Annotated in this window: 212 protein-coding genes, 1 tRNA gene, 1 other RNA gene, 1 pseudogene and 1 riboswitch (1 of these 216 cut by a window edge); of the genes and pseudogenes, 51 read left to right on the top strand and 164 right to left on the bottom strand. The window is 38.6% G+C overall.

Features of this window, described 5'->3' with window-relative positions; genetic code table 11:
- Positions 1–287 carry the end of a phosphoenolpyruvate carboxykinase (ATP) gene (locus AC1Z3K_RS06290; protein ID WP_461732192.1) on the top strand. Its footprint begins 1378 nt before the window's first position, so only the last 287 of its 1665 coding nucleotides appear in the window; its start codon lies off the left edge, out of view; it ends in the stop codon at positions 285–287.
- A 60-nt stretch (positions 288–347) separates the two neighbouring features.
- Here AC1Z3K_RS06290 and AC1Z3K_RS06285 read toward each other — a convergent pair whose 3' ends face one another.
- The 3 genes from AC1Z3K_RS06285 to AC1Z3K_RS06275 all read right to left on the bottom strand — a co-directional run bounded on the left by AC1Z3K_RS06285 (position 348) and on the right by AC1Z3K_RS06275 (position 2382).
- Positions 348–614, bottom strand: coding sequence for a hypothetical protein (locus AC1Z3K_RS06285; protein WP_426081323.1), 267 nt, complete (start codon positions 612–614; stop codon positions 348–350).
- A 19-nt stretch (positions 615–633) separates the two neighbouring features.
- Complete coding sequence (locus AC1Z3K_RS06280; RefSeq protein ID WP_461732191.1) at positions 634–1221, bottom strand: TetR/AcrR family transcriptional regulator; 588 nt, start codon at positions 1219–1221, stop codon at positions 634–636.
- A gap of 216 nt (positions 1222–1437) precedes the next feature.
- A complete protein-coding gene (locus AC1Z3K_RS06275) occupies positions 1438–2382 on the bottom strand; it encodes a DUF7916 family protein (protein ID WP_461732190.1) in 945 nt (314 codons plus the stop codon).
- 210 nt (positions 2383–2592) lie between these two features.
- Between AC1Z3K_RS06275 and efbA the strand changes: the two genes are divergently transcribed.
- Positions 2593–4296, top strand: coding sequence for a fibronectin-binding protein EfbA (gene efbA, locus AC1Z3K_RS06270; protein ID WP_461732189.1), 1704 nt, complete (start codon positions 2593–2595; stop codon positions 4294–4296).
- A 98-nt stretch (positions 4297–4394) separates the two neighbouring features.
- Here the strand turns inward: efbA and AC1Z3K_RS06265 are convergent, their stop codons facing one another.
- Together AC1Z3K_RS06265 and AC1Z3K_RS06260 are read right to left on the bottom strand one after the other, a co-directional pair.
- Complete coding sequence (locus AC1Z3K_RS06265) at positions 4395–4925, bottom strand: ECF transporter S component (RefSeq protein WP_461732188.1); 531 nt, start codon at positions 4923–4925, stop codon at positions 4395–4397.
- Positions 4912–5283, bottom strand: coding sequence for a DUF4430 domain-containing protein (locus AC1Z3K_RS06260; RefSeq protein ID WP_461732187.1), 372 nt, complete (start codon positions 5281–5283; stop codon positions 4912–4914). The genes AC1Z3K_RS06265 and AC1Z3K_RS06260 overlap by 14 nt, the downstream gene beginning before the upstream one ends.
- A 414-nt stretch (positions 5284–5697) precedes the next feature.
- Between AC1Z3K_RS06260 and AC1Z3K_RS06255 the strand changes: the two genes are divergently transcribed.
- Positions 5698–5790, top strand: a tRNA-OTHER gene (locus tag AC1Z3K_RS06255).
- A 565-nt stretch (positions 5791–6355) separates the two neighbouring features.
- On the opposite strand, the gene AC1Z3K_RS06250 is transcribed toward AC1Z3K_RS06255, so the two are convergent.
- A complete protein-coding gene (locus AC1Z3K_RS06250) occupies positions 6356–7450 on the bottom strand; it encodes a ComEA family DNA-binding protein (RefSeq protein ID WP_461732186.1) in 1095 nt (364 codons plus the stop codon).
- Between the two features lie 315 nt (positions 7451–7765).
- Between AC1Z3K_RS06250 and AC1Z3K_RS06245 the strand changes: the two genes are divergently transcribed.
- Positions 7766–8083, top strand: coding sequence for a VOC family protein (locus tag AC1Z3K_RS06245; RefSeq protein ID WP_461732185.1), 318 nt, complete (start codon positions 7766–7768; stop codon positions 8081–8083).
- A gap of 329 nt (positions 8084–8412) precedes the next feature.
- Here the strand turns inward: AC1Z3K_RS06245 and AC1Z3K_RS06240 are convergent, their stop codons facing one another.
- The gene (locus tag AC1Z3K_RS06240; protein WP_461732184.1) at positions 8413–9288 is read right to left on the bottom strand and encodes a hypothetical protein; all 876 of its coding nucleotides are present in this window, start codon (positions 9286–9288) and stop codon (positions 8413–8415) included.
- A gap of 310 nt (positions 9289–9598) precedes the next feature.
- Between AC1Z3K_RS06240 and AC1Z3K_RS06235 the strand changes: the two genes are divergently transcribed.
- The 3 genes from AC1Z3K_RS06235 (at position 9599) to AC1Z3K_RS06225 (ending at position 12083) form a co-directional block, all read left to right on the top strand.
- Positions 9599–10180, top strand: coding sequence for a hypothetical protein (locus tag AC1Z3K_RS06235; RefSeq protein ID WP_461732183.1), 582 nt, complete (start codon positions 9599–9601; stop codon positions 10178–10180).
- Between the two features lie 328 nt (positions 10181–10508).
- Positions 10509–11381 carry a hypothetical protein gene (locus AC1Z3K_RS06230; RefSeq protein WP_461732182.1) on the top strand — a complete coding sequence of 291 codons (873 nt, stop codon included), beginning with the start codon at positions 10509–10511 and terminating at the stop codon, positions 11379–11381.
- Positions 11382–11750: 369 nt separating this feature from the next.
- Positions 11751–12083, top strand: coding sequence for a hypothetical protein (locus AC1Z3K_RS06225; protein ID WP_461732181.1), 333 nt, complete (start codon positions 11751–11753; stop codon positions 12081–12083).
- Positions 12084–12342: 259 nt separating this feature from the next.
- On the opposite strand, the gene ffs is transcribed toward AC1Z3K_RS06225, so the two are convergent.
- Positions 12343–12428: signal recognition particle sRNA small type (gene ffs / locus AC1Z3K_RS06220), an RNA gene on the bottom strand.
- A 31-nt stretch (positions 12429–12459) separates the two neighbouring features.
- Positions 12460–12978 carry a tRNA adenosine(34) deaminase TadA gene (gene tadA, locus AC1Z3K_RS06215; protein WP_426081303.1) on the bottom strand — a complete coding sequence of 173 codons (519 nt, stop codon included), beginning with the start codon at positions 12976–12978 and terminating at the stop codon, positions 12460–12462.
- A gap of 174 nt (positions 12979–13152) precedes the next feature.
- Here tadA and AC1Z3K_RS06210 point away from each other — a divergent pair, with 174 nt between their 5' ends.
- Positions 13153–13386, top strand: coding sequence for a hypothetical protein (locus AC1Z3K_RS06210; protein WP_461732180.1), 234 nt, complete (start codon positions 13153–13155; stop codon positions 13384–13386).
- A 39-nt stretch (positions 13387–13425) separates the two neighbouring features.
- Here the strand turns inward: AC1Z3K_RS06210 and AC1Z3K_RS06205 are convergent, their stop codons facing one another.
- From AC1Z3K_RS06205 to AC1Z3K_RS06195, 3 genes are all read right to left on the bottom strand, one after another.
- Complete coding sequence (locus tag AC1Z3K_RS06205; protein WP_461732179.1) at positions 13426–13761, bottom strand: hypothetical protein; 336 nt, start codon at positions 13759–13761, stop codon at positions 13426–13428.
- An 83-nt stretch (positions 13762–13844) separates the two neighbouring features.
- Positions 13845–14549: a zinc metallopeptidase gene (locus AC1Z3K_RS06200; RefSeq protein ID WP_461732178.1), complete on the bottom strand. Its 705-nt coding sequence runs from the start codon at positions 14547–14549 to the stop codon at positions 13845–13847.
- Between the two features lie 167 nt (positions 14550–14716).
- A complete protein-coding gene (locus AC1Z3K_RS06195; protein WP_461732177.1) occupies positions 14717–15034 on the bottom strand; it encodes an inorganic diphosphatase in 318 nt (105 codons plus the stop codon).
- Between the two features lie 112 nt (positions 15035–15146).
- Here AC1Z3K_RS06195 and AC1Z3K_RS06190 point away from each other — a divergent pair, with 112 nt between their 5' ends.
- Positions 15147–15512 (top strand): YxeA family protein, encoded by a 366-nt coding sequence (locus AC1Z3K_RS06190; RefSeq protein ID WP_426081298.1) that lies wholly within the window; start codon positions 15147–15149, stop codon positions 15510–15512.
- Positions 15513–15594: 82 nt separating this feature from the next.
- Here AC1Z3K_RS06190 and AC1Z3K_RS06185 read toward each other — a convergent pair whose 3' ends face one another.
- Positions 15595–16599, bottom strand: coding sequence for a nucleoid-associated protein (locus AC1Z3K_RS06185; protein WP_426081297.1), 1005 nt, complete (start codon positions 16597–16599; stop codon positions 15595–15597).
- Between the two features lie 389 nt (positions 16600–16988).
- Here AC1Z3K_RS06185 and AC1Z3K_RS06180 point away from each other — a divergent pair, with 389 nt between their 5' ends.
- Both AC1Z3K_RS06180 and AC1Z3K_RS06175 read left to right on the top strand, forming a co-directional pair.
- On the top strand, positions 16989–18332 hold the full coding sequence (locus tag AC1Z3K_RS06180; protein WP_461732176.1) for a TrkH family potassium uptake protein: 1344 nt from the start codon (positions 16989–16991) through the stop codon (positions 18330–18332).
- A 256-nt stretch (positions 18333–18588) separates the two neighbouring features.
- On the top strand, positions 18589–19320 hold the full coding sequence (locus tag AC1Z3K_RS06175; RefSeq protein WP_461732175.1) for a class I SAM-dependent methyltransferase: 732 nt from the start codon (positions 18589–18591) through the stop codon (positions 19318–19320).
- A 559-nt stretch (positions 19321–19879) separates the two neighbouring features.
- Here AC1Z3K_RS06175 and AC1Z3K_RS06170 read toward each other — a convergent pair.
- Both AC1Z3K_RS06170 and AC1Z3K_RS06165 read right to left on the bottom strand, forming a co-directional pair.
- Positions 19880–20125 (bottom strand): annotated as a pseudogene (locus AC1Z3K_RS06170) (transposase); the annotation flags it as partial.
- A 451-nt stretch (positions 20126–20576) separates the two neighbouring features.
- Entirely contained in the window at positions 20577–20933 is a 357-nt protein-coding gene (locus AC1Z3K_RS06165; RefSeq protein WP_426081294.1) for a winged helix-turn-helix transcriptional regulator, read from the bottom strand.
- A 97-nt stretch (positions 20934–21030) separates the two neighbouring features.
- Between AC1Z3K_RS06165 and AC1Z3K_RS06160 the strand changes: the two genes are divergently transcribed.
- The 3 genes from AC1Z3K_RS06160 to AC1Z3K_RS06150 all read left to right on the top strand — a co-directional run bounded on the left by AC1Z3K_RS06160 (position 21031) and on the right by AC1Z3K_RS06150 (position 22437).
- The gene (locus AC1Z3K_RS06160; protein WP_426081292.1) at positions 21031–21414 is read left to right on the top strand and encodes a hypothetical protein; all 384 of its coding nucleotides are present in this window, start codon (positions 21031–21033) and stop codon (positions 21412–21414) included.
- Between the two features lie 39 nt (positions 21415–21453).
- Positions 21454–21795, top strand: coding sequence for a YrdB family protein (locus AC1Z3K_RS06155; RefSeq protein WP_461732174.1), 342 nt, complete (start codon positions 21454–21456; stop codon positions 21793–21795).
- A gap of 513 nt (positions 21796–22308) precedes the next feature.
- Entirely contained in the window at positions 22309–22437 is a 129-nt protein-coding gene (locus AC1Z3K_RS06150) for a hypothetical protein (protein WP_461732173.1), read from the top strand.
- 290 nt (positions 22438–22727) lie between these two features.
- On the opposite strand, the gene AC1Z3K_RS06145 is transcribed toward AC1Z3K_RS06150, so the two are convergent.
- A complete protein-coding gene (locus tag AC1Z3K_RS06145; protein ID WP_461732172.1) occupies positions 22728–23870 on the bottom strand; it encodes a glycoside hydrolase family 88/105 protein in 1143 nt (380 codons plus the stop codon).
- A 313-nt stretch (positions 23871–24183) separates the two neighbouring features.
- Entirely contained in the window at positions 24184–25164 is a 981-nt protein-coding gene (locus tag AC1Z3K_RS06140) for an aldo/keto reductase (RefSeq protein ID WP_461732171.1), read from the bottom strand.
- A 219-nt stretch (positions 25165–25383) separates the two neighbouring features.
- Here AC1Z3K_RS06140 and AC1Z3K_RS06135 point away from each other — a divergent pair, with 219 nt between their 5' ends.
- Positions 25384–26751 (top strand): Nramp family divalent metal transporter, encoded by a 1368-nt coding sequence (locus AC1Z3K_RS06135; protein ID WP_461732170.1) that lies wholly within the window; start codon positions 25384–25386, stop codon positions 26749–26751.
- A 186-nt stretch (positions 26752–26937) separates the two neighbouring features.
- Here AC1Z3K_RS06135 and AC1Z3K_RS06130 read toward each other — a convergent pair whose 3' ends face one another.
- The 7 genes from AC1Z3K_RS06130 to AC1Z3K_RS06100 form a co-directional block, all read right to left on the bottom strand.
- Positions 26938–27600, bottom strand: coding sequence for a PepSY domain-containing protein (locus tag AC1Z3K_RS06130; RefSeq protein ID WP_461732169.1), 663 nt, complete (start codon positions 27598–27600; stop codon positions 26938–26940).
- A 153-nt stretch (positions 27601–27753) separates the two neighbouring features.
- Entirely contained in the window at positions 27754–29121 is a 1368-nt protein-coding gene (locus tag AC1Z3K_RS06125) for a sensor histidine kinase (protein ID WP_461732168.1), read from the bottom strand.
- Positions 29111–29818, bottom strand: a complete 708-nt coding sequence (locus tag AC1Z3K_RS06120; protein ID WP_461732167.1) for a response regulator transcription factor — start codon at positions 29816–29818, stop codon at positions 29111–29113. Before AC1Z3K_RS06120 ends, AC1Z3K_RS06125 begins: the two co-directional genes overlap by 11 nt.
- Positions 29819–30127: 309 nt before the next feature.
- A complete protein-coding gene (locus tag AC1Z3K_RS06115; RefSeq protein ID WP_426081282.1) occupies positions 30128–30316 on the bottom strand; it encodes a cysteine-rich KTR domain-containing protein in 189 nt (62 codons plus the stop codon).
- A 50-nt stretch (positions 30317–30366) separates the two neighbouring features.
- Positions 30367–31137 (bottom strand): ABC transporter permease, encoded by a 771-nt coding sequence (locus tag AC1Z3K_RS06110; RefSeq protein ID WP_426081281.1) that lies wholly within the window; start codon positions 31135–31137, stop codon positions 30367–30369.
- A complete protein-coding gene (locus AC1Z3K_RS06105) occupies positions 31127–31984 on the bottom strand; it encodes an ABC transporter ATP-binding protein (RefSeq protein WP_461732166.1) in 858 nt (285 codons plus the stop codon). The genes AC1Z3K_RS06110 and AC1Z3K_RS06105 overlap by 11 nt, the downstream gene beginning before the upstream one ends.
- A gap of 114 nt (positions 31985–32098) precedes the next feature.
- Positions 32099–32743, bottom strand: a complete 645-nt coding sequence (locus AC1Z3K_RS06100) for a TetR/AcrR family transcriptional regulator (RefSeq protein WP_461732165.1) — start codon at positions 32741–32743, stop codon at positions 32099–32101.
- 358 nt (positions 32744–33101) lie between these two features.
- Here AC1Z3K_RS06100 and AC1Z3K_RS06095 point away from each other — a divergent pair, with 358 nt between their 5' ends.
- The 3 genes from AC1Z3K_RS06095 to AC1Z3K_RS06085 all read left to right on the top strand — a co-directional run bounded on the left by AC1Z3K_RS06095 (position 33102) and on the right by AC1Z3K_RS06085 (position 36532).
- Positions 33102–34202: a helix-turn-helix transcriptional regulator gene (locus tag AC1Z3K_RS06095; protein WP_461732164.1), complete on the top strand. Its 1101-nt coding sequence runs from the start codon at positions 33102–33104 to the stop codon at positions 34200–34202.
- Positions 34203–34269: 67 nt separating this feature from the next.
- Positions 34270–34989, top strand: a complete 720-nt coding sequence (locus AC1Z3K_RS06090; protein WP_426081277.1) for an ABC transporter ATP-binding protein — start codon at positions 34270–34272, stop codon at positions 34987–34989.
- Positions 34982–36532 carry a hypothetical protein gene (locus tag AC1Z3K_RS06085; protein WP_461732163.1) on the top strand — a complete coding sequence of 517 codons (1551 nt, stop codon included), beginning with the start codon at positions 34982–34984 and terminating at the stop codon, positions 36530–36532. Before AC1Z3K_RS06090 ends, AC1Z3K_RS06085 begins: the two co-directional genes overlap by 8 nt.
- Positions 36533–36674: 142 nt before the next feature.
- Here AC1Z3K_RS06085 and AC1Z3K_RS06080 read toward each other — a convergent pair whose 3' ends face one another.
- Positions 36675–36830, bottom strand: a complete 156-nt coding sequence (locus AC1Z3K_RS06080) for a hypothetical protein (RefSeq protein ID WP_461732162.1) — start codon at positions 36828–36830, stop codon at positions 36675–36677.
- 290 nt (positions 36831–37120) lie between these two features.
- On the opposite strand from AC1Z3K_RS06080, the gene AC1Z3K_RS06075 reads away from it, so the two are divergent.
- Positions 37121–37507: a YxeA family protein gene (locus AC1Z3K_RS06075; RefSeq protein WP_461732161.1), complete on the top strand. Its 387-nt coding sequence runs from the start codon at positions 37121–37123 to the stop codon at positions 37505–37507.
- Between the two features lie 318 nt (positions 37508–37825).
- Here the strand turns inward: AC1Z3K_RS06075 and AC1Z3K_RS06070 are convergent, their stop codons facing one another.
- The 16 genes from AC1Z3K_RS06070 to AC1Z3K_RS05995 all read right to left on the bottom strand — a co-directional run bounded on the left by AC1Z3K_RS06070 (position 37826) and on the right by AC1Z3K_RS05995 (position 54930).
- Positions 37826–38119, bottom strand: a complete 294-nt coding sequence (locus tag AC1Z3K_RS06070; RefSeq protein WP_461732160.1) for a hypothetical protein — start codon at positions 38117–38119, stop codon at positions 37826–37828.
- A gap of 53 nt (positions 38120–38172) precedes the next feature.
- Positions 38173–39108, bottom strand: a complete 936-nt coding sequence (locus AC1Z3K_RS06065) for an MFS transporter (protein ID WP_461732159.1) — start codon at positions 39106–39108, stop codon at positions 38173–38175.
- A gap of 425 nt (positions 39109–39533) precedes the next feature.
- The gene (locus tag AC1Z3K_RS06060) at positions 39534–40001 is read right to left on the bottom strand and encodes a MarR family winged helix-turn-helix transcriptional regulator (RefSeq protein WP_426081273.1); all 468 of its coding nucleotides are present in this window, start codon (positions 39999–40001) and stop codon (positions 39534–39536) included.
- 392 nt (positions 40002–40393) lie between these two features.
- Positions 40394–42700 (bottom strand): immunoglobulin-like domain-containing protein, encoded by a 2307-nt coding sequence (locus AC1Z3K_RS06055; RefSeq protein ID WP_461732158.1) that lies wholly within the window; start codon positions 42698–42700, stop codon positions 40394–40396.
- A 262-nt stretch (positions 42701–42962) separates the two neighbouring features.
- The gene (locus tag AC1Z3K_RS06050) at positions 42963–43802 is read right to left on the bottom strand and encodes a hypothetical protein (RefSeq protein WP_461732157.1); all 840 of its coding nucleotides are present in this window, start codon (positions 43800–43802) and stop codon (positions 42963–42965) included.
- Entirely contained in the window at positions 43803–44876 is a 1074-nt protein-coding gene (locus tag AC1Z3K_RS06045; protein ID WP_461732156.1) for a DUF3696 domain-containing protein, read from the bottom strand. It abuts the gene before it with no gap.
- Positions 44861–46387, bottom strand: coding sequence for a GmrSD restriction endonuclease domain-containing protein (locus AC1Z3K_RS06040; protein WP_426081269.1), 1527 nt, complete (start codon positions 46385–46387; stop codon positions 44861–44863). Before AC1Z3K_RS06040 ends, AC1Z3K_RS06045 begins: the two co-directional genes overlap by 16 nt.
- A 290-nt stretch (positions 46388–46677) precedes the next feature.
- Positions 46678–46863, bottom strand: a complete 186-nt coding sequence (locus AC1Z3K_RS06035) for a type II toxin-antitoxin system antitoxin (RefSeq protein ID WP_426081268.1) — start codon at positions 46861–46863, stop codon at positions 46678–46680.
- Between the two features lie 35 nt (positions 46864–46898).
- Complete coding sequence (locus tag AC1Z3K_RS06030; RefSeq protein WP_426081267.1) at positions 46899–47918, bottom strand: SPFH domain-containing protein; 1020 nt, start codon at positions 47916–47918, stop codon at positions 46899–46901.
- A gap of 206 nt (positions 47919–48124) precedes the next feature.
- Entirely contained in the window at positions 48125–48730 is a 606-nt protein-coding gene (locus AC1Z3K_RS06025) for an AAA family ATPase (protein WP_426081266.1), read from the bottom strand.
- The gene (locus AC1Z3K_RS06020; protein WP_426081265.1) at positions 48727–49602 is read right to left on the bottom strand and encodes a class II fructose-bisphosphate aldolase; all 876 of its coding nucleotides are present in this window, start codon (positions 49600–49602) and stop codon (positions 48727–48729) included. Before AC1Z3K_RS06020 ends, AC1Z3K_RS06025 begins: the two co-directional genes overlap by 4 nt.
- A 26-nt stretch (positions 49603–49628) precedes the next feature.
- On the bottom strand, positions 49629–50039 hold the full coding sequence (locus AC1Z3K_RS06015; protein ID WP_461732155.1) for a tetratricopeptide repeat protein: 411 nt from the start codon (positions 50037–50039) through the stop codon (positions 49629–49631).
- A gap of 24 nt (positions 50040–50063) precedes the next feature.
- The gene (locus AC1Z3K_RS06010; protein WP_461732154.1) at positions 50064–51347 is read right to left on the bottom strand and encodes a PTS sugar transporter subunit IIC; all 1284 of its coding nucleotides are present in this window, start codon (positions 51345–51347) and stop codon (positions 50064–50066) included.
- Positions 51348–51372: 25 nt separating this feature from the next.
- On the bottom strand, positions 51373–51681 hold the full coding sequence (locus AC1Z3K_RS06005) for a PTS sugar transporter subunit IIB (RefSeq protein ID WP_426081262.1): 309 nt from the start codon (positions 51679–51681) through the stop codon (positions 51373–51375).
- A 37-nt stretch (positions 51682–51718) separates the two neighbouring features.
- Positions 51719–53800 carry a BglG family transcription antiterminator gene (locus tag AC1Z3K_RS06000; protein WP_461732153.1) on the bottom strand — a complete coding sequence of 694 codons (2082 nt, stop codon included), beginning with the start codon at positions 53798–53800 and terminating at the stop codon, positions 51719–51721.
- Between the two features lie 452 nt (positions 53801–54252).
- Positions 54253–54930 (bottom strand): PRD domain-containing protein, encoded by a 678-nt coding sequence (locus AC1Z3K_RS05995; protein ID WP_426081259.1) that lies wholly within the window; start codon positions 54928–54930, stop codon positions 54253–54255.
- A 381-nt stretch (positions 54931–55311) separates the two neighbouring features.
- On the opposite strand from AC1Z3K_RS05995, the gene AC1Z3K_RS05990 reads away from it, so the two are divergent.
- Complete coding sequence (locus AC1Z3K_RS05990) at positions 55312–56130, top strand: MerR family transcriptional regulator (protein ID WP_461732152.1); 819 nt, start codon at positions 55312–55314, stop codon at positions 56128–56130.
- Between the two features lie 52 nt (positions 56131–56182).
- On the opposite strand, the gene AC1Z3K_RS05985 is transcribed toward AC1Z3K_RS05990, so the two are convergent.
- From AC1Z3K_RS05985 to AC1Z3K_RS05940, 10 genes are all read right to left on the bottom strand, one after another.
- Entirely contained in the window at positions 56183–56713 is a 531-nt protein-coding gene (locus tag AC1Z3K_RS05985) for a dihydrofolate reductase family protein (RefSeq protein WP_426081256.1), read from the bottom strand.
- 253 nt (positions 56714–56966) lie between these two features.
- The gene (locus AC1Z3K_RS05980) at positions 56967–57713 is read right to left on the bottom strand and encodes an SDR family oxidoreductase (protein ID WP_461732151.1); all 747 of its coding nucleotides are present in this window, start codon (positions 57711–57713) and stop codon (positions 56967–56969) included.
- Between the two features lie 351 nt (positions 57714–58064).
- Positions 58065–59564, bottom strand: coding sequence for a DUF1846 domain-containing protein (locus tag AC1Z3K_RS05975; protein ID WP_461732150.1), 1500 nt, complete (start codon positions 59562–59564; stop codon positions 58065–58067).
- A 567-nt stretch (positions 59565–60131) separates the two neighbouring features.
- Positions 60132–60389: a hypothetical protein gene (locus AC1Z3K_RS05970; protein ID WP_426081253.1), complete on the bottom strand. Its 258-nt coding sequence runs from the start codon at positions 60387–60389 to the stop codon at positions 60132–60134.
- Positions 60383–60730: a hypothetical protein gene (locus AC1Z3K_RS05965; RefSeq protein ID WP_426081252.1), complete on the bottom strand. Its 348-nt coding sequence runs from the start codon at positions 60728–60730 to the stop codon at positions 60383–60385. Before AC1Z3K_RS05965 ends, AC1Z3K_RS05970 begins: the two co-directional genes overlap by 7 nt.
- 19 nt (positions 60731–60749) lie before the next feature.
- Positions 60750–61988 (bottom strand): hypothetical protein, encoded by a 1239-nt coding sequence (locus tag AC1Z3K_RS05960; protein ID WP_461732149.1) that lies wholly within the window; start codon positions 61986–61988, stop codon positions 60750–60752.
- Positions 61989–62297: a hypothetical protein gene (locus AC1Z3K_RS05955; protein WP_461732148.1), complete on the bottom strand. Its 309-nt coding sequence runs from the start codon at positions 62295–62297 to the stop codon at positions 61989–61991. It abuts the gene before it with no gap.
- Between the two features lie 280 nt (positions 62298–62577).
- Entirely contained in the window at positions 62578–62886 is a 309-nt protein-coding gene (locus AC1Z3K_RS05950; protein ID WP_461732147.1) for a hypothetical protein, read from the bottom strand.
- A gap of 595 nt (positions 62887–63481) precedes the next feature.
- Positions 63482–63799, bottom strand: a complete 318-nt coding sequence (locus tag AC1Z3K_RS05945; RefSeq protein WP_461732146.1) for a hypothetical protein — start codon at positions 63797–63799, stop codon at positions 63482–63484.
- 342 nt (positions 63800–64141) lie between these two features.
- Positions 64142–64540 (bottom strand): hypothetical protein, encoded by a 399-nt coding sequence (locus AC1Z3K_RS05940; protein WP_461732145.1) that lies wholly within the window; start codon positions 64538–64540, stop codon positions 64142–64144.
- 231 nt (positions 64541–64771) lie between these two features.
- On the opposite strand from AC1Z3K_RS05940, the gene AC1Z3K_RS05935 reads away from it, so the two are divergent.
- A complete protein-coding gene (locus tag AC1Z3K_RS05935) occupies positions 64772–65200 on the top strand; it encodes a hypothetical protein (RefSeq protein WP_461732144.1) in 429 nt (142 codons plus the stop codon).
- 275 nt (positions 65201–65475) lie between these two features.
- On the opposite strand, the gene hylB is transcribed toward AC1Z3K_RS05935, so the two are convergent.
- The 4 genes from hylB to AC1Z3K_RS05915 form a co-directional block, all read right to left on the bottom strand.
- Entirely contained in the window at positions 65476–67962 is a 2487-nt protein-coding gene (gene hylB, locus AC1Z3K_RS05930) for a hyaluronate lyase HylB (RefSeq protein ID WP_461732143.1), read from the bottom strand.
- A gap of 437 nt (positions 67963–68399) precedes the next feature.
- The gene (locus AC1Z3K_RS05925; protein WP_426081242.1) at positions 68400–69200 is read right to left on the bottom strand and encodes a PTS system mannose/fructose/sorbose family transporter subunit IID; all 801 of its coding nucleotides are present in this window, start codon (positions 69198–69200) and stop codon (positions 68400–68402) included.
- Positions 69193–69984, bottom strand: a complete 792-nt coding sequence (locus tag AC1Z3K_RS05920; RefSeq protein WP_426081241.1) for a PTS mannose/fructose/sorbose/N-acetylgalactosamine transporter subunit IIC — start codon at positions 69982–69984, stop codon at positions 69193–69195. The genes AC1Z3K_RS05925 and AC1Z3K_RS05920 overlap by 8 nt, the downstream gene beginning before the upstream one ends.
- An 18-nt stretch (positions 69985–70002) precedes the next feature.
- The gene (locus tag AC1Z3K_RS05915; protein WP_461732142.1) at positions 70003–70929 is read right to left on the bottom strand and encodes a PTS sugar transporter subunit IIAB; all 927 of its coding nucleotides are present in this window, start codon (positions 70927–70929) and stop codon (positions 70003–70005) included.
- 437 nt (positions 70930–71366) lie between these two features.
- Between AC1Z3K_RS05915 and AC1Z3K_RS05910 the strand changes: the two genes are divergently transcribed.
- The gene (locus tag AC1Z3K_RS05910) at positions 71367–72074 is read left to right on the top strand and encodes a GntR family transcriptional regulator (protein ID WP_426081239.1); all 708 of its coding nucleotides are present in this window, start codon (positions 71367–71369) and stop codon (positions 72072–72074) included.
- A gap of 26 nt (positions 72075–72100) precedes the next feature.
- Here the strand turns inward: AC1Z3K_RS05910 and AC1Z3K_RS05905 are convergent, their stop codons facing one another.
- From AC1Z3K_RS05905 to AC1Z3K_RS05850, 12 genes are all read right to left on the bottom strand, one after another.
- The gene (locus AC1Z3K_RS05905; RefSeq protein ID WP_461732141.1) at positions 72101–73882 is read right to left on the bottom strand and encodes a glycoside hydrolase family 35 protein; all 1782 of its coding nucleotides are present in this window, start codon (positions 73880–73882) and stop codon (positions 72101–72103) included.
- Between the two features lie 11 nt (positions 73883–73893).
- Positions 73894–75057 carry a glycoside hydrolase family 88 protein gene (locus AC1Z3K_RS05900; protein ID WP_426081237.1) on the bottom strand — a complete coding sequence of 388 codons (1164 nt, stop codon included), beginning with the start codon at positions 75055–75057 and terminating at the stop codon, positions 73894–73896.
- Between the two features lie 276 nt (positions 75058–75333).
- Positions 75334–76161 (bottom strand): hypothetical protein, encoded by an 828-nt coding sequence (locus tag AC1Z3K_RS05895; protein WP_426081236.1) that lies wholly within the window; start codon positions 76159–76161, stop codon positions 75334–75336.
- Positions 76162–76164: 3 nt separating this feature from the next.
- A complete protein-coding gene (locus AC1Z3K_RS05890; protein ID WP_461732140.1) occupies positions 76165–77898 on the bottom strand; it encodes a DUF2264 domain-containing protein in 1734 nt (577 codons plus the stop codon).
- A 280-nt stretch (positions 77899–78178) separates the two neighbouring features.
- Positions 78179–79072, bottom strand: coding sequence for a helix-turn-helix transcriptional regulator (locus AC1Z3K_RS05885; RefSeq protein WP_461732139.1), 894 nt, complete (start codon positions 79070–79072; stop codon positions 78179–78181).
- 236 nt (positions 79073–79308) lie between these two features.
- On the bottom strand, positions 79309–80130 hold the full coding sequence (locus AC1Z3K_RS05880) for a hypothetical protein (protein ID WP_461732138.1): 822 nt from the start codon (positions 80128–80130) through the stop codon (positions 79309–79311).
- Positions 80131–80870: 740 nt separating this feature from the next.
- A complete protein-coding gene (locus AC1Z3K_RS05875; protein ID WP_426081232.1) occupies positions 80871–82319 on the bottom strand; it encodes a glycoside hydrolase family 1 protein in 1449 nt (482 codons plus the stop codon).
- Between the two features lie 37 nt (positions 82320–82356).
- Entirely contained in the window at positions 82357–84237 is a 1881-nt protein-coding gene (locus AC1Z3K_RS05870; RefSeq protein WP_461732137.1) for a beta-glucoside-specific PTS transporter subunit IIABC, read from the bottom strand.
- Positions 84238–84371: 134 nt separating this feature from the next.
- Positions 84372–85220: a BglG family transcription antiterminator LicT gene (gene licT / locus AC1Z3K_RS05865; protein ID WP_426081230.1), complete on the bottom strand. Its 849-nt coding sequence runs from the start codon at positions 85218–85220 to the stop codon at positions 84372–84374.
- 456 nt (positions 85221–85676) lie between these two features.
- On the bottom strand, positions 85677–86582 hold the full coding sequence (locus AC1Z3K_RS05860) for a magnesium transporter CorA family protein (RefSeq protein WP_461732136.1): 906 nt from the start codon (positions 86580–86582) through the stop codon (positions 85677–85679).
- Positions 86583–86811: 229 nt separating this feature from the next.
- The gene (locus AC1Z3K_RS05855; protein WP_426081228.1) at positions 86812–88158 is read right to left on the bottom strand and encodes a PTS sugar transporter subunit IIC; all 1347 of its coding nucleotides are present in this window, start codon (positions 88156–88158) and stop codon (positions 86812–86814) included.
- Between the two features lie 144 nt (positions 88159–88302).
- Positions 88303–89016 carry a GntR family transcriptional regulator gene (locus AC1Z3K_RS05850; RefSeq protein ID WP_426081227.1) on the bottom strand — a complete coding sequence of 238 codons (714 nt, stop codon included), beginning with the start codon at positions 89014–89016 and terminating at the stop codon, positions 88303–88305.
- A 178-nt stretch (positions 89017–89194) separates the two neighbouring features.
- On the opposite strand from AC1Z3K_RS05850, the gene AC1Z3K_RS05845 reads away from it, so the two are divergent.
- The gene (locus AC1Z3K_RS05845) at positions 89195–90613 is read left to right on the top strand and encodes a glycoside hydrolase family 1 protein (protein ID WP_461732135.1); all 1419 of its coding nucleotides are present in this window, start codon (positions 89195–89197) and stop codon (positions 90611–90613) included.
- 212 nt (positions 90614–90825) lie between these two features.
- Here the strand turns inward: AC1Z3K_RS05845 and AC1Z3K_RS05840 are convergent, their stop codons facing one another.
- Both AC1Z3K_RS05840 and AC1Z3K_RS05835 read right to left on the bottom strand, forming a co-directional pair.
- The gene (locus AC1Z3K_RS05840) at positions 90826–92136 is read right to left on the bottom strand and encodes a sensor histidine kinase (protein ID WP_461732134.1); all 1311 of its coding nucleotides are present in this window, start codon (positions 92134–92136) and stop codon (positions 90826–90828) included.
- Positions 92133–92822, bottom strand: coding sequence for a response regulator transcription factor (locus AC1Z3K_RS05835; RefSeq protein ID WP_426081224.1), 690 nt, complete (start codon positions 92820–92822; stop codon positions 92133–92135). Before AC1Z3K_RS05835 ends, AC1Z3K_RS05840 begins: the two co-directional genes overlap by 4 nt.
- Before the next feature lie 212 nt (positions 92823–93034).
- On the opposite strand from AC1Z3K_RS05835, the gene AC1Z3K_RS05830 reads away from it, so the two are divergent.
- Together AC1Z3K_RS05830 and AC1Z3K_RS05825 are read left to right on the top strand one after the other, a co-directional pair.
- Positions 93035–93994, top strand: coding sequence for a WD40/YVTN/BNR-like repeat-containing protein (locus AC1Z3K_RS05830; protein ID WP_461732133.1), 960 nt, complete (start codon positions 93035–93037; stop codon positions 93992–93994).
- Between the two features lie 409 nt (positions 93995–94403).
- Positions 94404–95534, top strand: coding sequence for a glycerate kinase family protein (locus AC1Z3K_RS05825; RefSeq protein WP_461732132.1), 1131 nt, complete (start codon positions 94404–94406; stop codon positions 95532–95534).
- Positions 95535–95620: 86 nt separating this feature from the next.
- Here the strand turns inward: AC1Z3K_RS05825 and AC1Z3K_RS05820 are convergent, their stop codons facing one another.
- The 10 genes from AC1Z3K_RS05820 to AC1Z3K_RS05775 form a co-directional block, all read right to left on the bottom strand.
- The gene (locus AC1Z3K_RS05820; RefSeq protein ID WP_461732131.1) at positions 95621–97459 is read right to left on the bottom strand and encodes a glycoside hydrolase family 13 protein; all 1839 of its coding nucleotides are present in this window, start codon (positions 97457–97459) and stop codon (positions 95621–95623) included.
- 343 nt (positions 97460–97802) lie between these two features.
- Complete coding sequence (locus tag AC1Z3K_RS05815; protein WP_461732226.1) at positions 97803–100211, bottom strand: glycogen/starch/alpha-glucan phosphorylase; 2409 nt, start codon at positions 100209–100211, stop codon at positions 97803–97805.
- A gap of 262 nt (positions 100212–100473) precedes the next feature.
- Positions 100474–101907, bottom strand: coding sequence for a glycogen synthase GlgA (gene glgA, locus AC1Z3K_RS05810; protein WP_461732130.1), 1434 nt, complete (start codon positions 101905–101907; stop codon positions 100474–100476).
- Positions 101904–103058: a glucose-1-phosphate adenylyltransferase subunit GlgD gene (gene glgD / locus AC1Z3K_RS05805; protein ID WP_461732129.1), complete on the bottom strand. Its 1155-nt coding sequence runs from the start codon at positions 103056–103058 to the stop codon at positions 101904–101906. The genes glgA and glgD overlap by 4 nt, the downstream gene beginning before the upstream one ends.
- The gene (locus AC1Z3K_RS05800) at positions 103048–104190 is read right to left on the bottom strand and encodes a glucose-1-phosphate adenylyltransferase (RefSeq protein ID WP_426081217.1); all 1143 of its coding nucleotides are present in this window, start codon (positions 104188–104190) and stop codon (positions 103048–103050) included. The genes glgD and AC1Z3K_RS05800 overlap by 11 nt, the downstream gene beginning before the upstream one ends.
- 114 nt (positions 104191–104304) lie before the next feature.
- Complete coding sequence (gene glgB, locus AC1Z3K_RS05795) at positions 104305–106218, bottom strand: 1,4-alpha-glucan branching protein GlgB (protein ID WP_461732225.1); 1914 nt, start codon at positions 106216–106218, stop codon at positions 104305–104307.
- A 632-nt stretch (positions 106219–106850) separates the two neighbouring features.
- A complete protein-coding gene (locus AC1Z3K_RS05790; protein WP_426081216.1) occupies positions 106851–108857 on the bottom strand; it encodes an ABC transporter permease in 2007 nt (668 codons plus the stop codon).
- Entirely contained in the window at positions 108850–109608 is a 759-nt protein-coding gene (locus AC1Z3K_RS05785; protein WP_461732128.1) for an ABC transporter ATP-binding protein, read from the bottom strand. Before AC1Z3K_RS05785 ends, AC1Z3K_RS05790 begins: the two co-directional genes overlap by 8 nt.
- 145 nt (positions 109609–109753) lie before the next feature.
- Positions 109754–110764, bottom strand: a complete 1011-nt coding sequence (locus AC1Z3K_RS05780; protein WP_461732127.1) for a sensor histidine kinase — start codon at positions 110762–110764, stop codon at positions 109754–109756.
- A complete protein-coding gene (locus tag AC1Z3K_RS05775; protein WP_461732126.1) occupies positions 110761–111426 on the bottom strand; it encodes a response regulator transcription factor in 666 nt (221 codons plus the stop codon). The genes AC1Z3K_RS05780 and AC1Z3K_RS05775 overlap by 4 nt, the downstream gene beginning before the upstream one ends.
- Positions 111427–112522: 1096 nt before the next feature.
- On the opposite strand from AC1Z3K_RS05775, the gene fabF reads away from it, so the two are divergent.
- Positions 112523–113761: a beta-ketoacyl-ACP synthase II gene (gene fabF, locus AC1Z3K_RS05770; RefSeq protein WP_461732125.1), complete on the top strand. Its 1239-nt coding sequence runs from the start codon at positions 112523–112525 to the stop codon at positions 113759–113761.
- Between the two features lies 1 nt (position 113762).
- Complete coding sequence (fabZ, locus tag AC1Z3K_RS05765) at positions 113763–114197, top strand: 3-hydroxyacyl-ACP dehydratase FabZ (RefSeq protein ID WP_426081212.1); 435 nt, start codon at positions 113763–113765, stop codon at positions 114195–114197.
- 113 nt (positions 114198–114310) lie between these two features.
- On the opposite strand, the gene AC1Z3K_RS05760 is transcribed toward fabZ, so the two are convergent.
- The 8 genes from AC1Z3K_RS05760 to AC1Z3K_RS05725 form a co-directional block, all read right to left on the bottom strand.
- A complete protein-coding gene (locus AC1Z3K_RS05760) occupies positions 114311–114982 on the bottom strand; it encodes a methyltransferase family protein (RefSeq protein WP_426081211.1) in 672 nt (223 codons plus the stop codon).
- A gap of 296 nt (positions 114983–115278) precedes the next feature.
- Positions 115279–116601 (bottom strand): PTS sugar transporter subunit IIC, encoded by a 1323-nt coding sequence (locus tag AC1Z3K_RS05755; RefSeq protein ID WP_461732124.1) that lies wholly within the window; start codon positions 116599–116601, stop codon positions 115279–115281.
- Between the two features lie 12 nt (positions 116602–116613).
- Positions 116614–117888, bottom strand: coding sequence for a glycoside hydrolase family 140 protein (locus tag AC1Z3K_RS05750; RefSeq protein ID WP_461732123.1), 1275 nt, complete (start codon positions 117886–117888; stop codon positions 116614–116616).
- Positions 117889–117903: 15 nt separating this feature from the next.
- On the bottom strand, positions 117904–118773 hold the full coding sequence (locus AC1Z3K_RS05745) for an alpha/beta hydrolase (protein WP_426081208.1): 870 nt from the start codon (positions 118771–118773) through the stop codon (positions 117904–117906).
- A gap of 46 nt (positions 118774–118819) precedes the next feature.
- On the bottom strand, positions 118820–120244 hold the full coding sequence (locus tag AC1Z3K_RS05740) for an FGGY-family carbohydrate kinase (protein WP_426081207.1): 1425 nt from the start codon (positions 120242–120244) through the stop codon (positions 118820–118822).
- A 1-nt stretch (position 120245) separates the two neighbouring features.
- A complete protein-coding gene (locus tag AC1Z3K_RS05735) occupies positions 120246–121187 on the bottom strand; it encodes a transketolase family protein (protein ID WP_461732122.1) in 942 nt (313 codons plus the stop codon).
- On the bottom strand, positions 121174–122010 hold the full coding sequence (locus AC1Z3K_RS05730) for a transketolase (protein ID WP_461732121.1): 837 nt from the start codon (positions 122008–122010) through the stop codon (positions 121174–121176). Before AC1Z3K_RS05730 ends, AC1Z3K_RS05735 begins: the two co-directional genes overlap by 14 nt.
- A gap of 2 nt (positions 122011–122012) precedes the next feature.
- Positions 122013–123419 (bottom strand): L-fucose/L-arabinose isomerase family protein, encoded by a 1407-nt coding sequence (locus tag AC1Z3K_RS05725; RefSeq protein ID WP_461732120.1) that lies wholly within the window; start codon positions 123417–123419, stop codon positions 122013–122015.
- 278 nt (positions 123420–123697) lie between these two features.
- Between AC1Z3K_RS05725 and AC1Z3K_RS05720 the strand changes: the two genes are divergently transcribed.
- On the top strand, positions 123698–124717 hold the full coding sequence (locus AC1Z3K_RS05720) for a LacI family DNA-binding transcriptional regulator (protein ID WP_426081203.1): 1020 nt from the start codon (positions 123698–123700) through the stop codon (positions 124715–124717).
- A gap of 309 nt (positions 124718–125026) precedes the next feature.
- On the opposite strand, the gene AC1Z3K_RS05715 is transcribed toward AC1Z3K_RS05720, so the two are convergent.
- The 6 genes from AC1Z3K_RS05715 to AC1Z3K_RS05690 all read right to left on the bottom strand — a co-directional run bounded on the left by AC1Z3K_RS05715 (position 125027) and on the right by AC1Z3K_RS05690 (position 130219).
- Complete coding sequence (locus AC1Z3K_RS05715; protein WP_461732119.1) at positions 125027–125185, bottom strand: hypothetical protein; 159 nt, start codon at positions 125183–125185, stop codon at positions 125027–125029.
- A gap of 15 nt (positions 125186–125200) precedes the next feature.
- The gene (locus AC1Z3K_RS05710; protein WP_461732118.1) at positions 125201–125875 is read right to left on the bottom strand and encodes a hypothetical protein; all 675 of its coding nucleotides are present in this window, start codon (positions 125873–125875) and stop codon (positions 125201–125203) included.
- A 42-nt stretch (positions 125876–125917) separates the two neighbouring features.
- Positions 125918–126274, bottom strand: coding sequence for a hypothetical protein (locus tag AC1Z3K_RS05705; RefSeq protein WP_461732117.1), 357 nt, complete (start codon positions 126272–126274; stop codon positions 125918–125920).
- 136 nt (positions 126275–126410) lie between these two features.
- Positions 126411–126566 (bottom strand): hypothetical protein, encoded by a 156-nt coding sequence (locus AC1Z3K_RS05700; protein ID WP_461732116.1) that lies wholly within the window; start codon positions 126564–126566, stop codon positions 126411–126413.
- 29 nt (positions 126567–126595) lie between these two features.
- Positions 126596–128878, bottom strand: a complete 2283-nt coding sequence (locus AC1Z3K_RS05695) for a family 78 glycoside hydrolase catalytic domain (RefSeq protein WP_461732115.1) — start codon at positions 128876–128878, stop codon at positions 126596–126598.
- Positions 128879–128902: 24 nt separating this feature from the next.
- A complete protein-coding gene (locus tag AC1Z3K_RS05690) occupies positions 128903–130219 on the bottom strand; it encodes a PTS sugar transporter subunit IIC (protein ID WP_461732114.1) in 1317 nt (438 codons plus the stop codon).
- Positions 130220–130395: 176 nt separating this feature from the next.
- Between AC1Z3K_RS05690 and AC1Z3K_RS05685 the strand changes: the two genes are divergently transcribed.
- Complete coding sequence (locus AC1Z3K_RS05685; RefSeq protein ID WP_426081198.1) at positions 130396–131379, top strand: AraC family transcriptional regulator; 984 nt, start codon at positions 130396–130398, stop codon at positions 131377–131379.
- Between the two features lie 493 nt (positions 131380–131872).
- Here the strand turns inward: AC1Z3K_RS05685 and AC1Z3K_RS05680 are convergent, their stop codons facing one another.
- Positions 131873–132871 carry an aldo/keto reductase gene (locus AC1Z3K_RS05680; RefSeq protein ID WP_461732113.1) on the bottom strand — a complete coding sequence of 333 codons (999 nt, stop codon included), beginning with the start codon at positions 132869–132871 and terminating at the stop codon, positions 131873–131875.
- Between the two features lie 72 nt (positions 132872–132943).
- Between AC1Z3K_RS05680 and AC1Z3K_RS05675 the strand changes: the two genes are divergently transcribed.
- Entirely contained in the window at positions 132944–133357 is a 414-nt protein-coding gene (locus tag AC1Z3K_RS05675; protein ID WP_426081196.1) for a MerR family transcriptional regulator, read from the top strand.
- A 172-nt stretch (positions 133358–133529) separates the two neighbouring features.
- Here the strand turns inward: AC1Z3K_RS05675 and AC1Z3K_RS05670 are convergent, their stop codons facing one another.
- Positions 133530–133883: a hypothetical protein gene (locus tag AC1Z3K_RS05670; RefSeq protein ID WP_461732112.1), complete on the bottom strand. Its 354-nt coding sequence runs from the start codon at positions 133881–133883 to the stop codon at positions 133530–133532.
- 375 nt (positions 133884–134258) lie between these two features.
- Between AC1Z3K_RS05670 and AC1Z3K_RS05665 the strand changes: the two genes are divergently transcribed.
- Positions 134259–134951: a phosphoribosylaminoimidazolesuccinocarboxamide synthase gene (locus AC1Z3K_RS05665; protein ID WP_461732111.1), complete on the top strand. Its 693-nt coding sequence runs from the start codon at positions 134259–134261 to the stop codon at positions 134949–134951.
- Positions 134952–135256: 305 nt separating this feature from the next.
- On the opposite strand, the gene lepA is transcribed toward AC1Z3K_RS05665, so the two are convergent.
- Positions 135257–137092: a translation elongation factor 4 gene (gene lepA / locus AC1Z3K_RS05660; RefSeq protein WP_426081193.1), complete on the bottom strand. Its 1836-nt coding sequence runs from the start codon at positions 137090–137092 to the stop codon at positions 135257–135259.
- A 268-nt stretch (positions 137093–137360) separates the two neighbouring features.
- Here lepA and AC1Z3K_RS05655 point away from each other — a divergent pair, with 268 nt between their 5' ends.
- The 4 genes from AC1Z3K_RS05655 (at position 137361) to AC1Z3K_RS05640 (ending at position 140372) form a co-directional block, all read left to right on the top strand.
- Complete coding sequence (locus tag AC1Z3K_RS05655; RefSeq protein WP_426081192.1) at positions 137361–138581, top strand: GNAT family N-acetyltransferase; 1221 nt, start codon at positions 137361–137363, stop codon at positions 138579–138581.
- 201 nt (positions 138582–138782) lie between these two features.
- Positions 138783–139265, top strand: coding sequence for a nucleoside 2-deoxyribosyltransferase (locus AC1Z3K_RS05650; RefSeq protein WP_426081191.1), 483 nt, complete (start codon positions 138783–138785; stop codon positions 139263–139265).
- 35 nt (positions 139266–139300) lie between these two features.
- Entirely contained in the window at positions 139301–139987 is a 687-nt protein-coding gene (locus tag AC1Z3K_RS05645) for a DUF2238 domain-containing protein (protein WP_426081190.1), read from the top strand.
- A 31-nt stretch (positions 139988–140018) separates the two neighbouring features.
- Positions 140019–140372: a hypothetical protein gene (locus AC1Z3K_RS05640; protein WP_461732110.1), complete on the top strand. Its 354-nt coding sequence runs from the start codon at positions 140019–140021 to the stop codon at positions 140370–140372.
- A 57-nt stretch (positions 140373–140429) separates the two neighbouring features.
- Here AC1Z3K_RS05640 and AC1Z3K_RS05635 read toward each other — a convergent pair whose 3' ends face one another.
- Entirely contained in the window at positions 140430–141236 is an 807-nt protein-coding gene (locus AC1Z3K_RS05635; RefSeq protein WP_426081188.1) for a WxL domain-containing protein, read from the bottom strand.
- Between the two features lie 238 nt (positions 141237–141474).
- Between AC1Z3K_RS05635 and AC1Z3K_RS05630 the strand changes: the two genes are divergently transcribed.
- From AC1Z3K_RS05630 to AC1Z3K_RS05620, 3 genes are all read left to right on the top strand, one after another.
- Positions 141475–142413 carry an alpha/beta hydrolase gene (locus AC1Z3K_RS05630; protein WP_426081187.1) on the top strand — a complete coding sequence of 313 codons (939 nt, stop codon included), beginning with the start codon at positions 141475–141477 and terminating at the stop codon, positions 142411–142413.
- A gap of 361 nt (positions 142414–142774) precedes the next feature.
- Positions 142775–144148, top strand: coding sequence for an MATE family efflux transporter (locus AC1Z3K_RS05625; protein WP_461732109.1), 1374 nt, complete (start codon positions 142775–142777; stop codon positions 144146–144148).
- Positions 144149–144208: 60 nt separating this feature from the next.
- A complete protein-coding gene (locus AC1Z3K_RS05620; protein ID WP_426081185.1) occupies positions 144209–144655 on the top strand; it encodes a hypothetical protein in 447 nt (148 codons plus the stop codon).
- Positions 144656–144753: 98 nt separating this feature from the next.
- Here AC1Z3K_RS05620 and AC1Z3K_RS05615 read toward each other — a convergent pair whose 3' ends face one another.
- The 14 genes from AC1Z3K_RS05615 to AC1Z3K_RS05550 form a co-directional block, all read right to left on the bottom strand.
- Positions 144754–145674 carry a TMEM175 family protein gene (locus AC1Z3K_RS05615; protein WP_461732108.1) on the bottom strand — a complete coding sequence of 307 codons (921 nt, stop codon included), beginning with the start codon at positions 145672–145674 and terminating at the stop codon, positions 144754–144756.
- A gap of 159 nt (positions 145675–145833) precedes the next feature.
- Positions 145834–148446, bottom strand: a complete 2613-nt coding sequence (gene clpB / locus AC1Z3K_RS05610) for an ATP-dependent chaperone ClpB (protein ID WP_426081183.1) — start codon at positions 148444–148446, stop codon at positions 145834–145836.
- 519 nt (positions 148447–148965) lie between these two features.
- Positions 148966–149439 carry a hypothetical protein gene (locus AC1Z3K_RS05605; protein ID WP_461732107.1) on the bottom strand — a complete coding sequence of 158 codons (474 nt, stop codon included), beginning with the start codon at positions 149437–149439 and terminating at the stop codon, positions 148966–148968.
- Positions 149440–149568: 129 nt separating this feature from the next.
- Positions 149569–150498, bottom strand: coding sequence for a primosomal protein DnaI (gene dnaI, locus AC1Z3K_RS05600; protein ID WP_426081180.1), 930 nt, complete (start codon positions 150496–150498; stop codon positions 149569–149571).
- Positions 150498–151910 carry a replication initiation and membrane attachment family protein gene (locus AC1Z3K_RS05595; protein ID WP_461732106.1) on the bottom strand — a complete coding sequence of 471 codons (1413 nt, stop codon included), beginning with the start codon at positions 151908–151910 and terminating at the stop codon, positions 150498–150500. The genes dnaI and AC1Z3K_RS05595 overlap by 1 nt, the downstream gene beginning before the upstream one ends.
- Before the next feature lie 12 nt (positions 151911–151922).
- The gene (gene nrdR, locus AC1Z3K_RS05590; protein ID WP_426081177.1) at positions 151923–152408 is read right to left on the bottom strand and encodes a transcriptional regulator NrdR; all 486 of its coding nucleotides are present in this window, start codon (positions 152406–152408) and stop codon (positions 151923–151925) included.
- Between the two features lie 228 nt (positions 152409–152636).
- Complete coding sequence (gene coaE / locus AC1Z3K_RS05585) at positions 152637–153233, bottom strand: dephospho-CoA kinase (protein WP_426081176.1); 597 nt, start codon at positions 153231–153233, stop codon at positions 152637–152639.
- Between the two features lies 1 nt (position 153234).
- The gene (mutM, locus tag AC1Z3K_RS05580; RefSeq protein WP_426081175.1) at positions 153235–154074 is read right to left on the bottom strand and encodes a DNA-formamidopyrimidine glycosylase; all 840 of its coding nucleotides are present in this window, start codon (positions 154072–154074) and stop codon (positions 153235–153237) included.
- 102 nt (positions 154075–154176) lie between these two features.
- Entirely contained in the window at positions 154177–156822 is a 2646-nt protein-coding gene (polA, locus tag AC1Z3K_RS05575) for a DNA polymerase I (RefSeq protein WP_461732105.1), read from the bottom strand.
- Between the two features lie 593 nt (positions 156823–157415).
- A complete protein-coding gene (locus tag AC1Z3K_RS05570; protein WP_461732104.1) occupies positions 157416–158123 on the bottom strand; it encodes a hypothetical protein in 708 nt (235 codons plus the stop codon).
- Between the two features lie 20 nt (positions 158124–158143).
- Positions 158144–159055 carry an aldo/keto reductase gene (locus AC1Z3K_RS05565; RefSeq protein WP_426081172.1) on the bottom strand — a complete coding sequence of 304 codons (912 nt, stop codon included), beginning with the start codon at positions 159053–159055 and terminating at the stop codon, positions 158144–158146.
- A 59-nt stretch (positions 159056–159114) separates the two neighbouring features.
- Positions 159115–160590 carry a helix-turn-helix domain-containing protein gene (locus AC1Z3K_RS05560; RefSeq protein ID WP_426081171.1) on the bottom strand — a complete coding sequence of 492 codons (1476 nt, stop codon included), beginning with the start codon at positions 160588–160590 and terminating at the stop codon, positions 159115–159117.
- A gap of 165 nt (positions 160591–160755) precedes the next feature.
- The gene (locus AC1Z3K_RS05555; RefSeq protein ID WP_461732103.1) at positions 160756–162849 is read right to left on the bottom strand and encodes a heavy metal translocating P-type ATPase; all 2094 of its coding nucleotides are present in this window, start codon (positions 162847–162849) and stop codon (positions 160756–160758) included.
- Positions 162850–162945: 96 nt separating this feature from the next.
- Positions 162946–163506, bottom strand: coding sequence for a hypothetical protein (locus AC1Z3K_RS05550; RefSeq protein ID WP_461732102.1), 561 nt, complete (start codon positions 163504–163506; stop codon positions 162946–162948).
- A gap of 222 nt (positions 163507–163728) precedes the next feature.
- Here AC1Z3K_RS05550 and AC1Z3K_RS05545 point away from each other — a divergent pair, with 222 nt between their 5' ends.
- The 3 genes from AC1Z3K_RS05545 (at position 163729) to AC1Z3K_RS05535 (ending at position 167136) form a co-directional block, all read left to right on the top strand.
- Positions 163729–164349 carry a helix-turn-helix domain-containing protein gene (locus tag AC1Z3K_RS05545; RefSeq protein ID WP_461732101.1) on the top strand — a complete coding sequence of 207 codons (621 nt, stop codon included), beginning with the start codon at positions 163729–163731 and terminating at the stop codon, positions 164347–164349.
- A gap of 280 nt (positions 164350–164629) precedes the next feature.
- Positions 164630–165940 carry a murein hydrolase activator EnvC family protein gene (locus tag AC1Z3K_RS05540; RefSeq protein ID WP_461732100.1) on the top strand — a complete coding sequence of 437 codons (1311 nt, stop codon included), beginning with the start codon at positions 164630–164632 and terminating at the stop codon, positions 165938–165940.
- Positions 165941–166083: 143 nt separating this feature from the next.
- The gene (locus AC1Z3K_RS05535; protein WP_461732099.1) at positions 166084–167136 is read left to right on the top strand and encodes an acyltransferase family protein; all 1053 of its coding nucleotides are present in this window, start codon (positions 166084–166086) and stop codon (positions 167134–167136) included.
- Positions 167137–167243: 107 nt separating this feature from the next.
- On the opposite strand, the gene AC1Z3K_RS05530 is transcribed toward AC1Z3K_RS05535, so the two are convergent.
- Genes AC1Z3K_RS05530 through AC1Z3K_RS05520 form a run of 3 tightly spaced genes read right to left on the bottom strand, consistent with a single transcriptional unit; the run spans position 167244 to position 168646 of the window.
- Positions 167244–167333: a hypothetical protein gene (locus tag AC1Z3K_RS05530; protein ID WP_483541495.1), complete on the bottom strand. Its 90-nt coding sequence runs from the start codon at positions 167331–167333 to the stop codon at positions 167244–167246.
- 15 nt (positions 167334–167348) lie between these two features.
- Entirely contained in the window at positions 167349–168119 is a 771-nt protein-coding gene (locus tag AC1Z3K_RS05525; protein WP_461732223.1) for an IS3 family transposase, read from the bottom strand.
- On the bottom strand, positions 168089–168646 hold the full coding sequence (locus AC1Z3K_RS05520) for a transposase (RefSeq protein ID WP_461732098.1): 558 nt from the start codon (positions 168644–168646) through the stop codon (positions 168089–168091). The genes AC1Z3K_RS05525 and AC1Z3K_RS05520 overlap by 31 nt, the downstream gene beginning before the upstream one ends.
- Before the next feature lie 317 nt (positions 168647–168963).
- Here AC1Z3K_RS05520 and AC1Z3K_RS05515 point away from each other — a divergent pair, with 317 nt between their 5' ends.
- A complete protein-coding gene (locus AC1Z3K_RS05515) occupies positions 168964–170160 on the top strand; it encodes a glucosaminidase domain-containing protein (RefSeq protein ID WP_461732097.1) in 1197 nt (398 codons plus the stop codon).
- A gap of 243 nt (positions 170161–170403) precedes the next feature.
- Here the strand turns inward: AC1Z3K_RS05515 and AC1Z3K_RS05510 are convergent, their stop codons facing one another.
- From AC1Z3K_RS05510 to AC1Z3K_RS05405, 22 genes are all read right to left on the bottom strand, one after another.
- Positions 170404–170700, bottom strand: coding sequence for a DUF1292 domain-containing protein (locus AC1Z3K_RS05510; protein ID WP_461732096.1), 297 nt, complete (start codon positions 170698–170700; stop codon positions 170404–170406).
- A 141-nt stretch (positions 170701–170841) separates the two neighbouring features.
- Entirely contained in the window at positions 170842–171270 is a 429-nt protein-coding gene (gene ruvX, locus AC1Z3K_RS05505; protein ID WP_426084715.1) for a Holliday junction resolvase RuvX, read from the bottom strand.
- On the bottom strand, positions 171267–171536 hold the full coding sequence (locus tag AC1Z3K_RS05500; RefSeq protein WP_426084714.1) for an IreB family regulatory phosphoprotein: 270 nt from the start codon (positions 171534–171536) through the stop codon (positions 171267–171269). Before AC1Z3K_RS05500 ends, ruvX begins: the two co-directional genes overlap by 4 nt.
- Before the next feature lie 176 nt (positions 171537–171712).
- Positions 171713–172657 carry an ornithine carbamoyltransferase gene (gene argF / locus AC1Z3K_RS05495; RefSeq protein ID WP_426084713.1) on the bottom strand — a complete coding sequence of 315 codons (945 nt, stop codon included), beginning with the start codon at positions 172655–172657 and terminating at the stop codon, positions 171713–171715.
- Positions 172650–173804, bottom strand: coding sequence for an acetylornithine transaminase (locus AC1Z3K_RS05490; protein ID WP_461732095.1), 1155 nt, complete (start codon positions 173802–173804; stop codon positions 172650–172652). Before AC1Z3K_RS05490 ends, argF begins: the two co-directional genes overlap by 8 nt.
- A complete protein-coding gene (argB, locus tag AC1Z3K_RS05485) occupies positions 173801–174553 on the bottom strand; it encodes an acetylglutamate kinase (RefSeq protein ID WP_461732094.1) in 753 nt (250 codons plus the stop codon). Before argB ends, AC1Z3K_RS05490 begins: the two co-directional genes overlap by 4 nt.
- A gap of 15 nt (positions 174554–174568) precedes the next feature.
- A complete protein-coding gene (gene argJ / locus AC1Z3K_RS05480) occupies positions 174569–175762 on the bottom strand; it encodes a bifunctional glutamate N-acetyltransferase/amino-acid acetyltransferase ArgJ (protein WP_426084710.1) in 1194 nt (397 codons plus the stop codon).
- Between the two features lie 12 nt (positions 175763–175774).
- Complete coding sequence (gene argC, locus AC1Z3K_RS05475) at positions 175775–176803, bottom strand: N-acetyl-gamma-glutamyl-phosphate reductase (RefSeq protein ID WP_461732093.1); 1029 nt, start codon at positions 176801–176803, stop codon at positions 175775–175777.
- A gap of 546 nt (positions 176804–177349) precedes the next feature.
- Entirely contained in the window at positions 177350–178048 is a 699-nt protein-coding gene (locus tag AC1Z3K_RS05470) for a DUF554 domain-containing protein (protein ID WP_461732092.1), read from the bottom strand.
- 122 nt (positions 178049–178170) lie between these two features.
- Complete coding sequence (locus tag AC1Z3K_RS05465; protein ID WP_461732091.1) at positions 178171–179190, bottom strand: lipid II:glycine glycyltransferase FemX; 1020 nt, start codon at positions 179188–179190, stop codon at positions 178171–178173.
- A gap of 442 nt (positions 179191–179632) precedes the next feature.
- Entirely contained in the window at positions 179633–180439 is an 807-nt protein-coding gene (locus tag AC1Z3K_RS05460) for an MBL fold metallo-hydrolase (protein ID WP_461732090.1), read from the bottom strand.
- 50 nt (positions 180440–180489) lie between these two features.
- Positions 180490–181356, bottom strand: a complete 867-nt coding sequence (locus AC1Z3K_RS05455) for a two-component system regulatory protein YycI (RefSeq protein WP_461732089.1) — start codon at positions 181354–181356, stop codon at positions 180490–180492.
- Positions 181356–182663: a YycH family regulatory protein gene (locus AC1Z3K_RS05450; RefSeq protein WP_461732088.1), complete on the bottom strand. Its 1308-nt coding sequence runs from the start codon at positions 182661–182663 to the stop codon at positions 181356–181358. Before AC1Z3K_RS05450 ends, AC1Z3K_RS05455 begins: the two co-directional genes overlap by 1 nt.
- Complete coding sequence (gene walK, locus AC1Z3K_RS05445; RefSeq protein WP_426084703.1) at positions 182660–184489, bottom strand: cell wall metabolism sensor histidine kinase WalK; 1830 nt, start codon at positions 184487–184489, stop codon at positions 182660–182662. The genes AC1Z3K_RS05450 and walK overlap by 4 nt, the downstream gene beginning before the upstream one ends.
- 6 nt (positions 184490–184495) lie before the next feature.
- Entirely contained in the window at positions 184496–185200 is a 705-nt protein-coding gene (gene yycF / locus AC1Z3K_RS05440) for a response regulator YycF (protein ID WP_426084702.1), read from the bottom strand.
- Between the two features lie 634 nt (positions 185201–185834).
- The gene (locus tag AC1Z3K_RS05435; protein WP_426084701.1) at positions 185835–186503 is read right to left on the bottom strand and encodes an MIP family channel protein; all 669 of its coding nucleotides are present in this window, start codon (positions 186501–186503) and stop codon (positions 185835–185837) included.
- 156 nt (positions 186504–186659) lie between these two features.
- The gene (locus AC1Z3K_RS05430; RefSeq protein WP_461732087.1) at positions 186660–187520 is read right to left on the bottom strand and encodes a DegV family protein; all 861 of its coding nucleotides are present in this window, start codon (positions 187518–187520) and stop codon (positions 186660–186662) included.
- Positions 187517–188080 (bottom strand): DUF1836 domain-containing protein, encoded by a 564-nt coding sequence (locus AC1Z3K_RS05425; RefSeq protein ID WP_426084699.1) that lies wholly within the window; start codon positions 188078–188080, stop codon positions 187517–187519. The genes AC1Z3K_RS05430 and AC1Z3K_RS05425 overlap by 4 nt, the downstream gene beginning before the upstream one ends.
- Positions 188081–188355: 275 nt before the next feature.
- Complete coding sequence (locus tag AC1Z3K_RS05420; protein WP_426084698.1) at positions 188356–189123, bottom strand: carbonic anhydrase; 768 nt, start codon at positions 189121–189123, stop codon at positions 188356–188358.
- A 254-nt stretch (positions 189124–189377) separates the two neighbouring features.
- A complete protein-coding gene (locus AC1Z3K_RS05415) occupies positions 189378–190034 on the bottom strand; it encodes a TIGR01906 family membrane protein (RefSeq protein WP_461732086.1) in 657 nt (218 codons plus the stop codon).
- Between the two features lies 1 nt (position 190035).
- The gene (locus AC1Z3K_RS05410) at positions 190036–190803 is read right to left on the bottom strand and encodes a TIGR01457 family HAD-type hydrolase (RefSeq protein ID WP_461732085.1); all 768 of its coding nucleotides are present in this window, start codon (positions 190801–190803) and stop codon (positions 190036–190038) included.
- 2 nt (positions 190804–190805) lie between these two features.
- Positions 190806–191447 (bottom strand): YutD family protein, encoded by a 642-nt coding sequence (locus AC1Z3K_RS05405; protein WP_426084696.1) that lies wholly within the window; start codon positions 191445–191447, stop codon positions 190806–190808.
- Between the two features lie 450 nt (positions 191448–191897).
- Between AC1Z3K_RS05405 and AC1Z3K_RS05400 the strand changes: the two genes are divergently transcribed.
- Positions 191898–192536, top strand: coding sequence for a DJ-1/PfpI family protein (locus AC1Z3K_RS05400; RefSeq protein WP_461732084.1), 639 nt, complete (start codon positions 191898–191900; stop codon positions 192534–192536).
- 175 nt (positions 192537–192711) lie between these two features.
- On the opposite strand, the gene AC1Z3K_RS05395 is transcribed toward AC1Z3K_RS05400, so the two are convergent.
- Positions 192712–194112, bottom strand: coding sequence for a bifunctional metallophosphatase/5'-nucleotidase (locus AC1Z3K_RS05395; protein ID WP_461732083.1), 1401 nt, complete (start codon positions 194110–194112; stop codon positions 192712–192714).
- Positions 194113–194382: 270 nt separating this feature from the next.
- Here AC1Z3K_RS05395 and AC1Z3K_RS05390 point away from each other — a divergent pair, with 270 nt between their 5' ends.
- Complete coding sequence (locus tag AC1Z3K_RS05390) at positions 194383–195420, top strand: hypothetical protein (protein ID WP_461732082.1); 1038 nt, start codon at positions 194383–194385, stop codon at positions 195418–195420.
- A 188-nt stretch (positions 195421–195608) separates the two neighbouring features.
- The gene (locus AC1Z3K_RS05385) at positions 195609–196073 is read left to right on the top strand and encodes a methylated-DNA--[protein]-cysteine S-methyltransferase (RefSeq protein WP_426084692.1); all 465 of its coding nucleotides are present in this window, start codon (positions 195609–195611) and stop codon (positions 196071–196073) included.
- A gap of 182 nt (positions 196074–196255) precedes the next feature.
- Here AC1Z3K_RS05385 and AC1Z3K_RS05380 read toward each other — a convergent pair whose 3' ends face one another.
- The 4 genes from AC1Z3K_RS05380 to AC1Z3K_RS05365 all read right to left on the bottom strand — a co-directional run bounded on the left by AC1Z3K_RS05380 (position 196256) and on the right by AC1Z3K_RS05365 (position 201049).
- Positions 196256–197932, bottom strand: a complete 1677-nt coding sequence (locus tag AC1Z3K_RS05380) for a ribonuclease J (protein ID WP_461732081.1) — start codon at positions 197930–197932, stop codon at positions 196256–196258.
- 28 nt (positions 197933–197960) lie between these two features.
- A complete protein-coding gene (dapA, locus tag AC1Z3K_RS05375; RefSeq protein ID WP_426084690.1) occupies positions 197961–198833 on the bottom strand; it encodes a 4-hydroxy-tetrahydrodipicolinate synthase in 873 nt (290 codons plus the stop codon).
- 26 nt (positions 198834–198859) lie between these two features.
- Positions 198860–199912, bottom strand: coding sequence for an aspartate-semialdehyde dehydrogenase (locus tag AC1Z3K_RS05370; RefSeq protein WP_426084689.1), 1053 nt, complete (start codon positions 199910–199912; stop codon positions 198860–198862).
- Positions 199913–200230: 318 nt separating this feature from the next.
- Positions 200231–201049 (bottom strand): ZIP family metal transporter, encoded by an 819-nt coding sequence (locus AC1Z3K_RS05365; RefSeq protein WP_426084688.1) that lies wholly within the window; start codon positions 201047–201049, stop codon positions 200231–200233.
- Positions 201050–201230: 181 nt separating this feature from the next.
- Here AC1Z3K_RS05365 and spxB point away from each other — a divergent pair, with 181 nt between their 5' ends.
- Positions 201231–202955 carry a pyruvate oxidase gene (spxB, locus tag AC1Z3K_RS05360; RefSeq protein ID WP_461732080.1) on the top strand — a complete coding sequence of 575 codons (1725 nt, stop codon included), beginning with the start codon at positions 201231–201233 and terminating at the stop codon, positions 202953–202955.
- 509 nt (positions 202956–203464) lie between these two features.
- Here the strand turns inward: spxB and AC1Z3K_RS05355 are convergent.
- Together AC1Z3K_RS05355 and AC1Z3K_RS05350 are read right to left on the bottom strand one after the other, a co-directional pair.
- The gene (locus AC1Z3K_RS05355; RefSeq protein WP_426084686.1) at positions 203465–203719 is read right to left on the bottom strand and encodes a CsbD family protein; all 255 of its coding nucleotides are present in this window, start codon (positions 203717–203719) and stop codon (positions 203465–203467) included.
- A 79-nt stretch (positions 203720–203798) separates the two neighbouring features.
- Positions 203799–204395, bottom strand: a complete 597-nt coding sequence (locus tag AC1Z3K_RS05350; protein WP_426084685.1) for an alpha/beta hydrolase — start codon at positions 204393–204395, stop codon at positions 203799–203801.
- Between the two features lie 152 nt (positions 204396–204547).
- Between AC1Z3K_RS05350 and AC1Z3K_RS05345 the strand changes: the two genes are divergently transcribed.
- Both AC1Z3K_RS05345 and AC1Z3K_RS05340 read left to right on the top strand, forming a co-directional pair.
- A complete protein-coding gene (locus tag AC1Z3K_RS05345) occupies positions 204548–205861 on the top strand; it encodes a putative DNA modification/repair radical SAM protein (protein WP_426084684.1) in 1314 nt (437 codons plus the stop codon).
- Complete coding sequence (locus AC1Z3K_RS05340) at positions 205851–206720, top strand: TIGR03915 family putative DNA repair protein (RefSeq protein WP_461732079.1); 870 nt, start codon at positions 205851–205853, stop codon at positions 206718–206720. Before AC1Z3K_RS05345 ends, AC1Z3K_RS05340 begins: the two co-directional genes overlap by 11 nt.
- 354 nt (positions 206721–207074) lie before the next feature.
- On the opposite strand, the gene purD is transcribed toward AC1Z3K_RS05340, so the two are convergent.
- Genes purD through purC form a run of 9 tightly spaced genes read right to left on the bottom strand, consistent with a single transcriptional unit; the run spans position 207075 to position 216868 of the window.
- On the bottom strand, positions 207075–208352 hold the full coding sequence (purD, locus tag AC1Z3K_RS05335; protein WP_461732078.1) for a phosphoribosylamine--glycine ligase: 1278 nt from the start codon (positions 208350–208352) through the stop codon (positions 207075–207077).
- 15 nt (positions 208353–208367) lie between these two features.
- Complete coding sequence (gene purH, locus AC1Z3K_RS05330) at positions 208368–209909, bottom strand: bifunctional phosphoribosylaminoimidazolecarboxamide formyltransferase/IMP cyclohydrolase (protein WP_461732077.1); 1542 nt, start codon at positions 209907–209909, stop codon at positions 208368–208370.
- The gene (gene purN, locus AC1Z3K_RS05325; RefSeq protein ID WP_461732076.1) at positions 209909–210487 is read right to left on the bottom strand and encodes a phosphoribosylglycinamide formyltransferase; all 579 of its coding nucleotides are present in this window, start codon (positions 210485–210487) and stop codon (positions 209909–209911) included. The genes purH and purN overlap by 1 nt, the downstream gene beginning before the upstream one ends.
- A complete protein-coding gene (gene purM, locus AC1Z3K_RS05320) occupies positions 210484–211530 on the bottom strand; it encodes a phosphoribosylformylglycinamidine cyclo-ligase (RefSeq protein WP_461732075.1) in 1047 nt (348 codons plus the stop codon). The genes purN and purM overlap by 4 nt, the downstream gene beginning before the upstream one ends.
- Positions 211531–211549: 19 nt before the next feature.
- Positions 211550–212995 (bottom strand): amidophosphoribosyltransferase, encoded by a 1446-nt coding sequence (purF, locus tag AC1Z3K_RS05315; protein ID WP_461732074.1) that lies wholly within the window; start codon positions 212993–212995, stop codon positions 211550–211552.
- Positions 212980–215202 (bottom strand): phosphoribosylformylglycinamidine synthase subunit PurL, encoded by a 2223-nt coding sequence (gene purL, locus AC1Z3K_RS05310; RefSeq protein WP_461732073.1) that lies wholly within the window; start codon positions 215200–215202, stop codon positions 212980–212982. The genes purF and purL overlap by 16 nt, the downstream gene beginning before the upstream one ends.
- Positions 215199–215906: a phosphoribosylformylglycinamidine synthase subunit PurQ gene (gene purQ / locus AC1Z3K_RS05305; RefSeq protein ID WP_461732072.1), complete on the bottom strand. Its 708-nt coding sequence runs from the start codon at positions 215904–215906 to the stop codon at positions 215199–215201. The genes purL and purQ overlap by 4 nt, the downstream gene beginning before the upstream one ends.
- Positions 215884–216132, bottom strand: a complete 249-nt coding sequence (gene purS / locus AC1Z3K_RS05300) for a phosphoribosylformylglycinamidine synthase subunit PurS (RefSeq protein WP_426084675.1) — start codon at positions 216130–216132, stop codon at positions 215884–215886. The genes purQ and purS overlap by 23 nt, the downstream gene beginning before the upstream one ends.
- A gap of 22 nt (positions 216133–216154) precedes the next feature.
- On the bottom strand, positions 216155–216868 hold the full coding sequence (purC, locus tag AC1Z3K_RS05295) for a phosphoribosylaminoimidazolesuccinocarboxamide synthase (protein ID WP_426084674.1): 714 nt from the start codon (positions 216866–216868) through the stop codon (positions 216155–216157).
- Positions 216869–217159: 291 nt separating this feature from the next.
- Here purC and AC1Z3K_RS05290 point away from each other — a divergent pair, with 291 nt between their 5' ends.
- Positions 217160–217543 carry a hypothetical protein gene (locus AC1Z3K_RS05290; RefSeq protein ID WP_461732071.1) on the top strand — a complete coding sequence of 128 codons (384 nt, stop codon included), beginning with the start codon at positions 217160–217162 and terminating at the stop codon, positions 217541–217543.
- 49 nt (positions 217544–217592) lie between these two features.
- On the opposite strand, the gene purB is transcribed toward AC1Z3K_RS05290, so the two are convergent.
- The 8 genes from purB to AC1Z3K_RS05250 all read right to left on the bottom strand — a co-directional run bounded on the left by purB (position 217593) and on the right by AC1Z3K_RS05250 (position 225028).
- Positions 217593–218885, bottom strand: coding sequence for an adenylosuccinate lyase (gene purB, locus AC1Z3K_RS05285; RefSeq protein WP_426084924.1), 1293 nt, complete (start codon positions 218883–218885; stop codon positions 217593–217595).
- Between the two features lie 14 nt (positions 218886–218899).
- The gene (purK, locus tag AC1Z3K_RS05280; protein WP_426084923.1) at positions 218900–220027 is read right to left on the bottom strand and encodes a 5-(carboxyamino)imidazole ribonucleotide synthase; all 1128 of its coding nucleotides are present in this window, start codon (positions 220025–220027) and stop codon (positions 218900–218902) included.
- Positions 220014–220502: a 5-(carboxyamino)imidazole ribonucleotide mutase gene (gene purE, locus AC1Z3K_RS05275; protein WP_426084922.1), complete on the bottom strand. Its 489-nt coding sequence runs from the start codon at positions 220500–220502 to the stop codon at positions 220014–220016. Before purE ends, purK begins: the two co-directional genes overlap by 14 nt.
- A 256-nt stretch (positions 220503–220758) precedes the next feature.
- Positions 220759–222078: a nucleobase:cation symporter-2 family protein gene (locus AC1Z3K_RS05270; protein WP_426084921.1), complete on the bottom strand. Its 1320-nt coding sequence runs from the start codon at positions 222076–222078 to the stop codon at positions 220759–220761.
- Between the two features lie 2 nt (positions 222079–222080).
- Complete coding sequence (locus tag AC1Z3K_RS05265; RefSeq protein ID WP_426084920.1) at positions 222081–222662, bottom strand: xanthine phosphoribosyltransferase; 582 nt, start codon at positions 222660–222662, stop codon at positions 222081–222083.
- 64 nt (positions 222663–222726) lie between these two features.
- Positions 222727–222824: riboswitch (purine riboswitch) on the bottom strand.
- A gap of 258 nt (positions 222825–223082) precedes the next feature.
- Positions 223083–223769 carry a beta/alpha barrel domain-containing protein gene (locus AC1Z3K_RS05260; protein WP_426084919.1) on the bottom strand — a complete coding sequence of 229 codons (687 nt, stop codon included), beginning with the start codon at positions 223767–223769 and terminating at the stop codon, positions 223083–223085.
- A gap of 19 nt (positions 223770–223788) precedes the next feature.
- Positions 223789–224391, bottom strand: coding sequence for a glycoside hydrolase family 73 protein (locus AC1Z3K_RS05255; RefSeq protein WP_426084918.1), 603 nt, complete (start codon positions 224389–224391; stop codon positions 223789–223791).
- 118 nt (positions 224392–224509) lie between these two features.
- Positions 224510–225028 carry a hypothetical protein gene (locus AC1Z3K_RS05250; RefSeq protein WP_426084917.1) on the bottom strand — a complete coding sequence of 173 codons (519 nt, stop codon included), beginning with the start codon at positions 225026–225028 and terminating at the stop codon, positions 224510–224512.
- A gap of 159 nt (positions 225029–225187) precedes the next feature.
- On the opposite strand from AC1Z3K_RS05250, the gene AC1Z3K_RS05245 reads away from it, so the two are divergent.
- Complete coding sequence (locus AC1Z3K_RS05245) at positions 225188–226144, top strand: Gfo/Idh/MocA family protein (RefSeq protein ID WP_426084916.1); 957 nt, start codon at positions 225188–225190, stop codon at positions 226142–226144.
- A gap of 332 nt (positions 226145–226476) precedes the next feature.
- On the opposite strand, the gene AC1Z3K_RS05240 is transcribed toward AC1Z3K_RS05245, so the two are convergent.
- The 3 genes from AC1Z3K_RS05240 to AC1Z3K_RS05230 form a co-directional block, all read right to left on the bottom strand.
- Entirely contained in the window at positions 226477–226656 is a 180-nt protein-coding gene (locus AC1Z3K_RS05240) for a hypothetical protein (RefSeq protein ID WP_426084915.1), read from the bottom strand.
- A gap of 61 nt (positions 226657–226717) precedes the next feature.
- Entirely contained in the window at positions 226718–227308 is a 591-nt protein-coding gene (yqeK, locus tag AC1Z3K_RS05235; protein ID WP_461732070.1) for a bis(5'-nucleosyl)-tetraphosphatase (symmetrical) YqeK, read from the bottom strand.
- 1 nt (position 227309) lies between these two features.
- On the bottom strand, positions 227310–228284 hold the full coding sequence (locus tag AC1Z3K_RS05230) for an aromatic acid exporter family protein (protein WP_461732069.1): 975 nt from the start codon (positions 228282–228284) through the stop codon (positions 227310–227312).
- Positions 228285–228389: 105 nt separating this feature from the next.
- Between AC1Z3K_RS05230 and AC1Z3K_RS05225 the strand changes: the two genes are divergently transcribed.
- Positions 228390–228986 (top strand): FUSC family protein, encoded by a 597-nt coding sequence (locus AC1Z3K_RS05225; protein WP_426084912.1) that lies wholly within the window; start codon positions 228390–228392, stop codon positions 228984–228986.
- A 71-nt stretch (positions 228987–229057) separates the two neighbouring features.
- On the opposite strand, the gene AC1Z3K_RS05220 is transcribed toward AC1Z3K_RS05225, so the two are convergent.
- A partial coding sequence (locus AC1Z3K_RS05220) for a hypothetical protein (RefSeq protein ID WP_461732068.1) occupies positions 229058–230686 on the bottom strand: 1629 nt, incomplete at its 5' end.

The following is a 230686-nucleotide window of genomic DNA, read 5'->3' as shown; positions in this document are numbered from 1 at the left end:
CGCCTCAGCAAACTTTGCATTGTATCAATCAAATTGTGGAAAAGAATGCTGTATTCAAACCGTTTCTGCCGCTTTCAGATATATCTTATCTTCCATCGGAAGAACATCTCCCGGATTTTGGCAGCTCAGACTATCTTAAGAAACTCAAAACTCGTCTATGTGACCGCTTATCTTTTATTCAATCAAAAGAACTGCAGTCTGAAGGCTACGATGCATTGCCAAAAGAAGCAGCACAACGTCTGGAAAAGCTGATTATCAGTTTGTCTGATTTTCAAGCTGCTCTATAAAAAACTAAAAATGTCTGGTGTTTGAAAACCTGCACCAGACATTTTTTATTTACTTGTTATTCAAGTTTCTTGTATCCGTTTCGCCTCCTGATAGGTGATAATCCCGCCAGCTATACTGGCAGCACCTAAAAGAATCGCCCATTTATGCGGTGTACACAAGCCGAATACCGTTAAGCCTACACCAAGTGCACTGTTCGTTACTGTACTAATCTCTAGCGAACGTTTGCCGGGCTTCGGCAGCCTGATTTTCATGCCAGTCGAAGCATTGACTATTTTTTCCGTATCTTCCAGTACACGAAACATTGATTTTGTTTTTTTCTTCTCCATTTCTTATCCCCGCCTTCTATTATTTAAATAGGTGGTCTATCACACTGTTCAATAAGAGCTCAAATATTTCTTCTGACGCAAAATCTGTTTGTTTTTTCAATTCCACGGTGTAAAGAAGAGTGCTGACAGCAGCATATACCTTCTCTTCATCTATTTTCATATCCAACCCGCACTGCTCAACGATTTCAAAAAAGAACGCTTTTCCATCTACCTGCATTTCTGCAATTTTATCTTTTGACAATTTATTTAAAAATGCCAAATAATCGGGTGAACCAAAATCATAAAGAAATGGTGCACGTTCATATTCTTTAAAATGCCAGATAAGCGCCTTTAAAAAACCAGACTTTCTTTGTTCTTCCTTAATAATTGATAGAATTTTCTGCTTGAGTCTATTCTGAACGGTTAAAAGTGTTTCAAAGAAAAACTCTTCCTTTGAAGAAAAAAGTAGATAGAATGCTCCTGCAGAAATTCCCACAGCTGCAGTCAGTTCACCAATGCTGGTTTTTTTATAGCCAAACCTAGCCCAACGTTGCTCGCATTCCTGACACAATTTTTCTTTCAGCACCTGCTTCTCTTCATCAGAAAATCCTTTAGGCCCTCTACTCAAAATTTCCCTCCTATAATTAATGAACCAAATTATTTTTTTATTCACAATTAATGATATTACAATTTCATCGATCTGTCAAACACGATTTGAAGAATAGGAACAGATTCTAATCAGCTAAAAGAGCTAAAAATTCTAACTAAAAAAAACTTATCCAGAACACTTTAATAATCAAGTGTTCTGGATAAGGGACATATGTCGTATCTGCTTCAATCCGCTTTAACGGTTAATTGAACGGGCAATCCGATTAAGGGTATGCCGCATTCCGCGAATTGTCACAGACATTTCATAAATATTTTCAGCTGGTGCTAATCCGCCATAGCCGGCATCGCCAATATGTTGAATATCCACTCCGCATATTTTATTCGTCAATGCAATTTGACGAATCGTTTCTTTACTGGCACTTTCCTGACTCGTACCAATAGCAGACATGGTCAATAAGTCATATTTTTTAGCAATAGCTACCGCTTCCTTCAGGTTTTCTTCAGTAAAGCCTTGAACGGTCCCAACCGCTGGTAATAATAAAATATCGGCTCCAGCTTTTGCATAGTCCTCCACAGCTTCAAGAGAAACAACCGGCTCATCTGAACCTGCACTGTGCATTTTTCCGGCAATAATTAAGCCTGAAAAATTCTCTTTTGCCACAGCTACAGCCTTGGCAATTTCTTTATTTGTTACACCAGTACCTGGATTACCAGTCAGACAGATAAAGTCCATTCCCAGCTCTTCTGCACGCTGAATCGCCTCTTTAGAGCTAATTCTACCTTTGGAAATATCCAGCTTCTCACTGAACATCGGAGAGTTTTCATCCACAGGCTCCAAGTTGACTCCTACTGGACGTCCTACCAGTTTTTTCAACTCAGCTACTGGATTTTCATTATTATGCTCCGGATGTTGTAAATAATCCATTAGCTTTTCCTGTGTCATTCCAGGCAAGCCTTGAATAATTGGATTAAAACAGTCAAAAACATTTAATAAAATTAGATCAGCACCAAACGAAGCAGCTACCTCAGCATTTGTAATATCTCCCGCCTGAGGAGAAGCCATTACCACGTTCTCAGATAAGATCGTCCTTCCCTCGCTGGCTTTAATTGATTGTTTCAGCTCTTTTGCTGACATTTTTACAACCTCACTGTAGCTTGCACTAATTAATCGTTTTACCATTAGTCATCCTCCTAAAATCAGTCTATACCTATTATAACTGATTTTTTTTAAAAAAGAAAACGCACACAATCAGTTCAAATTTTTTTATAATACTATTTGCTGCTTCTTTCTATTCTCTTTCAACTGAAGCTTGTTTAGGCAACTTCTTTATTAATCAGGAAGTATTCGTTATAATAGGAGTATTACGGACTATAGAAAAGAGGAAATAACATGTCCTTCGATGGCGTTTTTACACATACAATTGTTCAAGAACTATCAGAAACACTTCTATCTGGAAGAATTTCTAAGATTCACCAGCCTTATGAAAATGAGGTTGTTCTGGTTATTCGTTCACATGGAAAAAATCATAAGCTTTTGCTTTCTGCCCATCCCAGCTATGCACGTATACAGCTGACAGAGATGGTCTATAACAATCCGGATTCACCACCAAATTTTGTTATGATGCTCCGCAAGTTTTTAGATGGCGCTATTCTTGACGGGATTCGTCAAATTGAAAATGACCGTGTCATTCATTTTTCCTTTTCAAAAAGAGATGAACTGGGCGATTTGCAAAATATTTTATTAATCGTTGAGCTGATGGGACGTCACAGCACCATTGTCTTAATGAATCAGGACAGCGGCAAAATATTGGATGTTATTAAGCATATCGGCAGCTCTCAAAACAGCTATCGTTCCCTTCTTCCCGGAGCAGACTATCTTACGCCACCTGCAAAAAATCAACTAAATCCATTTACCGCTTCTAAAGAAAAGGTGTTCGAACTACTGTCTATTGCTGAAGAACTGAACAGCACGTATCTACAGCAGCATTTTCAAGGTCTTGGCCGAGACACTGCCGAAGAGCTTGTCTTTCAAATGAAACAGCAGCCAAATAATAAAATGGTAATTTGGGAAAACTTTTGGAAAAAACTAGAGCAACCTACTCCCACACTAACAAAAACAGAGAAAAAAGAATTTTTTACTCCACTTGCCTATGACAGCTTACTTGGTGAAAAAGAACAGTTCGACTCACTTAGCTCACTGCTGGATGCTTTTTACAGCGGCAAAGCAGAAAAGGACCGTGTCAAACAGCAGGGCGGCGAGCTCATCCGAAAAATAGAAAACGAACGGAAGAAAAATCAAAGCAAGCTGATCAAGCTGGAAAAAACCTTAGCCGATACAGAAAATGCCGAGACTTTTCGGCGAGACGGCGAGCTTTTGACAACCTTTATGAGTCAGGTGCCCAAAGGCGGCGAATCAGTAGTTTTAGAAAATTATTATGAAGAAAATCAGCCTATCACTATTAAATTAAACCCGGCATTGTCGCCCAATCAAAATGCACAAAAATATTTCCAAAAATATCAAAAACTAAAAAATGGTGTACGTATTATTCAAGATCAGATAAAACAAACTAAACAGGAAATTCTTTATCTCGAATCTGTCCTTTCCCAGTTAGAACTAGCTACCCCTATCGATTTGGGTATGATTCGAGAAGAGCTGATTAGTCAGGGTTACGTAAAAAAACAACGACAAAAGAAGCAGAAAAAAGAGCAGCCAAGTAAACCGGAAATCTTCATTTCATCAGCTGGGGATACAATTTTAGTCGGAAGAAATAATCTACAAAACGATCAGTTGACGTTAAAAACGGCTAAAAAGTCCGACTATTGGCTTCATGCGAAGGATATTCCAGGCTCCCATGTCATTATTCGAAATGCTGAACCAAGTGAAGAAACACTCTATGAAGCAGCCTTATTAGCAGCCTACTATTCAAAATTCCGGCTTTCTGCTCAGGTTCCAGTTGATTATGTTCAAGTGAAGCATGTTCACAAGCCTAATGGAGCAAAACCCGGCTATGTGATTTACGAAAATCAGCGGACACTTTATGTTACACCTGCTGATGAAGCCGTTCATAAGCTAAAAAATAATGAGCTGAACTAGCTGTGCCAGTCCAGTTGAGAGCATCGTTAACACTATTCAGCCAACAAAAAATAAGCAGTTTACCTGAATTTAGGTAGGCTGCTTATCTTCTAATCTATTCAACTGTTCATTCTATTTTGCAGCAGTCGAATAAATACTGGTGCTAAGATTAAGTAAAAAATCAGGTTCCCAATCCCATGCATGAAGTCAAAGGGGATACCTTGTAAATAATACGGCAGGAAAGCCGGCATGCCGTAAACCTGAACATCAATGAACGAGATAATCAACCCATAAAGAAAACCCGCTAAAAAACTAAATAAGCTTTGGAGGAAATAGCTGTTTCTGAATTCTTTAAATCGACTTAGTACCATAACGATCAAGAGAATAAAGAAATAACTCAACAGCTGCGAAAATGTCCATATACCCATGCCTAAATAGAAATTAGTAATCAAAACGGACAGAAGTGCAACAATCATTCCTCTTGATAAACCCAGTTGAATCGTAATAATCAGAAATATTGCTGTCATCGGCTGTACATTCGGCAGCGGCTGAAAGACAAGCCTGCCGACTACACAGGCAGCAATAACTAAGGACAAATAAGCAATCTCTCTGATGGAAAACGGGCTGCCACTCAATTTAAATTTTTTCATAAAAGAATTCGATATCATCTCCGGCCTTCAGTTTTGTTTCTTTAGCTCCGGTATTAATCGTTTCACTGTTAATTGTATACACCCAATAGTAGCCTGCAGCTTCATCCTGCTTTACGCCTTCAATAGAAGTAATCATCCCTTGCTTTTCCTCTACCTCAAATTCCTGTTTCATTACCTCCATGAGCGTACTTCCCTCAGCAACTTCAAGAACTTCATGAGCAAAATCCTCTTGATCCTTTAAGAGCGTAACTGTCACTTCTATCATTTTATCCGATTTCTTATCGTTCTCGTTCGAGCAGCCGCTAATCACTGATACACCGAAAATCAACGTTATCGCTAAAAATAATTTCTTTTTCATCTTCTTCCTCCTGATAAACACGTATAAATAAAAACACTTCTCCTATTTTAGCACAGAACTGTCCCCTTCGTGTATGCCAAAGAGCTGTTTTTCTACTTCCCTTTTTTCTCACAGCAGCTATTGTCGTTTCTTTTCGGATTTCTTTAGTGTTTTTTCAACTGTTTAACGCTTTCTTTAAACAGTTCACAATTCCTTCATGAAAAGTATTTTTTTCTTCTAAGTTTTTTATGTTCCATTTAATCTTGTTTGGTTATGATTAACTCAGCAAATACGAAAGGGGCTGTTTCAAGGATTTGAATTTTCTTTTTTGGGTTTTGTCTTCAAGATTTATAAAGAAAGCCGGAAACAAAACCCCGACTATTAAAATTGTATAGAGAGCTTATTTGCTCTCTATACCTTACAGCTTACTATTAAGTGGATGAACGTGGTGTTTTAACTCTCATGAGGCATTAAACAGGATGTTTGTTCTCAACCCTAGAGGTGTAGGTTCGAATCCTACCGTCCACGTAGAAAACTCCCTTTCCATAAGGGTTTAATATATATTTACCCCAAATTTGCCCATAGAGGCAAAACTGAGGTGTACTCTAAACATGAAAGGATTGCTGCCCATGAAATTACTAATTACTGTCGGTTCGTTACTTTCAATCACTGCAATTACTGCGGTTACACTTAACAGAAAACACAAGTACGTGTACGCAAGAACGACCACTCGATAATCGTTTGAAATAAAGACGTTTGGCTCTAAAAGATAGGATGGACTATTCGGATTCAGTATAAAGAAAGGGTTTAGGCATGAGTAAACGCCTAAACCCTTTCTTTTCGCTACTCTCCAAACAAACATCGAACAGCAAGAATTTTTAGCAAAAAAGGCTAGTTACTTTTTAAAATTTGCAAGCTTAGAATTGGAGCCAGTCAGTATCATCAAAAAAATAATTGACTGATAATCCTGTTCAATAACGATTTTATACTAGCTGCTTAACTAATAAGTCTCCGTATAGTTTTTGAGTGCACCTTGTGCTCTGTTATATGTGGGATTTGCCTAATCAAGAAGATAAACTATTATTTACCAATACTATCTAATTGATAAATAAGCATCTGGATTTCCTTTAATGTATTCTTCGAACCAATTATACCCCAAATAAATATTAGGTATATTTAAATCATCAATAATTCCCAACATATCTCGAATATCAATGCCATGGTACATAAGGTACATATAACGAACTGCTTCTAGTGTCGGAATTTTATTTAAATAATCAAAAATATCTATCTCATCCTCTAACGGTAGACCAAAAGATAAATTGGTAACATCTAATACTTTTAAGCTCTTCAATTTTAAGAAAATATCAGGATTTGGAAAATCAGAATAGAATAGTTCAAGATGCTCAAGCTTAGTTAAGGTAGACATATTTTCCGTAAATTCTTTACTCATATTAGTTATAGGTTTAGCCAAACTCGTCACCCAAAAATCGATTCTGTTAAGATTCGGAGTATATTTAAAGAGATTTTTACCATTTTCACCCACACCAGCAAATTGAGACAAGGTCAGGTGATTTAACTTTCGTAAGTTCTTAAAGTAACTAAAATCACCTTCTATTAACTTATCATTAGACTGTAAAAGGATACTTGAAACATTACCCAATAAATAAAGTTTGTCAAACAATTCCTGTCCTAGAAAATCGCTAGATAACGAATAAAAGTCAAGGCTATGAGTTTCTCTTAACTCTTTATAAGTAATCTCCCAATCTAATTCTTTTCTTCTCTCCTCTAGATTGTAATCAGCTATACGCAAGACAGCTTTTGCCAGCTCATCATTTCCCAGCCATTCTCTGTATGTTTTTGTTTCTGAATCTTTGATTGCAAATGCTACATCCTGAGCTTTGATTTTTTCTAAAGTCTTGGCACCAATTCCCTTCACCTTCATCAACTCATCCAAGGATTCATAAGGTCTTCCCTGCACAATTCTTTCTGAGATAACCGATCCTACACCAGTTATCAGTTCTAATTCTTCCCGTGCTGCATAATTAATATCCACTTTGTCCAAAGCTTCTGCGTTTCCCCGTACTGGCAGTATAAGAAAACCGCCAAGAATCACAATCAACACTTGCCATCGCGAAAGCTTCCTCAAAATATTTGCCCAACTATTTATTTTTTCTGCTCTTAACATTCTATCTCCCCTTCCTTATGAGAATATTATAAATTCCTTAAAGAAATAAATAAAACGCTTTTTAACATAAAAAAATAAAAAATGATAATTTAATTCTATTTTAAGAATTCTACCTTATTTTTCGAGTAAGATACTTCTGCCATGTTCTTCAGACTATATACAAAACCAATTATATTATGAACTAGTATAGTTTAATAGAATAAACATACAGTCATTTATTTTCATTTTTTACTCTGATATAATTGAACTAACACGGATTTTAAAGAAGGCAGAGTTTGGACACTTCATTCTGTCTTAAACTCGAAGGAGGACAATATGGTAAACAGTTTCTATTGTACTAATATTTTCACCAGAAATGCAAAAGAACTAATAAAATTTTATTGTGAAACACTGGAAATACCTATGTTGAGAACAGACTGTGATGATTACAATGGTGTTTATCTTGGTTTTATTGAGGATGCACCCTCCATTTGTATTTGGGATGCAGCACAGTGGGATGCGCCTGTTACCGGAGCTATGTCCTTTGTCTTTGTATGTGACAACCTTGACAACACTTGTTTGGAATTAGAACGAAAAGGGCTTGTCTTCGATCCCCGGAAAAATTTGATTGGGGTACCTACGAACTTCGTCTAAAAGATCCGGATAATAACGAAGTTGTGATTGCTGAATATCTAAACCAGTAGAACGAATAATAAAAGTCTTTTCTAAATTTATTGATGAAAACCAAGGAATGTAATGATTATCAATTCAACGATTGAATAATAAGCCGCCAGATATCAAAAATATCTGACGGCTTATATTTTTTGTTTATTCCTTGAACTATAGAAATAAAAAGTATAGTTTCCATGCTGGTTATCACTACTCCTCCAGCAGAAACAGTATCCTTTGTTCCTTATTTTGCTGAGTTATTTGGATAATTTAAAATCTATTTCGTCAGTCATTAACATTTATCTTTTCAATGATTAATCCTGCCAAACAATTGGAATTTTCATTTGTCCCCAGAATTTAACAAAGAAATGGTCTCTCATATCATCTGGTGTTTCTATCCAAACCGAAATGTGTAAATACTCAGTTTCTTCCGGAATATTTTCCCAAATCAACTTCCCTGTCGGCTCCCCTTCAGCATCCATTTCCTCATAACCAAACTCCTGATCATGAACCACAATACTTTGCTCACCAGTCTCCATTTGTCGAGGTAATTTTACTGGTAAATACATCGCATGATTGGGATTATTTCGGCTAAGCCTTACTTGCGAAGCTAGGGTACCATCAACACTGACTAATGCTTCAAACTTCTTATCAGGATTTTCAAACGTTTCCAAAGCAGAGAGATCAGAAGGAACAATACCACCAATTCCTTGATATTGATGGAGTTCAAAGCTTTGTAGACTTTCCAATTCCTCTAGAAAATCAAGCGAAGGAACAACACTTTTATCTGTTAGGTTCAGTTTCAATGTTTTTAAATTGGATAGCTTGCTAATTGGTGTTGCATCAAGTAAACTTCCTTCATAATCTAAATAGTCTAAATTGGATGCATGCTGTAATCCTTCTAAGCTAGAAGAATCTCCATTGACGACCTGCATCTCATTTTGCTCGTTCTGTTGCTCTCTTGAGAATACATCTTTTGGCAAAGAATTAAACTCTTCAAAATTGGCAATTTCTTCACTTGTCATTACTGACCTATAACCAGAATACTCATCTCCCAACAGCGCTTCTCTAACTCCTTGGCTTGGTACTGCCACATATTCCTCACTAGCCTTAACTACCGAAAATCCAATGACCGCACTTAACATCAACGCAGTGCCGCCCAACCCCGCTACTAATTTTTTCTTTTTCATCTAAATAACTCCTTTCTAAATTTTAACTATAGTATAACATAATTGAATAGTATAAAATAATGCATTATGCATAATTTACAATTATTTTTGAACGGTTTTATTTAATTATTTAATAAATAAATTATTATATTGTTTCTTTTAAACAAAACATTTAAAAAATCACTTACAATAAGACAAAAAAATTATTTTTCATTTACTTTTTTCTGTTATAATGGAAAAGGTCTGATTTTTTTTTTATAGGATTACAATTTATGATAGATAATCTCCTATTTTAGGATGCAGACAAATCATTTATTTTAAGGAGCTTATAATGGATTTAAAAAAAGGAACAGATGTTTTTATATGGTTAGGCGTCACTGGTGTTGGTGCTGTTTTGCTGATTATTGGATTGATTATGCTAATTGTTCTTGCTGTTCGACGAAAAAAGATTTTATCAGGCTTGATTGTACTGCTCATCGGGCTAGTCTCAGCTTCTGCTGGCGGTTACCAGCTGTTTACAGTTGCAAAAACTCTTGATGTAGAAGGCTATATGGACTTAATTGATTACAAAAATGTAGGCAAAGATATTGATGAATTAGATGCAAAACAAATGAATAATGAAGACATCTACAACTTAGTTGACGATGCTACAGCAGAATTCGACAAGATCGAAGCAGAGCTGCAAGGCTTCATTGATAAGCCAGAGACTTATAATATTCTTGCTATGGGAAAAACAATGACTTCTGCTGAAAGGCTAAGAAAACAAGGTTTGAAACTAGAAGAAGCTCTTGAAAATGATACACATACACTTTCTAAAGAAGAAATCGATGTATTGAAAAAGAAATTAGAAGAAAAAATTTTAGTGCTTTCTGAGCTTGTCTCTCAGCTGCCTGATGAGGAATTGAATCAATAGCTATTTTTCAAATCCTATTACTCAAAAATGTCATTCTGAATAATCATATTTCAACACCTTAAACAAACTGCTTTTTATCAAAATCTATTTGAGAAACAGTTTGTTTTTTTATGTACTTTCGTAACCCTATTCTGTAAAATAAATACATTTTTCTTTCAAAATTAAGGGACAATCCACGCTTTACCATTTCAAAAACAATTAGAAATTAAAATAAATCTGAAAGCGATTCATAAAATAACTAAAGTTATCCTTATATATCTTTGAGTGCATTGCTATTAATTGAATAATAGTATAAAATAACAATATATTAATGAAAAGGAGAGATTTTATGAACTTGAAAAAATGGGGAACGTTTGGTTTGGCAACAACAGTAATTTTAGGCAGCTTACTTATTGGAGGACATCTTTCTGGCGCCAGCGAGAAGAAAATCTATATCCATGATGATCAGCTAAGACAGGAACTAGTCCGAGCAGCTTCTTATGATCCGGAAACTGGCGAGGAAATTGTCATAGAGGACGAGCTGCCAACAGCAAAACAACTTGAAACAGTTGAAAGCTTTTCTTTTTGGGGAGCGAGCTCGATTGATGGGATTCAATATGCGAAGAATATGAAATCCCTAGTATTTGGCGCCAGTACTTCTGAGGAAGGGAAACAAATTGCAATTGATTTTAGACCGCTTGGAAAATTAACGAACTTAGAAATGCTTCAATGCTACAGCTATTGGAGTGAGGATGAAACAACCTATGCGGTTCAAGATATTTCTTATGTAAAAAATCTAACAAATTTAACGAGCTTAGATTTTTATCATTTTCCAGTTTTAGATTTAACACCTGTTTCTAATTTGGATAATTTGATTCATTTTGATACAAACACAGGCGTACCAGTCGAAATTGATTCTGTTGCTGTTAGTGGAACAGAGAAAAAAGTAGTTATGGAACACCCTGTAAAATACTCAGTTCAGTTTAACGATGGAGATAAATCTGCTACAGGAACTGCAAGAAATGAAAATGAAGAGTATAGTGCCGATATCAGTGTTCAAATGGACGGCAATAAATTAACGATTGAGAATATTCCTGCAGAAGCTACCTACATTGAATTAGAGCTGCATGCAACATCAAAAGATTACTACAACCGACCACAAAACCAAGAAAAATATTTTAGTGCAGACACTACTGTGAAAGTACCACTTTTCTGGTACTAATATACACTTAAGGGCAGCAAAGTCATTTTTGACTTTGCTGTTCTTCTTCGAATTAGTGATTGTCTCAAGAATCTCATAAATTAGCATCTTGCTCCTTCTTTTGGCAATCATGGTTGAAGTAGTTTAATAACTTTTCTCAATATTACTTTCTTGTTTTTTTGGTATACTATTCCTATCAACAAATCGCCTGCTGAAATAATTAAAAAGTTGAAAACTGACCTAATAACTTCTCTTAGAATTAAAAAATTATTTTAATATTAATCGCTCAATGGAAAAGATAGTAAAAAAACTAACCAGCTCCGCAAAAGCTGATTAGTCTCATATTATAGTATGTTGCAAAAATATTATAACACGGAATGGAGAGTTTAAATGAAAAAGTTTTGGACTGTTTTAGTAACGGGGTTTCTACTTATTTTATTGGTAGGCTGTGGATCCAAAGAGGTAAAACCTGATTATAGTGAAGCAGATGCAGAAACAGCTTTGAATGAGGGAAAAGATTTAGAGGGTAAAACGGTTGAGGTTAATGTTGCTGAATTAGTTCCAGATAGCGCGTTTGGCTACAACATCCAAGCTGGTGAACATTTGAATTTTGTTTCTACTGATAATCCTAAAGTAGAAAAAGGAGATACATTAGTTCTTAAAATCATAAACGTAAAGAGTGTTATGGGGTCATTTATAATCTCATACGAAAAAGTTAAATAAAAAAACACATCCCCTGCCCGACTAAGAACGAAGATGTGCTAAACAAAAACTTAAACCTAAAAAGGCTTATTTGATTATACCTATTTTAACAGAAACAGAAACGGTTAACAATGTAGATTGAAAACAAAAAGAACGAAAATATCAAGTTCTTCAACTTTTAGGAAAGTTCACGAAGCTGAACTATAATTTTTTGCCCCTCATTTACCCCTTTTGTACTTTTTAGCAAAATAAAAAGGGCTCTAAGCCCTGACCAATCAATATTTATACAGACACATGGTGGCACCTGCTTAGTGCTGCTTCCTTCCAGATCTGACACGCTTCACTGGCCCACCATTGTCCTGCCTTACGGCATTTAATAGTATACCGCACTTTTTCATTATTGGCTAGTCTTTCTTTTATTTTTTTCAGCTTTCTTTTTTGCTCGTAGTTCTCTAAAGAAACTTGAAAGGAGTTGACCACAGGTTTCTTCTAAAATGCCGCCTTCCACATAGGCAGTATGATTAAATCGGTCGTCATCCAGCAAGTTCATGAATGTTCCTGCGGTTCCCCCTTTAGGGTCAGCTGCACCAAAATATACTTCATCCACACGAGACAGCAGCATTGCACCGCTGCACATGGGACATGGCTCCAGCGTTACAAAAAGCTGTGCCCCTTCCAGCCGCCAGCTGTCCAGTTTTTTACAGGCGGCTTCAATTGCAAACATCTCTGCATGGGAAGCAGCCTGTCGGGTATGTTCCCTGAGATTATAGCCTTCCCCAATCACTTCTCCATCCTTGACAATGACAGCTCCTATAGGAACTTCATCAAGGGCTCCAGCCTGCTCAGCTAAGCGAATCGCTTTGCTCATATAGTATTCTTTTTCTTCATTCGTCAGGTTAGATACCTGTTCCTTCATTCATTGTTCCCCCACTTAATTATCAACGTTCTTTTTATTATACTGACAGATCTTTCCTCTGTCCATGCTCGTTAAACTAAACAAGAAAAACATTTCTTTATTTTACAAAAAAAGAAAGTGAGCAGGACATAACTCATTGAGTTATATCCTGCTCACTTGGAATCCGGATAAACGATGGGAGCAGTAGCATATACCAGTATTGAACTGCGACGAGTAACCGCAGGAGCAAGACCTTCGAAAATAAGCCGAAACTCACAAAAACTTGAAGAACACCAAGTAGGAATTAGTCAACATCGACTGACTCACATTCGTGTTTCCTGTCATTTCCGTGAATTTCTTCTTATTGCTGAGAAACACAGTGAGGAACGAGCTAATGTTAAACAGTACTTATTTGGTTCTCGGGACTAAACACTTCTGTCCCATCCGCCTTCTTTTCTGCTCTTATTTTTACAGAAGCTCTTCGATAAAAGATAAAACCTTATCCTTCATGCCTTCTGCATTTTCTTTCACTTTGTCACCATAATCGGATGCCTTTTCACGGCCTTCTTTGACCTTGTCTAAAACACCTAATACTGCATCTAAATCTTCATCTGATAAATGGTCAACCATTGACATGATTTTATCATTTCCGCCCAGCTTTTCCTGAACAATTTTTTTAGCCTTACAGCGGTTCGATACATGTCCAATTTTTTTGATAATTTTTTCTGAAGCTGTTACAGCAACTACAACACCGGCTACTGCAGCAATACTTAAACCGACTGTGATTTTTGTTGATGCTTTCATTTCTACTCAACTCCTTAATTATTTTGTTATATTTATCATAGCACAAACCTGAAAGTCCGCCCAATAATTCAACTGATTTCCTATTAATTCCTTCGGTTATTTCCGCCAAAGAGAATGATTAGACGCAGTAGTTGCAAAAATGTTGATAGAGCTGCAGCCACATAGGTTAATGCTGCTGCAAACAACACTTTTCGTGCCATAGGTACTTCTTCAGCCGTCAACAGGTTACCGTCAGATAAAATCTTCAAGGCTCTTCTAGATGCATTAAACTCTACCGGCAGCGTCACCAGCTGAAATAACAGTGCCAGCGAAAACGCAAAAATACCAATGTTAATCAGCGTTTGATTCCAGCTAAAAAGTACACCAATCATAATCATTGGAAAAGAAAGCATTGATCCAAAGTTTGCAACGGGAACAATTGCTGCCCGAATACGCAGCGGACTATAGCCTGTATGGTCCTGCACAGCATGTCCACATTCATGAGCAGCCACGCCTATTGCAGCTACAGATGTTGATTGAGCAGTTGCTTCCGACAGACTGAGTGTTTTATTACCTGAATTGTAGTTATCTGTCAAGTGACCGGAAATCTGTTGAACCCCTACATCAGCAATATGTTCTTCCTGTAAAATGTATTGTGCTGCCCGTGTTCCAGTAACACTGTTTCGGCTCTTTACCTCATCGTATTTTCTAAATGTGCTGTTCACATAAGCGGATGCTGCCATAGAAATGACCAGCCCGATGATTACTAATAAATAAGTTGGATCTAAAACTCCATAAAGCGGCAACATAATTTATTCCTCCTATCCTTGTATGTAGCTCCTGATAAACGTATGAAAACACGCCTCATAATTTTTTTATCGCATAAAGAAAGGCAAATGTGACTCATCACGTTTTTATAGGATTTATTATATAGTACCATGAGCTATCGAAAAAAGTGTGTATGAACTTCTAATTTTTAGTTAAGCACTTCAATACTTGAATCAAAGTATTGTTCAATAAAGTGAACCGCATCCTCAATCTGTTTTTTAGAAAATGAACATCCCACTGGTGCGGCTACCCATTTGTCCTCCACATCGTCTTTACGATGAATCACCGCAATTAGCCTGCCTTCAAAAGATGCGATTGGTTCTGCCACGCCCAAAATATAAACATCCTGCTCTTCTCCATCGCCAGCTATCAGTCCTTCCACATAACCGTAATTGATAGGGTATACCGTACCAAATTCATTTTGATATCCAATTGGACGATCAACAACTACACTTATTTTGCTCATGTTCTCTCCTCCTATCCCTCACATACAGACTAACAAAACTGTCACCTGAAAGAAAGACTTATCGATGGCAAAAATAACGAAAACGAGGATAATAAGAGATGAGGTGAGGACATTGAAAAAAATAATCGCAGCACTTATTGTATTCCTTTTAATTGGAGGAGGTTCCTGGTATGCCTATAATTACTACTTTGGCGGCACATCCTACTATACAGAAATTCAAGAAACCGGAAAAGCCACTGAAGATATAGATACCCGAGGACAAAAATACACCACTTATCATTATGAGCAAAAAGCTTATGATGAGGACGGAAATCAAACTCTGCAAAAAATGAACGAAGTGCGAGAAGATCCTTTGCGCATAGGTGCTTATTTGAAGCTAACCGTTAATGAACGTAAAGGTGTACTTAGCTGGGAGGAAGTTTCTGAAAAAGAAGTACCGGAAAAAGCCTTGGATAAAATCAAGAATGATTCTAATTAAATAAAATAAACCAGAGACTGCCGCATAGTCGAAATAACTATGTAGCAGTCTCTGATTTTTTTCTAAAAGCATTATCGATTCTTTATAATTGATTACTGATTTTTTCAATATTTTTCAAGGTAATTGAAACAGTCCCGTCAGGATTGTTTACAAATTCAATTAAATCACTATTGCGGTAAACTTCAATAGGAACGATTAATTCAATTCCATTATCCATTTTCAACTTCTGTTTGCCGAATTTTTTCTCTGATATTTCCCTTGCTTCACGTACCGGTGGTGTTTTATCAACAAACTTTGATTCATTGACTTCTTCCTGATAAGCCATTCGTGCCGAGATATTCTCTTTAAAAACCTGCTCGGCAATTTGCTGATTATCGATGGTGCCAGTCTCTTCGATACTTTCATAAACAGCTTCCTTCACCGAAGCAATTAGTTCGAACTCATCTTCATCATATTTCTTACCGATACGTTTCACAGCTTTCTTTATCTCTTTGATATTTTCCTCCAAAGAAGGAGCCGGTTGAGATTCAATCACTTTTTCAGAAAAATACCAAAGCTTCTCACCTGAGAATTCATACCTTTTTTCCAACAGCTCATAGCTCAACGTATCTAAATTGATAATGATGCCTTCGTCTGGCTTCTGCGTTTTTGACGGCAGAATTGCCCGGTTGATAATCAGCTTGTTGTAAACTGACTCATTTTCATAATCTACGAAATGCGTATAGTTTTCTTTGTAGTTCAGCTTCAGCATAGCTAAATGCAGGATGGTATCTTCTTCATAGAGAATAACCAGAATATCAGCACTCGGTCCGTCTTCACTACTGGAATAAATGTCATACCAATGCTGAACAAGCTGCTGGCTTTTTGAAATAAAATCAGTGGGAATACCGTTCATCTTATCAACAAAGCTGCTTTCCTGAATCAAGATACCAGTTTTTGTCTGAGCGGTCGACAGCTTATTCACTTTATTTGTCAAATAAATCCGAATATATTCAGTTGTTAAATCCAGTTCGTTTTCTGAGAAAACTGGTGTCCCCGTCTCTCTGTCGATAATATGTAATACTGCTTTTTTCAAATAAATATCCATTTTGTCTTTCTCCTTCTATTGGTCAGATACGGATATATTACTGCCTAGATACAGCTGTAATCAGGTACCCTATTCACTATTTCTCTGACCACTGCAAATCAAACCTTATTTAGTCTACAGGAAATCAGAAAAAAAATCAAAGCTCTATAAATTGCTGACTGTTTGTATGTACATATAATTCTAGTATAGGCTTGATACTATTCCCCTACTTCCTTTTGTCTAATCGGTTGCCACCTCTCTTTGTTCTCCCCTGTCTAACCGATAACTTTTTCTTTGGAAAAAAACAGTAATTTCCTTTTATTCTATTTTGAGTTAAAGGCTGAAATATTTGAAGGAAAGTGATACACTAGAAAAATCAAAAACTATTGTAAAGGACACATACACCTACTATGAAATCTAAAAAACATTTTTCAGTCGTTCAAGTACTGGCTTTAGGTTTTTTTCTGATTATTTTTACTGGCGGAATTCTGCTTTCTCTACCAATTTTTTCCCGCAGTGGAGAAGCAACACCTTTTATTGATGCATTATTTACTGCTACTTCTGCGGTCTGCGTAACCGGATTAACAACAGTAAATACTGCTCTCCATTGGAATCCAGCTGGACATCTGCTGATTATGCTTTTAATTGAGCTTGGCGGCTTAGGATTTATGACGCTTCCAGTAATTTTCTATTTTGTTTTAAGAAAAAAAGTATCTCTTAGTACCAGAATGCTGCTGAGGGAAGCATTGAATTTAGATGATATGTCCGGAGCTTTTCGCCTAATGATTTATATTTTAAAGCTGGCTCTGTTTATCCAATTGTTAGGAGCAATCTTACTTTCTTTCCAGTTCATTCCTGAATTTGGCTGGGGAAAAGGAACATTCTATAGTATCTTCCATTCAATATCCAGCTTTTGTAACGCTGGTTTTGACCTGCTTGGGGACAGTCTGGTTCCTTACCAATCAAATTCGTATTTATTATTGGTTATTGGCTTGCTGATTATTTCGGGCGGACTTGGTTTTATTGTCTGGCAGGATATCTTACTTTACCGTGAGCGCAAGCGGCTTTCTCTTCACACCAGAATTGCCCTAATTACTACTTTCTGGCTATTGGTTGGCGGGTTTATTATCTTTTTCTTTACTGAGCAAAATGCTGGAAATCTAACCGAGGGAACAAATTTCATTGATCGCCTTGCGAACACATTCTTTATGTCTGTAACTCCGCGAACTGCAGGCTATTATTCGATTAATTATCTAAATATGACAAATGCCGGCTTAATAGCCACTATGTTTTTGATGTACATTGGTGGAACTTCGGGCTCTACAGCCGGCGGTTTAAAAACCACGACCTTTGCAATCCTTGTAATACAGATAAAATCTTTATTTCAAGGTCGTGAACGAGCTGAATATCATGAGCGCACGATTCGCAGTACGGCTGTTTTCAGAGCACTTACATTGTTCTTTCTCACTCTATCATTATGTGTTGTTTCAATTATGATTCTTTCAATCACCGAAAAAATACCTGATTATTACGGGATTGAGTATATCGCTTTTGAAGTCTTTTCTGCTTTTGGCACAGTAGGTTTAACTATGGGACTAACACCAGAACTATCTTCAGCAGGAAAAATTATTATTATGCTTTTGATGTACATTGGCCGGGTCGGTATTTTTACTGTTGGTTTTTCATTGCTGGCAAGAGGCAACAAACAGACTGGCAAATTCAAATATCCCGATGAGAGTGTAATGATTGGTTAGGAATTTAGAAAAATTTCTGCTTTATTTTGTATAATTGGTTTAGCAATCCTCAAGTCATGTCTCTTTCACTAAAATCATTTCCGTTGTTCATTTAACTTTTTTGTACAAATGCTTTCTCATCATAGCGGTCTTTACTTCTTTATGCTAGAATACAGGTATCAAAATAGAAATAGGTGATGATATGATTGCCCATAAAAGAGAATTCGCTCCATGTAGATAAAGGACTAGCTAAGTAATTTACATGGAGGGAAATCAAATGAAAGAAAACCATTATGACAAACAAACATTTTTTGAGAAGTACAGCCAAATGGAGCGTTCAAAAAAAGGGCTTGACGGAGCTGGCGAGTGGCAGACACTTCAAACGTTACTCCCCGCCTTTTCGGGAAAACGGGTGTTGGATTTAGGCTGCGGTTATGGCTGGCATTGTATTTATGCCGCGGAACAAGGAGCTGCTTCCGTGATTGGTGTTGATTTATCTGAAAAGATGTTGGCTATTGCAAAAGAAAAAACACACTATCCTCAGGTAAAATATCTTCATGCAGGGATTGAAGATGTTGATTTTCCGGAAGATAGCTTTGATATTGTGCTAAGCTCTCTAGCGCTGCACTATATTCCGTCATTCGAGCTTGTTGCTCAGCACGTCGCAAAATTTTTAGTATCCGGTGGAACCTTTGTTTTTTCTGTAGAGCATCCGATATTTACAGCTGAAGGAAAACAAGATTGGCTGTATGATGATCAAGGAGAAATTAGCTCGTTTCCAGTAGATAACTATTTTTACGAGGGCAAAAGAACTGCTGAATTTCTAGGTGAACAGGTTACTAAATATCACAAGACTCTAACAACTTATATTGATGGACTCCTGCAAAATGGATTCCAACTGGAACGAGTTGTCGAGCCTATGCCCCCTGAAAATATGCTGAATATCCCTGGAATGAAGGATGAGCTACGCAGACCCATGATGCTGATTATCAAAGCTGTTAAGGCTTAATCAAAAACAGCTGATTGTAGGACTGCAACAATTGATAATTTCTCTAGCTGTCCGTTGTTTGATTTAGACAGGATTAAGCTTAAGACAGACACCCATGGCGGGTTCCCGGCACCAAGCAGAATGAAAATAATCGACCTGCAAACTATCTCCTATCATATTAAAAAGGGCAGAAGTGGCTTGTGGGTCGATTATTTAGGTTCTACGTCAAAATGTGTTGGTAGGACAAAAAACTGAATAGAACGATAGAGCTTGGAACAAAAGAACAGAGAAACCTCTGATTTTGTTTCAAGTTCTTTTTTAGAGAAAAGGAAAACAGCGCGAATGATTTGGGCAGCTAAGCCTATAAGTTCATTATGCTTTGCCTCGAGTAATCGCAGAGGCAGGCTTCGTAAGGTATATTCGTAGTTGGACAGCTAGCTCCAATATAAGGTATGAATGCTGCACATTCATCTATCATCGTACGCATACCATCCCACTAAATGTTTCTACACAAGTAGAACTGCTCATTCCCGATTTGCCTATAGAGCTGCGGAACTATTCGCTTGTTTTTCTTTTTCATGTTGTGAAAAATAAGACCTTGAATACTATAAATACGCGAACAAAAATGATAGAAATTGCGATAACCATAGGCAACACGCTTGATTACTTTCATCTTGTTGTTTAGTCCTTCTGTCACCCCATTGGAGAAAGAATAAAGAAAAGCATTAGTGATAATTTGACCTTGATTTTTTAGGTCACATCTTTCGCAATGTGTGGGTCTATATGTAAGTGTGGCTTTGATGACTTGAGCCTGAACTCCTTTCATCTGTCTGTATTCAAGCCACTCCTCTCCAAAGGAGAGGTGTTTATCTGTTAGTCCAAGTAATTTTCTGGTTTTCTTATCCATAGGGAACAATATTTCTGATGATTTGGGTTTTAGTCGATTTCATTTTATCAGTTAGTTGTTCCTTTTTTGTGTTTGAACACTCAAAAAACTGTTAGTGCGTTTTCCTTTAGGAATTTCCACCAACGCAAAATATTATAGAGCCATTATTTATTGAGGCACCTTGAGGGACAAACTAGATCACTCTACTTAGTTCACCAATCATTTAGTCATAGAACCTGCGTATAAGAAATGGTCAGCTTCAAGCAATACGGCTAAAATTTTTCCACAGATTTTTACGAGTTTTACCGTATTGTCGAAGAAATTAATTTTGAAACACCATTTATCCGAGTTTAAATGGACTGAGGTATAATATCACAGCTCCCTTTTATTTTTATCTCATTTCTAAAACATCTCTGTTTTCCTCATACCATTTTCCAAATACTTCATAAACTGGCAAAAGACTTCTTCCAAGCTCTGTAAGCAAATATTCTACTCTAGGCACAATTTCATTGTATTCTATTCTTGAAATTAGTTTGTCTTTCTCTAAGTCTTTAAGCTGAGCCGACAATATCTTATGACTGACCTCAGGAATTTTTCTTTTTAGTTGTCCATATCTAATATTAGCGTTCCCACTCAAGTGATAAATAATTTGTATTTTCCACTTGCCACCTATCATAGTTAATAATTTTTCTATATTTTCAAAACCATAATCTGCAACAATGCATTTATTTTCTTTTTCTGATTTCAAATCTCAACCTCCACTAGCTACTTACTTTTTTGTGCGTAATTGTACCATCCAATTTATTATTATATACTCAAACCAGTTAATACTAAAGGAGAATACGATGACAGAAATACTTAACATAATAATTGCAATCAGTTTTTTTCTCAATGCCTTACTTCATCTACTATTAATATTTGGTTTTCCCTTTGGCGAATATGTACTAGGTGGAAAAAATATCGTGCTGCCATTCAAAGTAAGAATTGTCAGCTTCTTTCTCTTGCTCATTTGGACGATTGTTGGCATTAGTTATCTTAACCATGGTCAATTGATTCATATTTCAGCATTTAATCAGTTTGACAGAAGTTTAATAAACTTAACACCTATATTCCTTTTCTTCGCTGTTTTATTTAACGGACTATTAACGAAAAGTAAGAAAGAACACAAAATTATGACACCATTTAGCCTAGTAACTTTTGTGCTTAGTTGTATGATATTGTTCTTATAGTTGCTAGTGATAAAATATATAATAAAAAAGGAGAACGTAATGAACTTAATTAAAAATAGTAATATAGCAATTGCTTTTCTGATAGAAATATTTGCTATATTTATTTTGGGATATTGGGGATTCACTCTTCACTCCAGTAAAATTATTCGTGTTACAGCTGGTTTGTTAGCACCAATACTAACAATTGTCATTTGGAGTATTTGGTGTGCGCCATCTTCAAGCTATCGTCTTGAAGGGCTGTGGCTTGTGGCGTTAAAATGCTTGCTTTTTGGAATTGTAGTGTGCTGTTTACTTAGTACGAAGCAGTCTTCTGCAGCAGTCATTTTTGGTGCTATTATTGTCATTAACCTTGGACTTAGTGCCTACTTTGGAACACTTTAATCTTATCATGTATGATTTATGCTCAATCAGACATTTTATTTTTACTAAATATTATTAGTGTTGCAGAAATATAGTCAGAATAATCTGGAAATATCAATCTGTTAAAAAAGGAAAAAAATCGAATGCTTAAGCAATCGATGACTTTTTTTCTAGAAATTATGCGAATTATTTAACGAGTTTGGGACATAAGTAAATTCCCGAACTCTTCTTTCTCTAAAATCCGAATAAACGGCGTTCCAAAAGTAGCTCTCTCGGAAATAAGCCGAACTATCTCAAAAATATGAAAAGCTCCAGGTAGGTATCAATCAACATCTACTCGGTTCCCTTGTAGTGTTTCTTGACAATTTTCGGATAATTCGTCTTATTGCTGTGAAACACAGCGAGGGATGAGCTGATGTTGAACAGTACCTACTTGGTTCTCGGAGCTAAACACTTTTGTCTCGACCTCAATTATAAATGTAGAATATTTACGTTGTTGCTAGTTTTATCAGTTTTTTTGGAGCAATATTACTTTTGATTGGTTTTGCAAAACAATTTAAGGAATTGACACTTTTACAAAAAACAGCACTCATTCTCGGTTTTATCGACAGCTTTATTCCAATAATTGTCGGAACGATTCAAGGCTTTTTAACAAATGCTTAAATTTTTCAGGTTCTACTAAAAGAATGTAAATAAATATACCAAGTTTGCTATTTTTATCAAAAAAAATTAATTTTTTTAAACATAATAATTTTATCTGAAGAAGAATTATGCTATTATTATTTATATAGTTTTCTCTATTATCAGACCTTTTGCATAAAAAAAGCTGAGCAGCTTGTAATCCCTCCAGGAATTACTTAACTGCTCGGCTTTTCTGTTTTATTTTTTATTAGAATTGTTATTTATTACCATTCAAAACAATTTTTCGGTGTTATATAAACGATTAAATTACTTCAATGTTTTTTTTGAATATATTCCGCATAGGCAAAAACCAGCGGAGCAATTCCTTTAGCATCATTTTCCACAATGGGCTCGGAAATATAGTAGGCATAGCTGCCGTCCCGTACTTTATAACTGCCATGCCCCGGCATTCCTCCCAAGCCAGCAACCAAACAGATATCCTGCAATACGTATCCTGCTTCTGTTTTTATCAGCTTGTGATGAACGATTGACTCCAAAAGCTCTGCTCCCCGTTCAAAATAATTAAGAGGAAGATAGCCTTTTCGTGCTCCTTTCATCAGAGAATAAGCAATAGCACAGCTGCCGCTTGTTTCAAGATAGTTCCCTGCCCTTGCTCCCTGATCCGTTACTTGATAGAACATGCCGGTCTTTTCATCCGCATATTTAAGAAGAGTAGATAAGAGCTCTTGGAACTGACGAATGAGCTCGTTGTATTCCTCTTGGTTCTCAGGATCAAAGTAATCAAGGGTATCAACCAGTGCCATCGCGTACCAGCCATGTGACCTCGTCCAGAAGTTTTGACTGCAGCCGGTTTTTGCGTCTGCCCAAAAAGCTTCTCGGCTTTCATCCACTCCGTGATAGAATAATCCTGTTTGAGGATCACGCATCAGCTGATAAACCTGCTGAAACTGTTGAAAGATATCAGCGTGATTAACGCCACTATTAAAGATTTGATCATATTGACTGTAAAAAGGCTGAACCATATACAATCCATCCAGCCAAATCTGATTTGGATAAATTTCTTTATGCCAGAAGTTGCCTCCCGGGGTTCTTGGCTGCTCCAGCAGCTGCTCATATAGCTTTTTTAGTGCATAGTCGTATTTCGCTTTCTTTGTCTGCTCCAATAAAGGATACAGCACTTTTCCTTCATTGATATTGTCACAGTTATGCTCTTCTTTATCATAACCAAGGATTTCACCGTTCTCTTCAACATAAAAGTCAATGAATTCATCAAGAAAGCGTAAGTAATCGTCTGTTTGCTCCGCTTCATACATTTTCCACACAGCCAAGGCCATACATCCGTCAATATAGCTCCACTTAGGCGAACTGGTCACCGCTGCTTCCTTGTTCCATAACGGCCGCTCAGGGGTTGTGTTAGCCAATATTTCATCAAAAAACTGCTTCACTTGTTCCATAATTATCTTCTCCTTGCTCATTCTTTTTACTGCATTTCGACAAGAACAGCTGCGTGTTGCCAATCTTATCCTATTTCTGATTTTAGTAAAAACCTAAGCAGTCAGCCAAAGTTTGCGCTTTCATAAAAAGTATAGCAAGGAACATCCGGCCCAACAAGCCATCTACAAAGGAATTGTCACTACTGACGAATAATCAAGTGAAACTGCCCAAAATGAATCAGACAGCACGTTAAACAGTAAACCACCGAGACTATTAGTGTCGGCTACCGGCAGTTTCAGCAGGCAACTATTCATCGAACTGTTTTCATGCTTTCTAAGAAAAACCGACAATAGCATGTGGAATATAGGGTTCTTCCAAATAAAGGACATCTTCTGCTGAAAGCCGGAAGTTTACGGCGTCCGCTGCTGTTTCTACATGGCTCAGCTTCGTTGCACCAATAATTGGCGCAGCAACCGATTCTTTTTGAAGCAGCCATGCTAACGAAATATGAACTCTACTTACCTGATATTTCTCAGCCAGCTCTGCTACCCGTTCAATAACCAGCTGGTCTTTTTCTGCTGTCTGATCATATTTTGAGCGGGCAATCGCATCGGATTCCCCTCTTTTTGTTTGAGTTGATAAATCCCTTGTTAGTCTGCCAGAGGCCAACGGACTATAAGGCGTCAAAGATATCCCTTCTGATTGGCAATAGGGAATCATCTCTCTTTCCTCTTCACGGTAAATAAGATTTAAATGATTCTGCATAGAGACAAATTTCGTCCAGCCGTTTTTCTCTGCGATATTCTGCGCCTTTTGAAACTGCCAGGCATACATCGCAGAAGCGCCAATATAACGGGCCTTTCCAGATTTTACTACATCGTGCAGCGCCTCCATCGTTTCTTCGATAGGCGTATCGTAGTCCCAGCGATGAATAATATAGACATCAACATATTCTGTTTGAAGTCTTTTAAGACTGTGTTCAATTTCAGAAAGAATTGCCTTTCTTGATAAACCTGAGCCGTTCGGTCCTTCATGCATTTTACCGTGTACCTTGGTTGCAAGTACAATTTCATCTCGATTTGCGTAATCCTTTAACGCTTTTCCCAGAATTTCTTCGCTGCGTCCAAGAGAATAAACATTAGCTGTATCAAAAAAATTAATCCCCAGATCCAGCGCTTTTTTAATAATTATTCGGCTGTCTTCTTCTTCTAAAACCCACTTGTGTAGCCAGCGTTCCGGATCCCCAAAGCTCATTGCTCCTAAACAAATCCTAGAAATATCCATACCAGTTGTTCCTAATTTTATATATTCCATCAATGAAACCCCTTTCGAAATAAGTTACTTTTACTATACCACTTAAAGTCGACTTTAGGTCAAGAACAATCACACTATTTTTTACTCATATTTTTTTGATTCTGAATCAGCTATTTTATTTTTTTCTTTCCTTTAACTAAGTGTTTTTGCTTGAAATCTATGATTTTTAGGACTATTATTTAATCAGTTTTAGGTACACCTAAAAAGGAGATGAGCTACATGGATGAACAATCACAACATAACTACCATAAATTTCTAAAAGATGCGAACGGACCTAGTCTGTCTGAAATAAATAATTCAGTAGCCGTACCAAACTCAGGAAGCTTTTGGAAAAATCTGCTGGCCTTTTCTGGTCCTGGCGCTCTTGTTGCGGTAGGCTACATGGATCCCGGAAATTGGATTACTTCTATTAGCGGTGGTGCCAAGTATGGCTATCTGCTAATGTCCGTCATTCTTCTTTCAAGCTTAATTGCAATGCTGCTTCAATATATGGCGGCTAAGCTGGGGATCGTCACTCACCTTGATTTGGCACAAGCTACTCGAGTATATACTGGTAAAAAGTTGGGCTTTGTTTTATGGATTGTTGCCGAACTGGCAATTATGGCCACAGATATTGCTGAAGTTATCGGAGGAGCAATTGCCTTGAATTTGCTGTTTGGTATCCCTTTGATAGTCGGTGTAGTTTTAACAATTTTCGATGTTTTGCTGCTGTTGTTTTTGATGAAGCTGGGCTTTCGAAAAATCGAGGCCATTGTTATCACCTTAATTACAGTCATTATGGCGGTTTTTCTTTATGAAGTAATTATTTCTCAGCCAAATATTCCTGACGTTTTAAAAGGTTTCATTCCTCAAAGGCAGATTTTGAATCACGGACAACTCACCATGGCTTTGGGGATTGTAGGGGCAACCGTCATGCCTCATAACCTTTATCTTCATTCTTCTCTCTCTCAAACAAGAAAATATGACCGGGAGGATGAAGAACATACAGCTAAAGCGGTTAGATTTGCCACTTGGGATTCAAATATCCAGCTTTCCGCTGCTTTTATTATTAACTGTCTCTTATTAATTCTTGGAAGTGCTCTTTTCTTTGGCCATGGAGAAGAACTAGGAACATTCTCCTCTCTATACAATGCTCTGCAGGATTCTTCGATTGCTGGAGCCGTTGCCAGCCCTGTGTTGAGTACGCTTTTTGCGGTTGCCTTGCTGGCTTCTGGTCAAAATTCTACTATTACAGGAACACTAACTGGTCAAGTTGTTATGGAAGGCTTTATTCATATGAAAATACCTACCTGGGCACGCAGAGTCATCACTCGTCTGCTTTCTGTTGTTCCTGTTTTACTTTGCACGATATACTTTGGCGGCAATGAAGCAGCTTTAGACAGCTTGCTTATATACTCTCAAGTATTTTTAAGTATTGCCTTACCAATTTCCATGATTCCTTTGGTTTACTTTACCGGCTCGAAAAAAATTATGGGTGAACGTTTCAAAAATCCTTTGTGGGTCAGCATTTTAGGCTGGGGCTGTACCATCTGTCTAACAGTTCTAAATTTTCAGCTAATTATTGAAACCTTATCCAATATTTTCTAAAAATGAGACTGGAACATTGGTTAAGCTGAATAAAAGAAGCTTTAATCCTTATCTTTCAAAAGTATCCTATTAAAAATAAGCCGGAATATCCGAAAATGATTGCTTGAGGTACGCTCATTTTCAATATATTCCGACTTATTTTCTTGAGCTGGACCAATCCTCCACGCTCTTTAAGATAAACTTTTTTTAGTCATCCATTTCTGTTTCCAAAATTGCTCCGGTTTTTGCATCTAGCTTGACAGATGCTTCAGAACGTCCATTCACAATTTTTACTTCCCAATAGGTAGTAGACATTTCTCTCTCCAATGACCATTCAATTGCCTCGCCTTGTCCAACTGCTTTCAGTGCCGCAGCGGCAGCCTCATCAATTGACAAAATCCCCTCGAGAGAGAGCTCTTCACTTTTCAGTTCAACCCCATTTTGTTCATCGGCGTCAAGCCGTTCCTCTTTTTCTTTGGCCAGCTCGCCGGTTTTGGCATTTATCTTCACTTCATACTCCGCGTTGTCATCCATTCCTTTGACTTCATAATAATAACTGCCAAATGAAGTATCTAACTCCAGCGATGTCACAGATGTATCGGGGTATGCCTCTTGATAGGCTTTAATGGCCTCTTCTGCTGAGCGTTCAATCCCTTCTAAGGCAGAGCCTGTTTGAACAGATGCCCCACTCGTTGCCTCCGTTGTGTTTTCAGGCGCTTCACTGGTTTGAGATGACTCTGCTGCTTCTGAAGATTTACTCGTAGTTGAATTGCTGTTCCGATTCTCTGGCGGCAGCTCATTTCGATTAGCAGTACACCCTGTCAAAAGCACACCTAAGGTAACTAGTCCTATTATTCCTATTTTTTTCATTTTAATCGTTCCCTTCTTTTTTGAAATTAAAGCAGCTGTTAGTAAATATTTTCTAAAATCAGCTAATTATATTGCTTTGATAACTCTATAGTATCAGAAGCTGAACGTATAAAATCCAAACAAAAATAAAACTTTTATGAAGAAATCTTCATTTTATTTTTTTATTGGAAAGCGGACAATAAAACGGCTTCCCTGAGGTGCATTATCCAATACCTCTATTGATCCATGATACTGCTTAACAAGCTCTTGGACGATGGCTAATCCAACGCCTGAACCGGAAATTCGACTAGATCTGGAACGATCCGCCCGATAAAAGCGGTTAAATATAAGTTCTTTATCCTCTTCAGTAATGCCAAGTCCTGTATCTGCCACTTCAAAGTCGACTGATTCTTTTTTTTGCAAGAGACGAATAAAGATTTTTCCATCTATTGTTGTGTATTTAGCTGCGTTTTCAATCAAATTACGAATAATCTGTCGTAAATTATCTTCATTTATTTCAAGGTAAACCTGCTCATCAATTTCTGTCACTATCTCTTGCTGGATCATCACCTGCAGCTCATCAAGCATTAGCTGTAAAACAGCTGAAAAATGAAGCATGGAAGAAGCTTTTTGTTCGCCTCGACCTAATACCAGCAGTTGTTCAACCATTACTGTCATACGTCTCGATTCAGAATCAATATAATGAATTGATTTAGGAATGACCTCAGGATGCTTAGTTCCTCTTCGATTAATTAAGTCTACATGACCGCGAATAGCAGCTAGCGGCGTCCGCAGTTCATGGGAAACATCGGTTACAAATTGCTTTTCTCTTTCCATGGAATTTCGCTGCTTCATCAGCAAATCATTAAAGGATTCAGAAACATACTTGACCTCTTGCGGGCTGTTCGGAACAGTCAATACTCCCTCTTGCTCTTCCGTTCTGCTCAACTCTCCGATTTCTTCATTCATTAAGCGCAACGGACGGCTAAATACATTGGCAAACCGATAAATAAGAATAGAGCCAATTAGTAAAATTACAATCGTTAGAATACTAGTGAGGATAAGTACGCTTTGAATCAATTCAAACTGATCTTCGATATCCACCAGAATGGCAGCCGTTGCCCCATCCTTAGCCATGGTGGTGTAAAAATAGGGATCCCCATCACTGTCCCATAATATATTATCTAAAAAGAACAGCTGCTTCATACTGGAAAAGTGATTGAACACAGTCTTAGCTTCATGTGAAAATATAACTTCCCCAGAACTCAAAGTCACCCGCACCAAATAAGGGGAGCTATCTCCAGAAGTGTAAGTCTCTAGAAAATCCAGCCATTTCGCTTGATTCTCAGTATCAGCATTCTCCATCGTTTCAGTCAGCATCTCTGCCTGATTTTTGGTAGAATCATACAATTCTCTAGTCAAAACAGCTACAATTGAAAAACTTAACAGTAAAATTGCTGCTGAAAGCAACAAAGTAAAACGAACCGATAATTGATGGCGGCTACTATTACGCCAGCTGTTCTGTCTTTTTTTATTTTTCATCTGCTGCCCTCAAAATATACCCCACACCTCGAATAGTTTGAATTAGCCGTGTCTCCTTTTGATAATCCATTTTATTTCTCAAAGAACGAATATACACATCTACAGTATTGGTTTGTCCAAAATAATCGTAGCCCCAAACTTCATTGAGCAGCTCACCTCTACTTAAGACTTCCTCCGGTCGTTTCATCAGAGCAGTCAGCAGTGCAAATTCCTTTTGCGTAAGCTGAATAGACTCACCATAACGTTGTGCAATATGCTTTGAAGGCTCAATAATTAAATCCTGATACTGATAAATAGAAGGTGTTTTCTTCAACTGTTCCAGCTGTTGATTTCTACGTAGAATGACTCTTATTCTTGCTAAAAGCTCTTCGATATCAAAAGGCTTTGTAATATAGTCATCTGCCCCAACATCCAGCCCGGTTACTTTATCGCTGAGCTGATCTCGAGCGGTCATCATAATAATCGGGATATTGCTTTTCTTTCGAATTCTCCTGGCAACTGTGATGCCATCATATTTGGGCAGCATCCAATCTAATAAAATCAACGTCAGTTCATTTTGATGCGCCTCAAAAAGTTCTAAGGCTTCACCACCGTCTTTGGCATGAAGCACTGCGTATTCCTCAAATCTCAACTCTTCTGATATAAAGCTCGCCAAGCTTTCTTCATCTTCTACCAATAGAATCTGAACATCTGACATACAAACCGCCTCCTTAGTAACAGACTACTTAGTTAAGGAATGAAGGTCAACCATTTTATGATGAAAATATCTTCATAAAGAATATATAATGGCAGACTAGTAGCTAGTAAGTCAGCTGTTCTTGATCATCTACTAAAAAGAACCAATCCAAAGAAGTTTTGCTTCTTGTCCAAAACGCTAAAAGCTTAAACTGAGGGGTTAGTTTATATAATATTCTTTTTTTAAATTTACTGCTATTAAGGCTTCATTAAATAATTCATGCTTTTCACAATTAAAAATGCCGATAACTTGAAGTACTTACTCCAACAGTTATCGGCTCTGCGTCTTTGCGTCTGGCTCTTTTATGATTGTTACATTAAATTCCTTTATATTAACTAAATTTTCTTGTTTGCATTTTGGACAATATAAGGGTAGTTTGTTAATAATTGTATCTGCATAAATTTTTATTCGTGTTTTAGCATGACATACAGGGCAGATAATCCATGACGATTCTCTCATAATATCACCAGCTTTTTTTAATTTATTCGTCTTGTTCTTGTTGCAGTCTCCTATGATACTTTTCTTTTGTATACTTGCAGCGAGACAAAATATGCCACAATGATTGTACCCACGCACCAAACCAAAGCTATCACTAGACTATTATCTAAAGGTAAATCCAATGTTAGTGACCGAATGCTATCAATAATCGGTGTCATCGGTTGATTTTCAGCAAACCAGCGAATACCGCTGCCCATAGTTGCGACAGGAGCAAAGCCAGAACTAATAAAGGGTAGGATAAAAAACGGAAGCATCAAACTAATTGAACCCTCTGCTGACTTTGCGATTAGTCCACATAATACGCTGAGCAGAGAAATTGCAATGTTAACAAGAATAAGAAGTCCAACTACAGTACACCAGCCCCAAAAGTCAGCTTGCGGTCTAAAGCCTAGAATAAAGGCGGTACCAATGATTATGATAGTTGAAATTGTATTTCTTATAATTCCAGCGCCAGTATGACCTATAATTACGGCAGATTTTGAGATGGACATCGTACGAAAGCGGTCAATGATACCTTTGGTCATATCATTTGCGACATTCATTGCTGAATATTGAGAAGCCTGGCCAATGCTTTGCAAAATGATACCCGGCACGATGAAATCAACGTAATTAAAGCCTTTTATATCCGCCGTAGTTCCCAATATAGCAGTAAACAACAGCATAATTATAAATGGTAGTATGATTGACGACAAAAGTGCTTCTGGATTTCTAAAGGTGATTAATAAACACCGTTTAAATACAATCCATGAATCGATAATTACACTTCTCTTTTTATGATGCATGACTGGTATCCTCCTTTTTTTCATCAATTAATGTTAAAAAGACATCTTCCAATGAAGGTAGATTTTGTTCAACAGTATCAGCTGAAATATCATTCTCCCTTAAAAGTTCAATTGCTTTAATCGCACTTTCTTCACTATTAAAATTAAGCGATACTCCTCTCTTAGGCAGTATCTCTTTTAGATATTGCGGTGTCCCCTCCACGAGAATCTTTCCTTTATGAAGAATAGCAACATGATCAGCAAGGTATTCTGCTTCTTCTAAATATTGTGTTGTTAGAAATACGGTTGTTCCTTTCTTTGCTAAGCTTTTTACCAATTCCCACATTGCAATCCGATTTTGAGGGTCAAGCCCAGTAGTAGGCTCATCGAGGAAAAGTACCTGAGGGTTATCCATAAGGCTCATGGCTATATCCAATCTGCGGCGCATCCCGCCTGAATACGTTGATACCTTACGATTAGCTGCATCCTCTAAATAAAAAAAAGACAGCCACTCATTCGTTTTGCTTTTGACATCTGGCAGACGCCGCAGCTGTCCGATAAGTTTCAAGTTTTCCCTGCCTGTTAAGACTTCATCGACTGCAACAAACTGACCAGTCAAGCTGATGCACTCTCGGACCTCATCGCTTTGACTCTCTATGTCAAAATCATTGATGGTAGCATTCCCACCATCTGGTTTCAATAAGGTAGATAGAATTTTAACAATAGTTGTTTTCCCTGCACCATTAGAACCTAATAAAGCATAGATTGTTCCACTGGGAACAGAAAAGTTGACATCCTTTAACACCTCCTTGCCTTGATAGCTTTTCTTCAATGATGATACTGCAATAGAAATAGTTGATTTTGACACGGCATTTCCTCCTTTGATTAGTTCTTGGTAAACCTTTAACTACATTAATAAAAACGAACATACCTACCGAACGAATGTATAAGATGAATAAAAAATTGTCTTGCTAAAGACAATTTACTTACTTTCTTCAGAGAAATAGGGTAATGATTTTATCATTTCCTCCATTTCACTATCATGGATAGGTACCCCCATTTTATCCAGTATTTCGGCTACAAAAAGATATCTCCTTTGACTTTCCTCAGCACTACCTTCGGACATGGAAATCATGAACCAAGTATCTATAAACGATAAAAATTCCGACAATTCCTTAGCATATTCTGTACGAATAGACCCATCTTTTTGCCCTTCTTCAATTAGTTCCAGCCAATACGGATATAGGATACGGCGATTTGATTCTATCATTTTTGCTAAAATATGAGGGTTTTTTAAGAGCGGAATCGCTTGTCTTGATAATTCTACCTGATCTTCATTTGACTGATTTAATTTAACAGCCATTCTCATTTTTTGAAGAGCATTTAAGTCAGTCCGCTTTTTTACAGCTTCAAAAGGATTGTTGTCGAAAAACATTTTATCTCCCAAAGCATCCATAATATCTTCTTTCGACTTGAAATGATGGTAAACAGCTCCCTTGGTTAAGCCATCCAATTCATTAACAATATCAACAATTGTAGTATTGTCATACCCTTTCTCTAAAAAAAGTCGTCCAGCTGCTTCTAATATTTTGTCAACCGTTATTTCCGGATATTTGTTTCGAGCCATAATATCCCTCCTTTAACATTCGTGCGGTATGAATGTATTGTAAAACACCAATCATAACTTGTCAAACGTTTTCATGAAAGCTATTTGAATCAGCAATAACTCTTTTAGTCACATCATTAGTAATTGACATCTACCAAAAAAACAAATGCAAGATAGCTGAAGAAAAGCAAATCCTGATAAAATCCGATGATTTTTAGCAAATATACAGTAATATCAATTACGCAAAAAATCATATGCTCCCTTATTCTGTATCAACCTAAAATCTACCATTAGTTGATTTTCACCTTGTTTAGTTGATTATAAATCGATTGCCCATTTATAAATAGCGACGTATACTTAAATCAAAGAGGTGTTATCTATGGAAATGAAGATTGGTGAATTGATTCATATCAAGCGTAAAGAAAAAAACATCACGCAAAAGCAGCTGGCAGATTTTGTAGGAGTTTCCAAAGCTTCCGTCTCAAAATGGGAGACAGGACAATCATACCCTGATATCAGCCTGTTACCTTTACTCGCTGCTTATTTTAACATTACAATCGATGAGCTATTGAGCTTTCGAACACAACTAACGTCTACAGAAATCAATACAATTTATGCTGCTCTTCAAAAAGAATTGATTGAATTAAAACCGGAAATTGATCAGAAAATCAGACGGCTTATTCGCACCTACTGGACATGCGGACCCTTTGTTTTTCAAATGGCTGTACTGCTTTTAAATCATTTGGACAGCTTGACTGTTTTTGATAAAATGGAAAGCTGGCTTGCCGAAATCCGTGGACTCTTTCTTCATGTACAGGAGTTATCAGATAACCCTCAATTGATTCATCACGCTAAAGTTATGGAAGCTTCTGTCGTGCTCATTCAGGAAAAACCCGAAGAAGTAATAGATATTTTGGGTACAGCAACACCTATTTTTTTGCCGCCGGAACTGATTATTACTAGCGCATTGCAAATGATGGAAAAAATAGAGGAAGCTGAAACAGTTATGCAGACCTCTCTTTTCCAATATACAATCATCATGATGAACGTTTTTATCCAATATTTGCCGCTGACTTATCAAAATGAAGTTCAGTTCGTCGAAACAGCTCATCGTGCTCAGCAGTTTGTTACTGTTTTTTCAATTGATCAATACCATCCTTTAACTGTTCTGCCCCTCTATCTACAAATCGCTGCAGGGTATCTGTCTCTAAACAGAGAAGCTGACAGTTTGTGTTTACTTGAAAAGTTTACCTCCTTAATGGAGCAGACAGCCTTTCCGATTGAGCTTCACGGCGACAGTTATTTTACTAAAGTGGCAGAATGGCTTTCAGAATATTCAAATGGCGGACAGCCTCCTAAAGAGACGCAGCTTATTAAGCTGCAGTTAATCCAAGCAGTATCCGGTCCTCCTTTTGATCAATTATCAAAAGACAAGCAATACCAAAGGCTTTTAACACGGTTAAACACCTTAGTTGATTAAGGGCTCTCCGAGAAGGTCTGATGATTAAGCCCTTGTATAAAACTCCTTAAAGAAAGTTGGAAAAATAATGTCAGTTTTGACGATTGAACACTTAACGAAAACATACCCAGGAGGAAAAGTTGCCGTTTCGAATCTCAGTCTTAAAGCAGAGCCTGGTGATATTTTTGGCTTTATCGGACATAATGGCGCCGGTAAAACAACGACTTTAAAGTCAATCGCTGGAACACTACATTTTGACCAGGGAAAAATTATGATTAATGGACATGATATTGAAAAAGAGCCGCTTTTGTGCAAAAAGGACATTGCTTATCTCCCCGATAATCCAGACCTTTATGATTATCTGACCGGCGTTCAGTATCTTGATTTCATTGCAGATATTTTTGAAATTTCTAGTGAACAGCGTCAGAAAAGAGTGGTCAAATTCAGCGAGAAGCTGTCATTAGCAGACCAGTTAAACAACTTAATCGGCACTTACTCTCATGGCATGAAACAAAAACTAGCTATTATCTCCGCCTTTCTTCATCAACCAAAGCTTTTGATTATGGATGAGCCCTTTGTTGGTCTGGATCCGGAAGCAGTCTTCCACGTTAAACAAATGCTGCAGGAGCTTTGCCGTCAAGGCAGTGCTGTTTTTTTCTCTACTCATGTTTTAGAAGTAGCTGAAACCCTTTGCACCAAAATTGCGATGATTGACCAGGGGCAATTGAAAAAATATGGACCGATTGAAGAAGTGCGCAACGGGCATACTCTTGAAGAAATATTTATGGAGGTAATCGGGGATGAATAAAATTCCTATATTACTTCGGCTGGAATTGCGTGGTCTTAGTCTTAATAAACTTCGTTATCGTTCCAAGAGTTATAAGATTGGTGCAGGAGTAGGATTTATTTTACTACTGCTTTTAGCCATTAGCTATATTTCCGGTGCTAGTTATACCTTAATCTATTTAAAGCTTGACCAATATGTACCTACGCTAATGGTTTTTCTAACGTCCGCGGTTTGTCTCATTCTGACTTTTATGAAAGGACATCAGCTACTATTCAAATTTCGAGACTTTGACACGCTCTTTTCCTTACCTATACAGCCGCGAATGATAATTATTAGTCGTATGCTGACATTGTATCTGTTGAATTTTGGTTTTGCTCTGCTAGTTCTTTTACCCAGTATGAGTATTTACAGCTTTCACCTAAAGACTCTTCAGCCGTTGCTGTCCTCTTTACTGATTGCGCCATTTATTCCATTAATACCAATCACTGTAGGGGCCGTATTGACCTTAGTTATTTCCGTAATTGCGGCTGGCTTTCGTCATCAGCAGCCAATTATTATCCTGCTAACATTGGGCGGACTATCAGCTTTTATGTTGGGATCGCTTAATCTAACTCAGTATGATGATGATGCAGTTACTCAATTATTGGAGCAAGGGCTGAAACAGCTGGAAGGAATCTATCCACTATTGTCGCTGCTAAAAAATGGCTTAACCCAACAACCTTGGCTGCTGTTGCTTTTCGGTTTGATTTCTCTTCTTGTTTTTGGTTCTTTTTCTCTGCTTCTAGATCGTTTCTATTTACAGATAAACTCTTGGTTAGGGGTCCGGTCAAATCATAAAAAACTAATAGTTAACAAGCTGACTCGTCGCAGTATTTTTAGCAGACTCATTCGACGAGAGGCCCGGCTTTATTTTTCAAGTTCGCTTTATGTTATCAATACGGTGATTGGTCCATTTCTATTCCTTTTGGCTGCTTTTAGTGTGCCGGTTCTTATGAAACAGCTGTTGGTTGTATTACCGACTACCCTATCTTTATCTCAGTTAACTGAGTGGCTGCCTTTTGTCCCTTGTCTTTTTTTAGGAATGAGCACACCAACAAGCTCTGCCATTAGTATGGAAGGACGTAATAGCTGGCTATTGGCCGCTTTGCCAATTCCTGTGCAACAAATTTACGCAGTGAAAATACTCTGGAATCTTATTGTATTTCTTCCCCTGATTTGGAGCGGCTGTCTTATTTTGGCGATTAGCTTTCCTATTACTGCTGCCGGCGGAATTTTACTCTTTTTACTTCCTAGCAGCTACTGCTTGTTCATCGTCACACTCAGCTTATGGCTTAATCAGAAGTACCATCGGTTTGACTGGACAAATGAACAGCAAATAATTAAGCAATCTTTACCAGTATTATTGACAATGCTTGTAGGTTTTTTATTGATTTTGCTGCTTGTCGGAATTGCTTTTGTGTCTCAAAACGTTACTTTAATAGGCTATATAGCCGCTTTCTGCCTGGTAGCCGGCAGTTTAGCCATCTGGTCACGTATGAAAAAGGTCAATGTATTTATTGTTTAAACCAAATAATTATTTAATTCCTACTCTTGAAAGAGGATGGAACAGAAGTGTTTAGTCCCGAAAAATAAGCCGAAATTCACGGAAATGACAGAAAACACGAATATGAGCCAGTCGCTGTTGACTGATTCCTACCAGGTGTTCTTCAAATTTTTGTGAATTTCGGCTTATTTCCGTAGGTTTTGCTCCTGCGGTTACTCGTCGCAGTTGGTAATAAAGCATGTGCTCCTGCGGTTGCTCGTCGCAGTTGGTAATAAGGCATGTGCTCCTGTTCAATGCTGGTATGTGCTACTGCTTCCACCGTTTATCCGAATTCCAAATGAGTTATGTCCCACTCACATTCAAGTTTTTCATTTTTCTTCAAAAAAAGCTTATTATTGCTTTTTAGATATTTTCTAACCCTTTACTTTTTCAACTGCATGTTTAACTTTTCTTAATATTTTTTTTAATCTCCAATACAATAACTGCGTTAAACAAGCGATGGCAATCCTCTCCAAATGACCTTACAATTTTGTTATTTATTAATCAGTCTAAAGTTTGATTTCTTCCAGCTGTTTTGAGAGTATTATCATTACAGAAAGGGTGATTCACATGAAAAAAGCGATAACAGGTAGTCTTATTTTTATTAGTATTTTAGCCGCACTGGGATTTGGAGCAAAATATGCAATGGACAAATATTGGGCAGATAATTATGGTGGTCCCTCCTACTACACAAAAATAACCAGCATCCCTGAGGATACTGGTACTCCTGAGGATGAGAGCCCCGTTTGGCAGTATGATCAGATTTCTTATAATGCAGATGGTCAGGAAAAAATAGTTCATCTCAAAGAAGCCCGCCCTCAGCCGTTAAAAGAAGGTGCATACTTAAAGATGGTAGTTAATGAGAATAAAGGCGTTACCTCTTGGGAGGAAGTAAAAGCTGCTGAGCTGCCAAAAAAAGTAGCTGAAAAATTAGAAAGCGAGGGCGACAATGATTGATGCTCTGTTATCCATTATCAGTGAGTTTGGAACTGCTTTATTTGAAGTTCTTCTACAATTTTTAATTATTCCATTCGAGGTATTAGCAGATATTGTCCAGACTTTTTTTAGTTAAATAGATAAAATAAAAACTTTAACGCAAAGCTTCGTCAGTTGCTAAATTGCTGTGAATATCAAAAGTGGTAATCTCCAGAATCTAAGAGAGACAGCCCTAAAGATAGTACCTTTCAGTTTTTTAGCTACTTGGGAAGCTTTGCTTTTTTCTTTATTCGAATAAATACTACGAACCTGACTATCACATAAACTCTCTCGTTATTCTCAATTACTTCTTAGATATTTTTTCTCTTCACGATCATTTCTCTTTAGTTCTCTCGGCTGAGCTATTTCATAAAAAACTTTACGGGTAAAGAAGCTGATACAAAACATAATGAGTGCTGCTCCATAAAACGGCAGATAGATGCTGCTGCCGATATGTTCGAAAATAATTCCATAGATGAACTGACCAACTGGACTGGAGCACATACACAAACATAAAACACAGGAAATCACTTTCCCAGTTAGTGCTTTTGGCGTCAGCATTTGTAAATATGTCATCATTTGAATCGTGAACAACGTGGACAACACCAATAGTAACCCACAGCTAATCGCTAGAATGAAAAAGATTTTTATTGAGCTCCGCTAACCAGTATTGTTAAGGCACAGCCGCTAAGAATCAGCGGACTAACCTTTAAAGTCAGCTTTTTAGAAAACACACCAGCTAGTAAACCACCGATAATACTACCAGATGCCATAATTCCCTGTGCATAGCCATAGAGACGATTCCCTGCACTCACATCAAAACCTAAATGCTGGGTGATAATTACTGGAACACCGACTAAGATTAGAGAAGTCAAAAATAAATTAACGGAAGCAAATACCAGAGACATCTTCCAAAGGATTGGTTTTTCCTTAAAGATAAAAGCAATACTCTCTTTTAAATCATTTAGTCCGGTCATTAAAATATTGCCTTCTCCCTGTTTCTGTACAAAAGGCATATGAATAAAGAGCTCCATTACAGCAGCTAAAAAGAAACAAGCCATACTCACATGCAAAATTGGTGTTAGACCAAAAACCGAATAAAGAATACCGCCAATGACCGGACCAGCCATACTTGCTAAGGAGCTGATTAAATCAACAATGGCGTTGCCCTGCATAATGTATTCTGTATCTACTAACTCAGGGACACTAGCTTGAACAGTAGGCTGATAGGTTCCTTGTATTCCATATAAAATGACTATTGTCATGCCTATTAATGGAACAATTTCCATTTTATTTGCTAGTAGATAAAATAAAAAAATTAGTATGGCTGTACTAAAATCAAGAAACACCATAATATTTCGCTTGTTGACACGATCAGCAATAATCCCGCCAATTGGAAAAAGTACCAGCATAGGCACAAAGGATATCGCCAAAATAGTACCAAATAAAGCGGCAGAGCCGGTTTCATTTAGTAAATACATGGGTAAAGCATACCTTAAAATCTGATTTCCAAATAGTGAAATGATTTGACCAACGGCTACGAGTAAAAAATCCTTGGAATAAATTGTTTTCTTAGTTATCATTAATAGTTCTCCTTTTCAGATCAGTTGCTTTGTTTCCTGAGTTCCAACATAAAGCTCTATCTCCTAGTGCTGAATAAGGATTTCCTATATCATCTAGTCCAAAATACGCCGCGGTTCATATTCGGATTTTTAATTTCCTCGGAAACAAAAACAACTTTATCACCATTTTGATTCCTTGTCAACAAAAAATCTTCATTAGACTCCGCTCTTTCATCTACCTTAAATGCAGATAAATATTGAAAGAATTTTCCAAATCTACTTAATGACTTGCAGAAAATACGACAACTGTAATTGAAAACATAATCCCTTTGGATACAAAAAAATCACAGAAATTTGACAACTCATTTCTGTGATTTCTCCTTTATTCTTGAAACTTACCTACGTGTTTTAGTCTTCTACATAGTCAAGCTACTTTTTGAATGTTCTTAGCTGATTGTCAGACCTTGCTTTTTAATTTCTTCATCCAGATGCTTGCTGTATACTTCAATAAAACGAAGCATACTGGTAAGCTGTTCTTCTGTCATTTGCTCAAAAACAACTTTATCTCGATCCCGAAATGCTTTATGTTCTTCTTCATGAATCGTATAAATTTTCTCTCCCAGCTCTGTCAGCTTAAAATATCTCTCTTTTTTATTTTCTGGTTTCTGGTAGCTTTCTATCAGCTTTTTTTGTATCAGCTTCTTTGTCAGCTTACTAATTGCACCTCTGGTCATATAGAGACTTTCAGCAAGCTTTGTAACATTGGGCTCTTTTTGCTTTTTTATCGCTTCTATGCAATGAACTTCTGAAGGCTTATAACCTTTCAGGCTTTCTTCCATTTTAAATTTATTAAGCCAGCTCATTTTTTCAAATAAATCTCTAGAATTTACAATTAACTCTTCTTCTTTACTCATTTGCTGCCTCCAAATAATCAAATAGTTGATATTAGTGTATCAGCTTATTATTTCCCTTTCAACAATGCTATAAAAAAGACATATTAAAAAAGGCTGAAACAATAATATGTCTCAAGCCCTAAAACGAAATAAGCGGTGTGTCTCAGAAGACAGTTCCTTGAAAATAAATCGGATGATATCGAAAATACAGGAAATTCTAGTTAAGTATTAATCAACCGCTTCTTGATTTTCTCTCAGTGTTTCTTGACAAATTTCGACTTAATCCAGTTTATTGCTGAGAAATACAGCTAGGTATGAGTATGTTGAACAATACCTAGCTGGTTCCCAGTGCTAAACACTTCTGCTATACTCTCTTTTAAGCTGCTAAACAAACTAAGTCTGTACAGCTCTCTTTAATATAAATCATTTGTTGTTTCATCCTTTTTCTTTTTTAAAAAGTAGGCGAATGCCAACATAAACAATCCTGAGATAGAGGTAAGAAGACTGCTCTCCTTCATGCCTGTTTCCGGTAATTCCTTCTCAGCAGACTTAATTTCTTCCGTCTTCACTACTGTTTCTTTAGCAGCCGGCTGTTTAGTGGTTCCCATTCCTTCTGGCTTAGCTGCTTCTCTGTCCTTAACCGTTAAAGTCATGACAGTTTCAGCTTTTTTATCTCCTTTTTCTGCAAAGAATTTAATTTCATGAACACCTGTTTCGACTAATGTACTATCGGAAGCTTTTACTTTAATATTTTCACCCATTACCTCAAAACCAATAGCTTCCGCATTTTCGGCTTCAGCCCATTCCAAAATCATCTCCTCAGTCAGCTTATCCCCCACATACATCACTTTGTCTTCTACCTTAATAGAAGGAGTCAGCTGATCAACCACTGTTAAGGTAATTGTTTTTACAGCTATATTTCCTGCTGTATTGGTAAAGGAATATTGAATCGTGAATGTTCCTTCCTTAGTAGTGTCAATTGGTCCATCAAGGACTGTGAACTCAGTTACTGCAAGGTTTTCACCATCCACAGGATCAGAAGCCTTCGCCCAGTTTAAAATGTCTGCATCACTAATCACTGTTCCAACCTCAACAGTCTGATCAGCTGCTTCAATTGTCGCTTCTCTATTTAACACAGTTACGTTAATCGATTTAGTCGTTGTATTTCCTGCCGTATTTGTAACAGCATATTCAACCGTGAACACTGCACCAGCAATAGAAGTGTCAATACTTCCTTCAAGAATCGTATACGTCAAATCTAAATCAGTATCTACTGGATCACTGGCCTGAGCCCAGCTTAGAATTAATTCATCAGTGATTTCCTGTCCTTGGTATACTTCCTGATTATCAGCTGTAATTGCTGCTGTCCGCTCAACTACGGAAACTGTAATTGTCTTGGTCTCTGTTGTACCTGCAGTATTAGTAGCTGAATATGTCACACTGTAGGTACCGATTGCTGCAGGATCTACGTTGTTTGAATCAACTGATACAGTAAGTCCGCCATCTCTTTCATCCATCGCTTTCGCATAGTCTAGCGGATTAAAAGCTTCCCCCTGCATAATGGTCACATCCGCTGCTTCAATAGTAATCACACTAGCTGCAACTGTAACATTGACTGTTTTCGTTTGATTGACTCCGCTCGCTGTTTTTGCGCTGTAAGTGACAGGATACACACCTGCTGTCGTAGTGTCTACTAGCCCGGAGTATGAAATTCCAGTATCAGAGACACCATCATAGGCTCCTAAAGCAACTATTGATCCATCTGCTTTATTTTCTGTTGCACTAACATTGGCCATTGGATCAAAAGTATCTCCAAGAAAAATCTTACTGTCAACTGCATTAAGCGTTAAACCGCTCATAACAGTGATATTTACCATTTTTTCAGTATATGTTCCATAAACCAGCGACTCTACAACCACGGAAATATTATACGTACCCACATCGCCGCCACCAGCTGAACCACTTGTGTATAGCGTATACTCAGTTGGGTCAGTTGTTGTTCCGTCTGGATTTTTTACAATAATTCTTTTTTCAATTTCTGCCTGATAATCGCCATTTTGAGCAATTGTAAAATCAGAAATTGACACATCCAGCATACCATATACTGAGTCATCAACAACCAATACTTTGGTTGTGGCTGTCATCGTTTTACCAGCTGAGTTAGTCACTGAATAACTCACTTGATAAGGTGTGGTATTTTCAGTGTTAATGTCCACATTATTGCTGGTGACAACAATGCTTGAGGTAATATTCCCATCTAAGCTGTCGTATGCGGTTACCCCTTCCAACGGATTAAAAGCTTGACCTTTTCTAATTGTTTTTACTGGTGTAACTGAAATAACCGGCGCATCTGCATCACCCATAGCCGGCGGCAGCTGGGTAATGTCCAATGGAACAACACTATCCGCTGTTTCAGCCGTTGCCGGAACTTCTGGAAGTACAGATTCTTCATAAGGTACGTCAATCGGTGCTTCAATCACAGGTGATTCAGCCGGAGCTTCTACTACTGGCGTTTCAGGCACTGGCTGTTCAGCTGTCGGCTCTTGAACAGAAGGTGTTTCTACAACAGGCAGCGAAGTAGCTTCCTCCACGGCGGGTGTTGCTGCTGATTCAGCTGTCATGGGCTCCTGTAATGAATCAGCTACGGCCAGCTGTGCGTTCAAAAATGTCGGAGCAAGCAGTGTAACTAAAGTAAATGCAACAATCTTCTTATTTTTCATTTGTATTCTCCCTTTTCTAAATAATTAGTGTGTAATTCAAAGCTGGAGGAAAATTAGAGGAATTTAAACATGATCAATTTTTCTTCCAACTCTGCTTTCACTACTAATACCTTGCACTCTCTGAAAAGGTTACAAAGGAAAAAAAATTTTGAAGTGCTGCTGCGAAAATTCCCCCAAAATAAAATTATAAATAAAGGACTTTTACATAAAATAAACCAGAAAACAGGGATTGGTATCTGTTTTCTGGTCTATTTTTTATTTATTATTTCGCTTTAATATGTCTACCAATATGAGCGATAATAATTTTTTCTTTTGCTTTTTCTGGCCATTTAAAATAAATACGCTCATCACTATAATTTGTAAACAGTTTTGTATGAGGAATACAAGTAATTATTTCATCTTTCTCCGGATCTGGATGAGCGGTTTTAAAAATCTTAAGGCTTTCCTTATTCCCTTTACCGGAACAATAAATATTATATTCAGAACCTAGTAATTTTAGCCATACTCCCGTATCTTTTTCTTCTAAATCTTCTAGCTGTTCACTAAACAAATTTAGGGCATTTAAATGCTTGGTTAATTCTTTGACATAATCAGACCACAAATAATCCTTTGACTTCTTTTTAAAAGAATTCGGATAAATTTCCAGTGATTCATAGCACCCCTTAGCTAATTCAGAATAAGCCTGAAAGGATTCTGAGTTTTGGATGAAGTCCAAATCTAATTCATAAGAGTCATTCTTGGATAAGATACTATTTTCGATTTCCCAGTCTGTGATATATTTAGTAAAATCAGTAATCGCAAGCGACTTAATATCAGCTAATGTCTTCTCTTTTTCCCAATTAGCTCCCTCATAACCAATTTTAGTAAAGAATTCCTGTAACAAATTCATAGTATCGCTTTGTTTATTAGTCTCACTCAATAGATACTCCGCAATACTCAGTCCTGCAGAATCTACCTCGTTATAAATACTTCCTACTATAGATAGCTTTGGTTCTTCCTTACCCATAAATTCCCGAGCAAATCCAACATAATTATAGACTGTTTCATGAGAGGACGAACGATAATCATACAACGGGTGAAGATAGATTTTTCCAAGCGTCACCTAGCTCCCCTCCATTCGATTCTTAATCAGCTCCCTGACGTCCTGCATACTTTGATCAAAAAAACCTTTAGGCCAATGAGAGAGTTCTCCATATTCATCAACAGAAATCTTTTCTGCCTTTCCTTCATCAAAAAACAGCACACTCATCAGCTCCGTTTGTGCTTTCAGAGCTAAATTCAACCGTGCTCCATTAATCACATGCTCACTATGGGTTTCAATGATAACTTGAACACCTTGGATGGCCAATTCTGATAAGAAACTACCAATCTTAGATTGACTATATGGATGCAAATGGGCTTCCGGATTTTCTATAATGAGTACGGCTCGTTTCTTTAATTCGTCATCTAAAGAAGCACAGTATAACCCTTGCACAATAATTGGTAAAACATAGGTCAAGCCAAATCCTACTGTAGTTGGTACAAAATCCTGATTATATCTTAAAGCCGATATACCCAAATCACTGTCACTTCTTGAAGAAAAGCCTGACCCCGGGATAATGATGTTCAGCCACTCGCTACAGTTGTTATAAAACCGCAGTGATTTGCCCCGCTTTAAGGCTTCTGGAATATTCATACGCTCATTTTCTAAACGATCCAGCATGAAACTGGTATTTTCGCCATGAACGCCGACGCGGTCTGCTAAATTATCTGTTAATTGATTAGCTAGTCTAGGACCAATACGCTCAGCATTTAGATAAAAAACGTCTCTTTGCCAGCTGCCATCCAGCTTTTTATTAAAATAATTTTCTTCAAACCGCTCTTCTACTTCTAAAGTAACCCGCATTTTATCTGGTTCAATAAAAAACTCTATCTGATTTCCTGAATTGCTGTTCCCTACCTCCATAGAATTTTCTAAAGTAAGCAGTTTGGAAGCTAAACCCAAATTAGTACCATAAACATCCGTCGTGTATACACAGTCTTTATTGGTGTTTACTGCTGAAGCAGACAACAGAATACTTTGAATCACTGAAGATTTTCCAGCAGAATTGCTGCCAGTTAAAATCGTCATTCCGCTAAAATCGACAGAATAATCAGAAAAGCATTTAAAGTTCTTAATCCTTATACTCTCAAGCATTGCTCAATAACCTCCTTAACCTCTTCAAAAAGAATACGTACATTTCCTCTATTATTTGTTCCAATTGAAATTGCATTAAAGAAACGATAATCCTGAATTTTTTCCACCATTATTTTTTCAGCTGCTTTTTGGTATTGAGAAAAATCAATAGTTTGGTATTTGGGATCAGCTAGTAAAACAGTGAATGCTGAGTAGAGTGGTTTATTAATAATTGACGTTGGACGATAAGAACCATCTTCATAAACGACATATTTATTAAAAGCATTTCTTTCGAAAAGCTCGTAGGATTTCATTAACCCTCGCTTAAACGCTTTCTCATATGCATCAAATTCTTCTGGATGATCCAGTAAAAATTCATGGGTCTCATTCAATAAATCAACGATACTGGAATGTTCGTAGTTAATCTTCTGATTTTCAAAATCATAAATGCGATAAAAAGCCACAAAACGCAGAACCAATTCCTGATCCTCTAATCTTCTTTCTCCTACACGATGACAGGTAGCTAATAAAAACTCTTCAGATTGCCGACAACGTTTGTAAAATTCTCTAACTGCAGGAGAGCTAATTGCATTTCGCATTTCCTGATTATTTAAAGGAACGCCCCCTGTGTTAATTCGCTTGAAAATGTCATAAACCACCCGCTTGGGAGAAGTGATATCAATCGTATTAACAGAGAGCTGAGTTCGATAAATCTGCCCTTTAAGTTTGACGGATAAATCAGCAAACGCTAACCCTTCATAGTCATTAAGATATTCTAATCCTTTTAGCCTAAATTTTCCTTGTAAAAAACCAAAGATAGCATCTAATCTTTGTTGTCCATCAATAATCTGGAAACCGCCCTCTTCTGTCTCATACATATAGAAGGCTGGTATAGGAATATTAAGAATCAATGACTCAATCAGCCGTGATTTTTGCCTATCATTTTTCCAAACCCGCTGTCTTTGAAAATCCGGACTTAATTCAATCAATCCGTCTTCGTACAGTTCAAACATATATTTAATGGATAACAGCTGTTGGGAGATTTTTATTTTCTCAGGACTATAAGGCTCTCTAATCACAGGAACATTCTCTGATAACATTTCTTCTGCCTCTATCCCGCTAGCTGTTTTTTCACCTAGTTCTTTCGATTTATCTGAAAGATATTCATTTAGATAGTCCAAAAACGCCGGCTTTGATTTTTCTTCTGGTTCATTCTCTGTATTTGAAAACACTAAAAACATCTGTTTTTCACCATTAAAGACGGAAAAATCGCTAACTCCGGACTCAAAAAGTTTATTGACTCTCTGTTTGCTCATTAGAAATTCAAGCTCTTTATTGTTAGTTGCTTTGACTTCAAAGAAATAAACAGGCTGTCGATCAATTTTTGAAAGAATGACTAAATCAAATCGAAAACGCTCTTTATCCATCACATATTCTCTGTTTAATTCAAAGTTATTATTAAGATACGCATTAGCTTCTAGAAAATCTTTTATCAGCCTAAACAATGCTTCTCCGTAGATACGTTCTTCCATGTATGATTCCTCATTTCAAGAGTTTGTTGCTGCATTTGTCTTCCTAATTATAGCATATACTGCTTTTACAAATGTAGTCTATTTATCTCATAAAAAAGAGCATCGGACATAAAATTTTTAACGTTTTTTACTCAAAAGAACCAAATAAGCAGCGGTATAAAAGCCGCACCTTGGAAAATAAACCGGACTATACTGAAAATGAGGAGCCATTTTCGTATAGTCCGGTTTATTCTTTGAAGCAAAACACATTTGGCTTTGCCTCTTTATTTCTTACTTATAATTATTTTTCGTTAGTCGTCATTCGGCTTTTTTTCACTGGAACGTTTGCGCCGCTTAACATTTTCGGTCAGCAAATACTCTATTTGTCCATTCACACTGCGAAACTCATCCTCCGCCCATGCAGCCAGCTCATTGTATAGGGCAGCTGATAAACGAAGCGGTACCTGCTTTTTTGCTTTTTGCTCTTTTTTTTCCATAACAGCAGCCTCCCTGATAAGCAATAAGGACTATTTTAATACAGTGAGCCACTATTGACAACTGGCTGAGCATCCCGGTTTCCGCATAGAACAACTAAAAGATTGCTAACCATTGCCGCCTTGCGCTCTTCATCCAACTCAACGATGCCCTGCGTACTTAGATTTTCCAAGGCCATCTCTACCATGCCGACAGCTCCTTCAACAATCAGCTGACGCGCATCTACAATTGCAGACGCCTGTTGACGCTGCAGCATTGCAGCAGCGATTTCTGGTGCATAAGCCAAGTGAGTAATCCGTGCTTCAAGAATCTCCAAGCCTGCTACTTCAACCTTCTCTTGAATTTCTTCACGTAGTTTCGAGCTAATTTCCTGACTAGAGCCGCGAAGACTCTTTTCATTTGCATCTTCATCATCGGCGGAATCATAAGGATACAAACGAACAATATTACGAAGAGCTGAATCACATTGAATTGACAGGTAGTCTACAAAGTTATCAACATCAAACATTGCTTTAGCTGTATCAGAAACTCGCCAGATAACTACAATACTAATAATAATCGGATTTCCAAGGGCATCATTAATCTTCTGTTTATTATTACTCAATGCCATCGTTTTTAGTGAAAGCTTCTTCGTTACTCTGTTAACATTGGCATTTTTCGCCTTTTCTTCCTCTGTCATCTCCGTCGTATCCATCGATGATAGGCGCTTAGGTACTGGCAGAGCAGTCGTGAATGGATTAACGAAGTAAAAGCCTTCGCCTTTTAAAGTTCCTACATATCGGCCAAAAAGGGTCATAACCATTGACTCATTGGGGCGGATGATTTTCAATCCGGCAAATAGCAGCGGCATGATAACACACCAGTAAAATACGCTAATTCCTAAAAGGATGCCGCCTAACACATAGGTTTCTTTTTCCAAATAGACAACCCCAAAAATAAAAGCGGCAATTGACAAAGCGATTCCCAACACATTCAGCAGTAGAAACGGCATCCCGCTTCCTGCTTTCATCCTCACTTCTTGAGACGGTGTATTACTTTCGAATTTTTTGACTTCCATCTTTTTTTCCTCCTTTTCTTTATGATATCAATTTGATATCACTTATATATTAACTAGATGTTATCAGTAAAATAGAGATTTGTAAAGAGAAATTGTACTAATTTTTTACCTATTGCCGCTAAATGTTCTATTTCTTAAAGAAAAAAGCGATTCTCACTTTTTTATCAGTAAGAATCGCTATTTTGTTTTGGCTGTAAATCTGCTGCTTAAGCTAAATTAGCCAGATAAGCTAACAGCTTCGAGTAATCAACCGTTGAAAAGTCTGATACATCATACTCAAATAGATGTCCTAAAGAAAATTCATTGTACCGCCGCAGCTCAATTATTTTTTTAAATTCTTTTTTTGTAATCAGATTATCTGCCTGAGAACGATCTCTTAAGCAATCGCCATAATGATAATGAGTCATAATATGGCTCAGATGTCGATCAGGTTCCCTATCACGAAGCTCTCTTCTCGCCCACAGCTGTTCAAAATCGGCAGTTAATCGAATGGTGATTACTTCATAATTGTAAATTACGGCCAAATCATTCAACCGCTTTTTCTGCTTTGCAGAGAACGGATACTCAGAAACAACAAATTTTTTCCCAGCATTCATATATAGCTTCAATACTCCATAGTAGAATTGCCAGACACGTTCTTCCAGCGCTGCCTTTTCATTTAGATTATCAAATCCGACAGAATCAGCATAAAGCTCCTTTCCTTCATCTGGTGTAATGATGAATATGTCAGCTAGAACTTTCTTTATCAAATGAATTAAATAGCTTTTTCCAGTGGCTGGACTTCCGGCAATCAGAATCAGATATTTTTTCATGCGGTTTCTGTTTTTACAGCCAAAGGACTTTCGGTGTTCATAAATAATCCAATCTTATGTTTAACGATCTCTTTGACTTTCATATTTGCCGGGATAATATTGTGTCTTAGAGATTTATTTACTTCGGTAGCTCCAAAGCATTCTTTTGCCTCCTGAGTCCAGTTTACTAACAGCTCGGTTCCTACATTAAATTTACGAATACCGTTATTAATTAGCTCTGGGTAATCCTCTTCTTTTACACCTGTTCCACCATGAATAACGAGTGGTACACTCACTGCCTGATGAATGTCTTTCAGCAAAGGGATATTTACTTCTGTTTTAGACTTGAACTGTCCGTGATTTGTACCAATCGCAATCGCTAAAGCATCTACTCCTGTCAATTGAACGAATTCAACAGCATCTTCTGGTTTCGTATAGATTTTATCTTTTTCTGAAACAGAAATCCCTTCTTCTGTACCACCGATTGTACCTAGCTCTCCTTCCACAGATACACCACGTGCATGAGCATATTCAACCACAGCTTTCGTCTTCGCAATATTTTCTTTGAAAGGCAGGTGGGATCCATCATACATAACACTGGAATAACCGGCTTCAATCGCCGCTTTGATTTCATCAAAATCTCTGGCATGATCCAAGTGTAAAGCAACATCTACTAGTTCATCTTCAGCAATTTCTTTTACTACTGAAACAACTACTTTATAACCAATGTATTTCGCAGTATCGATACTTGTCTGAATGATAATTGGCGAACCCATTTCTTTAGCTGCGCGAATCATCTCAGGCAGCATCTCCAGATTATGAGCATTAAATGCTCCAATTGTCATATTCAGTTCTTCTGCTGTCTCCGTCACTTCTTTTAATGTTTTATACATGTTCGCTTCACCCTTTTTCCTTAGTTTTATCCAGTAATCGTTACCTGCTTCGCAATCTGCCGCATGTCGTCCATTTTCTGCATGTACGTTTCAATTCCGGCATCATCACCCCTTCGGGCAGCCGCCGCCCGTTTTGCATTATACAAACTCATGAGCTTTTTATAGCCATCGCCAATTGAAAGCTTAAGCTCTAAACTTCTTTCAAGAGCAGCAATCGCTTCATCCAGCTGCTCCATTTCAGCTAGTACCAAGCCCTGTTCTTCATAGAGCTCAGCAAGTACCTCACGGCTTTCAGAATCCTTATCAGTTATCCTGCTGATTTCATTTGCTTTACCTTCTACAAGCTGCTTCAGCCTATCAAGCTCTTGCTCAGTTAAAGCTTTTTTTTCTGTTTGCTCTTGAGGTTTTTCTTTTTTTCGTTTGAAAAAATCAAACATCTCTATTCCTCCTCTAGTCGCTGCTTAAAACATTTTTAAGATGGGACTTAGCAGCCAGGCGTACAACATTGCTGCAATAACCGTATCCACATCTGTCGCAGTAGCATTGATAAAGCCCATACTATTAAAAATTGTCACCAGCAATGCCGGTAAGAGTGTGATGAAGAACCCGTGGGCAATTCCTCCGATAATTGCTCCTCTTCTTCCACCAACCTCGTTGCCAAAAATACCCGCTGTTCCTCCAGCAAAAAAGTTTGTCAGCATTCCCGGTAAGATCATGGCCAAACCAAAAATCGGCAGAACAAACATTGCAATTACGGTTCCAATAGTCGTTGTGATAAACCCTAAGATAACTGCATTAGGTGAGTAAGGGAAAAATACTGGACAGTCCAATGCCGGAATAGCATCCGGCACCAGCTTCATGGCAATCCCTCGAAAAGCCGGAACAATCTCACCTAAAAGAAGACGTACGCCAGCTAACAGCACATAGACACCTACAACAAACTGAATGGCTTGTAAGAATGCAAACATTAAATAATGCTGCAATCCATGATCACCTACGCCAGGTCCGGCAAATGCTGCCGTAATAATATAGAGAGGAACCATCACAACCATTACAGAAAGATACGTATCCTGCAAAAACTCAAAGGATTTTGGCAAATTGATGTCTTCTATGGATTTCTTATTTTCACCTTTTTCACCAAATATTTTTGCAACTCCCGCTTCAAATAAATAGCCAATTGTACAAAAATGTCCTAAAGCAATATCATTCGATCCTGTAACCTTACGAATAATCGGCTGAGCGATTGCCGGCATCGCAACTGCAAATACTGCACCTACAAAGCCCCCGACAATAATCAAAACAAAGCCCCTTAATCCGGCAAAGTAACCAAAAACAGTTGTCATTGTTGCCATCCACAAAATTGCCTGACCTGTTAAAAAGATATATTTCCATTTCGTAAAGCGGGCAATCAGAATATTAAAAATAAAGATTGCTAAAAAGGTCAACGCAATATCTCTCCCAAGACCTAGCTCATTCATTGCCTGCCCATTGATTGCTTCAATTGAAGGAATAATTCCCTGCATATCAAAGCCTTCTGTAAAAATTTGTCCGAAATATGTCAGACTACCGACAATAATGCTTGAGCCAGCACTCAACACTTGAAAACCCAATAAAGTTTTCAAAGAGCCAGAAATTATCTGTCCAGCTGATTTCTTCTGTAGAATCAGCCCCAGCATAGCAATCAAGGCAATAGTGATTGACGCCTGTGTAAGAATATTATCAATAATAAAATTTACAACACCCATTAATATTCACCTCTATTTTATTTTTTTAAATAGCTCCTTTAGCTTGTAAAATCGGAACTAGTTTTTCTTCAATTTCAGCCTTAGACACAATATTTTTCAAGTAGACAATTGCGGTTTTTTCTTCATCCATCGTAAACTTTTCAAACTGTGACTGAAAATTTTGAGCTGTGATAATAATATCCGGCTGCATGGAAGCCGCAGTTGAAATATCCACATGATCCAGCTTAGCATCTACATGATGTTTATTTAGTACATCCTCTGCCGACATTTGCGCTGCAAAACTGCTGCCTAGTCCAGCACCACAAACAAATAAAATTTCTACTCTTCTTCCCATACTTCTCTCTCCTGTTCTATTTTTTTGTTTTATTTCCTTAATCAGCGAAAAATACTTCTTTAAATGCAGTGATACTTTCTGCTTTGGATAAGCGATTGATTTTATCTTCATCGTTAATCAGGTCAATCAGGTTCTTCATAATATTCAAATGAGAATATGAATCCACCGCTGAGAGACAAAAAATAAGTGTGACTGGATCATTCTCTTCATGTCCGAAATAAATCGGTTTTTTCATAACTGCTACGCTTAAGCCCAGCTTCTCTGCTCCGTCTTCTGGTCTTGCATGGGCCAAAGCCAGGTGGCGGCCAATGACGATATAAGGTCCAAACTTTTTAACGGCTTCAATCATTGCTTCTATATATTGCTGGTTGATTATTTTCTCTTTCAACAGAGGCTGAGAAACTAAACGGATGGCTTCCTGCCAATTTTCTGCTTCAACATCGACCAGTATATTTTCATCCTTTAGAACGTCTTTAATCATAGGTTGTATCTCCTTTGCATCGATTGATAAATGATTTTCCAGAAAAATATTTTCCAGTTCTTGATAGTCTTCTCCAGTTATTTTTCCATTTTTTCTTTCAATCAGGTGGAGTAAAGAATGAAACATATGGGTGGCATCCTCCTGACGTCTAGCCAGCCTTTGACAATTCTTATGCTGCATAAGAAATGCGGTAATTGCTTCTTTATTTTCTTTTTTGATGATTGGATCAATAATCAAGGTAGGCTTTGTCTGTATTGGAACGGATAATGTCGCAAAAACTAAATCGATATCCAACTTACTGATTAAATCAGTTTCACGTGAGCTAAGCACCGCTAAGACTTCAATATTGAACAGCTCTTTAAGATTTTCTGCCAGCAGTTTTCCTGTAGCTACACCATGATTGCAGATAACCACTGCTCTGTAATAATAGCTTTCCTCCTGATTAAGCTCGCTAGCTGATGTTGAAAAATGAATAGCAAGAAAGGCCAATTCATCCTCTGTTATTTTTTTCCCGGCTGCATTATTTATTTCAGGCGCAAAATCAGCGACTGCCCCATAAATGCCCTGATAGCTGGCCTTTATATTTTCTTTTAAAGGATTAGCGAACTGAATATCATAGCGGATTCTATTTAGTAATCCCGCAATATGCTTGTACAATCCCTCCTGCAAAGCTTCTTCTCTTCTTGAAAACGGAATTTTTGTGATCTTTTCAACGTGTTGGATAAGCTGGATTGATAAAATCTGCGCCTGCATCCATTCAATCGAGTTATTCATATTTTTTTGATTAAAGGTATTTAGCATAAAAATCAGATAGTTCAGTTCATTCCCTTCCGGCTGTATCTTAAAGTCTTTGCAGATGGTATGAACAAACTGTTGAATTTCACTCGGCAAATCAGCCGAGCTACCTTTCCAATGAGTATTTTTTATCAGATTTTCCTGCTGATAACGAATAAGCCAGATACCAGTAAACAAAATAAAGTTTTTTCGGTAAAAATTCTCTTCTTTACTAGAGATTACCTGATCATATATGCTATCTATTTTCTTGAATAATGCCATTGGAAGATACTTAAAGATTATCTGTTCTTTTATCGGGCGGCTTTCCACCCGTTCAGCCAACGAAAGACTCTTGACTGCTTTATTGACGACTGAGTACAACATTGTTCGGATAATCCGTTCCTTGCCCTCCAATATCAACCCTTGTTTTGGCATACTGATTACTTCTAGCCCATATTCCCTCAGGAACACTCTGACACGCCGCATATCTTCATCCATAGTGCTTTTAGAAATCTGATATTCTTGTTCCTTCTGGTAGAGAAAAACTTTCTGATTTTCTAATGAAATGGATAAAATCAAATCCAGAATCCGCAGCTCTCGAGACAGAAAATCTTTTTCTCTTTGCTCTTCCATCAATCGAATCGCTGCTTTTTTCTGATCTTCGTTCAGCTTTAGGTACATCCCCTTTCCTCTAATACTCTGAATGACAGGAAACTCGTTTTTTGCTAATTGCTCATTCATCTCACTGAGCTCATTTCGAATCGTCCGCTGACTAAGTGAAAGCTCCTGACTCAAAGACTGGATACTAACCGGAACAGCTGCTGCAATAAAACGTTTCAGCAATTTTAATTTTCGATCTCTCATCTTTTTATCTCCTTTGTCTGTTTAAAGTATAAAGCCCTTACATTAGATTTGTTAGTAGATATTTCTGCCAGTAAAGTGTGCAGAAATATGGGGACGAACTATTGAAAGCAATCCAGCTTTATTCGTTTATTTTTCAAAACATAAAGACAAATAAAATACTGAACCTGCTAAAGAAAATCTTTTCAGGTTCAGTATTCGTTTTTTATTCACTTTCTTTCGTTCTTTATAAAATCAAATAATGACTGGAACGATACAGTTACCCAAGCAGGGATAACCCTTCACTCGTAACCTTATGGTGTACTTCAGCAATAAGAAAAATTTTCTTTGAAATCGCTCGATTTTGAAGAAAGCTCGACTTAGTATCGTAGCGAGCTAGTTTGTGATGCTAACCATTAGCTGAATGGTTTTGCTTTTTCATGCTACATTTTTTCAGTATTAAATCTACTATTCTGCTAATTTTTACGCTGATAAACGAGTGAATGGATATGGATTGTCAAAAAGAGAATTTCTGTTTCTGTCAGCTCAAACTGATATTTTTTCTTTAAAAATTCAGCAATATCGACTGAGCATTGATAAGCTAGCCTGAATTTTTCTTTTGCATGCGGGGACCATTCATCAATGGTATCAACATCTTTTTGATTTGTGATTATTCGAACGGAGAGGTGCTTAAGATGCTCAATGAAACTGTGCCCCGCGGGAGAATTATAGTCCAAATGGAACATGAAGCGGTATTTAACTAGTTTAATCATCTCATTCATTTGAGTAATAATCGTGTCTATCTGGTCCGTACTGATTCGAAACTCAGCCGCTGCTGCCAGCACAGTAATTTCTGCTGCATGAAACTCATTTAACACCAAACCAAAAGAGCTGTTCATATCTGCTACAATCTTTTGAGCCAGTTCAAATTCCTGATTGAAAAATAAAGCTGTATTATGAATTTTTGGCTGATTCCTTTCAATAATGGTTCTATGAGTCAGACACTGCAGCAAATAATTATACAACGTGATATAGATAGATGAATCAAGGGTATTTGCTATGCCGCTTTTCAAAATGATTACGTATTTCTTAGTATACTCAGCATATATCGGTTTGTAGTGAAAATTACTTGTGTCAAAGATTCTGTCTTCCATATTCAACACATCCTTTACTTAAATTATTAGCTATATAAAACTCATGGGCGGAGTAGCCAGCTCCATTTGAAACAGCCCCCCTAATGGTACGCCACACAAAACAAAAGAGTAGCTGTATCGATGAACACTCAATGTCTAATTCCAAGCTTGCTTGTATAAAAACCTCCAACTTAGACTGCATACCTGCGAGAATTACAAAAACTTTTCTACTTAGGGGTTGGCTGATTAGGGCACTACTTTTATGCATAGTATAGGTAAGGGGAGCAAAACCATCCCATCGCTCAAAGCTTTTAAAAGCTTTATCTATTTAAAGTGTAAACTGTCCAGCCTCTTGACAGTCAAGTGATACCTAAATAAAATGAAGAAGAGGTGTTTATTATTATGAAGGAATTAGATAAAAGCATGTATTTATCCACCGGTGAATTTGCAAAAGCTGCAGGAATTCAGCGCAAACACTTGATTTACTACGATCAAATTGGGCTGTTTTCACCAGAATTGATCTTGGATAACGGGTATCGTTATTATTTTTACCGGCAGCTCTATACGCTAAACTTGATATTGACTCTTAAAGAAATTGGTATGTCTTTAAATGACATCGGTAATTTCATTAAAGAACGAAATCCTGAAAAAATGATTGCCTTATTTGAACAGCAGCAGCTGGTTATTCAAGAAGAAATCGACAAGCTTCTTCAAATTAAGAATATGATGACCATGCAGATCAACTCAACAAAACTGGCCCAGTCTGTATCTGTGGGAACGATTCAAATCATTGAGTGCGATGAGGAACCTATTTTTCTAGGTGATATTCCTTTATTCGTTGAGGGGGAACAGCCGCTGCTCTCTAAAATGATTTCGCGCTTTTACCAATACGCTTCTTCTCAAGGCTATGAATGTACCTTCCCCTGGGGAATGAGAATTCAGCTCAACAGGCAGCAAAATATACCCGTAGACAAATCGGCTCAATTTTACTATCGAGTACCTGAATCAACAACCTATAAACCAGCCGGTCGCTATATTGTCCTTTACAGTTACGGCATCCACGGAGACCGAGAGGAGACTTACAAAAAAATCACCGATTATGCTAAAAAATATCACTATCAGCTAACAGATTTTGTTTATGAAGACAGCCTGCTAAACGAAATTTCTACCTGCTTTCCAGAAAATTACATTTTACAGATTTCTGTAAAAATTGATGAATAAAACAGAAGTATTTCGGATTGTTTTTATCTCCGGAATACTTCTGTTTTGTAAGCTACGGTATTTTAGTTGGATTAGGCTTTTCCAAAACAAGCTCAGCAAACTGACCATACTGATGAACTTCTTTCAGCGTATATCGTTTTATTCCTTCCTGCTGAGTAAAAAGCGGAATCCCGTCACCCAATAGCACTGGTGCAAACTGAACAATTAGTGTATCTATCAGATTTTCATCAAGTAATGAGGCTATCAACTGATTGCCTCCGATAATCCAGATATTTTTTTCTTTTGGAAACTGTTTAACAAATGCAGTGACATCTCCCGAAATGGGTGTGAAAGTCTCTGAATCAAGCCCTTCTCGATGAGTAAAAACATAATTTTCAGTTGCTTCATAATAAGAATCGAAGTCAGACATACTGCTGGTTTCATCATAGGTTTTACGCCCCATAATCGTGATGTCCATCTTGTCATAGAATTCCTGATAGCTGGTTTCCTCTGGTGTACCCGTTTCATGAAGCCAGTCGATTCGATGATGGCTATCTGCCAGATAACCGTCTAAACTAACACAGCCATAAAAATAAATACTCATTTAATTATCTCCCCTACTTATTTTTTAGCGTAACAAAAAATGACATCTAAAGAAATTTTATCTTACTCTATAATAATTTAGCAGAGATAACAAAACTACACCAGAAAATAAGAACTAGCTTGCAGCCTTTGTGTAAAGTACAAATTTTTAACCTTATCAAGCTATTAAGCAGCTAAATAATGCCAATTATTAGCTGTCCTGTTTTTTCGTCATCTATAAATATTAAATATTTTTTAACTGCTAACTCTATTAATTACCAAGGCTGTGTAGTCGGTCCAATCGTGAACTCATTAATAGTTGTGTCTTCCGGCTGGTCAATCGCAAATTCTACCACCCCAGCTACCCGCTCAGGCGTGATGCCATGCTGGGCATATAGGGCACTCATCCCTGCCATCGTTGAATCATCGGTAATCGTCTCCAGCAGCTCCGTATTAATTGCAGCTGGGTAAATAGTCGCTGTACGGATGTTGGTTCCTTCTTGAGCAGATTCCATACGTAAAACCTCCATCAAATCACGAACCGCCCATTTTGTCGCGCCGTATACTGCACCGCCAGGATAGGCTTTCAAACCTGCTACCGATGAGGTCGTAATAACATGACCGGATTTTTGTTCAATAAAGGTTGGCAAAACTGCAGCGATTCCATTCAAAACACCTTTAATATTGATATCGATCATTTGATCCCATTCATCCACCTTTAGCGCAGATAAGGGAGCACTCGGCATAATACCTGCATTCAGAAAAATGACATCTACTTTACCATAAGTAGCTAGTGCCAGTTTTACTAGCTCTGCATTATCTTGTCGCTTAACTACATCCGTTATGAGATACACTGCTTGACCATCCAACGCTTCAATCTGGCTCACTAAGTCCTTCAGCCGATCCTCCCGTCTTGCTCCAAGAACTACTTTTGCGCCTTTTAGTGCAAGGCGTTTAGCTGTAGCCTCCCCAATTCCAGAAGATGCACCGGTAATAATTACTACTTTGTCTTTAACTGTCATGATATTCTTCCACCTTGCTGTATTTTTTTCTTACATTTGAACTATAGCACTTAAAGTCGGGTTTAAGTCAAGCGTTTTTATAAAATCAACTATTCAAAACAGTTAAAACGATTCAGAAAAATAACAGCCAATAAAATACTTTCTCTAAATCAATAGTAAAAAAGGCAGCTTTTGGACCCTCTTTTTATTTGGTTTTTAGACGTAGAAAGCAATGCTGATTTATTAATGACTACTCATACTATTTAAGTTCCTCCTACATAAAAAAGAACCAGCGGACTTCCCTTTTTCAAGGTAAGCCTACTGGCACATTTTTCTTCTGTACTATATTAAATTTTTTAGAATACACCCTTATTAATAATACAGCTGTTCAGATGGATAAGCCGGTGTACAGGTAATGTCAATCCCCAGCTTTTTCAGATTTTGTTCATTATTCTTATTAATTAAAACAGTGGAATGCGCTTGAGCCCCTTCCAGTTCAACCAGTTTTTCATATGCACGCTGAGCGGTTGGATTCGTCACTGCGCTGATTGCCAATGCAATCAGAACCTCATTAACGCTCAAAGAGTGGTCCTTCATATGCAGTTCATTTTTCTTTAGCTTTTGAATTGTTTCAAGAGTGATTGGCGACAGTAGGTGAATATCATCATCAATTTTAGCTAATAATTTCACAGCATTCAAAATAACCGAAGCCGCTGCCTCCATCAATGATGTTGTTCTTCCAGTGATAATCTCTTTCGAAGGAAGCTCTAACGCAATGACTCCAACCGGATCTTTTGTCAGCGATTCATACTTTTCTGCATAGTCATGAGCAGGCGCAACCACTGTTCGATCCTCTGGCTTCAGTCCCAGCTCCTCCATAATCAAGCTAATCCGATTAACTGCTTCTTCATTAACAAGCCCCTTCTTGAAGTCGCATTCTGTCTGGAAATAACGGCGAATGATTTCTTGTCTGGAAGCCTCCTGTATAACCTCATCGTTAACAAAGCCTGCTGAAATCCGATTGACTCCCATATCCGTTGGAGACTTGTAAACAGACTCTTGATTTGTTATTTTTTCAATAATCCGTTTGATAACCGGAAAGGTCTCAATATCACGATTGTAGTTCACTGCCATCTGTCCATAAGAATCCAAATGGAAAGAATCAATCATATTTACATCCCCTAAATCTGCTGTTGCAGCTTCATAAGCCACATTCAGCGGATGCTTCAACGGTACATTCCAAACTGGAAATGTCTCGAACTTTGAATAACCTGCCGCATGCCCCAGCTTACTTTCATGATACAGCTGATTCAAACAGGTCGCCAGCTTACCGCTGCCAGGTCCAGGTGCTGTCACAATAACAATCGGTTTTTCGGTTTCAATGTATTCATTTTTACCAAAACCATCTTGAGAAACGATTTTCTCTACGTTTAAAGGATAGTTTTCAATTGCTTCATGCTTGTAGACTTTGATATCTCTACGTTCCAGCTTATTGATAAATACCTTGGTTGCCGGCTGATTATTATACCGTGTAATAACCACACTGTTAATTGACAAACCATACCCTCTCAGCTCATCAATCAACCGCAGAATATCCATATCATAAGTAATTCCATAATCTCCACGAATTTTATTACGTTCAATATCGCCTGCATAGAGACAAATCAGAATTTCTGCCTGATCCTTCAGCTTCTGCAGCAGCTTTACCTTGATGTCTTCTTCAAAGCCGGGCAGCACCCGTTTCGCATGCTTATCATCAACAAGCTTGCCGCCAAATTCCAAATATAATTTATCATATTGATTTACTCGTTCCAGAATGTACTCCGACTGCTCCGTCAAGTATTTTTCTGAATCAAATCCAATTTCTCTCACTCAAAAATTCCTCCTCGCCTGCTCCTTAACCATTCTTCCATTAATACATACATTCGTCAATATAAAACTGTTAGAAATAAAGGATTTTTTTCTTAGCTGTTTTCCACTATTTTTTTAGTAGATTGATTATTAGTTTTAAACCAAAAATGAGAAATTAAGTATCTCTAGCTGTAGTCTTTGAAAAAGGGAATTAGTCTCATTTGTGCTGCTTCCTGTATTTTAAATAGAGACTGGCGGAACAAGCTTCAGAACATTCAGCTCCTAGGAAAACGCATTTGATTTTAATCAAGCATTCTGATTTTCACTCCCAAAAAAGCTGCTTTATTTCCTGCTTCGTTTAGATAAGCTTCGATGGCACATTTTCTAAAGTGATTCTCATAGTAATTCATTGAAAAACCCCCTAGGTTAGATTTTTTAGTCTAACTTAGGGGGCATACCTGATGGAGCTATGTTCGTATAGTTCGGCTTATTGCTGAGAAACGCAGGGAGCTGTGAGCTATGTTGAACACTACCTCTCTGGTTCTTAAAGCAAAATACTTTTGGTCCAGCCTCTTCTCATTTTATCTGTTAAAATCCTTTTAGTGACTCGCTATGTTGTTTTAAAGACTCCTGCGCTTTCTTGCCAAACTGTCCTTTTATTGAACTTCCCAAAGTTTCAGACGTGCCTCGAATGCTTTTCTTTAGCGCTTCAATCTCTTCTTCGGTATTTTTCGCAACATCACTCCGGTTTGCCGCACTTTCTTGGCAAGCAGAACCTGCAGCTGAAAAACGAATCATTAACTTTTCACCGTTCTTACGTAACTCCTTTAATAACTCGTCTACCATTGAGAAGCTTCCTCCTCATTTTTATCGATCTGTTCAGTTAACTTCTGATAATTACGCTGATAATCTGACGCTACTTCCTCTAGCTCACTATCCAGCTTTTTTATTTCATTCTGACAGGTATCTTGAAACTCATCACCAAGTCCATTTAATGCTCGGAGACCCTCTTGTAGAGCAGACTGATCATCCGTAATTGTTTTTATATAATAGCGGCTAGCTTCAGCAAGCTCTTCTAAAATCTGTTCGCCTTTATGTTTGGCAACCCGCAAATCATCCATTTTATCTTCATATTGCTGTTTTTGCTTTAGGTAATTTTCCTCCAGCTGTTCGATTGTCTGACTCAATTCGAATTCTCCTTTATCCTTAAATCTGCCCCGCTAATACTTGATCCTTAGCAATCAGTTGAGCAATATTTGTTTTAATCTCAGAAATAAGTGATTCATAAGCTTCTGCTTGGCTTTCCATTTGAGTAATTTTGTCTTTATATTCTGAGACTGGTTCATCTACGATACTTCGCTTAGAAGCGCCGCCAGATTCTAAAGCGTCCATTACTTCTGTATGATTAAGTGTTGTTCCGATATTTTTAGCCGCTTGCTCTGTTTTTTTCCATAACTGTTCCGCCTTATCAATAGCGTTCTGATATTTCTTTTTTATCGAATCGGACATCGTTTTATTCATAGCTGATGCTGCCTCAACTGCAATCAGCGCCTCACTGTCATCTAAATAGATTTGTTCATTAGCAGAAAGTCCACCACCGCTAGCAGTGAATTTTTTCTTTAATTGAAATAATGCCCATTTTTGGAGTGAAGCCTGACGGGCAATCTGAGACATCTTTACGGTTGGATTCTCTGTTTTTCCAAAGACAACATTACCATCCTTATCAAACGTCCAATCCTTAATACTATGACTATCCCCATCTAACCAGAAGATAGTCCCGAAATCTGTGATTTTATCTCTTTTGTTGCCGTCCAACAAATTAACCGTTGAATCATCCAGTTTGCGGTAATTCCTAAATAACTCCGGATTTTCCAACATAAACTTCTTTTCATCTTCATTAAGAGAATCATATAAGAACCAGCCATTAAAAACAGTCGTTGGAATTTTCCATTTTGCTCCGAGCTTCAGCATATAGGCTCCTTGGCTGTAGCCACTCAACTGAGTAACGTTATAGCCTTGTTTATTAACAACGAAATCCAAAAAATCATCAGCTTGCTTCGTTTGTAAGGAGCCGCCATTTTTAGTATCTTTCGCAGTAAAAGCCGTAAAAAAATCCATCCAATCATCTGAACCTTCACCACCAACCAAAGAAGGCGGTGTTGTCCCAGCAGAAATAACCGCGACATTATTGGGATCCCCCTGAGGATAAGCATCAGTGATAGGTGCAACAGCAAATCCTTGATAGCCGTTGTTGTCAATATCTGCAGAAGCGACTATTTTGTATTGTTTAGTGGTACTATCGGATATTTTTACGCTTACAATGTTTTGTTCCATCTCTGTCAGCTCATTGTCTGGTTTAGCAACATATGTTATTCCATCTTTATATTTAGGATCAACTTTATAGACTTCCTGATTGAGAATATTCAGTTCTTCATCTATATACACTTAAATATCCTCCTCACTTAAATCGCTATAAATAACTTTGACTTTAGCTTCCGTTTTACCGTCTTTTAATCTTGTTGCCCCTCCATACCCGTATGCCCCAGCTTCTTCTATAGGTAAACTAAGCTCAATAATATCTTGAGTATCCTCAGTTATAATATCCGCTCCAACTGCAACAAAGCCAGCTAAATGATTGTAGTTATACTCTTCTGAAAAACGTATTTCTTTAATTTCTGTAAACCCATTTTTTAGACGTCGAGCGGCGACTTTTTCCCATTCTACAACTTGTGCCTGTTCGTTTTTCTTAAACATGAGAAACCCTCCTCCAATACTTAGTATTAGTACTAACACAGCAACTACACTTAAAACAATTTTTTTATTCATTTTTTCGTCCTTAATGTCCATTTTTAATCACTAAATTTATTATACTTGTAAGTAAAGATGAAGTCTATCTGTTACAAAAATTATTATAATTAAAGCAAGGTGAAATATTTGGCTTCTTATAAATATAAACGTGAATAATAAGCAAAAAAACTTAACAACTATTATAGTTTAAATTCGTGAAGATGACTGCTTTGTAATAGTTACACGATCAAATTGTTCCCTTGCTTTTATCTGTATAAATCACTTGCACTTTTTTTGTAGTTTCTCCCTTTTTCAAATTAGTACCTCCACCATAGCTTCCAAGATTTGTTTCATCTGTGGGTAGGGTAAATCCAATACTATCTTGCACTTCCTCAGTTATAATCTCCGCTCCAATTGACACAAAACCAGCCAAATGATTGTAGTTATATTTTTCTGAAAAACGTATTTCTTGAATATCTGAAAATTCTTTTTTTATTTGTTTAGCAGCAATTTTTTCCCATTCTACAACTTGTGCCTGTTCGTTTTTCTTAAACATATATAATCCTCCGCCAATGCTAAAGAATAGCACTAGCACTGCAACTACGCTTACAATAATTTTTTATTCATTTTTTCGTCCTTAATGTTAATTTTTAATCACTAAATTTATTGTACTTAGTAAGTAAAGATAAAGTCTATCTGTTACAAAAATCATTATAATTAAAGCAAGATGAAATATTTGGCTTCCTTCAAATATGAACGTGAATAATAGTCAAAAAAACTTAACAACTATTGCAGTTTAAATTCGTGAAGATGACTGCTTTGTAATAGTTACACGATCAAATTGTTCCCTTGCTTTTATCTGTTTAGCAGCAATTTTTCCCATTCAACAACTTGAGCTTGCTTATTTTTCTTAACCATATAAAATCCTCCACCAATGCTAAAGAATAGCACTAGCACGGCAATTACGCTTTAAATAATTTTTTTATGCATTCATTTATCCTTCATTTCAATTTTTTTATTGAATTTGGTAAACTTATTTTAGAGTAGTTATCTAAGCTGGATACCGCCACAATTACTTACTGTTCATTGGTATCTATGTTCGCAAAAGCGACTATTCTATTCAGATTATTCAGTTCATCATCTGTATGTACTCAGATTTCCTCCTCACTTAAATCGCTATAACTCACGTGCACCTTATTTGTAGTCCCTCCTAATTTAAGTTTTATAGGTTTACCGTATGCACCAATACCATAATCTTCATTCTCCGGAACTGGTAAGTCAACATCAATAGTATCTATCCCATTACTAGTTATAACCTCAACGTTAACTGCAACAAAACCAGCTAAGTGATTATAGTTATACTTTTCTAAAAAGCGAATTTCTTCTATATTTGCAAATTTATTCTTTAGACGTTGAGCCGCCACTTTTTCCCATTCTACAACTTGTACCTGTTCATTCTTCTTAAACATGAGAAACCCTCCTCCAATACTTAGTATTAGTACTAACACAGCAACTACGCTTACAATAATTTTTTTATTCATTTTTTCGTCCTTAATATTAATTTTTTAGTCTTTGATTATTGAATTTATTATTTAAGAGTAACCATTCTAGGATGTGAGCTATCGAAAATATCTAATAGGTACTAGTTTTTATATCTGTGGAGAAAATAACTTTTATCAACTGTAACTCTATTTACTTCACTGTTTTGGTTTAGAATCCGACTAAGAACATAATTTCCTGAACCTCTATTTTGATTGGGGTAGATTGTATACTCGTTGATTCAAATCATTTAATTCTCTGTCTGTATACAATTACAATTTTTCCTCCTGTCCATTTGTGTAAATAATTGTAGCATCATTTTCAGTAATACCTTCGTCAGCAGATATCCTGCCATAACCATAGCCATAGCTCGAAAGCTTCTCATCATTTTTATCAAGGGGGAGAGAAATTGTTATCTTAGCAACTTTTTCCGAAGTTTTAAGTTCAACTGTAATTGCAATGATTCCTGCAATCCAGTTATCTCTATAATTTTTTGAAAAACGAATTTCTTCAATATCTGTAAAAGTATTTTTTATTTGCTTGGCAGCAATTCTTTCCCATTCAACAATTTGAGCTTCTTTTTCTTTCTGTTTAAACATATAAAATCCCCCGCCGATACTTAGTATCAGCACTAACACAACAATTATACTTACAATAACTTTCTTATTCATTTTTTCGTCCTTAATGTTAATTTTTAGTCACTTATTTCATTATACTTGTATTTAAAGATAATATCTATCTATTCAAAAATGATTAAGATTGGTTCGAACTAAGCAATCTTTAGATTATTAAAAAGCAAAAAATCTTTAATGGAGGTGTATATGTTTTCAAAGGTTTTACTAATTTATGAAAAATGATATAATGCGAAGGTTAACAAAAATATCTAAGGGGTATTAACTAAAATGAAAAAAATGTTTGAAACAAGGATTATCATTCTCTGTGCCTTAATTATTGTCGTTCTGGTTACAGATATTATTTCTATGTTCTCTTTCTTTATCAGTCTTCCCGGTGTATACAGATCAGCACTTTTCGGAGAGGTTCTAAAAAACTATGCCATCCACGCTGTTATTCAAGGAGGTATTATCGGTTTGTCTCTATGGTCAATTAAAGAGGAAAAAATCCGTCCTGTACTTGCTGTTGGACTGCTTTACTTTCTTTATAGTCTTGGTAGATTATTGTTTAATATCTCAGCAGATGTTCAAGGCTACCTGAGAAGCCTTGACTTGTTAAGAGGTCTTAATCTGATCATTGAACTATTGATTATTCTTCTTTTAGCTTCCTTTTTTATAAACAAAAAAATGCGTGATTATGTTTTCAATAAAGCGAGCTAATGATTCACTAAAGGAACTGTTTTCGCATCTATGTTCTCACTTAGTTGTATTTTTGAAGCTGGGAGCATCATTGAACTACGGAATGGCTGATTTTTCAGAACTGGTACATCGTCGTCTTAAGTGATGCTCCAGTTCTTTTTTTATCCGTATAATCCCTTATCATAGAAATCAATTTCTTACTGTTTAAGTAATTTCAGATAAAAAAACACTTCTCGAAAAAATCGAAAAGTGTTTAAAGTAGTATATTCTTTATAGCGAACTAAGCTTCTACGTATTTATTCCACAACAATCTGTTTACTCTGCCCACTGCAGTTTGTAAAATCAACACTAAAGGTGTCAGTTGAGCTATCGTAAGCGATGCCTTCACTCATCGATAAAATTCCATTGTAGTCTTTGGGAATTTTGATTTTCATTCGGCTATTGGACTGCGTTGGATCTGAAAGAGTAAGGGTCTTTTTTGTTCCCTTTATTTGCCTCATGAGAGAAACTGGTTTATCAGAAGCAATTCCAGCAGCCTCTCCTCCAGCTGCCCGCCAAATATTGATACCAGTATAGCCTTCAGCAGGTAGTTGGACTGCCTGTATATCCGCAGAGTTTTCAAGAATTTCTACTGGTTTTTCTCCAGCATAGACTTTTAAATCGGCTTCACTGATTCCCGGCAATATTACATAGGCATACTCTGCCCCAACCGGCTGCTTGCCATGATTAATCAAAAACTTCTGGTAACTGCCGTTGTATTTCTTATCGCTTGGAAAGGCTTCATTGATTTCAGTATAAGTCCCTGTTCTGGTTTCACTGACAACCTCTACTACTTCTTTTTGCGGAAAATAGTAACCCATGGACGCTTCGTCATGATCTGAGTCCAGCAGTAACCATTCTTTATTACTTTGTTCTGTCGGGGTACTGATAGGTCCATTATCTGACAATACCTGATAGTTAAACGCCTCGTTCAGAAGACGATTATCAACGACTGTTTCTATTGAAGCTGTGGTATTTCCTGTAATTCCAGAACCCAACGCAACAATTTGACCATTTACTACAAACCAAGATTTTTTGCCCTTCAAATCCATCGGTAGAACCGTTCCATTATTTTTAGTTCCTTCTTTATTTAGTGACATCCCCACTACTGCCTGATTTTCAAAAGAAACACCACCAACCCATTTTTCTTTAGAGGTTACTGTTGTAAATGCGGAGACCTCATCCTTAAGTGCAACAGTATCAACAGTGGTTCCCGGCAGCCGATAGGGATCAATTGTTGGCCAGTATGACTGATTAAACTGGACACCGTCATTCGTGTAAAGGTACATCATTCCATCTGCTGTATGCCAGCCGCGCTTATTTTCCTTATTGCCTGCTTCAAAGGAAGAAATACGGTTGGAATACAAACTCAAGCTCATCATATATTCTGGCGTCCGCTGAACAAAGCGATCCATAGAAGCATACATCTTTGTTCCAGTGAAAGGCAGCTGATCTCCTGAAATAGAAGCATCATCCAGCAATGACAGTGTCATCCGTAAATCATTGTAATCTCTAGTATTTGTCAAATAATAGTCAGGATTTTCCTTCATCCAGTATTTTACAGCTTCTTTGAGTTTTTGCTGATAAGTATCGGGGGCAAATTGTGCGACAATCAGTAAATTGTACATCGTTGTCGAACCATAGCCTTGTTTTGTTAGAGCCGGCGCTCGGGAAATCGACCGTCCGTTGACCCCTGGCAGCATTTCTCCCTGGTATATCAAAGGTAAAAATGCCCGATCTACATTTTCTACAAAAGCTTGAACAACCTCAGAAGATAGTTCAAATTCAGAATCTTTAGTAATTCCAAGAATTTGTCCGATACCCTTAATCAACACATTACCATAAGAACCAGTATAAGGAATCGTATTGTGCTGAATAAATGAGCCATCTTGATAAAATCCATCTCCCTTATCAACCAATTCAAACACATCGACGATACTCGTTGATGCCTGTCTAATTTTATCAGCATTTTCCTGCAGTATTCCTAATCCCAGAGCAGTCTGAGCTAAATCCGTCCGGTTTGCCCCAGAGGTGACAAAATTCGGAATAAATGCCAAATCAACAAAGGTTCCCTGAGGCTTTGTATATAGCTGCTTGAATGGATCAGGTACGTACCCGCTGATTGCGTCTGTATAGCGAAAAAGCTTTTCCTTTGGAACCTCATCTCCAAGAATCATCAATGTTCCAACAAATTTTTGAGGAACACCAATCTGCCAATCCCACCAATTTCCATGATATTTTTTACCATCATAGCCTTTTTTCAACACCATGAAATCCAATCCAGCTTGAACCGTCTTACTGATTGCAGGATTTTGATAAAAGCTGGTTCCTTTTGTTCCGTATGCCAATGTGAGTTTTTGAAGCTTGGTAAACTGAGTAGTCAAATCTGCTGAAGGAGTATTTCCCGGTTCTAAAGACCACAGAAATGTTCGGTCAGGATTCTTATCCATTGTCTGATAGAGAGCTTCTGCTTCTTCTGAAAGCTTCTGAACATAATTGACTACTTCCTGAGATGAATCATCATACTGATCAGAAACTAGCTGATTCCGCCATTTTTCCTGTAGTTGGTCATACGTATCCGTTTCATTCTCCAGCAGAGCTTCTCCTTGATTAACAAGAGGAACAGTTTCCTTTGTCAGATTGAGTTCTTCAGCCCATACTGCATTTGGCTGGTAGAGCAGCAGCCCGACCATCACTGAACAACTAATCACTAAAATAGACTTCTTACGTAATACTTTTACCATTCGTACACATCCTCTTCTATTTGATTGCAGCTCTCCCCTGATATCCTTGAATCAACTGTTCTTCTTGCATTAAAACCTATTTGAAAACCTCCGTATGTTAGATAATCCTTCTCACTCCCCTCTTAATTATAATGACAGTTACTGGAAATCATCTATTTACTAATGATTACTGTAAATCCGTAGCTCTCTTGACTATTGTTTTATTAAAGAGTACTTATTTGACATGTCTGAGCTTTTCCCAAAGATAGAAAAGCTCAAAAAATGAAGGCATAAAAAAGTATGCAGCTCCGAGAGCTTCAATTCTTAGCCGCTCTGCCCATTTAGAGATTGATGAAATCGGAACGAAGTGAAGTGAGCTGCTTCTGGAATACTGTTCATTCGGTTTTTGAGCAAAGAAAAGAGTGGAAACTTATTGTCCCACTCTCCTCTTTTCAACGTTAACCTAAAATACCAAATGCGCTCAATGCAATCGAAAGAATTAAAATAATCCAGATAACACGGGTAGAGTTTAGTTTTTTCTGCCCCAGCATCCAATACGTTAGGATGACTAATAAAATCGGAACTAATGAAGGCAGTATAGCATCTAATGTATCCTGAATGACCAGCTCAACACCATCCTTTTTGTAAACGAATGGTACAGTTGCTTTGACTACTGATGGAATGAGTGCACCAATCACAGTTACTCCCAATACAGTTGCCGCATTGGTAAAAGCAGCTAGCTTATCCTTTAGTGTCGTTACAAGCTTAACTCCCTGCTTATATCCTAGCGGAAGCAAAGCTGCCCGAGCAAACAGCAAGGCAATATTAGCGATTATCCAGATGACACAGCCGACGACAGACCCGCTTTGAGCCAGGGTTCCTGCAACCGAGCCGAAAATGGTTCCCCAGATAACGTGAAACAGGGAATCACCGACACCGGCTAATGAACCCATTAAAGCCGTTTTCAAAGCGACTATTGTTTCTTTCGCTTTGTAACCGTCCTGCTCTTCGATTGCCACATCAATCCCCATAATCAGATTTCCAAAAATTGCATTTGTATTAAAGAACTGATTATGTGTCCGCAGCATATCTTGAAATTGTGTCTCATCATGTCCATAGAATTTTTTCAGCACTGGTAAAATACCGTAAAGATAACCTGTACTCATCATTCGCTCATAGTTCCAGTTCAGCTGACTACCTAAAATATAGCGCCAGCTAATTGCATTCAGCTCTTGTTTTGTTAATTTTTGATTACTCATCCCCGTCATATCCTCCTTCAAAAGTATCTGTTCCCGTAACAGCTTGAGCCGTACCTTTCTCGCTGTCACGTTTGAAAACCAGCATCGCTGCCACCACTCCGATAATTGAAATACCTAACATTGGCACTTGTAGATAGGCAGCTAAAAAGAAGCCAAGCAACAAATAAGGAATATATTGTTTTGTCGGTAAATATCGTAATAAAATTGCCACACCAACTACCGGTAAGACACCACCAGCAGTTTTTAATCCGGTCATCAGCCATTCAGGCGTGTTTTCGGTAATCGTTGTTACCGCCGCATCTCCCACAAGCAGCATCAGCAAAATGGGAATTGCTCTGGATAATCCCCATAAAAATGAACCTGATAAAACAAACTTAGGAATTCGGCTAACCTGCATGTTATCAATCGCTTTGTCCACACGATGCAGTAAATAGACATTACAGAAGCGGGCAACAACATCTAGTTGAAGCATCAACAGGGAAACAGGAACAGCTAGTCCGATGCCGTATTCTGCTCCTTTACCAGATAGCACAGCAAATGCTGTTCCCAACACCGCACCTGTAAAGTAATCCGGTACAGAGGCTCCGCCAAATGCAGCAATCCCCAGACGCATCAGCTGTAATGTTCCTCCAACCATTAATCCAGTGGTTAAGTCTCCCATGATTAGCCCTGAAATCATTCCGGCGATAGCCGGTTGAGTCAGCGTATTTGAAATAAGTGAATCATTAATCGCAATAAATGCATATATAGTAATAAGAATAATTTGGTATGCTTCTAAGTGCATGGTTCTTTCCTCCTGAATTTAGTTTCGTAGTTTTTCCATAAAATCGATAGATGGATCATTAGGTACCAGCTGAGCGGTAATTTTTACTCCCTTTTCTGCAATTCCTTCAAACACAAGCTCTTCATCCTTCATAACTTTAATGCTCTTGGTTATCTCTCTGGCGCCTTCTTTATAGCTCATGTTGCCGACATTCACAGCCGTAAGCTGACCGCCTGCTTCAAGATATCTCAGAACATCTGTCGGATTCTTGAATAAAAGAAAAAGTCTCTGTTTTCCATATTTTCCTTTTTGGATATTTTCTGCTGCAGCCTCTATAGTCAAAACTGATAAACGCATCGTTGTCGGTGCAGCCATCCGCAATGAAGATTTTTGCAGCGGATCTGCTGCAGCTTCATCGTTGATGACAATAATTCGCTGTGTATTCAAACTCGTCGACCAAATCCCAGCAACCTGTCCATGAATAAGGCGCTCATCGATTCGTACATTGACGATAACGGCTTTTCCTTCAAACTCTTTGTATTTATCCAAGTCTGCGTTTGCTTCAGAAGTTTCTTCACCTTTTTCCGAGCATTTAATCTCAGCTTTGACATCCACCATACTGCCTTTTGAAAGTTTAAGCAGTTCCTTTACAGTGATTTGCTGATTGACTGCCGCTTCAATGACCATTGGAAGCGACATTCCCGCTAATATATCTACCTCTTCTTCTTCCATATAATGCTTAGCTGCGACATTACATGGCGTTCCTCCACCTAAATCAGCTAAAATAAGTACTGGCTTGTTAAGGGCTTTCATTTTCAAAAGCAATTCGTTTTCGAACTGGATATTATCGCCGTCAGGCCGCAAAGAAACCGTATGTACTTGTTCCTGCTGCCCAACAATCATTTCCAAACTGCTTTTTATCCCTTCTGCCATCTCACCATGACTTATCAATACAATATTTTTCACTTAATCCCCTCCTATTGGTTTAAAATGTTCTCACTTAACATGTTATGTCTTGCGTAAACCTACTATATCACATATCAACTCATTCGTAAACCTAATATCTTAATATATTGAATTTTATTTTAAAATTTTGACCATGGTTATTTTACTCCATATGTTATAAAAGATAAAGCGATTGCTAATCTCAAGTTGACATGTTATCCTTAAATAGATAGATTTCTTCAATAACGCAAGTACTGGTACGCTTTTTTAAGCACACTCTCTGCAAAATAAATTTTTTAAGTAACACGATAGCTATCTCAAAGAATTGGACTGAATAATCTTGTTTACTTCACTGATTCTTTCATCTTCTCGCTTTCTATACAAGTAGAGACTGCTTGATTTTTCCTGTATAAGCGATGAATAATTTATAATAACTATGTCATAAAAAGGAGGTTGCTATGATTCCTAAATACGAACAAATCAAACAGGAGCTCATGAGCGAAATAAAAAATCACAAATTTATTCCTGGAGATAAATTCTATTCCGAAGCTGATATCAAACGAAACTATTCTGTCAGCTCCATTACAGCCGTGAAGGCTTTAAACGAACTGACCAGCGCAGGCTACCTATACCGGATTCAGGGGAAAGGCACCTTCGTGTCAAAATCAAAGGTCTCACAAAGTGTAAAGTTTTCAGATATTGAGCTGCATTCGTTGGATACCGAAAAAATTAAGGTCCTCTCTATCGAAGAGGAACAGAACCCGGAGATACTAAAAGAATTAGGTTTGCCAGCTCACAGCTCTTACTATAAAATCAAACGTGTCCGTTCTTTTGGAGATATTCCCTTTCTGGTTCATATCACTCATTTACCTAAGAAGCTAGTCAAAGAACCTATCAATACTGATTTATCTGCCTACGCAAGCGTCTACGAGCGGGTACGTAAAGACTTTAATCTCGATCTCTTTTCATTAGCCTCTATAGAAACGAATGAGATTGTTTTCCCGGATGATGCTGAGCTGCTGAATCTTTTACGGTTAAGCTTTAGAGAACCTGCAGTCAAGCAGGTCAAACACTCCTATTTACCAGATCGTAGTGTTGCAGAGTATATCGTCAGTTATAAGCACTGGAAATATTTCAAAACAAAAATAGAAGTGGAAGCCGAGTAGCTTCCACTTCTATTTTTGTTAGCATTTCATTTTTTCACAATTGGTGCTGCCGAGAAGGATAATTCCGTAATCTCAACACCTTCTGTTTCAAAAATAACGACTTCGTTTGCTCCCTTTTGTAAAAATTCTTTTGGACAGTATAGCGTATGAATTGGACCGTTCTGCCAATAGCGCCCAAGGTTTGTTCCATTTACAAAAACAACCCCTTTACCATATGTTGAACAATCAATAAATGTATCACTCAGCTCCTCTAAATTGAACATTACTTTATAAAATGACGGCTGTTCAGAATTTTCTCCTGCTTCGTAATCAATCTTTTCCAGCTGCTCTGCAGTTAGCTCCAAAGGATAATGTGTATACCCTTGATGGAAGTGAATATCCTGCATAATTCCTCCTCGGATGCCCTTTGATTGCGTCGGACTGTTCAGCTTATAGCCATAATTGACTCTACTCAAATTTTCAATCAGCACATCCAATGCGATGGTGTCTTGGCCTGCTTGTCCCTCAATCGAAAACTCTTCTCCTACAGTTTCCTGATACTGGGTGATTTTATGTGTTCCATTTACATAAGCTTGGATGCGGTCTCCCGCTTCTACAAATTTTAGCTTGTTTTCATGAGAATAATTTTTAAGCGTTAGCGAGTACAGCATGTAGCCGTATCCAGAGCCAGCTTGCTCCATCGTCAAAGGATAAGAGGATTCAATCGGCTGGGTGATTGCTTCTTTCGTTTGAAATAGAGAAACACTAGCGGTTACGGGGAATACCCCTAAGCTGACCAACTGTTTTTTGCGGGGTTCAGCCTGCCAAACCTCTGGACAAACTTCTCGAATTGCCTGCTGTACTAAATAATATTTTTCTGTCGGTTCACCTGCTTCTGTCAGCAAAGCGTCATAATCATAGCTTGTAACTTGAGGTAAATCCGTCGTTCCTCTTGCTGAACACCCATTGTAAAAACCAAAATTTGTGCCGCCGTGAAACATGTACAAGTTCAATGAACCAATTTCCAGCATCTCCTTTACTTCCTTAGCTAAGTCTTTGCCGTCTCGTTTGATAACAGGCTCTCCCCAGCGATTAAACCAGCCATCCCAGTATTCCATACACATAATCGGCCATTTCTTTCCATGCCTCGACATGAACGCCTGAAGCACTGCGGCATTTTCTTTTGAATGACTGCCAAAATTCCCAGTGACAAACACATCATCTTCAATTAGCGTTCCCGCATCCAGCACTTCATCCCAGGAGCCGTCAGAAGTAAACAGCGGCACTTCAACACCGCAGTCTTCCATCAGCTTTTTCGTTTGACGCAGATACTCCTTATCCATACCATAAGAGCCATACTCATTCTCAATCTGCATCATAATGACGGGACCGCCCTGAGTCACCTGTAGAGGCAGCAGCTTGGGCAATAGAACATTGAAGTACCTGCGCACCTTTTCCATAAACTTCGGATCTGTTGACCGCAGCCGCAGCCCATTTTCCTTCAACAGCCATGCCGGTAGTCCGCCAAACTCCCATTCAGCGCAAATATAAACAGACGGACGTAAAATAACCATTAAGCCTAACTCTTGTGCCAGTCCTACAAAAGCTTCAATGTCTTTTAGCCCGGAAAAATCAAATTGTCCTTCAACCGGTTCATGAATATTCCAGGGAATATATGTCTCAACTGTATTTGCTCCGAGTGCTTTCAGATTATATAGGCTATCCTCCCATTGTTCAGGCGTTAAACGAAAGTAATGAATTGCTCCGCTAATGAGTTTTACTGGCTGACCATCCAGTAGAAACTCTTCTTTTATCTCAAATGTTTCCATCTTCTCTCTCCTCACCAATATCTTTGCCAATCTGGTTTTGCTAACCGCATTAAAGCTTCAAAATAAAAATAGTCGCCCCATAAATTCGGTTCGTCAATCCCCTTTCCTTCAGCATGGGCATATACGCCATGCAAAAGCAGCCCTTCATTATCAGGAGCTGTCTGAGCTGTGTAATGTTCCCCCAGCTGATAAACCATCCCTCTTGCAATAGCTTCTGCATCTGAGTAAGCAGTCAGCTTTTCAGCCTCCAACAGTCCGCAGGCAGCCACTGCCAACGATGAGCTGTCTTTGTCTGAAGGATTCTCATCATTGAAATCAAAATCCCAATAAGGCACTAAGTCTGCTGGAAGCTGTTCCAGAAAAACATCAACAATCCGGCTATAAACAGCTGGAACAGAAGGCTGATTCCGTCCGCTTTCATCTAAAGGAATTCCTAATATTGCCCAGCTTTGTCCTCTAGCCCAAATAGAAGCATCACTGTTTCCCTGATGGGTTGCGCCATGGCTGGGTGCCCCCGTTTCAGTATCAAAATAGAAGGTGTGAAAAGTTGAAGCATTCGCTCTGATAACTGTTTTTAAAACAGTTTGGTAATGTTTTTCTCCAATCTCTGCATAGCGAGGCAGACCAGACACCCGTGTCGCTTCAAACAGCAACGGGACATTGATTAGAGAATCTATAATTAAACGGTATTCTTTCGGATCACCTAGTCTTCCCCAAGCCTGTATAAAATTCCCCTTCGGCTGAAAGCGGGCACTTAAAACATCTGCCGCTTGTAAAAGTGTTTTTTTGCACTGCTGATCGCCAGTAATTCGATAGCCGGCACCTGCCGATAAGCTATAAAGAAAGCCAATATCATGGTGATCCAGCACAAAGTGATCATCCAAACGCTGCTGAAAGCTGTCAATATTCTTCAACGCTTGCTGCTTGAACTTTTCTTTTCCAGTCCATTCATAAGCAAGCCACAACATCCCTGTCCAAAAGCCGTTTGTCCAATCATCATTGGCCTTGATTCGGTATTGCCCATTAACCGCTGAAGCGGACGGAAACTGATTGCCGAAGCGCAGCATATTCTTTTCAAGCTGCTGAATACAAAAATCAATCTGATTATTTAGCCATTCTTCTGTCAGCTGCTGGCCTAAATTAATCAGGCATTGTTTATTTTCATGAAGAGTCACTTTGTCCATCTCCTTAACTTGTTAACATGTTAACTTATCTCATTATAGCTTACTTCTGAAAAAAAAGCGACCTTTCTAATGGGTTAATTTATTTTCCTATTGAAAAAAATAGAAACAGAGCTGGAATAGTTATCTCCTTGCTCTCCAGATTAGTCCCAACATTCTTTTCTATCAGCAAAAAAGCTTGGAACAAAATCAGCTGCTTTCTGATTTTGATTCCAAGCTTTATCATTTTACTCTGACAACAAAAATTACTGCTTTTTCATCTCAAAAAACTCAGCTGTTCCGCCCAAACACTTCAATTTGAGTTAAGGCAGGAAATGGTGATTCGTCAGCTGCCTTCTTCATATTTTTTAAAGTAACTGTAGTTGTTTCCTTTTCTGGAAAATGGACATCCTGAAAGTTTAATGAATTATCCGTTAAGACAGTCAGCAGCTCTCCATCAGAAAACTCCAATGTCACCTCTGTCCAATAGCTGTCATGAGGATAATCTCCTCTAAGCAGCAGACGAATCCAGTCAATACGTACCTTTCGGCCAAAATCAATCGTCAATGCTGCATCTTTTTGCTGATTGATTCCCCATGAAGCAAAGGGGTACTTGCCATGAGAAAGATTGCCATATTTTCCGTCAATCGCATTTTTAGCGAAAAATACAGCTTCTCCCCTTGTTTCTACATTTGCTTCTGCGTGAGGATAGGCTCCTGACGCTTCCTTTTGATCGTGACTGTTCTGAGAAAGATTCTGATAGCTGTTAACTTCAAAATCATACGCTTTTCGAACCATCAAATGGTGCCGCTTAGAACGAAAACCTGTTTCAACAGAAGCAGTCATTGCTTCTTCAGTTGTAGGAATATGATACTCCCACGATGTTTGAGGCAGATAAATCAGTGTTGGCGCCAATGTTTCATCTAGCTGAACAACGAAAAAGGAATCTTCTAACTCTGTTGTTACAACGATTTTATCTCCATTTTTATACACGTAATCCTTAATGGCTAAAACAGCCATTTCTTCGCCAGCTGCTTCAAATGCACCATTTTCTGTTTCATCATCCAGACGCCCTGTAATCAGAATATCCTCACTCGTCTTCAATGCTACTTTTATCATTCTTTATTCCCTCTCTTCTTTTGTATATAAACCGCCAACCAAACTAATCAAGCGATGCCGTCCGCTTGGCAGCTGTTTCTTTAAATATGGAAAACTTGTTCTTGGAAAAAACAATGAAGTATTCGGCTCAGGCTGCACAATATATGCTTCTTCAAAGTCTTCAATATTGATAATTTTAGACGTTAGGGGTCCTTGCTGAACCGATGCCGTCTCCTTACTTCCAGTAGTATGTGGCTTGCGTCCCTCAAATCCAACACTGAAGCCGCCTTCTCTTACCTCTAGAGGACGTGCTGTTTCAATCTCATGAAAGCGAACGTGCCACTCGCCAAAAGGATAAATTTCTGTTCGAATGTTCACTCCTTTAAATGGTGACCATTGATGAACAACTTTTTCCTCTGACAGTTGATAGCTTTCTGTTTCACGTTTTACTCGAAAACAGTTGCCGTCTACAGAAATCGCTAACGTATTGTCAAAGGCTCCTTCTTCATAGCGAATCCCTGCTTTAGGCACGCTAAAGCCAAATTTTGTAGAATAAACAAACTTGCTGTATTTCGCTTCTCCATGAGCCTGTCCTTCTACAAGCATTCCTGCTGGAAAGCCCAGCACATGCGCGCCATTGCTTTCATGAAGTAATAATAGCCGACCTTCTTTTACAAGCCGTTTCTCATTCCTTTTTAAATAGATTGGCTGAGCCTGCCAAAAAGGATGCGTCTCCTCAACAGCTAAAAGTAAAAATGTTTTGAAAGCCCAATATGGAGAACCTGGTGCATTGTAGCCCTCTGCCATTACCAGATTTTCATAGTGATAGCCAATGGACAGCCGTCCATCAAACGTGAAGATATCATGATCCATCCATTTTTTCATATGCTTGGACATGATTCCTTTCATCACTCCCCAAGGCACGGCTTCAACATCAGCAAAAACTAAAGCTGAAAAAAAGGCCGCCTGAGCAAAACGATAAGTTAAGCTTCGTCCATAAGGCAAGGCTTCTCCGTCAGCATCAAAATAATGCAAGAAATCCTGAGCGAAGCGGGTCGCCCGTTCAATAAATATCTGAGACCGCTCTGGATCTTCTGCCCCCATAAACTTGACATAAATTAACCCATAGTAGTGAAAAGCAAAAGGAATATAGTAATCCCTTTGTGTCTCTTTCCCATCAACATACCAGCCTTCACCAACATACATCCCATCGGTGAGCAGCAGCTCTTTTTCTAACGCTTCATGATTCAGAGCTTCTCCACATTGATACAGTGCAATTCGAATCAGAACTTTAAAAAACATCCAGTTATTCTTAGGAATCTGCCGGTCAAGCGCCTGAGCCATCCACTGAATAAGAGTTTGCTGCTGTTTTAATGGCAGCTGTTCCCAAAAATATTCCCTGTGCAGCAATAGTGTGAGTGATAACGCCGCCATTTCCACAATATACTGGTCGTAATTCTCAACATCTCCCCAATATGCCGCATTCGCAGAATCGGTACCGGCAGCCAGCTTGTTTAAATAAGCGTCACGCAGCTGATCATCCTTTTTCAGCGTCCAATAAGGAGCCAGTCCCCACAGCGGACGAATAAGCGCTTCCATATCCGCCCGCTGCTGATTGTAAACTGCACCACTACTGCCAAGATGCACTCCTGGAAAATCAGAATGAATAATTTCTTCTCTAATCGGCTGAATCAGTTTTTCCATTGCCTGAGCATAATCCTCTCTAGTTAAGAAATCATTGTCCCACTGTTTCATCATTGCCGTCCTCTCCTTTGTCTACTGCAAAGGATAACAAGAGGACAAAACTTTTTCAACTGCTCATTTGGGTACGCTCTCACAAAGTCTTAAGCTAATTATAGACAGGAAAATCGGCTTAATCTATTGGTTTAAAAGAAATATGTTCATTCTTCCCAAAATTTGTGCACATTGAATGAAATAAACAGAAGTACTTAACTTGAATAATCTAAAAATTAGAAAAGAGAAACAAAGAACATATGAAAATAACTCTCATAAAAAAATTATGAGAGTTAGTATTATTTTAAATAGAAATAGCCGGCACTGCGATTCTAGCACCTAGCTTAGGCTGCGCTCCATAATTAAAAACCGGACCTGACTCATAAGATAGCTTATAGCCATAATCAGCTGGGATGTATTTTTCTATTGCTTCATACACCTCATCGATAATCTCGCTAAAAGACTCCTCATTTTCATAAGGAGCACTTTGGAAAGACAACATGATGCTTTCCGGTAGCTCTACAACCTCATAGCCTTGTGGAAGTATTTTATCATAATCAAGCGGAACCTCAATTCCCGAAGCCGTTTTTGCAAAGCCCTCACTCAAAAATTCCGGCAGCGTCAATAGAGCAGCTGGCTCAAATTTTTCCTGAATGCTATTTTGCAGACCTTCCCAGTCACAGCCCATCTCTTCACAATAGGAGAGATAATCATCTGCATGGTGCGCAGGAAGAAAGAGCAGTTTGCGTCTTGGTTTGTGTTGAACGGTAATTGTGCACCTGCTGTGCCGATTATGGATTCTGGATGCTTCCTTATGTTCTAGAATAGCATAATAATGACTTAAGGGATGCATAGTGAATAAAGGCAGAGGTATTCTCTGATCGCGATATTCTGACGGAGTCAGTCCAAATCTTTTTTTAAAGGAGCGAGTAAAGCCCTCGTGGGACTGATAGTGATTTGTTAGAGCAATTTCCAAAATACTTGTTTCCGTTTTTAACAATTCATTGCTGCTTTGAGTCAGTCGAACCGCAGCGATATACTCTTGTAAAGTTACTCCTAGTTCGGTTTTAAACATTCTATCAATCTGTCTTCGCGAGTAGTTGACCCGCTCACATATCTTTTTAACGGAAAAATCTTCTTCCTGAAAATGAGCAGCAATATATTTTTGTATTTCTACAATTACTACCACCTTATCCATATGGTTTCACCCTCTTTTTCTCCACTATAAAGTATCAAAAAAAAATTGTCTTGATTTAACTAGACAATTTTCTTATTTCTATAATAAAGCCTGCTGCTGATTCCCCTCTGGATTAACTCTATAGCCGAAGCTACTTTTAAATTATATCCTTATTACTCAGCGAGCTAAAAAAATAATGGCCTGAAAATCGATGTATATCATCCCTATCTCAAGACTGGCTGTTTTCTTTTCAAAACTTATTCATCATAACCGTGATAAGTTTTCATTGCTTCAATCTGTTGTTGGTACGATGTTCTCCCTTCCGGTATAGCATTCGCTAGCTGCTCTAACGCTAAAATTGCCCGCTTTTTCAGCTGAAAACTGATACCGCCGGTAATTTTAATGACACCGAACCCAACAGCTACGGTAATCTGATTTGACTCAATAACCTCGCTTTGATGGTTCTCTATGAACGCTGGTTCATTTTGAATTTTTAACGAGTCCAGATAGTCGAAGCCCCATGTAGTAGAAATAAATGCCGGCAGCTCTTCGAAATCCTCTAAATCATCGTCTTCTGCTAAACGTTCTTCCAGCATACGAAGCGCATCATTACCAGTATCATTGCCAAAAGGTGCATAGTCATCCGTAATATTATAATAGATGTCATCGGTAAAATGCTTCACAAAAAAAGGATGTGATGTCTCTCTGGCAACGCCTGCCTCTTCGTCATCATAATAATAATTGATTTCTGCTGATACATCCTGCCAGTCTGTTTTATCCGGTAATTTTTCTGAAAGATAATTCAAAAACAAGGCCAGACATTCCTCGATTTCTCCTGTTTCCTTACGAAATTGCTGAAGCTGTCCCTCATTGTCAAATTGAATTTCAATAGTATAGAGGCCCTTTTCCCAAGCTACTTGAATAAAAGGGCTGTTTTCAAGTGTGGGACTGGCTTCCAGTATTAAAACATGAAACTTCCCTTGGGCCAGCCCTGCAAATGCGTTGGTAATCGTTTGAGGGGTAACTGGTTCAATTAATTCATTTTCGTTAAACAATTCGAAGACTCTCTTTTTTTCCATAGCTAACACTCCTTAGCTTTCTATTTTTAAAAGTAGGGATGGCATTCGTGCGCCTATGTCCTACAACTGAATAAATGGTATCCCCAAGCTTCTCCATACTTCTAGGATTGGAGAGCGAAAATAGTGTTTCTCGACAATTTCTGTATTGTCCGCCTTATTGCTGAGGTACACCAGAAGAGACGCGTAGATGTTTATCAATACCTACTTGGTTTTCAAGACAGCACACTCCTGTCACATTCATCTTCAACGTCATAAGTAAATATAACATAGGCGACTTCAAACAAACAATACCGTTTCTACCCTGCAATTAATTTGAACTACCTAAAAAAAAGCTTCTATAATATTTTTTTATTGGCGGAAAATTTGCTAGTACTTTTTAAATGTTCAAATACAAAAGATACAACAAACAGATAAAATGAAATCGCCTAAAATTACAGATTAAAAGTGTCACAGAAGGATTGAACAACAAGAGCAAAGTCATCAAACGTGTAGTAATGCTGTAAAATTTTATCCTCTTCATTCTCGTATTTATATTGTTCAAAGACTTATTTTTTCTCCGCATAAAAGAAAGAACTTGAAACAGCATCAGGATGTTTCTGCATTTGTTTCAAGCTCTGTGAGTTTATTCAGCTTTTGTCCTACTAACACAATTCAACCAAGAACCAAAAAACTCGCAGGTTCCGCCAGATGACGGTCCTCCGAGTTATTTTTTTACTATTCATTCATTTACATTTTTACGATTAATCCAGCTTTTTACCGTTGGACTCGATTACTTGCTTGTACCAGTCAAATGATTTTTTCTTATAACGGTTCATGCTGCCTGCTCCATTATCGTCTAAGTCGACATAAATAAAACCGTAACGCTTACTCATTTCTCCAGTGGAGGCACTAACTAAATCAATACAGCCCCATGGCGTGTAGCCCATCAAGTCAACTCCATCCTCAATAGCTTTTTCCATTGCTAAAATATGCTGGCGCAGATAATCAATTCGGTAATCATCCGCTACATAAAAGTTCTCATCAACCTGATCAATCGCTCCCAAGCCATTTTCGACAATGAACAACGGCTTCTGATAACGGTCATACAACTCATCCAAGGCTATCCGCAAGCCTTCTGGATCAATTTGCCAGCCCCACTCGCTGGCTTTCAAGAACGGATTTTTTACTCCGCCAAGCAGATTGCCATTCACTTCTTCGCTTTTTTCAGTAATCGTTACAGCAGTAGACATGTAGTAGCTAAAGCCAATATAATCTACCGGGTAAGCCTTCAGCAAATCCAAATCACCTTCAAGGATTTCCAGTTTTTCTGCGTCCACACCATATTTTTTAAAGATACGATTAGTATAAGCTGGGTATTCTCCCCGAACCTGTACATCTGTACAGAAGAAATTGAATTCCTGATTTTGTTCCAGAGTTGCCATTTGATTGACTGGATTTGCATCCAGGCTATACGTTGTCGCATAAATAATCATACAACCAATTTTGAGCTCCGGATTTAAATCATGTCCAATTTTGACGGCTTTGCTACTGGCGACAAATTGATTATGCCATGCCTGAAACAGATTTTGTTTATCTCCAGCACCCGTTTGTTTAATTAACCCTTGGCTTAAAACAGGCATGTGAAATGCTGAGTTGATTTCGTTAAATGTCATCCAGTACTTCACCTTTTCATGGAAACGGGTCAGAACTACCTGAGCATAACGCTCAAAGAAATCAATCAGCTTACGGTTCTTCCAACCGCCGTATTCAACTGCCAAATGAAGCGGCATTTCGTAATGGGAAATCGTGATAACAGGTTCAATCCCATAGGTCAGGCATTCATCAATCATTTCTTCATAAAACGCTAAACCAGCTTCATTTGGTTCAAGCTCATCTCCCTGTGGAAAAATACGTGCCCACGCAATAGAGAAGCGATAGCATTTAAAACCCATTTCAGCAAACAGCTTGATATCTTCCTTAAAACGGTAGTAATGATCAATGCCCCGATGATTAGGATAGACATACTTCTCTTCATCAATCGACCAGTCAAAAGTCTCGCTGGAAAGGACCGCCAACCGTTCTTTTCCGCCTGGCATAGCATCAGCAACTGAAAGTCCTTTGCCGTCCTCACGATACCCGCCTTCCAGCTGATTAGCTGCTGTCGCTCCACCCCATAAAAAGCCCTCTGGGAAGCCTGTCGTTTTTTTCATGTAATTCTTCCTCCATTCCGTTTTTCTAAGCCTGCTTTTATTTTACTACAACTAGAAAATCTTCTCCGTGCAGAACATTTTCCTGAGATAAATCAAGAACATCTAAAAAGCTGTTGCTGTTGGTAATAACTACAGGGGTTTCAATAGAATATCCTTTACTCGTAATTAATTCCGGATCAAATTGAACCAGTAGATCTCCTTTTGAAATCTTATCACCAGCTTTAACAAATGTCTCGAATCCTTCTCCATTTAGCTCAACCGTATCCATCCCTACATGAATCAATAGTTCAATTCCATCGTTTGACGTAATACCTATTGCATGACCTGTTGGAAAAATAGTTGTTATTTCTCCATCAACAGGAGCATAGACATTACCATCCGTTGGACGTATAGCTAGGCCTTTACCCATTGCACCAGAGGCAAACACATCGTCCTTCACTTCAGATAAGGGGAAAAGATCTCCGCTGATTGGACTTGCTAAAACCAATTTTTGACCATTTTCAGAGCCTGCTTCTTTCTTACTTTCCGTCTCGATTCCTTCTTTTTTTGTTTGTCCGCCTTCTTCAAAACCTAAAACAAGTGTCAGGACAAAGGCTAAGATGATAGCAATCCCTGTACCGATGGCTGCAGAAACAATTCCAGAAGTATCACTTGAATCTGGAGCAATAAAACCTGGCAAACTAAAGACGCTAACTAGACCAAAAACATAATTTTTTGCACCGCTGAAGGCTACAAAAGCGCCCCCAACTGCACCACCGATACAAGCTGCGATAAATGGTTTCTTAAGCGGCAGTGTAACACCATAAACCGCTGGTTCAGTAATACCGAAGATAGAAGTCAATGCTGCTGAAAGAGACAAGCCCTTCATTTTTACATCTTTACTCTTAAGGAAGACAGCCAATGCTGCACCACCCTGTGCCATTACTGCCGGCAATAGCATCGGCATCATTGTATCAATACCGCCGCCGGCTTCGGAAAGGTTCAGCATCATGATTGGCACGAAGCCCCAATGCATACCAAACATTACAAATACTTGCCATAATCCACCCATCACAGCGCCAGCCAACAACGGACTTAAGCCATAAATTGAATTATACGCACCGCCAAGCAGGTTCCCAGCAACTGTTCCAATTGGTCCAATTAAGATAAAAGTTAATGGCGTCATTACTAAAAATACAGCTAAAGGAACGCAAATGATTTGCAGCGCATTAGGAATGACCTTTTTAAAGAAACGTTCTACATACTGCATAACAAAAACGGCTAGAATAATCGGAATAACAGAGGATGTATAGCCGCTTGCCCCTAAAATTACCGGTATACCGAAGAAGCTCAATTCTGTTCCGGCTAAAGCATTAATACTCGGATGAACCAGTGCCATCGCTAAACAGACTGCTAAAAACTGATTCGTATTGAACTTTTTAGCTGCTGTGAAAGCCAGTAAAATCGGCAAGTAGGTGAACAGTCCGTCAGCAACTGCAAAGAGTACCAGATAAACACCTGAGTCAGCTGCCAACCACCCCATAGTCAAAGCTAACGTCAAGAAGCCTTTTAGTACCCCAGCTCCTGCCATCGCTCCTAAAAACGGTGTGAAAATAGAAGATATAATATCAATCAGACGATTAAAAATATTACCGTTTCCTGAGGCAGTGTCTTCATGTCCTTCATTGCCTAAGCTGCTCTGTGCCAGTAATTCCTTGTAGACATCATTTACATGACTGCCGATTACGACCTGATACTGACCGCCGCTTTGAACGACCTGAATGACATCAGGGTCATTTTTTAAATCTTCCGTTTTCGCAGCGCTTTCATCCTTCAGATTGAAACGTAGTCTTGTTGCACAATGGACGACTGTGTTTACGTTGGACTCTCCGCCAACCAGATTTAGTACCCGTTTTGCTATTTCTTGATTTTTACTCATAGATATACCTCTTTCTTTTTTTATATAAGAAAAACCCAAATTGAAAAAACAGTAGCACAAAACAAACTTGTACCTACTTATCTTTTCAATCCGGGTTTAGCCTGCATTACCAGTAACAATCCTGCGATTGACTTTTATTTATTTTTTTCTGCATCTCCAACCAGCCGCTGAATATGGATGGTTAGATAGGTTTGTTCCGCTTGTCCAACCGGCTTATCGTACTTTTTCTGTAAATACTCATTAATCCGCTGAACCGCCTGAAAGGCTTTGGGATATTTGGACTGAATCAGTTCATAAAGGAATTCATCCTCTTCACTACTCAGTTCATCCTTTAAATAGCGTTGACTGAAAAATTGAAGATGAGTAACCATCCGCTGATAATTCAGAGAATCTTCATCAAACAATGTACCGAAATACCTGCCAATAATGGTTAAAATGCTGCCGACAATTTCCGTAGCAGTCATGGTAACTTCCATGGTGTTGTTGCCTTGTTCCCCATTGACAATATGAAAAGCGATGAAACCGGCTTCATCATCACCAAAGGCGACACCAAACTGCTCATTGATTAACTGTATCCCCTGCTTGGCAACTTCAAACTCCTTTGGGTAAAACTTACGTGTCTCATATTTTAAGGGATTAGGAAGTTCAATTCCATCTTTTGCTCGAGCTAAGGCGTAATGAATGTGGTCAGTCAATGTTAGATAAACATTAGATGAAAGCTCCACTCCCAGCTTTTCCTCCGCCAAATCAACAATTTTTTTAACTGCCTCCACCTCTTCTGAAGGTAGATCAGAAAACAGCTGCTGAAATTGACTAGATAAGGCTGAATCCTTGAGAACAAACTCCTTTTCAACAAACTCTGGTAAAAGCTCATCACCCACACGTTTCTTGAAAGCCAATCCACGGCCCATATAGACAGTTTCCTCTCCGGAAGCATTGCGTGCCATCACGACATTATTATTCAGTATCTTTTCAATAATCATAATGAACACCCTCCATTCCAAAATAAAAAAACCTAGAATCCACCTACTTCTCCTGCTAAAACTAGCACAATAGTTGATTCTGGTTTTGCCTGCCTAACAGTAACAATCCATTTACGGTATCAGAATAACATTATTCTTTTAAATTTACAAGCCCGAAAATTTATTTACTTCATTTTTATTAGACAAGTTGGAAACAATCAAAAAAGTGCTTTCATTCTATTCATTTTTCGTAAACTATTTTGTCAGCAAAAATATTGCAAAAAACAAAGCAGTCCACGCTAAATTCAAAAGAAGCTGATTTGAAGTATTCGTAAATCAACTGTAAGAGGCTGGAGCATCGTCTGTTTAACTGATGTTCCAGTCCACTTATTTCTTTCTTCTCAAGCCTCATTTATAGCCGTTTAAGCTCCTGTCAAAGGTGTTCATGAAGCTTCTAAACACAATAGTCAATCTTTCTTATTTTAGTATAAAATGCAGAATGAAGGACAATGTGAACCAGCCAACAACGCTAATTCCAATTGCAATAACCCAGCCTAGCAAGTTATGCTCTAAAGGCAGCGGCATGTTCATCCCAAAAAAGCCGGTTACAATCGTTGGAACAGTTAATAAAATAGAAAGCACGGTTAACAGCTTCATTGTATCATTCAGATTATTATTCAAAATATTGTTATACGTACCAGAAAGCTGCTGCAGTACTTGGGAAGTCAGCTGTGCCATTTCCACTAACTGCCGCGCTTCAATATGAGTATCTTCCAGCTGCTCTCTTTCGACATTATCCAATAAACGAAAAATGCTCTGTGTTTTAATCTGCTCTAGCAAAACAGCATTTTGTTTTGCGGCAGACAGAAAGTAGACGACTCCTGTCTCCAAATCAGATAATGCTAAAAGATTTTTCTTCGTCGTTTTTTCCTTCAGCATATCATTAATATGATTTCTTTCACGATTCATTTCTTCAATAATCGGAAAGAAATTATCAGAAATAATAAACAAGCTTGAAAAAAGAAACTTGAATACAGAAACGGTCGAATTCTTAGCTAAATAGTTCTCCATTTCTTGAACAATATAGGCATTTTTACTATTTGAAATGGTGATTAGCTGCTGTTCCTTAACAAGAAAGGTCATGGGATTTGTTTCATAGCGAATGGCACTTTCTTTATTTCCCGGAACATTATAAATCAAGGTAAACATGTCCAGTTCACTATCAAATTCAATACGCGCCCGTTCATTTTTATCCAGCGCATAAGAAATAATCTCATTGTCAATACCATACTGTTCGTACAATTCAGAATGATCGGCCATATTGTCAGAATCTATATTGACCCAAGCACATGTATCATTTCTAAACTTCTTTTCTGTAACCATCACTAGCCCTCCACTTATAAACAAAATAAAACTGCTCAAACACACTGAAAATCCTTTCCAATTATAGCACGCCGACCACTGTAATCAAGAGAAGCAGTCTGATTTAGTTCTTTATCTCAGTATCAGGAAGTCTTTCTGGTCTAAATCAAAAAAATGATACAAGCTTGAGAGATAGATAAATATCTAAACCCTTTTCTCCCAAGCTTGTATCATTTTTAATGCTTACTTGCTACATGTTGTCTCCAACGGTTTCTTCCTTTGCCATATTGGCTGTTACTTTTTCATCTACACGAAGGAACGGCAGATAAATAAATACACTTGCAGCAATAATCAAAATCTGTAAAACGGCTGCTTTCCAATCCCCGCCTGTCGCTAAGAAGCCGGAAATAACCGGAGGTGTCGTCCAGGGAATCTGCACAACTACATGATTAATTAAGCCTGCAGCTGTAGCAAAATAGGCAACTGTTAAAGAGAAAATCGGCGCCAAAACAAAAGGAATGATTAAGCTGATATTAAAAACTATCGGCAGTCCGAAAATAATTGGTTCACTGATATTAAAGATAGCTGGCGTAACAGACAGCTTGGCAAAATCTTTATAGTCTTTCCGGCGGCTAAAAATAAAGATTGCAATTAACAGAGCAATCGTGTTGCCGGATCCGCCCATTACAGCGAAAGTATCTTTAAATGCCATGTTGATAATATGAGGAATTTTTTCACCGCTAGCATAAGCAGCCATATTTTCCTGCATATTTTGGATAAGGAATGGATCTAATAAAGAGCCGGAAATCACTGCCTGATGAATCCCGAAGCCAAAGAATAAATTGGCAATTGATGTGATTAGAAGAAAGCCCGGTAGTCCTGTCGTTACTTTGCTCAGCGGACCAGTGATAACATTAGTAATTAACCCATTTACATCCATATTAAATAGCTGATTGACTATAAATGATAGAATTGCAAAGCTAGTGACCGTAATCATAATGGGAATCAACACATTAAATGATTTTAAAACTGCTGGAGGAATATTACCTGAAAGCTTGATTTGAAGCTTTTCATTACTAGATAATTTGATAAACAGCTCTGTTGCTAATAAGCCGACAAAAATCCCAACAAACATACCTGATGCTCCAGTATGAGTGACTGGAATCACTCCGCTTACTTCAACTGCTTTCTGAGCATTTTCCGGTAAGAACATTGTTTTCATTGGTGTCAATACTACAAAGGTAGAGATAGCGACCAGTACTGCTGCAATATGATTTGTATAATTGCGGCTTACGCACATATGATAAGAAACTGCAGCTACAACAAGCAAGGTCGTAATACTCAATGTACCGTTAGCAATAGATATACCAATTTCCTGAACAGTCGTTAAGGTAGCTGGATCAATGATTTTCCCCATAAATCCTGTAGGCTCTAAAATTACATAGTTAATGAGTGTGACAAAGCCGGCCAGCATCATAAAGGGCATGAATGTAGCAAAGGCATCCCTCAACGTTCTCAAATGGATTTGGTTACCCATTTTCGTGGCAATCAGTCCAAACTTTTCAAAGATAAGATCTTTTTTACTAGTCTTTTCCATGTTAACTCTCCTCGTTTTTATTGTAAGCACTTACTACAAGAAGTATCATACTACTAATTCCTTTAAAAGTAAATACCTTTATGTAAAAATATATACTTTTAATTATAAGCAAAATAAAAAGCCAAAAAATGGCTTTATTTATTACTAATTTTCTACAAATACTGCTTCAAAAACAAAATCCTGATAAAGATGCCGGGTAATTGAATATTCAAAAGGAAGACCATTCGCCAGAAAAACATTTTTTTCTACCTCAATCATAAATTCACCAGGTTCAATCGCCAAAAGACCACCATCAAATTCCGTTGCTGTATCTCCTTTAATCCGAATATGAGAAGTCTTTATCTCAAGTCCTAAATCATCTGTTATATAAGAATATACTGACTTTTTAAGATGCTTAGGCTCCAGTCCTGGAATGATAGACAATGGCATGAATGTCCGCTCAATCGAATAGGGCTGATGATCAATAAATCGACTTCGGATAATATGATAGACATATTCTTTTTTATCAATTTTTAACATCTCAGCCACCGCATCTGAAGGCAGCTCAATCGAAAACGTATGGATTTCTGAATCCACATGCTCCTCTCCAACTACACTAAAAAGCCCTTCATTTGGACCAAACACCTTTGAATTATCAATAGGCTTGCGCAGCACTTCTGTTCCAAACCCGCTTCTCGACCTGAGCACTCCTTCGGAGACTAACAAATCAATGCCCTTCTTAACTGTTAATTTACTGGTTTGATACTCCCCTGCCAGTTCATCCCCAGTCGGCAGCTTCTCGCCTATCTTAAAAAAATCCTCAGTAATTTTCTTTTTTATATCTAAATAGATTTCCATATACTTAGGCAGCTTTTTCATTTCCTCTCCTCATTTCGTTATAAAAGATATAATTAATTATATACTTTTCACTACTTTTATCAAGGTAAACATAAAAAAATAAAACTCTCAAAAACAAAAGTATATACTTTTTAATATAAAACTATTTATTTTATCTTGAATTGATGATATTATATCCTTGTAAACAAGGAGGACAATCATGAATAAACAACAATTAACATTTCCAGAAGACTTTTGGTGGGGCTCTGCCTGGTCTGCTGAGCAGGCAGAGGGCAGAGGCGAAACCGGCAAAGCAGAAACGGTTTGGGAACGCTGGTACAAAGAGCAGCCCTATCGTTTTTACAATCGTATTAGCTCTGAAGTAACTACCGATCATATTCACCGCTATAAAGAGGACGTTCAGCTCATGAAAGATACTGGTCATAACTCTTTTCGTGTCTCGATTTCGTGGGCGAGAATGTTTCCAAATGACGGGACTGGCGAGGTAAATCCAAAAGCGGTTGCCTTTTATAGAGACTTATTCACCGAAATGAACAATAAAAATATCAAAGTTTTTGCCAATCTTTATCATTTTGATATGCCGGCGAAGTTACAAGATAAAGGCGGCTGGGAATCGAGAGAAGTTGTTGATGCCTATGCCAATTTTGCAGCGGCCTGTTTTAAAGAATTTGGCGACTTAGTTTATCATTGGTTTACCTTCAATGAACCGCTGGGACCAATTCTTGGTAGTTACTTAGAAGACTTTCATTATCCAAATATCATCGATTTCAAACGCGGTGCTCAAGCAGCATTCTTTACTATTCTTGCTCATGCAAAAGCCATATCTGCTCATAAAAAACAGAAACTTCCCAGTAAAATCGGGGTCATTCTGAACTTAAGTCCGACTTTCCCAAGAAGTCAAAATCCTGCGGACGTGCAGGCTGCAAAAATAGCGGATCTCTTTTATACACGCAGCTTTCTCGATCCAATGGTCAAAGGCGAGTTTCCAGAAGAGCTGACTGCTTTATTGAAAGAATATAACCAGCTGCCGGCCGATTATACAGCAGAAGACTTAACACTTATCAAAGAGAATACCGCTCAAATCCTCGGTTTGAACTATTATGAGCCCCGTCGTGTTAAAGCACGCTTAACCGCTGTAAATTCTGCCGGTCCTTTCCTGCCGGAATGGTTCTTCGAAAATCATATCATGCCGGGACGCCGAATGAATGACTATCGAGGCTGGGAAATTTATGAAAAAGGAATTTTTGATCTGTGCATGGATATAAAGAATAATTATGGTAATATTGAAGCCTTTATTTCAGAAAACGGAATGGGAGTTGCTGATGAAGAACGCTTTATGGACGAAACAGGTCAAGTCATTGATGATTACCGTATTACTTATATTCAAGACCATTTGGCTTATTTATGGAAAGCTATTCAAGAAGGCTGCAATATTAAAGGCTATCATTTATGGACCTTTATTGACTGCTGGTCATGGATTAACTCCTATAAAAACCGTTACGGTTTAGTGTCGCTTGACTTGCCTACACAAAAGCGAACCATCAAAAAAAGCGGAGAGTTTTACAAACAGCTAAGTGATCAAAACGGCTTTAACTATGATATAGACTTACTCGTCTGAAAAGCTTCATTCCATCGTGCTTAGACAATAAAGAAGCGTGCATGAGCCAGTCAGGCTCCGCACGCTTCTTACTTTATACATTTTTTTCTACTTGAAGCCTTTTTCCGCTGAAGTAAATGAGCTAGCTGCCCTCTAGCACTTCAGCTGGGCTGCTTTGACTTAGTTTAACATAAATGATTCTCAGCTTTGGATGAATTACTACTACTCGGATTTCATTGAATATTGTTGAATCCCTTTTTATTTTTCACAGGAAAAGAGAGTATAAAAGAAGTTTCTATCTCCGAACTGCTAACTTCAACGTTTCCTCCCAGAGCCTCTAAAATATTTTGAGCAATCGCTAGACCAAGACCATAGCTGTTTTCATGCTGCTGTCTGACATTATTTGAACGGTAGAAACGGTCAAAAATTCTCGGCAGCTCCTCCGCTTGGATCTTCTGTCCTGAATTTCTAAATACCAAGTAGACATATTTTTGATTGGTCGTTAGCTGAACAGTAAAGCTGCCTCCATTATTTGTATATTTATAGGCATTATCAATAAAAATTCCCAGCAGCTGATCCAGCAGATTTGAATCTGTCCACATGAACGTCTTAGGAAGCTCTTTAGCAACAGTAATCTGCTTATCAGCAAATCTGCATTCATAAGCTGCCAGATTATCCAGTATAAGCTGATCTACTCTGACTTCTGAAAAATTGAGCTGCTTTGGCGCTTCAATTTTAGCCAAAGAAAGTAGATTATTTATAAGACCATTCATTCGCTCTGCTCCCTTTGAAATATTGTGCAGCCATTTTATCTGATCCGCTATTGTTTCTTCTTTATTGGTATATAAAACCCCGGCATTTGCTGTAATAATACTAAGAGGTGTTTTCAATTCATGAGAGGCATCTGCCACAAATTGCCGTTGCTTTTCCCAGGCCTTGACCATCGGCTTCATCGCACGATTAGTAAAATAAACAATCACTAAAAAAAACAAACCTAGCAAAGCAATCCCGACGCTTACCAAAGTTAATGCTAAAAAGGTCAAGCTTTTTTTTGAATCTGTAATATCTAAAAAGCGAATTAGGTAGGTATCATCCTGCTCCTTTATTTCTTCTTCTCCATTAACCAGTGAAACAATTGCTGGAGAAACAAGGTACTGCCATTCTCGGTCTCCAAGAGTCACTGTGCCCTGATTTTTATTATTCCAAGCAGTTTTAGCCGCTTTAGCAAATTCCTGCTCTGCCATTTTTACAGCAGAATCTATCGTTAATAGTTTACCGTTGTTATCTACCAGCAGGTTGAAATAAACACCGGAACCAGGAATGATACGGTTGATGACTAAAGGGTTATCTGCCAGCTTTTCTTTCCCCTGTTTCACTTCACCTCCAGTGATATGAAGCTCTTCTACTTGGCTCAATTTTTCCTGATTTTCGGCACTTATTCTTAAATAGGTGGTTGTATAAATAATGATAAATGCAGCCAGCAAAATGACCGCTACAAAGGCCGTTGTTATTCCTATTAAATGCTTACGAAATGCGGCTATCATCCTTCCAGCTCCTCTGGCAGCTGCAGTCTATAGCCTAAGCCCCGCATTACTTTTATCTTTGCCAGACTATTGACTTGCTTTAGTTTTTTTCTTAAAAGTGAAATATGGATTTCTACGTGATTGTCTTCTGCATCTGAATCAAATCCCCAAATTTTTTCAATAATTCTTTCTTTTTCTGATAATTGAGGATAATTAACAATCAGCAATTCTAAAATACCGGCTTCTTTATTCGTTAGCTTTACTGATTTTTCTGCACCTGCCAGCATCAGCGCGTACGGATCCAAGCTGATGTCTCCAAAGGTGTAACGTCCATCCTGCTTGTATTCTCCCCGTCTGCGGCTTAATGCCTTTAAACGTGCAGACAGCTCCTCATGCTGAAAAGGCTTAGCTAGATAATCATCTGCGCCCTTGTTTAGACCATCCACCTTATCCTCCCACTCGCCTTTAGCCGTCAGCATAAGTACAGGAATTTGGATACCAGCTTCCCGCGCCTCTGTCAGCAGCGTAAGCCCATCCTTTTTTGGCAGCATAATATCCAAAACAGCTAAATCATAGATTCCTGACAGCAGACAGTCTAATCCATATTCACCATCCGCTGCAATATCAATTGAATACCCATCTTTTTTCAAAATTTGAGCAACCGCTTCTGCCAGCATCTCTTCATCTTCTACTAAAAGAAGCTTCATCCTATTGTTCTCCTTTGCTACTATTTTTAGTACATTAATTTTTATCATCATACCATAGCCTATCTCATCAAAAACCGATTTTCATAAAAGCTTCAAGATGATTATCACTGTTGAACCTTTAACGAAGCCTGAATAGTTGTATTTTTACTACAGGTTCACTAAAGGTTGTTTGTTTAAAATAGTCCTATCAAACAAGAAATGAAGGTGTAATTATGACTAAACAACACATGAAAAACGAACCTGAAGCTGTGCAGAGTACTTGGCAGTCTCGTCTAAAGAAGATTCCTTTAACAGTCAGGACGGGCGCCGTTATTGCCCTTGTCGGCTTGTCTTTCGCTTCATACAGCATTGGTAAATCAGTCCAGCAAGCAGAAAGCAAAGCCCCTTTAACAATGTCAGCAGCAAACAGCTCAGCAGCATTCGAGAATGTCAATTTCCGACGAAATAATAATCGGTGGGAATTCTCGTCAGATGGCGGTAAAACTTGGTCAAAAACACCGCCGGAAGGTATTTCTCAAGACAGCAGCGGCCGATTGGGCTACGAACAGGCACAAACAAAAGAAATGAACAACACTTCAAAAAGCAGTACTTATTTCTCCCCATTTACTGACTCAGATGGAAATACTGTCATCATGAAACGAGAGGCTGATGTCTGGACATTCTCATCAGATGGGGGCGAAACGTGGTCTGAGAAAATACCCGAAGGAATCGACATTGCAGATGACGGTACTTTAACTTGGAAAAGCAGCGATGGAAAACAGCTATCCAGATTCGATCCTCAGCAGGAACGCTGGACCTATTCTGAAGACGGCGGCAAAACTTGGTCTGATCCGTTGAAAGAAATTGAAGATTGGATTGAAAATGGTGTACCCCTTTCTGATGCTGACGGCGTATCAATGAAGCTAGAGAATGGAAAACTTCTTTATTCTACAGATGGTGGGAAGACTTGGTCTGAAAATGCACCGGAAGGATACGAAGCTGCCATGAATACTGTACTTTCTAAAACAGAGGACGGCAAAACACTTTACTCAACAGACGGCGGTAAAACCTGGTCCGAGGAGAAACCCGAAGGCTTTGATGTACCGTCAATCGATGAGATTATGGAAGCTATTCCAGAAGAATGGCGGCCTTCTTCCGAAGAAGAGCTAGGCAGCAACCCAACAGCTATATAAGCTCCAGCCCTCTCTTATCTTTCTAAAGCATCAAAAAAGATTCTTAGTCTTGGTCATTTGAACCAGGGTCAAGAATCTTTTTTCTTTGTCCTCCAGCTATAGTTTCTATGTTTAAATTATTAAAGCAGTTATCCCTTTTAACTGTGTCTAAAAATATGATATCTTTAAGAAGCGGCAGTGTATCTTTGTCTTGTTTGTTTTCATCAAAAAGTCTAAGCTATTGGACATGTGTTGGCTGCAGAATCTTTGCATAAATAATTGACGTGTCTCTTGATAGGAACACATGTAAATCGTGTCGGCTGTTGCCGTGCTCGGTTGATCGAACTAAGGTCTCCTGTAAAAAAATGTATCTGAATTTCAGACATGTATGATAAAGCTGTCTAAGTAAAAAACGAAGGAGTGGAAAAGGATGAACGTTACTATAGCAATCGATTCATTTAAGGAGTGTGCAACCTCAACAGAACTGGGTAAAGCTATTGAACGAGGTATCCAGCCCTTTGCAAATCCAGTCCATGTCATTCCTATTTCTGATGGTGGTGAAGGGGCAATTGAATCGGTTGCCGCTGCTTTTGATGGACAGTACATAAAATTTGATAGCCTGAATCCATTTGGTGAAGCAATTCAAGAAGACTATTTTTTAACCACGATTGAAGGAATAGAAACGGCTGTCATTGAATCTGCACGCTTTGTCGGCATTCACTTCCTAAAAGGTCGTAAGGAAGAAAGCTATCTTGGCAGCTCTTATGGGCTTGGTCTGGCAGTCTCAGACGCTGTCAGCCGCGGAGTAAAACAACTGATTGTAACATTGGGCGGCAGTGGAACAACTGATGGTGGATTAGGGATGCTGCAGGGGCTTGGTGCCCGCTTATTTGACGCCGCTGGTCAATTATTAACAGCTGGCTGTGAAAACCCTCTGCTGGTCACCCATCAGCTGGAAATAGAAAAAGCTAAACAGCATTTAGCTGGTGTCAAACTAATTGTGGCAAACGATGTTGCTAATCCCTATTGCGGCAGGAAAGGCGCTGCCAGAATATTTGGTCCGCAAAAAGGATTAACAGCAGCTCAAATCGAACAGCTGGATACTCAGCTTTATCTAACCGCTGAATATCTAGTGCAAAACGGTTTTGCTGATTTACGACTCATTGCTGGTGCAGGAGCTGCCGGCGGTTTAGGCGGTGCTTTCGCCCTATTAGACGGAGAGATGCAGCCGGGATTTTCCATCTTTTCAAAATTAACTAGGCTGGAAGAACATATAGCCAAAAGTGATTGGGTAATCACTGGCGAAGGATGTCTGGATACGCAGTCCAGCGCCGGAAAAGTGCCATACGGCGTAGCACAATTAGCAGCGAAATATCACACCTCTGTACTGCTGCTCTGCGGCAGCTATGAAGAAATCCCTGAACAGGCATTGTTTGACGGCATTTTCTCCATCCAGCGGGAACCAGTCTCTCTCCAACAGGCAATGGATAGAGACTACACCTTGAAAAATATTGAAATGATCAGTCATGAATTATTCAAAATGCTGGCAAAGAAAAAATAAACAACAGAAAACCAGACGGCATATACAAGTGCTGACGTCTGGTTTTCTGTTGTTTATCATTATTCTATTCTCTAGGGTCTAAGCAGCTATTTTCTCCATTCTTTTTCAACGAAGTAATCCTGCTGCCCGGAAATCGTCACTCCTGCCAGCATGTCATAAACAAGCTGATCTGAAAAAGGCAGCTTTCTTGTAAAACAGCATGATTCAGCTGAAACAAGAGTTTCCTCCTCACTTAGATTTATCAAATACAACGCAGCTTGCTGCTCATTGCAGCGAAGAATCCCTAAAATATTTTCAGTATAAAATGGATAAAACGCACCCTGTACCAATACAGGATTCTTTTTCCGACGATCAATCCACTTTTGATATAGGTTAAAAATCGTTTGATTTTTGTCCTTCCACGGAAAGAATTTTCGATTTTCAGGATCCTTCCCGCCAGTTAACCCCGCCTCATCACCATAATAAATCGTCGGTACTCCCGGCAGCATGAACATCATTCCAACAGCCAAATTAAGTCTGGATAAGTCATTATCCAGCAATGTCAGAATTCTTTCTGTGTCATGTGTCCCAATATTGTTCAAATTATTATAGAAAATATCCATTGGATAATTTTCCTGTAAAACTGTCAACTGCTCTGCTGTTGCCTGTGGCACCTGTTCTCTTCGAACAACAGAAAGAATCAATTCCCGAAAGGGATAATTCATCACACCATGAAGCTTCTCTCCAAAAATATACTGTCTTCTTTCGCCATAGGACTGCTTTTTTGAAGCATCTTCCCAAACTTCTCCAATCAGCACCCGTTCAGGATATTGATCAAGCTTCTTTCGAAAACCTTCAATAAAGAAATCCGGCAGTTCATCCGCAACATCCAACCGCCAGCCGTCCACACCAAGACCAGTCCATTTATCTAATACACTGCTATCTCCGGCATAGATAAATTTTTGGAAATCTTCATTGGCTTTATCCACCTCAGGTAGATCCTTAATCCCCCACCACGACTTATAGTCCTCTGGGTACTCCGTAAATTTGAACCAAGGAAAGTATGGACTGTTTTGCGTTTGATACGCCCCAGCTTCTTTACCATAGCGACCGTCGAAGTTGAAATACCGGCTGTTTTTTCCAACATGGCTAAAAACACCATCTAAGATTAATCGAATACCGTTTTCGTGGAGAGCTGAAACTAGCTGTTTAAACTGCTCTTCATCACCCAAGATACCATCAATAGCCAAATAGTCTCCTGTATCATAGCGATGATTACTGGCAGCTTCAAAAATTGGGTTTAAATAGATTACCGTCACACCCAATGTTTTGAGGTAAGGAATCTTTTTTATCATTCCCGGCAGGTTGCCTCCATAAAAATCCCAGCGAATGATATCGCCCTGCTCATCCTTTAGGTATATAGGTTCATCTTCATAGGTTCCGTAGATAAAGGTGTTCTTCTTTGGATTGCAGATTTCCTGGTGCTCGTTCCCGTTAAAAAAACGGTCAGGAAAAATTTGATACACAATCCCTTCGCGGTACCAGTCAGGTGCAGCATCCGCCTTGTCATAGCAAGTGATTTGATAGGGATGTACCTGCTCAAGGTCTGTTGATAAAACACATGGGCCCCCCTGGCCCTGATTCGATCCGCAGTATGTGGTTTCATATTCACTTGTTGCAGATTTGTTTACAATTTCAAAATAATAGAAGTATAACCCTGCTCCCTGAGCAAAATCATACCCACAGGTATACAGGTCATGCTCACTAGCTGTCATCGGCAGCCGTTCAAGTCCACGTTCCCCTGCTTCTTTACGCATAATCAGTGAAACCTGTTCAACCTGTTCTTCTTTGACGCTAAGTGAAAAACGAGCGTTTTTAAACTTTTCTATTGCACCAAACGGCTGCTTGTACTCGTCCAGCCAGGAATTAAAATAAATCGCAGTCATTGTGCCTCTCCTAAATCTATAAAATCCACAAAATTTTGTCTATGGAATTTACGCTTACTTTCTTTGTTTAGATACCGGGAAGTTCCTTCATACCACTTGTTTCGTATGTCGATTCTCTTACTATCCCCTATTAGTCAGCTGAACTTCCGCAGCTTCAAATGATTTTAGCTTCGTACCAGTATGTTTCCTTCATAAATGGCTCTTAATGAAAACGAAAGAAATAAACTGTCTTATTTTAGGAGTGGCGACAGTCGGAACTCTCCCACCCCTAAAATCAAATGAATAAACAGCGTCTCAACGATATTCTAGGCGCCAAGGATTGAAGCAAAGGAGAATTCTTTTGTCATCCCTTCTTTTTTAAGCCTTTGACTGGTTCAATCTGCCAGATTTCTTCTGCATACCGCTGAACAGTATAGTCAGAAGAAAAGTGACCGGCTTCTGCTGTATTGATTAAACTGATTTGCTGCCAGCGTTTTTTATCGCGGTACAGTCGCTCAATCGTTTTCTGCGCCTCAATATAGGAATGATAATCCCGTAAGGTAAAATATTCATCGTTGTATCGGATTAGAGAATCGAAAATTTCTTGTCCTTCAATTTGAATATTTGGAATTGTCCCATCGATAAACGAATTTAATATCCGCTGCAGCTCTAAGTCATTTTCATAAATTTTGATTGCCAGATAGTCCTGTGTTTCATAGTAGCTATAAACCTCATCCTCTGTCAATCCAAAAATCACAATATTTTCGTCGCCAACGATATCACGAATTTCGATATTCGCGCCATCTAAAGTCGCAATCGTCACTGCCCCATCCAGCATCAGCTTCATATTACTAGTGCCGGAAGCTTCTTTGGAAGCCAATGAAATCTGCTCACTAACATCTGCTGCCGGAATAATCATCTCTGCCAAGGAAACATTATAGTTTTCTAAAAAGACAATCTTCAGTTTCCCTTGAATTTCTTCATCATTATTAATTAGGTTTGCCGCTTCATTGATACATTTAATCACATGCTTTGCATACGTATAGCTTGGTGCTGCCTTGGCACCAAAAATAAATACGCGAGGATAGATATCCGCATCAGGATTATCCTTCAACTCAAAATAGAGCTTCAAGATGTGAAGCAGATTCAGCAGCTGGCGTTTATACGCATGAAGCCGCTTGATTTGAACATCAAAAATAGCATCCGGCGATACTTCAATTCCAGTAGCAGTAAGAATGTAATTTGCCAAACGAACCTTGTTCTTTCTTTTCGTTTCAGCTAACTTTTGCAGCACAGCTTCATCATCCTTATAATTCATCAGTAGATGTAAATCATTGGGATTGCTGCGCCAAGATGTGCTGATTGTTTCATCCAGCACATTAGCTAAAGGCTCATTTGCCAGCTGCAGCCAGCGCCGCTGCGCAATTCCGTTAGTTTTATTGTTGAACCTTTCCGGGTAAAGCAGATAGAAGTCATGAAGCACGATGCTTTTCAGTAAATCGGAATGAAGCTTGGCTACACCGTTGGTACTGTGACTGCCGATAATGGCTAAATGAGCCATATGCACTTGATCCCCTTTAATGATTCGGGTACGCTCAATAATTTCCTGGTCAACCACTGAAGACATTTCTTTGACAAAGCGCCGATCGATTTCTTCAATAATCATATAGATTCTCGGAACTACTTCGCGAAGCATAAATACCGGCCATTTCTCCAATGCTTCTGCCATGATTGTATGGTTGGTGTAGCTCATCGTTTTAACTGTAATTGCCCAGGCTTTTTCCCAGCTCAGCTCTTCCTCGTCAATCAGTATCCGCATCATTTCAGCCACACAAAGCGCCGGATGGGTATCATTAATGTGAATAGCCGTATATTCTGCTAAATCCTTCATTGCTATACCTGCTCGTTTGTGGGAACGAATAATACTTTGAATTCCTGCTGACACAAAGAAATATTCTTGAACTAAGCGCATTAAACGACCTTCATAATTCGAATCGTCAGGATATAGGACTGACGTCAAGTCACGAAAATCACGACGTTCTTCAATGCTCAAATACTTGCTTTCTTCAAACTCTGGAATCTCTGCTGACCATAAACGCAAGGTATTAACCATATCGTTTTGATAGCCTACCATTCCTGTGTCATAGGGAACTGCACGCAAAACCTGCTGGTTCTCGTAAACAGGCTTTAATCTGCCCTCTTCATCTTCTTTCAAATATACCTTGCCGCCATAATTTACATTGACTGCTTTACTTGCTTTACGAACCTCCCACACATTACCCTCACGCAGCCATTCATCCGGCAGCTCTACTTGATTGCCGTCGACAAATTTCTGCTTGAACAAGCCATAATCATAGCGGATACCATTGCCGTTGCCTGGAAGACCACACGAAGCAATAGAATCCATAAAACAAGATGCTAGTCTGCCCAGTCCGCCATTACCTAAAGCCATGTCCTTTTCCACCTTGCACAAATCCTCTAAATCGACATTCATCTCTTCTAAGCTGTCCCGCACGATGTCCAGAAGACCCATGTTCAGTAAATTGCTTTTCAGCATTTTCCCCGGTAAAAACTCAATCGAAAAGTAATAGGACTGTTTTGCCCGGTTGTCCCGAATCGTTGTCCGTGTTTGTTTCCAAGCATCTGAATAATAAGCTTGGATAACAGCTCCCAGCGAATCAAAGAGTTCTCCATTTGAAGCCTCTTCCACTTCATTTGTGAACTTTTCCTGCAGCCTGCGCCTAAAATCTTCTTTAAACTGTTCTTTCGTGATTTCCATCTGATTAAAATCCCCTTTTACCCTTTTTGAAAAACAGAAAGTTGCGACAGCAATCGGTCACAACTTCTTAAAGCCAAACGAACGTTGTTTTAGCAGCTCTTACAGCTATTCAGCGAATAGTGGATGCTTGTACGTACTCGTTAAAGCAGAAGCTTTTTCTACATTCTTCAACCACTTTCACTGATAGCCGATAAAATAACTAACGTTCTTTATAATGTTCGTTTTTCTAATAGAAAAACGATGAGCACCTATAAATTTACGCCCCTGTTAACAGCTGATACAAGTCGATGTACTGCTGTCCAGGCTGCCGCCAACTGAAATCCGTGGCCATTGCTGCTCGTATCAGCTCTTGCCATATAGCCGGCTCTTGCTTATACAGCTCTGCTGCCTGCTTGATTGCCTCCATCAAATAGAAAGAACGAAACTCATAGAAACCGAAACCAGTTCCTTCTTTTGTTATCGGATTGTAAGGAATTACCGTATCCTTCAAACCGCCAATCTCGTGAACAATCGGCAGCGTACCGTAGCGCATAGAGATCATCTGAGATAGACCGCAAGGTTCAAAAGCCGAAGGCATCAGGAACAAATCAGCGCCGGCGTAAAACAATTGGGCCAATTTAATATCAAAGGATATACTGACCGAACATTTCTCAGGGAACCGGCCGGCGAAATTCCGAAAGCTCTGCTCAAATCCAGGGTCTCCTGTTCCCAGCACAACTAGCTGGATATCTGCTGCCATCATATATTCCATCTCATCCATAATCAGCTGAAACCCTTTTTGATGGGTTAAGCGGCTGACAATTGCAAATAGCGGTACATCCCTTTCAGGCAGCCCCATTGTCTTTTGCAGCGCAGCTTTATTAACTGCTTTCCCGTTTAAATCAGCTACCGAGAAATTTGCTGGAATCAATGGATCTGTTTCGGGATTATTCATTGTATAGTTAATGCCGTTTAAGATACCGCTCAGCTTATCCTTTTCCATCCTCAGCACCCCATCCAGTCCGGACCCAAATTCCGGTGTCTGAATTTCCTGTGCATAAGAAGGACTAACTGTATTCACACGACCGGCATACAAAATTCCGGTTTTCAAAAAATTGACATTATCATCAAAACGAACGGTTCCATCAAAGTATCTTTCCGTTCCCATCCCAAATAAATCTGGCAAGATTTCTGCAGAGAATATACCTTGAAACTCAATATTATGGATAGTTAAGACCGTTTCAATTTTCTGATATTCCTGGATCCAATGATATTTTTCCCGAATTAAAAAGGGAATCATAGCTGTATGATAATCATTAACATGAACAACAGCTGGAACAAACGCAATTTTCTCCATCATTTCTATCACAGCCAGCTGGAAAAAAGCAAATCGTTCGCCATCGTCATAATGACCGTATAAGCCTTCTCTGCCAAAATAATATTGATTATCAATAAAATAGTAGGTTACATTGTCCAGCATCATTTTTTTTACACCGCAGTATTGATGGCGCCAGCCGACATCTACATAAAAGCTGAGTACATCTTCACACTGGTCTTGGTACTTCTGCGGCATTTGCTGATAGTAAGGCAGCACCACTCGAATATCCAGCCCTTTTTCTCTCAGCTCTTTCGGCAGCGCTTCTGCGACATCTCCCAAACCGCCTGTCTTAAAAAAAGGTGCGCATTCTGCTGCTGCAAATAAAATCTTCATTCAGCTTCTCCCCCAACCACATTTTCAGTAACATGTGCTCCTTTTCGAATCACAGCTAATTTATCCGGAGTCCCTTTAATCTGAACACCAGAATCAACGACGACACCTTTATCCAGTATAGCATATTCAATCTGAGCGCCCGAAGCAATTTTTGCACTGGCGTTAATGAGAGAGTGCTTCACCACTGCACCAACATCAATTTTGGTCCGACGGGAAACCAATGAATTTTCTACTGTTCCCTGGACAACACAGCCTGTGGCGAACTGACTATTCTTCACCATAGAATCAGGAGAATAATAAGTGGGTACTTCATTTTTAAACTTCGTATAGATTTTTTGATTGGAATACATCAGCGCATTAAATTTCTGCGGATCCAGCATATCCATATTCGCTTGATAATAGGACTGAATATCATGGATATTCTTAAGATAGCCAATGTACTCATAAGTGGAGCACTTCGCCTGACCAAGTTGAGATTTCATTAAATCAATCAGACTTGGTGATGCATCATTTTCCTGCGCCCATTCCAGTGTTTGAATCAGCCACTCTGTTTGAACAATATAGGCTTCCATACTCAGGTTGACTCTCTCGGCTTCTGCGCTGGCATCCTTCAAGACATGGGATCCAGTCACACTACCTTCTTCGTTGATATCTAGTAAAGTATCCTCTGAACAGACACTTTCTTTATTCACCCGTTTATAAACAACAGTTACATCATTTCCTTGGGCTTGATGGATTTTCAAAATAGCTCTCAAATCTAAATTACAAAGCATCCGGCTGCTCATGAATACCGTATATTCTGATTTTGATTTTTGTAGATAATCAATCAGTGAGCTATAGAACGGCTTTCCTTCATTTTTCTTTTTCACGAAATCCTGATAAAAGTAAGTGAAAAAGCGATTTTTCAATGAATCTAAATCCCACTCTTTTCCGCCGCCAATATGGTCAAAAACGGATTGGGTTTCTCCTTCATTGAAGACCATGAATAATCTGTCGATGTTTGCATTGACTAAGCTGGATAACTGAAAGTCAATCAGACGATACTTACAGTCAAACGGCAGTGTGGCCAACGGTCTTTTTTCAATCAGCGGCATCAATGCATCAAATTTTTCGATATTTCCAATAATTGCACACATTCTATTAGTCTTCATCTTTTTTCACTCCGATCACTTCAGAATAACCAATCACGGCGATTTCCTCTTCATTATATACTACTGCGTTATCCCCAATTACCGCATCTTCACCAATAATTGCGTTCTTGATGGTGACATTTTGACCAATCTGAGCTCTCGGCATGATAATGCTGTTTTCAATAGTGCTTCCTTCTTTTACTTGAACATCTGTAGACAGAATACTATTTTTTATTGAGCCTGCCACATAACAGCCGTCAACAATCAGCGCATTCTCAACAGACGCCGTTTCTGTGATAAAATGAGGGGGCGAGCTGGTGTTTTTAGAGAAGATGCGCCAAGATAAATCACGAATATTAAACTCGTTATCGATATCAATAAACTCCATATTGGCTTCCCAAAGCGAATCAATTGTCCCTACATCTTTCCAGTACCCATTGAAGCGGTGCGCATACACATTTTCTCCAGAATCAAGATAAGCAGGAATTACATTTTTCCCGAAATCCAGCATTTGACTATCTTTGGAATAGCTGTTCATCAGAACCTCCCGCAGTCTAGCCCAGTTAAAAATATAAATACCCATTGAAGCTAAATTGTTTTTTGGCTCATCTGGTTTTTCTTCAAACTCAATAATACGGTCATTTTCATCTGTATTCATAATCCCAAAGCGGGAAGCTTCCTTGATTGGTACTTCAATAACTGCCACTGTTAGGGAAGCGTTGTTTTGCTTATGCTCCTCCAACATGGCTTCGTAGTTCATCTTATAAATATGATCACCAGATAAAATAAGAACATATTGAGGATTCATTTGGTTGATATAGGCAATGTTCTGATAAATCGCATGGGCTGTTCCCTGAAACCATTTTTCCCCATCTGAGCTTGAATACGGCTGCAAAATCGTTAGACCTGAATTGATGCCGTCTAACCCCCAGCTTGCCCCGTTGCCTATATGACTATTCAATGCCAGCGGCTGATATTGCGTAACCACCCCAACATTTGTGATTCCGGAATTAACACAATTACTTAACGTAAAATCGATGATACGGTATCTACCGCCAAACGGCACGGCAGGTTTAGCGATATTTTTGGTTAGCTTTCCTAACCTTGTTCCTTGCCCTCCGGCTAAAATCATTGCTAGCATTTCGTTATTCATCTTTTGTGCAGGTGAATAAATTCACCCTACCTCCTTTCATCCTCAAAAACTATATTGCTTCTTCATTTGCCTGCAGTATTCAGAAAAAACGCTCCTTCTTCTACTGACAAAGTATTACCTCGTTTTTTTTCGTATCTTGATATCTTTCGGCTGTATAATAATTGCTCCCAGAGCAGGTACCGTCGTTCTAATTTGATAGTCAAACTGCTTGAAGGGTTGTTCCTCTGCAGCTGCATCTTCATTCATTTTTGTCCAGGTTCCACCGAAATCCTTCATTTCAGTATTCAGAATCTCCTGATAGCTTCCTTCATAAGGCACACCGATAGAAAACCCTTGACGCTCTACTGGAGTCATGTTTAATACAACAAGTAGGAAGTCTTTTTTTGTTTTCCCCTTGCGGATAAAGCTGAGTACTGTTTCCTGACTATTGTCGGCATCAATAACCTCAATCGTGTCATAGCTGTTATCCAGCTCCCAAAGCGCTCGATGCTCCTTATAAAATTCATTTAGCGTACGGGTAAAGCATTGCATTTTTGCATTCATATCATCCTGCAAATCCCGCCATTCCAGTCCTTCATCATATTTCCACTCTAGGAACTGTCCCCACTCACTGCCCATAAATAAAAGCTTTTTCCCCGGATGGGTCATCATGTATACATAAAGATTCCTAAGCTGAGCGAATTGCTTGTAGCGATCTCCCCACATTTTATGCATCAGGCTCTTTTTCCCATGAACCACTTCGTCATGAGACAAAGGTAAAATGTAATTTTCGTCCATCATGTACATAAATGAAAAAGTGAGCAAATTGAAATGCTCTTTTCGTACAATCGGGTCCATTTCATAAAAACGCAGAGTATCGTTCATCCAGCCCATGTTCCATTTGTAATCAAAGCCTAATGCTCCTGTTTCTATCAAACCGGTAATTTGCGTTTTTGACGAACTCTCTTCAGCAATCATGATTGCTTTCGGATGAGCGAGCTTAATAACCGCATTCAGCTTCTGCAGGAAATAATACCCTTCGAAATTTCGGTTGCCTCCTTCATGATTCGGCGTCCACGGTCCTTCATCATAATCCCGATACAGCATGCTTGAAACAGCATCCACGCGAATGCCATCCAAATGGTACATTTCAAGCCAAAAAAGGGCACTGGAAATCAAAAAGCTTTGGACCTGTGGTTTGCCCAAATCAAAATTCAACGACCCCCAGCGAATGTTTTTCGCCCGATCCGGGTCTTCATATTCAAATTGCGGTGTTCCGTCATAATAAGGGAGCGTATCATCATTAATACAAAAATGACCTGGTACCCAGTCAATCAAGACACCAATATTATTCAAATGACAGCTTTCTACAAAGGCTTGCAGCTCCTCTGGTGTTCCATAATAAGAGCTTAAAGCAAAGTAGCCAATCAGCTGATAGCCCCAAGACATACCTAATGGGTGCTCCATCAGCGGCATAAATTCAATATGAGTATAGCCCAGTTCTTTTACATAAGGAATTAGCTCCTCCTCCAATGATTTAAAAGTATACGGTGTACCATCATCGTGATGGCGCCATGAACTGGCATGTACCTCGTAAATATTCATCGGCCGTTTAAAGTAATCCGAGCGTTTCTTTCTTCCCTGCCACAAACCATCTTTCCAGCGCTTTTCCGGAATCGTATGAATAACTGCTGCATCTCCCGGACGCTGCTCAAAAGCAATCGCAAAAGGATCGATTTTGAACAATTCCCTGCCGCCTGCCTGACGGATCTTGTACTTGTACAAATCCCCTTCAGCCGGCAGCTGGGTAAACAGCTCCCAAATCCCCTCGTTTCCCTTAATCATAGGCAAAGAATCTGTCCAGTCATTAAAATCCCCAACTAACCAGACCTGTTCAGCATTTGGTGCCCAAACCCGAAACACGTATCCGGATAGACCATTTTTAATATCCTTATGAAATCCAAAGTAATGCTGACTATAAAAATTTTCTCCGGAAAGAAAACGCTGTGCCTGTTCAAGACTATTTGCTTCATCTCCCGATACATTCATCTCGTTCATTCTCAACCTCCTTTATTATTCATTTTTTAGCATATATAATTGTAAAATAAATTTAATAAGCATGCATAAATATAACATAATATGCATGTCTATCGCCATTAATTAATAAGGAATTCTCAAATAAAATAATCGAATAACCTTATACTTCATTTTACTATAAAAGCCCTTACAATTGTTGATATATTTGCATTTTAGGTGAAAAAAATAAAGAAATATAAATTGCAACAGCATTTTTATTCTAAATAGAAATATTTATTCACTTTTTTTGATAAAAATTACAATATTATAATTTTAAAAACATTGTAATCTTACTTATCACTAACACCTCTGTTAAAGAAGTATGTTTTACAAAGAAAAAAGCATATCCATTGACTAAAAACACTGAGTTTGTAATCAATTGAAACAACAGCTAGCTTTTCTTTTTTTTAATACAACTATTTTTTTGTATTTTTTCACATATACCAATTTTGTTCAATAAAAACTATTGCTTTGCTACGCCAGAGCATAAGCTCTCAAAATATTGACCAATTCTAACACTTTCAGAACCGCCTCCATTAAACACTAAAAACGCAGGATCAATCGATTCCTGCGTTTGTTCACTAATTTTATTAAGACCATTTTATTTACTTTTCTACAGTCCGGACAAAGCTGATATAAGTTACCACAAAATAAATAAAGAAAATAGTAAGAAACATCGCTAATGCAATTAGGTAATAAATAATCCCCGGCATACTTAGCCCTGTATAGAATGCAAAGTTATTACTGACAAACAATCCCGTACATATACTAATAAATACTGAAATGATAACTGGACACAGGTAGTAAATACCCAGCTGTTTCAAAATCACTTGATTTCGTTCTCTTTTATTCATTCCCAGATTCTTCAGTATCTGATAACGGTACTTATATTTAGAGGCATCAGAAAGCTGCTGAATCGCCAGCACACTCATTGCTACAACTAAAAACACGATTCCTATATACCCCAGCGTAAAACTCATACTCGTTGTGACACTATCCAGCTCTGCAACTAAGCTTTCCCGTACTGTAATAGGTGTGCCGAAAGTAATCAGCTGTTCGCTGCTTGTTCCATACTTAATCGCTAATAGCTGATCTTCTATATCGCCATCTTCACCCAAATAACCGGAGATTTTTTCCAAGTGCTGTTCAATCTCATACATAGAAGAGCTATCCACATTTGCTGCTAAAATACTAAAGTAAGGAGTTATTTCTGCTAAGCTGCTGTCAGGAACCACCAGAATGTAGTCGGCTCCGTTCATTCCACTTTGCGTGAAAGCATCTGTGACAGTATCCTGATACACCAATGTTTCCTTGCCAACGACCAGATTATTGGCTAAGCCATAATCTGTGAATGTATCCACCAGTTTTTCTTTTGACTGAATAAGATAGTGCCCCGCTTCCAAATGAATATCCTCAAAGCCTGCCATCCGCCGCAGCTGATTATAGTCAGACAAAAGCATGTAGGTATCATAGTCAAAATATGCGCTTCGTCCTTCTGAATCATAAGCACCTTTGACATTTTTATATAAATACGCATTTAGCTCACTGCTCTTATTATTCTGATATACATGATAGATGTGTTCTGCTTCTACTTTTCCATATTGTTCAATGACTTCTTGTTGTTCATGAAAATCAGTTGTCACTTGATCTTTAAGATAAAAAACATCGATATCCATCAAGTTCGCATCGAAAACTTTCGCCTGATAATCAGAGAACAACAACACACACATCCAGCTTAAGATTGTTACCGCAAATAAAATTGTTAATGAGCCCATGGTAAAACGCATCGTTCTAATCTTTGAAGCCAACTGTCTAAAAACAAAAACATTTGCTTCTTTAGTAACCCATCTTCCTTTTTTCTGGATAAAGCTGCTCAAATAACCGGATAAGCCAATATAAAGACCATAAATAGCTGCAAATAATGCAGCCAGCATTGGCCAAATCGTTTGCATTGTGACATTTCCCGTATAAGCAACGAGATGAAAGAAAATAATATATACAAAACTAATTAAGAAGAGCTTTTTATTTTTCACACTTGGCTCATTATTGTTTTCTAAATACAGCAAATCCCGAATTTCCATCTTCTTAAATTTCCTATTGATTCTAAGCAGTGCTAGTGCGTAGGCGAAGAAGTAGACCGCAAAAGTAAGCAGATAGGTGTAGATATTGATATCAACCGTATACTGATACTTCGATTCAAAAACTGTGAAAAAAACATTAATCAGTGCAATATGCAGAAAATAACCTGGAATAAGACCTAATAAAAACGTTAGGATTCCTAAAAGCATATGCTCTCTTTTAAACATCCTAGCTACTTGCTTCTTAGTCATGCCAATCAACAAGTACGTCCCAAATTCCCTGCTCCGCCTCTCCAGCATAAAATTGATAATATATTTCGTCAGCCAGACAACAATCATCACAACAAAAAATGTAGCCAGACCGATAAAGACAATCATCGAAGTAATTTCATTCAACAGGTCTCTAATAGAATTAGAAAAAATCAGTCCATTAAAGGCAAACATCAATGATGAAATAATCGTCATTGTAATAATGTAAACCAGATAATCTTTGACTGACCGTTTGGCATTACGCAATGACAACTTATTAAGCATGGCCATCGCCTCCAATGATTGACAGTACATCAAGAATCTCATTTAAGAACGCTCTTCTTGTCTGCGTTCCTTTATACAGCTCTTGAAACACCTCTCCATCGCTAAGAAACAAAATTCGATTACAATAGCTGGCGCTAAACGCATCATGTGTGACCATCAAAATAGTCGCCGCCATCTCCCTGTTCATTGTTTCCATCGTTTCCAGCAGCATCGTTGACGATTTTGAATCCAAGGCGCCGGTCGGCTCATCCGCCAAAATCAGCTTAGGGTTAGTAATTAACGCTCTGGCACAGGCACACCGCTGTTTTTGACCACCAGATACTTCATAAGGAAATTTGTCTCTAAACTCATAAATTCCCAGCTGTTCCATGATTTGCTTTGGCGTTCGAGTCTTGCTTTTCTTGTTTCCCTGTAGGCTTAGGGAGAGTGTAATATTCTCTTCTAATGTCAACGTATCCAACAGATTGAAATCTTGAAAAATGAACCCAAGGTTTTCTTTTCTAAAATTTGCTAACTCATCTTCTCCAAATTGAGTGATGTCTTTCTTGCCAAAGAAAATCTGTCCGGCACTTACCCGGTCGATTGTCGCCAGCATATTTAATAAGGTTGTTTTCCCACTGCCGCTGGTTCCCATAATCCCAGTAAACTCTCCTTCACTTACAGAAAAATTTACTCGATTTAAAGCTTTCGTTGTACTCCCCTTATTCCCATAATATTTTTCTACATTCACTACTTTTATTAATTCATTCATTTCCCAACACCCTTCCGTTACACACCTCCAATTAAACAGCTTTGCTGCAAATTAACAGTAATTAATTATCTGGAGGCGATTTACTCTATAATCCAAGTATATGACTTCTTAAAACCATGTCATATTTATCTAGATTGCATTAAAGTTACAACTCTGAAAGATAACTATTTTTGGGAAAGATAATGACGATTTCTGTATACTCATTTTCAACTGCCGCACAATCAATTTTCAGCCCTAATTTTCTACATAGCTTTTTACATAGATACAAGCCGAATCCTGTCGCTTTTCCAGCAGCTCTGCCGTTGGTTCCCGTAAAGCCTTTATCAAACACTCGAGGAAGTTCATGACTTTTGATACCGATGCCGCTATCTCTTATCGTTAGTTCGGTCTGTTCCTTGGTTGAGACAGCCGTGAAAGACAGGCTGCCCCGCCCCTCTTTTTTATACTTAACTGCATTGAAAATAAGCTGGTTAACAATAAATGCCAGCCACTTCTTATCTGTATATACAAACTCTTCACAGGCAATTGTAACCTGCATCTGATTTTGAATGAGAAGATATTTATTTTTCTTAATCAGCTCAGCGATTACTTCCTGCAGCAAAACCTCTTTTATGAAATAGTCTTGATGAACATAGTCACTTCTTGCATAAAAAAGCGTTTGATCTACTTGGTTTTCTAAGTCAATTAAATACATTTGAATTTTTCGAGCCGAATCTGTCTCCAGCTCCGCAGCGGCCAAATGCAGACTAGTCATGGGCAGCTTCACCTCATGAATCCAGGCCTCAATAAATTCTTTATAGTCAGTTTGCTCTTCCTCCAACCAGGCAATTGTCTCCATAGCAGAAGTATTCGCTTTTCTCAGAATGTCCCTATACAGCTCATCCTCATAACGCCAGTTTTTTTCTAAAAGCTCATGTATTAGATAGGGTTTATCCAGCTGTGTCATTTGCTTGTCAATCCCTCTAAAGAATCGTTTTCTCTTATAGTAATCCAAAGTAAAATAAACAAAAATAATACTTACCCAAACAAGAGCAATCAGCACAATTGTGACTGGTGTATTTCCTAGAGTTAATAAATAGAAAGATAGAATGAGCAGACAAGAAAAATGAAGCACTAAGACAAATAATTTATCATGTAGATAATAGAATAGTTTCATATTTGATAACCTACGCCTCTTTTAGTTTGAATGAAGTTTGACACACCCAGATCCTCTAGTTTACTTCTTAGTCTAGTCATATTAACGCTTAACGCATTGTCATCAATAAAAACATCATTGTCCCAAAGATAGACAATAATATCCATTCTAGGCACGACCTCTTCTTTTCGCTGGAGCAGAAAGTGAAGCAGTTTAAACTCGGTCTTCGTTAGTTCTGTTTCCTTTGCTTCAAACCGAGCCTTGTATGTTGTCAGATTTAAAGTTAATCCCTTATGTGTTAATACAAGCTGCTCCTTTGACTGGACCACCGTTCTCTTTAAAAGTGCCTGAATCCTTGCCAACAATAGTGATGGAATATAGGGCTTGGTTATAAAATCATCACCGCCCAACAAGATACAGTCCAGCTCAGTCAGTACATTGTTATCACTGGTTAGAAAAATAACCGGCACCGTTGAGGTTTGTCTTAATGTTCGACAAATCACCTGACCATCCTGATTTGGTAAATTCAAGTCCAGTAAAACCAAATCTGGCGCCTGTTCCTTTATTTGCTCCACTACATTTTCAAATACTTCAACAGCTGTCACCTCATAAAATGCATGCTCCAGCAGCTGTTTTAGTTCAGCTCTCACATTTTTTTCGTCTTCTATAATTAATATCTTCATAATTATCCCCGCTTTATTCTCAGCTAACTAAAGAAGCTCTTAATCAAGTTGTCTTTTTTAGCAGCCGCAGATTCCTTCTCATTATAGCATGTATTAAATACTGAAAAGAACTTTCGTTTTAAAAGGAAAATAGAGCAGCTTTATTACAATCCAAAAGCATATCCAAAATCGATGGCACCATAACGCGTTAAAAAACGCGAATTCTAGCCCTTTTAATTATACTGAACAGCTAAAGTCCCATTTTCCTGCCTTTACTTATTCATATCTCAGCTAAGTATTCTTAATCGCTTCATTTTACTCTTGAGCCTGCTTGAAAGTAGAGTAGCAGCCGAATTTTTCAGGGATTATTGTGGAAATTAAGAAAAACCACAGGCTAGCTCATTTTAGAATAGTCATTTTTAATACTATTGATTGAAAAATGACTTTTACTTTCGGATGCATACCATTCTGTTAGCACGTCTTTAGGCAAACAGAACTGGCAATAGGGTGTGTAAGCAAGTCAGTCGCCAGTTCTGTTTACTTAAATATAGTGACAGAATAGTCTGTGCTGTTTCGATAACGATTGTTTGAAAGAGACTAGCGTAACTTATCTTTAAAAATTAGTTTATCTAACGATTCGTTACTAACATTTTTAGATATATTCTAACACCTTAGATTTTATTTTCTCTCTTCATTAGAATCTTCTTTGCCTTTCTGCCATAAGCGCTAAAATGAAAAACTAATTGAAAAATATTGAACAATCTTATAGCTATACTTGATTTTACTAAAATAATAATTTCAACAAGTCTTTATTCTTCAGCATATCGAATCAATCCTATAATTATTTTAATTTGTGAATATCCCATCAATATCACATTCCTATTCAAATACCACAAATGATTTAGGTTGACGAATAAAAACACAACTGGTATTATCTGTTTGAGAATGATAATCTCATTCCGTAATTGAGAATAAAAAAGAGACAGACATTTTTTAATGTCTGAATTATTAACCATTATACTTTGATAATCAAACTATTTTATTTGATAAATCAAAAAAAGTATAAGTTAATCATTCATTTATTACTTTGACTATCAAGATAACTAGGAGGATTTTAATGAAACGTGTTGTAATAACCGGCTTGGGTGCAGTGACCCCCATTGGCAATACTGTAAAAGAATACTGGCAGAATTTAATTAACGGGCAATCAGGCATTGGAAAAATCACGAAATTCATTTCTGAAGAGATTGGTGTTTCCTTAGCTGGTGAAGTAAAGGACTTTGATCCCAGTGCCGTCCTTGATCGAAAAGAACAAAAACGGATGGATTTGTTCTCACAATACGGGCTGGCTGCTGCTCTAGAAGCTTGGCAAATGAGCGGGCTGACAGAAGCTCTATTCGACCCTAAACGCTTTGGCGTCATTGTAGGCAGCGGAATCGGCGGCATGACTACGCTGCAGAATCAGGTTCGAGTGATGGACAAAAAAGGACCAAACCGAGTAACTCCTTTCTTCGTCCCTATGGTCATCGCAAATATAGCTTCCGGTAATATATCCATTCGCTTAGGAGCAAAAGGAACATCACAGACTATTGTAACTGCCTGTGCCTCAGCTACAAATGCAATTGGAGAAGCGTTTCGGGCAATCAAATACGGTTCAGCTGATGTTATGATGACTGGTGGAACAGAGGCGACAATATGCGAGATTGGAATTGCGGGGTTTGCCGCATTAAATGCCTTAAATACCACAGACAACCCTGCACGTGCCTCCATTCCCTTTGATAAAGAGCGCAAAGGCTTTGTTATGGGTGAAGGGGCTGGCATGCTGGTTTTGGAAGAAATGACGCACGCCCAAAAAAGAGGAGCGGTAATTCTTGGCGAAATTGTCGGCTATGGCAGCAACTGCGATGCTAGTCATATGACGGCCCCATTAAAAGACGGCAGCGGTGCAGCCTCTGCAATGCAGATGGCACTCGCCGAAGCTGATATCCAGCCGGAAGAAATCAGCTATATTAATGCTCACGGCACATCCACACCAGCCAACGATGCGGCGGAAACCGCAGCTATCAAACGAGTATTTGGCGAGCAGGCAAAACATATTCCCATTTCAAGTACCAAAAGTATGACTGGTCATCTGCTGGGGGCAGCCGGCGGCATCGAAGCAATTGCTTGTGTAAAAACACTTCAGGAAGGAATTGCTCATCCCACCATCGGCTATGAAATTCCTGATCCGGAATGTGATTTGGATTATGTAACTGGGAATGCCCGTTCACTTTCAGCAGAATATACCCTCAGTAATTCTTTTGGCTTTGGCGGACACAATGCTGTTATTTGTATGAAGAAATGGAGCGATGAATAATATGGAAAAAGTAATGACTGTTACTGAAATAATGGATTTAATCCCCAATAGATACCCAATCTGTTTTATTGATTATGTAGATGAAATCATTACCGATAAAAAAATTGTTGCTACTAAAAATGTTACAATAAATGAAGAGTTTTTTCAGGGTCACTTTCCTGGAAACCCAACAATGCCTGGCGTTTTGATTATTGAAGCACTTGCTCAGGTTGGTTCCATTCTCATTTTAAAAATGGATCAGTTCAAAGGAGAAACAGCTTATATTGGCGGAATTAACAAAGCGAAGTTTCGACAAAAAGTAGTTCCCGGCGATGTACTAAAGCTTCATTTCGAAATCGTGAAACTACGTGATTTCGTCGGCATCGGTCAGGCTATTGCTTATGTTGATGGCAAAAAGGTCTGTGAATGTGAGCTGACTTTTATTGTCGGCAGATAGCCTCAACTGGCTTTTACGACGGGTAAACTAGCCGCCAGGATTCGAAAAGAGCTGCTGTATTCTCTCATTAAAAAGAGCAGCAGCAGCTTTTTCATGCCAAAAATGTAATGACGCTACCAGATAAAAGGGATTAATCGATATCTAACCTTCTGCTTATACGCTTCATAGCCGGTAAGCGCTTGGGAAAGCACGATTTCTTCGTTTGTTATCCGTTTTATCAATAGAAATGGATAGAGTAAAAAAATTAGCAGTGCTGGTATTGACCCTAGAACAATCGGCATTGCTAAAAAAAGAAGAATTGTGGCTAAGTACATTGGATGTCTAACCACACCATATAAACCTGTATCGATAACCTGCTGATTTTGCTGCACCTCAACCGTACGTGACAAATAGGCATTTTCCCGCATAACTTCCCCATACATAGCATAGCCTATCAGCAACAGGACGGATGCCAAAACGATTAACCACAACGGTAAACGGCTCCAGCCAAATCGAAAATCTAGGCCCGCAGTAATAAAGCCCCCTAAAAACATTATCAGAGACAGCCAAACGACCTGTTTTTGCTCGGTTTCTTTTTCTTTTGTATTTAGACGTTTTTCCAAGAGCACAGGCGTTTTTACCCACAAAACAATACCCAACACTGCCATAGGTATAAACAACAATCCCCCAAGCAGCCATGCATTCCAAAAATCCAGCGTTCCAGCTGGAAAAAACAGCAACAAAGCAATGGCAGCCAACCCTAGTATAAATTTAACTGCTGCTTGAGCTAAAAGTTTTCCCTTCATCCGATTCCCTCCATCCTCCACTTTTTAACTATAACAAAGCTGTAAAAACAAAGATAGCTGAACCGGCAAGCTGTTGCTTTATCGTGTTCATTCATTTGAACGGCTGAAGCTTCGTTGAACTAAAATACTTTTCTCATTTTTAATAATCTTTTTTATTTTTTAGGATTCAGGGCATTGACCTAAACGCTCTGCCAATTTTTCTCTTGAGACAAAAATGTTTATTGAATTCAAAAAGCGAAACAAAACAGATATTTCATTTTGTCTCGCTCATCTTTTCATTTAGCGGCCTGCAGTCTCTATACTGTTTCTCCAGCTGTATCCAGCTTGTTATTTTCTGTCTCACCATTTTCTAATGCTGCCGCCTGTTCTTCCCCTCTTACCTTCTCTTTATCCAAAATTTTTACAAAAGGAAGGTAGAATAGGCAGCCAGCTAATACACAAATCAACTGTAGTAAAGCAATCTGCCAGCCTCCGGCTAAAAAGCCATTAAGAAAAATCGGCGTGCCAAATGGCACTTGAATTCCACTAAGACGCGGGAATAGACCACTCCATATTGCAATATAGGCAACTAGCGTTTGAACCAAAGGAGTTAAAATGAAAGGAATCGCCATAATTGGATTTAAGATTAGCGGCAAACCAAAAATCATCGGCTCATTGATAGTGAACAATCCCGGAACAGCACTTAAATTAGCGACAGTTCGCGCCTGCTTCGATTTAGCAACCAGCAGAATAACAATGATTAGCGCCAAGGTTCCACCGGCTCCGCCAATCCCCGCAAACAAGTCATAGAAAGACTTACTTAAAATATTCGGTAAATCCGACCGTGCCGCACCAGCGGATAAAGCATCCATATTTTGAACATCCATAGGCAGATACAGTGCTGTAACAAAACTGCCAACAACCAGTGAACCATGGATTCCGAAAAACCAGAGAACCATTTGAATCAGAACAATAAACAACAGCGAACCTACGCTAGAGGACAGGCTTTGCAAAGGTGTTGCCAAAATCTGATAAATAAAATCTGAAAACGACCCATACGATGTGAAGCTGAACAGCCAGCTTATAATGATTGCAATGAATCCTGAGATAATCGCTGGAATCAATCCAGCAAAGGTATCCGTTACAAACTGAGGAACACCTGCCGGCATTTTAATAGCAATGTTTTTTTCTAAAATAAAACAATAAATTCTCGCAAAAACCAGTCCGCAAATCATTGCTGTAAACAGACCGCCTGCACCTAATTTACTCATATCCAATGTTGTTGTCTCCTCCAACGTAACTAGAGGGGTCATCATTAAAAAAGCAAACAAGGAAACAATTCCCGCAGGAACAGCAGATTGATTAAATTCTGTCGCCAGTCTATGTCCGACTAGAAAAGCGGCATAAATTGAAATAACACCCACTGTCATACTATATCCGGCTGAGAGATAACCGCCAATATTAATTGAAGCAATAAAGTTTTTCCAGCCTTCAATTGGCAAAACCGCCAAGAGCAGTGCCAGCGACCCAATAATATTGACAGGCAGCGTCGCCATTAGTCCATTTGAAATAGCTTTTAAATATTTATTATTTGAAATTTTATCTGCAAATGCTAAGACGTTATCCATGTATTTTTCCATTTTTTTCACTCCTTATTTATAGGCAATAATCAAGACATCTTCTAAACAGCGGTGTGTATCAAATGTGGTTTCATTTCCCGAAATTTCATACTCCGGCTTCAAAAAGCAATTTTCTTTTAAATCAATCAGAATTACTTGATACTCAGATAAATCAATCGACACAGTAATTGTCGTATTACTAGGTATATAAATCAGATAACAAGCGGCTTCTTCCGTTTCAGCCAAACGAATCTGTTCATCTCCTCTTACTAACAGCTGATTACACGGAATGAGATTCTTGATATGAAGCATTTCAAATAGCTGTTTCATAAAGCCATAGTCATTCGCTCCCGGAAACTGCAGCGCATCCTGCCAATGCATGGGGCGATCAAAGGCTTCACCAATATTTTCAGCAAATGCTGCGGAATGTCCATGCCAGCTCCAAATTCCGTGAGCCCCATAAGTAATCCCTGCAGCCCCTCCTGACAGTACCGATTGCCAAGCAGCTTGACGAACATCTCTTTGACTAAATCTGCCATAAACCTTTCGGGCAAAACCCATTTGTTCATAGCATGGCTCCGAATTAATGATGGGCTTTTCTTCCTCCAATTGGTAAAAATGAGAGGCAAGCGCATAAGGCATGTTCAGAAATGAACGATTATGTCCAGACTGATACAGATAAATAGCCAAACGCCGGCGGATTTCTTCTGGAATTTCTTGCAAGCGGCCTTTAATATGAATTGTTTTTAGTGTCTCTACTGAAGCTTTCTCAAAAAAATCGAAAGCTTCTATATAAGTGTCAATCGTTTCTTGTATAGGAAAGTCGGTATCTCCACCAATTAAGTAAATAGGAGAAAATTGATCAAAGGTCTCAACCACTTTTTCAAAATACTGCTGCCGATACATTTTGGGTATAACATTTCTCCGATTGTCCAGCTCACTTGCCCATGTTCCGGCTACATAGTTTGACCATAAAACAACCAACGCCAGGGTAAATCCATGCTCCTCTGCTATTTGACAAAGCTTTTCAGCACGCTTGAAATATTCCTCATTTAGCACAGAAAAGTCATAGCAACTGTTTGTTTGAGTATACGGCAGTATATCTAAGCTTCCTCTACTCCGATCCCACTGAGGCAAAATGTTGATTTGTAAAGTATTAAACCCTTGTGATTGCCGCTTCTTCAAGTAGATTAACCATTCTTCTTCTCTGATGCTGGTAAAGACACTCCAGCAAGTGTCTGCGAAATAGAAAAAATGCTTTCCCTCTCGAAGTAACGTCCGTTTGTTTTGATTAACAGTTATTTTCATCTCATTAGCTCCTCTCTATCTTGTATTATCATGGTCAATATAGCCTCCTAGCCAGCCTTCGCATAACTCAAACCATTTTGCCACATGAGGATTAATATGACTCGGTTTTCTGGCTGTTGTCCGATCAGCCAACGCTAATCCATGTTCCCCCTTTTCAAAAATGTGCAGTTCAAAAGGAACTCCTGATTCTCTTAACGCTAGGCCCAGCTTTAGAGAATGCGCAACATCTACCAGTTTATCTTCTGTTGTATGCCAGACAAACATGGGAGGTGTCTCCTTGTTCACAGAACAAAGTATATTCATTTGTCGGACAGCGTCTTCAGATGGCTGCTCCATGCCAAAGTATCGTTCATTAGCTGTCAGCGGCTGTTTAATTAAATCAACCCCAAAACCAAGTTCATCTTTTTGAAATGCTTTCTGGTAGACTAGCGGATAACCAGTAACTGCTAAATTTACTCTAATATTCTCCTTAGTCATTTTGAGTGTCTTTAATAGTTGCGGGTCATTCCACCGTGTAGCTAACTGTAGAGCAAGGTGTCCTCCAGCGGAAAAACCGCATATAATGATGTTTTCTTTATCTATCAACCATTCATCAGCATGGCTTCGTACATAGGCAACTGTTTGAGCCGCCTCGATCAGTGCATTATTGGGAATATTTTTTACCGTGTCACCTGTTGTATACCAGAGGACAATACTGTTCAGACCCATACTGTTAAACTTCAAGGCAATCGTCTCCGCTTCCCGATCACTGGTAAACGCATATCCGCCGCCAGGACAAATAATAACAGCTGGGCGTTTCTTCCCAACATTGTATTCTTGTGAATTGTGCAATAAATAAAGCTCAAAATAAGCAGTATCATTCACAACTATTTTTCCTGTTTTCACTTACCTTCACTCCTTTTGCCATTCACTTCACAAGTACGCCATCATCTCATTGCTCAATCAACCGCTTCCATTTTTTATATGCCAAATGGATATCCTCAGAATTCTGAGATGGCTTGATTGTTTCCTGTCGAATATGCTTCATCTGAAGAGCAGGATTAGCAAGGGCAGCTACGCCCAAAGCAGAGTATTCCTCAACTTCACTGACAATGACTTTTTTATCCAGTAATGATGCTAGCAAAATCATCAACGCCTTATTTTTGGAAACCCCGCCATCAATAAACACCTGATTAATCGCCTGACCGGAAACCTCCTCCATTGCATCAGTCACTGCTTTAATTTGAAAAATAATGCTTTCAAGAACGGCTCGCAGCATTTCTTTCTCTGTAGTGGTTCTTTTTATACCAAAAAATGCGGCCGTCATTGTATTATCCCAGAAAGGGGCACCCATCCCCTGCAGCGCCGGTATGAAAAAGATATCTTCTTTATTTCCTAATAATACCTCATTGCACAAGTCAGAAATACCCTCTGACACAGCTATAGTTTGACAAAACCAATTGACTGCATCCCCGCAGGAACGGATAATCCCCTCTAACGCGTAAACTGCCTCATTCTTTTTTTGCCAAGCAACTGTTGTTAAAATCTGTCTATTTTTTAGATTGTTCTGCTCCCTAATCTGCATCATTACAGAGCAGCCGGTTCCCATCGTAATTTTAACATCTCCATAGCTCGTACAGGCTTCACCCAGTAAAGCTGCCTGAGAGTCAGCCATCACACCTATTATCGGAATCCCTTGATAGCAGCCAAAGTTCTCATCCGCTGCTCTAATTTCAGGTAAATCTGTCTGGTTAATCCCAAATAGCTGGATAAGCTCTTCATCCCACTGTTGCGTATTAATATTGTACAGCAATGTTCGGCAAGCGTTACTCCCATCTGTCGCGAAAACTTTTTCCTGCGTCAAATTCCATAGCAGCCAGCTATCCATTGTGCCAATAGCCAACTCTCCTGTTCCAGATTTTCCTGCGATAGCTGGATGCTTTTCAGTCAGCCACTTAATCTTCGTACCAGAAAAATAAGGATCGAGCCGTAAGCCGGTTTTCTGATTTATCACTTTTTCCAAGCCCTGTTCAATTAGAGCTTCACAAATGTCGCTGCTTCTGTTGCACTGCCAGACAATGGCATTACATAACGGTTTTCCTGTTATCTTATCCCAAGCTAGAATCGTCTCCCGCTGATTAGTAATCGATATAGCCAGAATATCTTCTTTCTGTACCTTTTGTTCCCTAAAAACCGTTGCCAGCAGTTCTGCTGTGTTGTTCCAGATTTCGAGCGGGTCGTGCTCGACCCATCCTGTTTTCGGATAAATCTGTCGATGCTTTTTGTCGTAGCGTTTAACAATTCTCCCCTTTTTCAATAATAGAAGCTTTGTACCAGAAGTGCTTTGATCAAGGATGATTTGATAGTCTTTACCCATATCATTCACCCATGAAGCTTATCGCTGCTGCTGCTAAAGAGGGCCCATCTAAGCCGTAGTGCTGAAACAGTTCTGGTCCTGAGCCTGTAATTAGCGATTCATCTGGAAAGGCGATGATTTTCTGTTTGATTCCAGTTTCCTCAGCTACTGCCTCGGCTACTGCTGCCCCAAGTCCGTTATACAAACTATGCTCTTCAACTGTAATCACATATCCAGTTTTTTTAGCAGCCGCCAGCACCCCATCCGTATCAAACGGCTTCAATGAATGAACATTTAAAACCTCAACAGAAACACCTTTCTCCTTCAACAGCTCAGCTGCATCCAGCGCTTGCCGCACCATCTCTCCTGTAGCGATAAAGGTCAAATCCTTACCTTCGAGCATAGTCACAGCTTTTCCAATTTCAAAAGGATAGTCTGCATTTTCATAACAATCCTGAACGGGATTCCTTCCTAAACGAATATAGGCCGGAGCTTCAGACTTAACCAAGGCGTTAAACATCTGAATAGTTTCAAAACGGTCAGCCGGAACTAAAACCTGTAAATTGGGAATCGCCCGCGTCACTGCGATATCCTGCAGTGAATGATGGCTCATCCCTAAAGCGCCGTAGCTGACACCACCGCTGATTCCAACTAGCTTGACATTTTTATTTGAGTAGGCGACATCTACTTTGATTTGCTCGATACTCCGCATACTCAAAAAGCAAGCTGGGGAAGCTACAAACGGTCGTTTGTCCATATGAGCCAGACCAGCTGCAAGGCTGACAATATTTTGTTCAGCGATTCCAACTTCTACAAGCTGATCTGGTAATTCTTTTGCAAACGCCCCTAATGAAGCTGATCCACGGGAATCGCTAGTCAATACAAGAATAGACGGATCAAGCTTAGCTGCTTCAATCAATACCTCGCACATAGCCTGTCGATTTGCTATATTAGTTGTTTTCATATGTCAGAGCCTCCATTTGCTGATCTAGTTCTTTTAGTGCCTTTGCCAGTTGTTCATCCGTTGGTACTTTATGATGCCAGCCAGCCTGATTTTCAGACTCTGAGAACCCTTTTCCTTTTATCGTTTTGGCAATAATCAGCTTTGGCTGCTCTGGCTTGTTAGGTTTCGACAGTACATTCACCAACTCTGCCATGTTATTGCCATCTACTATATGCACATCCCAGCCGAACGCCTGCCATTTTTTATCCAGCGGTTCTACGCCCATCACACCCTCGGATTTCCCTGTAATCTGCAAGCCATTCCGGTCGATAATGGCTGTCAGGTTATCCAGCTTGTAATGGGCAGCTGCCATTGCGCCTTCCCAAACTGAACCTTCCGCAAGCTCTCCATCTCCCATCAGTGTATAGGTATGATACGGTCTCCGCTCCATTTTTCCCGCCAAAGCAATTCCCACAGAGACAGGCAGACCATGGCCAAGTGAACCTGTATTCATCTCAACACCAGCTACTTTATTGTTGGGATGTCCGATTAACCGGGAGCCAAATTTCGAAAAGGTTTTGAGTTCCTCTTTTGGTAAAAATCCTTTATCGGCCAGTACTGCCCATAGCACCTCAGCTGCATGTCCTTTACTTTGAATATACTGATCTCGATTTTCCAAATCCGGCTGCTGCGGATTGGTGGTCATTACTTGATAATAAAGAGCTACCAGAATATCGGTACAGGATAAGTCTGAACCAGTGTGACCTGTCTTAGCCTCATAAATCATTTGTAAAACATCTTTTCTTATCTCGATTGCTTTCTTTCTCAGCTCAATGATATCCATACTTACTCTCCTCTCAAATAGGCTTGAACCTCTTCTTCAATCGGATCATAAAAATCAGGCTGAATGCCTAAATACTTACACGCCTCATATAAAATAGGAACAACATTTTTTCTTACCGCTGCCACATGATGAATGTACGGGCCATAAACCAGCTTGAATTCCAGTCGATTCAGATTTTCAAATTCCAAGTATAAATAAGTTCCTTGATTAAATGGACCGTCTATCCCTTTCCCTGTTCCCATCAATAAAGAGTATTCTCCATTATCTCCATCAAACCGGCATAAAGTATATTCATCCTTAATCGCTCTAAAAGCAACCGATCCAGGATAATCAAAGACAAAATGCCGTTTAGGCAGAACAGGCTTAGTTTCTGCCGTTGAATAGGCAAATACACCTAAATGCTGTAGTAATTCACCATTTTCATTTTCCGGATGACGACAGTTTACATCAGCGAAAATAGCTCGATGCTCGCCAAGCGATGCTGCTTCGATTAGTAATTCCGAAATAGCTCCATGAACATCCGTTTCACAAACGAAAGGCAGCCCTTCTTCTTGAAGAAGAGAGAGAGAAGCATAAGGCAAAATACCGATTTCATCTTGAAGCGCAGTCCAGCATTGAATAACTCCGGCATTGCAGCCATAGACCATACAGAGATTTTGCAGAGCTACTTTTAACGCAGCAACCATCTCCAACTCCTCATTTGTAATTTGAACTTCCGTATTTTTCTTGAAATAATCAATAACCATCGCTATTCTTTCGTACTCTTTAATCTTTATTCTCTCAATTTCCTGAATAACTTCTTTGATTGGCACAGGAGACAGCGAGATATTGAAGCGTTCCAATAATTCACCTTCATTGCAGATTACTGTCCAAAAATCGAACGGACGAGGACCAACCTGTAAAATTCTTGTTGCCTTAAATGTTTTGACAACATTACAAACTTTTATAAAATCTTTAATCCCTCTTTCAAACTCAGGGGTATCAATATCAGAATTTTTTATATAGGTAAATGGAACCTTGAATCTTCGAAGCACCTTGCCAATCGCAAAGAGTCCGCACTGTGTATCTCTTAAGCGTGAACCATCTTCTGCCGGCATCTCATCCTTCGGTCCCCAGAGAAGTACCGGAACGTCCAGTTTTTTAGCCAGCCGTGCACAGGCATATTCTGTTCCAAAATTTTCATTGGCTAAAAATAAACCATCAATCCCCTCTGCCTTAAACTTGGCCGCTATTTTCTCTACACCCTCATCATCATAAAGCAAGCCATCCCGATTGATATCTAAAATATCAACATAAGAAATTTCCAGCTCATTCAGTTTTTTTCTTGTCAAATTTGCATATTCAATGGCTGCTTCTGCACTAAACAAATTTCTTCTAGTAGGAGCAAAACCAATTTTCACTTTATCCACTCTCTCCAACTCCAATCCAACAAATTTATAGTATGAAACGCTTTCTTCAAAATCAGAATAGCATCGTCTAACTAAACTCACAATAAACAAATTCATTTTTTTCGTTAAAATATTTTTAGTTTAGTAAACTAACAAAAATAAAAGGATTTAACTTATTATATTGTTTTAAAAATACGTCTTTTTATCAAAAATTAAACAAAACAACTATTTTTATTTCACTAAATTTATTTGATTGTTTTTTAGTTATATGATAAATTGAAAAAGTGGAGGAATGACTTATGAAGTTAGAAGATATAGCAAGAATTGCCAATGTTTCAAAATCAGCTGCTTCCCTTGCCCTAAACGGCAAGCCTGGAGTCAGTGAAGAAACAAGAAAAGCGATTTTAGAGGTTGCTGAAAAGTATGAGTACAGCCCTTTAAGAAGACGCATAAAGAAAGAAGAGAACAGACTAAAAATTCGATTTATTGCCTGTACAAACGAAGATGTTGTACCGGAAAATTATGATCAGCTTCCTTTCTTTAAAGAGCTGCTTTCCTATATATCAACAGAAATTGGAGCCAAAGGACATATTCTTACTACGAACAGCTTGCCTAAAGAAGCTCTATTTAGTGAACTATCACTCATTGAAGAGCTTGATACTAGTGACGGTATTATTATCTTGGGAACGAATTTGACTGCCGCTCATATTAAAACAGTCAATGAACACTTTAATAATTTGGTTATTCTTGATACCCAATGCAGCAGCCTCGACTGCAACACAATTACTATGAATAATTTTCTTGGGGCCTATGACGCTACACAACACTTGCTAAAAATGGGACATCAGAATATTGGTTATATCAAAGGAATACAGCGAATCAATAATTTCTATGATCGAAGACGGGGCTTCAAAGCAGCAATAAGCGCAGCAGGTCTCTCCCCTTCCGATATGCCAAAATTTTATTTACCTGGCATGGAGATTAATCCCATACAAAATAAGCAAGAGCAATTTTTAGATTTCATAAAAGGAATTACTGCGGTCTTTTGTGAAGATGACTATATTGCAATAAGTGTCATCAAGACCTTATCAAAAATAGGTATCCGTATTCCTGAAGATCTTTCCGTCATTGGCTTTGATGATATTTCTGAAAGCCGTGTAATTACTCCTGAGCTGACCACCGTCCATGTACCAATTAAGGAAATTGCTCAAGAGGCAATTTCTCTAATCGAACAAGGAACAACAGCTACCTTAGTGAAGAAACAGCTTTTCCTCAACACAAAGCTTATTTGCCGCGATTCAGTAAAAAAAATGAATTAACTGAATTGAGGAAGAGATGGTATTCTACAAATATGGATAAAGAAGCTGGGGAAAGATTTAGGGTCTTTTCTCAGCTTCTTTCTTTATATGTTGTTAGCTATTAACAACTTGATAAGTGATCTAGTCGGAGCTCCACTATCTGACACTAATCAGATAGCGGAGTACTTTTTTATTTTATCAAATTCCAAAGCTTATTATTTAATGCGCTGATGGATTGATTGATTTCTATTCTTTTTGAGCTGTCATTATCCCAAACATAAAAATCAGTTAACCCTCCCTGAGGAGGATAAATATTCTCCGACATATCTCTTAACGTTTCTTTTTTTCTGAACTACTCATCTCTGAATCTATAATTTCATTTATATCTCTTAATTTCTGAATTTGATAATTGATTTTTTCATTATCATATTTTATTAAAAGTGGTAATAATTGTTGTACTACAGTTTTAATCTCAAGTTCAATTTCCAAGTAACTCACCCTATCCTACTTTAATGGTTGTTTCCCTAAAACATTTACATTCTCTAAAAGCCATGGTTCTTGAATAAATACTTGATCATTATTCAAGCCTTCTTGGTAGATTCCTCCTTGAGTTCCTACAGGCCCCTTGTAAATTGTTGTACCGGTTGGTATCTCAATCTTATAAACTGTGTCTATAGTCGATGTCCCCGTTAAAGCTCCATTTTTATCAAACCATTGAGGTTTTACTGCTGAATTGATACGAACCTTTGATACTGAATTAAGCGGGGTTTCTGTAAACCATTGTCCTAGGGGACTAGTCGAATCTCCACCCCTATAGTAGATTTTCGGTTCTTTTAAAACCTCTATATCATATCTTCCACCATAAAAATCCTTATTTGGTTGTCCTCTAACTTCATTTAATGGTCCTGGATTGTCATACCCATTATATTTATAAGTATATAAATCATCATATTTTGAAGTTCCATTAACCTCACTAGCTTTCTCCGCTTCGTTTAAATCGTCCACCTTATCAACAATCTTATAATCTCCGACATCATTTAGCTTGTTGAATAATTTCAGCTCTTTTTCTGTCAGCGATACGCCATCCAAAAGCTTATTACCTAGTCTAACATTGTCTAATAATGCTAGCACCTGTTTAGCGGATAAAACCTCTAATGCCGTCCAAAATCCGGCTTGCATCCATTCCCCAAAGGTTAGGCTTTCACCTGTAATGGGGTCTTTTCACAAAACAACCCTGTACAAGTCGTACGCACCTGAAAACTCGCCCGCTACGTTTAACATGTCCTTTAAGCTCTCCTGCATGGATAACCAGACATATTTTTCAGTTAGCTCTTTACTATACGTGCCGTTTCGATAGACTTTTAACTGGATGTCTTTATCTCTGCCCCAGTCTACAGTGAAGCGAACCGCTCTACTTTCTGGTTGATTCTCATTGAAATCCGACAATCGATTAAACCAGTCCGCCTTTTTATAACTCCTAGGGGCGTATCCATGCGTTGGGGTAAAGTGTTTTTGTGTTCTGATTTGTCGCATTCCCGTTTTTAAGTCTGAAATTGCCCCCTTCATATCATCAAACACGCCACTCCTCAAAATTTTTTTATTTAACTCTTCATGTTTATTTATTTTTATTTATTATATTATATAAATATTTTATTAAAAGAAATTTCAAGAACAAAAAAATGAGTGAGACATAACTCATTGAGTTATATCCCACTCACGTGGAATCTCGATAAACGGTGGGGGCAGAAGCACATACCAGCATAGAACTGCGACGAGTAACCGCAGGAGCACTTGCCTTACTACCATCTGCGACGAGTAACCGCAGGAGCAAGACCTGCGGAAATAAGCCGAAATTCTCGAGACTAAACACTTCTGTCCATCCTCTTTTTAACCTTTAGTTCACGTTGAGCAAGAATAAGTAATAATTAATTCATCATTTTTCTCAGCTTTCTTATCCATGCTGTAGCCGGCGACTTCTTCCAGTTGATAGCTGATATGTTGTGGAATGATCAATGTAAATACAACGACTGACCCTTTACGCTCCCAACAGGAACGGATTTCGCCCTGTTTAGTCTGAATATGCCCTTCGAACGTATTTATTTTTTTTGAAAAATAAGGTTTTATGAGTATTTTAGAAAAAGCTGCTGCATCCTCAGCAATTGATATTCCTGCTAAAGCTTCAAAATACCACTGTTGATAGCTGGCAAACATCCCGTGATTCATCGAATAATGCTCGCCTACAAATAATTCGGCTAATGCCTGATTACCGTTTTTCAGCATATTACTAAAGCTAATTTCCGATTTCTGAAACAACCATCCTTCAATAATCTCATTATAGTCATATGCATTTAAAGCTTGATACGTTAATGCCATGCCGAAAATTCCAGAATTCAAAACAAATTGATCCTTTTGTATCTTATTTGCGAGCTGTCCGGCTAATTTTTTTGAATCGCCCAAACCTAGTTCAATTGCAAAGGCAAAGGATGTCTGTGTTCTCTCACCATATGACTGATCCTCATTCAAAAATTTATCTTTCACGTTTTTTTTAAGCTCATCATAAATTTGTTCAAAACGAACAACATCCTCATTTAGAATTTGTTTCAAAAGAATATTATATTTTAGAAATAGCAACACTGTACAATAACCAACGAACAATTTATCTGGTGTAGCTTTATTGAAATGTCCTGCAATAATCGGACTGCCGTGATCGCCGATGCAACAGTGAACAACCTCATCTATCCCTTTAGATAGTAAATAGTTCATTTGTTTTTCAATGAAGGGATATTCTTTCCTTACCAGCTCTTTATCTCCATAAAATTGATAATGCTTATAAGTTAAATAGGGATAAACGAGCTGCCATAAAATAGGACCTTCTCCCTGACCAGTTCCATTGGTTTGAATTCCCATGTAAGGAGCTGTTTCAGGAATTCCGCCTTGTTCTGTCTGATCAAAGCGAAAATCATAAATCACTTTTTTAGCGAATTCTTCGAGATCAAATGTGTACAAACTCGAACTAGCTAATGCGACAATATCCCCGCCATAGCCAAGTCTTTCCCGCGAACAATCCTCAAATATTGAGTGGACATTATTCAGCTTCGTTCGTAAGGCAGCAGCAAACAGTTCATTTAAAAACAGACTATCCGTCTCCACTAGGCCTATCTGCTTCAAATCAGTATGAACATATTCAGCTTTAATCTCCAGCAAATCCTCAGCCTCACACCCTTCCAGACAAACATACCGGAATGAATGATAGGAGAATTTATTTTGAAATAGAGTCAAACCATCCTTACAAATAATGACATCTTGCTGAATTGCTTCCTCTGGCGCTCCTAACCCTCCGAATATTTTACGGTCACCTATTTTTGAACCAACACTGCCGATATAGGAGGATTCAAAATCTATTGCTATTCCTCTTCGTCTTTCTCCATAGTTCAAATAGACTTTTTGATTCTTTTTCGTTTTTAGCTTTACCATAATAAAACCTGAAATCATTTCGCCAAAATCAACAATGAAACCATTTTCCCCTTCCTCAATGCTTTGAGGAAGCACTGTTCCAGTCCGTTTGATTTTCGGAATAAAGCTTTTGTTCATAAGCTTTTGTTCAGTAAAGTCTTTTGTTGTCGCTTTGTTCCATAACTCATCTTTCGTTAAATCAATCGTTTCACCTAAATAGAGATTATTAAAAATTCTATTTCCTTCGGATACTGCCCAGCTATCATCGCTGGATAATAAAATCTCATGATTTCTTTCAATGTCACAAATTAATTTGGGCGTACCAATTTTAGCTAGCCGTTCTCTCAAACTGTATTTCCCTAACAATTTAAGCGGCGAGGGATTGTACATTCCATTCCCCAGTTCAAAAACCAGCTCATTTTCACCAATCCTCAAGTATTTGGTAATATCATATACATCATAATAAATACACTTTTTAAAATTTGTCCAATCACTATTTAGTTCAAAATTTTCAATTCTCTGTCCGTTCAAGTAACCAATATAATAGCCTAAAGCAGCAGCATATAATTTAGTAGTTTCTATTTTGTCTATAGTAAAACTTTTTTTCAAAAGCGTGTGTGTATTCTTTTTATAATAAAGCTCAGCTTCTAAGCCATAATCAACCTCTTCATTTTGAATCCATTTCCCTCTGAAATTCCATTTCTCTGTGTTTAAAAGACTATTATCCATAAGCTCTCCTTACTATCAATCACCTTATTCTTCTACCGCTTCTGAAAAATCGTCGCGGAGAGTTCCTTCTTCTTTTATTAACTGGCTATCTGCAACTTTTACAAATGGAAGCCATAATAATGTAACAGCAGCTATACAGACAATCTGCAAAATCGCACCTGCAATACTACCCGTCACTAAATATCCGCTGATTACTAAGGGGGTTGTCCAAGGGACCTGAGCCAAGCCAGTAGGAATCGGTACCAGTCCCAGCGCAAATGCACCATAGGAAATCAGAATAGATGCAACATTACTTAAAATAAAAGGAATAAAGTAAGTGACATTCATCATCAATGGTATCCCGAAAAGTGTTGGTTCACCAACGTTAAAAAGATAAGGAACACCTGCAATTTTTTTCATTTCTTTGTATCTCTTGCTTTTAGCAATAATGATGATTGCAATAATCGAACCAATAATTCCTATATTGGCAAAGCTGTCCCAAAAGCTCTGATTTATAATGTTAGAGGGGATACTTCCTGCAACAGAAGCTGCTCTATTTTCATCCTGTAGTACCTGAAAAATAGGCGACATAACTCCTCCAACAATTGAATCGCCATGGATGCCAAAGAACCAAAGCAGCTGACTAAAAATTTTAACAATGATGATTCCAAAAAGTGAACCACCCATCATTTTTAATGGAGCACCTAACGTATTATTAAATAATTCCAATGCACTCGCTGCAAAAATCCCGTCAAGAAGCAATCGGATAATCCAGAAAAACGTAACCACAAATAGTGAAGGAATAATCGATTCAAAGGGAGCTGAGACTGCGGGCGGGACCGCTGCCGGCATTTTGATTTTAAGTCCTTTCGAATCAATAAATTGATAAATTTTAGCAACTAGAACAGAAATGACTAACGCAATAAAAATTGACTGTGCTCCAAGGGAGGCGACCTCAATAACATTGCCACTTTCTTCTGATGTAAATGGGGTTAACAGCATGTAGGATACGATGGCGGTCATTAACACTTGAATCACATTAATGTTCATCTTTTCTGCAAGAGAACGACTAACTGAAACTAGCACAAGCAATCCCCCAATTCCCAAACTGGAATCACTTACAAGATTTAGCTTAGCCTGCCAGACAGCTTGCTCTACACCAGTAATCATAGTAATAAATTCACCGACCTGCGGGACTGGAAAGAAAGAAATAATTAAAAAAATTGAAGCAATGAATGTAAATGGCATATAAGCCAACATACCATCTTTAATTGCATTGATATAAATATTGCCATTTACCTTCATTGATAAATGACCAAGAATATTTTGCAAGCTATCAAAAAATGTTTTTTTGTTTTCCATAATTTTCCCCTTACTACTTTTTTATTTATTGTGAAATTCTTTTTAATAAGAGCTCTTTACTAATAAGATAACTTAATTATACGTACTGAAAAACGCTTTCACAATATCAAATATAGAGAATAGGACTATCAAAATTTTGTTTCCATGCTATAATTTACTTGTTTGGAGGTGTCGTTATGAAGTATGACGAACTGGAAGAATTATTATGGAGCCCTTCCACTTACAGTGGCATGGCTGATGAAGAATTACTAGAACACTTTAATAAAAAATTTCCTGTTGTTCCATTTAACGAGGAAAAGATGTTTGTCTTTCATCCTAATCGTGAGTTTGAAAACAAAAATCATATTATTTCCGTACATGATAGAAAAAGCGGGAAAGTTCCCATGCATATTTTCCATTATATCGTCATGACCTATGTCTATTCTGGAACCTTTACTCTGACAGTGGAGGAAGAGCTTGTCACATTAAAGGCTGGTGATATCATTATTTTAGATAAACATGTTCCTCATAGCGTTGCTCCCACAGGAGAAGGCGATTTAGGAATCAACATTATTTTAAATGAACAGTTTTTTCCAAATAAATTTATTAATCGTCTGCCCAATAATCAGCTGATTACAACCTTTATCATTGAGATGATGAACAATCGTCACACACACAATCACTATCTTTTATTTTTCACTAAAAATGATGCACTTCTTAGAAACTGTATTCAAAATATTTTATGTGAGTACTTTGATCCCAGACTTTGTTCTGATGATATTATTGACAATTATATAATGATTCTGATTTCCCATCTTGCCAGAGAAAGTTCTTATAACACTAACTTATCCGCGAGTAAAATAAAAAATCAAGAACTTATCAATAGCATTCTTGACTATATCAATCAAAATTATCAAGCTGGTAATTTAACAGATATGTGTGCTGTACTTGGCTATAATCCTTCATACATTAGTAAATTAATTAAGCAATTTTCTGGAAAAACATATAAACAGCTGATTAACGAGCAACGTATGAAAAAGGCAGTAATTCTTCTCCAAAATAATGAACTGCCAGTTTATGAAATTGCCGAACAGGTAGGAATTTCCAATTTAACCTCCTTCTATAAGCGATTCCAAGCATTTACAAACTGTACTCCTCAGGAATATAGATTAAGAATTTAACAGATATTTTGACTAGTCAAAATATTTCCTCTGAGGTGCCAAAGAGGCTTTATCAAAAAAGTTTATATAAAAATAAAGCGGCAAAAGCCGCTTTATAGGAGTTTTAATTGCTAAAATTATTACAGAACCATCATTACCCAGTCAGTAAATTTTCTTGAGAGCAAATCCTGACAGCATTTATTTAGTTTACCTGCAGCATCATTACTTTGGTTGCAATCAGGTTTCAATGTCAACCTGATTGATGGAAAGAAGCGACAAACTATCGAAGCTAGAAAAAGGATTTTTGATTGATAGCCTTATTTGGAACCCACCTCCATATCCAGATTTTCAACTTTTTTCTTCTGACAATAAAAAAATACAACCTGAACCCTATAAACATGAGTTTCAGATTGCATTTTTACTTATTCTAAAACAGAGCTTGGGGTATTAATCTAATAGCCAATCCCCTCTTTCTCTAAAAGCTGATTAAACGGCGGCACAAAAGCACCTTTAATCATTTAGAAAATTGAGTTAATAGTTTATTAATCGCCAGTAGTTCTTCCTCGGCAAAGTCTAAATTGTCTAAAGTTTTCAGATTATCTTCCAACTGGCTAAGTCGTGATGCTCCAATCAAAACACTGGCAACAGTTTCTTGCTGAAGATTCCAGGCTAATGCCATTTCTGCCAGCGTCTGACCTCTTTTTTGAGCAATATCATTCAATGCGGCAACTAATGTTAGTGTTGGCTGAACATTTTCTGCTGACAAAAAAGGACTATCGCTGCGTGCTGCCCGGGAATCATCTGGAATCCCATTTAGGTAGCGGTTTGTTAGTATCCCTTGTGCTAAAGGACTAAATACAATAGCTCCCAGCTGCTCTTCGGCTAAAACATCTGTTAGCCCGTCTTCAATCCAGCGATCCAGCATATTATAACGAGGCTGATGAATGATAAAGGGCGTACCCATTTTTTTAAACAATGCGGCGATGCTCTTTGTCTCTGCTGCTGAATAATTAGAAACACCTACATAAAGCGCCTTTCCCTGACGAACCAATAAATCTAAGGTATGTGCGGTTTCTTCTAAAGGTGTCTCCGGATCTGGACGATGATGATAAAAAATATCTACATAGTCAAGACCCATTCGCTGTAAGCTTTGATCACAGCTTGCAACCAAATATTTTTTTGAGCCCCATTCTCCATAAGGGCCATCCCACATGTTAAATCCTGCCTTAGAAGAAATTATCAGTTCATCACGATAGCTGCCTAACTCTTCCTTCAGTATACGACCAAAATTCGTTTCTGCGGAGCCAGGCGGCGGACCATAGTTATTGGCTAAATCAAAGTGTGTAATCCCACGGTCAAATGCACCTAAAACTATTTCTTTCTGTGTGCTTAGGCGATCTACGTCACCAAAATTATGCCATAAACCTAATGAAATTGCAGGCAGCTTTAAGCCTGAATTGCCAACACGCCGATAATTCATGTTTTTATAACGTTGTTTTTCTGCTTGATACATGTTCTTTCACCTCTTTACAAGAGCATACCACTTCAAGTACACTTGAAGTAAATAGCAAAAAGGAAATTAATCATGAAAACTTATACAATTAAAGAATTATCTACACTTTTCGACTTGCCGGCTTCTACTCTTCGCTATTATGAAGAGGTTGGTTTACTGACAAATATTCAGCGGGACGGCAAGCACAGAATTTATGAAGAGTGTCATTTTAATCGACTAAAAGCTCTTTGCTGTTTTAAAGAAACCGGTATGTCGATTGCTCAGCTGCTAACCTTCTTTTCCTATGAAGAAGACGCCGATAAAAATGAAGAGATGGTGGTTTTACTCACAGAGCATACAGCAAAAGTGGCAAATCAAATCACTCGGCTCCAAGAAAATATGCAGCATGTTCAACGAAAACTCAATTTCTATCAAGATATTTGCCAGGCAGAAAAGCTGCAGCAGCCAGTACCCAGCTGGGATAATTACAAAAATAGAAGCTACTAATACTAAGCGAATTACCTTCGAGTCTTGATGCCATTTTGAATCATTGATAAAGAAATGACCGTTCTAGTATCCTTTTTAAAAATCCGGACAGCCTCTAGTCCGGATTTTTAAGTTTGGAAAACTAAATAAGTGCTGACAGAATTTCCTTCCCTCAGCACTTGTAATCAATGATTTAATATTCTTTTATTGTTACACTCGAATCGGCATCATGAACAGTTAGAAATACCTTTTGCTGGTATTTTTCTGATAATTCCTTGATTGAATCAATTAAATGGTCTTCGCAGTTTACATATAAGACAAGCGCTTCAAATCGATCCTTAACAGAAGCCATGAAAGCTTCTGTCTCCTGCAGCAGCTTTTCTTTTGTCAATGTTTCATAGGCGCGCATTTGTTTTCCTCTCACAAAGCTATGAGGAAGTTCGCCCTTATGGCTCAAAACAGCCACCTTGCTACCGGAATGATCTTTTTTTACAAGATCCCAAATTGTTTCAATTTTTCTAGAATTATTTCCTTTAACTACTATCATGTCTCTTCTCCTTTATCTGCTATTCATATGCGAATAAGACACAAAGAAGCTCATAAAGACTGGCACTTCTCTGTGTCCAGCTCTTTCATGCAAGATAATCCCCTCCCAATTGCGTGTTCTATCAACCATACCATATAAAAAATAAAAAGCAATCATCTAATAATCAAAAGTGAAACACAGCTTTTACAACCATCAAAAAGCGAACAAAAAAAACAAAAAACATCCATTAAAATGCTTTTTCACACAAATTCACTAACGAAAACACGAACTTTATCTACATTTTTCGTATTAAAAACCAAAAAAACATCGACAGAAAAATTATCCAATGTTATGCTTTTTTAAGACACTGAATACTTTAAAGAAGGCGGGAAGAACATGAAAGAACTGTATGATGGTAAAACAAAAACAGTTTTACTTGATGAAGAAAAGAAAGAAGTTTACTTATTGTTTAAAGATAGTGCAACCGGTGAAGACGGCGTTTTTGATCCTGGCTCCAACACAGTCGGCGGCAGCGTTGCCGGCAAAGGCAAAGTTGGTTTGACTGTTTCCCAATACTTTTTTGAATTGATGGAAAAAAATGATATCCCTACTCATTACCTGGGAGCAGATATCGAAAAAGGCATTATGAAGGTTCGTCAGCTAACGGTACCAAATCTGGAATTTGTTCTACGCTATTTTACTGCTGGTAGTATGTGCCGTCGTTTTACCTTACCAGAAGGGCTGCCTTTTGACCCGCCTTATTTGGAAGTAACGTTAAAAGATGATGAACAAGGAGATCCGTTGATTACTGATCGTTTGTGTCAAATGAAAGGCATTTTAAACCCTGGACAATATGATGAAGCACTTGATATTTTAACAAAGGTTGGCGCAGTTCTTAAAGATGCTTTAGCTGATATGGACTTAACCTTGATTGATTTCAAAATTGAAATTGGCTATGATACTGCTGGAAAAATGTATGTCGTTGATGAAATCACCCCTGATATTTGGCGTGTCAAAGATGAAGAAGGCAATATTCCCAACCAAATTGACTGCGCCCATCTAATTTTAGATAAAATTCAAACGGTATAATTTTTAGAACTGGTAGAGTCTTTCTATCAGTTCTATTTTTTTAAATTAAGCAACCTACAAAAGTTCAATTACTGTATATTACGCTTTTCTGCCTTTTTCCATTCCTTCAGTATAAATTCGGCTTACGCTTCAAATCAAGGATACAAAAAAGCATCCCCTTTTAGGAATGCTTTCGTCTTGTATCTATCTTTAACATTTTTTAAATCAATTTGCTTTTCTTGTCCTTTTGCAACTAGTACAATGGATTGAAACTGGTCTTCTTTGCAGCAGCCAAAAGCCTGCCGAAGATGCTGTTTTTCTCAAGCTTATTTCTTCGGCTCGTCCTCATCCATTTTCAGAACAGCCATAAAGGCTTCCTGCGGCACTTCCACAGAACCAATCTGCTTCATCCGCTTCTTCCCTTCTTTTTGCTTCTCTAATAGCTTACGTTTACGGGAAACATCTCCGCCATAACATTTCGCCAATACGTTTTTACGCAATGCTTTAATGTCTGAACGGGCAACAATTTTCTGTCCAATAGCTGCCTGAATTGGTACCTCAAACTGCTGACGGGGAATCAGTTTCTTCAGCTTTTCAACAATCGCTTTCCCACGTTCATAAGCAAAGTCTCTATGCACAATGAAGCTTAACGCATCGACTTTTTCAGCATTTAAAAGAATGTCCATCTTCACGAGACGGCTTGGACGATAATCGCTCATTTCATAGTCTAATGAAGCATAGCCCTTGGTACTCGATTTCAGTTTATCAAAGAAATCAAAAACAATTTCTGACAGAGGAATGTAATACACAACATTCACCCGGTAATCATCCAGGTAGTCCATCGTAATAAATTCTCCGCGTTTTCTCTGAGAAAGCTCCATCACTGCACCCACGTAATCATTCGGCACCATAATCTGAGCCTTGACGTACGGTTCTTCTACTGAGTCAATTACACCAGGATCTGGAAATTCTGCTGGATTATCAACAACCACCTGTGTACCGTCTGTTTTATTCACATGATAAATAACGGATGGTGCTGTTGTAATCAGCTCAAGATTAAATTCTCTTTCCAGACGCTCTTGGATAACATCCATGTGCAGCAGTCCTAAGAAGCCGCACCGGAATCCAAAGCCTAGAGCCTGTGATGTTTCTGGTTCAAACTGTAGCGCAGCATCGTTCAGCTGCAGCTTTTCTAATGCTTCCCTCAAATCATTATAACGAGATGTATCAATTGGATATAGACCACAATATACCATTGGGTTCATTTTTCGATAGCCGTCCAATGCTTCTTCAGCCGGATTGTCCGCTAAAGTAACAGTATCCCCTACACGAGTATCCTGAACAGTCTTGATACTAGCCGTAATATAACCTACATCTCCGACCATTAAGAAATCTCTGGCAATTCCTTTTGGAGAAAACACACCAACCTCTGTTACATCAAAGGTCTTGCCGTTACTCATCATTTGAATTTTATCACCGGGTTTAACAACTCCGTCCATGATACGGACATTCAAAACGACTCCCCGGTAGCTGTCATATACTGAATCAAAAACCAGCGCCTTCAGCGGCGCTTCAACATTGCCTGCCGGTGCTGGAACGTATTCAACAATTTGCTCAAGGATGTCTTCAATTCCGATCCCAGCTTTAGCACTTGCTAAAACGGCTTCACTAGCATCGATGCCAATCACATCTTCAATTTCCTTACGAACCCGCTCAGGATCTGCAGCCGGTAAATCAATTTTATTGATAACAGGTAGAATTTCCAAATCGTTATCCAGCGCAAGATAAACATTTGCCAGTGTTTGTGCTTCAATTCCCTGTGCAGCATCAACTACTAATATTGCTCCTTCACAGGCAGCCAAGCTACGTGACACTTCATAGGTGAAATCCACATGCCCAGGGGTATCGATCAAATGGAAAATATAGGTTTCACCGTCTTTAGCTGTATAGTTTAGTTCCACTGCATTCAGCTTGATTGTTATGCCACGTTCTCTTTCAAGATCCATAGAATCCAACAGCTGCGCCTGCATTTCACGAGAGGTCACTGTATTCGTCTTTTCCAGAATTCGATCCGCAAGTGTCGATTTCCCATGATCAATATGGGCAATAATCGAGAAGTTGCGAATTTTCTCCTGTCTTTTTTTCATATCATCTATATTCATCGTATTCCTCATTTCTTTTCAATCAGCAATTCTCATTATAACAAGGTTTTTCATAGATTTAAAGAACTTTCAGTAAATGAGTTTTCATCCGTCAATCATACGCCGATTTTGACTCTTCATCATTGATGAAATTAGAAATACATGGTGATTTTAATTTCATCCAAATAACAATCTGTTCTAAAAATCATGCGCTCTTCTTATCGGCTGTATGTTTTTCAGTTTTTTGATATACTTATTCTAAACGAATGTTTAATTGGAGAGAAAAATAATGGATTATCAAGAATTTCGAAAACAATTGGAGCTAAGGCCTGTTGGGCAAGAACATCTCAACCAGTACAATGAGCTACTTAGCTATGTTTTTCAATTTACCGAGTCAGATTTGGAAGAAAGCGGTTTTGACAACAAACGAGAGTTCGTCCGTTCAAAACGTCCCATCCTTGAAGTTTCGAAGGTTTTCGGCTGGTTTCATGATGAGAAGCTGATTTCACAAATTTCTATTTATCCCTGTAAAGTGAATATTCACGGTCAGCTGTATGATATGGGGGGTGTCACTGGTGTGGGTACCTACCCCGAATATGCAAATCACGGATTGATGCAGGATTTAATTCATGTAGCTCTTGAAACGATGAGAGCTGATAAACAATGGATTTCCTACCTCTACCCATATAGTATTCCTTATTATCGCCGTAAAGGCTGGGAGATTCTTTCAGATAAGCTGTCCTTTAAAATCAGAGATACTCAGCTGCCCAAAAATATTGATGTTTCTGGAATGGTTGAACGAGTACCAGTGGATCATGAGGATGTACTCAGTGTTTATGACCGCTTTTCCCGAGAAAATCATGGGGCTATGATTCGCAGCCCGTTTAATTGGGAGGAGTACTGGCGTTTTGAAAATGAAGAAGAGCGAACTGCAGCGATTTATTACAATAGCGAGCATCAGCCCCAAGGTGTCCTATTTTATTGGATTGCTGAGGATGTCTTCCATATCAAAGAAATGTTCTATATGAATCAGGAAGCTCGAAATGGTTTGTGGAACTTTATCTCTGCTCATTTTTCGATGGTTTACTGGGTCAAAGGCAGCATTTACAAAAATGAACCACTAGCATTTCTTTTAGAAGACAGTCAGATTAAAGAGACAATTGAACCTTATTTTATGGCGAGAATCGTTGATGTGAAGGAATTCTTGCTAAATTATCCCTTCAAAGAGACTGCCGAGCCGTTTCATCTTATTATTGATGATCCAGTTGCTGAATGGAATAACGGTGTATTTGGGCTTCAATGGGCTGAAGATGGACAGCTAGCCGTCAGCAATCAGGCCTTAGGCAATCCCGTTCGGATGAATATTCAAACCTTAACCTGTCTGTTAATGAACTATCGGAGAGCCAGCTATCTTCATAGAATCGAGCGGATTCAAACAGATAAGCAAACATTGCGGATATTGGAACGGATTCTTCCTGATCAGGAAGCCTATTTCAGTGATGACTTTTAGTTAAGGGATACCTTATAAAAAATGCAGACCCGTGGGTATCTACAAAACGTTGCTATACAAAAATTGGTCATTCACACTGAAAATTTCTGTTTTTTAAGGATAATGATTAGTACTAAAATTAGACAGTCTTCTTTGCCGAAAAAACTGTGCAGTATCTATCATCTGCAACAAAATAAAACCAACACTGGAGGAAATCTTTGAATGAAAATCTACTTTGCAGGACCCATGTTTGCTAATGCAGACTTACGTTATAATGAACACTTAGTTGGGAAAATTCGTGAGCTTACCTCCGAATTAGAAGTCTATCTTCCACAGGAAAATGGCGCAATTAATGATAAGACAGCCTACGCCGACAGTAAAATGATTGCATTAGCCGACACAGAAAAAGTTCTAGAAAGTCAACTGTTGGTCGCTGTGCTTGATGGCTTAACAATCGATGCCGGTGTTGCTTCCGAGATTGGTGTCGCCTATGCCAAAGGTATTCCTGTTTTGGCACTCTATACAGATACACGCCAGCAAGGCGCGGATAATTCGAAAAAGCTGGCTGCTTTGAAAGACATTGCTGAAAATCAATTTCACTATTTAAATCTTTATACGGTGGGATTAATCAAATTAAATGGGGATGTTTACAGTAATGAAGAAGCATTTTTAAAGGCGATACAAGAGTTTGTGACAAACAAATAACTTAGCTGTCTTGAGCAGCTCAGAAGGAGAAACGAATGAAACTAGAATTTGAAGACAAACAGGAACGTCTGGCCTTTTTCTTCCTGTTGATTTTTGGGTTTATTACTTTAGGTGTTAATATCGTTAAAATGTTTACAATGGAACCAGCTAGTCAGTATCAGCTGTTAACTGTAGAGATGATTGCTGGTATCGCAATTATTTTCCTGCCTTTCCTGTTCACAAAACTTACGGGGCTGGTTTTTCCAAAAATTGTTCGCCTTTACTATTGGTTTTTCCTATGGATTTCTGTATTTTTAGGAACTGGGCTGCGACTAATCATTGCCGTTCCTTTTTGGGATAAAATTCTCCATGCAGTCAGCCCTATTTTATTAGTTGCTGTTGGCTATGCGTTAATTGGTTATTATTTAAGAAAAAGCGACTTTACAACTGTTAGTCCTTGGCTGTTTATCGTTATGGGCTTTGCCTTTGCGGGACTTTGTGGTGTTTTTTGGGAGTTCTGGGAATTTTTATGTGATAGTCTAGGCAATATGAACCTGCAGCGTTATATGACTGAAGCGGGACAACCGTATATTGGGCGCGAAGCTCTAATGGATACCATGGGCGATTTATTAACGAACACAGTGGGTGCATTGATTTTAACCGTCTACAGTTTCACTCAAAGACACAAACCGGAATACTTTAAATCTTATGCTTTCCGGAAAAAGACAGACACTCTAAACTAAATAGGATGCCCTAAAAAAAGGAGGAAATGAAATGGCTAATTTATATGTAAAAAAAGGCTTATTATCCAGCAAAGAATTCATAGGCAGCTACAAAAATGGCGACGTCTATAAAAAAGATGGTGTTCTATCACAGGAAAAGGTTGGTTCCTATAAAGAAGGCACGATTTATAAAAAAGACGGCATGATTTCTAAAACAGCGATTGGTTATATCAAAGACCAGAAGATTTATCGAAAGAGCGGTTTAATAGGGAAAGATGTTGTGGGAACTTGTAAAAATGGAAAAATCTACAAAAAACGAGGCATAGTCTCTGAAGATTTCATCGCCTATTACGATGGAGACGATGATGGAGCGGCTGCTGCCGCTTTGCTCCTTTTAGATTTATAATAGATAAAAAAGACTTGGGTCGTATGTAGTGACCCAAGTCTTTTGGTTATTGTTTTATTATTTTGTAACTTCTACGGTCCAAGTAATTGTAGAGGTATATGCCCCGTCTTCTGGAATAATCGTTTTATTATCTGTTCCTAAAATGATATTTTCTTCTGTATAGCTGTATTCTTCATGTGCGCGAATTTCAGGTTGGTTAAGAACCTTCCCTTCTTGATTCGGTGCTTTAAACGGAGAAATTAAGTGTTTCCCTTTTGCAGCACTTCCCTTGTACGCTGCAATGACAGTTTTTTCTTCTGTAAGTGTTGCATGGTCTGCTAACCAGTAACTATTATCTGGTAATCCATTTGAACTATACCCATCTACTTTTTCACCTTCCACTTCAGCATTGTCGGTAAATTCACCAAAATAGAGACGTTCATTCTTCATTTGTGCTCCTGTTTCCACATGTGTCATTGGTGTCCGTTCCGCACAAAGTTTCCACTCACCAGGATTAGTTGATGGGTCTGTAATTCTAACTAAATAGGCTCTCGCGTCAACATATGTCCAATAATCAGCAACATGTCTCGGCATAATATGAAGACTATTATCAAACGGATTTTTCATCCAATCATTGTAAAATGAATCTTCCCAGCTAAACTCATTAACCATTGTATATCTTTGATTAATGGTTGGATGATAGGCCTCTCTATCTAATGACGTTTTAATAGCCCCAAAATCTAAACTTCCAGGTGCAGCTTCTAGTGAAATTCCACCAGATTCTACCTGAACTGGCATCTCTGTTGAAGCTTCTTCAGCATGTACCCTTACTCCGCCAACAGTCCCTAAAACTGTTAACATCCCTAAAATAACCCTTTTTTTCATTTTATGACCTCCCTAGTTTATGTTTCAATTTTATTTTAACATTAATCTTGTTATTTATTTTCTCTAATTTTTTTTTAAAACATAAAAAAGATGATAATATTTGATATTCGGAATTTTTTTATTAAATTTAAGAAAGTATTTTTATTTTAATAAAATATTTTCTGCAAATTTTGTATGGATAATATTATTTTCTAGTGTTACAATGTAAGCGTATAAAATAACTATTAAGGAGAACTTTATGAAAAAAACACACAACTACCATTCTGATTTCGATCAACTTAGTGAACAATATGCTTTCCTAAATACTGCTACCTTGGAAGATTTTGCAGAATTAAACGTTGACCTACGGAAAGCATGGGCAGCAAACGATAGTGATGAAGAAGTAAAAGTCACAAAAACACAAATTAAAAGCTCTGATGGTTACCTATGTGATATTCAAATTATTGAACCTGTGGGACTTAAAACTCCAGCACCTTGTCTGTTGTTTTATCACGCAGGTGGTTTTTTAATTACCGGGATGGCTCATCACATTGACCTGATTCGTGAGTATGCGTTGAAAGTTCAATGTAAAGTCATCTATATTGATTACCGTCTTATACCAGAACATCCATTTCCTGCAGCAAGTAACGACTGTTACGCTCTTTTAGAGTGGGCCTATGAAAATTCAGAGAAACTTGAGATTGACCCAAAACGCATTGCTATTGGCGGAGATAGTGCCGGGGGTTGTATGACAGCAGTTGTGGCTCAAATGGCTCGGGATAAAAATGGTCCTGCATTAGCTGGCCAAATGATGATTTTCCCTACTACAGATGCAGCGATGAGTACTAAATCAGCTCAAGAGTTTGTTGATACACCAATTTGGAATAGTAATTTATCAAAAATGATGTGGCCGCTTTACTCAAAAAACGGTGATTTTGGAACACCCCAATATCTATCTCCTATGCAAGCAGAAAGCTTTGAAAATCTGCCAAAAGCATATATGGAGACTGCTGAATTCGACTGTTTAAGAGATGAAGGAATAGCTTATGCACAGGCACTGAAAAATGCAGGTGTTCCAACAATTCTGAATGAGACGAAACGAACAGTCCACTGTTATGATGCAGAACCTAATAGCAGTATTACAAAAGAAAACATCGCAAAAAGAATCGACTTTTTAAAGAGTATTCTTTATAACTAAGCTTTGATTCTTAATTAAATAAAAAGGTTCTATATCAATTTGTGTTGGTAGGACAAAAACTGAATAGAGTCATCGTAGCGCTTGAAACAAAAAAACAGAGAATCTGTGGTTTTGTTTCAAGTTCTTTTTTGAAAGAAGAAAGGAGCACAAATGATCTCGGCAGCTGGCCGTAAGCGACTTGGCAAAACCCGTGCCAAGTCCATTCCTAAATCGAGTCAAAGCAGCTGTAAGAACCTGGACACACAGTCGCTAATTCCCTATAAAAATGAGTATTTTCCATTCTTATCTTGACCAGCTTATTTTCTGATGGTAGACTTTAATAGAACGTTTGTTCGAAAAACAAGAAGTTGAGGTTTTAAGTATGGAGCAGGATTTAACATTTGGACACCCCATAAAAAAAATACTCTGGTTTACGATTCCAATCTTTATCGGAAATCTATTCCAGCAGTTTTATAATTTTGCAGATACAATGATTGTTGGACGCCTGTTAGGTGTCAATGAACTTGCTGCTGTGGGAGCAACCGGCAGTCTAATGTTTGTTGTTCTTGGATTTACACAGGGATGTGGAGCAGGCTTTTCAATTATTCTCTCTCAGTATTTCGGTAGTAAGGATGAAAAGAAAGTTAAAGAAGGTTTCGCCGTCAGTATTTTTTTAAGCTTAGTTATCGCTGTTATTGTTACAATTGTAAGCTTTGCATCTATTCGTCCTCTGCTTCAATTTATGCAGACCCCAACGGAAATTATGTCTCTTTCCTATGATTACTTATCAATTATTTATTTGGGAAGTATTGCTGCATTTGCGTTTAACTTGCTAAGCAACATGCTGCGGGCACTTGGTGACAGTAAAACACCTTTATATTTTCTAATCTTGGCCTGCATTCTAAATATCTTTTTAGATTGGTTTTTGATTCGCGTTATTCCGATGGGTGTTGGCGGAGCTGCTGTTGCAACAGTCATCGCTCAAGGTGCTGCTTCAATTGCCTGTATTATATACATTGGTCAGCGTTTCCCACTCCTTAAAATTAAGAAAAGGGATTTTAAATTGGAGCGTAGTGAAATAAAGAAGCAGCTGACTTTAGGAATCCCTATGGGCTTTCAATACTCAATTATTGGTCTCGGTCAGGTTGCTCTGCAATATTCTCTGAATCTTTTAGGTACTGCAGCGGTGGCAGCTTATACAGCAGCCGGCAAGATAGAATTTTTCTCGTCAATGTCCGTTCAGGCATTAGGAACTGCCCTTGCTACATTCGCCGGACAAAATTTTGGTGCTGGTAAAATAGAACGAATTCGTTATGCTTTCCGAAAAATACTATGGATTGCTCTAGGCATCGCGGTTTTTATGGGCGCTATTAACTGGTTTTTAGGTGATTTCCTGATTGCTCTATTTGTTTCAAAAAGCGAAACAACGGTGATTAATCTCGGTGTTCAGGTACTACAGGCTAACGGGTTGAGCTACTGGCTCCTTGCTATCCTGTTTATCTGTCGCTTTACGCTACAAGGACTTGGTAAAAGTGTCATCCCCACTGTCTCAGGTATTATGGAGTTAGTCAGTCGTTTTATCACTGCTTTTATCCTATCCAAACAATTTGGCTTTTTCGGCATCACTTTAGCCAACCCGCTGGCATGGCTGCTGGCTGCTATCCCTTTAGCCATTGCCTGTTACGTCACACTGCGTAATTTGAAACCTTCTGAAGAACTTTCTTCTATGGATTATGACGGTACTTTACTTGATTAACTTTGGGCCGTTGAAACAAGAATTGCTGTTGAATAAATGTCATGTAAAGGAGAACAAATAATGAGTATATGCAAAGAGTGCTATAGCTCAAACAATAGGATTACCCCTATTCGTGGAGCCAAAGAATGTCTAGAAACCCATACACAATATATTTGTGGAACGTGCGGCCGCTGCATCTGCATTGAAAAAGATCCTCGCAGACACCTTCAGCGTTGGCATTTTCCTTTCCAAAAACAGGAAACGGCATTACTCTACTTACGAACTGCTGACGTTAGTGAAAAAACAAACTGTGGCATCTATCAGCTAGCAGATGTCAGTGGAAGATTATCCTATAAAATTTTCCCAACAAAAGCCGCTTTGGAAAGCTATTTGATAAAAAATAAATCGAAAAAAAGTACTTCATACTCTCCAGTTTACCAACAGGCAATTTATCAGGTTTTTCCGGACACTCAAATTCGCAGACTGACATTGGATGAAGCGGCACAATACCTATCAGAAATAAGCTAAGTAGCACGATTACTTATATATACTAATGTGTATATTTTACTCGTTCGTTTAAACAAGGAGGTCTAACTGAGCATTACTCGTTCAGTTAGACCTCTTTGTTATTGTCTTTTTAATCGTTCACTCGTTCTTTCCATAATTTTTTCTATCTTTTGTTTCTCCATCAGTAAACGCTGTTGTTCTCGTTCATATTGGCGGCGCTCAGGTTCACTGGATGCTTTTCTTAGATTTTTTTCTGCTTCTTCAATCTGATCATTTAATGATTTTTTCCATTGCTGATTAAAATTCAGCCACCACTGCTGCTTCTTTTCACTCTCTTGGGAACCATCATTTAGAGAAGAACGGAGCAAATTCATATATTGTCGAACGTTGCCTCCCTTTTCTCTTCTTAAATCTTGAACATAATAATTTTTTTGTTCGGTATTCATCTGCGACACATAGGTATCTTCCTCACGATCAACAATATTCTGTAAAAATCCAAGGATTGGCAATACTAGATACGTGACCAAACCGAACTTTGGAAAGAAGTAGGCAAAAATTAGAATAATCAAGCGGAAAGCCAGCATCATCAATTGACGCTTGTCCTCTCTTTGGCGAAAATATTTCGGCAGGCGGTCCTTTTCCTCGATTTGTTCCCCCAAAGAATGAAGCAAAATAGACCATAACAGTGTCACGAAAAAGCTTAAAACACCGTATAAAAAAACAACTTGCTGATTGGTGTCTTCAATCAGTAATCTGGTAAACGTTGGTATCAAAGATAACGCGAATAAAAAGAACATATATACAACAAAATCTTTATTTTTTATTTTTCCAGTTTTAGAAAACTTTTGTGCTCCCTGATACCAAAGATCTCCTACAAAACAAAAACTAATAAAATAAATTCCAATGGAACGAAAAAGAATATAAAAATCTAATTCACCACTTGAAGAAAGCTTTATTGGCAGCTCTAATACAATAATCGTAATAATAATTGCTATGATTGCATCACCAAATGCAACAATGCGTTCTTTCATCTTTTCCATCATTTTTCTCCTCATTTCAGGTCCAATCTAATTAGTAAATCAAAACAACAGGGGCTGCGACGCAGCCCCTGTCAGCTCTTATTTACTATAGACCTAAACCAGTGGATAAATCAAATTATCTGCTGTTTAACCAGTTATTTATAGATTGTTTGTTAGTTCTTACGCTTGAACGGCTTCCAGTTGTTCATTTTCAAATACCAATTGACCATCCAGCAGCGTAATAGTTACTCTTGTTTTAGGAAGCACACGACCAGATACAATTTCTTTTGCCAACGGTGTTTCCACTTCTTTTGTTAAGAAACGCTTCAGCGGTCTAGCGCCATACGCTGGGTCATACGCCTGCTGAGCAATCCAGTCCTTAGCATCTTCAGAAATAACTAATTCTATTTCCTGATGCTCTAAACGAGCAGACAGCTGCGCCGTCAGTTTGGTAATAATGCCCTTCACATCTGCTAAGCTTAGTGGAGTAAACAGAATCGTATCATCAATTCTATTGAGAAATTCTGGTTTGAAATGACCTCTCAAAATCCCTCTGACCTGTTCTTCAACCGCTTCCGGGATTTCGCCTTCTGCAGTCACTCCTTCCAGCAGCAGCTGTGAGCCTATATTGCTGGTCATAATCATTACAGTATTTTTAAAGTCTACTACTCGACCTTTAGAATCAGTTAAACGCCCGTCATCTAAAGCCTGAAGCAAGATATTAAACACATCTGGATGAGCCTTTTCTATTTCATCCAGTAATACAATGGTGTAAGGGTTTCTGCGGACTGATTCAGTCAGTTGTCCCCCTTCTTCATAGCCTACATATCCTGGAGGAGCACCTACTAGACGAGAAACACTATGTTTCTCCATATATTCACTCATATCAATCCGTACCATATGATCTTCAGAATCAAACAGATTTTCTGCCAATGCTTTGGCAAGTTCTGTCTTACCCACACCAGTCGGTCCTAGAAACAGGAACGAACCTAATGGACGATTAGGATCCTGTAGACCTGCTCTTGAGCGAATCACCGCGTCGCTCACAGCATCAACTGCTTCATGCTGCCCGATTACCCGTTTATGAAGAGTTTCATTCAGCTTCATCAGTTTTTCCCGTTCCCCTTCAACCAGCTTGGTTACCGGGATGCCAGTCAATCGTCCGACAACTTGGGCAATTTCATTTTCAGTAACTGATTCCTGCACCATTTTTACATGATTATCTAGATTTTTTGCTTCCAAGTCTTTCAATTCTTTTTCAAGCTCTGGAATTGTCCCATGACGTAGAACTGCAGCACGTTCTAAATCATAATTATTTTCTGCATCCTCCAACTCATGCTTTGCTTTGTCAATTTCAGCTCTTTTATTACTAACCGCATTTACTTCATCTTTTTCTGTTTCCCATTGCAGCTTCATATTGTTCGCTTCTTCTCTCAGTTCAGCCAGTTCTTCTTGAAGATGTGTTAGACGCTTTCTGCTGGCATCATCTGATTCCTTCTTTAAAGCTGCCTCTTCAATTTCCAGCTGCATCAGACGGCGTGTTACCTGATCCAGTTCGGTAGGCATTGAGTTCATTTCAACGCGAATCGTCGCACTCGCTTCATCAACTAAATCAATGGCTTTGTCCGGCAGAAAACGGTCAGTGATATAGCGGTCAGACAAAGTTGCAGCTGCAACAAGTGCGTTATCATGAATATTTACGCTATGGTGGATTTCAAATCGTTCCTTCAGCCCCCGTAGAATACTGATAGTGTCTTCAACAGTAGGTTCTTTTACCAATACTTTCTGGAAACGACGTTCCAATGCTTTATCCTTTTCCATGTACTGACGGTATTCATCTAGTGTGGTTGCACCAATCAGATGTAGCTCACCCCGAGCTAGCATTGGTTTCAACAGATTGCCGGCGTCCATGCTGCCTTCTGTTTTACCAGCACCTACTATATTATGAATTTCATCAATGAAAAGGATAATTCGACCATCGCTTTTATTGACTTCTTTTAGCACTGCCTTTAGCCGTTCTTCAAATTCTCCACGGAATTTTGCCCCAGCAATTAAGGCACCCATATCTAAAGAAAAAATTGTTTTATCCTTTAGATTTTCCGGTACATCCTTGCGTACAATCCGCTGAGCTAATCCTTCGATAATCGCTGTCTTACCAACACCCGGTTCACCGATTAACACTGGATTATTTTTTGTTTTTCTCGAAAGAATTCGAATAACGTCCCGAATTTCTTCATCTCGTCCGATGATAGGGTCCTGCTTTCCGCTTTTCACCTGTTGAACTAAATCAACCCCATATTTTTCCAGCGCTTTGTATTGTTCTTCCTGACTTTGAGAGGTCACTCGATCTCCACCCCGCATATCTTCGATATTTTTTCTCAATTCCTTTTCTGTAATTCCTTGACTTACCAAGTATTTAGTCAACCGATAATTTTTTAGCTTCATCAATGCAAGCACCACAATTTCAGTTGATAAAAACTCATCTTGAAAGCTAATCCGCAGTTGATCTGCTTCATTTAAAAGACTGAATAAATTTTGGCTCATTGTTTGCCCATACTGGACATTACCGCCTTGAACAACTGGATACTCATCCAAAGCTCGATCAACTTCATGCTCAAATCCAGCAACATCCAGTCCTGCATCTGTATAAAAGTTACGTCCAAAATGGTTTGGCTGCAATAAGATTTTCCATAAGTGAGCAATATCTATTTCCTGGTGACGACGTGTTACCGCAATTTGTTGAGCTTCAGCAACGGCTTCTTGCAATGTCGTAGTCATTTTTTCTATTTTCATTAATTCTTTCCTCCTATAACAGTAATAATCTATTTATATATCCTCGCTTCTATTATGAATCTCCCATAACTAAAAGACAAAGATAACGAATGCTTATAGTTAAATTATAGCTAATTGGTCAGTAAAGGTCAAACTAAAAACAGTGCTTTTTACTGACTTTTTTTCATACTCTTTAGTTAGTCACTTCCACTAGAATCTTACCAGAGTTTTTACATAAAAAAATCAGACCTTAGAACGAACTACATACTACAATAACCCAAGTTAATCAGCCGCCCCCATTTAGACACTAAAAACCCCCTAAGTTAGATTTTCTGGTCTAACTTAGGAGGTGTATTTCATCCATTCTTTATTTCAAAAAATATTCCAATGAAGGTTGAAACAGAAATCTAACAGCCTCGAATGAAAAGCATTTGTATTTCCTGTTATTTGAAAAGCATTTTTCTTATTACCTAAATCCCCTGAAAGGCATCTTAGCATCTGCTAGTTTCTCAAGCTGTAAGAGCTCGTTCCAAACATGCACTATACTTTTTCGATTTGTTTAATCGAGTTCCCCGGAATTTGCGGTGGAATCGACATAGTCATAATTGGCAGTCCTGTTAAGGTGAAACGGATTTTATCCCCTTCCTGCAGTTCATTCAAAGTCAGTCCTTCTGCCAGCTGATTTTCTCCAGCATTTAAAATAACGCCATCTGATTCCATCATTGGTAAAATCGTTTCAGGGTCTTCTACTGCTTCAACAGATGTTAAGGTAATACGGACAGTACCGTCTGTTTCAGCAGCACCCGTGGTCAGCACTCCTGTAAAAACAGATTGTGTTCCTTGTATATTTGATGATGCGCTTGTTTCATCAGATTGCTCTGCAGTCTTATCATTTGTTGAGTGATCAGACATGTTAGCCTCACTGCTTTCTTTTGATTTATCACTGCCAGTACCACACGCAGCTAAAAGTAATACGGTACCCACTATACATGCAATCAATTTTATTTTTTTCATCCAAAAATTCCTCCATACATACTCATACATGTTATTTGAAAGTAAGCAAACAGACTATACATCCTCATTGGTAAAATTTTGAGAAAATAAATGAGTTTATACAGTCTGCCGTTTGTTCTGTCAGCTGAGTTAACCGTTTCTTCGGTCTTGTCCGCTCAGCGTAATTTCTTTTGCCAAATAACGTATCCGCTCCATCAGCCGCTTCGCCTTCAGCGGTTCTTGCTCACCTCTTTGAGAAATTGTAAGATGGCTTTCCAGCCCTTTCATGTCAAGGTTTGAAGAAAAGAAGGTAACTAGCTGTTCCTGCATACGGTATTGAAGTATTACACTTAGAACATCATCTCTAATCCAGCTGGTCATCGATTCTGCACCGATATCATCAATCATCAGAATTGGGGCTTTCTTAACTGCGTTCAGTTTTTCACCCACCAAATCCTTTGCGATTGCCTGCTTCATCTCTACCGTAAATGTAGGAAAATGAATGATTGTTGTTAAAAAACCATCTTTCGCTAAATCATTAGCAATAGCTCCCAAAAGATATGATTTTCCCACACCAAATGTCCCTTGCAGATACAATCCCCGATGAAATTCCTTAGGATTATTGACATAGGCATCAATAAATTTTGTTGCTTCGCTTAGGGCTTCAAAGCGTCCGCTTGATGACCGGTCAAATTTTGCAAACGTCGCATTCCGTATATCCTTCGGCATGGTCATTGCACTAACCCGTCTGCGGACTTCCTCTTCCTTCTGCTTGGCCAAAAGCAATTCTGTTGGGATATATGTGACATCGATGTAATGGAAGTTCAGAGTTAATTTTGGCTCATAGCCCGGAGCTATCATATTGGGATCGTTCAATTGAAACTTCTTCTTTTCCTGAACAAACTCATAGAGCTTCGAATAGCTTTTTTGAATGTCCTCATCTGTTAGCTGATCCCGATGGTCACTAATAAATTGTTTGACATCCGGATCTTCCATCACCGAGTGAACCAGCTCATTGAATCGTTCATTCAGTTGTCTTTGCCGGATGATTTTTGACATTTCTTTTCCTACATCTTCCACTATCGTTCACCTCTTCTCCTTAAGAATTCTTCCATTTCTCTATCTAGTTTTTCCTGTGCTTCTTTAGATAACTTTTCCTCTGGAACAGGATTATCTATCCAATCAGGCAGTTCTTCCTTTCGGACAGGATTTTGCCGGTAGCCGCTAGTATATTCGCGTTTTTTTCGTTTATTCTGATTTTCAGTTTGCTTATTTTTTAAATACTCCATTGCTTTTTCCGGAGAAAAAATTTCTTTTTTTGCCCAGTCGTTAGCAATTGTATAAACATACTCCGCTTTTAGCGTGGCTTGTTTTTGAATGATTAACACATAAGAAATTAAAATATTAATCACGCTATTAGGCAAGCCCGATCTCTTAATCAGATATTCAATGATATATTTTTCCTGTGCAATTTCAAAACCGCCCAGCTGCTCTTTTACTGCAGCTAGATATTTTAACGGCGGAATGGTTTCACTATCAATAATCGTCCGTATATCGTCATCTGAAAAGCCATCTTTTTTTAGTGAGTTAAACCGATACGTCCGTTGCTCCTCTTCTGTTAAAGCGGCCTGCTCATTTCTTCGCACCTGAGGTTCAGCTTGTTTACGCTGCTCCTCATAGTGCTTATGAACTGCTGCTTTCAATGCTTTGGTGTCAATTTCACTCGTATGGTAGTCAAATGTTTCTTTAGCAAATTCAGCGAGTTCCAGCTCATCAGGACCATACAAGCTATTCAATGTATAGACTGCTTCTTTAACTTGCTGAGAATTCTGCGGAATTTTTATTCCAAAACGCTCCACCTGACTGACAAAAAATGCCCAGTCAAACTGCTGCTGGTTCACCGCAGTCAACGGCCGACCCGATACAGGATCTTCAAAGGATTGCTTTAAAGCGTGAAGCAGCTTATGTTCTGAAACTAGCTGTTCTTCCTTAAAAGAGTATACCTCTCTATAAGTGGAAGAAATGTTTTCATAACCCGCTAAAGCTGTATACTTTGGCTGAAAGCGTTCAAACAACTGTTCAAATTTCTTTTTCCCTACCCGATTAAGTAAGGTTAAGGTCAAAATTTCATCTTTAAAAAAACGTTCTATACTCTCAGGATGATTTAACCGATATACATAGGTGATTCCCAGCTCACTATCTGTTTTCACAAATGTATCGAGTAAGCCGATTCCTTCCAGCTTCGCTCGAGCTTCTTCCAGCTGCCTGCTGCCAAGATCCAGCTGCATAATCAGCTCCCGGTGAAAACTTATTTCACTTAATCCAGCAGCAGAAACTTCTCCCAAAAGTGTCAAATACAAGCTAAATGCATTGGCTCCAACAATCGGCTGGTATAAAAATAGTAGGATTTCTTTTTCCTGATCCGACAACGGCTGACTAACCAGCACACTAAAGATATCTTTCGGTTGGATTTCTTTCCTGTTATTTTTCACGGAAAGACCTCCTTATTCATTCTCCGTATCATTTTTTTCTGATTGTGCTTTATCAACAATTTCCTGGAGCTCCTTCAAAAAGACACTCATATCTTTAAACTGACGATAAACACTAGCAAAGCGAATATAGGCAATCTCATCCAGCATAACCAGATCCTCCATTACGAACTCACCAATTAATGTAGTTGAAACTTCATTTTCACCTAGTTCACGCACTCTATTCTCAACATTATCAACAATTTTTACCATTTGTTCCATCGCAACAGGACGCTTTTCCGCTGAACGGATAAGTCCTCTTAAAATTTTATCTCTATTGAATTCTTCACGATCACCGTTTTTCTTAATAACAAGTAACGGAGCAGCTTCAATTCGTTCAAACGTTGTAAATCGGTTATGACAGTTTTCACATTCTCTTCGTCTACGGATAGCTCTCCCGTCATCAGCCTGACGACTGTCAATTACCCGAGAATTATTATGATGGCATCTAGGACAACGCATAGTGATCACCTCAATTTTCATTTAAGTTAGTAGTTATATTATAACACGAAATGTGGTGAGAATAAAAACCCTTCATCGCGTACCAACATTTTAACATGATACTGCACCGCTATGTTGTTTGAAACTACAATTATTAAATAAAAAACAAGCTTTACGCCTATTTAATTCAAACAAATAAATAAGAGAACTACAGTTTAGCAGCTCCCTCAATCTCTCTTTAGTCATCTTTTAAATTAGCCGCTCATCTTTTAGCCAATTCAGAATCTGTCTTTCCAATTTTTCAACGGTTCCCTGATTGTCAAAAACGATATCCGCTCTCTTTTTCTTTTCCTCAATAGGCAGTTGGCTGTTCATGCGCTGGCATGCTTCTACTTCTGAGATAGCATCTCTCGCTGCTAATCGCGTAACCTGTAGTTGTTCAGGGATATAAACAACTGCAATCCTATCCACTGAATCTTCATAGTTCTTCTCATAAAGCAAAGGAATATCCGCAATCACCAGTTGACTTGTCTCAGCAGCAGCTTTAATCGCTTGACTAATCTGCTCTTGTAAAAAGGGGGCTAGGGTATCATCCAGCAACGCTCGTTTTTTATCATTTGAAAAAATCAAACGCCCCAGCTTTTTGCGGTTCAACGTGCCGTCTTCGTTTAATATTTCTTCGCCAAAAACGGCTGTCACTGCTTTAAGTCCTGGGGTTTCAGGCTCAACAACCTGCCGGGCAATCTGATCAGAATCCACAACAGGGAAACCATTTCTTTTAAACACTTTCACGGCGGTCGTTTTACCTGTTGCGATTCCGCCGGTCAGACCCAAAATTAAGCTCATGCTACTTCATTCCTTTCAGCTTTTGGCATGTGGGACAAAAATGAGTACCGCGTTGAGCAACTTTGATTTTTTGAATCGGAGTGCCGCAGCGTAGACAAGGCTCTCCAGTTTGCCCATATGCATGAAGAGATATCTGAAATTTCCCAGCCTCGCCTAAGGCATTTAAATAGCTTCGAATCGTTGTCCCCCCAGCTTCAACAGCCCTTGCCAAAACATCAATAATTGCAGCGTACAGTGCTTCTGTCTCCTTATTTTTAAGACTGTCTGCCGGTTGCTCAGGGTGAATCTTTGCTTCCCATAGTGCTTCATCTACATAGATGTTTCCCAAGCCCGTCACTAGCTTCTGATCTAACAATAACGGTTTTATTGCTTTATGATGCTTTTTTAGCCCCCTACGAAAGTCCTTCAAATGAAACACTTCCGGCAAAGGCTCCGGACCTAAAGCCAGTATCCCTTTGTATTGACTTGCCTGCTCTTTATCAACAAGAACCATCCTGCCAAATTTTCTAACGTCCAGATACCGTAGTTCGGAGCCATCCGTAAACAAAAAGCGAACATGGGTATGCTTGATGAGAGTATCAGCCGCTGATTCATGAAATTCGTATTTCCCTTCCATTCTTAAGTGGGAAATCATATCAAAATCAGTTAGTTTAAAGATTAGAAACTTCCCCCGGCGTTCAACTGCTTTGATGGTTTGGTTTTTAAGCGAAAGCTCAAATAGCTCCTTTTCCGGCTGTTCGATAATTCGTCCCCATAATACCTGTACGTCTTCGATTGTTTTTCCTACTACCAATTTCTCCAGTCCTTTACGAACTGTTTCAACCTCTGGCAATTCCGGCATATTCGTCCCTCCAATCAGTTCAATTTTCATTGTCAAAACTGTTTACTCACTTCATTTAAATAAAGAGGCGCTGCTTAGCCGCCTCTTCGATTATTCCTTAGATTATTTTGCTTCATACCAGGTTTTTCCCCAGCTGCTGTCAGTAATCAACGGAACATGGAGTTTTACGGCCTGCTCCATCTCTTCTTTAACAATTGTTTTCAACTGCTCAAGTTCTTGTTCAGGGGCTTCAAAGACAAGCTCATCATGTACTTGTAGAAGCATCGTCGCCTGTACTTTTTCTTTTTTCAGACGTTCAGCCATATTAATCATGGCAATCTTCAAAATATCTGCTGCGCTGCCTTGAATAGGCGTATTAATAGCTGTACGTTCAGCAAAAGAGCGTAGATTAAAGTTGCGGGAATTAATATCGTTTAAATAGCGTCTGCGGTGATAAAGCGTTTCTACATAGCCTTTATCTTTTGCTTCACGGACGATTTCCTCCATGTATTTTTTAACACCTGGATATTTTTCAAAGTATGTGTCGATATACTGTTGTGCCTGTTTGCGGGTAATTCCTAAATTTTGCGAAAGACCATAATCACTAATCCCATAAACAATTCCAAAGTTTACTGCTTTGGCCTGACGGCGCATATTTGGCGTGACATCTTCCGGCTTTTCAAGACCAAACACCCGCATTGCAGTACTTGCATGAATATCTTGACCGTCAATAAAGGCCTGCTTCAAATGCTCATCGTCTGAGATATGAGCCAGAACGCGGAGTTCAATTTGAGAATAATCCGAAGAAAAAATCAACCAGTCTGCTTTTCTCGGAACAAATGCTTGGCGAATTTTCCGTCCCTCATCTAAACGAATTGGAATATTCTGCAGGTTAGGATCGACCGAACTCAACCGGCCCGTTTGAGTTAAGGTCTGAACATAGCGGGTATGGATTTTTTCATCTGGCTGAATAACTTTCAGTAACCCCTCCACATAGGTTGACTGAATCTTGGCAATTTGACGATAGGTTAAGATATCTTCGACAATCGGCGCTTGCTCCTTCAGCTGTTCCAGTACATCTACTGCCGTTGAGTAGCCTGTCTTCGTCTTTTTAATTACTGGCAGTCCCATTTTCTCAAACAAGATAACGCCCAGTTGTTTTGGTGAGTTCAGATTAAATTCTTCGCCCGCTTCTTCATAAATTTTCTGCTCAATACCTGACAGCCGTTCAGAAAACTCAATTCGCATTTCCTTTAATCGCTGAGCATCTACTCGAATACCAGTAATTTCCATATCTCCAAGAATTTGAGACAACGGCAATTCCATTTTATAAAAGAGATCCGCCTGATTCTTTTCTGTCAGTTCTTTATCCAGCGAATTCGTTAGAAAATGAATGGCTTTGATTTTTCGGGCTAAATGACTGTAAAACACTTCTTCATCTTCCGGCAGCCCTTTTTTTGCTCCTTTTCCATAGACAGCTTCATCTGAACGGATTTCAGTATAACCGTAATGCTGAGCTACACCTTCAATATCCGCATTGCTGTCGTTTGTATCCAGCAAGTATGCGGCTAAAAGAACATCAAAAGTTACTCCCTGCATCTTTCCCGAATACCTGTTTAATGCAACGTAGGTGCGTTTCATATCATAAACTTTTTTCTTATATACATCAGACAGCAGCCATTTAGTGAAATACGGATTTTCGAAAAGCGCCAAATCGCTAGTAACATAAATTTTTTCTTTTGTGCCCCATGCGACGCCAACAATTGGAGACGTATGGTAGTTATCCTCCATCATTTCCACATACAGAGCCATGTCGTCAGTAAACATTTCTTCAGTGAAGGAATCCACTACTTGAAACAGGACATCCTCCATTTCCTGATGCTCTTCTTCAATGTTAAGCTTGCTGAGAAACTGTTTAAATTCCATCTCCTTGTAGAAAGGAACAAGCTTGTCCAAATCCTTTCCTTCATACTTCAAGCTGTCAATATCAATATCAACAGGCGCATTGACTTCAATTGTTGCCAAACGCTTAGACATAAATGCCTGCTCTTTATCATTTATCAGATTTTCTTTCATTTTACTTTGCTTCAGTTCATCAATATGCTCATAAATCCCTTCAACAGAGCCATATTCCTTCAGCAGTTTAATCGCTGTCTTCTCACCAATTTTAGTTACGCCTGGAATATTATCGGATGTATCCCCCGCTAGACCTTTCATATCAATAATCTGTAAGGGCCTAAGTCCATCGTATTTTTCTGCCACATATTCAGGTGTATAGGTCTCCAAATCGCTTACACCCTTAACTGTAATATCAACTTTTACTGAATCCGTTGCCAGCTGAGTTAAATCCCGATCGCCAGAAAGAACAACTACATCAAACTCTTCTTTAGGTACCTTATTAGCTAAAGTTCCGATGATGTCATCTGCTTCATAGTTATCCAGTTCATAGTACTGGACACCGAGTCCCGTCAACAGCTCTCGAATGTATGGCATTTGTTCTTTAAACTCGCCTGGTGTTTTAGAACGCCCAGCTTTGTATTCTGCATAGAACTCCGTTCTGAACGTTGTTTTTCCAGCATCAAAAGCTACAAGCACATGAGTAGGATTTTCCTTTGCCATAACATTTTCAAACATTGTATTAAAAGCATAAATTGCATTCGTATGCAGCCCGTTCTTATTTTTGAAGCGTTCTAATGAATTGTGAAGAGCAAAGAAAGCCCGAAAAGCTACACTGTTGCCATCTACTAATAAAAGTTTATTTTTTGTCATTGAATTTTCTCCCTTTTCTTGGTTTTCTTCTACTCTATGGATTTACGCTAAAAATGAATCACCTATAAGCTGGGTAAGTATTGAGCAACAGCTACTAGGTTTTCTTGCTGTGTCTCTTGACTCTTTTCGAATAATCCGTCTGGTTAGCCACTGCTTTATTATAGAAATAAATGTTCAGGAAAATTCGGTAGAATAAGGGCCACACCAATCATTTCACTAACAGCTTCTATATCTGGATAGATGGGACTCCGATTACTCAACGCAACCCGTATTTTCTAGATCACTTAACTGACAACCCAAAGCTTAGCTCTTTTGTCTCAATCTCAATAAAATATGCATTTTTTCTACTTTTACCAGAAACATAGTTCTGTTATATTCTAACAAATATCTACAGAATTTGCAGTAAGAAGGTAAAGAAAAGACCGAAACAACTTAGGAGAGCTGTTTCGGTCTTATAGGAGTTCACACACATAAATTCACACAAATGAAATTAATTTAATTTTCTATTTGTACTTATTGTACTGTGCATTTTTGAATTATTTATGACTGATTGTTTTCTAAATTGTAAAACTTACAAGAACAACAATGAACACTTAGTGAATTTTGCTTAATTTTCGCGTTCTAACAAGTTCTTCCTGAATGACTTTTTCAGAAAACGATGCCTCAATCTCGGCTAAAACATCATGAGTATAGGCTGGTGGAAATGCCGAACAGAAAGTGACAAATTTCCAGACCAACAGCAAATCAGCGGAATATCTTTCATAATATGCTTTACCTTTTTCGAAATTTTCCAATGTCTGAAGCCTAGAGGAATAAAAGATTTGATAGCCTAAAGCGTCTAATCCTTCTCTAATAGCTTCAGGTTCTTTTAACTGTTCAAAAAGCACAGCCACAGTAAATTCTCCCATATTAGCTAATGTACGGGCAATAATATCCCTTGCCAATGGATAATTCTTTTTTTTAGAACTTTTGGCGTCAGCAATAGTTTGATGCTGATTTTTTCCAAGCTTACCAATATAAGGTATCATTTGCTCGACAGTTTGGGCATTGCCCTTGCCTAAAGCAGAGCAAATTTCCATACGGGAATAGAGCTTTTTTTCGATTAGCAGACGCTCTAGTAGAGCTTTAGCTGCTCCTGCTTCCAGAATAAACGAATGCCCAATCAAACGTGCGGCGGCTGACCGCTTCACAGGGTCTGCTGCATCTAACTGGTTAACTGCCTCTTCTTTGGAAAGCTTCTGAATGGAGCTATTCTCTGGCAGATAGCCTCTACTCGCTAATTCCTTCTGCGATGATTTCATGCTATTTTTCCCCGTTCACACTATGGTAAGATGTTGCCTGCTGCTAAATAAATAGCATACCAGTCTTCCCGGCTGAGAACTATTTCTGAAGCGGCAGCAATCTCCTTGATTCTTCCGATATTCATTGTACCAGCAATCACCTGCATTTCAGCAGGGTGTCTTAAAATCCAAGCAGTTGCCAAACCGGTTGGCGTAGTGCCGTATTTTTCTGCCAGCTCTTCCATCTTAGCATTTAATTCAGGGAATTTATCATTGCCAATGAACACTCCTTCAAAGAATCCATATTGGTAAGGAGACCAAGCCTGAATTGTCATTTGATTCAATCGTGAATAATCCAAAATACTGCCGTCATGATCGAAGCTTCCTTCATCTGTCATATTTACATGAATCCCCTGATCCACCATTTCAGTGTGCTTAATGCCAAACTGAAGCTGGTTAGCCAGCAGCGGCTGAGTCACAGTCTTTTTAAGCAATTCAATCTGCATTGGCTTTTGATTACTTACGCCAAAATATTTCACTTTTCCTTGCTTTTCAAGTTGATCGAATGCAGCAGCCACTTCTTCCGGTTCCACCAATGTATCTGGCCGATGAAGCAACAGTGCGTCAACATAGTCAAGACCTAAACGCTTCAAGCTTCCTTCAACAGAATCAATGATGTGTTCTTTAGAAAAATCAAACATTCCTTTACGAATGCCGCATTTCGTTTGAACAATAATATCATCTCTGGAAATACTGCTGTTTTTTAACGCTTGACCAAAAATTGTTTCACATTCCCCAGCGCCATAAATATCTGCATGGTCAAAGAAGTTAATTCCCTGATCAACAGCTGTCTCAATGATTTCTTGCGGCTTTTCCGCGCCGTTCATGCGCATACATCCTAAAATCACTGCTGCTGCGGTTAAATCACTGGTACCAAATTGAATTTGTTTCATCAAAATTCCTCCTAATCGTTTAACTCATTCCTATTTTATCACACTTGTGTGAAAGGGTTTTATTTTTTATCCTCTAAAAGTGATTCTAACTGAAAAAAGAGGATATGATCGTCCATATTCGTAATAAAGAGAACTGGGCAAGTTATATTTTCATTTGTAAAAATTGGGTGGAGGGCAGTGGTCAGGATAATATCAGCATTATTGTATTCCGTTTGCGCGCCGGCTTCAATAATTTTAATATTTTTCCTTTGTCTAAAAAAAGAAAGAATCTTAGTTTTTAGCTCTCCTTTCTGTTCTATCGGCCACTCTAAAGCCAGATAGATATTTTTTCTTTTTTCCAGCGAAACAGGAGAACAAAGTCTGGTAAAGATTTGGAAATAACGAAATAGTAACTCTTCTTTATGAATTGCCTTAAACGATTTTGAGATTTTTTGAAGCTGGCTAATCCCCTGATTCAACCGTAAAAAGCAAACTGGATAAATTAACGTCATAGCATGTAACGCTGACGTTTTTTCATAATAGAACCCTTCCCATAACTCATGATACAGATGAAAACTAAGCATGGCTATGTAAATTTTTTTCGTAAAAATAATTTCTTTTTCCCAGAATACCTGCTTTAGCATCTTCGCTCCAAGATAAGAACATATTTGAACTCTGGATTTACTTTTATAATAATCAGAAATGCTTTTATCCCCTATCCTTCGACTAAAGGTTGCTGCATATTTTGCAAGCACAGTCAGAAATAGATACATATATTCTTCTGAAGAAAGAACGGCTGCTCTTTTTTTTCTTATTTCATTTATGAAATATTTGTATAGCTCACTGTCTAAACAAAAGCTTTCCATTTCGGATTTCAGAGCAATGCTTTTTTTCTGTTCTATTCTGTGCAGCTGGATGCAGATTATCAACATCAGCTGTTGCTTTTGAATATGATTAACCCTCATCTGAAGAACCCCAATAAGCCCATCACAAAGAGTTGTTGCTTTTCCTGACAAATGCCCATTAGTCCAGCTATCAAATCCTTGAAAAATCTGCCAGCGAAATTTAGCTATAAACTCACGAATTTGGAGCTCTGTTCCTGTCAGTTCCAATGTATTGTGCCGCAGTCCTAAATAATAAGGCTTCAGCCATTCCCTGATTTTGGTAATTCTCTTTCTCATTTTTGCTTCACTTTCAGAAAAATGATTGGTCAAATCCACAATTGAGATGGGGGAAGCTGTGACTACTTTCTCTAGAATATAAACTTCGGGGGTTGAATAAATATAAAGCATACGGAACCTCTCCAAATATAGGGAATTGCTGTTCCGTAAACGCACGCTATCCTTTTCCGTCAGAGTAAGAACTAATTCTTTCTGGTACGTAGAATCCTTTAGGGCACCCTGCAGCTTATAAAGGTATTTTCGAACAGTTTTTACATGAACAGCTAATTTCTCCGCTAACGATTTTAGCAAAATATCTTCTGTAGCATTTTGAAGAATCCCTAGAATCTCTATTATTTTCTTTGTTTCAAAGTCTAAGATGTCAATTACTTCCATATAACCCCTCACATTTTTTTATCAACAGTTCATTTATAAACTACCTCTTTTTCCTGTTTTCATTTTTATTTTTACCTGTTTATAGCAAAAAATAGCCTGGGAAGCTGCCCCAGACTATTTCTGAATTAAACACAGAAAAACAAAATTTTGTAGTAAGCTTTTCTATTACTCGCCTTTTATCCTTAGTGTCATCGCATTTGAAGCCACAATCACCGTACTCAGAGACATAAGAATTGCTCCTACAGCTGGATTCAATATAAAACCGATTGGTGCAAGAATGCCGGCTGCCAAAGGAATAGCAATGATATTATATCCTGCTCCCCACCAAAGATTTTGTATCATTTTTCTTCGAGTTTGTTTAGCTAGGTCAATAAAACGAATAATATCAAACGGATCACTGTCGGTCAAAACAACATCTGCCGAATCAACAGCGACATCTGTTCCTGCACCAATAGCGACACCGATAGTTGCTCTAGCTAGAGAAGGTGCATCATTAATTCCGTCACCTACCATCATTGTTTTATTCCCTTTATCCAGATATTCCTTAACCTTTTTTTCTTTTTCTTCTGGAAGCAGTTCACTATAGAAATCATCTATTTCTAGATATGTTGCGATAGCAGCAGCAGAAACCTTGTTATCACCAGTAAGCATTACAGGAGTGATAGCCAGTTTTTTAAGCGCCTGAATGAATGCCTTAGCTTGAGGCTTAACTACATCACCTAAAGCAATCAGCGCTGCCGGCTGGTCATCAATCAGTAGATAGCTTATTGTATTTCCCTGCTTCAAATAAGCTTCCTTCTCTGACTGTTTAATGGATAGAGATAAACGTTCTACTTCCTTTTCATTCACTACTTTTAAAGAAAGACCATCAATTGTTCCAGTCACTCCAACACCTGAAAGGTTCTTTAAATCCTTTGCCTGATAAGGGATAATCGTCTTCTGCTTCAAATAATTCATAATACCGGCTGCCAACGGATGGTTAGCATCAGCTTCCAATGCACCTATATATTTCAATGCTTCTTCTTCAGAGTATTTTTGATTCAATAGGCTTATTCCTGTTACAGTAAACTTTCCTTCAGTCAGGGTACCGGTTTTATCCAAGAAGACATATTGCAAATCATTAGCTTGTTCCAAGGCATTTCTATTTTTTATTAGCAATCCATGTTTGGCTGCAATAGTTGTTGATCTGGCTATTACTAAAGGAATTGCCAGTCCTAATGCATGAGGACAGGCAATGATAAATACCGTGACCATTCGCTCAAATGCCTGACTTAAATCACCAGTTACCAAAAGCCAGATGAGAAATGCAGACAGTCCAACAATTAAAGCAATATAAAAGAGCCAGCGGGCTACCTTATCTGAAATCGATTCAAGCTTTGATTTTTCAGAACGAGCCTGTTGTACCAGCTGCATAACTTTTGATAGATAACCAGATTCTCCTGTTCCGGTAACTTCAATTTCTATTGTTCCACTTCCATTAATGGCACCGCCAATGACCGTATCTCCGGTATTTTTTGTCACCAATTTTGCTTCACCTGTAACCATCGATTCGTCTACTGAACTTGCTCCCGACAAAATCCGACCATCTGCAGGAATCTTATCTCCGGAACGGATCATCAATCTATCGCCTTTGCCAACTTCTTTTAACGATACTATTTCTTCTGTCCCATCATCCTGAAGCCGTTTTACAGTATCAGGGAGCAACGCCGCCATTTTATCCAACGCGTCTCCGGCATTTGAGATAGCATTCATTTCAATCCAGTGACCCAAAAGCATGATAACAATCAGTGTTGCCAGCTCCCAGAAAAAGTCCATGACATGTTTATCTGGAAAAAGATGATTCATGATAAAAGCGTACACACTATAAAAATAGGAAACAGAAATCCCCATAGCAATCAGCGTCATCATTGCCGGTGCTTTTGCTTTTAGCTCCATTTTGGCCCCGCTTAAAAAGGGTTGTCCGCCATAAAAGAATAAAATTGATGCTAAAACGAGTACTAGCCAGTCTGACCCAGAGAAAGTAAACTGAAAAGGCAAATCAATCCCCATCATCGGAGAAATAAAAATGATCGGTATTGCCAAAATCAGAGACAGCCAAAATTTCTGCTTGAAGTTTCCCATATGCATTGAATGATCCATCCCACTCATTTCATGCCCATGTTCGTGATGTTCATGCCCCTCATGATTCATCATAGCGTGATTCATTGTTTCAGAAGACACCGTATGCTCTGTTTTTATATGATTATGTTTGTTATCCATAGTAAGTCAACCCCTTGCTCATTTAATCTGAAAGATTTCTCTCACTCAATTACAGCATAGCATAGGATTAATCTTCAATGAAATGAATTGACTTCTTTAGCTGTGAAACTTTAAAAAACCTGAAAATCGTTTCTTTTGATACATAGAAAATCTGCAGATTTTACTAAAAAAAGATGAAAAAATACCGTCAGCCAAACTTGCTGGTGCTGACTCAATTTCCTGATACATCTGTTCAATTCTTCTTCTATTGTACTTATATTTTTTTCTAAAACCTCCAGTTACTCCATAAAAAATTTCAAATCCGTAATTTTTTTTAGCTTGAGAAGGTGCATTTTTTAGAAGTCTGTTATATTTTTTAACTAAGCTCTCTAAAATATCTTTTTTTAGTGCTTCGTTATCAACTTTTCTATTAACTATCTGATAGATTTTTTGATATTCTTCCTTAGCGGTTTTCTTATATAAACAGCATGCGTAATCGAAGCCTTTATATAATATATGAGCACTAAAAATCAGACTAACCATTCGTTCATATTCATTAGAATATGTATCAAAAATTGCCGCTTCATATTCATTTATAGAATGATTATGGGATAGTTCATTTAAAAACCGGGAGATTTTCTGCTCATTTCTTTTTTCCATCAATTTTATTTTTTTCATGCTTCCCTCCTAATTTGCATATATTTCGGTAATTCCACTTCTAAAAGTACTTGCACTTCTCACGATGAGTAAGGATACACACAAACAATTGAATATATTTCGGTAAAAAAATTATATCATAGTAAACTAAATTATTCAATATGAGATTTATGAACCTCAAAATGAAAAATAAGAATAATTGTGGTATATTAAATAAAGAACCCTATATAAGGAGGAAATCATTTGACAACAAATCTGTTTGCTGCAGGTGAAAGAATCAAAAGTATACGAAAAAAGCATCGCTATTCAATGGCAGCTTTTGCAAAATTAGTAGGGAATTCCAGTGCAAGTACAGTCAATAACTGGGAAAAAGGAAATAATCTTCCTAAAAGAGAACGTTTAGAAAAAATAGCTATTCTAGGAAATACGACTGTTTCCTGGATTAAATACGGCACCTTCACCGAGTATGTCCTAAGCCTATTAGTAGATATTAACCCTTCAATCAAGCTTTCTGACGATCAGCTGCACAAATTAATTACCACACTTCAACAGAAAAGCATCTCTTATGAAGAAGATTTAGACATACTCGCAACAGCAAAGAACCTATTTCCGACGGCATTTGATTATGTTTACGAAAAAAAAAATACTGAAGTTTTTGCATTAATTGGAGAAGAAGCAACAGACTACTTTATTGAAAAGGATCCTAGCTACCGTATACAGCTCTTGCCTGTAATTAATCAACTAGCTAAAGATGAAACTAAATTTCAACTGCTTCAGACAGCAGCAGAACTGTTAATCGAAGAAGAAGCAGAGTTCTTATCTTTTTTGAAAATCTATTCTGAAAAACAAACAGATGAGAATTAGAAGCATAATTGAGAAGCATCGTTTCCACCCGTTCAAAGACCAGAGTAAGATTGCTTTTCATTCCAGCTCCATACACTGATTATCTTAACCGCTTTTTATGTTACAATTATGTCTTCAGTTTGCGTTATTATTAAAAAACAGTAAATCACAACTATTTTTTTCTAATTTAGGGTATACTGATAAAGGAGTTTTACTTAATTGCTTTTAATGATTTCATTAGTTATATCAATTAAAGCAAAGCTATTATTTAGCATATATCGAAAAAAGTGAGGACTATAACTTGAAGAAAAAGATTATTTTGACCCTTTCCTTTGCCCTATTACTAGGCACTGCACCAGTTGCGGCATTAGCAGAAACAATTGATGATCAGATTGAAGCAAAAAATCAGAAAATCAGCGAAATAGTAACCACTCAAAAGGAAGCAAATGAATATCTGGCAACGCTGGATGCTGAGATTACTGCATTAGAAGAAGAATATAATGCTGTTCTAGCAGAAAAACAAAGCACTGAACAGGAAATCAATACATTAAATACCGAGATTACTAATCTTGAAACTAAGATTGCTAAAAGAAATGACCAGCTGGATGCACAGGCGCGGGCAACACAAACCGGACAGGATACGTCTATTCTTTCTGTAATGCTGAATGCTACTTCTATTTCTGATGCAATTTCCAAAGTCTTAGCTGTAAATACAATTGTTAGTGCAAATAATGATATTATTCAAGCACAAAAGCAAGACAAAGAAAATTTAAACAGTAAAAAAGATACGCTGGTTGAAAAAGCAGCCGCGCTTGAAGCTAAAACTGCTGAGCTATCTGAAAAAGAAGAAGGGTTAGCGCAAGCTAAACTGGACCAAAATATTAAATTAAATGAAATAGCTGCAAGCTTAGCCAAAGAAACTGCTGAAAAAGAGCAGTTTGAAAAGCAAAAAGAAGAAGCTGAAAAGCAAAAACAAGCAGAATTAAAAGCACTTGAAGAGCGCAAACAAAAAATGGCGGAAGCTCAAGCATTGGCTGAAAAACAGGCAAAAGAACAGCAGGCCGCTCAAGCAGCAGCCGAAGCTGAAGCTGCTGCCAAGTCTGAGGAAAATCAGCAAGCTCCTACTGCTGAAGCAGAAGCTGAAGCTACTCCTTCTGTGCCTGATACGTCACTGCCGACAGATACAGAGGACACTTCTACACCTCCTGCTTCAAATAGCGGCTGGGGACTGCCGGTAAGTAGCGTAATAGTTACCAGCGGCTATGGCTATCGTGAAGATCCTACAGGTATTTCCGGAAATTTCCATGATGGCATCGATTTTGGCGGAAGCTCAAGCACAGTGATTATGGCAGTTAAATCTGGAACAGTTGAAGTTGCCGGATATGACGGTATGTCTGGAAACTATGTGATTGTCAACCATGGAGATGGTTATTATTCTTACTACGCTCACCTAAGCAGCTATACAGTAAGCCAAGGACAGACTGTTACACTTGGACAACAGGTTGGTTTTATGGGAACAACTGGTAATTCTACTGGTGTCCATCTACATTTTGCAATTGCTACTGGAATCTGGTCAGGTTTTGTTAATCCAGGACCACTTCTAGGCATCTAAAATTTAGTACTTTGACGGAAATCTATCGATAATAGGTTTCCGTTTTTTCATTTTTTAACTGTATTTGTAACATTGCTAAACTGCTCAAAATATAGTAATGTTATTTTGGGGATTTAAAATAAATGAAAAAGAGGGTTTAAAATTTGAATAAAGCAACACGTGATACTCGAATTGATGTGCTTCGATTTTTAGCAATTATACTTATTCTTCTGGGACATTCATCTCCTCCTACACTTTTGGGGAACCTTCGTACTTTTGACGTCTCATTAATGGTTTTTGTAATGGGCATGTCTTACTCATATAGTCGAGAAAAAGGAGTGGATAAGTATGGATCTTATGTAATAAAACGCTTATCACGTCTTCTAATTCCTACTTGGAATTTCTTGGTAATTTTCTATCTATTTTTCTTTGTTTCTACTTTTATTACAAGAATAACTTATCCTTTCTCTGTTGAAACAATGATATCATCATTTCAACTTGAATCAGGTTTTGGCTTTGTTTGGATATTTCGTGTTTTTATTGTTATTTCACTGTTCTTTCCCATTAGTTACATTATTTTGTCTAAAGTAAAGTATCTAAGCATACAGTTGACCTTGTTGACTTTCCTACTACTCTTTCAGCAAAGTGTTATCCGCTTTCAACAATTTTTCCCTGAGAGTATTAGTCCACATTATCATAACTTTATAGTTATTCCTTTTGGTTATCTGATTGTCGCCGCTTTCGGGATGCTTGCAGTCAAATTAAGAAGAGAACAATTGTTTTGGGTTTTTGAACTGTGTGTTGTTATATTTTTAATTTCAGCTTTTTATCAGAACTTTGAATGGGTAAATAAGTTTAAGTACCCGCCAAATGTTTATTATTTATCTTATGGTCTATTATGTTCTTTTTTATTATTATTTTTACTAACATCTAAATTTACAGCAATCTTTAGACAAAATGACATTGTCAAATGGTTTTCAACTCATTCTCTAGATTTGTATTATTGGCACCTTATCATTGAATTTATACTAAGAATATTTTTTAGAAATTGGTTGCCAAGTTGGCCGCTTAAATTTACTTTATTACTAATTGGTTCCTTCATCCTTACCGTTCTAAACAGTAAACTAGCACCTAGATTACTATCTACTAATTATCTACTGCTGCTTCTAAGAAAATTGGGTGTCTTTACAAAAAAAGCAGATCTAGTTAGAAAATAACATTCTATACCTAAAACATCAGTGAAATGAAGGCTCTATACTTTTTGATGTTGTAGTGCCCCCCAAAAGTTAGACTTTTTATAGAGTGGATTTTTCCACTCTATTTTTTATGCAGTTTTTTGATTGAAACGTCGAAACTCTACTGGGCTTTTCCAGTTAAGTTTTTCTTTGATTCTATAATGATTGTAATAATAAATATACTTATGAACGACTTATCTTAACTCATTTTGGCTTTGATAGACTTTTCCATAATACATTTCTTGCTTTAGAATACTGAAGAAATTCTCCATAGGAGAATTATCTAAACAGGTTCCTTTCCGAGACATACTTTGAAAGATACGGTTATCCTTTAAGGTTTGTATATAGGTGTTCATTTGATAAGCCCAACCTTGATCAGAGTGGAAGGTGCGACGATAGGGACAATCATTTGTTTGGAAAATGGCTTCTTCTAGCCCTGCCATAACTGTTTTACCATTTGGTTGAGTAGAAAGGCTGTAGCTTAGAATTTCACTGTTATACATATCCATAAATGGATCTAAATATAGTTTTTTCGGGCGAAGAATGCCTGTTTTATCCGCTTCAAAATATTTAAATTCAGTTGTATCTGTCGTGATTTTTTGATGAGGAACAGAGGTGTTGAATCGTCGATGAATCAAGTTTCTAGCGACCTTACCAACGGTTCCTTTATATGAATTGTATTTCCTTGATTTCTTAGTGAAAGCATTGACTTGTAACTGTAGCTTTTGAATTAATCGCTGCACTTTCTTTTTATTTACTTGAAATCCACGTCGTCTCAATTCTTGCGTCATTCTTCTATAGCCATAATGTTTATGCTCCTTACGAATCGCTTGAATTTCTTCTTCCATCCTTTTTGTTGGATTACTTCTGTTTAATCGTTTTTGCCAATACATGTAAGTAGCTTTGGGAAACCTTAAGGCTTCCAGAATATCTTTTAATTGATAGTGTCCTCGGAGGCTGTGAATGATTCGTGCGATTCGTTCATTTTTCGTTCGTCCTCTAAACGTAGCCTCCTCAATTCTTTTAAATAGGCATTCTCAATTTTCAACATTCTGTTTTCTTTTTCTAGTTTCTCTAATTGAGATTGTTCACTTGGTAATGACTGGGTTTCATTTCGTTTCTTCTTAGTCATTGTAGGTGGACGTCCTTTCTGTTTAGAGAGTCCATCTATCCCCTGTTTCCGATAGGTTCTAAGCCAACTGGCAATTAAAGGCGGATTGTTAATTTTCAGACAATTGGCTACTTCTCGATAGGACAGCTCTGTTGTTAAATACAACTCTATCGCATCTAACTTAAATTGAACAGAATAATTCCTATTTTTTCGACTACGGAGTAGTCCTTCCTTACCAAATTCATTATAAGCATTGATCCATCTTCCTATTTGACTATTACTTTTAAACCCATATTTTTTTGCGAGAAAGTTTATCCCTCGCTTTTGATCCAGATATTCATGGACTACTTTTAACTTAAAATCAAAACTATATTTTGCCATACTAAAAAACCTCCAAAAGTTAGATTTTCAGTTCTAACTTTTTGGGGTTGGTACATCGGTACATTTAATTGTTAGTCATTTTTTATATCTACGAATTATGCGCTCTTATAAATTTTTCACAGTCATTCCTTTTCTTCTCTAAATAGAAAGAACTCATTATTATTGACTACAAACTCCTTAATGCCGTCAGCAGCTTTATCAATAGCTGGTCAATTTTTATAGGGAGAAAAATGACAGTAAGTTGACAGTTAGAAAGCACTTATATTCGCTATACTAACGTTGTAAGATCTTACAAAAAAGTAAAGAAAGGAAAACTTATGGCAAAAACAATTGGAGAAGTAAAAAGTTTTCTTGATAGTCTTATCGGTCAAATAACGGTCGATAAATCTAATGCCGGATTAAATGGACAATGTGTTAGCTTAATTAAGAACATTCTTGAATTTGTTGGCGCACCAAATCCATATGCTGCGCGTGGAAATGCAAAAGATATCCCAGTTACCTACGCTTCAGAAGGAATTGCAAACGTCGGTTCTGGTACGCTTAACATTGCAGTTAATAGAAATGGTGGTGGCGGCTATGGACACGTTTGGGTAAAAATCGGCTCTGATAGCTGGCAAGCTAACTGGGCGGGGTTTCCTGTGAAGAAGAATGTTGGAGAAGATCCTATTACGGATATTTTAAATCTAGATCAATGGATTTCAACAGTAGGTGGAGAATCAAATGGTGGTAGCGGCCAATACTCAAAAGGGCCACTAACAAATGCTGGATATAGTATCTCACAAGACAATATTCGCTTAGTCATTGATGCTACAAAAAAATATAATCTAAAGCCAAGTTTTTTAATTGCTCAGATGTTCATTGAAAGCCATTGGGGGGATCCAAATACCTCAATAGCTGGCAGTAAAGACAATAACTGGAGTGGTATTTCTGAACCATTTAGCGCACCAAGTGACCTTGGTATAAGTATGAGTCGTGGGTCTGCGCGCCCAGCTAACGAAGGAGGCTACTATGTTCACTTTCCAACTTTAAATGATTTTTTCAAAGCTTATGCATTTGTTTTGTCAAAACGTAATGGGCTGTACAATGTGGAAGGAACAACGACGATTGAATCTTTTTGTAAAGGCCTATTCAGAGTTGGAGGGGCTTCTGGAGATTATGCAGAAAGCGGATATCAACATTATCTAGGAATGCTGGTATCTACTTACAATGCAATAATGCAACAGAATCCAGGTAAACTAGAAGCCATAGATTCTAGTGAAAATGATGTAGAAGATATGAAGGGAGAAGATGATATGACAGAATTTGCAATTTTATATGGTACAGGTGTGTTTTATGTTTGTGGAACCAAAATGAAGTTACTAACTCAAACAGAGTGGAGTGTACTACGTTCTGTTTATAACCAAGTAACTGCACATAAAACAGGTAAAGCACAAGACATCAAAATTATGGATTGGAAAAACAATAAGGCTACATTTGATGCTTATGTCGGTATTTGCGGCGGCTATACAACATAAAAAATATATTAAAAGTCTGGGACAGAAAAATCCCAGATTTTTAGTATACCTAAATTTGTAAAAAACGCGGGCTAAAAATAACTTCTTCGATAAAAAAACTATTCTGTTTCATCTATGAATTGAATAAAAACTTCTTCAATCATATCCCTTTCAGCGCCTGTTTTGATTTGCTTAATTTTCCCTCAGTACCTTGAAGATAAAGAAAAAGCTAAGTCCTTATGTACCAAGGGCTTAGCTCTTATATTAGTTACCTTCTTCTTCACTCATGAAGGTATTGAAGACTTCTTCAATCATATCCCATTCAGCGTCTGTTTCAATTTGCTGCAGCTCGCCTTCTGTTCCTCCATCATTTTCAATGTAAGCATATGCTTGAAGCTCAACATCTTCATCTTCAGGTACTCCTGCTGGATATAAAAGAACGTAGTTTTTACCAAATTCTTCCTGACCATCAACAGTCAGCAGGATTTCATATAGCGTTTCATTTCCTTGCTCATCTACTAATGTGATATGCTCATGTCCTTCGTGGTTATGTTCTGTCATCATTATCTCCCTTTCTTTATTGAGAAAGCTGCTATACTTTTTTATCATTGACAGCTTCTCTAAAAAATTTGACAGCTGCTTTTTAGCTGGCATACCAGTATTTTACAACTGCCTTCTCTATTAGTAATTTCGTACACTGCATTAGTTGTTCTTGCCCGCACCATCTAAGTAATTCTGCAAAATCATCACAGCAGCAACTTTATCTATTACTTTCTTTCGTTTTGCTCTAGAAGCGTTTGCTTGTTCAACAAGCATGCGTTCTGCCTGAACCGTTGTCAAGCGTTCATCCTGATAGACAACAGGAAGCTGAAACAGCTCCTCTATTTGCTTACCATAAGCCATAGAAGCTTCTGCTCTAGGACCAATTGAATTATTCATGTTCTTAGGCAGTCCTACGACTACTTTAGACACTTCATATTCTTTAATTAGCTCGCCTAAACGCTCAAAACCGAATTGTCCTTCAGCTTCATTGATTCGGATGATTTCCACGCCTTGAGCTGTCCAGCCCAGCAAATCACTGACTGCCACTCCGACTGTCTTTGAGCCCACATCAAGTCCCATTACTCTCATTGAAGGTTAATACCATAGCTTGACAAGTAGTGCTTTACAAGCTCTTCCATAATTTCATCCCGTTCATGACGTCGAATTAAGTTCCGCGCATCCTGATAACGAGGAATGTAGGCCGGGTCTCCAGAAAGCAAATACCCTACAATCTGATTGATAGGATTATAACCTTTCTCTTCTAAAGCCCGATATACGGTAGCTAGAGTCTCACTCACTTCTTTTTTCCGACTTTCATCAAAGTCAAAACGTACTGTTTCATCTGTAAAACCCATGTATCTACACCTCTTTTCTTTCTATTCATACACATTCATTCTACTAGAAACTATGTAAAACTACAAATAAAAATTCATTTAATCCGAATCAATTTAAGTAAATATTAGAAAAAAGATTGAGCGGTTCCCTTTAGAGAACGCAACTCAATCTGATTTTTTATAAAAACAGCTGTATGTTATATAACACTTGTCTCTTTCATCACATTAGCCAGCAGTGCTTTTTGTGCATGTAGTCTATTTTCTGCTTCCTGGTAAATATAAGAATGACTGCCATCTATGATATCCGCTGACACCTCTTCTTCTCTGTGCGCTGGCAGACAATGCAGGAACATATAGTCAGCTTTTGCCTGTTGGACTAGCTGTTCGTTCACTTGATACTTGTGAAATGCCTTTACCCGTTCCTCCTGCTGTTCTTCGTCCCCCATACTTGCCCAAACGTCTGTAACAATAATATCAGCTTCCAAGACTGCCTCAGCAGGGTTTTCAGTCACCACAATTGTACTTCCTGAGACTTTAGCGTATTCTTCTGCAAGTGAGATAAAGGTCGGCTCGGGCTGATATCCGTCAGGAGAAGCAATTGAAATATCCATTCCCGCGATACTTCCTCCTATTAAAAAGGAGTGAGCCATATTATTGCCGTCGCCAATATAAGCCAGTTTCAGCCCCGTCAGCTTCCCTTTCACTTCATAAATAGTCATGAAGTCAGCCAATACCTGACAGGGATGGTGGTTATCTGTTAACCCGTTAATTACTGGAATGTCCGCTTCATCAGCCAGTTCCTGAACCATTTGATCAGAATATGTCCGAATCATAATGCCATCAACATATCCAGACATGACTTTAGCAGTATCCTTAACCGGTTCTCCCCTGCCCATTTGAGTAGATTTGCTGTCTAGAACAATCGCTTGACCTCCTAATTGAATGATGCCGGCTTCAAAGGATACACGTGTACGTGTGCTGTTTTTTTCAAAAATCATTGCTAGTATTTTTCCAGACAGCGTATCCTTATAGTCCAATGGTGCTTGCTTCATTTTTATTCCAAGCTGAATAATTTGATGAATGTCTTCCTTTGTTAATTCTGTTAAATTTAAAATACTTTTTCCATATAAGGCTTCACTCATTCTCCAATTCCTCCAATACCTGACAGATTTTTTCAATGCCAAAAGCAAGCTCTTCCTGCGTAATAGTCAGCGGCGGCAGCAGCCGCAAGACATTATTTCCTGCTTTCAAAACAACAATTTTTTCGTCAAGCAGGTTTGCTATTGCCTTCTCCAAACATTCCGGGCTAGCTAATTCAATACCAATCATTAACCCTTTTCCTCTAACTGCCCGAACATTTTCTGTATCAATCAATCGGCTGCTCAAGTATTCAATTGCTTTTTTTCCCTTTTCAGTAACTTCTGATAAAAATTCAGGCGAGCGAGTCCATTGCAGTACTTCTTTGGCTACACTCATGCCTAATTTATTTCCACCAAAGGTTGATCCGTGACTGCCTGGACCAAATGCTGAAGCAAGTGTAGATTTTCCAACCATTGCACCAACAGGAAAGCCATTGCCAAGCCCCTTTGCCAAGGTAAAGATATCCGGTTGAATGCCCCATTGCTGAAAGGCATAAAGACTGCCGGTTCTACCAATTCCAGTTTGAACCTCATCAATTATTAACAAAATACCTTTTTCCCTACAAAGCTGGGAAACCTCTGCTATCCATTCTTTTTCAGCTGGGATAATACCGCCCTCTCCTTGAATCAGCTCAAGCATGACGGCTGCTGTTTCTTCATATAGTGCCTCTTTCAAATCAGCAATGGAATTATACGGCAGATAAACAAATTCGGGCAACAGAGGATAATAGCCTTCATGAATTGACTTTTGGCCAGTAGCACTTAAAGCGCCAAAGGTTCGTCCATGGAAAGATTGTAAAAAAGTAATTATTTTCTTTTTCCCAGTAGCTTTTCTCGCTAGCTTTATAGCGGCTTCATTTGCCTCAGCTCCGCTATTACAGAAATAGGAAAGATAGTCTTCCCCGTCTGCCAGCAGCTTTCCTACCTCTTCTTGCAGGCTATTTTCATAGAGATTGGGCGTATGCCAAATTTGCTCCGCCTGTGTCTGCAAGGCTGTATTCAACGCTGGATGATGATAGCCTAAGTTCATCACACCAATGCCGCTGGTTAAGTCAAGATAAGCATTTCCTTCTTTATCAAAAAGATGTTGTTTTTCTCCCCCTACAAATTCAATAGACTGTCTTTTATAATTAGGAAACAAATGGGTCATAGCACACGCTCCTTCCCTAAAATACTCGTTCCGGCTTTTAATATGCTATTGGTAATATAAACCGTATTTACTCCATTTCTAATCGCTTTTTCAGCGCTTTTTACTTTAGGAATCATTCCCCCTGTAATCGTTTCTTCTTCAATTAACTGATCAATCTCCGTTAATGCGATTTCTTCAAGGAAGTCTCCACTCTTTAGAATCCCTGCAACATCGGTCAATAAATATAGTGCCTCTGCATTAAGCGCCGAAGCGATATGGCAAGCTGACTCATCTGCATTAATATTTAACCAATTATCTGAGGTTGTCATCCCTAATGGAGCAACAACTGGTATATAGTCTTTATCCAGCAAATCTTCCAGCAAGGTTGTCTGAATTTTTGTGACTCTTCCTACGTGTCCTAACAGCTCTTTATCCAGATATTCCCCTAAAATGATTTTTGCACTAGAAGTATTCAGTCCGACAGCTCTCAGTCCTTCCTGTTGAAAACGACTAGTAATCATGGGCTGTACTTGACCAATTAGTACCATTTGACTGATTTTCAGCACCTCATCCGTCGTCACCCGCAGCCCATTTTTTTGGCAGACAGGCACATTCAACTGAGTCATCATACTAGATATGTAATGACCGCCGCCGTGAATAATAATCAATTTCTTTCCCACTGACTGCCAAAAATGAATTTGTTCAAAAAAACTCTCGGTCAGTGTATCACTCGCTGTTCCGCCTATTTTTATAACAATTAAATTATCCATGGTTATACTCCTTCTTCACGTATGATACAGTGCATTTATTTCTACATATTTATAGGTCAAATCACAACCCCAGGCAGTTCCCTCATTTTGTCCATCGTGAAGATTCACCGTAATTATAATCTTCTTCTGTAAAAGAATTTCCTGCATTGCTTTTTCGTCAAACGGTTGGGGCTGACTTGCAAGCAGCACTGTCTGATTGCCGATACTGATATCCACCTTTTCAGGATCAATAGAAGAATCTGCATAACCAATCGCACAGATAATTCTCCCCCAGTTAGGATCGGCTCCAAACATTGCTGTTTTTACCAGAGAAGAACCGACAATTTTTTTTGCAATCATTCTGGCTGCTAAACGACTGGAAGCATTTTGAACTTGAGCTTCAATCAGTTTTGTAGCCCCCTCCCCGTCCTGAGCAACCATCTTTGCCAGCTCCTCCATGACCCGTCGCAGCATGTTTTTAAAAATCAGGCAGGCTTCAGTATTCTTTTGGATCTCTGGTATGCCTGAGGCACCATTTGCCAGAACTAGAAGCATATCATTTGTAGATGTATCTCCATCTACAGTAATTTGATTAAACGTACAATCTGTCATTTCTTTTAACATATCTTGCAGCAGCAGCTTAGAGATTGCCCCATCTGTTGTAATAAAAGCCAGCATCGTAGCCATATTCGGATGAATCATTCCTGAGCCTTTGGCAACACCAGCCACCCTTACAGTGTAGCCCTCTATCTGCGCTTCCAGTACAATCTCTTTTGTTTTAGTATCCGTTGTTAGAATTGCTTCATGAAAAGCCTCCGGTGTTCCTTCCAGTACACTTAACTCTGAAATTCCGGTTGCTACCTTATCCATTGCCAACTCTTTACCAATCACACCAGTAGAAGCAACTGCAACTTGATTTTTAGAAAGTCCAAGCTTTTCAGCAGCCAGCTGCTGCATCTCTTCAGCATGCTGTAGCCCTTTTTTTCCTGTACATGCATTGGCATTTCCAGAATTGACAATTACAGCCTGAAGTCCGCCATTTTCCAATGCCTGTTTACTAACTTGAATAGGTGCTGCCTTAACCGCATTTGTTGTGAATACTGCCGCAGCAGTTGCAGGCGTATCTGAGTAAATCCAGCCAATATCCTTACGTTTTCTTTTAAGCCCACTATGTACGCCGTCTGCATAAAACCCTTTGGGCGAAGCAATTGTACCAGTAATCTTTTTCATTTTCATATCTCCCTACGGATAGATTGGCAGCTGCAGCAGCCCGGCTGTCTCTGGAAAACCAGCCAGTAAATTCATATTTTGAATAGCCTGACCTGCTGCTCCTTTACCTAAATTATCGATAGCTGTGACAATAGTCACTGTATCTGTTTCCTCATTTACTGCCAGACCAATATCGCAAAAATTGGTGCCGACTACCTGTTTTAGTGTTGGAAAAACATTGTTCTTCTGAATTCGAATAAACGGATGATTCTTATAACATGTTTGATAACAGTCAAGCAGTTGATTGATTGTCTGTTTTTCCTTTAGCTTTCCATAAGCTGTCATAAAAATCCCTCTTGTCACCGGAATCAGCGATGTTGTAAATTGAATGGCTTTCAGCTTAGGCGTCCATTGTTGAAATTGTTGAATAATTTCTGGTATATGCTGATGTGTATTTACCTTGTAAACACTCATGTTTTCATTTGCTTGAACAAAATGACTTGTTGGCGCTAGTGCTTTGCCGGCACCTGAAAGACCCGATTTTCCATCAATAACAATAGAATCTAAAATGATCTGATGCTCTTTTAACAGAGGAGCAAACGAAAGCTCTGCCGCCGTTGCATAGCAGCCCGGATTAGCAATAAACTTTTTTGACGAATCTGTCCGAAACTCAGAAAGACCATAATCAAATTTTTGAATCCAAGGATAATGTGTTTCATCACTGTGGTACCATTTTTCATATGCACCTCTTTCTCTCAAGCGGAAATCACCAGAGAGATCGATAACAGGAAAATCATTTTTGATAAATGGCAGTGCCAGTTCTTTGGAGAAGCCTGATGGTAATGCAAGGAAAACGACATCACTTATTGCCATTATACGTTCATGATCAATAGCCTCTAAAGGCAGCGACAGTAAACCTTGTAAATAGGGATGTATCTCATCAATAGGCTTTCGCTCTGTTCGGCTGTGAACAGATACTAGCTCGGCATAAGGATGGGCATGAAGATAGCGAATCAATTCCAAGCCGCTATATCCTGTTGCACCAATGATTGAAACTTTCATACGTTTTCACCTCATCACTTTCATTTCTCATAAAAAAAGATGTTTTTCACATTATAATTTCAGAAACACAGTAAGTCAATGGTTTTTTATAAGTTTTATTCAAAAAAAAGAAAAATTATGCATTTTACACCCTGGAAAATTGAATATTATTCTAAATTATGCATTTCATATACAAAAAGAAAATATAATAATAATATGATATCTTCCATTCAATACTGATAACTGATGTTCTAAAAGTAGCTTCTTTGGAGATAAATTGAACATATAATGAGAATCGCAAGGAGCTATTTTCTCTTATTTCACAAAGCAGAGCATTTGGGTCACAACCTCCTCGAAAAGCAAAAAAGGTATAACAAACGTAGTTCTTTCGGAAATTATCCGAGCCCGCTTGTTATACCTTTTTTCAAACTATCCAACGGCTATTCTAAAACCGCTTTATTGAAGCTGAATGTACTAATTAATCATGATGGTATTCTCTATTTTATTTTTCTTTGTTTTAATCTCTAAATGGTTTAACGTGCACATCTATCAAAAAATATTGAATGATTACAAATAAAATTGTCCTACAATCAAAAGTACTAAGATAACGATTCCCGGTAAATAGTTTGAAACTCTGATTTTTGTTAATCCAAGAATATTCAAACCAATCGCCATAATCATCAAGCCGCCAATTGAACTGATGCCAATCATCAACTGATCCAATAACTCTTTTGGTACATACTTCATTAGCAGACTTGCAGCTAAGGTGATTATTCCCTGATAGATTAACACTGGAAAAGCAGAAAACAGGACACCTACACCTAGTGTTGCGGTCAACATGATTGCCATAAAGCCATCCATAACGGATTTTGTAAATAACGTTTGATGGTTGCCGGAAACGCCGCTTTCAATTGCACCTATAATTGCCATAGAACCTATCAAAAAAATCAGCGTGGCGGTAACAAAGCCCTCTGCGAAATTACTTCCTGGTTTCGCAAACCGTTTTTCCAAGTAGAGACCAAACGTATTCATTCTGTCTTCTATTCTGAAAAACTCTCCCATCATCGCTCCTAGACACAAGCTGATTAAAATGAGGATAAATGAGTTTGCCTTAAAAGACATCTGCAGCCCCAACACAATAACACCTAAACCAATCCCCTTGGTAACTGTGTCTTTCGTTTCTTCTCGAAGATTCCGAAGGACGGCACCAAAAAAACTGCCGATAATAATAGCTAAAGCATTTACAATAGAGCCTAATAAAATCATTTTTTCCCCTTCTCCAAAAGAGAGCCGCTATCTTCCCGCTACAACTTCTCTTTTTCGTCCGCTTAATATGACCTTATTATAGCACTAAATTTTCAGAATATTTCATCTAAATTACAGAAAAACTATTTAGCAATAAATCTTTGATACACTTCTTGATTATAAACCTTATCCAATTCTCCAATGTACTCTGTTGGCTGTCCAGGGCGAATAAATCCATGCTTGAACTGATAAAGCCCATCCTCATTGGTTAAGTCGAAAACACCGCCAAAATCATAGGCTTCCTTTCCTTCTGCCAATGCCCACTTAATACCTTCCCAGTTCATTAAATAAGGAGCCATCAGAACTTGATTTTCATGTGTACTGCCGGCGTACATGTACCAAACCTTATTTCCTGATAAAAAACAGAGACCTCCTGCATCAGGAACACCATCGATTAAAATCAAAATGATTTTCATTTTTCCAGAGTCTAAAAACGATTCAGCCAGACGGATAAAATAGTTTCTCGGACGATAGGAAATTCCATGTCTTCTGCTTGTCGTTTCATATAATGTATAAAAAAGAGCCAAATCTTCCCAGTCAGAAGAACCCCTGCTTGTTAGTCCTTTTTTCTGAGCATAACGGATACGGTACCTTGTTTTTCCATAAAAACTGCTTAAAATTTCTTCCTCAGTTCGTCCCCTTAGTTCCAAAAGCATATTGTAGCGGGGCTGAATTGTTTCCTTTCCAGCCACTTCCCGATTTCTCACCAATAAATTGGTTTGTTTAAGTGCTAGATTTAGTTCCTCAGAATAAGGAAATTCAGGGTCCATCCGCAGCAGAAACACCTTTCTTTTTGCCAGTTCAGCTTCTGCTTCTTCAACTAATCGTTCTATGTACGCTATAGACACTTCGTTCATCACAGGTCCTTTTGCCGCGTAGGCAAACGATTCTTCGCCCATATTTTGAATCGTTAAAATCGACATAGCTGCTACTATTTCACCTGCCTCCTCCAAATAAACATAGAGAGGTTCCCAGTTATTTTTTACATGGCCCCAGTCCGTTTCCTGAGTAATTGAACTAAACCGGGCAGTTTCTATAAATTGATTGTATCTCTCACAGGCTTGCTTATCTTTATGGTTAATCACAGGCATCGTTTTTACCATCCTTTATTCTTCTTTTAAAAGAGAATAACAAGGCCAACTAAAATTAAACTTAAAATAATACGCTTCATAAAAGAAACAGCAAGACGTCAAATTGTCTTGATAGGATAAAAACTGAACGAGCTTGGTCAGCCCACAAGCAAATGGACTTGGCGCTTTTTACCAAGTCACTTCCGTCCAGCTGCCGAAATCACTCGCTTCGTTTCTTTTTATGAAAAAAAGAACTTGAAAAAAACCAGAGATTCTCTGTTTTTTCATTCCAAGCTCTTCATTTGTATTCAGTTTTTTCTTACCAGCAAAACTTGATGCAGCACCAAGATAGATAAAAGTGTAGGACAGGCTTCAACGTCCATTCGTCTCACACTCTTTACTAATCTTAAATTCAAATAAGTGATTCATTTCAAGGCTATTTTAAGATGTTCGTCTCTCTACCCTTAATAGCAAACTAAATAGAAAACAGCTCCGTTGATGCCTCAGGATCGGTATCGTAAACGTTGAACGTATGCCCCACACCTAAGCCGTATTCGGTTAAAATGGAGCTCATAGCCATCTGAGCTAGTTCTTTCATGTTGTTCTCTTTGCTTAAGTGACCGAGGTAAATTCTTTTCGTTTTCGGTCCGATAACATCAGCCATTACCAAAGCACCGTCGTCATTCGAAAGATGTCCCTGATCTCCTAGTATCCGCTGTTTCAGACTCCACGGATATGCTCCTGCACGAAGCATGCCCAAGTCATGATTGCTTTCAATAAGGTAAGCATCTGCATCCCGTACTGTTCCACGGAGGTGATCACTACAATACCCTGTATCTGTCAAAATAACAAACGACCGGTTTTCCTTATAAAATCGGTAAAACTGGGGTGCCGCCGCATCATGGGAAACGCCAAAGCTTTCAATATCCATATCCCCTAAAGTTAATACCTTGCCCATTTCAAAAATATGCTTTTGCCCAACATCAACTTTTCCAATCATCGGATCCATTGCCTGCCAAGTTTTTTCATTTGCGTAAACATCCAGTTTATACTTTCTAGCTAGAACACCCACTCCATGAATATGATCTCGGTGCTCATGAGTAACCAGCACTGCATCTAAATCCTCCGGCTTACGATTAATTTCCGCCAGCAGAGAAGTTATTTTCTTCCCGCTTAAACCAGCATCAACCAAAACTTTCTTTTCCTTTGATTCTATAAAAAGGGAATTGCCTGTGCTGCCGCTGGCAAGAACACTGACATTAAATGCATTTTCCTGACTCATTTCCTACGCTTCCCTTCGTTTATTCTCTACAGCAATCTATTATACAATTATCACTCGTCTTTTTCCACCCTGATCACCGTATTACTAGAAATAATCGTATTGCTCATTGCATTAATCTGTTCTACCTGTAATGTCGTTTCATTAGAAGAAATACCAACAAACCAGACTGGAACATAGACATTTTTGTCACGAATTTTATAGATTCTTGAATAAGCCAGCTTTGTAAATGTAATGCTTGAATTACTCGGTATTTTATTATTAATATACAATGTTTCGACTGCATCTCTTTCGGAATACAGCTCTGATTTCTCTCTCAGTTCTTCAATATTCTCAATATGCGACTGTGTATACTTATTAATCTTCAGCAAATCATCCGTCTCATTTTTTTCCAATGACGCCGTAAGCTGTGCTGTTCCATCATTAAATGGGATTCCTCCATAGGACTGAGCAGCAATCAGTTCAGGAAAATCTCCATTTAAATTAGAAAACTGCGGGAGATATTGATATTCCGAGCCAAATAGTACACTGTCATTGTCATTTAAAAAACCTGTAAAGGTATCGCCTACCTCTGTCGGGTCAACATAGTGATTGGACGGATAGTTGATTAATCCGTTATCGGTAATTTCAACGTTGTACCAGAAAAAAGTATTATCCCCTCTATCAATTCTCTGCTGATGAATAGTATCTGTAAAATTTGTCTGCTCTCCACTTAAATAATACCCGTGGGAGCGTTTGACAGATAGCTCCCCTTTATGCTTAATATTCTCTTTTTTCAGTCTGCTGTCCAAGCTTTCCGTCTGATCTGAGTAGGACATGTTATTTTCATCCTTCAGTCCTTCCCGGTAAATGCTGAACAAAAATATATTGACTCCTAAAAATACTAGAAAGAAAATCCACTCGATTCGTTTAAAGTCCATTACTCCACCTCCACGGTTGCAAGTTTTTCTAATAACTCGCCTTCTGGATACCATTGGTCTTTATAAAGAATATACCATTCCGGAGTTAAATCAACGACTTGGGTGATTCCTTCGATTGTTTGCCAAGTATACCCAATAATCAATGACTGAATATCGTTTTCATCTGCGCCAGCATAAACTAGTTCAGAAAGTAAATCAGAAGTGTTCATTAGAGTAACTTCTTCTTCTGATGGAATTGGCACCTGAATCATATCGAGACTTGTATTGATTGTGACATTAGGCTGATCTGTATTTTGCTTATCAACCGCCACCTTAACCTGCCCCTTATTATTCTCACTAAAAACTGGAAATCCTTCAACAAAGGTACGATAGGTCATTCGATTACCTGACCGGTCAAAATAGCGAACATTGCCGATATTACCGCCAAGCTTTTTCACATATTCAAAGCTGTCGGAGTAAATGGTGTGCTCTTCAGCTGTGCGCTCTAAGCCGCCATTGAAATATAAAACATTAGTCTTTTCCTCAACTCTTAAATTTTCCGTTCCGCTTGTATAGAGTAAATCCTTGCTGTCATCATTCGTATGAACATCTTCAGAATTATTAAAGAAGGCATTTCTAAAAAGAGACACAGGTTGTGAGGCCAAAATGTAACTATACTTTTTCAACCTTAAATCTGTGACCATATAATATTGCTTCTCTGCAATTACCGTCCGTTCAGCCACGCTGAAATAAGCAACACTCTCTTTATCCAGTAGCTGTTCGACAGCTGTTTTATTAATGGAAATATGGGTTGTATATACATTCCAATTGGACAAATCAAAAAATAAAATAGTACCTTCAGTATAATTAATCTGGATTCGGCTAAAGACTAAAGGATCATCCTCAGAAAAAGCAGAAAGATCGATATCAATATCAAAGGTTGATAAATACTCTCTAAGGGAGAATTCACCCTCATACAGAAGCTCAAAGTCATTTTTTTCCAGATAATGGTTGTTGTACTCCTCTTGGTTGCTCTTAACTAAAGTATCTAGCTTGCCAAAGCTGCTGTCACTGATCACCCTTTGAACAGAAGCAATTAAGCTTTCACTGGTACTAATAAAAAATGCATCTTCTTTTGTACGAACCAAACGAATTGGTAAAAATGCATCACTAGCAGCACGCTCTTTAACTGCAGCAGCTACTTGCGTTTCCGTTTCCGGTCTAGGCTCCTTTACAGAAGAACTAATCCAAATGATTGTTGAAAAGTACAAGCTCAACAGAACCATTATGATCAGTCCGGCACGAATTAATTTTTCAAAAAGGTTCATTCCCACCATTCCTCCTCATAAGGTTCATACGGTAGAGAAATATAAAATGTCGAGCCTTGCCCTTCTACACTTTCTACCCAGATAGAGCCATTGTGCGCTTTGATTGCTTCTCGGGATATGGCCAAGCCTAGTCCTGTTCCTCCCTGTGCTCTGGCTCTAGCCTTATCTACCCGATAAAAACGTTCAAAGACTTTCCCTAAATCTTTCTTAGGTATACCTAGTCCTCTGTCCGTTACACTAAAGATGACCGTACTATGTGTTTCAATGAGGCGGCAGACAATTTCGCCGCCATCGGGAGAATATTTTATGGCATTATTCATGATATTATCCAACACTTGAATGATCTTATCCGTATCAAGCTCTACCCATAAGGCACGCTTAGTAAACTCACGACGAATTACAAACTTCTTTTCACCGCTTTCCACCATCATATCAAAACGGTCCAGAACAAAGCTAATTAGTTCATTAAAGTTAACATACTCCAGCTGCAGCTTCGAATTTCCTGAATCCATTCTAGACAAATTCAGTAAATCATTAATCATTCGAATCATCCGATCCGTTTCTTCAAGTGTTACCTTCAAAAAATTCGGTGCAACCTCAGGATTTTCCCAAGCACCTTCATTTAAAGCTTCAATATAGCTTCGCATACTGGTTAGCGGTGTACGCAGCTCATGGGATACATTGGAAACGAATTCCCGTCGTTCCCGCTCATTCTTTTCCTGCTCCGTTACATCATGAATCACACAAACCAAACCAGTAATAAAGCCTGATTCCCGACGAATCATTGCGAAATCAACTTTTAAAATCATCTGATCTTCAGGTGCTTCTGAAGAAGAACGATCGAGCAGCAGCTCGTCAGGCTCTTCTAAAAGAGTACGCAGCGTATATTCCTCCTGGATATCTAAAAGCTCTAAAAGGGGCATACCAATAGCATCCGCTGCAGGCATATTAAGCAAGGTTGTAGCCATGTCGTTAATAGTAATAACTTTTCCCCGGCGATCCGCAGCAATAACACCATCTGTCATATGGGTGAGGACACTATCCAGCCGATTCCGCTCAGATTCCATTGTTTCCTGAGCTTCCTCCACCCGTTCACTCAGCTGGTTAAAGGTTTCTGCCAGCTGTCCAAGCTCGTCTTTACCGTATACCTTTACTTTCCCGCTGTAATCCCCGCGTGCAATGCGCAGTGCCTGTTCCTTCATCTCGCCAATTGGCTGAGTAATTGAACGGGCAATCAGCAAAGTAACAATGACTGAAATTACACCCGCCATCAAAGAGGCTGTAAAGAAGATTCTGGCAATGTTCGTGACTTCTTCGTACTTATTCTGTATATTACTTTTAACATAAACAGCCCCGATGACCGTATCACCAGCCGGAGAGTATATAGGCTGGACATTAATATAGACACGTTTTCCGTTTTCTACCACAGGATATTTCTTACTGCTGAAATCATTTAAATCCCGATATTCATTTTTCTTTCCAATCAGCCCTTGCAGGTTCAAATCACTAATAGCCCTGATGTTTCCTTTATCATCAATGACTCTAACCTCCAGAAATTCTGAGTTGGAGAAGCTGCTTACAACACGTTTAAGATCGGCATCGACTTCTTCACGGTTATTGTCTTCATTTCCAAGAGGCGTACTCAGTGAATTAACCAATTGAGTTACCTGTAAGTCAACATTTCTTTTATAATCATTAATCGTAGTTGTTTCCAGCTCACGAATAAAATACCCCCCAATGATTTCTATCGCAATCAAAAGGAGGAGGATAAATGAAATAGCTATCTTAAAATTTACTGACTGAAAAAAGTTAACCTTTTTTCTCATAATTCATTACTCCTGTTCAGGGTTTCTTAAATAGTAGCCAACACCTCTACGAGTCACTAGATAGGTTGGATGACTTGGGTTATCTTCAATTTTTTCCCGCAGTCTCCGAACTGTCACATCCACCGTTCGCACATCGCCAAAATAGTCATAACCCCAGACAGTCTGTAACAAATGCTCTCTTGTCATCACTTGACCAATATGTTTTGCTAAATAAAACAGCAGTTCAAACTCACGATGAGTTAATTCAATTTTTTCGCCGCGCTTGGAAACCATATATGCATCAGGATGAATCGTCAAATCTCCAATTGTCAGCTCAGAAGGAACTGTCTCTTCCGCTTCTTTAACACTTGCTGCTCCCCGACGCAGATTTGCTTTCACACGGGCAACCAGTTCACGATTTGAAAATGGTTTTGTTACGTAATCATCTGCACCTAATTCCAGCCCTAGAACCTTATCAATTTCAGAATCCTTCGCAGTAACCATAATAATTGGCATATCATAGGTTTTACGAATCTCACGTGCTACTTCCAGCCCGTCTATTTTTGGCAGCATCAAATCCAGTAAAACCAGATCCGGCTCTTCTTCTTTAACTTTTTCTAATGCTTCTTCTCCATCATAGGCAGTAAACACCTCATAGCCTTCTTTAACAAGATTGTATTTAACAATCTCTGAAATTGGCTTTTCATCATCTACAACTAATATTTTTTTCATAAAGAGACACCTCTTTTTCTTCATTCATACTTTTGCAGTATTTTTTCCATTATACCTCATTTTCTCAAGTCTTTCACCTTTGCCCGCTGATTTCTCTCATTTCAGACCATCCATTTAGCAAAATCTTATAAGAAACTGTTTTTATAGCGCATTATTTCAAGGGTGGGACAGAAACAGTTACCTTCAAGCACCAGGTAGGTACTTTTCAACATCGGTTCTACTTACGCAGGAAGTAATCACAGTGATTCAAAGCACCAAAAAAGAATTTACAAAAATGACAGGAAACACGAAGGTAAACCATTCGATGTTGATTGATTTCTACCTGGTACTCTACAAATGCTAGCTAAATCCCGGCTTGTTGCCGAAGAAGTTGCTCCTGCGGTTACTCGTCTCAGTTAAATGCTTCGTGCGTGCTCCTGCAGTTACTCGTCTCAGTTAGGTGCTCGTATGTGTTACTATCTCATCATTTCTTCGGATTTAAGTCTACTAAAAGACTGGGAATTTAGTTATGTCCCAGACTTTGTCATTTGAAACAGACTCACTGAATAGCCAGAAATACAAAAAAGGAATGAGATATATGGAATCCCATTCCTAAAAATTACATACATGTAGATACTAATACGTCAATCAGTAACTATTCGCCTTCTGTATCTAATACATATTTGGCCACTAAAGCTGCCAACAAACCACCGATTAATGGTGCTACAATAAATACCCATAATTGTGACAACGCATCGCCGCCAGCGAATACAGCTGGTCCCAAGCTTCTTGCCGGGTTAACTGAAGTACCGGTTAGAGGAATCCCAACTAAGTGAACCATTGTAAGTGTTAAACCAATAACGATTCCAGCAAGATTTGCGTTACCCTTTTTAGCACTAGTCACCACCATGATAACTAAAACAAAAATGAATGTCAGAATAATTTCAATAGCCAAAGCACCAATAGCAGTGAATTCACCGAAGCCGTTTTGACCTAAATTGGCTGTGCTTGCATCGCTGCCGTTCAAAATCATTAATAAAGTAAATGAAGCCAATAAAGCACCGATTACCTGCCCAACAACATAATAAATAAATTCCTGAGTGGTGATCCGTTTGTTTACCCACATCCCTAGTGAAACAGCTGGGTTTAAATGTGCACCGGAAATCGTACCAATACTATAAGCAGCGGCAACGATTGTTAACCCAAAAGCTAAGGCAATTCCTGTCGTACCGATTCCATCCATACCATTTCCTAAAACTGCTGTAGCTGTACCGAAAAAGACTAAAATAAATGTTCCAATAATTTCTGCAATTCCTTTTTTCATGTGTTTCTCCCCTTTCAAACAGTATTGAGTTTAACATAACTACTGTTTTTTTCAATACCTTTTCATGAAATTTTCATATAAAAAGCGAGATTTATTATCTCGCTCATAGTTTACCTATATTTTAAATTTCTAGCAATTATTTGAACTGTTTTTTTATCAATCATCCAACAGCTGGATCCCGATTCCCAATAATCCTGGTCCCGTATGCACAACTAATGCTGGACTAATTGTACCAAAATAGATTTCTTCAGCCTGTGGAAAATTATCCTTGAGCTTCTGATAAAAGCTTCTTGCTTCCTCTTCCGCTTGACCATGAGCCACCGCCAAAACCACTTTTTTATGTGTTCCGATGAACTCTTTAATCAAGTTAAAAGCCTTCTCCAGACTTTTCTTTCTTCCTCTTGCTTTTGCAACGGTGTAATAAACACCTTGTTCATTACATGAAATGATTGGATTCAGCTTTAATGCATTTCCTAAAATGGAGGCGACTAAGCCGATTCGGCCACCCTTTTGAAGATACTCAAGTGTAGCTACATTGAAATACACTGTAGCTTTTTCCACATTTTTAGTTGTCTGCAGCTTAAGTTCTTCCCATGATGAACCACGCTCAAGCATCTTGGCTGCTTCTATCACCTGAAGTCCGCTGCCAATTCCTATATTTTTCGTATCTAATACAAAGGTTTCCAAAGAAGTAAATTCTTCACTAATCAAACGGACAATATTATACGTACCACTAAGTCCACTAGAAATCGTAATGGCTAGTACCTTTTCATAACCGTCCTCTTTAATTTTTTCAAAAATCTTAGTAATCGTTTCCCCATCAGGTAAAGAAGTACTTGGGATTTCCTGAGGTAGACGTTCATAAACCTCTTCTGGTGTAATATCTACTTTATCAGTATACACTCGATCTTTATAAATAATTTGTAAGGGAATCACATAAATGCCATATTTTTCAACCAATTCCTCCGGCACATCAGTTCCAGAATCTACAAGTATTGCTATTTTTTCTTTATTCATTGCTCTTTCTCCATCTTCTTCAAGTATAGTTGTTCTAATTCAATAACCCTTTCACTGAACATTTTAGTAGCAAAAGACAAAGTCGCAGCTTTTACTACCAGAAATTCTACCGGTATAGGTTCATTAAATGCCGGTGTCGGCTCTTCTCCTAGTGCTTGAGAGACAACTACTCTTAATGCGTTTTCCTGTTCGCTACAAAACAGATTATATGCTTCCCGAATGCCAACAGCAGCTCCTTGAAATAGGATGCCCTCTTTGATTTCCGGAATTGTCAACACTTGCTTTAGCAGAGTGATTGCAATTAAAAAAGCTAAATGCTTCTGATTATACCGCTTCTTTTTAGGTGCTGGAATCAACCCCAGCTTAACATAATTATTAACCATAGAAGATGTCAATAATGTATGCTTTTCTGATGTAATCAGCGGAGATAGATATTTTTCTACCAGCGTAATCACCTGATCCATATAAAGTTCAATATCCGGAAGCTCATGCCATCTAGGTAAATGTATATTTCTTAATTCTTCTCCCCAGTCTTTTAATGAAGCTTTGATATCATCCAAAAAAACACACCACCTTTTTCTTATAAAAGATTAACATACTTACAAAAATTATTCAATCTAGTTTTTGAAACTACATGAAATTTTAAAAAAACTGAGAACCTCTTTAAAGTAAAAGCATTCTCAGCTTACATAAATTTGAAGGATATGACAGAAAAGACACTGCCTTCATAAATGGGAAGGAAAAAAAGACGATTAAACTGTTTATTCAGCTTTTAACAAAAAAGAGTTTGGACACTAAGCTATGTGAAATGTGCTCAAGCTCTGTGTTGCTTTTCTTATTCTGTATATGCAATAATCGCTCGGTCATTCAACGGCTGAATTTCTCTATTGTTATGAGCGTACAGCTTTTTGAAAGACTTAATTTGTTCCTTCGATACTTCCACCGAATTTTTCATAACATACCATTCTACATTCTCACTCAATGGCGGCGTAGTCAGTGATCCCAGATAATGATAATAGCTTTTATTTTCAGGAAGCATCTCATTTAAATCAGTGATTGGCTCTGTTTTTCCATTGTTAACGTTATCCAACACCTCTTGAAATCCTTTGTTTTCTGCTCCTTCCTTGAAAAAGACGCCAATCACCGCAAGTCGACCATCCTGAGCCTTATTTACAAAGTGTACCTCCATCGGGTAATGCTTCCCATCGATTGTATGCTCACTTTCTGCGTGAAAATGAAATTGTGTTAGTTCAAAATTTCGTCCGTTAATTTCTGCTTTCCCGCCATCTTCTATTTGGATACTATGACCATTGTTTTCAGCATTAGTAATTTCAATACCATAATCTAAGACAATTGTTCCCAAATCCGGGCTCATATTTTCAACCTCGCTGGTTGGAATATCAATCGGCGACTGCATCTTTTCAGAAACAAACTCCCACTCATCCTGATGATCATAGTCAATATGCTCTTCTTTATTCACCTGATTCATTGAAGACGTAGTTGAAGTTTCCTTATTGTCGCTTAGTTCTTTTTGATTAGTTGAGCAGGCACTTATAGAAAAAAGAGCACCAGCGAATAAAATAGCTGTAAAAATATTTTTCATTCTAAAACCCCTATTCTTTTATTTTATTGATTAGTATACTCCTTTCATTTTGAATTTTACAGCTATTTTTATAACAGGTTTAAAAGTCAAATAGAATATTAATTAATTCAAAAAAACCAATAGCCATAAAATGACCATCGGTTCCTATAATTTCTCTTATTTGTCTTAAAGAAGCAACTTCGAGCGAATACAAACTGGCTGAAGCATCCAGAAAGAAAAAGCAAATCACAGCGTAAAGTTTGTGTTTACTTTATCTATTCTGTATCTTTAGCTGCTGTTTTTAATTGAATTTTTCCACTTCGATAAAGTAGAAAAAGCAGGCCTTCTAATAAAAGAAAAAATAACAAAAAACAGTGCATAAAGAATTCTTCCGGAAGCACATTGATAATTGGATCTGTTGCTGGATTAAACAGCCAAGCATCGTTATTAAAAAAAAGACTATGGAACTGTACAAAGAATTGGTCAAAACCAATGAGCATCAAGAATAGAAAGACTACTGGTATAATCATGCCAATCTGGCTAGGGCGCATTAGCCGCCAAAGCCAGCCTTTTTTCTTTAAGTAGCGTAAAAAGACTATAGCAGGAACAATCGTAATCAGCAATACACTATAGTTAAGTAAAAATAGGCGCTTCACTTCATAAAAATGAAAAGCTCCACTTTGAGAAACCGGAAAATCAGATAGCTTTAATGTCTGAATAAACGGATTATTCAAATATTTCATCAGTTGATCAAAATTTTCCAACAACTCCTTTTTTCCAATTGTTGTATAGTCTAAAATATCTAAAAAATCAATATCCAAAGCATACAACGGTCGAAAATTGATAGTTATTGTAATACATAAAGAAAGCACTGCCAAAAAAAGACAAATGAATCCCAGATATTCCAAGGCAATTTTCTTCTTTACTCCCATATCAGACATCCCACTCATCTAATGAAGCAATTGTATAGGTTGCTGGAATTGGCAGATTGGGCACATCTTCTTTTTGAGTGAAGCCTGAAAGTACCAGCAGTGTGTCGATATCATTTTGGATACCTGCTTGGATATCCGTTTCATAGTTATCCCCAACCATTAGCACGTCAGATTTTTTTAAGCCCATCACTTTAACCGCTTCGTTCATGATGATTGCATTTGGTTTACCAATCATAATTGGTTTACGCTGAACAGCAGTTTCCACTAAAGAAATCATTGAGCCTGCACCCGGCAAAAGTCCTCGTTCTGTTGGAATATTTTTATCTGGATTCGTTCCAATAAAGACAGCTCCCTTACGAATCGCTAAGGTTGCCTTAACAAGCTTTTCGTAAGTAATCTTTGTATCTAATCCAACCACTACGTAATCAGGCGTTTCTTCATCCCAAACAAAGCCAGCTTCCAAAATCAAATCAATTAAACCTGACTCTCCGATGACATAAACTTTATTTCCAGCACCTTGCTCCTTCATATAGTCAATCGTAGCTAGGCTAGCTGTATAGATGGTCTGTGGTGCGATATGAATATCAAATTCCATAGCCAGTCTTTCTGCCACAGCTTCTGGTGTTTTGGTTGTATTGTTTGTCACAAACAGAAAGGGCTGCTCAGTTTTCTGCAGCCTCTCTACAAAACGTTTTCCCGCCGGTATAATGTCTTTGCCAAGATAGATTGTTCCATCTAAATCTATCAAATATCCTTTATATTTCTTCAAAATTATTGCCCCTCACGCTGACGAATCGTAAATGACCGATTATTCGTTTCTTTTTTCGCTCTTCCATTATCTGCTGCCGGCTTGTCATTATTCGAATTCTCTTTTCTGTTCCGAATAACCGGTTTATTTTTCTTTACAGTATTTTGGTTCTGAACAGGTGCTTTTTTTTCATCGGTATGCGCCTGATTACGATAGTTGCTTCGCTTGTTTCGTTTTCTGCGCGGATTTTGTTTTTCTTTTCTTTCACCCACACGTTCAATCACAAAATAAGCACAGCCAAAATTGCAGAATTCATAAAGATAGTCTTCAAGTGCATCAATGCGCTGATCCGGCGAGGCTTTACGGTTAGTTGTTGAAAAAAAACCTTTCAATCTTAACTGATCGTAGCCCCAGTCACCTACAATATAATCATATCTGGATAAAATATCGCTGAAACGTTCACCAATTTTTTCAGCATCAAAAGCGTCACGATGATCCTTTACAAGTACATACTGACGGTCACCAATCATTAACTGGCTATCGTCAAGAAGCGTCACGATTTCACCCTTTTTTTTCGTTTTTGCTGGTTCTTCTTCATTTATATTTTCAATTACAGCTGTTAACTCCGCTGTCAATTCATTCTTTTCTTCAGTTTTTTCTTCCATGTCTTCACCACCTGTCGTTCATTATAGCATATTTTATAAAACAATATCTTAGCTTTGAAAGGCTAACTTTAGTTTTTTTTAAATCTAAAAAAAGAGTAACATCTATCTACTACCTAAATCAAATTTCTTCTACACAAAGAGCTACCTTCAGCTTTTAGAAACTATGGTTTCTATACTTGAAATCATTTCTTTAACAACAATCTGAATAACAAAAAGATTCTCGTCTATTTTTCCATAAAAAGTAGAAATTTCAAATATGTCTGCCAACTTTTATGCATTTATATGCTTCTTATTTGAGAAGTGCCAAAAGAATGCAGCAAATCTACCTCTGCTCTTTTAACAGCTATCTTTCAAGATTTCTTTTTATTTTAGATTGTTGCCATACTGGTGTCAACAATCACTTGATATAATAAAAAAGTAATTACCAAACAATTAAATGGAGGAAAACTTATGACTACAATCTATATTTACGTTCTTGACACTTTAGCTGACTGGGAAATGGGACATCTTATCTCGGAACTAAATTCTGGTCGTTTTTTTAAAAAAGGAGCAAAGCAAGTAACACTTAAAACAGTAAGTTGTTCTAAAGAGCCAATTAAAACAATGGGCGGAGTGACAATAGTACCTGATTGCGTAACAGAAGATATTATCACAGACAAATCAAGTGTATTGTTATTACCAGGTGCAGACACATGGAATGACTCCAAACATCATGCTGTTATCGAGAAAGCAGAGGAGTTCCTTTCTTTAGGTGCTACAGTTGGAGCAATATGTGGCGGGACTACTGCGCTGGCCAACTTTGGGCTATTAGATACATTTACCCATACAAGTAACGGGGTAGGATTTTTAGAAATGGTTTCTCCTAATTACAAAGGATCAGGCTCTTATATAGATGAGCCATCTGTAGTGGACAACAACCTTATTACTGCAAGCTCCACAGGATCTTTATTATGGACGAAGCAAATCATTGAGCAGCTGGAAGTTTTCCAAGCAGATACATTAGAGGCTTGGTATAACTATTTTAGTACTGGCAAGCCTGGATATTTTTTTGAGCTCATGCAATCCTTACCCGCTAATAACGAAAATTAGTCTAGCGATTTTTTGTTGAATCTGAACATAAAAGAGTTTTGAGATCAAATGATGATGTCCAAAGCTTTTTTTGTTCAGATAATATACAGATTTACGCAACATTTTGCCATTAAGCATGCAGAATCTCATCATTTTCCATAAGTATAATTTCTTATTTACCTAGTTTTTACGAGAGCTACTTATTGTACGTTGCTTTTTTATCAATTGGATAGCAGCGTCGTAAATAATCCCCAAAAACATTTCTAAGGAACTCAGGAAATAAAAACTCAATTTCTCCTGCAATTTCTATAGTAGGAAAAAAAGGAATAAATAAATAATGATCAATCGTAGTCAATGTATAGTTTTGATTGTCAACAACAGCTTGGCCATTCCAGTACACGCTAGCATCAGCCTTATCATAAGATATTCCAGTATACGAAATATCCCCAAAAATTTTTCCTCTAAAGCCCATACCAACAATAGGAAATTTTCTTAAAAAGTGCCGGTTTTTCTCCATCTCTCTGACTAAACGGGTTAATTCTTTTCCATTTAGCGTCACTCGTATCAAGTGCATCGGATGAGGAAGCACTTGATGAAGATTTTCTTCAGTAACCAGCCCTTTTGATAAATCGTCTAAAAATAGACCCGTATTCAAAACAGCGGCTTCTGTCCCTCCTCTTTTCTTTAAAGCATTAAGAGCTTGAAAAATCAATGGGTGCTCACTATCCAGTACATTTGAAAAAGTATAAGGGAGGTCAGCAACCTGCTTCTGTTTTAAAAGATTGTGCCCTTTTTCCAAGTAGGAAGAGATTTCCGCTTCATCTTCCGGTAACGCTAAAAAGTCTTCTGTAGGCAACGCCTCTGCACTGGTTTGAACAATCACTCCATCTTCAAGAAGCAAATGAACCTCGCCAACATATTGTCCAAACTTTCCTGCAGCTGACAATTGTGTATGATTAATTTTTTCTCCATGCCGAAAAAGATGATGGGTATGTGACCCAAGTAAGACATCAATCTCAGGGTAGTTTGTAGCAATTTTCATATCGTTGTCTATACCTAAATGACTCAGCAGAATCAGAACATCACATTGCTGGCGAACCTCGCTAATAAGCTGAGGCAGCACGTCATCCACTCCACGAATATCCCAGCCATTAGGTTTATAAGTAAGTGGAAAAGGAGCTGTCAAACCTATCAAACCTAGTCTGGTCTTTTGAGCTGTTGCTAAAATTTTATAAGGAAGCGCCCACCTCGGTCGTTTTCCAGTATCTAAATCAAAAAGATTTCCCAGCAATATATCAAAATTTGCTTCATCATAAAGATGATTCAACTGTTTTTTTGAATTTCCCACACCTTCGTTATTACCAATAGTGGCACCATCATAGTGAACAGCATTCATCAATTCAACATTTGCTGTTCCATTTGTAGCCTCTGTCAACGGATGCCAGCGATCAACAAAATCTCCTAAATCAACAACAAACGTAGACTGCTTTGGTGTAGAATTTTCCTTCCTTTTATTCAGCAAGAATCTTCTGATTTTCGGCCAGTTTTCAAAATGAGAATGCAAATCATTCGTATGCAGCAAAATAATTTCTTCCATCTCTTCTCACTCCACTCTTAAATAACTTCCTTAATAGTATCATACTTCAAAATATTCCGTGTTCTCTACAGATTTTACATAGAATAATTTGCTTTTCCAGATAATTATGACACTTATATCCATTTTTAGCCATATTCCCATCTACCGAAAATAAAAAAAATACATTTTAAATGATATTTTATATAAAGAGTACTTTATTTACGGTATAATTATTTTTAAAGCAATAGTTATTTTCTGTAAACACAATAATTAGAAAAATGGGGGATTTCGATGATGAAAAGTGTTTTCATTCTAGGAGTTATTATTTTGCTTGTTCTGTTATTTGCTGCACCTGGTATAACTTTGGGTTTAATAGGCCTTATTGGTATAATCATCTTCGGCGTGCGCTTTGCCTATTTTCGGTCTAAGAATCATGCGAAAAAAGCAAAAAAATCAGCAATTATAGCCGGTATAGCAGCGATTTCTTTCACCGTAGGATTGATTTTAACTCCATCTACTGAAACAGCAACAAAGCAATCAGAAATAAAGAACGAGACCAAAAGTGAACAAGTCACTAAGAAAAAAACAAAACAGACTACTGATAAATCTGAAATAAGGCAACTGACACTGATTCTAGATGAAGCTACAGAAAGTGATAGCAACGGAACCGTGTTGATTAAAGGTAAAACAGAACCTCACGCAACGGTCTATCCTTCTTCTAAAATCAGTACTAAAAAACAGGCAGATGCTGATGGTTTTTTTGAATTAACCTATGAATTATCCGATGACTCTGAAACGGAATTGAGCATCGTATCAGAGCTAGATACTCAGACAACTTCAAAGAAAATAGTCCTTAAGCCTTCTGCTGCTTTTGTCGCAGTCAAACAAGCTGAGAAAGAAGAACAACGGCTTGCAGAAGAATTGAAATTAGCGGAAGAACAAAGAAAATCAGAAATTGCTCAGCTAACTGCCGATGCAGAAGTCGCTGTTAAAAACGCTGAAAATAATCAAAATCGAGAGCACTACGATAAAGCAATTGCTGCGGTTTCGTCTATTCCTGATGGAAACGAGGAGCTATCTAACAGATTAGCAGCAGTTGAAACTGCTATTCATGCTCAAGAAGAGCAGGAGTCCTTAGCAGCTGCTGAAGAAGCTCAACAAGCTGCTGTGGTACAAGAACAGCAGCAGGTAGCTGCAGAGCAAACGGTACTGGTTACACCAACAGGAAAAAAATATCACACTCATGTATGCGGCAGTGGTGACTACACGCCTACTACCTTACAAGAAGCAATAAATCGAGGATTAACAGAATGTGCAAAGTGCTACTAAGCTGACTAAATCAAGTTTGAATTTAGCCATATCCTGATTCATTATTCTTAAGTTTTATATGAAACGAAGTAGAGATACAGCTGCTTCGTTTTTATAGAAGAAAAACTGTAATAATTTACCTGTTCATAGTATATTACGCTTTAATTTATCGTATAATAGAAAAAATATGTGTTTGTGGAGGACACTTTATGAAAATTGAAACATCAATTGGCAGCATCTGGCTGAATGGAAACGATTTAGGTCTAACAGAAGTCTCCTTCTTTCCAATTGAAAGTCATGTGACAAATCAATGGACAGAACAAGCGGCGGAGGAACTATGGTCCTACTTTTCAGGAGATTTAAAAACCTTTTCAACACCGCTCTATTTTGAAAAGGGTACTGATTTTCAACAAAAGGTATGGCAGGCGCTAGCTGAAATTCCATTTGGAGAAACACGCTCCTATTTAGACATCGCTAAAGCTGTCAGATCTGAAAAAGCGGTCAGAGCGATTGGTCAAGCTAATCGGAACAACCCTTTACCCATTATTATTCCCTGTCATCGTGTAATCGGTAAAAATGGTAAACTGACTGGTTACATGGGAAAAACAAATGAGGAAGGTTTATCGATTAAGTCCCACCTTTTGGAATTAGAGGGGATACAGATTAACTACTGAATAATTATCAACTGGTAAAAAGGTGATTATCTATCCTACTTGCTTATTTTATCTATTAAAGAAATTAATCAGTAGAAAAAATGACCTTGAAAAGCTAAAGTTTTACTTAGGCTTTTCAAGGTCATTTGACTTTTAATTCATTTATTATTTAGACGTTCAGTTGTAGATACTGATTTTAGATGTCAGCCCTTCTTCTTCTGTGTTGCTTCCATGATAACTGGTAAAATTACAGGCCGGCGTTTTGTTTGTTCAAACAAGTAGCGGCTTAAGCGTTCGCGAATATCCTGCTTCAGCTTACTCCATTCAAAATCTTTACTTTCCAGATGCTTTTCAACAATCTCCGTAACGATTTTGCCGCTCTCTACCATCAAGTCCTTACTCGTTTTCACATAGACAAAGCCTCTGGAAGTGATTTTAGCGGGTGAAACAATTCGTTTTTCCCGACGATTAATCGTTACTACAGCCACAAAAATTCCGTCTTCAGATAGAATACGGCGATCTCTAAGCACGATGTTCCCTATATCACCAACACCTAAACCATCAATCATAATGTTTTCAGCAGGAGTAGTCCCAGCTGCAGACATTTTTTGTTTCTTATATTCCAGAATTTCCCCTCTGCCTGTGATGAAAATATTTTTATAAGGAATACCAATTTCATGCGCTAAATCTGCGTGAGCAGCTAGCTGACGATACTCGCCCTGAACAGGAACAAAATATTTAGGCTTCATCAAGTTAATCATTAGCTGTAAATCAGTTGGATTTCCATGACCGGAAACTCGCAGATTATCCGATATTTGTTTGACTGTTCCGCCAGCCCGATAAACAATATCCTCTGTCTTAGCAACAACAGTTTCCATTGCAGTTGTCGGAGTAGTTGTAATATAAACCAAATCACCTGCTTTGATACTTATAGAACGATGGGTTCCATTTGCCATTTTCTGGAGGGATTTAATTGGCTCACCCATACGGCCAGTTTCCAGAATCAACAGTTCATCATCTGAATACTTCTTCATGTCCTTCATCGTTATGATTAAATCATCACTAGGCAGTTCTAATTTATCCAGGCGCATAGCCGTACGGATAATTTTTTCCAAATCTGCGCCAGTCAATACTACTTTACGATTTGAACGGTAAGCGGCATTCAAAACCTGCTGTATTCTTTTTAAATTACTGGCAACTGAGGCAACAATGATTCTGCCTTCCCAATAGCGAATTGTATCAAAAACTTCTTCTGCCACCTGTAGTTCAGAGGCAACAGGTACCGGGTTTTCAGCATTGGAGGAATCACTTAATAAAGCCAAGACCCCTTCACTGCCAATTTCTGCTAAACGGTTGAACTCTGTTTGATACATAGGAGTAGCACTTTGATCAAATTTGAAGTCTCCAGTATAAACAATATTTCCTTCATCTGTCTTCACATTAATTCCAATGGAATCCGGAATTGTATGCGTTGTTTTGAAAAAACTGATTGTTGCATGACCAAAATCAATTTCCGTATGCGCATCGACAACGTGGAAATCATTGAATTTCTTCGTCCCCGGATGGCTGCTTACATTTAATTTTGCTAATTCTATAGTCAGCTCTGTACCGAATACTGGCACCTGAACTTTAGATAAAAGATAAGGCAATGCACCAATTGCATCTGCGTGACCGTGTGTTAGGAAAACCCCTGCAACTCGATCAACGTTCTCTTCCAGATAAGTAAAATCCGGAATCACCACATCAATTCCCAAAAGCTCATTTTCTGGATATTTCAATCCACAATCCAGTACAAAAATTTCATCCTCCACTTCAGCGATATACATATTTTTTCCGTTTTCACGGACACCGCCAAGCGGAATGATTTTTATTGTACTCACTTTTTTCACCTCTCTATTTCTGCTTGATTTATCTATCAAGTATTTGCAATATTTTTTCTTTCTCTTCAGAAGTACATGATACAAGAGGTAAACGTAAATCACCAACAGAAACACCTAAATGATTCAATACCATTTTAACTGGTGCAGGGGAAGGCACAGAAAATAGAGCATTCATTTTCGGCAACAATTTCCGCTGAATGGCAGCGGCCTGTTTAATTTCTCCCTGATCCAAAGCTTGAAACATTTCATAAATCTCTGTGCCAAATAGATGACTTGCAACAGAAATAACTCCTTGCCCGCCAAGCGCTTTTGTTGAAAAAGCCAATGAATCTTCACCTGTATAAACAAGAAAATCTTTTGGTGCCTGTTCAATCAGTTCTGTTAGCGCCTCTAAACCGGCACATTCTTTTACTGCGATAATATTTTCAATCTCTGCTAAGCGAATAGTTGTTTCAACATCCATGCTTGCGACTGTTCTTCCCGGAACATTATACAAAATAATCGGTAAGTCGCTTGCTTCAGCAATAGCTTTAAAATGCTGGTACAGGCCCTCTTGATTGGGTTTGTTATAATATGGAACAACTGCCAGTCCCGCATCGATTCCTTCTATTTGAGCGATTTCTTTAACGAACTCAACAGAGTCTCTTGTATCGTTTGTTCCCACACCACATATGATTGGTACACGCTTATTCACCAAACGGATAACTTCATTGAACAATTCAATTTCTTCATCGTGAGTCAACGTTGGCGACTCACCTGTCGTCCCAGCTAGAATTATTCCCTCTGTATGTGATTCCAGCAAATGTTCCACCAATGCAGGAAGCCGATCAAAGGCAATCTGTCCTGCCGAATCGAATGGTGTGACCATTGCTGTGATAATTGATGCATTTGTTAATTTCATACTTTTCCCTCCAAACCTTCTTTAATCTATACCCGAACTAAATCCATCTCATGTAAAGTTTCTGCTATCTGAACTGAATTCCATGCAGCGCCTTTCAGTAAATTATCGGAAACCACCCATAAATGAAAGCCATTGGCAATATCTACATCTCTGCGGATTCTTCCAACAAAGGTTTCTTTCTTATCAATACTAGTCAAAGCTTGCGGATACAGCTGTTGAGCCGGATCATCCTGTACAACAACACCAGGCGCCTGCTCCAGCCATTCCCGAATAGCTTGAACAGATGTCGGTTTTTCTACCTCAATATAGACTGATTCCGAATGACCAGATAAAACTGGAATTCTGACACAGGTCGCACTGACCTTTAAAGAGTCATCTTCCATAATTTTCTTCGTTTCATTAATCATTTTCCACTCTTCATACGTGTAATCCTCATCAGCAAAAACATCAATCTGAGGCAACGCGTTGAATGCGATTGGGTAATGCTTTTTATCGCCGCCGCAAGGAAGAATTTCAGCAGTTAATTGATCAGCGGGAACACCGTTCACGTAATCAACAGCCTGTTTTTTCAGTTCCTCCATTGCATTAACTCCGGCACCACTAACCGCCTGGTAAGTAGAAACAATCACTCGTTCTAAGCCTGCCTGTTTTCTGATTGGCTCCAAAGCAACCATCATTTGAATCGTTGAACAGTTGGGATTAGCAATAATACCTTTGTGTCTGTTCAGCGCTTCCTTGTTTACCTCTGGAACAACTAGCGGCACTTCTGGGTCCATCCTGAAATGGCTGGTATTATCAATGACTACCGCACCCCGCTTGACTGCCTCTGGTGCATATATCTTAGATATCCCGCCACCTGCGCTAAATAATGCTATGTCAACATTTTCAAAAGATTCCGGAACAAGTTCTTCAACAATTAAGGTTTGGTTCTTATACTTCAGTTCTTTACCCGCAGAACGTTTTGAAGCTAAAAGCTTAACCTCTTTAATTGGTAACTTTGTTTGTTCCAACATCTCAATCATCTTTGTACCAACTGCCCCTGTTGCACCTACCACTGCAACAACATATGATTTTTCCATACTTAGTGAATCTCCTCTCATCTTCTTGAAGAAAGTTGCTTTTTTTATTTTACCACAGGATGAGGAATTACTACATAGGAAGTAAATCTATTTCTCAGAAACTTTTAAGTTTACGCCTGCTTTCAGATGTTCTTTATAAAAATGACCTTTGAAAAATTAATAGACCTTTAAGACAGCAAAAGAAAAGCCGTTCCTAAAGGTCTTTACTTGTCATTTCTATTTTTAGTTTCTCTGTCTGAATCAAGCAGATATAAATAACAAAATTACCTATCTTATGAAATAACCGCTTCTACCAATCCAATCAATCAGTTTCTTTGACTAGCCTAAAGCCACATCAAGTACCATCATGATGATGAATCCCAGCATTACCCCAAAAACAGCGAAATGCCGTTTACTGGTAATCGTTTGCTGAGCTTCTGGAATCAATTCCTCCACCACCACATAAATCATCGCTCCAGCTGCGAAAGCTAATGCATAAGGTAAAAGCAGACTCATCTTTGTAACCAGAATCGCGCCAATAATTCCGGCTATTGGCTCAACAATCCCCGAAGCCTGCCCATAAACGAATGCTTTGGAACGACTTAAGCCTTCCTGTCTTAATGGAATTGAAACAGCCGCTCCTTCCGGAAAGTTCTGTATACCAATACCCAATGCTACTGAGATAGCTGCAAGTACCGCTGTTTCAGGATTGTCTGCAGATGCAGCTGCTCCAAATGCCACTCCCACAGCCAATCCTTCCGGGATATTGTGTAGCGTAATAGAGAAAACAAGCAGAATTGTCCGCTTTAAATGGCTGGGCAGTCCTTCTTTTTCATGATTTGGACCGAAATGCATATGAGGGAGCGTTTTGTCTGCTATGTATAAAAACAATCCGCCCAATCCAAAACCAACACTCACTACCAGCCAGGCAATATCTCCATTTTCCTCAGCACGTTCAATAGCAGGTGCCAACAATGACCAAAAGCTGGCTGCAATCATTACGCCAGAAGCAAAACCCAGCATCAAATTTAAAACATCTTTTTTGATATCCTTGAAGAAAAAAACTAAACCGGCACCTAAAGCAGTCATAAAATAAGTAAAACCCGTTCCAACTAAGGCTTGCTGCCACGGTTCCAATCCAACTAACCAGTTAATCATGTGCTTCCCTCCAAACAATCGTTATCTTTGTTTTCATTTTATCACAGCCGTTTTTTACAGTCCAGCTTATTTTATTTTTAAGCATACCTAAAAATAGTGAAATAAGTGCTATTGTTTGGTTGGAACCCTAAAGGAGCGTATACTTTAAGTGTAAGTATTTCAAGAATTGGAGTGAGTAGCAATGGGAGATACAATTAATGCCGGCGTAGCAATGGTGAAGGTTTTAGAAAGCTGGGGAATCGATCATATTTACGGAATTCCCGGTGGTTCGTTCAATTCAACAATGGATGCTCTCTACAAAGAGAAAGAACGTATCAAGTACATTCAGGTCCGGCATGAAGAAGTGGGGGCATTAGCTGCAGCAGCCGATGCAAAGCTGACTGGAAAGATTGGTGCTGTTTTCGGTTCAGCTGGTCCAGGTGCCACTCACTTAATTAATGGACTATATGATGCACAAATGGATCACGTGCCAGTTTTGGCTTTGCTAGGACAGGTTGCTTCAACTGCAATGAATTATAATTCTTTTCAGGAATTAAATGAAAATCCTATGTTTGCAGATGTTAGTGTATACAATCGCACTGTAATGACTCCGGAAAGTCTTCCCCATGTTATTGATGAAGCAATCAAAGCAGCATACCAGTTCAACGGAGTCGCTGTAGTTACGATTCCAGTTGATTTTGGCTTTCAGGAAATACCTGATACGTATCTTTCAACTGCAAAGAATCATCGTACCGGGCTGCCGATTCCTGCTGAGAAGGACATTAATGAAGCAGCGGCTTTAATCAAACAAGCCAAACAGCCTATATTGTACATTGGTCAGGGAACACGAGGCGGCTGGGAAGAAATAAAAGCTTTCTCAGAGTATTTTTCAATGCCGGTTGCTGCTGCAGTTTTGGCAAAGGGAATTGTTCCTGATTCTTATGAAAACTTTCTTGGTTTTGCTGCCAGAGTAGCAACTAAGCCAGCAAATGAAGCGTTGGCAATCGCCGATTTGATTGTTTTTGTAGGCAGTGATTTTCCTTTTGCCGCTATGTTTTTTAATCCAGATGCTATGTTTGTTCAGGTAGATATTGATGCCGCCAAATTTGGCAGACGTCATAAAACAGACGTTGCGATATTAGGTGATGGCAAAACTGCTTTAAAAATGATAATGGCAGCCGGAGAAAAACGTCCTGCTGACAAATGGTTGGATGCTAATCAGAAAAATAAACAAAATTGGGTAGAATGGTTGAGAAGCTTTGATAATTTTTCTGAAAGTCCATTAAGACCAGAACCTGTTTTCAAAGAAATACGCCGTATTGCAGAGGACAACGCTGTCTTTGTTACGGATGTCGGCAATACTACGATTCATGCTATTCGTCTATTAGACATGAACGGCAGTCAGCTATTCACTACTTCCGGCTGGTTTGCAACGATGGGGAATGGGATTCCCGGAGGAATCGCCGCCCAGCTCAGCTACCCTGACAGACAAGTTTTTACCTTAAGCGGAGATGGAGGCTTTGCCATGGTGATGCAGGATATTATCACTCAGGTGAAATATAAACTGCCGATTATTAACATAGTCTTTTCAAACGATTCTTTTGGATTTATTGAAGCAGAGCAAGAGGATACTGAACAAAAGAAATTCGGGGTCTTTTTAGAGGGTGCTGATTTTGGCTCTGCCAGTGAAGCACTTGGCGCGAAAGGTTTCACAATCACCCATTACAATCAGTTAGAGCCTGCATTTGAAGCCGCAAAAGCAAGTGACGGTCCTGTCGTAATCGATGTGAAAATCCGCAACGAACGACCTCTGCCAGTTGAAGAGCTTGTTCTTGATCCAGAGACCTTTTCTGCGGAAGATATCCATACATTCAAAGAAAAATATGGAGTCCATGATATGCCTGTTTTAAAAGAATTGCTTAAATAATAATCTGAAAAGTGTATGACCTTATCATTTTGACTAAGGTTATACATTTTTTATTTTATTAATAATTTTTTTATTCTTCCAGAAAATATGCATTTCTTTCAAACAAGACATAGTTACTTCTTTTCCTTAATTGTCTTAAAAATTACTTATTCTAAAAAAAGAAGTACTTGAATGGCTGGCATTTGGGTATTGTTTGGCAGAATATTATCACTGGCCAAGTATCAGAACCCCTTATCATAAAACTAAAACAAATGGTAATAGCGACACATCTCTTTATGATGAAATATCGTCTGTGAATTGGCGGTATTCGTACCCTACTTGAGAATTCATCTTTGAAAAAAGCAAGGAAGTTATCTTTATTGTAAGTATATACGGGCTATCTTATTTTTTATTTAGCTTAGAGACAGCTTTTTAAGCTCTTCTCCAGCATACAAAAAAGGGGCGGGACAATACTATGCCTCACCCCTTTAAAACCAAGTAAATGATGTTTTAAAAATAACAGTTATAGGTTATTTATCATCATGTTTGTGAAATTTCTCTTTGATATCTTCGAAGCCTTCTTTGATTTTATCACCAAATTTTTCTGCGCCTTCTTTAATATCATCACCAGCATCACGTGCTTTGGTCTTCGCGTCTGCAAAACCAGATTGAAGCTTACCTTCTGCTTCTTTTCCTTTATCATCAGTCACTTTACCTACTGTTTCTTTTGTTTTGCCTTCCACCTTATCTTTAGCATCATTTACGCGTCCATTTAAATCTGCCATAGTAAACCCTCCTAAAAGATAGTTTCGTTCTTACAATAATTAGCATAACACCGCTGCAAACTTCCTACAAATGATTCGCTCAATTATTTTTTTCCAGCCATTTTTTCACTTGATTGATTTCTTCCATCGTTACCTGATGTCCTGCCTCGGTATTCTCAACAGTGACGGCTGCACCTCTACGCTCCAATTGCTTGGACAGGCGCTGAAAGGCTTCCGAAGAAACAATTGGATCATGACTGCCGTGTGAAAGGAAAACTGCTGTGTTGCTCAGCTGTCCGTTTTGAGTGTCAACTCCTAACGACATTGGATGGAGCAGGATTGCTTGTCTTAATTGACTGTTTCTTTCAAGCAGCAAATGACCCGCGATGTTGGCACCGTTCGAATAACCAATGATAATCCAATCACTTAATACAATACCGTTCTCTTTACTAATCTCTTCAATTTTCTTTAATAGATAATCGCTTTCTTCTTCTAAGCTGTTGATATCAAACTGATTAAGTCCGTTTCTTTTGAAAAAGCGGTTCATTCCTTCTTCTTGAACTCTACCGCGTAAAGAGAGAATAGTGCTTTGCGGGTCAAGATATCGCGCGATATCTACAAGGGAATATTCATCTCCTCCAGTTCCATGAAGCAGTAGAAAATTCTTCCCAGTACCTTTTTCAAACAAATAATTCATTTTTGTACCTCCTTAAATACTTACTTTTTATAAGTAAAATAAGCTTATCATTAATTATAAAATGATACAAATGATTGATTTTCAATTCTACTTTGACACACAAATGATTTCTTGTTAAAATAAGAACATACGTTCGATAAGGAGGCATTATTATGGATCTCACCAGAAAAATAGAAATATTAGCAGAGTCTGCTAAATATGACGTTTCCTGTGCCAGCAGCGGCGTCACTGAAAATACACGAACAGGAACAGTGGGAAGTACTGCTGCTGCAGGAATCTGTCATTCTTTTACAAGTGACGGCCGTTGTGTCTCCTTATTAAAGCTGTTGTTTACCAACGCCTGTATTTTTGATTGTCATTATTGTATAAACAGGAAATCCAACCAAATTCCGCGAGCCACCTTCACACCTCAAGAAGTGGCTGATTTAACGATGGACTTTTACATGCGGAATTATATTGAAGGATTATTTTTAAGCTCGGCCATCATAAAAAATGTTGATTATACCTGTGAATTACTAATAAAAACATTAAAAATTCTTCGTTACGAAAAAGGATTCAAGGGGTATATTCATGTTAAGGCAATTCCAGGTGCTGATGAGCGTTTGATTGAAGAATTAGGTTATTTGGCAGATCGGATGAGCGTAAATGTAGAACTCCCTTCACGTGAAAGTCTAAAGCTGCTTGCACCAGATAAAGATCCGCTGGCCTTATATAAACCAATGAAGCAGATTACTACAAAGAAAAAAGAATTATCCAACTTGCCGGCTGTCAGAAGAGGACCTAGTTTTGTACCTGGTGGACAATCTACGCAGATGATTATTGGTGCTTCGCCAGAGAGTGATCATGCTATCATAAATATAGCTGAAACACTTTATAACAAATACGAATTGAAGCGTGTCTATTATTCTGCATATATTCCTGTCAATCAAAGTTCTCTGCTGCCGGCTGTAACGACTGATCCGCCGCTGCTTAGAGAACATCGGCTATATCAGGCGGATTGGCTGATGCGGTTTTATCGTTTTCAGGCAGATGAAATTCTGACTGCGGAAAAACCAAATTTCAATTTATATTTAGACCCTAAAGCAAACTGGGCAGTGCAAAACTATGAACGTTTTCCTATTGATGTTCAGTCAGCCAGCTATGAAAAGCTGCTTAGAATTCCCGGCATCGGTCCAAAGAGCGCTCAAAATATTGTTAAGGCTCGAAAATATTACCGGCTGCATCTGTCGGATTTGAAAAGACTAGGTGTTGTCGTAAAAAGAGCGCAATATTTTGTTAGCTGTGACGGTGCCACTATTGAAGGACTCATTAAAGAGCCCGAATGGATTATTGCCTCTCTTGTGTCTTCAAGACAATATAAAGCCTTGAAAAAGGCCAATAGTCAAAGCAATCAAGAGCAGCTGTCCTTATTTGATGTGGAACGGTTTGAGCATACAAAAGAAAAGGAGCTTCGCCATGCATATTGACCGTACAGCAGAGGTTTGGGAATATGACAACAGTTTTTATGGTTTCTTAACAATTGTCGACAAAGCGTTTCGGCTAAAAAAATTTCCTGGGAGCATCTGCACACCAGAAACTTCTGCACTTAGTCTTTTTTTTAGTGAATGGATTGAAACAAATGAACCGCAGGCTGAGAAAATCCATCGTAGGCTAAGACAGCTTTTAACTGCTGAAAATTTCCAATTTTTTCAAGATGGATTTAACGCTACTGTAGAAAATAAGGAGCTGCAGCTGCTTGAGACCTTAGAAGTTGCTTTACGTACAAAGGATTCATTAACGAATCATATTGGTCATCCGTCCATTTTGGCTGTACAGCGAGGTATCAAAGCAATGCTCGGAGAAGCACATCTATATACCGGCTTTGTTCGATTTGAATACGCAGGAAAGATATTATTCAGTGAAATAACGCCAAAGCATTTTTCTCTCCCTTATATTTGCCCTCATTTTGCTGAACGTTATCCATTAGAGACGATTGTTATTTATGATACAACCCATCGGCTATTGGCATTGATTGAGCAAGGGCGTATCTCTTTTATCGAAAATACAGACAACCCTAATTTAAACAATACCCGTGAGGAAGAAGAGCTGATTCAGCATCAATGGCAGTCGTTTCTACAGGCAGTAACTATTCAGGAACGAGCGAATAAAAAATGCCAAATGAATCACCTTCCCCTGCGCTTTCGCGATAAAATGGTTGATTTTCGACATTCAGACAAACTGTCGACTACTGCGCAAACTTCGCAGAAACTCACCAGTATGAAAAAAACAAAAGAAAGCTCACCCTCAAAAAACAATGTGCTACCCTTTCAAAGAGAATCTGGCTGACTATTAGAAAGAAGCTGGGACAATAATAAATTCCCAAACTCAGCATATCTGAATCTGAATAGACGAAAGCCCAAAGCCGATTCTTCGAAAACAAGTCGTGCGATAAATAGGCGTAGCTATTTTCTTGTAATATGCCTTGTTTCTTGAAGAAAAATACTTTTAGCTCAGCTTCTGATCCGATTTATTAGTGGAGATAGCTAGCTTTTAAAGCTAGACATTTTCTAGATACCTCCTTCAGCAGCCTTTGACATTATTGAGTTTTCAACTGCCAGAATTTTCATTCCCTTTAATGTTAACAAAAAGAGATAGCCGCCTCCAATTATGGATTGACTATCTCTTTATTTATAGATTAAATCAAAGCTTTGCTGATTTCATTGCTTTTGCACCTATATCTTTACGATAGAAGGTTCCAGTTGTATCAACGGAGTTCAAGAGCTGATAAACATTTTGCTGTGCTTCTTCCAAGGTATTTCCTTCTGCTTCCACAAGATAAATTCGACCACCGCTTGAAAGCAGTTTGCCATCCTTTTCTGATACACCTGCATAGTAAACACGCTGCTCACAGTCGCTAGAAAATGCCGGCAGGACTGAACCTGAGATGTATTCTCCCGGATAGCCATTCGCAGCTACTACAACTCCTAAACTAAAACCATCCTGCTTCCATTGAATAGCTGGTATCCGTTCATTAAGAAGATCATCAATAATTCCCGCCAAATCTGTTTCTAATCTTTGCAGCACAACCTGTGTTTCCGGATCACCAAATCGAGCATTGAACTCAATCACCTTGGCACCCTCTTCTGTAGCAATTAGACCAGCATACAGAATGCCTGTAAATGGGCAGCCTTCCTTAATCAGACCTTCGGCTGCGGGTCGTAAAACCTTGGCAATCGCTTCATCCACCAGCTCTTGAGGTATTTGAGGCACCGGACTATAAGCACCCATTCCTCCGGTATTGGGTCCTTCATCATTTTCATAGGCCCGCTTATGATCCTGCGCTATGGTCATAGGATAAATTTCCTGATCTCTGACAAACGCCAATAACGAAAATTCTTCTCCCGCCAAAAAGTCTTCTACAACTACTTTTGCTCCGCTTGCACCAAAGCGGTTACCTTCCAGCATATCTTCCAAAGCTGAAATAGCCTCTTCAACACTTTCAGCAACAACTACTCCTTTACCCGCTGCTAATCCATCTGCCTTAATAACGATTGGAGCGCCTTTCATCCGAACGTATTCCTTCGCAGGCTCTAATTCATGGAAGGTGCGGTGCATTGCTGTGGGTATATGATATTTATTCATTAATTCTTTGGCAAAGTCTTTTGAGCCTTCAATCATTGCTGCAGCTTTTTCTGGACCGAAAATTTTTAAGCCGGCTTTTTTGAAATCATCAACAATTCCATTCAATAAAGGCACTTCTGGTCCAACGAATGTCCAGTCAACCTTATTTTGCTCTGCAAAAGCAATTAGCTCCTTATGATTGTCTTCTGCAATATCCACAAGCTGAATGCCGTCACGAATCATTCCCGGATTTCCTTTAGCACAATAGACCTCCTGAACCAGCGGACTCTTAATGAATTTTTGCGCAATGACGTGTTCTCTTCCACCACTGCCGATTACTAAAATTGTTAATCCCATCATTTTCCTCCATCATCAGTGTCTAAAGTGTCTGATATCTGTAAATACCATCGCAATGCCGTATTTATCCGCCATATCAATTGATTCCTGGTCTCTTATACTACCGCCAGGCTGAATAATCGCTTTGATGCCGCACTCCCCAGCGTATTCTACGCTATCCCCCATTGGGAAATAAGCGTCACTAGCCAGAACAGCGCCCTTAATCTTTTCACCAGCCTGTTTGACCGCAATTTGAACAGAACCGACCCGGTTCATCTGACCAGCGCCAATACCAACTGTTTGATAATCATTAGCGATAACAATAGCATTGCTTTTGACATGCTTCACTGCTTTCCATGCAAAAGCCAGTGCCTGCATTTCCTCTTCAGTCGGCTGACGTTTGGTCACAACCTTCCAATCCTTGACTTCTTCTTTGACTACGTCTTGATTTTGAACAAGTAAACCACCTAAAACAGATACCTTTTCATCATCATCCGCTTCATCTTTATGGGAAAAATCTAATGTCATTAAACGTATATTTTTTTTACCGGACAGTAGCTCAAATGCTTCTTCTGTAAAGCTAGGAGCAATGATAATTTCTAAGAACAGCTGGTGCATCTTCTCTGCCACAGATAGACTAACCTCACGATTCAATACAATAATTCCACCAAAAATCGATACAGGATCTGCTTCATATGCTTGTTCATAGGCTGTTAAAATATCTTCTCCAATCCCAATACCGCATGGGTTCATATGCTTGACTGCTACGACAGCGGGCTGATTAAATTCTCTCGCAATCCGAATCGCTGCATCTCCATCCTTGATATTGTTATAGGATAATTCTTTCCCATGAAGCTGCTTTGCACTAGCAATTGAAAAAGGAACCGGCAGGGCATCTTCATAGAAGGCTGCCTGTTGATGGCTGTTCTCGCCATAACGCAGCGTCTGTTTTAAATCATAAGTCAGCGTTAGGGATTCCGGATTTTCTTCATCAACAAGCTCAGTTAAATATCCAGCAATTAACGCATCGTATGCCGCAGTATGACGGAAAACCTTTGCTGCCAGCTTTTGCCGAGTGGCAAAGCTTGTTTCATCATTTTCAGCAAGCTCTTCAAGAACAAGTGGGTAGTCTGTCGGATCTACTACAACGGTTACAAACTGATGATTTTTAGCACCGCTTCTCAGCATACTTGGTCCACCGATATCAATATTTTCTATCGCATCCGCAGAGGCAACATCCGGCTTCATTATTGTTTCTTTAAAAGGATATAGATTGACACAGACAATATCAATCGGATGAATTCCGTGCTCTGCCATAGCAGATAAATGATCAGATAAATCCCGACGGCCTAACAAGCCGCCGTGAATTTTTGGATGTAGTGTCTTTACTCTGCCATCCATCATCTCCGGAAACTCCGTGACTTCTTCTATGCCAATTGTTGGAATTCCTTCTTGCTCCAGCATGGCTTTTGTTCCACCAGTTGAAATGATTTCAATCCCAAATTCTGTCAGTCTGCGCGCAAAATCAGCAACACCTGTTTTGTCTGAAACACTGATTAATGCTCTTTTTTTTGTCATTAAGCCCGTCGCTCCCTATTTTCGATTATTTTTTTCAGAACTTCTGGATACAGTCTATGTTCTACTTGATGGATTTTATCCTCTAGACTGCTCATTGTATCATCTTCGGTTATTATAACCCGTTCCTGTGCAATGATAGGACCTGTATCAACGCCTTTATCTACATAGTGGACGGTTACGCCAGTTTCCTTTACTCTTGCTTCATAAGCATCTCTAATACCATGTAGTCCCGGAAACTGCGGCAGCAGCGAAGGATGGATATTAATGATTTTCTCAGGAAAAGCTTCCAGTAAAGCCGGCCCAATCAGTCTCATATAACCTGCCAACACAATAAAATTTACTTTCTTTTCTTCCAAAAGATGAAGGATTTCTCCTTCATAGATGCTCTTTTCAGAAAAATCTTTTGGTGAAAAAGCAACATGAGGAATACCTAGCTGCTCAGCACGCTCTAATACCTTTGCCTGCTTATTGTCACTGAACAGCAAAACAATCTCGCCATCAATTTTGCCTGCCTTTACTGCCTCTGCAATAACCTGAAAATTACTACCGTTTCCAGAAGCAAACACTGCAATTCTCATTTTTCCACCTCGGTGAATACAATCGGCGCTTCATTTTGTGCAGCAACCCGGCCAATCAGATAACTAGGCTCCCCCAGTTCTTCAAGAAGCTTCTGTACTTCACCCACATGCTGCGGTGAAACAGCTAAGACCATCCCAATCCCCATATTGAATATCTCATACATTTCAGGAGAAGGGATCTTTCCGTAATGCTCTAATGCTGAAAAAATCGGTAGCACCGGCCAGCTGCCTAATTCAACCACAGCCGTTAATTTTTCCGGCAGCATACGAGGAATGTTTTCAACAAACCCACCGCCAGTGATATGAGCAATACCATTAACCAACTGCTTTTTCACCAGTGGTAAAATGCTTCTCACATATATTTTTGTTGGCTCCAATAATTCTTCTGTCAAGGTTTTTCCTGCCAGCTCAGGAAGCTGATCCGTCAGCTGAAAATCGTTCATTTCAAAAAACACTTTGCGGACAAGGGAGTAGCCATTAGAATGAATACCGCTGGATGGCAAGCCTATCAGCAGGTCTCCTTCAGAGACTTTCTCTCCAGTAATCAACTGACTCTTTTCAGCAACGCCAACAGTAAATCCGGCTAAATCATAATCATCATTTCCATACATTCCCGGCATTTCTGCCGTTTCTCCCCCAATTAGAGCGGCTCCTGCCTGAACACAGCCTTCTGCTACGCCTGCTACAACAGCTTCTAAACGTTCTGGTATATTCTTTCCAGTTGCAATATAATCAAGAAAATAAAGCGGCTCAGCCCCCTGAGCAACGATATCATTCACACACATAGCCACACAATCAACGCCAATCGTATCATGCTTATCTGCCTGAATTGCCAACATCAACTTTGTTCCTACTCCGTCTGTTCCCGAAATCAGTACCGGCTCCTTCACATCCACCTTACTTAGGTCAAAGCATCCGCCAAAACCACCTAACGCACCCATCACTCCGGCACGCTCTGTCCGCTTTACGTGCTTCTTAATCCTTTCTACTACTTCATAACCGGCTTCTACGTCTACCCCGGCTTTTGCATATGCGTTCGCCATGTCTGTCCTCCTAAAATTCTCAGTTCACTTTCTTGTCTTTTGACTGCTCTAATGAAGCTGTATAAGTTGCTTCATAGTCATATAAAGGTGTTGGGTAATCTCCGTTAAAATAAGCCATACATAATCCTGAATAAGGAGCATCATAGTTTAAACCGATCGCCTGAATCAATCCTTCTTCACTTAAAAAGCTTAGTGAATCTGCTGTAATGACTTCCCTAATTTCATCCACGGAATGATTGGCAGCAATCAGTTCTTTTCGGGTTTGAATATCAATCCCATAAAAACAAGGATACTTAAGAGGTGGTGATGCAATTCTTACATGAACTTCTTTCGCACCTGCTTCTTTTAACAGCTGAACAATTCTTCTGCTGGTTGTTCCCCGTACAATAGAATCATCTACCATAATTACCCGTTTTCCTTCAACGACCCCTCTGACCGCCGAAAGCTTCATACGTACGCCCTGCTCTCTTAATTCCTGTGTTGGCTGGATAAATGTTCTGGCGATATATTGATTTTTTACTAATCCCATTTCATAAGGAATACCGCTGGCTTCTGCATAACCGCTGGCTGCCGAAAGAGAAGAATTTGGTACACCAACAACCATATCGGCTTCTATCGGTGCTTCTTGCGCTAGAAGTTTCCCCATATTTTTGCGGGCGGTATGAACATTGACCCCAGCAATATTAGAATCCGGCCGAGCGAAATAGATAAACTCCATTGAACAAATCGCATGCTGCGTGTCCTCAGTGTATTTTTCTACTCGGTAGCCAGTATCATCGATAATAATGACCTCGCCTGGTTCTACATCCCGGACAAAGGCAGCACCACTCACTTCAAGCGCACAGGTTTCACTCGCTACCACATATGCACCATTTTTCATCCGACCAATTGCCAGGGGTCTGAACGCATTCGGGTCCAAAGCAGCAATCATTGCGTTCTCCGTCAACAACAGATAAGCAAATCCGCCTTTCACCTGTCTCAGACTTTCTTTCAGCTGATCAATAAATGTCGGCTGTTTACTACGTCGAATCAAATGCATTAAAATTTCTGTATCTGAATTCGAATGAAAAATTGCGCCGTCTTTTTCAAGCGTTGTCCGCAGGCTTCTTGCATTCGTCAAGTTTCCATTGTGAGCAAGAGCAAAGGAACCGTCATAGAATTTGAATAAAAATGGCTGAATATTATCCACACTGCCATTTCCAGCTGTAGCATAACGCACATGCCCAATAGCTGCTTGTCCTTTTAATGCTTCAAGGTTACGTTCCTCTTTAAACACTTCTGAAAGAAGCCCAAGATCTCTATGTCCATCAAGCTTCCCTTGATTATTTGAAACAATTCCTGCCCCTTCCTGACCTCTATGCTGTAAACTATGCAGACCGAAATAAGTAACCCGGGATGCATCTGGATGACCCCAGACCCCGAATACTCCACACTCTTCATTTAAGCTTTTTACTTCATAAGACATGGAATAGCTTCCTCCCATAGTTCTCTGGCAGCAGTCGTTTTAACTTCTACCTTCCCATCCTGAGCATTAATGCTGATTGTGTTGTCTGCTGTCACCTTGCCGATACAAGCTGCTTGATCAGCTGCCAGCGCCTCAAACGCTGACTGATTCTCAGGCGTAACAGATAGAACAAAGCGTGATTGTGTTTCAGCAAATAATAACGGTAGCGCTGTTGCAACCGATACGTCTATACCTAACCCGTTTTTAAAGCAGGCTTCCGCTAGCGCAACACCTAAACCGCCTTCTGAGCAATCATGGGCACTTGCAACCAGCCCTTTTCGAATTGCTTCCAGAACAATCTGTTGATTCGCCTTTTCCTGAGCCAAATCAAAAGCCATCAATTTCCCTTCAATTCGACCAAGCGTCATTTTCTGCAGCTCTGAACCGTTAAAGTCGGCTTGCGTTTCTCCAACTACGTAAATTAAATCATCTGCTTTTTTGAACTCCTGTGTAGTAACGTGCGCCAAATCATCGATTAATCCCACCATACCAATCATTGGTGTTGGATAAATGGCTTTCCCGTCTGTTTCATTATAGAGAGAGACATTTCCTGAAATAACGGGTGTATCCAGCATTTCACAAGCTGCAGCAATCCCATCTGCTGATGTCCACAGCTCCCAGAACCCTTCTGGCTTGTCAGGTGAACCGTAGTTCAGACAGTCGGTGATTGCCAATGGCTGACCACCAGAACAAACAATGTTTCTAGCCGCTTCTGCTACAGCAATCTGACCGCCGACTTCCGGATTCAAATACAGATACCGGGCATTACAGTCCGTTGTCATCGCAAGAGCTTTATTTGTTCCTCTCACACGCAAAACAGCTGCATCGCTTCCTGGTTGAACAACTGTATTTGTCCGTACCTGAGAGTCATAGGTCTGGTAAATCATTTTTTTCGACGCGATTGTCGGCTGCTGTAATAGATTCAGCAATGTTTTCCCAGCATCCTCAATGGTTGGCTGAAAATCAGGCATTGCTGAAAACTCTTTAATTCTTGCAGGCTCTTGTTTTTCCTTTTGATAAACCGGCGCATCCTCAGCCAATGCATCTACAGGTAAATTCGCTACTTCTGTACCTTTATGGTACAAGCGGTACAAACCATCATCTGTTACTTCCCCAATTGTTACGGCATCCAAATCATATTTTTTAAACAGTTCCACTACTTCTGATTCATGTCCCTGTTCAACACAGATTAACATCCGCTCCTGTGACTCCGACAGCATCATTTCATAAGGACTCATTTCAGTTTCACGCTGAGGAACATCATCTAAATAGAGCTTCAAACCAGAACCAGCTTTTGAAGCCATTTCTGAGCTTGATGAAACCAGCCCGGCTGCTCCCATGTCTTGAATACCGACTAAAATATCTGAATGATCTAAAATCAATTCCAAACAAGCTTCCAACAAAAGCTTCTCCATAAACGGATCGCCAACCTGAACAGCAGAACGCTGCTGTTCTTCTCCTTCAACAAACTCCTCTGAGGCGAAAGTCGCTCCATGAATACCATCACGTCCTGTTTTCGCTCCAACATACATAATTGAATTACCGACACCTTTGGCCTGCCCTTTTTGAATATCCTGATGATTAATTAATCCAACACACATGGCATTGACCAGAGGATTTCCTTCGTAGCAAGGGTCAAATGCAACTTCTCCTCCTACTGTAGGAATGCCAATACAGTTGCCGTAACCGCTAATTCCAGCTACTATCTCTTCAAGAAGATACTTTGTCCGCTGATTATCCAATTCGCCAAAGCGAAGAGAATCTAAAATCGCAATCGGCCGCGCGCCCATACTGAAAATATCACGGATAATTCCACCTACCCCAGTTGCCGCTCCTTCATAAGGTTCCACAGCTGATGGGTGATTATGGCTTTCTGCTTTAAACACAACTGCTTGACCATCACCAATATCTACGATTCCGGCTCCTTCTCCAGGTCCTTGAAGCACCTGTGGTCCAGAAGTCGGAAATTTTCTCAGTACAGGCTTTGAATTTTTATACGAGCAATGCTCGCTCCACATAACTGAAAACAATCCCGTTTCAGTATAATTTGGCATTCTTCCTAAAATATCTTCTTCAATCATCCGATATTCTTCATCAGTCAGTCCCCATCCTGCATAGATTTTCTGATCTTTGATTTCCTGAGCTGTTGGTTCGCTTATCTTCATCATGCTTTATTCCTTACCTTTCCGTAGTTGTTAATGATTGATTGAAAGAATTTCAGTCCGTCATCTGAGCCCAACAAGCTTTCTACTGCTCTTTCCGGATGAGGCATCATGCCTAGGACATTTCCTTTTTCATTGATAATTCCAGCTATATTTTCCACACTGCCATTAGGATTTTCATCCGCATAAGTAAAAACGATTTGATTATTGTCTTTCAACTTCTGCAACGTTTCCTCATCACAATAATAATTTCCTTCTCCATGTGCAACAGGAATCTGAATAATTTCATCCTGTTCATACGCGCTGGTGAATGCGGTTTTTGCATTTTCAACTTTTAAACCAACTGTTTTGCAGACAAAATGAAGGGACTGATTACGAAGCAATGCTCCAGGCAAAAGTCCAGCTTCTGTCAATATTTGGAACCCATTACAGGTGCCAAATACCGGCTTGCCCTCTTCTGCAAAGCGAATAACCTCTTCAATAATTTTTGAAAAACGGGCGATTGCTCCACAACGTAAATAGTCCCCATAAGAAAATCCGCCTGGTAAAAGAACGCCGTCAAAGCCCTCTAAGCTTTCTGCATCATGGCGCACATACTCAGCTTCTGCTCCCAAAATATTCTGCACTGCCCAAAGCATATCCATATCGCAGTTTGAACCGGGAAATACAATCACTGCAAATTTCATGCTACGCTTCCTCCGTGATTTCATAGCGATAGGTTTCCATATTAACGTTTGCTAAAAGACTATCACAAATCTTTTCGATGGCTTCTTCTACCGGCTGATCTGATTTTGCTACTTTGATTTCAAAGTACTTACCAATTCGAACTTCCTCAATTGCTTCATAGCCAAGACGGTGAATTGCTCCCTTTACAGCTTCTCCTTGAGGATCTAAAACAGATTCCTTATACGTTACATAAACTTTTACAAAATACATGTGATGAACTCCTTCTATATGATTAGTTAGTGTTTAGTCTTGAAAATACTTCTTGATAAACTGGAACGATATCTCCTAAGTCACGACGATAAACATCCTTATCTAAATGCTCATTTGTTTCCTTATCCCATAACCGACACGTATCTGGCGAAATCTCATCGGCTAGTAAAACCGTTCCGTCAGTTCTGCGACCAAATTCTAATTTGAAATCAACTAATCGAATATTCAACCTATCGAATAGCTCGATTAAAGCCAAATTAACCTGACGGGCAGCATTCATAATTTCTATAACTTCATGTTCGTCAGCAATTTTTAACTCCTTTATGTGATCTTGATTAATCATTGGATCATCCAGTGCATCATTCTTATAGTAAAATTCCAAAACTGGAAAACTTAACTTTGTACCTTCCGGGATAGCCAAGCGCTTTGAAAAGCTGCCGGCTGCATAGTTTCGAAAAACAACCTCCAGTGGAATAATCTCAACTTTTTCAACGAGCTGCTCTCTGGCTGACAGCTGTTTAATAAAATGACTAGCGATTCCTTTTTCTGCTAACTCTTCAAAAATCTTTGCTGTAATTTGATTATTTAATTCAGCTTTCCCAAGTACTTCGTCTTTCCTTACGCCATTTAAAGCTGTTGCCTGATCGAGGTACTCTACCCATAACTGATTAGGCTGGTTTGTAGCAAACAGTTTTTTCGCTTTGCCCTCGTAAAGTAAATCTTTCTTTTCTAACAAAAGAATACTTCCTTTCCAAATGATAATAGTTTTATCTTTAAAAATCGTTCGTTTCCTACTTGTTTACATTTTAACAAGGGTAATTTCCATCGTCAATAAAATATGAATGTTTTAACCAAAAACAAAGGTTATCGTTCGTGTTTTTTCACGATTTATCTTTTTAAGATTCCTTAAGTTTCTTTTGGTTGTCAGGGTAAGCATTTACATTTCTATAGTTCAGTGGTATTCTTTAGTTAATCATTACAGTAAATATGATCGATAAAGTTTTTTTGATTGTAGGGAGGACTAACTATGCAAGACGACTATACAGCAATTGCTGAAGACTTTTTAGCATTTCTTGCCAAGAATGAAAAAACACGCTTATACAATGATCTGCTGGCTCTAAAAACGGTACACGATATGAATCAAGACACAGCCTACTACACCTTTAAGAACATTAAGCGCGGTGTAAAGAAATATTCAGAAAGAAGGAAACGTTCTTTCAGCTACGAAAACGATCAACATGTCGAATTAAAGATTCATCAAATACATGAACAGCATTTCTTTAAAAATGCTTACCGTATTGAAGTATCCGTTGGTAATCATGAATGTGGCTATGTCATTGTTGAACGATTACTTGAACAGCTGCAGGCAGTACCTGTTCGTCCGTTTGAGTATCAGGAAGCTTTAATCTAAAATTAAAAACAGCCGAGACAGAAAATTTCTGTTTCGGCTGTTTTCTATTTTATAAACCAACACGTTCAAATATCGTGTCTACATTTTTTAAATGATAATTGTAGTCAAAGGCATCATCCAGCTCTTCTTTACTCAGTACTGAAGTGATTTGCTCATCCTGATCTAAAAGCGGACGAAAGTCCGTTTGATTATCCCAGGCGTAAGCTGTCTTCGGCTGAACTAAATCATAAGCTGCTTCTCTTGTCATACCATGATCAATCAGCTTTAAAAGTACCCGCTGGCTGTAGATTAATCCGAAGGTTGCATTCATATTTCGCTTCATATTCTCAGGAAAGACAGTTAGATTTTTGACAATATTGCCAAAGCGGTTCAGCATATAGTTTAAAAGCATTGTTGTATCTGGGATAATAATTCGTTCTGCAGATGAATGAGAAATATCCCGTTCATGCCACAACGAAACATTCTCGTAAGCTGTCAGCATATGACCACGAATAACGCGTGCCAGACCACTCATATTTTCTGAACCGATTGGGTTGCGTTTATGAGGCATCGCAGACGATCCTTTTTGTCCCTTTGCAAAAAATTCTTCCACTTCTCTGGTTTCAGACTTCTGCAGCCCACGGATTTCAGTGGCAAATTTTTCAATACTTGTCGCAATTAAAGCCATTGCAGAGAAATATTCAGCATGAAGATCTCTTGGCAGAACTTGTGTGGAAATTTCCTGCGGACGAATCCCCAGCTTCTCACAAACATATTTTTCAACAAAAGGCGGAATGTTAGCAAACGTACCAACTGCTCCACTGATTTTTCCTGCTTCCACACCTTTAGCCGCATGTTCAAACCGTTCAATGTTTCGCTTCATTTCAGAATACCACAATGCCAGTTTCAAACCGAACGTAGTAGGTTCTGCATGAACACCATGAGTGCGTCCCATCATGACCGTATATTTATGCTCTTTCGCTTTTTCGCCAATAATATCAGCAAAGTTCTGTAAATCCTTGCGTAAAATATCATTTGCCTGCTTCAGCAAGTAGCCATAAGCAGTATCAACTACATCGGTACTAGTCAAACCATAATGAACCCACTTGCGTTCTTCGCCTAATGTTTCAGACACAGCTCTAGTAAACGCGACTACATCATGTCTCGTCATTTCTTCAATTTCCAAAATTCTGTTGACATCAAAAGAGGCATTTTCTCTAATCAGTTTGACATCTTCCTTTGGAATCTCTCCCAGCTCTGCCCAAGCTTCATCAGCTAAAATTTCCACTTCCAACCACGCCTGATATCGGTTTGTATCTGTCCAAATAGCTCTCATTTCTGGTCTTGAATAACGATCAATCATTGTTTTATCCTTTCTTAATCCCAAATGCTGGTTTGATATATATCTTCCAATGTTTCAAACGTATCTTCTGTTAATACGGTGATGTGTCCCATTTTTCTTCCTGCTTTAGCTTCATCTTTTCCATAGTAATGGAAATGCCAGTCTGGCTTTTCAGTAATAAAATCCATTGTTTCATAAATTTCTTCTCCAATAATATTAACCATCACAGCTTCTGAAAGTAGATGAATCTCAGGAATAGACCAGCCGCAAATACCGCGAATATGAGTGTCAAACTGACTGAAATTACACGCCTCAATCGTATAGTGACCAGAGTTATGAGGTCTTGGCGCTAGTTCATTTACATAAATTCCGCCATTATTTGTTACAAACATTTCAACAGCCAAAGTTCCTGCCAGATTAACTTCCTCAGCAATCACCTGAGCTATTCGTTGTGCCTCTTCAATGATTTCCTCATCTACACGCGCTGGAGCAATTGTTTCATGAAGAATATTATTCCTGTGAATATTTTCTACTACAGGAAATGTCTGAATATCTCCCTTTCCATTACCTGACACCAGAACAGAAATTTCTTTTTCAAAAGGAATCCATGCTTCCAAAACACAGGTGCCTTCTTTCAGGAGATTCATGGACGGAGCTAAATCAGACGGGCTGTAAAGCACGTATTGACCCTTTCCATCGTATCCTCCTCTAGTGGTCTTCAGTACGCAAGGATAACCAATACCGTCAATAGCATCCTGAATATCAGTAGGACTGACAATCGTTGCATAAGGAGCAATCACTATATTATTGGACTCCAAAAAGCCTTTCTCCAGTAAACGGTCCTGAGTAATCGCCAACAAATCTGTTCCTTGAGGAATACTCACTAAATCCTGAATTTGGACAAGACTATCTACATCTACATTTTCAAATTCATAAGTCACAACCTGTGATCTATTGGCCAGTTCATTTAATGCATCTAAATCATTATAGGCTGCCAGCAAATGCCAGTCAGCTACTTGGGCCGCCGGGCAGTCTACATTAGGATCAAGTACGGCGATACGAAAGCCCATTTCTTTGGCACTCAAAGCCATCATTTTCCCTAATTGTCCACCGCCGACTATTCCGATCATCTGTCCTGGTAATACAGGATTATTCAAGGTCATCACTACTTTCCATCACGATCTGTGCAAGAGATTCGCGTCGTTTTTCTAATTTTTCCGCTATCTCTAAATCATACATGGAAAGCATCTGAACTGCAAGTAGTCCAGCGTTAGTTGCCCCAGCTTTTCCAATCGCTGTTGTCGCAACCGGAATCCCTCCAGGCATTTGAACAATGGACAAAAGGGAGTCCAGTCCATTAAGTGCTCGTGACTGAACTGGAACGCCAATTACCGGCAGCGTGGTTTTAGCCGCCACCATCCCAGGCAAGTGCGCCGCACCACCAGCCCCGGCAATGATTACTTTGATTCCCCGTTCTCTGGCAGATTCTGCAAATTCAAACATATAGTCCGGCGTGCGGTGAGCAGAAACAACTTTTTTTTCATAAGAAATCTGAAATTCTTCAAGTATCTCGCAAGCCAGCTTCATTGTTTCCCAATCGGAGGTACTCCCCATAATTACAGCAACTTTTATTGACATGACATATTCCTTTCTTCACCTTTTCTCTTTTCTATTTTAGCAACACCCACAATTACTGTCAAAGGAATATCGAATAATAAACAAAAAAACAACTATATTGTTCGTGTTTAATCAAGACTATTTAGCGACTCTATTCTGTATATCTAAAATTGAAGATTCCAAGCTACAAAACCGCTGTTTAAAAATAAAAACCAACAAAAATCGTTTGTTAGATTTTTGCTGGCTCTTGCTTTCTCTCATTGGTTGATTACTATTTCTATTTATCTAACAGCTCTGGTTTCACTCCATTAAATAGAAGATTTAGAACAATAGCCGTAACACTGCTCATGACAATCCCATTTCCTGTAAACATCTTTATTGTTTCAGGCATTTTAGCAAATAGCTCCGGCATCATATTAAAGCCCAAGCCAAAACCGATAGATACAGCAATAATCAATAAATTCTTATCGTTTTCAAAATTAACCTTGGATAACATCCGCATTCCCTGTACAGCGACCATCCCGAACATTACAAGCATTCCACCGCCCAAAACAGGTTCTGGGATAATCTGAGCTGCTGCCCCAATTTTAGGAAGTAATCCCAAAATAATCAAAAATAATGCCGAAAAATAAATAGGCTTGCGGTTTTTAATTCCTGATAACTGAACTAAACCAACATTTTGGGAAAACCCTGTATAAGGAAAGGTATTGAAAATCCCTCCTAAAATCACAGCTAATCCTTCTGCTCGATAGCCCTTTTTCAATTCTTCTTCTCCCACCGGTTTTCCTGTAATATCGCCTAAAGCAAAATAGACACCCGTCGATTCTACTAAACTAACAATGGAAATAATAATCATCAATAAAATAGAAGAAGGATCAAACGTCGGCGTACCAAAGTAAAACGGCTGCGGAAAGTGAAACCAGGTTGCAGAAACAATTGGCTCAACATCTACCATTCCTAAAAATGCTGCGAGAGCTGTTCCACCAGCTAAACCTACTAGTACTGAAATCGACCGGATAAACCCTCTACCCCACACTTGTATAATAATAATAAGTCCAATGGTTACGAAAGCCAGTAGTAAATTGTTGGCAGAACCAAATGTAGGAGCACTTGCTAATCCTCCACCCATTTTCTCTATCGCAACAGGAATTAGGGTCAATCCAATGACAGTTATTACTGTTCCAGTTACCAGTGAAGGAAACAGAACTTTAATTTTTGAAAAGATGCCGGATATTAATACAATAAAAATTCCTGCGGCAATAATCGAACCATACATTGCTCCAACGCCTTTGTCAGTTCCAATCATAATCAGCGGAGCAACGGCCTGAATCGCACAGCCCAAAACAACTGGCAGACCAATTCCAAAAAATTTATTTACTGTCAGCTGAAGCAGTGTAGCGATGCCGCACATAAAAATATCGATAGAAATCAAATAGGTCATCTGCTCCGCATTAAAGTTCAAACCAGTACCAATTAATAAAGGAACTGCAACTGCTCCCGCATACATTGCCAGCAAATGCTGAAGACCAAGCACTGCACTTTTCGCAGTGGACGTTTCATGAGCAGCTTCTGCACTCGTCATATTCTGTTCTTTCATTCTTAGGCATCCTCCTGAAGAAATTCAACTGTTTGATTTTTTAATGACGCAATACGAGCTAGAGAAACGACTTTTAGCCCCATATCCTCTAAAAGAGTTCGACCATCCTGAAAAGACTTTTCAATAATAATTCCAATTCCTAATACCTCAGCTCCAGCTTGCCGGCATAGTTCTACCAATCCTTTAGCAGCCTGACCATTTGCCAGAAAATCATCAATAATTAGAACCTTATCGCCTTCCTTTAAGAACTTTTTAGAAATAGAAACCTGACTGGTTACTTGTTTGGTAAAGGAATAGACTGATGCAGTGAGTAATTCTTCATCCATAGTTAAGCTCTTTGCTTTACGGGCAAAAATCATCGGAACCTTTAGCGCTTGTGCCGCATAAAGAGCCGGTGCGATTCCTGACGCTTCAATTGTCACAACTTTTGTAATTCCCTGTTCGGCAAAAACCTCCGCAAAACGTTTACCTATTTGCTCCATTAAATCCGGATCAACCTGATGGGTAACAAAGCTGTCAACCTTTAATACACCATCACCTAGTACTTGACCGTCTTTTTTTATTCTTTCTACTAATTCTTTCATTGTGTCGTTCTCCTCCCCAGTACTAAAAAACCTCCTTTTTGCAAAGCAAAAAAGAGGTTCAAATCGAACACGCTTTTTCACCTATAGTCCGGCATTTACGGTGCCAGGTAGAGACGGTCATCCTTATCATGACCATATATAAGTTCAAAATATGATAATTTCTATTATCCACTAAATCCTTTAAAAAGCAAGAAACTATAACCAAAACTAAGCTTAGAATTTTCTCATAAAATAACGATTCAGGGCATTGTCAATGGTACGGATACCAAATGCTAATACTTCTCGGTAAAAATCAATTTACTTAAAATGATAAAAGTCCCTCATCTATCTGTCATTTTGTATTATCTTTCAACAAAAAAAGCTGGAACAATATTGTATCTCCAGCCCTTAAAACCAAATAAACGGTATTTCATAAATCAATTAATTGTTATCTGCTTCCTGTTCCTGCTTTCGATACTTTGCCATTTTCTTACTGAACAGCTCACCATTGGATGGCGGGGTATAGGTAATTGCATTGGCTCCAGCTTCGATTGTTTCCTGAATTGATTCTTCCGTCGGGCCACCGGTAGCAATGATTCCCAGTTCTGGATATTTCTTTCGGAAATAGCGGACTGTTTCAGCTGTCTCTTTACCAGCACTGATATTAATCAGGGATACACCAGCCTCCAGCTTATCATCCATTGGTGTATAACGGGAGGTCACCGTACTTACAACGGGAATATCAACTACGCCGCATACACTTTCAATGGTTTCAATTGGTGTTGGTCCATTCAGAACTACCCCAATTGAACCTTGTGCCTCTGCAAACAAACTCATATACACTGAACGAGCCCCTTGAGTCAGACCGCCGCCAACACCAGAAAACACAGGAATATCAGCAGCCTCAATAATACTTTTAGTGATTGCCGGATGTGGAGTGAACGGGTATACTGCAATAACCGCATCTGCATTAGTATTCCGAATAATTGCTATATCTGTTGTAAAAATAATCGAGCGAATTCTTTTACCAAATATTTTAATGCCGCTTGCTTGATTGATAATTTCCGGCACTTTAATAATATCCTGTTTTAATAATGTCGTAATTTCCGGTATCCATTCCTGGTCCATACTCTCTCCCCTTCACCGATTAGTGGTCATATTTGTAAAGCTTATAAGTCTCGATTACATGGATAACTTTTTCAGCATAGTCCGGATCTGTCGCATAGCCCGCTGCTTGAAGAGCATTAGCTGCTTCCTTATAATCATTAGCTAAAAGAACATTTTCATATAATCTTGGATCCCACGTTACACCATCCACAAAAAGACGTGTATGATCATCCATTGATTCCTCCCAAGTATCGTATACTCTGAAATCACCTTGAATCGTAACCCATAATTCGTTTATGTACTCTTTTGTTTCCAAATTCACTTTTTTCTGGTCGCCGTAAGCCTTGATTCCGAAAAGATTGTTATATTCAGAAGCAAGAGTACTCTGTCCCCAGTTCGACTCCAAAATTCCCTGACCAATAATTATACTTGGCAGTACGCCATAAGCAGCCTGAAGCTCCTCTGCATGAGGCCGAATTCTTTCAATAAAATCTTCCTGAGACACAGCTTTGTTATCCTGTGTTTTTACCGCTTCTTTAACCGTATTTCCTGTTAAAAAACGAAACGAGAAAAATCCGGCAATCAACAGCAACCCTAACAATAACACGGGAAACCTTTTATTCTTACGCCTTTTTACTTTCATAAAATCCCTACTTTTAATTTACTTTGTCTTTTGGTTAATTTTTTTGAAAATCAACCCATCACTACCACATGGAAATCAGCACATTATAACAAATTACCAATACAGAATCAAATCCAGCTTACTCTGTAACATAAGTTTCAACCAGGTTTTCATCCATCCAGTCCAGCAGCTCAACCTTTGAGCCTTCCAGCTGAGGCTGCAGTTTTGCTGGAAGTCGGAAGGTAACGATATCATCAAACCCCCACTCTCCATAAGAAATGGATACCTTCAAGTTGATAAAGCCTTCATCTTCTTGTACGGTTCCTGTTAACGGTAAAAGTTCGGCTCTGCCAACCTCGCTTTTCAGCCATTTTCTGGCAATAGAGGTTTTCATCCGCTTGTACTCAGCCACTGCGATATTTCTCTTTTCCGGAAATAGGACTGTCTGCCGCATAATTTTTTGCGTCAGCATCCATTCATAATCTGTAAACAAGTTCTTTACTTTCTGCATATCTTCACTCGGCAGATTTCCTCTGCCATTTTTCCAGCTTTCCCATTGTTCTTGATCAATATTAAGCTGTTCAGAATAGAATTGCTCCTCTGAAGAATATTGTTCCATTACTGCACTGACAATAATATCTATATATACTTGGTGCATACCAATCGCCTCCTCTTTCTATTCTACTTAAAATAACCAAAAAAAGCACTCATTTCTGTTTAAAAAGACGTGACTTTCTTCATTTTAAGTTGTTTTTTTCTCTTTTTATTACTTTTTTTAGTATAATAAACTGAAAAGAACCTTTAGGAGGATACAGATTTGACAAACTACAACTGGGGAATTATCGGACTGGGAGAAATCGCCCATCAGTTTGCAGCGGGGTTCCAACAAAAAAACAGCCAATTAGCTGCTGTAGCTTCCCGTACAATAAATAAAGCTGAAGAATTTGCTCAAAAATACAATATACCTGCTCATTATGGCTCCTATGAAGAGTTGCTTGCTGATAATACCATTGATATTATTTATATCGCTGTGCCAAACAAACAGCATATTCAGCATATTCTGCAAGCCTTGGAAGCCGGCAAACACGTGCTTTGTGAAAAAGCAATCACCATGAATAGCGAGGAATTAAAAGCTGCCTTAAAATTAGCTGAAGAAAAGCAATTAATTCTAGCTGAAGCAATGACTATTTTCAACATGCCTTTATACACTGAACTAAAACGAATCGCTGATACCGGGCGCTTAGGAAAGCTCAAAATGATACAAGCACCTTTTGGCAGCTATAAAGATCCGAATCCTAATAATCGCTTCTTTAACCCTGAATTAGCTGGGGGAGCTTTATTAGATATAGGAACCTACGCAGTTTCCTTTGCCCGTTGGTTTTTTACTGAACAGCCGAAGGTGGCAGCTTCATCAATGATTCCTTTCTCAACAGGAGTAGATGAGCAATCTGTCACGATTTTACAAAATGACAAACAGGAGATGGCCGCTGTGACATTAAGCTTTCAATCAAAAGCGCCCAAAACAGGAATCGTTTCCTTCGAAAATGCCTACATCACAGTGGAAGAATATCCTCGCGCTGATCAAGCACAAATTCATTTCAATGATGGAACAAAGGAGTCTATTGTTTCAGGAGACAGTCTTCAGGCGCTAAACTATGAAGCAGATAATATGATTAAAATAATTGAAGGCAAACTGCCCAACCGTTCTTTATTCCTGACTATAGATGTAATTGATATACTAGACCAGATGCAGCAGCAATGGCGAACTGAATAAGAAAGACCTAAATGAGCTTGAGACATCATCCATTCTCATCTTCATAATATTCATGAACAGGAATCTCTAAATATCCTGCGCCCTTTAACCCAATTGTCCCAGGTACCAACAAACCTAACGAACCTGTCAATAATTCTTTCCTATTTTATAAAAACATTGAATTGCTTTTTAAAACACCAAAAAAGTTATATAGTTTTTTTGGTGTTTTTAACTTTAAATATGTAAAGAAATGATTAATTAATCTTAAAATGCATACATATCTAATCAAAATATTTCAAAGAAAAAATGAGTAGGATATACTCTTCGTCCCACTCATTCTAGAAATTATTCATTTATCTTTCTGATTGTTCACTATTGGATAGTTTTTTCTGATACTCATCCTGAAGCTTTTTCACCTGTTCTTCGTCCAGCCTAACGGTACCATCTACTGCTTCTTTGTCCATAAAGCTCCCCAATAAATCCGCGAATTGTCTTGCCTGCCGCAACATGAAATCCTTTTCATATTCTGCCATAATAAAACTGTTCCTCCTTAATTGATCATACCAACTATCAGATTATTGCCACAGCTGTGATCTATCTGCTATATTCAAGCCACTCTTGCGCCGCTTTCAGCCATGGATGAACAACAATAATATCGTGTACCATGAGGTAGTTTATATAGGTTAAAGAAGCTGCCTCCAGCGACTCTTCCAGTGATTCCTGCAGGCTGTCAAGATATGGCGGTTCTCCAGCCTGATCCCATTTTATCTTATCTGCAACGAAAACTACCTGCTCCATTTTATTCGCATGATTTTTAAGTGTTGTATGGCATTCAATAGCCGATAAGACATTTTCATCCTTAACTCCAAAAAACTCAGCCGCCATATAGCGTGACAGCTTTTGATGACTGATCATAGGCAGCAGCTCCTCCTCTTTGCAGATATCGATGCCCCATTCCTCCGCACGCATCAACTTTTCCTTGTTGGGTATGACTACACTGATATCATGAAGCAGTCCAGCAGCTTCAGCTGCTGCAGGATCTTCTTTGAATTTTGCTGCTAGCTCACGTGCGCAAGCAGCCACTTCTATTGAATGCCGGGCAGTATCTTTGAACGTCTCTCCGAGATATGCAGTAACATCTCTCATCAAGTCGCCAGTAAGAACTGGCCGTTTTAGCTCCTGCATTCTATCCCTCCTCTTGCCCCTGTCTTAGATGTTCTTTGACAAATTCTTCTTTAATTTCAATAAATGACTGAAAAAGCTGAAGAAATTGAAAAAGCTGTGCCCGATTTTCAAACTCTTCCCTCGTTTTAGGTAGAGGCTTTTCCCGATAAGTCTCATAGACTCCTGCAATTTGATCCAGAATCTGACGACCATCATTATCCTCAGCAAAAGTCAGCGAAGTATATGCCAGCAGTTCTTTAATACTCTTCACTTGCTCTGCTTCTACTTTGACTTTTTCCAATAGCTTGAGCATATCCTTCAAAATTACACTTTGCATCTTTCTCATCGTGAAGTAGTCCAAATAGTAATTATCCTTAGACAGTAATTGATTTTCTGCATGATTCTTCGCCCAATCCTGTCCCTCTTTAATCAATGACTTTAACTGATTACAGCGATCAAACAAAGAGCGTTCTTTTTTCGTTTCGTTAAGGTAAAAAGCCATATCCTGTAGAATCTTTCTAAAAACTGCTTCAATAATTTCCTGGTCTTCCTTTAAACGTTTCTCCACATCCGGCATATACATATTCAAAAGCAGTGCCATTCCAACACCAATGATCATCAGCATAAATTCATTGCCAATCAATTCCCAGGACATTTGCTTTTCAATCAGATAATGAGTCACTAACACAGAGCTGACAACAATACCGTCAGAAAGCTTTAAGGCAACTGCCACTGGGATAAACAACAGTAGGTAGACACCAAAGCCCCATGGTGTAAAGCCCAAAATCTGAAAACAGATAAAAGCGACAGCCGTTGCCAGTGCTAATGAAAACAGCCGGTAAATTCCTGTTAATAAAGATGTTTTTTTCGTTGGCGTTACACTTAACACTGAAATAATACCGGCGGATGCTGGATTTAATAAACCAAGAGCTGAAGCCAAAATCATGGAGAGCGCTGCACTTACTGCAGTTTTTATCGTTCGTAATCCTATCTTCATACTCAATCTCCTTATAAAATTGATAATCTTTGCTTCAATACTAGTAATTTTACCTCTATTTCGGTTATGATGAAATAGTAAAATCTTTTTTAGGAGAGAAAAAACATGGTAATTGGTCCATTCCGTTTAGGTATGCGGACATTAAAAAGTGCTTTGGCCGTTATGGTCTGTATTTTATTATTCAAACTATTTGACCGGGGTGCCCCGATGATTGCAGCGCTGGCGGCCGTTTTTTCACTACGTCAGGATTTAACTACTAGTCTTTCTTTTGGTAAATCCCGAGTGATTGGAAATTCTTTGGGCGGCGGACTAGCTTTACTATATTTCGTTGTGCAGCAGCATTTTTCAAATGATTTTCTCGTAGAACTGTTCTTTTTACCTTTTTTAGTCATTCTTGTGATTGTTTTATCCGACGGTATGGGCAACAATTCGGGGATTATTTCCGCCATTGCTACTATGCTCATGATTGCATTAAGTGTACCTCAGGGTGAGTCTATGTACTATGCCTTTGAGCGGGTATTGGATACATTTATTGGAACCTTTGTTGCCATCTCCATCAATTTTCTGATTCGAGCCAAACCCGTTGAAAAAGAACGGCAAATTGAAGAGGATCTGGCAGAGCTGGAGAAAAAAGAAAAAGAACTGGAAGAGCTACGAAAAAGAATTCAGGAAAAAAAAGATAGTGAAGGAAAAATGCCTTAAGGCTGTAATCTTCTAAAAAAAACCAGTATTGAGGATGTAAAACGCTCAATACTGGTTTTTTTATTTCATTTTTATAGAATTCTAAATGTTTTAACCGTTGCTAATCGAGTGATTGGATCTGTAACTGTTAAGGTAACTGAGCTTCCGCTTTTTTTAGCAGTTAGTATGCCATCTGCTGAAACTTCCGCATTTCCGGAAATATTTCCTGAAACAAAATATCTTGGAGTGGCTACAAATCCATTGAATACTTTGACATACTCAGTCAAATCAATGGTTTCTCCTGCAGATAAATTAGGAATATCGTTTACTTCAGGATACCTCATCTGTTCTTCTGTCAAAGAGTATGTTGTAAACTCGTATTCACCAAGCTGCCGGTTTAAAATATTGTAGTTAATCATAAAGCGAGCTTTGTCCATTAACTCATATTTATTATTTTTGATACTATTCACAACAGAATAATGCAGTCCTTCATTTTCAAAGAACGTAAATTGAACACTTTTTTCTATTCCGTTCACCATTGGATAAGAGCCGCTAATATTCTTATTAGGCGATACTATCACAACTGTACGCAGCTTCTCCGCCTCTGAAATTTCAAAAACATCATTATCAAAAGTATAATCAATACGTGCTTTTATTGTTTCATTTAAATTGATTTTGGTTGCCGTATCGGTAGTATTCCCATGGTCATCCTTAATCGTAAATTCATGTGTTGAGCTAAGACGTGTCACTGGGTCTGTCACAGTCAGCTTCACTTTGTTGTTCATGCTTTTCGCTGTCAGGATACCATCTGCTGAGATTTCAGCGTCTCCAGTTACACTATATTCCGGCTTGCTCACTAGACCGTTGAATACCTTAGTATATTCTGAAAGATTGATTGTTTCTCCTACTGACAATTCTGGAATATCCTTAATTTCCGGATGCTTCATTTCTTCTTCCGTCAATGCCCACGTTCTAAACTCATATTCTCCAATCTGACGTTTTAACACATTATAATCCATCACAAAACGAACTTTATCCATTGGTATATAGCGATTATTATTAATTTTACTAATAACAGAGTAATATTTCCCTTCATACTGGAAATGCTTGAACCAGTCACTTGTCTGCACACCATTTACTGTTGGCAGCACACTCCAAGGTGTACCTGTCGGCGATTCTATAATTACTGCGTTTAGCTTCTCCGCCTCTGAAATTTCAAAAACATCATTATCGAAAGTATAATCAATACGTGCTTTTATTGTTTCATTTAAATTGATTTTGGTTGCCGTATCGGTAGTATTCCCATGGTCATCCTTAATCGTAAATTCATGTGTTGAGCTAAGACGTGTCACTGGGTCTGTCACAGTCAGCTTCACTTTGTTGTTCATGCTTTTCGCTGTCAGGATACCATCTGCTGAGATTTCAGCGTCTCCAGTTACACTATATTCCGGCTTGCTCACTAGACCGTTGAATACCTTAGTATATTCTGAAAGATTGATTGTTTCTCCTACTGACAATTCTGGAATATCCTTAATTTCCGGATGCTTCATTTCTTCTTCCGTCAATGCCCACGTTCTAAACTCATATTCTCCAATCTGACGTTTTAACACATTATAATCCATCACAAAACGAACTTTATCCATTGGTATATAGCGATTATTATTAATTTTACTAATAACAGAGTAATATTTCCCTTCATACTGGAAATGCTTGAACCAGTC

The sequence above is a fragment of the Enterococcus sp. LJL128 genome, from assembly GCF_056924295.1.
Note: the sequence above shows the minus strand (reverse complement) of the source record. Positions and strands in the feature narration are given on the sequence as shown.

What these genes read in the sequence shown, in the direction of transcription:
- AC1Z3K_RS06285 (WP_426081323.1), bottom strand. Translation starts at nt 614, where the DNA reads ATGGAGAAGAAAAAAACAAAATCAATGTTTCGTGTACTGGAAGATACG.
- AC1Z3K_RS06275 (WP_461732190.1), bottom strand. Translation starts at nt 2,382, where the DNA reads ATGGTAAAACGATTAATTAGTGCAAGCTACAGTGAGGTTGTAAAAATG.
- efbA (WP_461732189.1), top strand. Translation starts at nt 2,593, where the DNA reads ATGTCCTTCGATGGCGTTTTTACACATACAATTGTTCAAGAACTATCA.
- AC1Z3K_RS06265 (WP_461732188.1), bottom strand. Translation starts at nt 4,925, where the DNA reads ATGAAAAAATTTAAATTGAGTGGCAGCCCGTTTTCCATCAGAGAGATT.
- AC1Z3K_RS06260 (WP_461732187.1), bottom strand. Translation starts at nt 5,283, where the DNA reads ATGAAAAAGAAATTATTTTTAGCGATAACGTTGATTTTCGGTGTATCA.
- AC1Z3K_RS06250 (WP_461732186.1), bottom strand. Translation starts at nt 7,450, where the DNA reads ATGTTAAGAGCAGAAAAAATAAATAGTTGGGCAAATATTTTGAGGAAG.
- AC1Z3K_RS06245 (WP_461732185.1), top strand. Translation starts at nt 7,766, where the DNA reads ATGGTAAACAGTTTCTATTGTACTAATATTTTCACCAGAAATGCAAAA.
- AC1Z3K_RS06240 (WP_461732184.1), bottom strand. Translation starts at nt 9,288, where the DNA reads ATGAAAAAGAAAAAATTAGTAGCGGGGTTGGGCGGCACTGCGTTGATG.
- AC1Z3K_RS06235 (WP_461732183.1), top strand. Translation starts at nt 9,599, where the DNA reads ATGGATTTAAAAAAAGGAACAGATGTTTTTATATGGTTAGGCGTCACT.
- AC1Z3K_RS06230 (WP_461732182.1), top strand. Translation starts at nt 10,509, where the DNA reads ATGAACTTGAAAAAATGGGGAACGTTTGGTTTGGCAACAACAGTAATT.
- AC1Z3K_RS06225 (WP_461732181.1), top strand. Translation starts at nt 11,751, where the DNA reads ATGAAAAAGTTTTGGACTGTTTTAGTAACGGGGTTTCTACTTATTTTA.
- tadA (WP_426081303.1), bottom strand. Translation starts at nt 12,978, where the DNA reads ATGAAGGAACAGGTATCTAACCTGACGAATGAAGAAAAAGAATACTAT.
- AC1Z3K_RS06210 (WP_461732180.1), top strand. Translation starts at nt 13,153, where the DNA reads ATGGGAGCAGTAGCATATACCAGTATTGAACTGCGACGAGTAACCGCA.
- AC1Z3K_RS06205 (WP_461732179.1), bottom strand. Translation starts at nt 13,761, where the DNA reads ATGAAAGCATCAACAAAAATCACAGTCGGTTTAAGTATTGCTGCAGTA.
- AC1Z3K_RS06200 (WP_461732178.1), bottom strand. Translation starts at nt 14,549, where the DNA reads ATGTTGCCGCTTTATGGAGTTTTAGATCCAACTTATTTATTAGTAATC.
- AC1Z3K_RS06195 (WP_461732177.1), bottom strand. Translation starts at nt 15,034, where the DNA reads ATGAGCAAAATAAGTGTAGTTGTTGATCGTCCAATTGGATATCAAAAT.
- AC1Z3K_RS06185 (WP_426081297.1), bottom strand. Translation starts at nt 16,599, where the DNA reads ATGGATATTTATTTGAAAAAAGCAGTATTACATATTATCGACAGAGAG.
- AC1Z3K_RS06180 (WP_461732176.1), top strand. Translation starts at nt 16,989, where the DNA reads ATGAAATCTAAAAAACATTTTTCAGTCGTTCAAGTACTGGCTTTAGGT.
- AC1Z3K_RS06175 (WP_461732175.1), top strand. Translation starts at nt 18,589, where the DNA reads ATGAAAGAAAACCATTATGACAAACAAACATTTTTTGAGAAGTACAGC.
- AC1Z3K_RS06160 (WP_426081292.1), top strand. Translation starts at nt 21,031, where the DNA reads ATGACAGAAATACTTAACATAATAATTGCAATCAGTTTTTTTCTCAAT.
- AC1Z3K_RS06155 (WP_461732174.1), top strand. Translation starts at nt 21,454, where the DNA reads ATGAACTTAATTAAAAATAGTAATATAGCAATTGCTTTTCTGATAGAA.
- AC1Z3K_RS06145 (WP_461732172.1), bottom strand. Translation starts at nt 23,870, where the DNA reads ATGGAACAAGTGAAGCAGTTTTTTGATGAAATATTGGCTAACACAACC.
- AC1Z3K_RS06140 (WP_461732171.1), bottom strand. Translation starts at nt 25,164, where the DNA reads ATGGAATATATAAAATTAGGAACAACTGGTATGGATATTTCTAGGATT.
- AC1Z3K_RS06135 (WP_461732170.1), top strand. Translation starts at nt 25,384, where the DNA reads ATGGATGAACAATCACAACATAACTACCATAAATTTCTAAAAGATGCG.
- AC1Z3K_RS06130 (WP_461732169.1), bottom strand. Translation starts at nt 27,600, where the DNA reads ATGAAAAAAATAGGAATAATAGGACTAGTTACCTTAGGTGTGCTTTTG.
- AC1Z3K_RS06125 (WP_461732168.1), bottom strand. Translation starts at nt 29,121, where the DNA reads ATGAAAAATAAAAAAAGACAGAACAGCTGGCGTAATAGTAGCCGCCAT.
- AC1Z3K_RS06120 (WP_461732167.1), bottom strand. Translation starts at nt 29,818, where the DNA reads ATGTCAGATGTTCAGATTCTATTGGTAGAAGATGAAGAAAGCTTGGCG.
- AC1Z3K_RS06115 (WP_426081282.1), bottom strand. Translation starts at nt 30,316, where the DNA reads ATGAGAGAATCGTCATGGATTATCTGCCCTGTATGTCATGCTAAAACA.
- AC1Z3K_RS06110 (WP_426081281.1), bottom strand. Translation starts at nt 31,137, where the DNA reads ATGCATCATAAAAAGAGAAGTGTAATTATCGATTCATGGATTGTATTT.
- AC1Z3K_RS06100 (WP_461732165.1), bottom strand. Translation starts at nt 32,743, where the DNA reads ATGGCTCGAAACAAATATCCGGAAATAACGGTTGACAAAATATTAGAA.
- AC1Z3K_RS06095 (WP_461732164.1), top strand. Translation starts at nt 33,102, where the DNA reads ATGGAAATGAAGATTGGTGAATTGATTCATATCAAGCGTAAAGAAAAA.
- AC1Z3K_RS06090 (WP_426081277.1), top strand. Translation starts at nt 34,270, where the DNA reads ATGTCAGTTTTGACGATTGAACACTTAACGAAAACATACCCAGGAGGA.
- AC1Z3K_RS06085 (WP_461732163.1), top strand. Translation starts at nt 34,982, where the DNA reads ATGAATAAAATTCCTATATTACTTCGGCTGGAATTGCGTGGTCTTAGT.
- AC1Z3K_RS06075 (WP_461732161.1), top strand. Translation starts at nt 37,121, where the DNA reads ATGAAAAAAGCGATAACAGGTAGTCTTATTTTTATTAGTATTTTAGCC.
- AC1Z3K_RS06065 (WP_461732159.1), bottom strand. Translation starts at nt 39,108, where the DNA reads ATGATAACTAAGAAAACAATTTATTCCAAGGATTTTTTACTCGTAGCC.
- AC1Z3K_RS06060 (WP_426081273.1), bottom strand. Translation starts at nt 40,001, where the DNA reads ATGAGTAAAGAAGAAGAGTTAATTGTAAATTCTAGAGATTTATTTGAA.
- AC1Z3K_RS06055 (WP_461732158.1), bottom strand. Translation starts at nt 42,700, where the DNA reads ATGAAAAATAAGAAGATTGTTGCATTTACTTTAGTTACACTGCTTGCT.
- AC1Z3K_RS06045 (WP_461732156.1), bottom strand. Translation starts at nt 44,876, where the DNA reads ATGCTTGAGAGTATAAGGATTAAGAACTTTAAATGCTTTTCTGATTAT.
- AC1Z3K_RS06040 (WP_426081269.1), bottom strand. Translation starts at nt 46,387, where the DNA reads ATGGAAGAACGTATCTACGGAGAAGCATTGTTTAGGCTGATAAAAGAT.
- AC1Z3K_RS06035 (WP_426081268.1), bottom strand. Translation starts at nt 46,863, where the DNA reads ATGGAAAAAAAAGAGCAAAAAGCAAAAAAGCAGGTACCGCTTCGTTTA.
- AC1Z3K_RS06030 (WP_426081267.1), bottom strand. Translation starts at nt 47,918, where the DNA reads ATGGAAGTCAAAAAATTCGAAAGTAATACACCGTCTCAAGAAGTGAGG.
- AC1Z3K_RS06025 (WP_426081266.1), bottom strand. Translation starts at nt 48,730, where the DNA reads ATGAAAAAATATCTGATTCTGATTGCCGGAAGTCCAGCCACTGGAAAA.
- AC1Z3K_RS06020 (WP_426081265.1), bottom strand. Translation starts at nt 49,602, where the DNA reads ATGTATAAAACATTAAAAGAAGTGACGGAGACAGCAGAAGAACTGAAT.
- AC1Z3K_RS06015 (WP_461732155.1), bottom strand. Translation starts at nt 50,039, where the DNA reads ATGTTTGATTTTTTCAAACGAAAAAAAGAAAAACCTCAAGAGCAAACA.
- AC1Z3K_RS06010 (WP_461732154.1), bottom strand. Translation starts at nt 51,347, where the DNA reads ATGGGTGTTGTAAATTTTATTATTGATAATATTCTTACACAGGCGTCA.
- AC1Z3K_RS06005 (WP_426081262.1), bottom strand. Translation starts at nt 51,681, where the DNA reads ATGGGAAGAAGAGTAGAAATTTTATTTGTTTGTGGTGCTGGACTAGGC.
- AC1Z3K_RS06000 (WP_461732153.1), bottom strand. Translation starts at nt 53,800, where the DNA reads ATGAGAGATCGAAAATTAAAATTGCTGAAACGTTTTATTGCAGCAGCT.
- AC1Z3K_RS05995 (WP_426081259.1), bottom strand. Translation starts at nt 54,930, where the DNA reads ATGGAAGACAGAATCTTTGACACAAGTAATTTTCACTACAAACCGATA.
- AC1Z3K_RS05990 (WP_461732152.1), top strand. Translation starts at nt 55,312, where the DNA reads ATGAAGGAATTAGATAAAAGCATGTATTTATCCACCGGTGAATTTGCA.
- AC1Z3K_RS05985 (WP_426081256.1), bottom strand. Translation starts at nt 56,713, where the DNA reads ATGAGTATTTATTTTTATGGCTGTGTTAGTTTAGACGGTTATCTGGCA.
- AC1Z3K_RS05980 (WP_461732151.1), bottom strand. Translation starts at nt 57,713, where the DNA reads ATGACAGTTAAAGACAAAGTAGTAATTATTACCGGTGCATCTTCTGGA.
- AC1Z3K_RS05970 (WP_426081253.1), bottom strand. Translation starts at nt 60,389, where the DNA reads ATGGTAGACGAGTTATTAAAGGAGTTACGTAAGAACGGTGAAAAGTTA.
- AC1Z3K_RS05955 (WP_461732148.1), bottom strand. Translation starts at nt 62,297, where the DNA reads ATGTTTAAGAAAAACGAACAGGCACAAGTTGTAGAATGGGAAAAAGTC.
- AC1Z3K_RS05950 (WP_461732147.1), bottom strand. Translation starts at nt 62,886, where the DNA reads ATGTTTAAGAAAAACGAACAGGCACAAGTTGTAGAATGGGAAAAAATT.
- AC1Z3K_RS05945 (WP_461732146.1), bottom strand. Translation starts at nt 63,799, where the DNA reads ATGTTTAAGAAGAATGAACAGGTACAAGTTGTAGAATGGGAAAAAGTG.
- AC1Z3K_RS05940 (WP_461732145.1), bottom strand. Translation starts at nt 64,540, where the DNA reads ATGAATAAGAAAGTTATTGTAAGTATAATTGTTGTGTTAGTGCTGATA.
- AC1Z3K_RS05935 (WP_461732144.1), top strand. Translation starts at nt 64,772, where the DNA reads ATGAAAAAAATGTTTGAAACAAGGATTATCATTCTCTGTGCCTTAATT.
- hylB (WP_461732143.1), bottom strand. Translation starts at nt 67,962, where the DNA reads ATGGTAAAAGTATTACGTAAGAAGTCTATTTTAGTGATTAGTTGTTCA.
- AC1Z3K_RS05925 (WP_426081242.1), bottom strand. Translation starts at nt 69,200, where the DNA reads ATGAGTAATCAAAAATTAACAAAACAAGAGCTGAATGCAATTAGCTGG.
- AC1Z3K_RS05920 (WP_426081241.1), bottom strand. Translation starts at nt 69,984, where the DNA reads ATGCACTTAGAAGCATACCAAATTATTCTTATTACTATATATGCATTT.
- AC1Z3K_RS05910 (WP_426081239.1), top strand. Translation starts at nt 71,367, where the DNA reads ATGATTCCTAAATACGAACAAATCAAACAGGAGCTCATGAGCGAAATA.
- AC1Z3K_RS05905 (WP_461732141.1), bottom strand. Translation starts at nt 73,882, where the DNA reads ATGGAAACATTTGAGATAAAAGAAGAGTTTCTACTGGATGGTCAGCCA.
- AC1Z3K_RS05895 (WP_426081236.1), bottom strand. Translation starts at nt 76,161, where the DNA reads ATGATAAAAGTAGCATTGAAGACGAGTGAGGATATTCTGATTACAGGG.
- AC1Z3K_RS05890 (WP_461732140.1), bottom strand. Translation starts at nt 77,898, where the DNA reads ATGATGAAACAGTGGGACAATGATTTCTTAACTAGAGAGGATTATGCT.
- AC1Z3K_RS05885 (WP_461732139.1), bottom strand. Translation starts at nt 79,072, where the DNA reads ATGGATAAGGTGGTAGTAATTGTAGAAATACAAAAATATATTGCTGCT.
- AC1Z3K_RS05880 (WP_461732138.1), bottom strand. Translation starts at nt 80,130, where the DNA reads ATGGAAAAAAAGAGAGTCTTCGAATTGTTTAACGAAAATGAATTAATT.
- AC1Z3K_RS05875 (WP_426081232.1), bottom strand. Translation starts at nt 82,319, where the DNA reads ATGAAAAAAACGACAGGCTTCCCAGAGGGCTTTTTATGGGGTGGAGCG.
- AC1Z3K_RS05870 (WP_461732137.1), bottom strand. Translation starts at nt 84,237, where the DNA reads ATGAGTAAAAATCAAGAAATAGCAAAACGGGTACTAAATCTGGTTGGC.
- licT (WP_426081230.1), bottom strand. Translation starts at nt 85,220, where the DNA reads ATGATTATTGAAAAGATACTGAATAATAATGTCGTGATGGCACGCAAT.
- AC1Z3K_RS05860 (WP_461732136.1), bottom strand. Translation starts at nt 86,582, where the DNA reads ATGGTTACAGAAAAGAAGTTTAGAAATGATACATGTGCTTGGGTCAAT.
- AC1Z3K_RS05855 (WP_426081228.1), bottom strand. Translation starts at nt 88,158, where the DNA reads ATGGAAAAGACTAGTAAAAAAGATCTTATCTTTGAAAAGTTTGGACTG.
- AC1Z3K_RS05850 (WP_426081227.1), bottom strand. Translation starts at nt 89,016, where the DNA reads ATGAAAAAGCTGCCTAAGTATATGGAAATCTATTTAGATATAAAAAAG.
- AC1Z3K_RS05845 (WP_461732135.1), top strand. Translation starts at nt 89,195, where the DNA reads ATGAATAAACAACAATTAACATTTCCAGAAGACTTTTGGTGGGGCTCT.
- AC1Z3K_RS05840 (WP_461732134.1), bottom strand. Translation starts at nt 92,136, where the DNA reads ATGATAGCCGCATTTCGTAAGCATTTAATAGGAATAACAACGGCCTTT.
- AC1Z3K_RS05835 (WP_426081224.1), bottom strand. Translation starts at nt 92,822, where the DNA reads ATGAAGCTTCTTTTAGTAGAAGATGAAGAGATGCTGGCAGAAGCGGTT.
- AC1Z3K_RS05830 (WP_461732133.1), top strand. Translation starts at nt 93,035, where the DNA reads ATGACTAAACAACACATGAAAAACGAACCTGAAGCTGTGCAGAGTACT.
- AC1Z3K_RS05825 (WP_461732132.1), top strand. Translation starts at nt 94,404, where the DNA reads ATGAACGTTACTATAGCAATCGATTCATTTAAGGAGTGTGCAACCTCA.
- AC1Z3K_RS05820 (WP_461732131.1), bottom strand. Translation starts at nt 97,459, where the DNA reads ATGACTGCGATTTATTTTAATTCCTGGCTGGACGAGTACAAGCAGCCG.
- glgA (WP_461732130.1), bottom strand. Translation starts at nt 101,907, where the DNA reads ATGAAGATTTTATTTGCAGCAGCAGAATGCGCACCTTTTTTTAAGACA.
- glgD (WP_461732129.1), bottom strand. Translation starts at nt 103,058, where the DNA reads ATGAAGACTAATAGAATGTGTGCAATTATTGGAAATATCGAAAAATTT.
- AC1Z3K_RS05800 (WP_426081217.1), bottom strand. Translation starts at nt 104,190, where the DNA reads ATGAATAACGAAATGCTAGCAATGATTTTAGCCGGAGGGCAAGGAACA.
- glgB (WP_461732225.1), bottom strand. Translation starts at nt 106,218, where the DNA reads ATGAATGTATCGGGAGATGAAGCAAATAGTCTTGAACAGGCACAGCGT.
- AC1Z3K_RS05790 (WP_426081216.1), bottom strand. Translation starts at nt 108,857, where the DNA reads ATGCTTAATAAGTTGTCATTGCGTAATGCCAAACGGTCAGTCAAAGAT.
- AC1Z3K_RS05785 (WP_461732128.1), bottom strand. Translation starts at nt 109,608, where the DNA reads ATGAATGAATTAATAAAAGTAGTGAATGTAGAAAAATATTATGGGAAT.
- AC1Z3K_RS05780 (WP_461732127.1), bottom strand. Translation starts at nt 110,764, where the DNA reads ATGAAACTATTCTATTATCTACATGATAAATTATTTGTCTTAGTGCTT.
- AC1Z3K_RS05775 (WP_461732126.1), bottom strand. Translation starts at nt 111,426, where the DNA reads ATGAAGATATTAATTATAGAAGACGAAAAAAATGTGAGAGCTGAACTA.
- fabF (WP_461732125.1), top strand. Translation starts at nt 112,523, where the DNA reads ATGAAACGTGTTGTAATAACCGGCTTGGGTGCAGTGACCCCCATTGGC.
- fabZ (WP_426081212.1), top strand. Translation starts at nt 113,763, where the DNA reads ATGGAAAAAGTAATGACTGTTACTGAAATAATGGATTTAATCCCCAAT.
- AC1Z3K_RS05760 (WP_426081211.1), bottom strand. Translation starts at nt 114,982, where the DNA reads ATGAAGGGAAAACTTTTAGCTCAAGCAGCAGTTAAATTTATACTAGGG.
- AC1Z3K_RS05755 (WP_461732124.1), bottom strand. Translation starts at nt 116,601, where the DNA reads ATGGAAAAATACATGGATAACGTCTTAGCATTTGCAGATAAAATTTCA.
- AC1Z3K_RS05750 (WP_461732123.1), bottom strand. Translation starts at nt 117,888, where the DNA reads ATGAAAATAACTGTTAATCAAAACAAACGGACGTTACTTCGAGAGGGA.
- AC1Z3K_RS05740 (WP_426081207.1), bottom strand. Translation starts at nt 120,244, where the DNA reads ATGGGTAAAGACTATCAAATCATCCTTGATCAAAGCACTTCTGGTACA.
- AC1Z3K_RS05735 (WP_461732122.1), bottom strand. Translation starts at nt 121,187, where the DNA reads ATGAAAACAACTAATATAGCAAATCGACAGGCTATGTGCGAGGTATTG.
- AC1Z3K_RS05730 (WP_461732121.1), bottom strand. Translation starts at nt 122,010, where the DNA reads ATGGATATCATTGAGCTGAGAAAGAAAGCAATCGAGATAAGAAAAGAT.
- AC1Z3K_RS05720 (WP_426081203.1), top strand. Translation starts at nt 123,698, where the DNA reads ATGAAGTTAGAAGATATAGCAAGAATTGCCAATGTTTCAAAATCAGCT.
- AC1Z3K_RS05710 (WP_461732118.1), bottom strand. Translation starts at nt 125,875, where the DNA reads ATGCAAGCCGGATTTTGGACGGCATTAGAGGTTTTATCCGCTAAACAG.
- AC1Z3K_RS05695 (WP_461732115.1), bottom strand. Translation starts at nt 128,878, where the DNA reads ATGGATAATAGTCTTTTAAACACAGAGAAATGGAATTTCAGAGGGAAA.
- AC1Z3K_RS05690 (WP_461732114.1), bottom strand. Translation starts at nt 130,219, where the DNA reads ATGGAAAACAAAAAAACATTTTTTGATAGCTTGCAAAATATTCTTGGT.
- AC1Z3K_RS05685 (WP_426081198.1), top strand. Translation starts at nt 130,396, where the DNA reads ATGAAGTATGACGAACTGGAAGAATTATTATGGAGCCCTTCCACTTAC.
- AC1Z3K_RS05680 (WP_461732113.1), bottom strand. Translation starts at nt 132,871, where the DNA reads ATGTATCAAGCAGAAAAACAACGTTATAAAAACATGAATTATCGGCGT.
- AC1Z3K_RS05675 (WP_426081196.1), top strand. Translation starts at nt 132,944, where the DNA reads ATGAAAACTTATACAATTAAAGAATTATCTACACTTTTCGACTTGCCG.
- AC1Z3K_RS05670 (WP_461732112.1), bottom strand. Translation starts at nt 133,883, where the DNA reads ATGATAGTAGTTAAAGGAAATAATTCTAGAAAAATTGAAACAATTTGG.
- AC1Z3K_RS05665 (WP_461732111.1), top strand. Translation starts at nt 134,259, where the DNA reads ATGAAAGAACTGTATGATGGTAAAACAAAAACAGTTTTACTTGATGAA.
- lepA (WP_426081193.1), bottom strand. Translation starts at nt 137,092, where the DNA reads ATGAATATAGATGATATGAAAAAAAGACAGGAGAAAATTCGCAACTTC.
- AC1Z3K_RS05655 (WP_426081192.1), top strand. Translation starts at nt 137,361, where the DNA reads ATGGATTATCAAGAATTTCGAAAACAATTGGAGCTAAGGCCTGTTGGG.
- AC1Z3K_RS05650 (WP_426081191.1), top strand. Translation starts at nt 138,783, where the DNA reads ATGAAAATCTACTTTGCAGGACCCATGTTTGCTAATGCAGACTTACGT.
- AC1Z3K_RS05645 (WP_426081190.1), top strand. Translation starts at nt 139,301, where the DNA reads ATGAAACTAGAATTTGAAGACAAACAGGAACGTCTGGCCTTTTTCTTC.
- AC1Z3K_RS05640 (WP_461732110.1), top strand. Translation starts at nt 140,019, where the DNA reads ATGGCTAATTTATATGTAAAAAAAGGCTTATTATCCAGCAAAGAATTC.
- AC1Z3K_RS05635 (WP_426081188.1), bottom strand. Translation starts at nt 141,236, where the DNA reads ATGAAAAAAAGGGTTATTTTAGGGATGTTAACAGTTTTAGGGACTGTT.
- AC1Z3K_RS05630 (WP_426081187.1), top strand. Translation starts at nt 141,475, where the DNA reads ATGAAAAAAACACACAACTACCATTCTGATTTCGATCAACTTAGTGAA.
- AC1Z3K_RS05625 (WP_461732109.1), top strand. Translation starts at nt 142,775, where the DNA reads ATGGAGCAGGATTTAACATTTGGACACCCCATAAAAAAAATACTCTGG.
- AC1Z3K_RS05620 (WP_426081185.1), top strand. Translation starts at nt 144,209, where the DNA reads ATGAGTATATGCAAAGAGTGCTATAGCTCAAACAATAGGATTACCCCT.
- AC1Z3K_RS05615 (WP_461732108.1), bottom strand. Translation starts at nt 145,674, where the DNA reads ATGGAAAAGATGAAAGAACGCATTGTTGCATTTGGTGATGCAATCATA.
- clpB (WP_426081183.1), bottom strand. Translation starts at nt 148,446, where the DNA reads ATGAAAATAGAAAAAATGACTACGACATTGCAAGAAGCCGTTGCTGAA.
- AC1Z3K_RS05605 (WP_461732107.1), bottom strand. Translation starts at nt 149,439, where the DNA reads ATGAAAAAAATAAAATTGATTGCATGTATAGTGGGTACCGTATTACTT.
- nrdR (WP_426081177.1), bottom strand. Translation starts at nt 152,408, where the DNA reads ATGCGTTGTCCTAGATGCCATCATAATAATTCTCGGGTAATTGACAGT.
- coaE (WP_426081176.1), bottom strand. Translation starts at nt 153,233, where the DNA reads ATGAGCTTAATTTTGGGTCTGACCGGCGGAATCGCAACAGGTAAAACG.
- mutM (WP_426081175.1), bottom strand. Translation starts at nt 154,074, where the DNA reads ATGCCGGAATTGCCAGAGGTTGAAACAGTTCGTAAAGGACTGGAGAAA.
- polA (WP_461732105.1), bottom strand. Translation starts at nt 156,822, where the DNA reads ATGACAAAAAATAAACTTTTATTAGTAGATGGCAACAGTGTAGCTTTT.
- AC1Z3K_RS05570 (WP_461732104.1), bottom strand. Translation starts at nt 158,123, where the DNA reads ATGAAATCATCGCAGAAGGAATTAGCGAGTAGAGGCTATCTGCCAGAG.
- AC1Z3K_RS05565 (WP_426081172.1), bottom strand. Translation starts at nt 159,055, where the DNA reads ATGAAACAAATTCAATTTGGTACCAGTGATTTAACCGCAGCAGCAGTG.
- AC1Z3K_RS05560 (WP_426081171.1), bottom strand. Translation starts at nt 160,590, where the DNA reads ATGGAAGTAATTGACATCTTAGACTTTGAAACAAAGAAAATAATAGAG.
- AC1Z3K_RS05555 (WP_461732103.1), bottom strand. Translation starts at nt 162,849, where the DNA reads ATGGATAACAAACATAATCATATAAAAACAGAGCATACGGTGTCTTCT.
- AC1Z3K_RS05550 (WP_461732102.1), bottom strand. Translation starts at nt 163,506, where the DNA reads ATGAAAAAAATAAAATTGATGGAAAAAAGAAATGAGCAGAAAATCTCC.
- AC1Z3K_RS05520 (WP_461732098.1), bottom strand. Translation starts at nt 168,646, where the DNA reads ATGGCAAAATATAGTTTTGATTTTAAGTTAAAAGTAGTCCATGAATAT.
- AC1Z3K_RS05515 (WP_461732097.1), top strand. Translation starts at nt 168,964, where the DNA reads ATGGCAAAAACAATTGGAGAAGTAAAAAGTTTTCTTGATAGTCTTATC.
- AC1Z3K_RS05510 (WP_461732096.1), bottom strand. Translation starts at nt 170,700, where the DNA reads ATGACAGAACATAACCACGAAGGACATGAGCATATCACATTAGTAGAT.
- ruvX (WP_426084715.1), bottom strand. Translation starts at nt 171,270, where the DNA reads ATGAGAGTAATGGGACTTGATGTGGGCTCAAAGACAGTCGGAGTGGCA.
- AC1Z3K_RS05500 (WP_426084714.1), bottom strand. Translation starts at nt 171,536, where the DNA reads ATGGGTTTTACAGATGAAACAGTACGTTTTGACTTTGATGAAAGTCGG.
- argF (WP_426084713.1), bottom strand. Translation starts at nt 172,657, where the DNA reads ATGAGTGAAGCCTTATATGGAAAAAGTATTTTAAATTTAACAGAATTA.
- AC1Z3K_RS05490 (WP_461732095.1), bottom strand. Translation starts at nt 173,804, where the DNA reads ATGACCCATTTGTTTCCTAATTATAAAAGACAGTCTATTGAATTTGTA.
- argB (WP_461732094.1), bottom strand. Translation starts at nt 174,553, where the DNA reads ATGGATAATTTAATTGTTATAAAAATAGGCGGAACAGCGAGTGATACA.
- argJ (WP_426084710.1), bottom strand. Translation starts at nt 175,762, where the DNA reads ATGAAAAAGATTACTGGTACAATTGCTTCGCCCAAAGGGTTTTATGCA.
- argC (WP_461732093.1), bottom strand. Translation starts at nt 176,803, where the DNA reads ATGAAAGTTTCAATCATTGGTGCAACAGGATATAGCGGCTTGGAATTG.
- AC1Z3K_RS05470 (WP_461732092.1), bottom strand. Translation starts at nt 178,048, where the DNA reads ATGATTTTATTAGGCTCTATTGTAAATGCTTTAGCTATTATTATCGGC.
- AC1Z3K_RS05465 (WP_461732091.1), bottom strand. Translation starts at nt 179,190, where the DNA reads ATGGTAAAAACGATGCCTGTGATTAACCATAAAGATAAGCAAGCCTGT.
- AC1Z3K_RS05460 (WP_461732090.1), bottom strand. Translation starts at nt 180,439, where the DNA reads ATGAGTCAGGAAAATGCATTTAATGTCAGTGTTCTTGCCAGCGGCAGC.
- AC1Z3K_RS05455 (WP_461732089.1), bottom strand. Translation starts at nt 181,356, where the DNA reads ATGGACTTTAAACGAATCGAGTGGATTTTCTTTCTAGTATTTTTAGGA.
- AC1Z3K_RS05450 (WP_461732088.1), bottom strand. Translation starts at nt 182,663, where the DNA reads ATGAACCTTTTTGAAAAATTAATTCGTGCCGGACTGATCATAATGGTT.
- walK (WP_426084703.1), bottom strand. Translation starts at nt 184,489, where the DNA reads ATGAGAAAAAAGGTTAACTTTTTTCAGTCAGTAAATTTTAAGATAGCT.
- yycF (WP_426084702.1), bottom strand. Translation starts at nt 185,200, where the DNA reads ATGAAAAAAATATTAGTTGTAGATGATGAAAAGCCAATTTCAGAGATT.
- AC1Z3K_RS05435 (WP_426084701.1), bottom strand. Translation starts at nt 186,503, where the DNA reads ATGAAAAAAGGAATTGCAGAAATTATTGGAACATTTATTTTAGTCTTT.
- AC1Z3K_RS05430 (WP_461732087.1), bottom strand. Translation starts at nt 187,520, where the DNA reads ATGAATAAAGAAAAAATAGCAATACTTGTAGATTCTGGAACTGATGTG.
- AC1Z3K_RS05420 (WP_426084698.1), bottom strand. Translation starts at nt 189,123, where the DNA reads ATGAAAAATATTTTTACAGCTATTTTATTCGCTGGTGCTCTTTTTTCT.
- AC1Z3K_RS05415 (WP_461732086.1), bottom strand. Translation starts at nt 190,034, where the DNA reads ATGGGAGTAAAGAAGAAAATTGCCTTGGAATATCTGGGATTCATTTGT.
- AC1Z3K_RS05405 (WP_426084696.1), bottom strand. Translation starts at nt 191,447, where the DNA reads ATGGAAGAAAAAACTGAAGAAAAGAATGAATTGACAGCGGAGTTAACA.
- AC1Z3K_RS05400 (WP_461732084.1), top strand. Translation starts at nt 191,898, where the DNA reads ATGACTACAATCTATATTTACGTTCTTGACACTTTAGCTGACTGGGAA.
- AC1Z3K_RS05395 (WP_461732083.1), bottom strand. Translation starts at nt 194,112, where the DNA reads ATGGAAGAAATTATTTTGCTGCATACGAATGATTTGCATTCTCATTTT.
- AC1Z3K_RS05390 (WP_461732082.1), top strand. Translation starts at nt 194,383, where the DNA reads ATGATGAAAAGTGTTTTCATTCTAGGAGTTATTATTTTGCTTGTTCTG.
- AC1Z3K_RS05385 (WP_426084692.1), top strand. Translation starts at nt 195,609, where the DNA reads ATGAAAATTGAAACATCAATTGGCAGCATCTGGCTGAATGGAAACGAT.
- dapA (WP_426084690.1), bottom strand. Translation starts at nt 198,833, where the DNA reads ATGAAATTAACAAATGCATCAATTATCACAGCAATGGTCACACCATTC.
- AC1Z3K_RS05370 (WP_426084689.1), bottom strand. Translation starts at nt 199,912, where the DNA reads ATGGAAAAATCATATGTTGTTGCAGTGGTAGGTGCAACAGGGGCAGTT.
- AC1Z3K_RS05365 (WP_426084688.1), bottom strand. Translation starts at nt 201,049, where the DNA reads ATGATTAACTGGTTAGTTGGATTGGAACCGTGGCAGCAAGCCTTAGTT.
- spxB (WP_461732080.1), top strand. Translation starts at nt 201,231, where the DNA reads ATGGGAGATACAATTAATGCCGGCGTAGCAATGGTGAAGGTTTTAGAA.
- AC1Z3K_RS05355 (WP_426084686.1), bottom strand. Translation starts at nt 203,719, where the DNA reads ATGGCAGATTTAAATGGACGCGTAAATGATGCTAAAGATAAGGTGGAA.
- AC1Z3K_RS05350 (WP_426084685.1), bottom strand. Translation starts at nt 204,395, where the DNA reads ATGAATTATTTGTTTGAAAAAGGTACTGGGAAGAATTTTCTACTGCTT.
- AC1Z3K_RS05345 (WP_426084684.1), top strand. Translation starts at nt 204,548, where the DNA reads ATGGATCTCACCAGAAAAATAGAAATATTAGCAGAGTCTGCTAAATAT.
- AC1Z3K_RS05340 (WP_461732079.1), top strand. Translation starts at nt 205,851, where the DNA reads ATGCATATTGACCGTACAGCAGAGGTTTGGGAATATGACAACAGTTTT.
- purD (WP_461732078.1), bottom strand. Translation starts at nt 208,352, where the DNA reads ATGGGATTAACAATTTTAGTAATCGGCAGTGGTGGAAGAGAACACGTC.
- purH (WP_461732077.1), bottom strand. Translation starts at nt 209,909, where the DNA reads ATGACAAAAAAAAGAGCATTAATCAGTGTTTCAGACAAAACAGGTGTT.
- purN (WP_461732076.1), bottom strand. Translation starts at nt 210,487, where the DNA reads ATGAGAATTGCAGTGTTTGCTTCTGGAAACGGTAGTAATTTTCAGGTT.
- purM (WP_461732075.1), bottom strand. Translation starts at nt 211,530, where the DNA reads ATGGCGAACGCATATGCAAAAGCCGGGGTAGACGTAGAAGCCGGTTAT.
- purF (WP_461732074.1), bottom strand. Translation starts at nt 212,995, where the DNA reads ATGTCTTATGAAGTAAAAAGCTTAAATGAAGAGTGTGGAGTATTCGGG.
- purL (WP_461732073.1), bottom strand. Translation starts at nt 215,202, where the DNA reads ATGATGAAGATAAGCGAACCAACAGCTCAGGAAATCAAAGATCAGAAA.
- purQ (WP_461732072.1), bottom strand. Translation starts at nt 215,906, where the DNA reads ATGAAATCACGGAGGAAGCGTAGCATGAAATTTGCAGTGATTGTATTT.
- purS (WP_426084675.1), bottom strand. Translation starts at nt 216,132, where the DNA reads ATGTATTTTGTAAAAGTTTATGTAACGTATAAGGAATCTGTTTTAGAT.
- AC1Z3K_RS05290 (WP_461732071.1), top strand. Translation starts at nt 217,160, where the DNA reads ATGCAAGACGACTATACAGCAATTGCTGAAGACTTTTTAGCATTTCTT.
- purB (WP_426084924.1), bottom strand. Translation starts at nt 218,885, where the DNA reads ATGATTGATCGTTATTCAAGACCAGAAATGAGAGCTATTTGGACAGAT.
- purK (WP_426084923.1), bottom strand. Translation starts at nt 220,027, where the DNA reads ATGACCTTGAATAATCCTGTATTACCAGGACAGATGATCGGAATAGTC.
- purE (WP_426084922.1), bottom strand. Translation starts at nt 220,502, where the DNA reads ATGTCAATAAAAGTTGCTGTAATTATGGGGAGTACCTCCGATTGGGAA.
- AC1Z3K_RS05270 (WP_426084921.1), bottom strand. Translation starts at nt 222,078, where the DNA reads ATGAAAGAACAGAATATGACGAGTGCAGAAGCTGCTCATGAAACGTCC.
- AC1Z3K_RS05265 (WP_426084920.1), bottom strand. Translation starts at nt 222,662, where the DNA reads ATGAAAGAATTAGTAGAAAGAATAAAAAAAGACGGTCAAGTACTAGGT.
- AC1Z3K_RS05260 (WP_426084919.1), bottom strand. Translation starts at nt 223,769, where the DNA reads ATGGACCAGGAATGGATACCGGAAATTACGACATTATTAAAACAGGAT.
- AC1Z3K_RS05255 (WP_426084918.1), bottom strand. Translation starts at nt 224,391, where the DNA reads ATGAAAGTAAAAAGGCGTAAGAATAAAAGGTTTCCCGTGTTATTGTTA.
- AC1Z3K_RS05250 (WP_426084917.1), bottom strand. Translation starts at nt 225,028, where the DNA reads ATGCACCAAGTATATATAGATATTATTGTCAGTGCAGTAATGGAACAA.
- AC1Z3K_RS05240 (WP_426084915.1), bottom strand. Translation starts at nt 226,656, where the DNA reads ATGGCAGAATATGAAAAGGATTTCATGTTGCGGCAGGCAAGACAATTC.
- yqeK (WP_461732070.1), bottom strand. Translation starts at nt 227,308, where the DNA reads ATGCAGGAGCTAAAACGGCCAGTTCTTACTGGCGACTTGATGAGAGAT.
- AC1Z3K_RS05230 (WP_461732069.1), bottom strand. Translation starts at nt 228,284, where the DNA reads ATGAAGATAGGATTACGAACGATAAAAACTGCAGTAAGTGCAGCGCTC.
- AC1Z3K_RS05225 (WP_426084912.1), top strand. Translation starts at nt 228,390, where the DNA reads ATGGTAATTGGTCCATTCCGTTTAGGTATGCGGACATTAAAAAGTGCT.